The organism is Pseudomonas oplopanacis, assembly GCF_057128725.1.
On sequence record NZ_JBSKHV010000001.1, the window covers coordinates 393714 to 624399 of the forward strand.

Annotated in this window: 204 protein-coding genes, 1 tRNA gene and 5 pseudogenes (2 of these 210 only partly in view); 83 read left to right on the forward strand and 127 right to left on the reverse strand. The window is 59.5% G+C overall.

The genetic code is table 11. The annotated features are described in order from the left end of the window. The 15 genes and pseudogenes from ACWKV5_RS01920 to ACWKV5_RS01990 form a co-directional block, all read left to right on the forward strand. Positions 1 to 3931: the 3' portion of an RHS repeat-associated core domain-containing protein gene (locus tag ACWKV5_RS01920; protein WP_483839920.1), read on the forward strand. It extends 770 nt beyond the left edge of the window; 3931 of the gene's 4701 nt are visible here — the last part of the coding sequence; its start codon lies off the left edge, out of view; the stop codon is at positions 3929 to 3931. Positions 3932 to 3933: 2 nt separating this feature from the next. Beyond that, a complete protein-coding gene (locus ACWKV5_RS01925) occupies positions 3934 to 4575 on the forward strand; it encodes a hypothetical protein (RefSeq protein WP_483839921.1) in 642 nt (213 codons plus the stop codon). A gap of 75 nt (positions 4576 to 4650) precedes the next feature. Beyond that, positions 4651 to 4941, forward strand: a complete 291-nt coding sequence (locus ACWKV5_RS01930) for a hypothetical protein (RefSeq protein WP_483839922.1) — start codon at positions 4651 to 4653, stop codon at positions 4939 to 4941. 301 nt (positions 4942 to 5242) lie between these two features. Further along, positions 5243 to 6007, forward strand: coding sequence for a hypothetical protein (locus tag ACWKV5_RS01935; RefSeq protein WP_483839923.1), 765 nt, complete (start codon positions 5243 to 5245; stop codon positions 6005 to 6007). Between the two features lie 24 nt (positions 6008 to 6031). Beyond that, positions 6032 to 6775 (forward strand): DUF4123 domain-containing protein, encoded by a 744-nt coding sequence (locus ACWKV5_RS01940; protein ID WP_483839924.1) that lies wholly within the window; start codon positions 6032 to 6034, stop codon positions 6773 to 6775. Then, positions 6772 to 11631 (forward strand): RHS repeat-associated core domain-containing protein, encoded by a 4860-nt coding sequence (locus tag ACWKV5_RS01945; protein ID WP_483839925.1) that lies wholly within the window; start codon positions 6772 to 6774, stop codon positions 11629 to 11631. Before ACWKV5_RS01940 ends, ACWKV5_RS01945 begins: the two co-directional genes overlap by 4 nt. A 5-nt stretch (positions 11632 to 11636) precedes the next feature. Next, positions 11637 to 12005 carry a hypothetical protein gene (locus ACWKV5_RS01950; RefSeq protein ID WP_483839926.1) on the forward strand — a complete coding sequence of 123 codons (369 nt, stop codon included), beginning with the start codon at positions 11637 to 11639 and terminating at the stop codon, positions 12003 to 12005. 152 nt (positions 12006 to 12157) lie between these two features. Then, positions 12158 to 12460 carry a hypothetical protein gene (locus ACWKV5_RS01955; protein WP_483839927.1) on the forward strand — a complete coding sequence of 101 codons (303 nt, stop codon included), beginning with the start codon at positions 12158 to 12160 and terminating at the stop codon, positions 12458 to 12460. Between the two features lie 88 nt (positions 12461 to 12548). Continuing rightward, positions 12549 to 12683, forward strand: a pseudogene (locus ACWKV5_RS01960) (RHS repeat-associated core domain-containing protein); the annotation flags it as partial. 215 nt (positions 12684 to 12898) lie between these two features. Beyond that, complete coding sequence (locus ACWKV5_RS01965; protein WP_483840312.1) at positions 12899 to 13081, forward strand: HNH/endonuclease VII fold putative polymorphic toxin; 183 nt, start codon at positions 12899 to 12901, stop codon at positions 13079 to 13081. An 857-nt stretch (positions 13082 to 13938) separates the two neighbouring features. Then, positions 13939 to 14271, forward strand: coding sequence for a hypothetical protein (locus ACWKV5_RS01970; RefSeq protein WP_483839928.1), 333 nt, complete (start codon positions 13939 to 13941; stop codon positions 14269 to 14271). Positions 14272 to 14426: 155 nt separating this feature from the next. After that, positions 14427 to 14858, forward strand: coding sequence for a hypothetical protein (locus tag ACWKV5_RS01975; RefSeq protein ID WP_483839929.1), 432 nt, complete (start codon positions 14427 to 14429; stop codon positions 14856 to 14858). Between the two features lie 196 nt (positions 14859 to 15054). Further along, positions 15055 to 15369, forward strand: coding sequence for a hypothetical protein (locus ACWKV5_RS01980; protein ID WP_483839930.1), 315 nt, complete (start codon positions 15055 to 15057; stop codon positions 15367 to 15369). A 666-nt stretch (positions 15370 to 16035) separates the two neighbouring features. Beyond that, positions 16036 to 16284: pseudogene (locus ACWKV5_RS01985) on the forward strand (DUF6124 family protein); the annotation flags it as partial. A gap of 17 nt (positions 16285 to 16301) precedes the next feature. Next, positions 16302 to 16527 (forward strand): annotated as a pseudogene (locus ACWKV5_RS01990) (hypothetical protein). Positions 16528 to 16847: 320 nt separating this feature from the next. Here the strand turns inward: ACWKV5_RS01990 and ACWKV5_RS01995 are convergent. From ACWKV5_RS01995 to ACWKV5_RS02015, 5 genes are all read right to left on the reverse strand, one after another. Beyond that, a complete protein-coding gene (locus tag ACWKV5_RS01995) occupies positions 16848 to 17435 on the reverse strand; it encodes a hypothetical protein (protein ID WP_483839931.1) in 588 nt (195 codons plus the stop codon). Between the two features lie 210 nt (positions 17436 to 17645). Further along, positions 17646 to 17888 (reverse strand): hypothetical protein, encoded by a 243-nt coding sequence (locus ACWKV5_RS02000; protein ID WP_483839932.1) that lies wholly within the window; start codon positions 17886 to 17888, stop codon positions 17646 to 17648. A gap of 62 nt (positions 17889 to 17950) precedes the next feature. Continuing rightward, positions 17951 to 19015 carry a lipocalin-like domain-containing protein gene (locus tag ACWKV5_RS02005; RefSeq protein ID WP_483839933.1) on the reverse strand — a complete coding sequence of 355 codons (1065 nt, stop codon included), beginning with the start codon at positions 19013 to 19015 and terminating at the stop codon, positions 17951 to 17953. Next, complete coding sequence (locus ACWKV5_RS02010) at positions 19005 to 21476, reverse strand: ABC transporter permease (RefSeq protein WP_483839934.1); 2472 nt, start codon at positions 21474 to 21476, stop codon at positions 19005 to 19007. Before ACWKV5_RS02010 ends, ACWKV5_RS02005 begins: the two co-directional genes overlap by 11 nt. Before the next feature lies 1 nt (position 21477). Continuing rightward, on the reverse strand, positions 21478 to 22146 hold the full coding sequence (locus ACWKV5_RS02015; RefSeq protein ID WP_483839935.1) for an ABC transporter ATP-binding protein: 669 nt from the start codon (positions 22144 to 22146) through the stop codon (positions 21478 to 21480). A 137-nt stretch (positions 22147 to 22283) separates the two neighbouring features. Here ACWKV5_RS02015 and ACWKV5_RS02020 point away from each other — a divergent pair, with 137 nt between their 5' ends. Further along, entirely contained in the window at positions 22284 to 24257 is a 1974-nt protein-coding gene (locus tag ACWKV5_RS02020; RefSeq protein ID WP_483839936.1) for an alkyl/aryl-sulfatase, read from the forward strand. Positions 24258 to 24361: 104 nt separating this feature from the next. On the opposite strand, the gene ACWKV5_RS02025 is transcribed toward ACWKV5_RS02020, so the two are convergent. The 5 genes from ACWKV5_RS02025 to ACWKV5_RS02045 all read right to left on the reverse strand — a co-directional run bounded on the left by ACWKV5_RS02025 (position 24362) and on the right by ACWKV5_RS02045 (position 31362). Further along, a complete protein-coding gene (locus ACWKV5_RS02025; protein ID WP_483839937.1) occupies positions 24362 to 25747 on the reverse strand; it encodes a DUF1254 domain-containing protein in 1386 nt (461 codons plus the stop codon). Further along, on the reverse strand, positions 25744 to 27090 hold the full coding sequence (locus ACWKV5_RS02030) for a DUF1254 domain-containing protein (RefSeq protein WP_483839938.1): 1347 nt from the start codon (positions 27088 to 27090) through the stop codon (positions 25744 to 25746). Before ACWKV5_RS02030 ends, ACWKV5_RS02025 begins: the two co-directional genes overlap by 4 nt. Positions 27091 to 27242: 152 nt before the next feature. Further along, on the reverse strand, positions 27243 to 28580 hold the full coding sequence (locus tag ACWKV5_RS02035; protein ID WP_483839939.1) for a DUF1329 domain-containing protein: 1338 nt from the start codon (positions 28578 to 28580) through the stop codon (positions 27243 to 27245). Positions 28581 to 28591: 11 nt separating this feature from the next. Next, positions 28592 to 30418: a DUF1302 domain-containing protein gene (locus tag ACWKV5_RS02040; protein WP_483839940.1), complete on the reverse strand. Its 1827-nt coding sequence runs from the start codon at positions 30416 to 30418 to the stop codon at positions 28592 to 28594. Between the two features lie 104 nt (positions 30419 to 30522). Beyond that, positions 30523 to 31362 carry an AraC family transcriptional regulator gene (locus tag ACWKV5_RS02045; RefSeq protein WP_483839941.1) on the reverse strand — a complete coding sequence of 280 codons (840 nt, stop codon included), beginning with the start codon at positions 31360 to 31362 and terminating at the stop codon, positions 30523 to 30525. A 94-nt stretch (positions 31363 to 31456) separates the two neighbouring features. Between ACWKV5_RS02045 and ACWKV5_RS02050 the strand changes: the two genes are divergently transcribed. Further along, positions 31457 to 32383, forward strand: a complete 927-nt coding sequence (locus tag ACWKV5_RS02050; protein ID WP_483839942.1) for a LysR family transcriptional regulator — start codon at positions 31457 to 31459, stop codon at positions 32381 to 32383. A 113-nt stretch (positions 32384 to 32496) separates the two neighbouring features. Here the strand turns inward: ACWKV5_RS02050 and ACWKV5_RS02055 are convergent, their stop codons facing one another. Further along, complete coding sequence (locus ACWKV5_RS02055; RefSeq protein ID WP_483839943.1) at positions 32497 to 33411, reverse strand: LysR family transcriptional regulator; 915 nt, start codon at positions 33409 to 33411, stop codon at positions 32497 to 32499. A gap of 71 nt (positions 33412 to 33482) precedes the next feature. Here ACWKV5_RS02055 and ACWKV5_RS02060 point away from each other — a divergent pair, with 71 nt between their 5' ends. Then, entirely contained in the window at positions 33483 to 34538 is a 1056-nt protein-coding gene (locus ACWKV5_RS02060; protein ID WP_483839944.1) for an AraC family transcriptional regulator ligand-binding domain-containing protein, read from the forward strand. 114 nt (positions 34539 to 34652) lie between these two features. Here ACWKV5_RS02060 and ACWKV5_RS02065 read toward each other — a convergent pair whose 3' ends face one another. Next, positions 34653 to 36350, reverse strand: coding sequence for a sulfatase-like hydrolase/transferase (locus tag ACWKV5_RS02065; RefSeq protein WP_483839945.1), 1698 nt, complete (start codon positions 36348 to 36350; stop codon positions 34653 to 34655). A gap of 388 nt (positions 36351 to 36738) precedes the next feature. Between ACWKV5_RS02065 and ACWKV5_RS02070 the strand changes: the two genes are divergently transcribed. The 18 genes from ACWKV5_RS02070 (at position 36739) to yghU (ending at position 56611) form a co-directional block, all read left to right on the forward strand. Continuing rightward, a complete protein-coding gene (locus ACWKV5_RS02070) occupies positions 36739 to 38091 on the forward strand; it encodes a UDP-glucose dehydrogenase family protein (protein WP_483839946.1) in 1353 nt (450 codons plus the stop codon). Next, a complete protein-coding gene (locus ACWKV5_RS02075) occupies positions 38088 to 39146 on the forward strand; it encodes an NAD-dependent epimerase (protein WP_483839947.1) in 1059 nt (352 codons plus the stop codon). Before ACWKV5_RS02070 ends, ACWKV5_RS02075 begins: the two co-directional genes overlap by 4 nt. Then, positions 39143 to 39889, forward strand: coding sequence for a sugar transferase (locus tag ACWKV5_RS02080; protein WP_483839948.1), 747 nt, complete (start codon positions 39143 to 39145; stop codon positions 39887 to 39889). The genes ACWKV5_RS02075 and ACWKV5_RS02080 overlap by 4 nt, the downstream gene beginning before the upstream one ends. Continuing rightward, entirely contained in the window at positions 39890 to 40537 is a 648-nt protein-coding gene (locus tag ACWKV5_RS02085) for a CpsD/CapB family tyrosine-protein kinase (RefSeq protein WP_483839949.1), read from the forward strand. It begins immediately after the preceding gene. A gap of 22 nt (positions 40538 to 40559) precedes the next feature. Continuing rightward, positions 40560 to 41585, forward strand: a complete 1026-nt coding sequence (locus ACWKV5_RS02090) for a polysaccharide biosynthesis/export family protein (protein ID WP_483839950.1) — start codon at positions 40560 to 40562, stop codon at positions 41583 to 41585. 17 nt (positions 41586 to 41602) lie between these two features. Then, positions 41603 to 43195 carry a GumC family protein gene (locus ACWKV5_RS02095; protein WP_483839951.1) on the forward strand — a complete coding sequence of 531 codons (1593 nt, stop codon included), beginning with the start codon at positions 41603 to 41605 and terminating at the stop codon, positions 43193 to 43195. Continuing rightward, positions 43180 to 44286 carry a glycosyltransferase family 4 protein gene (locus ACWKV5_RS02100; protein WP_483839952.1) on the forward strand — a complete coding sequence of 369 codons (1107 nt, stop codon included), beginning with the start codon at positions 43180 to 43182 and terminating at the stop codon, positions 44284 to 44286. The genes ACWKV5_RS02095 and ACWKV5_RS02100 overlap by 16 nt, the downstream gene beginning before the upstream one ends. Next, the gene (locus ACWKV5_RS02105) at positions 44283 to 45650 is read left to right on the forward strand and encodes an O-antigen ligase family protein (RefSeq protein ID WP_483839953.1); all 1368 of its coding nucleotides are present in this window, start codon (positions 44283 to 44285) and stop codon (positions 45648 to 45650) included. Before ACWKV5_RS02100 ends, ACWKV5_RS02105 begins: the two co-directional genes overlap by 4 nt. Continuing rightward, complete coding sequence (locus ACWKV5_RS02110; RefSeq protein ID WP_483839954.1) at positions 45647 to 46615, forward strand: glycosyltransferase; 969 nt, start codon at positions 45647 to 45649, stop codon at positions 46613 to 46615. The genes ACWKV5_RS02105 and ACWKV5_RS02110 overlap by 4 nt, the downstream gene beginning before the upstream one ends. Continuing rightward, positions 46608 to 47744 (forward strand): glycosyltransferase family 2 protein, encoded by a 1137-nt coding sequence (locus ACWKV5_RS02115; RefSeq protein WP_483839955.1) that lies wholly within the window; start codon positions 46608 to 46610, stop codon positions 47742 to 47744. Before ACWKV5_RS02110 ends, ACWKV5_RS02115 begins: the two co-directional genes overlap by 8 nt. 12 nt (positions 47745 to 47756) lie before the next feature. Beyond that, on the forward strand, positions 47757 to 48758 hold the full coding sequence (locus ACWKV5_RS02120) for a polysaccharide deacetylase family protein (RefSeq protein ID WP_483839956.1): 1002 nt from the start codon (positions 47757 to 47759) through the stop codon (positions 48756 to 48758). Beyond that, positions 48755 to 50059: a lipopolysaccharide biosynthesis protein gene (locus ACWKV5_RS02125; RefSeq protein ID WP_483839957.1), complete on the forward strand. Its 1305-nt coding sequence runs from the start codon at positions 48755 to 48757 to the stop codon at positions 50057 to 50059. The genes ACWKV5_RS02120 and ACWKV5_RS02125 overlap by 4 nt, the downstream gene beginning before the upstream one ends. Then, entirely contained in the window at positions 50056 to 51975 is a 1920-nt protein-coding gene (locus ACWKV5_RS02130) for a hypothetical protein (protein ID WP_483839958.1), read from the forward strand. Before ACWKV5_RS02125 ends, ACWKV5_RS02130 begins: the two co-directional genes overlap by 4 nt. An 83-nt stretch (positions 51976 to 52058) precedes the next feature. Further along, positions 52059 to 52745 carry an N-acetyltransferase gene (locus tag ACWKV5_RS02135; protein WP_483839959.1) on the forward strand — a complete coding sequence of 229 codons (687 nt, stop codon included), beginning with the start codon at positions 52059 to 52061 and terminating at the stop codon, positions 52743 to 52745. Positions 52746 to 52749: 4 nt separating this feature from the next. After that, complete coding sequence (locus tag ACWKV5_RS02140; protein ID WP_483839960.1) at positions 52750 to 53964, forward strand: GNAT family N-acetyltransferase; 1215 nt, start codon at positions 52750 to 52752, stop codon at positions 53962 to 53964. After that, positions 53936 to 54730, forward strand: a complete 795-nt coding sequence (locus ACWKV5_RS02145) for a ChbG/HpnK family deacetylase (RefSeq protein ID WP_483839961.1) — start codon at positions 53936 to 53938, stop codon at positions 54728 to 54730. The genes ACWKV5_RS02140 and ACWKV5_RS02145 overlap by 29 nt, the downstream gene beginning before the upstream one ends. A 158-nt stretch (positions 54731 to 54888) precedes the next feature. Further along, the gene (locus tag ACWKV5_RS02150) at positions 54889 to 55581 is read left to right on the forward strand and encodes an N-acetyltransferase family protein (RefSeq protein WP_483839962.1); all 693 of its coding nucleotides are present in this window, start codon (positions 54889 to 54891) and stop codon (positions 55579 to 55581) included. A 187-nt stretch (positions 55582 to 55768) separates the two neighbouring features. Beyond that, positions 55769 to 56611, forward strand: a complete 843-nt coding sequence (gene yghU, locus ACWKV5_RS02155) for a glutathione-dependent disulfide-bond oxidoreductase (protein ID WP_483839963.1) — start codon at positions 55769 to 55771, stop codon at positions 56609 to 56611. A 159-nt stretch (positions 56612 to 56770) separates the two neighbouring features. Here yghU and ACWKV5_RS02160 read toward each other — a convergent pair whose 3' ends face one another. After that, positions 56771 to 57577 (reverse strand): class I SAM-dependent methyltransferase, encoded by an 807-nt coding sequence (locus ACWKV5_RS02160; protein WP_483839964.1) that lies wholly within the window; start codon positions 57575 to 57577, stop codon positions 56771 to 56773. Positions 57578 to 57745: 168 nt separating this feature from the next. Between ACWKV5_RS02160 and ACWKV5_RS02165 the strand changes: the two genes are divergently transcribed. After that, positions 57746 to 58129 carry a hypothetical protein gene (locus ACWKV5_RS02165; RefSeq protein WP_483839965.1) on the forward strand — a complete coding sequence of 128 codons (384 nt, stop codon included), beginning with the start codon at positions 57746 to 57748 and terminating at the stop codon, positions 58127 to 58129. A gap of 3 nt (positions 58130 to 58132) precedes the next feature. Here ACWKV5_RS02165 and ACWKV5_RS02170 read toward each other — a convergent pair whose 3' ends face one another. The 5 genes from ACWKV5_RS02170 to ACWKV5_RS02190 all read right to left on the reverse strand — a co-directional run bounded on the left by ACWKV5_RS02170 (position 58133) and on the right by ACWKV5_RS02190 (position 66601). Then, positions 58133 to 59563 carry a sigma-54-dependent transcriptional regulator gene (locus ACWKV5_RS02170; RefSeq protein WP_483839966.1) on the reverse strand — a complete coding sequence of 477 codons (1431 nt, stop codon included), beginning with the start codon at positions 59561 to 59563 and terminating at the stop codon, positions 58133 to 58135. Continuing rightward, on the reverse strand, positions 59532 to 61025 hold the full coding sequence (locus ACWKV5_RS02175; protein ID WP_483839967.1) for a sensor histidine kinase: 1494 nt from the start codon (positions 61023 to 61025) through the stop codon (positions 59532 to 59534). The genes ACWKV5_RS02170 and ACWKV5_RS02175 overlap by 32 nt, the downstream gene beginning before the upstream one ends. A 103-nt stretch (positions 61026 to 61128) precedes the next feature. Beyond that, positions 61129 to 62139 (reverse strand): SCO family protein, encoded by a 1011-nt coding sequence (locus ACWKV5_RS02180; RefSeq protein WP_483839968.1) that lies wholly within the window; start codon positions 62137 to 62139, stop codon positions 61129 to 61131. A 20-nt stretch (positions 62140 to 62159) separates the two neighbouring features. Then, the gene (locus tag ACWKV5_RS02185) at positions 62160 to 64967 is read right to left on the reverse strand and encodes a multicopper oxidase domain-containing protein (RefSeq protein WP_483839969.1); all 2808 of its coding nucleotides are present in this window, start codon (positions 64965 to 64967) and stop codon (positions 62160 to 62162) included. A gap of 185 nt (positions 64968 to 65152) precedes the next feature. After that, positions 65153 to 66601, reverse strand: a complete 1449-nt coding sequence (locus ACWKV5_RS02190) for a sensor histidine kinase (RefSeq protein WP_483839970.1) — start codon at positions 66599 to 66601, stop codon at positions 65153 to 65155. A 288-nt stretch (positions 66602 to 66889) separates the two neighbouring features. On the opposite strand from ACWKV5_RS02190, the gene ACWKV5_RS02195 reads away from it, so the two are divergent. The 4 genes from ACWKV5_RS02195 to ACWKV5_RS02210 are packed head-to-tail and all read left to right on the forward strand — an operon-like array spanning position 66890 to position 72509. Then, on the forward strand, positions 66890 to 68236 hold the full coding sequence (locus ACWKV5_RS02195) for a hypothetical protein (RefSeq protein WP_483839971.1): 1347 nt from the start codon (positions 66890 to 66892) through the stop codon (positions 68234 to 68236). A 35-nt stretch (positions 68237 to 68271) separates the two neighbouring features. Further along, positions 68272 to 70512, forward strand: a complete 2241-nt coding sequence (locus ACWKV5_RS02200; RefSeq protein ID WP_483839972.1) for an Ig-like domain-containing protein — start codon at positions 68272 to 68274, stop codon at positions 70510 to 70512. 59 nt (positions 70513 to 70571) lie between these two features. Next, on the forward strand, positions 70572 to 71033 hold the full coding sequence (locus ACWKV5_RS02205; RefSeq protein ID WP_483839973.1) for a curlin: 462 nt from the start codon (positions 70572 to 70574) through the stop codon (positions 71031 to 71033). Positions 71034 to 71060: 27 nt separating this feature from the next. Further along, positions 71061 to 72509: a curlin gene (locus ACWKV5_RS02210; protein ID WP_483839974.1), complete on the forward strand. Its 1449-nt coding sequence runs from the start codon at positions 71061 to 71063 to the stop codon at positions 72507 to 72509. Positions 72510 to 73377: 868 nt separating this feature from the next. On the opposite strand, the gene ACWKV5_RS02215 is transcribed toward ACWKV5_RS02210, so the two are convergent. From ACWKV5_RS02215 to ACWKV5_RS02310, 20 genes are all read right to left on the reverse strand, one after another. After that, on the reverse strand, positions 73378 to 74235 hold the full coding sequence (locus ACWKV5_RS02215) for a CsgG/HfaB family protein (protein WP_483839975.1): 858 nt from the start codon (positions 74233 to 74235) through the stop codon (positions 73378 to 73380). Between the two features lie 31 nt (positions 74236 to 74266). After that, complete coding sequence (locus ACWKV5_RS02220; protein ID WP_483839976.1) at positions 74267 to 74686, reverse strand: curli assembly protein CsgF; 420 nt, start codon at positions 74684 to 74686, stop codon at positions 74267 to 74269. Next, positions 74683 to 75075: a curli production assembly/transport protein CsgE gene (csgE, locus tag ACWKV5_RS02225; protein WP_483839977.1), complete on the reverse strand. Its 393-nt coding sequence runs from the start codon at positions 75073 to 75075 to the stop codon at positions 74683 to 74685. The genes ACWKV5_RS02220 and csgE overlap by 4 nt, the downstream gene beginning before the upstream one ends. Next, entirely contained in the window at positions 75072 to 75611 is a 540-nt protein-coding gene (locus tag ACWKV5_RS02230) for a type II secretion system protein (protein WP_483839978.1), read from the reverse strand. Before ACWKV5_RS02230 ends, csgE begins: the two co-directional genes overlap by 4 nt. After that, positions 75586 to 75960 carry a type II secretion system protein gene (locus ACWKV5_RS02235; RefSeq protein ID WP_027921386.1) on the reverse strand — a complete coding sequence of 125 codons (375 nt, stop codon included), beginning with the start codon at positions 75958 to 75960 and terminating at the stop codon, positions 75586 to 75588. Before ACWKV5_RS02235 ends, ACWKV5_RS02230 begins: the two co-directional genes overlap by 26 nt. Positions 75961 to 75964: 4 nt before the next feature. Next, a complete protein-coding gene (locus tag ACWKV5_RS02240) occupies positions 75965 to 76438 on the reverse strand; it encodes a type II secretion system protein (RefSeq protein ID WP_027921387.1) in 474 nt (157 codons plus the stop codon). Positions 76439 to 76440: 2 nt separating this feature from the next. After that, positions 76441 to 78315 (reverse strand): secretin N-terminal domain-containing protein, encoded by a 1875-nt coding sequence (locus ACWKV5_RS02245; protein ID WP_483839979.1) that lies wholly within the window; start codon positions 78313 to 78315, stop codon positions 76441 to 76443. Next, on the reverse strand, positions 78312 to 78827 hold the full coding sequence (locus ACWKV5_RS02250) for a hypothetical protein (protein ID WP_483839980.1): 516 nt from the start codon (positions 78825 to 78827) through the stop codon (positions 78312 to 78314). Before ACWKV5_RS02250 ends, ACWKV5_RS02245 begins: the two co-directional genes overlap by 4 nt. Then, complete coding sequence (locus ACWKV5_RS02255; RefSeq protein WP_483839981.1) at positions 78827 to 79375, reverse strand: GspMb/PilO family protein; 549 nt, start codon at positions 79373 to 79375, stop codon at positions 78827 to 78829. Before ACWKV5_RS02255 ends, ACWKV5_RS02250 begins: the two co-directional genes overlap by 1 nt. After that, on the reverse strand, positions 79362 to 79907 hold the full coding sequence (locus ACWKV5_RS02260) for a PilN domain-containing protein (protein WP_483839982.1): 546 nt from the start codon (positions 79905 to 79907) through the stop codon (positions 79362 to 79364). Before ACWKV5_RS02260 ends, ACWKV5_RS02255 begins: the two co-directional genes overlap by 14 nt. Position 79908: 1 nt before the next feature. After that, the gene (locus ACWKV5_RS02265; protein WP_483839983.1) at positions 79909 to 80712 is read right to left on the reverse strand and encodes a hypothetical protein; all 804 of its coding nucleotides are present in this window, start codon (positions 80710 to 80712) and stop codon (positions 79909 to 79911) included. Beyond that, on the reverse strand, positions 80693 to 82399 hold the full coding sequence (locus ACWKV5_RS02270) for a GspE/PulE family protein (protein ID WP_483839984.1): 1707 nt from the start codon (positions 82397 to 82399) through the stop codon (positions 80693 to 80695). The genes ACWKV5_RS02265 and ACWKV5_RS02270 overlap by 20 nt, the downstream gene beginning before the upstream one ends. Before the next feature lie 85 nt (positions 82400 to 82484). Then, positions 82485 to 83015: a response regulator gene (locus tag ACWKV5_RS02275; RefSeq protein ID WP_483839985.1), complete on the reverse strand. Its 531-nt coding sequence runs from the start codon at positions 83013 to 83015 to the stop codon at positions 82485 to 82487. 218 nt (positions 83016 to 83233) lie between these two features. Beyond that, positions 83234 to 84190, reverse strand: a complete 957-nt coding sequence (locus ACWKV5_RS02280) for a peptidylprolyl isomerase (protein WP_483839986.1) — start codon at positions 84188 to 84190, stop codon at positions 83234 to 83236. A gap of 13 nt (positions 84191 to 84203) precedes the next feature. Then, positions 84204 to 85754, reverse strand: a complete 1551-nt coding sequence (locus tag ACWKV5_RS02285; protein ID WP_483839987.1) for a cytochrome c/ABC transporter substrate-binding protein — start codon at positions 85752 to 85754, stop codon at positions 84204 to 84206. Between the two features lie 7 nt (positions 85755 to 85761). Next, positions 85762 to 86382, reverse strand: coding sequence for an SCO family protein (locus tag ACWKV5_RS02290; protein WP_483839988.1), 621 nt, complete (start codon positions 86380 to 86382; stop codon positions 85762 to 85764). After that, complete coding sequence (locus ACWKV5_RS02295; RefSeq protein WP_483839989.1) at positions 86379 to 87035, reverse strand: SCO family protein; 657 nt, start codon at positions 87033 to 87035, stop codon at positions 86379 to 86381. Before ACWKV5_RS02295 ends, ACWKV5_RS02290 begins: the two co-directional genes overlap by 4 nt. A gap of 13 nt (positions 87036 to 87048) precedes the next feature. Next, the gene (locus tag ACWKV5_RS02300) at positions 87049 to 89001 is read right to left on the reverse strand and encodes a cytochrome D1 domain-containing protein (protein WP_483839990.1); all 1953 of its coding nucleotides are present in this window, start codon (positions 88999 to 89001) and stop codon (positions 87049 to 87051) included. A 190-nt stretch (positions 89002 to 89191) separates the two neighbouring features. After that, a complete protein-coding gene (mnxG, locus tag ACWKV5_RS02305; RefSeq protein WP_483839991.1) occupies positions 89192 to 95014 on the reverse strand; it encodes a manganese-oxidizing multicopper oxidase MnxG in 5823 nt (1940 codons plus the stop codon). A 204-nt stretch (positions 95015 to 95218) separates the two neighbouring features. Then, positions 95219 to 95827 carry a lytic transglycosylase domain-containing protein gene (locus ACWKV5_RS02310; protein ID WP_483839992.1) on the reverse strand — a complete coding sequence of 203 codons (609 nt, stop codon included), beginning with the start codon at positions 95825 to 95827 and terminating at the stop codon, positions 95219 to 95221. Between the two features lie 195 nt (positions 95828 to 96022). On the opposite strand from ACWKV5_RS02310, the gene gspG reads away from it, so the two are divergent. The 3 genes from gspG to ACWKV5_RS02325 all read left to right on the forward strand — a co-directional run bounded on the left by gspG (position 96023) and on the right by ACWKV5_RS02325 (position 98585). After that, positions 96023 to 96457, forward strand: a complete 435-nt coding sequence (gspG, locus tag ACWKV5_RS02315) for a type II secretion system major pseudopilin GspG (RefSeq protein ID WP_059181132.1) — start codon at positions 96023 to 96025, stop codon at positions 96455 to 96457. 12 nt (positions 96458 to 96469) lie between these two features. Continuing rightward, positions 96470 to 97657, forward strand: a complete 1188-nt coding sequence (locus ACWKV5_RS02320; RefSeq protein WP_483839993.1) for a type II secretion system F family protein — start codon at positions 96470 to 96472, stop codon at positions 97655 to 97657. A 148-nt stretch (positions 97658 to 97805) separates the two neighbouring features. Beyond that, on the forward strand, positions 97806 to 98585 hold the full coding sequence (locus ACWKV5_RS02325) for a hypothetical protein (RefSeq protein WP_483839994.1): 780 nt from the start codon (positions 97806 to 97808) through the stop codon (positions 98583 to 98585). A gap of 277 nt (positions 98586 to 98862) precedes the next feature. Here the strand turns inward: ACWKV5_RS02325 and ACWKV5_RS02330 are convergent, their stop codons facing one another. The 8 genes from ACWKV5_RS02330 to ACWKV5_RS02365 form a co-directional block, all read right to left on the reverse strand. Then, a complete protein-coding gene (locus ACWKV5_RS02330; RefSeq protein WP_483839995.1) occupies positions 98863 to 99759 on the reverse strand; it encodes a LysR family transcriptional regulator in 897 nt (298 codons plus the stop codon). 218 nt (positions 99760 to 99977) lie between these two features. Beyond that, positions 99978 to 100604 (reverse strand): isochorismate family cysteine hydrolase YcaC, encoded by a 627-nt coding sequence (ycaC, locus tag ACWKV5_RS02335; RefSeq protein WP_123434523.1) that lies wholly within the window; start codon positions 100602 to 100604, stop codon positions 99978 to 99980. 69 nt (positions 100605 to 100673) lie between these two features. Then, a complete protein-coding gene (locus tag ACWKV5_RS02340; RefSeq protein ID WP_483839996.1) occupies positions 100674 to 102512 on the reverse strand; it encodes an amidohydrolase in 1839 nt (612 codons plus the stop codon). Next, the gene (locus tag ACWKV5_RS02345) at positions 102509 to 103102 is read right to left on the reverse strand and encodes an antibiotic biosynthesis monooxygenase (protein WP_483839997.1); all 594 of its coding nucleotides are present in this window, start codon (positions 103100 to 103102) and stop codon (positions 102509 to 102511) included. The genes ACWKV5_RS02340 and ACWKV5_RS02345 overlap by 4 nt, the downstream gene beginning before the upstream one ends. Continuing rightward, positions 103095 to 103511 (reverse strand): DoxX family protein, encoded by a 417-nt coding sequence (locus ACWKV5_RS02350; protein WP_483839998.1) that lies wholly within the window; start codon positions 103509 to 103511, stop codon positions 103095 to 103097. The genes ACWKV5_RS02345 and ACWKV5_RS02350 overlap by 8 nt, the downstream gene beginning before the upstream one ends. A gap of 261 nt (positions 103512 to 103772) precedes the next feature. Continuing rightward, complete coding sequence (locus ACWKV5_RS02355) at positions 103773 to 105164, reverse strand: hypothetical protein (protein ID WP_483839999.1); 1392 nt, start codon at positions 105162 to 105164, stop codon at positions 103773 to 103775. Between the two features lie 129 nt (positions 105165 to 105293). Then, positions 105294 to 106214 (reverse strand): LysR family transcriptional regulator, encoded by a 921-nt coding sequence (locus ACWKV5_RS02360; protein ID WP_483840000.1) that lies wholly within the window; start codon positions 106212 to 106214, stop codon positions 105294 to 105296. A gap of 47 nt (positions 106215 to 106261) precedes the next feature. Beyond that, the gene (locus ACWKV5_RS02365) at positions 106262 to 107248 is read right to left on the reverse strand and encodes an MBL fold metallo-hydrolase (RefSeq protein ID WP_483840001.1); all 987 of its coding nucleotides are present in this window, start codon (positions 107246 to 107248) and stop codon (positions 106262 to 106264) included. 206 nt (positions 107249 to 107454) lie between these two features. Here ACWKV5_RS02365 and ACWKV5_RS02370 point away from each other — a divergent pair, with 206 nt between their 5' ends. Then, positions 107455 to 107895: a helix-turn-helix domain-containing protein gene (locus ACWKV5_RS02370; protein WP_483840002.1), complete on the forward strand. Its 441-nt coding sequence runs from the start codon at positions 107455 to 107457 to the stop codon at positions 107893 to 107895. Between the two features lie 78 nt (positions 107896 to 107973). On the opposite strand, the gene ACWKV5_RS02375 is transcribed toward ACWKV5_RS02370, so the two are convergent. The 3 genes from ACWKV5_RS02375 to ACWKV5_RS02385 all read right to left on the reverse strand — a co-directional run bounded on the left by ACWKV5_RS02375 (position 107974) and on the right by ACWKV5_RS02385 (position 110927). Continuing rightward, on the reverse strand, positions 107974 to 109419 hold the full coding sequence (locus ACWKV5_RS02375; protein ID WP_483840003.1) for a catalase: 1446 nt from the start codon (positions 109417 to 109419) through the stop codon (positions 107974 to 107976). Between the two features lie 75 nt (positions 109420 to 109494). Beyond that, positions 109495 to 110319 carry an alpha/beta fold hydrolase gene (locus tag ACWKV5_RS02380; RefSeq protein WP_483840004.1) on the reverse strand — a complete coding sequence of 275 codons (825 nt, stop codon included), beginning with the start codon at positions 110317 to 110319 and terminating at the stop codon, positions 109495 to 109497. Positions 110320 to 110351: 32 nt separating this feature from the next. Next, entirely contained in the window at positions 110352 to 110927 is a 576-nt protein-coding gene (locus ACWKV5_RS02385) for a flavodoxin family protein (protein WP_483840005.1), read from the reverse strand. Positions 110928 to 111258: 331 nt separating this feature from the next. Here ACWKV5_RS02385 and ACWKV5_RS02390 point away from each other — a divergent pair, with 331 nt between their 5' ends. After that, positions 111259 to 114063, forward strand: coding sequence for an ATP-binding protein (locus ACWKV5_RS02390; RefSeq protein ID WP_483840006.1), 2805 nt, complete (start codon positions 111259 to 111261; stop codon positions 114061 to 114063). Here the strand turns inward: ACWKV5_RS02390 and ACWKV5_RS02395 are convergent. Together ACWKV5_RS02395 and ACWKV5_RS02400 are read right to left on the reverse strand one after the other, a co-directional pair. Beyond that, positions 114028 to 115512 (reverse strand): ATP-binding protein, encoded by a 1485-nt coding sequence (locus tag ACWKV5_RS02395; protein WP_483840007.1) that lies wholly within the window; start codon positions 115510 to 115512, stop codon positions 114028 to 114030. The two genes, ACWKV5_RS02390 and ACWKV5_RS02395, sit on opposite strands and share 36 nt — an antisense overlap. A gap of 185 nt (positions 115513 to 115697) precedes the next feature. Then, on the reverse strand, positions 115698 to 116648 hold the full coding sequence (locus ACWKV5_RS02400) for a GlxA family transcriptional regulator (RefSeq protein ID WP_483840008.1): 951 nt from the start codon (positions 116646 to 116648) through the stop codon (positions 115698 to 115700). A 260-nt stretch (positions 116649 to 116908) separates the two neighbouring features. Here ACWKV5_RS02400 and ACWKV5_RS02405 point away from each other — a divergent pair, with 260 nt between their 5' ends. Next, complete coding sequence (locus ACWKV5_RS02405) at positions 116909 to 117631, forward strand: pirin family protein (protein WP_483840009.1); 723 nt, start codon at positions 116909 to 116911, stop codon at positions 117629 to 117631. A 99-nt stretch (positions 117632 to 117730) separates the two neighbouring features. Here the strand turns inward: ACWKV5_RS02405 and ACWKV5_RS02410 are convergent, their stop codons facing one another. Continuing rightward, positions 117731 to 118606, reverse strand: coding sequence for a LysR family transcriptional regulator (locus ACWKV5_RS02410; protein WP_483840010.1), 876 nt, complete (start codon positions 118604 to 118606; stop codon positions 117731 to 117733). Between the two features lie 113 nt (positions 118607 to 118719). Here ACWKV5_RS02410 and ACWKV5_RS02415 point away from each other — a divergent pair, with 113 nt between their 5' ends. The 3 genes from ACWKV5_RS02415 (at position 118720) to ACWKV5_RS02425 (ending at position 122152) form a co-directional block, all read left to right on the forward strand. After that, positions 118720 to 119931 carry a YbfB/YjiJ family MFS transporter gene (locus ACWKV5_RS02415; RefSeq protein WP_483840011.1) on the forward strand — a complete coding sequence of 404 codons (1212 nt, stop codon included), beginning with the start codon at positions 118720 to 118722 and terminating at the stop codon, positions 119929 to 119931. A gap of 58 nt (positions 119932 to 119989) precedes the next feature. Next, on the forward strand, positions 119990 to 120988 hold the full coding sequence (locus tag ACWKV5_RS02420; RefSeq protein WP_483840012.1) for an NAD(P)H-quinone oxidoreductase: 999 nt from the start codon (positions 119990 to 119992) through the stop codon (positions 120986 to 120988). Between the two features lie 228 nt (positions 120989 to 121216). Further along, positions 121217 to 122152: an alpha/beta hydrolase gene (locus tag ACWKV5_RS02425; protein ID WP_483840013.1), complete on the forward strand. Its 936-nt coding sequence runs from the start codon at positions 121217 to 121219 to the stop codon at positions 122150 to 122152. Here ACWKV5_RS02425 and ACWKV5_RS02430 read toward each other — a convergent pair. Continuing rightward, entirely contained in the window at positions 122124 to 123938 is a 1815-nt protein-coding gene (locus tag ACWKV5_RS02430; RefSeq protein WP_483840014.1) for an ABC transporter ATP-binding protein, read from the reverse strand. The genes ACWKV5_RS02425 and ACWKV5_RS02430 overlap by 29 nt on opposite strands. Positions 123939 to 124119: 181 nt before the next feature. On the opposite strand from ACWKV5_RS02430, the pseudogene ACWKV5_RS02435 reads away from it, so the two are divergent. Both ACWKV5_RS02435 and ACWKV5_RS02440 read left to right on the forward strand, forming a co-directional pair. Continuing rightward, positions 124120 to 124671 (forward strand): annotated as a pseudogene (locus tag ACWKV5_RS02435) (DUF6932 family protein); the annotation flags it as partial. Beyond that, on the forward strand, positions 124664 to 125569 hold the full coding sequence (locus tag ACWKV5_RS02440) for a hypothetical protein (protein WP_483840015.1): 906 nt from the start codon (positions 124664 to 124666) through the stop codon (positions 125567 to 125569). The pseudogene ACWKV5_RS02435 and the gene ACWKV5_RS02440, both read left to right, overlap by 8 nt. Before the next feature lie 19 nt (positions 125570 to 125588). On the opposite strand, the gene ACWKV5_RS02445 is transcribed toward ACWKV5_RS02440, so the two are convergent. After that, positions 125589 to 126605, reverse strand: a complete 1017-nt coding sequence (locus tag ACWKV5_RS02445) for an AraC family transcriptional regulator (RefSeq protein ID WP_483840016.1) — start codon at positions 126603 to 126605, stop codon at positions 125589 to 125591. Positions 126606 to 126771: 166 nt separating this feature from the next. On the opposite strand from ACWKV5_RS02445, the gene ACWKV5_RS02450 reads away from it, so the two are divergent. The 4 genes from ACWKV5_RS02450 to ACWKV5_RS02465 all read left to right on the forward strand — a co-directional run bounded on the left by ACWKV5_RS02450 (position 126772) and on the right by ACWKV5_RS02465 (position 129361). Beyond that, positions 126772 to 127623: a 3-hydroxybutyryl-CoA dehydrogenase gene (locus tag ACWKV5_RS02450; protein ID WP_483840017.1), complete on the forward strand. Its 852-nt coding sequence runs from the start codon at positions 126772 to 126774 to the stop codon at positions 127621 to 127623. Next, complete coding sequence (locus tag ACWKV5_RS02455; RefSeq protein ID WP_483840018.1) at positions 127610 to 128212, forward strand: TetR/AcrR family transcriptional regulator; 603 nt, start codon at positions 127610 to 127612, stop codon at positions 128210 to 128212. The genes ACWKV5_RS02450 and ACWKV5_RS02455 overlap by 14 nt, the downstream gene beginning before the upstream one ends. Positions 128213 to 128395: 183 nt before the next feature. Further along, on the forward strand, positions 128396 to 128809 hold the full coding sequence (locus ACWKV5_RS02460) for a VOC family protein (RefSeq protein ID WP_483840019.1): 414 nt from the start codon (positions 128396 to 128398) through the stop codon (positions 128807 to 128809). 126 nt (positions 128810 to 128935) lie between these two features. Next, on the forward strand, positions 128936 to 129361 hold the full coding sequence (locus ACWKV5_RS02465; RefSeq protein ID WP_483840020.1) for a hypothetical protein: 426 nt from the start codon (positions 128936 to 128938) through the stop codon (positions 129359 to 129361). Positions 129362 to 129382: 21 nt separating this feature from the next. On the opposite strand, the gene ACWKV5_RS02470 is transcribed toward ACWKV5_RS02465, so the two are convergent. The 3 genes from ACWKV5_RS02470 to ACWKV5_RS02480 all read right to left on the reverse strand — a co-directional run bounded on the left by ACWKV5_RS02470 (position 129383) and on the right by ACWKV5_RS02480 (position 132093). After that, complete coding sequence (locus ACWKV5_RS02470; protein ID WP_483840021.1) at positions 129383 to 130609, reverse strand: RtcB family protein; 1227 nt, start codon at positions 130607 to 130609, stop codon at positions 129383 to 129385. 16 nt (positions 130610 to 130625) lie between these two features. Continuing rightward, positions 130626 to 131645, reverse strand: coding sequence for an ABC transporter substrate-binding protein (locus ACWKV5_RS02475; RefSeq protein WP_483840022.1), 1020 nt, complete (start codon positions 131643 to 131645; stop codon positions 130626 to 130628). A 232-nt stretch (positions 131646 to 131877) separates the two neighbouring features. Continuing rightward, on the reverse strand, positions 131878 to 132093 hold the full coding sequence (locus ACWKV5_RS02480; RefSeq protein ID WP_027921432.1) for a TOBE domain-containing protein: 216 nt from the start codon (positions 132091 to 132093) through the stop codon (positions 131878 to 131880). Positions 132094 to 132402: 309 nt separating this feature from the next. Between ACWKV5_RS02480 and ACWKV5_RS02485 the strand changes: the two genes are divergently transcribed. Together ACWKV5_RS02485 and ACWKV5_RS02490 are read left to right on the forward strand one after the other, a co-directional pair. Further along, a complete protein-coding gene (locus ACWKV5_RS02485) occupies positions 132403 to 133143 on the forward strand; it encodes a hypothetical protein (RefSeq protein WP_483840023.1) in 741 nt (246 codons plus the stop codon). A 291-nt stretch (positions 133144 to 133434) separates the two neighbouring features. Then, positions 133435 to 133641, forward strand: a complete 207-nt coding sequence (locus ACWKV5_RS02490; RefSeq protein WP_483840024.1) for a hypothetical protein — start codon at positions 133435 to 133437, stop codon at positions 133639 to 133641. 88 nt (positions 133642 to 133729) lie between these two features. On the opposite strand, the gene ACWKV5_RS02495 is transcribed toward ACWKV5_RS02490, so the two are convergent. The 5 genes from ACWKV5_RS02495 to ACWKV5_RS02515 all read right to left on the reverse strand — a co-directional run bounded on the left by ACWKV5_RS02495 (position 133730) and on the right by ACWKV5_RS02515 (position 140466). Next, on the reverse strand, positions 133730 to 134020 hold the full coding sequence (locus tag ACWKV5_RS02495; protein WP_483840025.1) for a hypothetical protein: 291 nt from the start codon (positions 134018 to 134020) through the stop codon (positions 133730 to 133732). 147 nt (positions 134021 to 134167) lie between these two features. Beyond that, positions 134168 to 135586: an efflux transporter outer membrane subunit gene (locus tag ACWKV5_RS02500; RefSeq protein WP_483840026.1), complete on the reverse strand. Its 1419-nt coding sequence runs from the start codon at positions 135584 to 135586 to the stop codon at positions 134168 to 134170. Next, positions 135583 to 138777 carry an efflux RND transporter permease subunit gene (locus tag ACWKV5_RS02505; protein WP_483840027.1) on the reverse strand — a complete coding sequence of 1065 codons (3195 nt, stop codon included), beginning with the start codon at positions 138775 to 138777 and terminating at the stop codon, positions 135583 to 135585. The genes ACWKV5_RS02500 and ACWKV5_RS02505 overlap by 4 nt, the downstream gene beginning before the upstream one ends. A gap of 12 nt (positions 138778 to 138789) precedes the next feature. Then, the gene (gene mexE, locus ACWKV5_RS02510; RefSeq protein WP_483840028.1) at positions 138790 to 140049 is read right to left on the reverse strand and encodes a multidrug efflux RND transporter periplasmic adaptor subunit MexE; all 1260 of its coding nucleotides are present in this window, start codon (positions 140047 to 140049) and stop codon (positions 138790 to 138792) included. A 138-nt stretch (positions 140050 to 140187) separates the two neighbouring features. Continuing rightward, positions 140188 to 140466 carry a LysR family transcriptional regulator gene (locus ACWKV5_RS02515; protein WP_483840029.1) on the reverse strand — a complete coding sequence of 93 codons (279 nt, stop codon included), beginning with the start codon at positions 140464 to 140466 and terminating at the stop codon, positions 140188 to 140190. A gap of 172 nt (positions 140467 to 140638) precedes the next feature. Here ACWKV5_RS02515 and ACWKV5_RS02520 point away from each other — a divergent pair, with 172 nt between their 5' ends. Then, a complete protein-coding gene (locus ACWKV5_RS02520) occupies positions 140639 to 141232 on the forward strand; it encodes a TetR/AcrR family transcriptional regulator (protein ID WP_483840030.1) in 594 nt (197 codons plus the stop codon). A gap of 276 nt (positions 141233 to 141508) precedes the next feature. Here ACWKV5_RS02520 and ACWKV5_RS02525 read toward each other — a convergent pair whose 3' ends face one another. The 8 genes from ACWKV5_RS02525 to ACWKV5_RS02560 all read right to left on the reverse strand — a co-directional run bounded on the left by ACWKV5_RS02525 (position 141509) and on the right by ACWKV5_RS02560 (position 153780). Beyond that, positions 141509 to 141832, reverse strand: a complete 324-nt coding sequence (locus ACWKV5_RS02525) for a hypothetical protein (RefSeq protein ID WP_483840031.1) — start codon at positions 141830 to 141832, stop codon at positions 141509 to 141511. Between the two features lie 528 nt (positions 141833 to 142360). Further along, the gene (locus ACWKV5_RS02530; RefSeq protein ID WP_483840032.1) at positions 142361 to 144004 is read right to left on the reverse strand and encodes a fatty acid--CoA ligase; all 1644 of its coding nucleotides are present in this window, start codon (positions 144002 to 144004) and stop codon (positions 142361 to 142363) included. A gap of 101 nt (positions 144005 to 144105) precedes the next feature. Continuing rightward, positions 144106 to 145884 (reverse strand): acyl-CoA dehydrogenase C-terminal domain-containing protein, encoded by a 1779-nt coding sequence (locus ACWKV5_RS02535; protein WP_483840033.1) that lies wholly within the window; start codon positions 145882 to 145884, stop codon positions 144106 to 144108. Positions 145885 to 145890: 6 nt separating this feature from the next. Next, positions 145891 to 148428, reverse strand: a complete 2538-nt coding sequence (locus ACWKV5_RS02540; RefSeq protein WP_483840034.1) for an efflux RND transporter permease subunit — start codon at positions 148426 to 148428, stop codon at positions 145891 to 145893. Positions 148429 to 148443: 15 nt separating this feature from the next. Then, positions 148444 to 149532, reverse strand: a complete 1089-nt coding sequence (locus ACWKV5_RS02545; protein ID WP_483840035.1) for a WD40/YVTN/BNR-like repeat-containing protein — start codon at positions 149530 to 149532, stop codon at positions 148444 to 148446. A gap of 149 nt (positions 149533 to 149681) precedes the next feature. Then, the gene (locus ACWKV5_RS02550) at positions 149682 to 151040 is read right to left on the reverse strand and encodes a DUF1329 domain-containing protein (protein ID WP_483840036.1); all 1359 of its coding nucleotides are present in this window, start codon (positions 151038 to 151040) and stop codon (positions 149682 to 149684) included. Positions 151041 to 151081: 41 nt separating this feature from the next. Next, entirely contained in the window at positions 151082 to 153085 is a 2004-nt protein-coding gene (locus tag ACWKV5_RS02555) for a DUF1302 domain-containing protein (protein WP_483840037.1), read from the reverse strand. Positions 153086 to 153213: 128 nt separating this feature from the next. Then, complete coding sequence (locus ACWKV5_RS02560; protein WP_483840038.1) at positions 153214 to 153780, reverse strand: RBBP9/YdeN family alpha/beta hydrolase; 567 nt, start codon at positions 153778 to 153780, stop codon at positions 153214 to 153216. A 353-nt stretch (positions 153781 to 154133) separates the two neighbouring features. Between ACWKV5_RS02560 and ACWKV5_RS02565 the strand changes: the two genes are divergently transcribed. Both ACWKV5_RS02565 and ACWKV5_RS02570 read left to right on the forward strand, forming a co-directional pair. After that, complete coding sequence (locus ACWKV5_RS02565) at positions 154134 to 155168, forward strand: AraC family transcriptional regulator (protein WP_483840039.1); 1035 nt, start codon at positions 154134 to 154136, stop codon at positions 155166 to 155168. Between the two features lie 412 nt (positions 155169 to 155580). Then, positions 155581 to 155940, forward strand: coding sequence for a DUF6124 family protein (locus ACWKV5_RS02570; protein ID WP_483840040.1), 360 nt, complete (start codon positions 155581 to 155583; stop codon positions 155938 to 155940). Positions 155941 to 156204: 264 nt separating this feature from the next. Here the strand turns inward: ACWKV5_RS02570 and ACWKV5_RS02575 are convergent, their stop codons facing one another. From ACWKV5_RS02575 to ACWKV5_RS02605, 7 genes are all read right to left on the reverse strand, one after another. Continuing rightward, complete coding sequence (locus tag ACWKV5_RS02575; protein WP_027921447.1) at positions 156205 to 157215, reverse strand: YeiH family protein; 1011 nt, start codon at positions 157213 to 157215, stop codon at positions 156205 to 156207. After that, positions 157212 to 157538: a Rieske (2Fe-2S) protein gene (locus ACWKV5_RS02580; protein WP_483840041.1), complete on the reverse strand. Its 327-nt coding sequence runs from the start codon at positions 157536 to 157538 to the stop codon at positions 157212 to 157214. Before ACWKV5_RS02580 ends, ACWKV5_RS02575 begins: the two co-directional genes overlap by 4 nt. Next, the gene (locus ACWKV5_RS02585; RefSeq protein ID WP_483840042.1) at positions 157535 to 158197 is read right to left on the reverse strand and encodes a DsbA family oxidoreductase; all 663 of its coding nucleotides are present in this window, start codon (positions 158195 to 158197) and stop codon (positions 157535 to 157537) included. The genes ACWKV5_RS02580 and ACWKV5_RS02585 overlap by 4 nt, the downstream gene beginning before the upstream one ends. After that, a complete protein-coding gene (locus ACWKV5_RS02590; protein ID WP_123434481.1) occupies positions 158194 to 159525 on the reverse strand; it encodes an MFS transporter in 1332 nt (443 codons plus the stop codon). The genes ACWKV5_RS02585 and ACWKV5_RS02590 overlap by 4 nt, the downstream gene beginning before the upstream one ends. Before the next feature lie 91 nt (positions 159526 to 159616). Next, positions 159617 to 160669 carry a beta-keto acid cleavage family enzyme gene (locus tag ACWKV5_RS02595; protein ID WP_483840043.1) on the reverse strand — a complete coding sequence of 351 codons (1053 nt, stop codon included), beginning with the start codon at positions 160667 to 160669 and terminating at the stop codon, positions 159617 to 159619. An 83-nt stretch (positions 160670 to 160752) separates the two neighbouring features. After that, complete coding sequence (locus tag ACWKV5_RS02600) at positions 160753 to 161601, reverse strand: TauD/TfdA dioxygenase family protein (RefSeq protein ID WP_483840044.1); 849 nt, start codon at positions 161599 to 161601, stop codon at positions 160753 to 160755. 13 nt (positions 161602 to 161614) lie between these two features. After that, on the reverse strand, positions 161615 to 162595 hold the full coding sequence (locus tag ACWKV5_RS02605; RefSeq protein WP_483840045.1) for a quinone oxidoreductase family protein: 981 nt from the start codon (positions 162593 to 162595) through the stop codon (positions 161615 to 161617). A gap of 285 nt (positions 162596 to 162880) precedes the next feature. Here ACWKV5_RS02605 and ACWKV5_RS02610 point away from each other — a divergent pair, with 285 nt between their 5' ends. The 11 genes and pseudogenes from ACWKV5_RS02610 to ACWKV5_RS02660 all read left to right on the forward strand — a co-directional run bounded on the left by ACWKV5_RS02610 (position 162881) and on the right by ACWKV5_RS02660 (position 171631). Then, a complete protein-coding gene (locus ACWKV5_RS02610; RefSeq protein WP_483840046.1) occupies positions 162881 to 163561 on the forward strand; it encodes a DUF3313 domain-containing protein in 681 nt (226 codons plus the stop codon). Positions 163562 to 163665: 104 nt separating this feature from the next. Further along, positions 163666 to 164127, forward strand: a complete 462-nt coding sequence (locus ACWKV5_RS02615) for a hypothetical protein (RefSeq protein WP_483840047.1) — start codon at positions 163666 to 163668, stop codon at positions 164125 to 164127. A 302-nt stretch (positions 164128 to 164429) separates the two neighbouring features. Continuing rightward, positions 164430 to 165254: a winged helix-turn-helix domain-containing protein gene (locus ACWKV5_RS02620; protein ID WP_483840048.1), complete on the forward strand. Its 825-nt coding sequence runs from the start codon at positions 164430 to 164432 to the stop codon at positions 165252 to 165254. Then, the gene (locus ACWKV5_RS02625) at positions 165251 to 165730 is read left to right on the forward strand and encodes a hypothetical protein (protein ID WP_483840049.1); all 480 of its coding nucleotides are present in this window, start codon (positions 165251 to 165253) and stop codon (positions 165728 to 165730) included. The genes ACWKV5_RS02620 and ACWKV5_RS02625 overlap by 4 nt, the downstream gene beginning before the upstream one ends. A 586-nt stretch (positions 165731 to 166316) precedes the next feature. Continuing rightward, the gene (locus tag ACWKV5_RS02630; protein WP_483840050.1) at positions 166317 to 166688 is read left to right on the forward strand and encodes a hypothetical protein; all 372 of its coding nucleotides are present in this window, start codon (positions 166317 to 166319) and stop codon (positions 166686 to 166688) included. Then, entirely contained in the window at positions 166685 to 167647 is a 963-nt protein-coding gene (locus ACWKV5_RS02635) for a helix-turn-helix domain-containing protein (RefSeq protein WP_483840051.1), read from the forward strand. Before ACWKV5_RS02630 ends, ACWKV5_RS02635 begins: the two co-directional genes overlap by 4 nt. A gap of 296 nt (positions 167648 to 167943) precedes the next feature. Beyond that, positions 167944 to 168444, forward strand: coding sequence for an outer membrane beta-barrel protein (locus ACWKV5_RS02640; RefSeq protein WP_483840052.1), 501 nt, complete (start codon positions 167944 to 167946; stop codon positions 168442 to 168444). Between the two features lie 75 nt (positions 168445 to 168519). Continuing rightward, positions 168520 to 168954: pseudogene (locus ACWKV5_RS02645) on the forward strand (response regulator); the annotation flags it as partial. 141 nt (positions 168955 to 169095) lie between these two features. Further along, entirely contained in the window at positions 169096 to 170880 is a 1785-nt protein-coding gene (locus tag ACWKV5_RS02650; RefSeq protein ID WP_483840053.1) for a DUF1538 domain-containing protein, read from the forward strand. Beyond that, positions 170877 to 171239, forward strand: a complete 363-nt coding sequence (locus tag ACWKV5_RS02655; protein ID WP_483840054.1) for a P-II family nitrogen regulator — start codon at positions 170877 to 170879, stop codon at positions 171237 to 171239. Before ACWKV5_RS02650 ends, ACWKV5_RS02655 begins: the two co-directional genes overlap by 4 nt. Further along, positions 171236 to 171631, forward strand: coding sequence for a hypothetical protein (locus ACWKV5_RS02660; RefSeq protein ID WP_483840055.1), 396 nt, complete (start codon positions 171236 to 171238; stop codon positions 171629 to 171631). The genes ACWKV5_RS02655 and ACWKV5_RS02660 overlap by 4 nt, the downstream gene beginning before the upstream one ends. On the opposite strand, the gene ACWKV5_RS02665 is transcribed toward ACWKV5_RS02660, so the two are convergent. The 15 genes from ACWKV5_RS02665 to ACWKV5_RS02735 all read right to left on the reverse strand — a co-directional run bounded on the left by ACWKV5_RS02665 (position 171624) and on the right by ACWKV5_RS02735 (position 186097). Continuing rightward, positions 171624 to 171962 carry a Rieske (2Fe-2S) protein gene (locus ACWKV5_RS02665; protein ID WP_483840056.1) on the reverse strand — a complete coding sequence of 113 codons (339 nt, stop codon included), beginning with the start codon at positions 171960 to 171962 and terminating at the stop codon, positions 171624 to 171626. The genes ACWKV5_RS02660 and ACWKV5_RS02665 overlap by 8 nt on opposite strands. 2 nt (positions 171963 to 171964) lie before the next feature. Next, entirely contained in the window at positions 171965 to 172276 is a 312-nt protein-coding gene (locus ACWKV5_RS02670; protein WP_483840057.1) for a YciI family protein, read from the reverse strand. A 3-nt stretch (positions 172277 to 172279) separates the two neighbouring features. Beyond that, entirely contained in the window at positions 172280 to 173152 is an 873-nt protein-coding gene (locus ACWKV5_RS02675; protein ID WP_483840058.1) for a dioxygenase family protein, read from the reverse strand. Between the two features lie 37 nt (positions 173153 to 173189). Continuing rightward, on the reverse strand, positions 173190 to 174257 hold the full coding sequence (locus tag ACWKV5_RS02680; RefSeq protein ID WP_483840059.1) for a maleylacetate reductase: 1068 nt from the start codon (positions 174255 to 174257) through the stop codon (positions 173190 to 173192). An 8-nt stretch (positions 174258 to 174265) separates the two neighbouring features. Then, positions 174266 to 175729, reverse strand: a complete 1464-nt coding sequence (locus ACWKV5_RS02685) for an aldehyde dehydrogenase family protein (RefSeq protein ID WP_483840060.1) — start codon at positions 175727 to 175729, stop codon at positions 174266 to 174268. A gap of 90 nt (positions 175730 to 175819) precedes the next feature. Further along, positions 175820 to 176839 carry a hydroxyquinol 1,2-dioxygenase gene (locus tag ACWKV5_RS02690; RefSeq protein ID WP_483840061.1) on the reverse strand — a complete coding sequence of 340 codons (1020 nt, stop codon included), beginning with the start codon at positions 176837 to 176839 and terminating at the stop codon, positions 175820 to 175822. A 48-nt stretch (positions 176840 to 176887) separates the two neighbouring features. Next, positions 176888 to 177382 carry a cupin domain-containing protein gene (locus ACWKV5_RS02695; protein WP_483840062.1) on the reverse strand — a complete coding sequence of 165 codons (495 nt, stop codon included), beginning with the start codon at positions 177380 to 177382 and terminating at the stop codon, positions 176888 to 176890. Positions 177383 to 177521: 139 nt separating this feature from the next. Continuing rightward, positions 177522 to 178451, reverse strand: coding sequence for a LysR family transcriptional regulator (locus ACWKV5_RS02700; RefSeq protein ID WP_483840063.1), 930 nt, complete (start codon positions 178449 to 178451; stop codon positions 177522 to 177524). Positions 178452 to 178537: 86 nt separating this feature from the next. Continuing rightward, positions 178538 to 179572, reverse strand: a complete 1035-nt coding sequence (locus tag ACWKV5_RS02705) for a branched-chain amino acid ABC transporter permease (RefSeq protein WP_483840064.1) — start codon at positions 179570 to 179572, stop codon at positions 178538 to 178540. After that, on the reverse strand, positions 179572 to 180435 hold the full coding sequence (locus tag ACWKV5_RS02710; RefSeq protein ID WP_483840065.1) for a branched-chain amino acid ABC transporter permease: 864 nt from the start codon (positions 180433 to 180435) through the stop codon (positions 179572 to 179574). The genes ACWKV5_RS02705 and ACWKV5_RS02710 overlap by 1 nt, the downstream gene beginning before the upstream one ends. A gap of 2 nt (positions 180436 to 180437) precedes the next feature. Next, a complete protein-coding gene (locus ACWKV5_RS02715; protein ID WP_483840066.1) occupies positions 180438 to 181130 on the reverse strand; it encodes an ABC transporter ATP-binding protein in 693 nt (230 codons plus the stop codon). 2 nt (positions 181131 to 181132) lie between these two features. After that, complete coding sequence (locus ACWKV5_RS02720) at positions 181133 to 181858, reverse strand: ABC transporter ATP-binding protein (protein ID WP_483840067.1); 726 nt, start codon at positions 181856 to 181858, stop codon at positions 181133 to 181135. Between the two features lie 25 nt (positions 181859 to 181883). Next, a complete protein-coding gene (locus ACWKV5_RS02725; RefSeq protein ID WP_483840068.1) occupies positions 181884 to 183194 on the reverse strand; it encodes an ABC transporter substrate-binding protein in 1311 nt (436 codons plus the stop codon). Between the two features lie 87 nt (positions 183195 to 183281). After that, the gene (locus ACWKV5_RS02730; protein ID WP_483840069.1) at positions 183282 to 184628 is read right to left on the reverse strand and encodes an outer membrane beta-barrel protein; all 1347 of its coding nucleotides are present in this window, start codon (positions 184626 to 184628) and stop codon (positions 183282 to 183284) included. 254 nt (positions 184629 to 184882) lie between these two features. Then, positions 184883 to 186097 (reverse strand): Atu1372/SO_1960 family protein, encoded by a 1215-nt coding sequence (locus ACWKV5_RS02735; protein ID WP_483840070.1) that lies wholly within the window; start codon positions 186095 to 186097, stop codon positions 184883 to 184885. 163 nt (positions 186098 to 186260) lie between these two features. Here ACWKV5_RS02735 and ACWKV5_RS02740 point away from each other — a divergent pair, with 163 nt between their 5' ends. Then, positions 186261 to 187181 (forward strand): LysR family transcriptional regulator, encoded by a 921-nt coding sequence (locus ACWKV5_RS02740; RefSeq protein WP_483840071.1) that lies wholly within the window; start codon positions 186261 to 186263, stop codon positions 187179 to 187181. A 55-nt stretch (positions 187182 to 187236) separates the two neighbouring features. Here ACWKV5_RS02740 and ACWKV5_RS02745 read toward each other — a convergent pair whose 3' ends face one another. The 13 genes from ACWKV5_RS02745 to ACWKV5_RS02805 all read right to left on the reverse strand — a co-directional run bounded on the left by ACWKV5_RS02745 (position 187237) and on the right by ACWKV5_RS02805 (position 202920). Then, positions 187237 to 188880, reverse strand: coding sequence for an arylsulfatase (locus ACWKV5_RS02745; RefSeq protein ID WP_483840072.1), 1644 nt, complete (start codon positions 188878 to 188880; stop codon positions 187237 to 187239). 62 nt (positions 188881 to 188942) lie between these two features. After that, entirely contained in the window at positions 188943 to 189737 is a 795-nt protein-coding gene (locus tag ACWKV5_RS02750; RefSeq protein ID WP_483840073.1) for a cyclase family protein, read from the reverse strand. After that, positions 189715 to 190719: an NAD-dependent epimerase/dehydratase family protein gene (locus ACWKV5_RS02755; protein ID WP_483840074.1), complete on the reverse strand. Its 1005-nt coding sequence runs from the start codon at positions 190717 to 190719 to the stop codon at positions 189715 to 189717. Before ACWKV5_RS02755 ends, ACWKV5_RS02750 begins: the two co-directional genes overlap by 23 nt. Positions 190720 to 190729: 10 nt before the next feature. After that, positions 190730 to 191713 (reverse strand): fumarylacetoacetate hydrolase family protein, encoded by a 984-nt coding sequence (locus tag ACWKV5_RS02760; RefSeq protein WP_483840075.1) that lies wholly within the window; start codon positions 191711 to 191713, stop codon positions 190730 to 190732. After that, complete coding sequence (locus ACWKV5_RS02765; protein ID WP_483840076.1) at positions 191710 to 192291, reverse strand: cupin domain-containing protein; 582 nt, start codon at positions 192289 to 192291, stop codon at positions 191710 to 191712. Before ACWKV5_RS02765 ends, ACWKV5_RS02760 begins: the two co-directional genes overlap by 4 nt. 13 nt (positions 192292 to 192304) lie before the next feature. Next, positions 192305 to 193555 carry an MFS transporter gene (locus tag ACWKV5_RS02770; RefSeq protein ID WP_483840077.1) on the reverse strand — a complete coding sequence of 417 codons (1251 nt, stop codon included), beginning with the start codon at positions 193553 to 193555 and terminating at the stop codon, positions 192305 to 192307. Beyond that, positions 193545 to 196019 carry an efflux RND transporter permease subunit gene (locus ACWKV5_RS02775; protein WP_483840078.1) on the reverse strand — a complete coding sequence of 825 codons (2475 nt, stop codon included), beginning with the start codon at positions 196017 to 196019 and terminating at the stop codon, positions 193545 to 193547. The genes ACWKV5_RS02770 and ACWKV5_RS02775 overlap by 11 nt, the downstream gene beginning before the upstream one ends. 4 nt (positions 196020 to 196023) lie before the next feature. Then, a complete protein-coding gene (locus tag ACWKV5_RS02780) occupies positions 196024 to 197130 on the reverse strand; it encodes a WD40/YVTN/BNR-like repeat-containing protein (RefSeq protein ID WP_483840079.1) in 1107 nt (368 codons plus the stop codon). Positions 197131 to 197192: 62 nt separating this feature from the next. Then, positions 197193 to 198581: a DUF1329 domain-containing protein gene (locus ACWKV5_RS02785; RefSeq protein ID WP_483840080.1), complete on the reverse strand. Its 1389-nt coding sequence runs from the start codon at positions 198579 to 198581 to the stop codon at positions 197193 to 197195. A gap of 12 nt (positions 198582 to 198593) precedes the next feature. After that, positions 198594 to 200291 carry a DUF1302 domain-containing protein gene (locus ACWKV5_RS02790; protein WP_483840081.1) on the reverse strand — a complete coding sequence of 566 codons (1698 nt, stop codon included), beginning with the start codon at positions 200289 to 200291 and terminating at the stop codon, positions 198594 to 198596. Between the two features lie 49 nt (positions 200292 to 200340). Continuing rightward, positions 200341 to 201465, reverse strand: coding sequence for an FAD-dependent oxidoreductase (locus ACWKV5_RS02795; protein WP_483840082.1), 1125 nt, complete (start codon positions 201463 to 201465; stop codon positions 200341 to 200343). 87 nt (positions 201466 to 201552) lie between these two features. Next, on the reverse strand, positions 201553 to 201963 hold the full coding sequence (locus ACWKV5_RS02800; RefSeq protein ID WP_483840083.1) for a Rieske (2Fe-2S) protein: 411 nt from the start codon (positions 201961 to 201963) through the stop codon (positions 201553 to 201555). 15 nt (positions 201964 to 201978) lie between these two features. After that, positions 201979 to 202920 (reverse strand): VOC family protein, encoded by a 942-nt coding sequence (locus ACWKV5_RS02805; protein ID WP_483840084.1) that lies wholly within the window; start codon positions 202918 to 202920, stop codon positions 201979 to 201981. A gap of 298 nt (positions 202921 to 203218) precedes the next feature. Here ACWKV5_RS02805 and ACWKV5_RS02810 point away from each other — a divergent pair, with 298 nt between their 5' ends. Together ACWKV5_RS02810 and ACWKV5_RS02815 are read left to right on the forward strand one after the other, a co-directional pair. After that, positions 203219 to 204181 (forward strand): LysR substrate-binding domain-containing protein, encoded by a 963-nt coding sequence (locus ACWKV5_RS02810; RefSeq protein WP_483840085.1) that lies wholly within the window; start codon positions 203219 to 203221, stop codon positions 204179 to 204181. Between the two features lie 59 nt (positions 204182 to 204240). Next, on the forward strand, positions 204241 to 205398 hold the full coding sequence (locus tag ACWKV5_RS02815) for an alpha/beta hydrolase family protein (protein ID WP_483840086.1): 1158 nt from the start codon (positions 204241 to 204243) through the stop codon (positions 205396 to 205398). A gap of 75 nt (positions 205399 to 205473) precedes the next feature. On the opposite strand, the gene ACWKV5_RS02820 is transcribed toward ACWKV5_RS02815, so the two are convergent. Then, the gene (locus tag ACWKV5_RS02820) at positions 205474 to 205860 is read right to left on the reverse strand and encodes a nuclear transport factor 2 family protein (protein WP_483840087.1); all 387 of its coding nucleotides are present in this window, start codon (positions 205858 to 205860) and stop codon (positions 205474 to 205476) included. Between the two features lie 259 nt (positions 205861 to 206119). Here ACWKV5_RS02820 and ACWKV5_RS02825 point away from each other — a divergent pair, with 259 nt between their 5' ends. Further along, entirely contained in the window at positions 206120 to 207469 is a 1350-nt protein-coding gene (locus tag ACWKV5_RS02825) for a metal-dependent hydrolase family protein (protein ID WP_483840088.1), read from the forward strand. A gap of 11 nt (positions 207470 to 207480) precedes the next feature. Continuing rightward, positions 207481 to 207927 carry a GlcG/HbpS family heme-binding protein gene (locus ACWKV5_RS02830; RefSeq protein WP_483840313.1) on the forward strand — a complete coding sequence of 149 codons (447 nt, stop codon included), beginning with the start codon at positions 207481 to 207483 and terminating at the stop codon, positions 207925 to 207927. On the opposite strand, the gene ACWKV5_RS02835 is transcribed toward ACWKV5_RS02830, so the two are convergent. Both ACWKV5_RS02835 and ACWKV5_RS02840 read right to left on the reverse strand, forming a co-directional pair. Beyond that, a complete protein-coding gene (locus ACWKV5_RS02835) occupies positions 207912 to 208847 on the reverse strand; it encodes a LysR family transcriptional regulator (RefSeq protein WP_483840089.1) in 936 nt (311 codons plus the stop codon). The genes ACWKV5_RS02830 and ACWKV5_RS02835 overlap by 16 nt on opposite strands. Before the next feature lie 139 nt (positions 208848 to 208986). Further along, positions 208987 to 209457, reverse strand: a complete 471-nt coding sequence (locus ACWKV5_RS02840) for a MarR family winged helix-turn-helix transcriptional regulator (protein ID WP_483840090.1) — start codon at positions 209455 to 209457, stop codon at positions 208987 to 208989. Positions 209458 to 209747: 290 nt separating this feature from the next. Here ACWKV5_RS02840 and ACWKV5_RS02845 point away from each other — a divergent pair, with 290 nt between their 5' ends. Next, positions 209748 to 210701, forward strand: a complete 954-nt coding sequence (locus ACWKV5_RS02845; protein ID WP_483840091.1) for a PDR/VanB family oxidoreductase — start codon at positions 209748 to 209750, stop codon at positions 210699 to 210701. Between the two features lie 59 nt (positions 210702 to 210760). After that, the gene (locus ACWKV5_RS02850) at positions 210761 to 211837 is read left to right on the forward strand and encodes a Rieske 2Fe-2S domain-containing protein (protein WP_483840314.1); all 1077 of its coding nucleotides are present in this window, start codon (positions 210761 to 210763) and stop codon (positions 211835 to 211837) included. A 190-nt stretch (positions 211838 to 212027) separates the two neighbouring features. On the opposite strand, the gene ACWKV5_RS02855 is transcribed toward ACWKV5_RS02850, so the two are convergent. The 9 genes from ACWKV5_RS02855 to thrS form a co-directional block, all read right to left on the reverse strand. After that, a tRNA-Pro gene (locus ACWKV5_RS02855) sits at positions 212028 to 212104 on the reverse strand. Positions 212105 to 212193: 89 nt separating this feature from the next. Then, positions 212194 to 212550, reverse strand: coding sequence for a MerR family transcriptional regulator (locus ACWKV5_RS02860; protein ID WP_003179985.1), 357 nt, complete (start codon positions 212548 to 212550; stop codon positions 212194 to 212196). Beyond that, positions 212531 to 212833, reverse strand: a complete 303-nt coding sequence (gene ihfA, locus ACWKV5_RS02865) for an integration host factor subunit alpha (protein WP_002553164.1) — start codon at positions 212831 to 212833, stop codon at positions 212531 to 212533. Before ihfA ends, ACWKV5_RS02860 begins: the two co-directional genes overlap by 20 nt. Positions 212834 to 212836: 3 nt before the next feature. Continuing rightward, positions 212837 to 215218, reverse strand: coding sequence for a phenylalanine--tRNA ligase subunit beta (pheT, locus tag ACWKV5_RS02870; protein WP_483840092.1), 2382 nt, complete (start codon positions 215216 to 215218; stop codon positions 212837 to 212839). A gap of 26 nt (positions 215219 to 215244) precedes the next feature. Then, positions 215245 to 216261 carry a phenylalanine--tRNA ligase subunit alpha gene (gene pheS / locus ACWKV5_RS02875; RefSeq protein ID WP_007905876.1) on the reverse strand — a complete coding sequence of 339 codons (1017 nt, stop codon included), beginning with the start codon at positions 216259 to 216261 and terminating at the stop codon, positions 215245 to 215247. A gap of 109 nt (positions 216262 to 216370) precedes the next feature. After that, a complete protein-coding gene (gene rplT, locus ACWKV5_RS02880; RefSeq protein WP_007905879.1) occupies positions 216371 to 216727 on the reverse strand; it encodes a 50S ribosomal protein L20 in 357 nt (118 codons plus the stop codon). A 27-nt stretch (positions 216728 to 216754) separates the two neighbouring features. Further along, positions 216755 to 216949 (reverse strand): 50S ribosomal protein L35, encoded by a 195-nt coding sequence (gene rpmI, locus ACWKV5_RS02885; protein WP_008145659.1) that lies wholly within the window; start codon positions 216947 to 216949, stop codon positions 216755 to 216757. A gap of 60 nt (positions 216950 to 217009) precedes the next feature. Then, positions 217010 to 217561 carry a translation initiation factor IF-3 gene (gene infC / locus ACWKV5_RS02890; RefSeq protein ID WP_172668659.1) on the reverse strand — a complete coding sequence of 184 codons (552 nt, stop codon included), beginning with the start codon at positions 217559 to 217561 and terminating at the stop codon, positions 217010 to 217012. Beyond that, positions 217561 to 219483 (reverse strand): threonine--tRNA ligase, encoded by a 1923-nt coding sequence (thrS, locus tag ACWKV5_RS02895; RefSeq protein WP_010455934.1) that lies wholly within the window; start codon positions 219481 to 219483, stop codon positions 217561 to 217563. The genes infC and thrS overlap by 1 nt, the downstream gene beginning before the upstream one ends. A gap of 384 nt (positions 219484 to 219867) precedes the next feature. Between thrS and ACWKV5_RS02900 the strand changes: the two genes are divergently transcribed. Beyond that, positions 219868 to 220167, forward strand: coding sequence for a hypothetical protein (locus ACWKV5_RS02900; protein WP_483840093.1), 300 nt, complete (start codon positions 219868 to 219870; stop codon positions 220165 to 220167). A 292-nt stretch (positions 220168 to 220459) separates the two neighbouring features. Further along, positions 220460 to 220672 carry a cold-shock protein gene (locus ACWKV5_RS02905; protein ID WP_007905882.1) on the forward strand — a complete coding sequence of 71 codons (213 nt, stop codon included), beginning with the start codon at positions 220460 to 220462 and terminating at the stop codon, positions 220670 to 220672. 72 nt (positions 220673 to 220744) lie between these two features. On the opposite strand, the gene ACWKV5_RS02910 is transcribed toward ACWKV5_RS02905, so the two are convergent. Then, positions 220745 to 221065 (reverse strand): I78 family peptidase inhibitor, encoded by a 321-nt coding sequence (locus ACWKV5_RS02910; protein WP_483840094.1) that lies wholly within the window; start codon positions 221063 to 221065, stop codon positions 220745 to 220747. 164 nt (positions 221066 to 221229) lie between these two features. Further along, positions 221230 to 221535, reverse strand: coding sequence for a hypothetical protein (locus tag ACWKV5_RS02915; protein ID WP_140666988.1), 306 nt, complete (start codon positions 221533 to 221535; stop codon positions 221230 to 221232). A gap of 132 nt (positions 221536 to 221667) precedes the next feature. Here ACWKV5_RS02915 and ACWKV5_RS02920 point away from each other — a divergent pair, with 132 nt between their 5' ends. Beyond that, positions 221668 to 221880 (forward strand): hypothetical protein, encoded by a 213-nt coding sequence (locus ACWKV5_RS02920; RefSeq protein ID WP_483840095.1) that lies wholly within the window; start codon positions 221668 to 221670, stop codon positions 221878 to 221880. A gap of 32 nt (positions 221881 to 221912) precedes the next feature. Here the strand turns inward: ACWKV5_RS02920 and ACWKV5_RS02925 are convergent, their stop codons facing one another. From ACWKV5_RS02925 to ACWKV5_RS02960, 8 genes are all read right to left on the reverse strand, one after another. After that, entirely contained in the window at positions 221913 to 222941 is a 1029-nt protein-coding gene (locus ACWKV5_RS02925) for a nucleoside hydrolase (protein WP_483840096.1), read from the reverse strand. 42 nt (positions 222942 to 222983) lie between these two features. After that, positions 222984 to 223388: a D-ribose pyranase gene (gene rbsD, locus ACWKV5_RS02930; RefSeq protein ID WP_483840097.1), complete on the reverse strand. Its 405-nt coding sequence runs from the start codon at positions 223386 to 223388 to the stop codon at positions 222984 to 222986. Then, positions 223385 to 224302, reverse strand: coding sequence for a ribokinase (gene rbsK, locus ACWKV5_RS02935; protein ID WP_483840098.1), 918 nt, complete (start codon positions 224300 to 224302; stop codon positions 223385 to 223387). Before rbsK ends, rbsD begins: the two co-directional genes overlap by 4 nt. A 57-nt stretch (positions 224303 to 224359) precedes the next feature. Then, positions 224360 to 225379: a LacI family DNA-binding transcriptional regulator gene (locus ACWKV5_RS02940; protein WP_483840099.1), complete on the reverse strand. Its 1020-nt coding sequence runs from the start codon at positions 225377 to 225379 to the stop codon at positions 224360 to 224362. Positions 225380 to 225382: 3 nt separating this feature from the next. Further along, complete coding sequence (locus ACWKV5_RS02945; RefSeq protein WP_123434419.1) at positions 225383 to 226360, reverse strand: ABC transporter permease; 978 nt, start codon at positions 226358 to 226360, stop codon at positions 225383 to 225385. Next, positions 226357 to 227910 carry a sugar ABC transporter ATP-binding protein gene (locus ACWKV5_RS02950; RefSeq protein WP_483840100.1) on the reverse strand — a complete coding sequence of 518 codons (1554 nt, stop codon included), beginning with the start codon at positions 227908 to 227910 and terminating at the stop codon, positions 226357 to 226359. The genes ACWKV5_RS02945 and ACWKV5_RS02950 overlap by 4 nt, the downstream gene beginning before the upstream one ends. 55 nt (positions 227911 to 227965) lie before the next feature. Then, a complete protein-coding gene (locus tag ACWKV5_RS02955; protein WP_483840101.1) occupies positions 227966 to 228922 on the reverse strand; it encodes a substrate-binding domain-containing protein in 957 nt (318 codons plus the stop codon). A gap of 190 nt (positions 228923 to 229112) precedes the next feature. Then, positions 229113 to 229559: a hypothetical protein gene (locus ACWKV5_RS02960; protein WP_483840102.1), complete on the reverse strand. Its 447-nt coding sequence runs from the start codon at positions 229557 to 229559 to the stop codon at positions 229113 to 229115. Positions 229560 to 229907: 348 nt separating this feature from the next. Here ACWKV5_RS02960 and ACWKV5_RS02965 point away from each other — a divergent pair, with 348 nt between their 5' ends. After that, on the forward strand, positions 229908 to 230686 hold the 5' portion of the coding sequence (locus ACWKV5_RS02965) for an asparaginase (protein WP_123434415.1). Its footprint extends 310 nt past the window's final position; only the first 779 of its 1089 coding nucleotides appear in the window; its start codon is at positions 229908 to 229910; the stop codon falls past the right edge of the window.

Genomic DNA, 230686 nt, shown 5'->3' on the forward strand with positions numbered 1-230686 from the left:
AACTGCAGCTATCTGGCTTATTGAGTTACCGCCTAGCGTAGTTGCGGGTGAGTTCTCTAAGCAGGCTTCCAGCATTCTGGTAACCATTCTCATCGACCTCGTGCTGGCCCTGGTGCTGACGTATGCGGTTGCAGGCTCAGGTATTGCCTATTTGGGCGTGCGCCTGGCGAACTACGGCGCAAGAATTCTTGAAGCTGTAACCGGCTTCATCAAGTCCGTCTTCAATATCCTGAAAGCCTTTATGGAGGCTATCGATAAATACAAGAAGGTGGCCGCCCGTTCAGCGGTTGGGGCCTTTGAAAAAGGCAAGGTCAAGATTGGTTGGGGCAGGCAGGACCACGCTAAAGTACATACCTCGGAACATTTGGACGACAACTCCAAGCAATCAACCAACCACGATGACAAAAATGTCGCGTGCACCCGTGAAACCTGCGTAAACGGCTGCCCGGTTTCGATGGTCACCGGCGAAGAGTTACTCACACTCACCGATGGTCAACTCAATGGCCTCCTTCCATTTGAATGGACTCGACTTTATCGCACCAGTGCTGCGGAAATCGATTGCGGCTTGGGCTATGGCTGGAGCCATGCACTCGCGCAGCGAGTGGAGATAAACAACGACGAGGTTGTCTGGACGGATCATGAAAACCGCGTAACGACCTTTCCCCTCCCGAGCGAACAACGCCCAGCCATCACCAATAGCTTGTCCAAAGCGGCTATTTACATTGGTGACGATCCATCTGAACTGATTCTGTCCCAGGCTGGCGATCAAACGCTGTTCTACCACTTCCGCTACAACATCAAGGGCGCCACGCTAATTGCTGTCAGCGGCAAATACGGCAACCGCCTGCACATCACTCGTGACATTCATGGGCGTATCAAGCGTGTGGATAACGGTTCCGGTCGTGCCTTGCTGTTGCGTTACGACCGCAAACATATAGTTGGCATCGATTACCAGCAGTTCAGCCCGGCAGACAATCTGGAAGATGCATGGAGCACCATCCAGACATTAGTTAGTTATCGCTATGACGAACAACATCACTTGGTTGAAGCGAAGAATGCCGCCGGTGAGAGCGAGCGATACGCCTACGATGAAAAGCACGTCATTCTTGAACGACAACTGGCCGGTGGTGCCAGCTTCTTCTGGGAGTGGGAAAACGAAGGAAAATCGTCACGCTGCATCCATCACTGGGCGAACTTTTCGCAGATGGACGCCCGTTACGTCTGGGATGACAAAGGTAGCGTCACCGTTACCAATGCCGACGGCAGTGAGGAAATCTACACCCACGACGATCAAGCCCGACTGATCAGCAAAGTCGAGCCGGACGGTGCCGAACATCTCAAAGCATACGACGACAAAGGTCGGTTGATTGCCGAGAAAGACCCACTGGGAGCGATCACAGAGTTTCAGTACGACGAAGCAGGACGCCTGGAAGCAGTCATTCCGCCAGAAGACGCGCCGACCCAATACGAATACAGCAACGGTTTTGTAACACTCGTCCGGCGTGACGAATCAATCTGGAGATACCAGCGAAATATCCAAGGTGACATCACCCAACAAACAGATCCTGACGGTAACGTCACTCAGTACAGCTACGACGGACAAGGCCGTTTGCTGCAGATCCGTCACCCCGACGGCAGTCGCCATAATTTGGGCTGGAACAATCTGGGCGAGTTGATCGAAGAGCAACTGCCGGACGGCGGTCAGCGCAAGTATCGCTACGACGCACTGGGCAGACAGATCACCCGCCAGGACGAAAGAGGCGTCACACAATACCAATGGGATGCTGCCAACCGCCTGGCACAAATCACCCTACCAGGCGGCGCCACTCGCGCGTTTACCTACAATCCGTACGGTCGTGTAACCGCTGAACGCGATGAGTTGGGTCGCATCACCCGTTATGAGTATGCCGATGGACTGCACCTGGTCAGCCGCCGTATCAACCCGGACGGTAGCCAACTGCGCTATCGCTATGACAACCCGCGTCTGTTGCTCAGCGACATCGAAAACGAACGCGGCGAGCTGTATCACCTTGACTACTACGCAAATGGTCTGATCCAGCAGGAAACCGGCTTCGACGGTCGGCGTACTGCTTACGAATATGACCTTAACGGCCAACTGCTGAAGAAAACTGAATTAGGCGACGACGACAGCGAGCTAGTCACTGAGTACCAACGCGACTCGGCTGGTCGCCTGCTGGTAAAAACCCTGCCTGACGGTGAAGAGATTCACTACAGCTACGACGCTCACGGCAACCTCGTGAACGTCGACGACGGCAACTGGCCCCTCGCCTACGAGTACGACCTGCAAAACCGCCTCGTCACCGAACACCAAGGTTGGGGCACGCTGCGCTATGAGTACGACAAACAAGGAAACCTGAGCCACTGCCGCCTTCCCGACGGCAGCAAACTCGACTACCGCCACCAACCTGGTGGCCGTCTGAGCAGCATCGACCTCAACGGTTCGCGCCTGACGACTCACCAATTCAGTGCCGGCCGCGAACAACAACGCCAACAAGGCCTGCTCCTCAGCCAATATCAATACGACGACCAAGGCCGATTGCAGGCGCATACCGTCAGCCAACAAGAGCGAAACCTGTTCCGCCGCCGCTATGCCTACAACGCGAATGGCAACCTTGCCAGCATCGACGACAGCCGCAAAGGTAAGCTCGATTACCACTATGATCCGCTCGACCGCCTGATCAACGTCCGTGGCACCACCCCGGAAAGCTTCGCCCACGACCCGGCGGGCAACCTGCTAGGCCAAGGTGATCAGCAAGCCGCAAACCTGGCCAACGTCAAAGGTAACCGCCTGTTGATGCAGGGCGACCGTCACTATGACTACGACGCTCACGGCAATCTGAGCCGCGAGCGCCGCGGCACCGGGCAGAAACTCGTTACCGAGTATCGCTACGACTGCCAGCATCGCCTTATCGGCGCCAGCCTGCCCGGCGGCAGCATCGCTAGTTACAAGTACGACGCCTTCGGCCGCCGTATCGCCAAGACCGTCGATGGTCAAACCACCGAGTTTATGTGGCAAGGCGAACGCCTGATTGCGGAAAGCGCCGACAATCGCTATCGCACTTACGTCTACGAACCAGGCAGCTTCCGCCCATTGGCCATGCTCGATGGCGAAGGCCCGCTGAAAGCGACGCCGTTCTACTATCAACTCGACCACTTGGGCACTCCTCAAGAACTCACCGACTATAGCGGTGAGATCATGTGGTCAGCGAAATACCGGGCGTATGGCAACCTTGCCAGCCTCGACATCGCCGAAATCGACAATCCGTTGCGTTTTCAAGGTCAGTACTTCGACGCCGAGACGGGTTTACACTACAACCGGCATCGCTACTACAATCCGGGGACCGGGCGGTTTCTGACGCCTGATCCGATCAAGCTTGCGGGTGGGTTGAATAACTACCAGTACGTTTCGAACCCTACAGGGTGGGTTGATCCATTAGGGTTGAACGAATGCCCGGGCGGGGATGGGTGTAAGCCTGGAAAATCTGTGGGATTTTTAGATAAACCAGCAGATTCTAATGGTTCACTAAACATAGGTGCAGGAACCAACCCGCTTGAAGGCTACTATAATATGGACATAGATCCTAAGGCTCCGGGAGTGCATGCCGGTGATGCGACCGAATTAGCGGGTGTCAAACCGGGTTCTCAAAGCCACATAAATATTGACAACCCTTATGGATACGACCCTTTGAATCCAAAAATTCTTGAAGCCCTATCTCCGGATGGGCAAATAACCATGACAGGAAGCTCAAAGTCCAATGGTTACTTGAAAAAAGCCATCAAAAAGATAGAGCTACTTGGCTTCAAAGTCGTTACAAGGGACAAAGTATCCCCAGCAGGATTCAAGACCATAGGTGGTGAAAACATTGCCTCAAGTGAACTCGACAGAATCGTAATAGAAAGAGCAAAATAAAAATGAACATAATTCTTGATGTATCTGAAGCATTTGGTGCGATCGACTATGATAATGCAGGCGGACTAACAAGTTACATAGACATAAAACCAACAACAAATTTTCATGAAAAACTATCTTTTAGACTTCTTAATTTCGTCCTAAACCTGATCGACGAACCCGTAACAGATGCTATCAGCAAACAAGCACCACCTGCATTCACGAAGAAATTTACAGAGGATGGCTTACTTATTGTAAAGTGCGCCACCATTACGTTCGAACAACTAAAAAGCTACGAATCACTACTTTCCTTGATTGATGAGAAAAACAAAAGAATACTTCATAATTCGTGGGGAGAAGATTTGTGCGACGGAGATAAAATCTACGATATTGGTGGTAGACTAACGTCCAACCCTGATTTACTTTTAAATTTATCTATCGTTTCGCCGCGAAAAATCACAGTTACATTCTCACTAGAAGATTGTATTTACACTGAAAATTATGCCAATTTCAGACATGAAGTAAAAATATTGAACACCAAGATGGAAACCATAAAAAACACATTCACCGGAAAACTGTTTGATATCAACCTCAGCAACTCTCACATGCCCAGCAATTGGGATGGCGGGTATCGAACATACATACAAAATAAAAAGAATAATTAAAGGGCAAAATAAAGGGGACGGATTTATTTTTAGCGAACGAAAATAAATCCGTCCCCTTTTCAGGAGGAGAAAATAATGCAAGACTCTAACAAAAAAATCATGATACCCGGAGAATCTGCTCTAGAAGCATTAGCAGAGATAGAATTCATCCTAATATCTCTACACAAAATGGGCAGCTATTATAGCGACAAACCTTTAGTAGACTACCAACGCGTGACAACCGAATTTATAGACAACGAAAAAATCACACAAAAGCTTGCCAAGGTGCGACGAATACTAAGCGAGGGATTCGATAATACACTTGGTCCTGATGAAATGGACGACATAGAAAGAGACATGGAAAACATTGAGTTCTGGAAACCCTAACCAGATCAACGAACCGAATTCGGAAACGCTCATCTGGCTCATGGGCGGATCGGATCAAGTGTTCAGCACTTATGCGGACAAAGAGAGGAGACATATTTATTTTTCATACGAATTCAGCAATTGATTTAGCTAAGACCAAAAAAGGGGACGGATTTATTTTCACGGATTTTTTAATCCTAAAATAGGTTTACACCTGTTCCCCCCACCCATCGCCCGACCGCAACGGCACGACCACGCAGCCACAAAATACTGAGCCTGCAGTAATCTCGCAAAACGCAATATTACCCACACTGGCCAACTGATGAACATCAAACACGTCCTGCTCATAATTTCAACGACACTTCCCACGTCGGTACTTGCTGAGAACGCAGAGTTTGGATTCGTTAAAAGCAGTCCGGACGGAAAGTCTTATTTATATACAACTCAGGAAATTTCTAGCAACAAATCCATTTCAGTACAGTTCCCTAAACCCAACGGAGCCGTCGCTTGCTGCAAATCAACAAAATCAAATGGGGAAAAACAGCAACCAGGTGATGTAAGCGATTTGCTCAACGAAGCCGACATGCACATCTACGGGCTCGACATTCAATACAAGGAGCCTTTTATCGGTATAGCCGTGGTGGGTAAAAATGTAAGCGAACACGGTGTGTCAGCGGTGGAAGCCAAGGGACAAGCAACAATAATCAGCACATGCTTAAGCCAAGAAGGCGTTCATCTTTACTCAAGAAAAAATGGACGCTTGAATGGTCATTTGTATTTAAGTCTCGGGTACGACGTAGAGCCAACCTATCAATCTTGCGAAACGGAACGTCAAAGCTCCGTACCGACAGACGTCTCCCGCTACATCAAAAGTAGAGACAACTGTGACTCTCTGCGTGGCGATATTCCTGAGCCGGACCCTGCCGACCCGAGGAATCTCGATCGTGTCATCAGCGATATAAACAAATATTGCAAAGGTACCGATCAGCAGCTGAAGCAGTTGAAGGAGAAATACTCCGGAAACAAAAGCGTTGAAACGCTGCTCTCGACTTACGAAGAAAATATTGAAGCGGATATGAGTTTTTAGATTCGCTCATCAAGGACGACAGTTGTGACATCTGAAAGCATTTCCCCTCAGGCCTGGTTATCCGAGTGCCCGCTGCAAACGGGCGAACACCTGTATCTGATCGTCAGCGCCGCCAGCGATGCCGATGCGCTCAAGACGCTTTATCAGAATGAGCCAACAACTCAGGCCACCCCAATCTGGGGCGGAACCCCCTACGCGGGCTGGCAACAGGTCATGCCCTACCTTGTCGAGCTGAAACCCAACTCCGGTTTTCTACCGTGGATTGCCGAAACAGACGCGCAGGACTGGGGTTGGCTGGCGGTTTCAACCAGCGCACCGGAGATGGTGTTCGAACACCTTCGCAGCCTGACCCAAGTGCGCATGCCTGATGGGACTGAGGTGTTTTTTCGGTTCTGGGATGGGCGGCATATTTTTCCGATTCTGGAAGGGCTCGGCGATGCGGCGGGGGAAGTGCTGCCGGTGTTTGATCGGTATCTGATTAATGGGAAGCGGTTGGAGGTTGGGCCGAGGGTGGTGCCGAAGGCGAAGAATTGGCCTTGGTGGGAGGTGCCGAAGGGGTTGCTCGATGGCCTCACAACGAAAAACCCATCCACCGTGATCGGCAACATGATGCAGTGGCTGAAGGAGGATCACGCCGAGCTGTATTTCTCGGTCCCAGAATCCAACCTGCAGCAAAAAGTGGCGCGCTTTGTAAAACGCACCCCACTCACGGAAGAAAACTACACAGGGCTGCTGAAGTCCTACTTGGAAAATGAGGTGACCGTATGAGCATTTTAATGGGTTCCATTGTCGGGAACCTCACAGCAAAACAACCAGACGCTCAGGTCATCATCAGTGATTTCAAGAAGTGTATTGCTGACTACCGCAGCCATGCCGAAGCCTGGTATGGCGGTGCCTTGGATGCGGAACAACAATTTCAGGTCGGGGACGAAGTCGGTACTCAGGACAAAGACAGCAAAGAGCAAGTCGACCTTTACGCAAACTGCCCAGCCAATGGCAAGCTCAAACTGGTACACAGTTTCGAGTCTGCGCGCTTTGTCCCTATCGGTAATACACCGGTTCGATTGGCACCTGTGGCCGATGGCAAGCTGTTCGGTAAAAATGAAATAGGTCAGGCGATCACCGCAACGATTGGTCCTAGTGGGATTCTTGAAGTTGCGAATCTCACACCGAACCAACAATACAAAATCACGTTTTTCCCCAACCCTACCCCAGCGCAGATCGACACGCTGTTCAATTCCTATCAGGGCGTTATCGGCGATCTGAGCGGCTGGCTACAAACCCAGTGGACCACCGACTTTTTGCCGTTGTGGCAGGAACATAACAACGCGTCCATGGCTGGCCGTGTCATGCAAGACCTGGAAGCCGAGTGGAAAGGCTTTATGAAAGCGATCATGGGTTTGTGGGGCGATATCAAAAGCCTCTACGACCTGGTTGCGCATCCTCGGGAGAATTATGAAAAGCTCAAGAAGTTCTTCACCGAGGAAGAAATCAAGCGCATCTACAACGCCTCGGCGGAAGCGATTCATACCGCCCTGTTGATCGCCAGTGACGAGCCATTGATGTGGATCTACATGGCCGCAATCGTGGCGTGGGTCAAAATGCTGCCTCCGCAGACCTGCACGGAAGTGCTGTCTCAACTGACCACCGAAGTCCTGCTGAACATTCTGGTCGGCGTTGTAATGACCGGTGGTCTCGGCTTGGCAGTACGTGTCGGCACCAAGGCGCTGAAAGCCACGCAAAACAGTGGCAAGGTGCTGAAACTGATCGAAGACTTCACCGGCATGCTGATGAAAACCAGCGGCAAGAACGCTGCGGTCCACACTGAAGCTGCCAGGCCGTTACTGCTCAACGGCAATTCAGCGGTCAATCAGGCACGCAAAGCAAGCGTCGAAATTGCTGCCCCCAAACCCGCAACCACGGCCACAGCGCCGAACAAAAAGCCAAAGGTTACAGGCGGCAAGGTGGAGACCGACGCGCAGATCCATGCACGCGGAAAGAAAGACAACACCACTCGTATCGAACAAAAAGAGCCTGTCGACAACGCTCCCGACCAATCGAAAACCCCCGCTGACAAACCCGCACAATGCACAAAAAAAACATGTACCGACCGCGACCCTGTGTCGATGGTAACCGGTGAGGAATTGCTGACGCTCACCGATGGTGAACTCGGTGGTCTCTTGCCGCTGGAATGGACGCGTCTTTATCGCAGCAGTGCGGTCGAAATCGACAGTCGTCTCGGCTATGGCTGGAGCCATTCACTGTCCCATCGCCTGAAACTGGACGATGAAGGCGTGCTGTGGACTGACAATGAAAACCGTCAGACCCGCTTCCCGATGCCGACCGAACAACGTCCGGCGATCACCAACAGCCTGGCCGAAGCGGCGATTTATCTTGGTGACGCCCCAGGTGAACTGATCCTGACTCAAGCCGGCCCAAAAACACGGTTTTACCACTTCCGTGCCGGGCGTCTGAATACCATCAGTGATGCCTACGAAAACCAGTTGCACATCAGCTATGACTTGGTTGGGCGCATTCAGCGCATCGACAACGGTGCTGGCCGTGCCTTGTTACTGCGCTATGACGATCGCCATATCTCGGCAGTCGACTACCAGCAGCAACGTGCCGAGTACGATGATCGCGGTGGGCGCCAGGATCCATGGCAAACCGTGCAAACCCTGGTCACCTATCACTACAACGAACGCAATCAACTCGTCAGTGCCACCAACGCTGCCGGTGAGCGCGAGCACTATCGCTACAACGATCAGCACGTCATTCTCGAACGTCAACTGGCGGGTGGCGCCAGCTTCTACTGGGATTGGGAACGCGAAGGCAAATTGGCGCGCTGTGTCCGCCACTGGGCCAGTTATTCGCAACTGGAAGCGCGTTATGTGTGGGACGACAAGGGCACGGTGAGCGTGCTTAACGCCGATGGCAGCGAGCAGGTTTACGTGCATGACGAAAATGCGCGACTTATCAACGAGACCGCCCCCGACGGAGCGCAAACGCAAAGAGCGTATGACGACGAAGGTCGCCTGATCGCTGAAAAGGACGCGCTGGGCGCCGTCACCGAATACCAATACAACGACGCCGGACGTTTGATTGCGGTTGTCCCACCAGAAGATGAACCGACTCGCTACAACTACTTCGATGGCCAACTCATCGATGTGCAACGCGGCAGAGCTCGCTGGAAGTACGAGCGCAACCGTCAAGGCGATATCACCCAGCAAACAGACCCCCACGGTAACGAAACTCACTACAGCTACGACCGTCAGGGTCGCCTGCTGGAAATCCGTCATCCTGACGGCAGCCGTCACCAACTGGGCTGGAACAACCTCGGTCAATTGCTGGAAGAACGCCTGCCCGACGGCGGCCAGCGCAAGTATCGCTACGACGCACTGGGTCGGCAGATTACTCGCCAGGAAGAAACCGGCGCGATCACCCACTATCAATGGGATGCCGTCAGCCGCCTGACGCAAGTCACCCTGCCCGGCGGCGCCAGCCGTGCGTTCACTTACAACCCATACGGTCGCGTCACCGCAGAGCGCGATGAGCTGGGCCGCGTGACGCGTTACGAATACGCCGATGGTCTGCACCTGGTCAGCCGCCGGATCAATCCGGACGGCAGCCAGTTGCGTTATCGCTACGACAACTCGAGATTGCTGCTGACAGAGATCGAGAACGAACGCGGCGAGCACTACCACCTCGACTACCACGCCAACGGCCTGATCCAGCAGGAAACCGGTTTCGACGGGCGCCGCACCGCCTATGAATACGACCTCAACGGCCAACTGCTGAAGAAAACCGAGTTCGGCGACGATGGCAGTGAACTTGTCACTGAATATCAGCGCGACGCTGCTGGCCGCTTACTGGTCAAAACCCTGGCCAATGGCGAGGAAATCCATTACAGCTATGACGCCCTTGGCCGTCTGGTCAACGTCGACGACGGCAACTGGCCGCTGGCGTATGAATACGATCTGCAAGACCGCTTGATCACCGAACACCAAGGCTGGGGCACCCTGCGCTACGAGTACGACAGCGTTGGACAGCTCAGCCACTGCCGCCTCCCGGACGGCAGCAAGCTCGATTATCGCCATCAGCGCGGCGGCCAACTGAGCAGCATCGACCTCAACGGCTCACGCCTGACCACGCATCAGTTCAGCGCCGGTCAGGAACTTCAGCGCCAGCAAGGCCTGCTGCTCAGCCAATACCAGTACGACGAACAAGGCCGTCTGCAAGCACACAGCGTCAGTCAAAAAGATCGAAACCTGTTCCGCCGCCGCTACGCTTACGACGCCAACGGCAACCTCGCCGGCATCGACGACAGCCGCAAAGGCCATCGCAGCTACCACTACGACCCACTCGACCGGCTGATCAATGTCCGTGGCAGCACCCCGGAAAGCTTCGCCCACGACCCTGCGGGCAACTTGCTGGGCCAAGGCGACCAAGCCAGCGCAAACCTGGCCAACGTCAAAGGCAACCGCCTGCTGATGCAGGGCGACCGCCACTACGACTACGACGCCTACGGCAACCTGACCCGCGAACGTCGCGGCACCGGGCAGAAACTCGTCACTGAATACCGCTATGACTGCCAGCACCGTTTGATTGGTGTCAGCCTCCCGGGGGGTAGCGTCGCGTCCTATAAATACGACGCGTTCGGCCGACGCATCAAAAAAATCGTCGACGGCAGCACCACCGAATTTTTGTGGCAAGGTGAACGCCTGATCGCCGAAAGCGCTGACAACCGTTATCGCACTTACGTTTATGAACCGGGTAGTTTCCGTCCGCTGGTGATGCTGGATGGCGAAGGTCCACTGAAGGCGACGCCGTTTTACTATCAGCTCGATCATCTGGGTACGCCGCAGGAGCTCACGGACTACAGCGGCGAGATCATGTGGTCGGCGAAATATCGCGCTTATGGCAATCTCGTTGCACTCGATGTCGCCGAAATTGACAACCCGTTGCGGTTTCAGGGGCAGTACTTCGATGCGGAGACGGGCTTACACTACAACCGCCATCGCTACTACAATCCGGGGACCGGGCGGTTTCTGACGCCGGATCCGATCAAGCTTGCGGGTGGGTTGAATAACTACCAGTACGTGACTAACCCTACTGGGTGGGTGGATCCACTAGGTCATAGTGAGTGTCCAGGTGGAAAAGATGGTAATTCTGGATCATCGAAGAAGCCTGAGGACGCAGCTAAGGTAGAAGATGGAACACCGCCTCCGCCGATTGCGGACAGAAAATTTAAGCCAGGAGAAGACACACGTCACTTTGAGAAGCATGGCGAGGAAATTGGGCAAAGTCTAGGCGACGACAAATACACTCTTGAGCAATATGTAGCTGATGCCAACTCGGTCATTCGCAATGGAACATTTGCTCCAGAACTGAACGCTTTTGTCGCAATCCCGGGAGGAGTAGGCAGTGCAAAAGGATTACTTGTTGGCGTCGACAGGGTAACGGGGGAAATTACTACAATGCACCTAAAACCCATCTCATTTTTTGAAACCAAAGCACCAAGCTTAGGATGGAAGGCGCAGCCTAAATCAGTCAAGACCGATACGATGGGACCAGATCCACATATCGGATGGAAATCTCCTTATGGTTTAACACCAACAAAGTGACGAATATGATTGTAAAAAATATCAAGTGGATATCCAAAACTGCGGAAGAGGCAGAGGTTGAAATAAGCGATGGGGAATTTACTTGCATCGCTTTTTCCCAACCATGCAATGCAAATATTGGAGACACAATTAAAGAACCGCTGCATGTTTTTTCAATTAAAAATGCGATGCTCTGCGAGGGCGATACGGCCTTAGGAATTTTCGGTAACGAAGGAACAGGACTATCAAGAAAAGTCATCGCTAGAGTGGTAGATGTTTCGGAACAATTAATTGCAGTCGGAAGAATAAATTTAACCATCGAGGACTATTTACCTGGAGGGATAAGAGCTGGAGATTTAATCGAATTCGATTGCGCACGAATTGATCTTTGGTAAAAAGCGCAACTCAAAAAAACCCTACCGCCCCTAATTCCAGCCCTATCAGAAAGAAAACAAAGAAAACAAAGGGAACAAAGGCGAACAAAGGCGAACAAAGGGGACGGATTTCCCAAAGGCTCATTTAAAAAGCTCACAACCAAGAAAACCAAATGGACAAAAAAATAATTGCACTCGGTGGAATAATCACACTTGATGATCTATCACACCTCAATCAGTCTCTTGACACATCAGTGATTATCGATAACCTAAAAGAGGACCTATTTCAAGCCATCTTCCGTCAGAATCAAATTCTCGATATAGGCTGGCATCCCGAATTCTGTCAAAACGGCACCTTTATAGTTTCTCTAATTAAAGCATACGACTGGGAGCACCCTATTTTCAGCGATAAAGCAAAGAACTGGGGAGAGCTCCACGAAGTAATCTCCATTGCTTTGGAGAAGCTGGAAACGTGATATCAACAAAACAACATGAAAAATCTGAAAAATCTGAGAAGCAAAGAGAAGCAAAGAGAAGCAAAGGGGACAGATTTATTTTCGACGTTACAACCGGCATCGCTACTACAATCCGGGGACTGGGCGGTACCTGACGCCGGACCCGATAAAGCTTGCGGGTGGGTTGAATAACTACCAGTACGTGCCTAACCCTACGGGGTGGGTGGATCCGATAGGTTTAAGCTGCCTTGAAGATAAAAAAATGGTATTAGTAAAAAGGCAGATGACACAAGTAGTTCCAAGGTAGCGAACGGTGACGTTGAACCACCTAAGGGTTATCAAAGTACTCTTACGAAAAAAGCAGCATTTAGACAGGCAAAAGAAATTCGAGGCATACCTCGCTCCCAGCAGCAATCAAGAACATTCAAGGAAAAACTAACCGACTAAGAAGGCTATGTACTGGGTCGTGTTTATGAGTTTCAGCTAGCGAATGGCAAGACTGCAACAATACGAGACCACTCGCTTGGCCATGTAAAAGGAAATGAAGGTCCTCATTTCAATACTGAGGTTACCGGAACAAAAGGAACAAAGGCGCCGCTTGCGGCTGGAGAAGATTCACACACATACTTTAAAAAAGACTAACTATGAATTCGTTATATATTTGTGAATCAGGAATAAAATTATGGGAGCAACCTGCGCGCACTACCGCTCCCGACTTCACGACCTTTTCAATACTTGATAAATCTATTTCCGACATTTGGACGAATTGGCAGAAGCTGGCAGAAGCTTTACTCCTTAATTGGCCAATAACAATGAAATGGCGAACGACAGGCCACTCTCTTGAGCAATACAAGGTTCAAGAGTTACTCCTACGAAAAGAAATATCCAAAGACCTAAACTCGGCGGACATAATCAAAAAAAATGAAAAGACCAAAATTTATTCATACATACAACACATAAATATAGGAGACACCCGATTCAACCCCAACGAGCTAACACAGTACCGAAACACAATTTTACTGTTGAATAAATCAGAACCCAACATAGAGAAAACCTGGGAAAAACTCAGCGTTACTGACAAGGGGGTATCATCCGACCACCTAGCCAACTTCCTATGTAATGAACGCGAGTCGATTATTGGTCGATTCATAGAAAATGACACATATTCAGTTACACAAATAATTTGCTCTGTAGAACACAGATCCAGCATCGAAATCTTGTTAAAAAATATAAACCTCCGACAAATATCTGCCGCTGAAATACCTAAAGCCATTGAGAACTTATAAAAAAATACACTTATTAGCCGGTTACTTTTTTACTAGTTCAGCGTCATAACCACAGACTGCTGCTCAGCAAAACAAACGAAAAAAGGGGACGGATTTATCTTCACAAGAGAAAATAAATCCGTCCCCTTTTTCCCAAACGGGAACTACTTTAGAGTATATGACCCCTCGCTTCCAGGCAAAAGGAAGTAACGCATTTTAATAAAGGGCCATAAAATGAAAACTATCTCCGTCCCGTTGAGCTCCGAAGCAATGGAACGCTTAGATCTAGATGAGTGCTTGCTTGGTGACCTTGAGGAACTTCAATTACCAGAAGAGCACTACGCAAAATTATTGCAATCTGGAGTAATTGAAAAAATAAACTCATCACTAGGAAAACTTATAGATGAAAACGAAGACGAAAGCATTCAAGGCAACATCGAACTAACCACATCTCTAAATATTTTAACAAACGCTTACGAACACACTGAATTTGAGATATTAGAAAAAATTATAACCCTGAACAAACTAGCATTAAAAAGCAAGACCGGGCTGTTTTTTTACTTCTAAGTCAAACAAAATAAAGGGGACGGATTTATTTTTAGCGAACGAAAATAAATCCGTCCCCTTTTCAATTTCACGCAAAAAAATAAATCCGTCCCCTTTTCATTTATTACGCTAGATAAAGATGGAACCATTACTCTCCTACTACCGGGAACGGCACCATGAATTTCAGATCTGCAAGCTTGGCCATCAACCCGAGCGAAATTGGCTATAGAAGTCTTGGCTTTGGAGAGAACCCTGGGCTTGAAACAACGGAATATGAATTAACCATAAGCCTTAAAGAGCTAACAGAAGATTTTTTAAAAAGTGCGAACTCCTTCATTCACCAATGCAAAATCGATGATACCCAACAAGGATACGCGGACAATGAAAACCTAAAAGAAGCCAACTACGCAAGCTTCAAGCAGCTTATTGAACACGAACCGAACCTCGCCGCCAACCTTATTAACGATTATCTATATTTCGACTTACTGGACTCATTATTTCCAAATTCTAAAAACCTAAAATTAGTAGTCAACAGCATAAAAAATGTTGTTATACAGGAAGAGCAAATTATTATTGAAGGCGAGACATTTCCTTTCAAAAAACCGTGAACAAACTCATCAAACCCAAAGAATTGCAAAGAAGATAGGGGGAGATTTATTTTCAACGAAAGAAAAATAAACCCGTCCCCTTTTTTCGGGAGAGTCCGGGGGCACGGACTTGAAGATGCTCATGGAGAGCACCCACATATCAATATAAAAAGAGACGACGGCACAAAAGTTGTTATCAACATCACCGGAGAGTGACATGAATACGGATGAAAAAATAATCAGCTGGATAGAGGCCGGAAAACAGGTGGGATGCAGAGGAAAGCGAGATGCTCAAAATGACGTTCTTTGGCTTTCGACTGCAATACAAAAATACGAAGAAAAATACAAAACATACGTAAGCGAAATTTTTGATTCAAAAATTGCAATGGAAGAGTATTTAAACGAGGAAACCAGAGTTTTTTCGACTTGCAAAGAAGCTCTAGATTACCTGCGACTGGAGTCTAAACTTGAGGTTAGCGAGCTAGCTCCATGCAAAGGCCAGACGATCTTCAATCCAAAATTTTCGTACTGAAGAAAACAATTAACAATAACGACGGCCCGTTCTGTACCGAGTCGCTTTGCTATTAACTTGACCACTTGAACACGCCACAAAAACTCGCCAAGTGAAAAAGGGGACTGAACAAGGGGACGCCCATCAACTGGTATCAACCCCCTTTTTTTCAGCGTATCGACAACGGCCCGGTCGCTCCTTGTTTCTGCGTTATGACGACTGCCGCATCTAAGACAAACAAAGGGGACAGATTTATTTTTACGAAGGAAAATAAATCTGTCTCCTTTTCGCTTTTCGATCAATGTACGACAGTATGAAAGCACTAAAACGGGCAAACCCCAGTATAAAAGACTTCTTCTACTCCAAAGAGTAATTATGAAATTCTGGAACGATATTGACGGCATCACTTTTTTAACCAGGTTTTCACGACACCCATAGCGATCGGCACCATTGACCTTTTCGCTTTAAATATTGATAACAGCAGACCAACGATAATAATGGTGTTTGATATATAGGAACTCCCTGACGCACCTCCAGCAAAATGGAAAAAGACCAACTTCAATACGTGTCGAATTGGATTAAATTGTGGCGACATCAAAAACGTTTTCAACACAAAGGCACAAAGGGGACCACAAAGGGGACGGATTTATTTTCAACGAAAGAAAATAAATCCGTCCCCTTTCCATCATCAGCCACGTCTTCACCATCCTCCCCAACATCGATACCGAAACCCTGCTAAGCCACGCCTGCGAAACCCTCGCCTCCCTCAACGTCCTCACCACCGACCTGGCCTGCAAACTCGAAGGCTCACACCGCAGCCTCGCGCTATCAATCCAGCAGCTGGCGGTAGTGGGTGAATTGTTGGTAAACCGTGCGCTGGACAATCTCGACCCTCCTGGCGATGCCTCCGAAACCCCACACAGCACCCAATCTTGAGAGTAGGAGGCCCAACCATGGCTCGATACATGCCCATCACCGGCATCGATTGCCTGATCCCACACGGCGGCCTACCGAATCCGCAGCGTCACCCAACTGGTGGAAACTCTATCCTTGGGTGATTCGCTCAACGGCGACAACGCGCTACTTCAGGACTTCGCCCGCGTAATTGCAATTCCACTGCGCGACGGCTGCGACTTGCTGGACGTTATTGGCAGACCCTTACAAAAACAAACCCCATAAAAAAAACGGGCGATCATACGATCGCCCGTTTTTATATATTCATTGTCATCAATTGAAAAAGAAGGTGTCCGCCCAGTGCTATGGCCTCGGCATTCCATGCACTGGTAAAGAGCCGTGACACTGGGCGAACGGGGGCATTTTAATAGAAGTTTTCGGATATGTCCGCTAAGCGAACATGAAATTTGTAAACACAATGTTTAACAAAATGTCGGTTGCAATACTATGTAAACCGCCACCAAAACTCACCACCTAGAACATTAAAACTGATTGTTCTTGTACAAAAAACTTATACAAGAACAATCATTTTATAGAATCAATACTCAGCTTTTAGGGGCGTGAGTATGCACTTGCAGGATGTCTGTGTAGGTGACGACAACGGTTTGACCGACTTTCAGGTCTTTGAGTTTGGCTTGAACTTCCGGTCTTACGATGTCAACCGTTTTGGATTTACCCTTCGGACCTTCGAAGGTCACCTGGTTTTTCTTCAGGTCGATGTGGGTGATTTTCAGCTGAACTTCAACCTGGCGGTAAGCTTCACCAGCCGGTTTGGCGGCACCTGGCGCTGCGCGAACGTCGCCCGTGCGTTCGGCGGAACCTGGCAGGGCCTTCGAGACGTCGGTATCGAGGTAGGCCGCTTCGGCGTGAACGACTTTGATATCGACTTGATCGCCGGCTTTCAGGTTGCCAAGGTTTTTCGCCTTGTCGGTCAGTTGGACAGAAACTTCTTTACCGTCAGGCCCTTTGAGCACGACTTGATGGTTTGCGGCGTCGACCGAGACGACGGTGGCGGTGGTCTGATCCTCTAACACGACGCCAGCCAGCGGGATATCGGCAGCCATGGCGCCGAGGCTGACAGCGGACAGCAGGGTAGCGAGGGAGATGGCTTTGGTCAGTGCGTGGAGTTTCATAGGCGATACATTCCTTGGTAATAAAGGGCAGCAGACCGCTCTGGCTCAGGCGTCAGCGCGATGTGTGCAAATGAGCATAGACGGTCTTCAGAGAGTTTTTGCAGTTTCTTGCCCAGTGGGCTCGTTGTTGTCAGTGCTTTTTCCACTTTCCTTGCGCCAAGTCAGCAAGGTGTCGCGCAAGGCATCACTTTCTCGTACGTCAGGGCCGCCTCAGGCTTCAGGATCATCGACTTCCTGGGCGACGTTCACGGCCGGTGAATCTTTGTGCGACTGCTCGGCCCTGGCCTTCAAGTCTTGCCACTGCTGGAGGTCGATGGCGCCCTGCCCCAGCAAGTCGTCAGCCACGCGCAGCAGTTCGGTGTAATGGGCGTCGGGGGATTGCTGCCAGTAAGCCTTGTCGTCGAACAGTCGTTGCCATGACGCAAGGTCTGGCGGTTTGAGGTCGTCGCTCATGGCGGGCTCCAGTGAACGGGTTTGTTAACGTAGGAGGACGTCGATCTGCCGAGAGTTCCGACTCAATAACCGGTCATTTCCAGATAGCCCTGCCCCGCATGGCTGCCGCTCAGTTGCACTGGCCCTTCCCAATACGGAATGCGCAAATCCATCCACGCGTTGGGGTTGAGGGCGTTGAGAGTGATGTCGAGGTGCTTGCCGGGGATTTTGATCGACCAGCGCACCGGCATCTTTCGGCCAGCAACCTTGGCGGTGTCTTGCGGTGTAAGGCGGATGTCGTCGGCGTGCAGTGGTTGAGTCTGCCCCTCGGCGTCGATCCATGTACCCGTGAGGTAAGGCTCGCCGTCCTTGTTGCGCATGCGGTAGAGCATCACCTGTTCGCCACTGTCCAGGTGCAGGGAAAACCAGTCCCAACCGGTCTGGTTGGCAGTCAGTGGCTGGCTGCTCCATTCACGGTCGAGCCAGGCCGGGCCGCTGACTTGATAGGTTTTGCCGTCGATGTCCAGCGAGCCGCTGGCCTGGAAAAACGGCTGGCTGTAGTAGTACGACGCCTGGCCCTGTTCGGATTTCTGGCTGAAACCTTTATCGCCCTGAAGCACCAGCGGCCGAGTGGACGTCAGTCGAAGCTGGTAACCGAACGCCTTGTCCCGCGCACTGAGTTGAACATCCGCTAACGGATCAGCACCCTGACTGCTGAATCGCCAGTCATCGATCCACGCATTGAACGGTGCGACGTTCACGCCGGCCTGACCGACGCCGCCACGGGCGTAGCGTTCGGCCGCGTGATGCTCCGTCGCCGAGGTCACGGCCGCATGCCCCAGCCAGATCGTCTGATTAGCCCAGCCAGCCGCCTCGGGCGCGGCTTTCAAGGCGCTACGAAACAGCGTCCATTGCACGCCGAATTCGCGGCCCTGCGCGTCCTTGAGGTTGGCGGTGACGTACCACCACTCGATGCGAAAACCGTCATGCGGCCCGTGATCCGCCGGGAAGCTGAAGTCTCGTCCCGGCACCACCGGAGTAAACGTTGCCGCCTCGCCGCCGAGACCGGCGAAGCCTTTGTCGACAGGTGCGGAGTTGTCGCAGCCGCTCAATAAAACCAATAAAAATAGCCCGACCTTAATCCTCATGAGCAAACGTCCTCAGCAGGTCCGCCGGTTGCGTGCGATACAGCGAATACAACGGCCACGCCGACGCCAATAACGTCGCGAACAACGCCAGCCCCATCAACTGCAACAGTTGCACCGGAAACACCCGCAGCGGCAGACGCCAGCCGAATGCCTGGACGTTGATCACCGCATCCAGGCACCACGCCAGCGCGATCCCCAGCGGCAGCGCCAGCACTAGCGTCAACACCGCCAGCAGCCAGGTTTGCCCGAGGTTGAGCAGCATCAATTGCCGGCGCGTCACGCCCAGCGCCCACAGCGGCGCCAACTGCCCGAGGCGGCTTTGGCTTTGGGTCAGCAGGCTGATGAACAACGCCACGCCCGCCACACACAGGGTCAGGCTGTTGAGCGCGGCCGTGGCGGCGAAGGTGCGTTCAAACACTTGCGTCGACCAGCCCTTGAGGCGCGCCTGATCGACAATGCGGTTGTCATCCAATGCGAAACGCGCCTGCAACTCGCTGACAAACGCCGGGATCGATGCGGGCTCAATGCGCAGATTAAAACGGTTGGGCGCCTGCTGTGGCCAGCCGTGCAGCAGATGGTTGACGTTGACCAACAAGTGGCCCTTGGGGTTGCCGTAATCGGCGTAGATCCCGACGATACGCGGCGACCACGGGCCGCTCGGCGTGGGAATCGTCAGGTGATCACCGAGGCGCACCTTCAGGCGTCTGGCCAGTTGCTCGCTGAGCATCAACGCGTCGTCCTTGGCCAGTCGGTCCCACGGGTTGTCGCCCAACGCCTCCAGCAGCGGCCAGTGCTGACGATAGGTCGGGTGATCGATCACGCCAAAAATGTCCGCCGGCCAGCCCTGCAACTGAATCGACACCTGCCAGCTGGGCAGTACCGCCGAGAGTTGCGGTTGCTGTTTGAGCCAGATATTCAGCTCACGAGACTGAGCCGGGGTTTGCGGATTGACGTAGAGCTCGGCGGTCAGCCGTTGTTCGAGCCAGTTGCTGAACGTCTCGCGGAAACCGGCGGTCATGCTGCCGGCGCCGATGTTTGCCGCCAATGCCAATAGCAGCGCCATCAACGCCAGGCTCAGGGCCGGCAGTTGCTGACGGCAATCGGCGATAAACCATTGGCCGAGCACCGAATGACTGCGCTGCAAGACCAGATTGAGCACGGCATTCAGCAACACCGGCAGCGCCAGTGCGGCGCCAAGCAACAGCGCCGCCATCAGCACAAATCCACTGGCCAGGCTGTCGCCCCAGATCAAGGCGCCGAGCGCAATCAGCGCTGCCGTCGCCGCCACCCAACCCTGGCGCCGCAACCAGCGCGCGTGGGCCTGATGCCAGGCTTGTGGATCGGCCAGCGCCAGCAACGGCAAACGCGCCGCCCGCAGCAAACTGTTGGCACCGGCCAGCAATGCCCCGAGCACACTCAGGCCGACACCGCTGAGCCACCACCACGGGCTGAGGCTCAACTGCCCCGCCACTTCCGCGCCATACAAGCCGCGCAGGCTGGCGGCGACGTCCGGCAGCAGCACGCTGGCCAACAGGTAGCCGCTGACCACGCCGGCGAGGCCGCCTATCAGCGCCAGACCACCGAGTTCAAACGTCAGGCAGGTGATGAGCATGCGCGCGCTGACGCCACAGGCGCGCAGGGTTCTGAGCAGTCCTCGGCGTTGTTCCAGTGCCAGGCCGATGGCCGCGTGGACGATGAACAGGCCGACCACGAAGGACAGAAACCCCAAGGCGTCGAGGTTCAGGTGAAAGCTCTCGGTCAGGCGCGCGAGGTTGTTCTCCTCACCGCTGGTCTTGAGCTGGAGTTGATCCTTGAGCGTGTCGGGTAACGGAGCGCTGAAATCCTTCGGCAACAGCAAGCGTGACAGTTGATCCGGCAGACCGAGAATCTGCTGGGCGAAGCCGATGTCCACCAGCAACAAACCGGGGGCCATGTCCGTTTGAGCGTGCAGCGGTGGCAGCGGCTCACCGTTCGAACTCAACGGTCGTTCACCTTCCTGCAACCCCAGCGCTTGCATCGTTTGCGGCGAGATCCAGGTGCTGCCCGGCGCACTGAAAAACTCGACAATCTGCTCAATCGGCAACGACTGCCCCGCCACCGATGAGCCAGCCGGCAGCGACACCGGCTCGATGCCCATCAGTTGCAAGCGCTGCTCTTCATGGCCTTTGAGCGTCACCCGGCCTTGCAGCACCGGCGACACCGGCCAACCGGCACGCCGCAAGTCGACAAACAACGCCTGAGAAAACGTCCCGCCACCGGGCGCGCTGAGGCTGGCTTGCGGTTCGCCGCCGATCAACTGACTGGCCCGCGCGTAACTTTCCCGCGCCTGGCTGTTCAGCGCCTGCACGCCCGTGAGCAAACTGGTGGCGAGCCACAACCCGGTCAGCACGCTGAAAAACTGCACCGGATGCTGCCGCCAATGGCTCTGCAGCGCCCGCAACGTCTCGCGAAAAACCCGCACCTCAGCGCTCGTCCGCGCCAGCCAGGCGACCACCGTGCAACACCACTTTTTCCGCCAGCCGCGCCGCCACCCGTGGGCTGTGCGTGACCATCAATAACGTGGTGGACGTGTCGTCGAGCAATTCCAGGAGCAACTTCAACACCTCGTCGCTGGTGGCTTCATCGAGGCTGCCGGTGGGTTCGTCGGCCAGCAGCAATTTCGGTTGGGACGCCAATGCGCGGCCCAGTGCGACTCGTTGCTGTTGGCCGCCGGACAGTTGCTCCGGATAGCGGCGCAGCACATCGCCCAGCCCCAAACGTTGCACCAGATGCGCCTGCCAGCGCGGGTCATGGCGCCCCGCCAGCCGCGCCTGAAACGCCAGGTTATCCTCGACCCGCAAACTGCCGATCAGGTTGAACTGCTGGAACACCAGGCCGATTTCGGTGCGCCGCCAATGGGCCAGTTGCCCTTCGTTCATCTGCTCCAGCCGATGCTCGCCGCTGCGGATACTGCCCCGGTCGACCTTGTCCAGCCCGGCAATCAGGTGCAGCAAGGTGCTTTTGCCGCTGCCCGACTCGCCCATCAGCGCCAGGCTGCTGCCGGGTTTCAGGGTCAGGTCGACGCCTTGCAGCACCGGCAGCGGGCCTTGCGGGGTGGCGTAGCTTTTGAAGACGCCTTGGACCTGAAGCATGGGCAATTCCGTGAAGAAACGTGAGGCAAGGATAGCGGCCCTGCATGGTTTTTGTCCGTTGACGATTGTCGCCCGCCCCGGCCGCGGCCCTACCCTCGGAGGCTGGTCTAACCATAACGATAAAAAACGGAGACGCCATGCCTCGTTTCACCTTGAGCCCTCGTGGCCTGCTTGCTTGCCTGATCACCGCATGCCTGACGCAACCGGTTTACGCCGTCGATGAGTCGGCGGATGCCAGTGCGATCACCACCACCCTCAATGCCGCCGTGCTGCAACACCTGCCCTTCAGTGACCGCACCGATTTCGAATCGGTCAGCAAAGGCTTGATCGCGCCGTTCAAAGGTCAGGTCAAAGACGCTTCCGGCAAGGTCATCTGGGACATAGCGGCGTACGACTTCCTCGCCAAGGATCAGTCGCCCGCCTCGGTCAACCCGAGCCTGTGGCGCCTGGCGCAGCTCAATGCCCATGCCGGACTGTTCGAAGTCAGCCCGAAGATTTATCAGGTGCGCGGGCTGGATCTGGCCAACATGACCATCATTGAAGGTGACGACGGGCTGATCATCATCGACCCGCTGACCACCGCTGAAACCGCTAAAGCGGCGCTGGACCTGTACTACCAGAACCGTGCGCACAAACCGGTCGTGGCGGTGATTTACAGCCACACCCACGTCGATCATTTCGGCGGCGTGCGCGGGGTGATCGACGAGACCGACGTCAAGGCCGGCAAGGTCAAGGTGTACGCGCCCGCCGGGTTCATGGAACACGTCATGAGCGAGAACGTGTTCGCGGGCACCGCCATGAGCCGCCGCGCGCAATTCCAGTTCGGCAGCCTGCTGCCACGCGGTGAAAAAGGTCAACTGGACGCAGGCCTGGGCAAGAGTTCACCGAGTGGCGGCACTGTCACCTTGATTGCGCCGACCGACCTGATCGACAAGGAACTCGAGACCCGCACCATCGCCGGCATCGAGGTCGAGTTCCAGCTCACGCCGGGCACCGAAGCGCCAGCGGAAATGAACCTCTACCTGCCGCAACTGCGCGCGTTGTGCATGGCCGAAAACGCCACGCAAATGATGCACAACCTCCTCACCCCGCGTGGCGCGCAAGTCCGTGATGCCAAGGCCTGGTCGGAGTATCTGGACAACAGCCTGGCGCGTTACGGCGACAAGAGCGATGTGCTGTTCGCGCAACACAACTGGCCGACCTGGGGTGGCGAGCGGATTCGCACGTTCCTGGCGGATCAGCGTGACATGTACGCCTTCCTCAACGACCGCACCTTGCACTTGATGAACCAGGGCCTGACGTCAGTGGAAATCGCCGACGCCATCAAGACGTTGCCGGGGGCGCTGGATCAGAAGTGGTACACCCGTGGCTACTACGGTTCCTTGAGTTTCAACGTGCGGGCGGTGTATCAGCGTTACCTGGGTTTCTATGACGGTAACCCGGCCAACCTCAATCCGCTGCCACCGGTGGAAACCGCCAAACGCACGGTCGAAGCGATGGGTGGCGCCGCCGCAGTGCTGGAAAAAATGCGCACGGCGATGGCCAAGGGTGACTATCGCTGGGCGGCGCAACTGGGCAATCAGTTGGTGTTTGCCGAACCTGACAACGTACCGGGTCGCAACGCCCAGGCCGAGGTTCTAGAGCAGTTGGGCTACCAGAGCGAGAACGCGACCTGGCGCAACATGTACCTGACGGGGGCAATGGAGCTGCGCAACGGCGTGCCGCAACATGCCGGCAGTTCAGCGTCGGTAGACATGATGCGGGCGATGACGCCGGACATGTTCTTCGACTACCTGGCGATTCGTCTCGACAGCGAAAAAGCCGTGGGCCATGACCTGACGTTGAACTGGACCTTTGAAGACCAGAACAAGGACTTCAACCTGACCCTGCGCAATGGCGTGCTGACTCATCGTACCGGGCTGAACCCGGCGGCGGATGCCAGTGTGAGTTTGAGCAAGGCGACGCTGGAGCAGATCAGCCTCAAGCAACTGGATTTCCCGACCGCGATTCAGAAAGGGTTGATCAAGTTGCAGGGCAACGGGAAGAAGCTTGGGGAGCTGTTGGGCAGCGTGGACAGCTTCAGTCCGCAGTTCAATATCGTGACGCCTTAAGACCGCGGCGCGCCCTTCGCGAGCAAGCCCGCTCCCACACTGGATCTGTGTCGTTCACAAATCCCCTGTGGGAGCGAGCCTGCTCGCGAAGGCGTCAGTCCGGACTACACGGAAACCACTTCGACCGCAGGCATCCGCCACCGCTGCTCAATCACCTCCCGTCCCGGCCCATACAACCGCAGCACCAGCGTAAACGCCCCGCTCGCCGGCGTCGGCAGCCAATTGCTCTGCTCTTGCGGCGCCGAAGACTGCATCACCAGGGTCACCCCGCCGTCCGCATCCACCTGCAACTGATCGCGGCTGCTCAAGCAATATCGATCAATGGGGTTCGCGACCAACTGTCGGTCCGGAAGGTCATACAGCGTCAACGACCAAAACTCACTGGCGGGCGGCAATTGCCCCGGCGCGAAACGCAGGCGATAACGCCGCCCGCCTTGCAATGGCTGCCCCTGATTGTCCTGGCGACCGCCGGTGTAGAACGCCTCTTCGACGCTGTTGCCGTAGATGCCGACGTTCGCGGCGACCGCCCGATTCAGGTAATTGCCATGCAGCGCTTCGCGGGTGCCAAACAGGCCCAGCGTGGTGCGCACCTGGCTCACCGCCGTTTGCAGCTGCGCCTGAGCATCGGCAATGCCGGCGATCAAGGCCTGACGGGTTTCCACCGGCAACGCAGCGACATCGAACGCCTGGCCCGGCACGATGCCGATACGGGCGAAACGTGCGCGCAAGGCCTGCTCGGCGGGCTGGGTCGGGCACAGCGTGAGGATTTGATTCAGCACGGCAATGAACGACGGCCCCAATCCGCTCTTGCTGTCCCACGCAGGCCAATCAATCGCGGGCGGCGCGACCGGGGCCGGACTGGCGGTGTATTCATGCAATGGGCGCAAACGGTATTGCTGCTGCAACTCACGAACCGCCGGCAGGTCATCGGCGTTTTTTAATCCGGTGCGCCCGAGCACCATGACGATTTCGGTCTCGCTGCGCAGCACGGCTTTGATGCCCGTGGGCGTCGGCCCCTGCCAATCCGGCCTGGCGATCAGGTAATCCCCCGCCTCACGCCCGGTGCTGAGCACGCCGACGTAAGCGAAATTGTGCGTGTACTGGTCCACCAACTGGTGCACGTAATAACGGTCGTCATCGACCGCCGGCACACTCAACACTTGCGGTTCGCTGCGCAGGTCGAGCCAGGCCCAGGAGTACGGCGTGTCGTTGTTAGGCGTGACGATTTCGCGGTTCTTCGGGGTATACAGCTCGCTGTAGTGACGGAAGCGATTGAAGCCGCCGACGTATTCCGGTGCAGCAGGATTGAGCAGCTGTTTTTCCAGAGTCTGGTAATGCATGAGCATCGGGTAAGCGTAGATCCACGCTTCCTGTGCGATGGCTCGAAGGTCATCGGATTCTGCGGCCAACAACCAGCGTGGAAACATCAGACTGCCTCCCAGAACACTCATGCTGCCGAGCACTCGACGACGGCTGACGATCAGGTTCATGGTTCAACCCTCGCAATGGTCGGCAACTGATAACTGCCGTCCAGCGCGCCTGACTTGGGCAAATACAGGCGCAACAACAGATTGAACGGGCCTTGTGGTGTCGGCAGCCAGTTGCCTTGTTGTTGCGTAGGCGCGGTGGATTGCAAGGTCAGGGTCAAGCCGCCATCAACGTCGTAATGCAGATCGGGGCTACGGTCGCCGAGGGCGTAACGCTGGATCGGGTTGGCCGCGAGCAATTGGGTTTTGCCGTCGTACAGGGTCAATGACCAGAAGGCATTCACCGGCGGTAACTGTCCGGCGGGAAAATGCAGGCGATAGGCTTTGGTGCCGTCCAGCGTCTGGCCCTGGGCATCGTGCAACGCCATCGGGTACACCGCTTCCACCGGGTCGTTGGCGTAAATGTAGCGCCAGGCGACCGCCGCACGGGTCAGGTCATCGTCGCCGAATTTGCCGACATTGGTCGGGGAGCGAAACCAGCCTCGCTGTTCCACCGAGACATGGTTCGACGCTGTACGGACCTGTTCGCGGCCAGCCTCGGCGCCTTGGGCAATCGCTTCGCTCAAATCCGCTGGCGGCTCGAACGTGGCACCGGGTTTCACCCCGATGGCGGCGAATCGTTGCAGTTTTGCGCGTTCAGTCGGCGTCCACTCGTGCAGCGACGCCAGGCTGTTGAACGTGCTGAACAGGGATTGGGCCGGGCCTTGTTTGGTGTCTTGATAAGTGGGCAACTGCAGTGGAGGCAACGCGTCAGGTGCTGCGCGTGCGATCACTTTGGACAAGGGTTGCAGCGCATAGCCCATCAACACTTTCGCGGCGTCTTGCTGATCGGCTTCACCTTTGACTTCGGTGCGGCCGAGCAGGAATACCAGGCGACTCGGCGAGCGGATCACGCCACTGAAATCCTTTGGCACTTCACCTTGCCAATCCGGCCCGGCGATCAAGTAGCGCCCCGCTTTGCTACCAGTGGCACGAGTGCCGATGTAGTCGAGGTTGTCGGTGCGCATGTCGACCAGTTGGAAGCTGTAGTAGCGCCCTTCTACCTCCGGCACGTCCAGCACCATGGGTTCGCCGCGCAGGTCGAGCAAGGCGCGGGAATAGAAGGTGTCGTTGTTCGGCGACACCACTTTGTTGTCCTGCGGGCCGAGCAATCGCGGCTCGCTGTAGAGCCGGTTGAAGGGCAGTTTGGCAGCAATGGCAGTGAGCACTTTGTCGTGCTCGACGGTGGCGTAGGCGAAGACGTAAGCCTCTTGCGCCAGCGCCTTGGCCTGAGGGGAATCGAGAGTGGCAGCATGAACGGTGCCCAGGCTGACGCCCAGGGCCAGAGCGGATATCCAGTAGCGCACGGCAGATCTCCTGGTAGGTACTAAAAACAACACCGCCCCTTGTAGGAGTGAGCTTGCTCGCGATGAGGGAGTGTCAGTCGGTAAATGTGTTGACTGATACACCGCCTTCGCGAGCAGGCTCGCTCCCACATTGGATGTGCGGGGGCGCCTGGTTACTTGGCCCAGCGCCGCAGGTCCGACGGGGTGTAGTCGTCGGTCTTGGCTGCGAACCCGACCCGCATCGGTTCGGTCTCTTCGTTGGCCAGGCCACCGGCGTAGTAGCGGCCGGAAATCAGGTCGTACGAGGTTTCCAGCACGTTGTAGGTGAAGCCATGGTCGTACTGCTGAATCGCGTGCAGTTCGCCGCTGCGCCACAGTTCGCCACGGCTGTCGTACTGGTCAGACTGCGCGATCTGCCAGCTGTCCTCGTCCACATAGAACCGGCGTTTGGCGTAGATGTGCCGTGCGCTTGGCTTGAGCGTGGCCTCCACCACCCACACCCGGTGTTTCTCGTAGCGCGCCAGATCCTGGTTGACGTGGTTGGGCTTGATCACTTCGTCGTACTTGAGGCTGTGGCTGCCGATTTTGTAGCTGTTGTACGGGATGAACAGTTCCTGTTTGCCGATCAGCTTCCAGTCAAAACGATCCGGCGCACCGTTGTAGCCGTCGATGTTGTCGGCGGTGATCAGGCCGTTGCTGTAACGGGCGCTGTTGTCGTAGGCGATCATCGGCGCGCGACGCACCCGGCGTTGGCCCGGCAGGTATTGCCACGCTGAACGCGGCTCGGCCACCTGGTCGATCGGCTCGTGCACCAGCACCGCTTCGCCGGACAAACGCGCCGGTTCCAGCACGCGGCTCTTGAACATGAACAGAATGTTGGCGCCCGCCTCCAACCCACCCACGGTATCGGCGAAGTTGATCAGCGACTGGTTGCGCACATAACTGGTAGCGCCGTTTTCACGCACCAGCGCTGAACTGCTGATACGTTCGTAACTGCCGCCGCGATAGCGGGTCATGTGGTTCCACATCACCTCCAGGCCTTCGGTGGGCAGCGGAAACGGAATGCCGCGCGCGTAGTCGTGCAAGCCGTTGCCGCCATCGGCCATGCTGGTTTTAGCGACGTTGTCGCGGCTCTGCGCGAGGATGTCCTTGGGCAGGTTGGCGCTGCGGTGCGTCGGGTAGATGTTCATCTTGTAGCTGTCGGGAAAGCGCTTGAACAACGCAATCTGACCGGGACTGAGAAACTTCTGATACTGCGCGACGTTCTTCGAATCGATGGTGAACAACGGTTTTTCGGCCGCATACGGATCGCTGTAGCCGCCCTTGCTGTCGACGCTGCCGGCATTACTCGCCAGGCCACCGGACCAGGCCGGAATGCTGCCGTCGGCGTTGGCCGCCATTTCCGAACCCATGGGGGTCAGGTTTTTGCCCAGAGCGGCGGAATCAGTGCCTTTGGCCTGGGCCAGGCCGACGGTGCAGGCCAGCGCCAGCACGCACAATTGCATACGCATAACGGTTCTCCTTAGAAGTCTGCCTTGAAGCTGACGGACGCGAAATCGCGGTCGTCGAGGGTGCTGTAGTCGTTGGAACCGAAGAAGGCGTTGTAGGCCAGTTCCACGCTGTAGTCGTTCATGTAGACGCCCGTCAGGCTCACGCCCAACGCCTGCTGGCCTTCCTGGAACGGCCCTTGCGGATCGTAGGAATAACCGGAGACGTCATGCCGCCAGTTGACCGCCGGAATCAGGTTGATGCCAGGCAGCACGTCGCTGTATTCGAGGCTGGCGCGCAGGCGATAACCCCACGACCACTCGGTGGCGAACCCTTTGTCGGTGCAGTATTGGTTCGTCACGCCCGAGGCCACGGTGTTGCACAGCGTGCCGTTGCGCGGCGCACTGCGGCCGAACGCGGCGTTGCGGCCCAGACGCTCATCGCCGAGGTCGTCGATGTGCACCACGCCGGCCTCGCCGAACAGGCTCAGGCGCGTGGCGCCCAGCACATTGTCGAAGGCCTGGGTGGCCGAGCCGGTTGCCTGCCAGACGCCTTTGCGCACCCAGCCGTCGTAGGTGCTGCCGTTATTGGTGTTGAATCCCGACGGTAACTGGACCCACGAACTGCCGCCCGCCCCAGAGATCACCGCCACGTTGATGTCCGGCGCGTTGATCGCCAGTGGCATGTTCGGCCGATAGCTCAGCTCACCGGCCAGCGAGATGCCGCTGTTGGGTTCGACGCCGTTCAGGCTGATGCCGTACAGGTGAATGTTTTCCGGAAACGCCGCCGCATAACTCGGCGCCTGGACGCCGCCGGGGAAGGTTCCGGGCAGGCTGGTGTTCTTCGCGTTGAGGGTGAAATACGGCAGGCGCGAGTGATAGTTGATGTAGTAGATCGCCGCTTCGGCATCGTTCAGCGAGTGGATGATGTTGCGCAAGGCGAAGCCAAACTGGCCGTTGTCCGACGGCGACTCATTGCCCCGGGACGTGGCGTACAACCCTGCTGCCTGCATCTGTTGATCGGTTTGCACCTGGCTCAAATACAGCGGCCCGCAGCCCTTCTGGATGACATCGCTGCTGGCGAAGAACGTGCCGCAACCATCAAGTACGCTTTCGCGCCAGTTGTACTGGTAGAAACCTTCGAGGTTGAGGCTGTCGGTCAGGCCGAAGCTGAAGGAGACCATCTCCACCGGCAACTGGCCTTCCTTGATTTCCACGCCGGGACGGTTGAACGCCGAAATGTCCAGCGGGTTGATCACGTTGATGCCGTTCTGGATCAACAACGATTCGCCCCACGACAACACCTGGTTGCCGACCTTCACGTTCAGCGGTCGATCGGCCACCTGGAAATCCTTCCAGACGTAGGCATCGAGCGCCTTGAAGCCCTGGAACTTCGACAGGTCGTCCCAGCCCGAATCGTCGAAATCCTTGAAGCGGCCGTTACGGGTTTCGTAGGCGTGGTCGTACCAGTATTTGAAGCGAATGAACGCGCCCTGCCCCTGGCCATCGAGACTGAAATCGGTGAGGCCCTTGAAGTTCTGCGAGATGGGATCGCCCTTCTCGAAGTTCAACCGGTTGTCGTCGGCGCTGACGCTGGTGCCGTTGGCGTGCACGCCTTGGGCTTGCAACGCGTTGGCGCGGGTCATCAGGCTATGGTCGGGGTTCTGCGTCGACCAACTGCTGCCCAGGGTCAGCGTGGTTTTGGTCGACAGGCTCCAGTCTTCATTGATGTCAAAAGCAGTGGCCTGGGCGGGCCCGGTCAAGACAGCAAGCATCGCCAGCGCAAGCGGTTGCGGGCGGGTGTGGCCAAGCCGGTGAAGTCGCGGACGGACTCCGGCTGTGGCCGAGCTTTTTCTTATCATTATTAGGCTCCGGTCAGGATTACTCAGCCCGGACACGGTGCCCAACAATCAACCGCGACACGCAAGCGATGGCCGACAAAAAGTAATCATCACGAGCACAGCGATTACAACGACAGCCGAAACTGTTTGGGGGTGATGCCGAACTGTTTGCGAAAGGCCCGGATGAAGTTGCTCGGCTGGCGGTAACCGAGGCGCTCGGCGATGCGTTCGATGGGTTGATCACCGGATGTCAGCCAGTGCCGCGCCATGTCCAGGCTGTCGCTGCGGGTGGTGTGCGCCGCAGTGGTTTGCCAGGTACGCAGCATGCTTTGATGCAGGAACGGATTGGCCCCCAGCAACGGCTCGTCGAGGCAGGCCGACGGTAATATCAGGCACAGATGCGGCCCTTCTTGCACGTTGATGCCGGCGTTTCGCAACCATTCGCCCGCGGCTTGCCGGGGTGTCAGGTAAACGTCGATAAACACCTCCCCCGGCGCTCGTCCGAGCCGTCGGGCGATGTTGCGCACCAGGGTCAACGTCGCGGCATCCAGGCCAAAGAAGTGCGGCGGCTGGTTCGCCCAGCGCAAGTGCAAACAGGCCTGTCCGTCAGCCTCCTCCAGCTCGGCCAGCACATAGTTGGTGACGCGTGGCAGGAACCCGGTGAAACAGGCAAGGCTGTCGCGCAGGGTCGCAGCCGAGTCCAACAAGATGTTCAAACCCTGCAAGCAAGTGGTCGCCATCCCATTGACCAGGTCACAGCCAAACGTGGCGCCCACGCCCAGGCGTTCGCACTCGTCCCAGAGCTTTTCGACCAGGTGCGCCGGAATGTGCAGGCCCTGCTCATCGAGCCACGACAGGCTGATACCGGCCCGTTCCAGCAATTGGTCCTGGCACAGGCCGGACTGCCGGGCGTGGCTGAGAATGGTGCGGGTGAAGGCGCTGGAAGCGAACGATTGATCAGGCATGGCAGGCTACGGCGAGTGAACAGGGTTGTAGTTATGCCAGTGGTCGTGGTATCGATCAAATGCATTAAAAGTATTCACCGAATGCAGGAGACGCATGATGGACCTACGCCAGCTTCGCCACCTCGTGGCCCTCGCCGACTACCGCAGTTTTGGTCGCGCCGCCGAAGCGATCAATCTCAGTCAACCGGCGTTCAGTCGCAGCATCCAGACCCTGGAACGGGACCTCGATTGCGCGTTGGTGGAGCGCAGCAGCCGCGAGTTCCGACTGACCGGCCAGGGTGAACTGGTGCTGCAACATGCCCGGCGTTTGCTCGCCGGCAGCCAGGCGTTGCACAACGAGCTGACCCAATACAACGGCCTGACGGGTGGCGAACTGCACTTCGGCAGCGGCCCTTACCCGGCGCAACTGTTGGTGCCGGAAGCGCTGGCAGAGTTCATCCAGGCGCACCCGGCAATTCGTACTAGTTTCCACCTCGGCGACTGGGAGCAACTGGCGCTGTGGCTGCGCGAACAGCAGATCGAATTCCTGGTGGCCGATGCCCGATACTTCACCGGCGATCCGCAGTATCAGGTGCAACTGCTGCGCCCCCGGCGCGGGCGCTTCTTCTGTCGCGCCGGTCACCCGTTGGCATCACGTGAAAACCTGTCCCTGCGCGCCCTGCTCGACTACGCCGTGGTCGGCACACGGATGCCGCCGATGATCCGCAAGATCCTCGCCGACGTGCAGGGCGAGCCGGACTTCAACCCCAGCGTCGAATGCGCGCAGTTCGATGCGATTCGCCGGGTGGTCATGCACTCCGACGCCGTCGGCATCGCGACCATGGAAGCCCTCGCCGAACTGGCCGTTCAGGGGCACATCCACTTGCTCGATTTCGCCGACATCCCCCGCGACGACCCGGGCCTGCAATTGCACTACGGCATTGTCAGCCGACCGGGTCATTCCCTGACGCCGGCGGCGCTGGCGATGGTGGAAGCGATTCGGGTGGTGGACCAGCGTTTGCTTGCTACGGACACCGTATAACCTGTGGGAGCAAGCTTGCTCGCGATGGCGGCGTGCCAGTCAACAGAGATGCTGAAGTAATGCCCTCATCGCGAGCAAGCTCGCTCCCACAGGGGTTCTGTGTTGGTTTTTGGTCAGGCACGGCGCGCAAACGCCAGCATCGCCCGCGGTTCACCCAGCGCACGCAGCAAGCAATGCATCGCCTCCTCCCGGCTGCGTTCAAAGCGATAACGGCCCTCGATGTACAGCGCCAGTTTCAGCTCCACCGGTTCATCCAGCGGCAGCGGCACTTGCTGCAGCCCCAGCGCCGTGGCAACCCGACTCGGCAGGCTCATGCCGAACGGTTGCCGATCAGCGATCAGCTTCGCGGCCAGGGTGCTTTGCGTGTGCACCGCGATCGTGCGGCGCAGGCTTTTCAAACCGAGGCGCAGGTCCACCGGGCTGAGGCCATCGCGGCGACTGGAAATCTGAATCTGCGGTTGCTCCAGATAGGCTTGCAGGGTCCGCGGCGGTTCCTTGAGCGCGGCGCCGTAGGCAAACACGTAATGGTCGGATGGCAGCACTTGTTTGTGCAGACCGGCGAGCCCGGCCAGCGGTTGGTCGAGGTCGATGAGAATGTCGAGCTTGCCGCTGGCCAGTTCCTGCAAGGCGTCGCGGCGGCGCGGTTGGAAGTAGCGCACCTGCCAGTCGGACTGCGGGGATTCGAGCAAGGCGTCGAGCAGCACTGGTTGCAGGCAATCCAGGCAACTGATGCGCAACAACGGATTGTTCTGCCGCGCCGCCGGAATCATCCGCAACCCATCGCGTAACGACTCGAGGGCGGCGCGCACAAAGTCCGCCAGTCGGTGCGCGACCAATGTCGGGGTCACACCGAGACGGCTCTTGATGAACAGCGGATCACCGCACAATTCACGCAGGCGTCGCAGCGCGTTGCTCATGGCCGGTTGCGACAGGCACATCACTTCGGCGGCGCGGGTCACGCTGCGTTGCTGGTAAATGGCATCGAAGGCGAGCAGCAGGTTCAGGTCGAGCTGGCGTAAATCAAGCATGGTCTTGCTCCGGCAAATCGCTTAACGTCGAGCAGCCTAACCAGAGTCCCGGAACACGCTGTGAGCCCTACATGACAAAAAGCGATCAGCCACTGCGCCATCAACCAACACCCAATGCGTTTTATGCGCCGACCTTGTTGCCGGCCATCGAAGAACTATTGGCCCGAGGCATCGCCCGGGAAACCATCGAAGCGCTGTTTCGCCGCAGTCTGTTCGAATTGCGCACGCCGTTCATGCGTATACCGCTGCTGCTCTCACGGCGCTTCTGGGCCTTTGCCCTGGAGCAGAGCGGCGATCCGCTGGTGGGTCTGGCGGCGGGTCGGCGCTTCGTTTCCACCGCCACCAATGGCCTGACGTACCTGTTCGACGTAGCGGCTTCACTGGAAAGTGCCTGCGTGTATTTCGAGCGGTTTTTCCCGTTCTTCAACGGGCATTTCCAGGCACGGATCGTGCGCGATGAAACAGGCGTCGAGTTGCGCCTACTTGACTGCGGCAGCCTTAAAGCCGGGGCGCCGACCACCGATTACATCCTCGTCAGTCTGTGCAGCATGTTGCGCCGAAAGTTTCTCGCCAGCGGTCTGGAACGTGACCCGGTGCTGGGCGTTGGCCTGGCTTGGCCGAAGACCGCCAACCCGCACGCTCACGAACAGGCGTTCCGCGCACCCGTGCAATGGGCGCAGGCGCATCATTCGATTCGCCTTGATTCGCAGCTGTTCGTGACCGCGCTGACACCGGGCAACCATGAGCTGGAACAAACGCTGGTGGACTTGCTCGAGCAGACCCGGCGCAACAGCGAGCCGACCTTGCTGGAGCAAGTCAGCGACCATTTGATCGCCGACCTCTCCAGCGCCAACTGGCAACGGTTTTGTGCCGACCATCACTTGCTGGAACGCACGGCGGCACGGCGACTGAAGGCGCTGGGCTGGAGTTTTTCGGAACTGCTTGATGAGTACCGGCGCTGCCGGGCGGAGGATTTGTTGCAGGCGGCGGAGCTGGAATTGGTGGAGATTTCGGATCGGTTAGGGTACGGCGATGTGCAGAGTTTCAACCGCGCGTGTTTGCGGTGGTTGGGGTGTGCGCCGGGGGTGTACCGGACGCGGTGGGCGCAGCCTTCGGATCTCGAGTGAATGGGCTGACGCCTTCGCGAGCAGGCTCGCTCCCACAAGGGTTTTGTACACGCCGCAAAACCAATGTGGGAGCGAGCCTGCTCGCGAAGGGGCCGGCCCTGCCAACCAAAAATTTTACTGCCCCACCGCCACACTCGTCGGCGCCTGCGCCGGCGTCACAATGCTCTTCAGGTCAATATGCTTCCACTCCGGCTTCGCCCCCAGCCGCGCATTGAACCGGTAGTTAAAGGTGAATTCATCGGCCGTCGGCACGCTCAGCGGTTTGCCATACATTGCCTCAACCCCCGCCAGGTCATACCCCATCAACTGCAACAGCGTCGGGAAGATGTTGTAGTGGCTGGAGCGATCCTTGTTCGCGGCCAATTGCGCCGACCAGTCCAGGGTTTTCAAGTTACTGCCCTGGATCACCACCAGCGGCACCAATCCCTCTTCTTCCACCGGGTCACCGCCGCAATGGGTATTGAGCCCCGGATTGCCCCGTTCGTGCAGGTCCTGCCCGTGGTCCGAGGTGTAGATCAACAGCGTGTTGCTCAAATCTGCCTGGGCGAACACCCTTGAGAAAAACTCCCCGACGTTCCACAGCAAGGTGTTCTTGTAGGCATTGCGGTACAGCACCCAGTCATCCGGTTGACCGTTAAACCCGTCACGCTTGCCGGTATCGGCCACTTCGACAAACTGCCCGCGCGGCAAGGTCGGCCGATAGGCCATGAAGGCATCCGGGTATTTATCGTGGACCGGGAAATGCGCGCCGACCTTGTTGATCACCACCAACTCCGGCTTGCCATCATTGAGCAGGTCAACCAGTTTGGCCGCCGCCGCCATGTCGCGATCACGCACGCTGGTCTGGTCGAATTGCACAAACTCGTCGATGTCCTTTTTCTCGGCGTCGTTCATCAGGTTCTGCAAGTTGCCGCCGGTACGCTGAGCGTCGATGTAAACGGTGCGCAGGCCAGCCTTCCTGGCGTACTGCCAGATCGACGGCATCGTCGTGTTGATGCGCATGTAGTCGGCCCGGGTGCCGCCGTAGCGCAACGTGACGTTGGTGTCGGCGCTGCAATTGGCAATCGAGGCGGCATAGCCGTAGTTGAAAATGTCGACACCCGCGCGCGGCTCCTTGAGGTTGCTGTGCACACCAAACGGCGCGTTGATGTCCAGGTAATTGCCGGAAATGCTCTCGTCGATGATCAACACGATGTCGTGGCCCACCGGTTGGTCGTTGCGCGCCAGGCTCACCGGTTCACGCGGGCCGACGGTGTTGTGCAAGGCTTCATAGGTAAACAGGTTCAGGTAGGCCAGCGGCGTGTACATGATCGGCAAACCCCGGGCGCCCTCGCCGGCCCGCACGAACAACACAGCACTGAGCAGCAGCACCCCAAGCACCGGCGCCGCCACCAGCAACGCACCGGGTAGCGGCATGCGCCGACGCGGCTTGAGGCCGATGCCGAACAACAGCAACAAGCCGCCGACCAGGCCACTGATGATTGCATCGCGGTACTGGTAGATCGCTTCCTGGATGAACCCGCCCGAGTACACCAGCGACACGAAGCTGCTGTAGGTCAAGTAATCAGCCGTGACCCGCGTATAGACGTCGAAAAACACCGCCGACACGAACATCACCAAGGCGAACAGATGGCGTACCAGCGTCTGCCGGATGTACGCCGTCATAAACAGCGCCACGGTCAGCGCGATAAACATGCCACCGAAAAGAAGCACCGGAAAACCGATGCCCATCGCACTTAAACGTTCGAGGTAATAGTCGTAGTTCTTAAGTAAATAGAGAACTAACAGTACTTCTTTGAGATATCGAATCATTCTCTTTAGGTACTCATGAAGGGCGATTGGCCAATAGATTGTCGGCCATTTTTTGACACTAGCACCGGGCCATCAAAGCGCAAGAATTGTCGGACTTTTACACAAAGCGTCAAAAAAACGTTGACTCAAATCTGACACACATGTGGGGAATTTTCCCCAGCGTTTCAAGGCACTAGACCGTCCATCGTTTTCTTCAATCCCTTAAAAACCCTTTAAAACCGAGACAAATCCAGCACCGACAAGCACTTGATGGCATTTAGCCCCCAAAAATGGGATTTCTCTACCACAGAAGAATGTCATTTTGCTGACACGCTTTCCCACCGCTGGGCTATACCCCTTTTGACAGTCTTATTTTTGTTATCTCAACCGTCTTACGAGGCACGCCAATATGGACGTGAGCGTATTTGGTACGGGCTATGTTGGCCTGATACAAGCAGCGGCACTGGCCGATGTCGGACATCGCGTCCTGTGTGTCGACATTGATCCAAATAAAATAAAACAACTGCAACAAGCGGTGCCACCGATCAGCGAACCGGGGCTTTCCAGCACGCTGGAAGAAAACATCAAGGCCGGTCGGCTGCTGTTCACCACCCAGGCCAGCGATGCGGTCGAACACGCCGAGCTGATTTTCATCGCCGTGGGTACGCCCGCCGATGAAGACGGTTCCGCCGACCTCAGTCATGTGTTGAGCGTCGCTCGCCAGATCGCCAACCATATGGAGGCCGATCGCACCTTCATCATCAAGTCCACCGTGCCGGTCGGTACCGCGGACCAGGTGGCCGCCGCCGCCAACGAAGAACTCAAGCGCCGCGGCAAGAGCGCGCTGAATGTGCGGGTGGTGTCCAACCCGGAGTTTCTCAAGGAAGGCAGCGCCCTCGCCGATTGCATGCGCCCGGACCGGATCATTGTCGGCACGCTCGATGATGAAGCCCGCAGTCAGATGAGTGAGCTCTACGCGCCGTTCTGCCGCAACCATGAAAAGCTCATGTTCATGGACAACCGCAGCGCCGAGCTGACCAAGTACGCCGCCAACGCCATGCTCGCCACACGCATCAGTTTCATGAATGAACTGGCCAACCTCACCGAGCTGCTGGGTGCCGACATCGAAGCGGTACGTCGGGGCATCGGTTCCGACCCGCGCATCGGTTACCACTTTATCTACCCAGGCTGCGGCTTCGGTGGCTCGTGCTTCCCCAAGGACCTGCGCGCCCTGCTGCACACCGCCGAACACAACGGCATGCCGCTGCGACTGTTGCGCAGTGTCACCGACGTCAACGACACCCAACGCCACATTCTCTTCGGCAAACTCAAAGCGCAGTTCCCGAATGGATTGGCCGGTAAATCGATCGCGATCTGGGGCCTGGCGTTCAAGCCCAACACCGATGACATGCGTGAAGCGCCCAGCCGTTATCTGATGGAAGCCCTGTGGGCCGAAGGCGCGACGGTGCAGGCCTATGACCCGGAAGCCATGTCCGAATGCCGGCGTATCTACGGTTATCGCAAAGACCTGCATTTGTGCGCCACCCGCGACGACACGCTGGAAGATGCCGATGCGCTGGTGATCTGCACCGAGTGGAAGAACTTCCGCGTGGTCGACTTCGACCTGCTGGCGAACAAGTTGCGTTCACGGGTAATCGTCGACGGTCGCAACCTGTACAACCCGGAGCAGGTTGCTGCGGCGGGCTTGCACTACAGCGGTATCGGCCTGCGACACATTGCACCCGAGGCGCCGCGCCCATGAAGATCCTCGTCACCGGAGCGGCCGGTTTTATTGGTGCCCATTGTGTGTTGCGGCTGTTGCGCGACGGGCACCAGGTGTTCGGCCTCGATAACTTCAACGATTACTACGACCCGCAACTCAAGCGCGATCGCGTGGATTGGGTGCAGGAGCAGGTCGGCCACTTCCAGCTCGCAACGGTTGACCTGGCCGATGCGTCGGCCATCGAAGCCCTGTTCGTCCGTGAAAAACCCGATGTAGTGATCCACCTCGCCGCCCAGGCCGGGGTGCGTTACTCACTGGAGAACCCTCGGGCCTACCTCGACAGCAACTTGAGCGGTTTCCTCAATATTCTCGAAAGCTGCCGCCGGCACCCGGTTCAACACCTGATCTACGCCTCGTCCAGTTCGGTGTACGGCGCCAACCAGCACACGCCGTACTCGGTGCAGGACGGCGTCAATCATCCGCTGTCACTGTATGCCGCGACCAAAAAAGCCAATGAACTGATGGCCCACAGCTACAGCCACCTGTTTGGCATTGCCTGCACCGGCCTGCGGTTTTTCACGGTGTACGGTCCCTGGGGCCGGCCCGACATGTCGCCGATCCAGTTCGCCCGCGCCATCGCCGAAGGCCAGCCGCTGAAGCTGTTCAACTACGGCCAGCACCAGCGCGACTTCACCTACATCGACGACATCATCGAAAGCATCGCACGCTTGATCGAGCGACCACCGCAGGCCAACGCCGAGTGGGACCGCGAGCAACCGGACCCGGCCAGCAGCATGGCACCGTGGCGCATCTACAACATTGGCGGCCAGCACCCGGTGGAACTCAAGGACTACCTGGCGCTGCTGGAAAAACACCTTGGACAACAGGCCATCGTCGAGTTGCTGCCCCTGCAGCCGGGCGACGTCCTCAATACCTGCGCCGACGCCAGTGACCTGGCGCGGGCTACCGGATTTCAGCCTTGTATCGAGCTGGATGAAGGACTCGGGCGTTTCATCGCCTGGTTCCGTGACTACTACGAACTGCCCATCGCCCACGCGCCGCTTGCGGCTGAACTTCAGCGGAGGACTCTATGACTGGACATGAAAAAGGTGTGCCCCTCAATCAAATGCGCCGGGACAAACGCCTCGATCCCGAGCACCGGATTCGCATGGATGCAGCTATTCACATGCAGGGGCGTGGCTGGATGACCGGCCGTGACGGCGGTCGACCCTGGACGCTGTCACGCACCAACCGGGTGGTCGCCTGCCTCGGTGCGTTGATGATCCTGGTGTTGATTTCGCCAGTACTGCTGGGCCTGGCGTTGGCGATCAAGTTCAGCAGCCCGGGGCCGGTGATGTTCGTGCAGAAACGCACCGGCTACCGCGGTCGCGCATTCGGCATGTACAAATTTCGCACCATGGTGGCCAACGCCGAGGACCTCAAGGAGTCCCTGCGGCACCTGAACAAACACGGCGCCGATGCCATCGACTTCAAGATCGACAAGGACCCGCGCATCACCGGCATCGGCGGTTTCCTGCGGCGCAGCAGCCTGGATGAGCTGCCGAACCTGATCAATGTAGTGACCGGCGACATGCGCCTGGTAGGCCCAAGGCCTACTTCGTTCAACGCCTACCGCTACAAAGATAACCACCTTGCACGCCTGAGCATCTACCCCGGCATGACCGGCCTGTGGCAGATCTCCGGGCGCAGCAATATCGACTTCGACCAGCGCGTTGAGTTGGATCTCAGCTATATCGCCGAGCAGAGCCTCTTGCTTGATCTGAAGATCCTGTTGAAAACCCCCTTCAAAGTATTCAGCGGCCACGGAGCGAGTTAAATGGACGGTTCATCAACCAAAAGCCTGAGCATCGCCAACCCGAGCGAGTCCAACCTGACTTCGACCGTGCTGGATCAAGATCTGCGGATCCTGTTGCTGACCGCCGCCAACCCCGGCGCGGGCACCACCACCAGTGCGCTGGCACTGGCCAGTCAACTGGCCCAGATGAGCAGCGGCCAGGTGCTGCTGGTCGACGCCAGCCAGTCCTCGACCAACCTCACGCAACAACTGGGGTTGACCAAGGAGCGCGGCTTTCGCGACTTGATGTTCAACAACCAGAGCCCGCCGATGCTGCAGGACTGTGTGGTGAACGTCGCCAGCCTGCCCTTCGACATTTTGCCCAACGGCCGCTATGCCCGAGGGAATGAACACCTGACCGCCGAAAGCATGAGCCCGTTGCTCGATCAGCTCGGCAGCCAGTATCGCTTTGTGGTGATCGACGGCGACGCGGTGTATTCCGCCGCCGACACCCTGGTCATCAGCACGCAGGTGGATGGCGTAATCATGGTCGTGCGCGCGGAAGACACCCGCTGGGAAGTGGCACAAGCCGCGGTCCAGCGCCTGACCCAGGCCGGCGCGAAAATGGTCGGCAGCGTGTTCAACCGTCGCAAGTACTACATGCCGAAATGGCTGTACAAAAACCTGTAAGCAACCAGAAAAGGATGACGCCATGAACGCCAGAATGCTTGTCCTGCTGTTGCTGCCGCTTGCAGGGTGCACCAGCAATTCGACCGAAACCCAAATGCCAGTGCAGATCCTCACGGCCTCACCGGCCAACGCCCAGGCCACCGACATGCCCAAGGTCGAACAGACCTTGCGGCCACAGGACGTGCTGGACGTGATCTTTCATATCAGCACCAGCGGCTCGGACGCCTACCGCATCCAGTCCGGTGACCAGATCGGCCTGAACTTCACCGCCGCCAGCCAGCTCAACGGCAATCAACTGGTGCTGCCCGACGGCACCATCGAACTGCCGGGCGCCAACACCTCGGTGAAGATCGCCGGGATGTCCAGCGAGCAGGCGCGTGAGGAAATCCAGCGGGCGTATCAGCGCAAACAGCTGTTCCAGCCCAACCGCAACCAGCTGACCGTGCAAGTCATCAGCCCGCTGAGCAACGAATCCAACCTCAAAAGTGCCCTGAACCACCCCGCTACCGGCATGAGCCGGGAGATCACCGTGGGCACCGACGGTTATGCCAGCTTCCCGGAAATCGGCGCCGTGCCACTGCAAGGCATGACCGTCAATCAACTGGAAACCTTCCTCAACAAACGCTACGCCGATCTGCCAGGACGGATGACCGTCGACGTGCTGCTCAAGTCCACCGCCGGCAACGAAATCTATGTGCTGGGTGAAGTCGGTCAGCCGGGTTCCTACCCGATCCGCCGGCCGGTCTCGGTGCTTGAAGCGTTGACGCTGGCACGCGGCAGTAATGCCAAGGCGCGGCTCGATTCGGTGGTGATCATGCGCCGCAACGGCAATCAGGTTAAGGCCGTGCGTTATGACGTGGAAAAAGCCCTGGCCGGCGATGCCTCGCAAATCGCCTACCTGCAACCGGACGACATGCTGTACGTGCCCAAGACCAAACTGGCGAGTGCCGGTGAACTCGCACGGCAACTGGCCGACGTGGTGTTGTTCCAGGGCGTGGGCCTGAGCTTTGGCTACCGCCTCGATAACAAAGACGACAACAGTAACTAACTCTCAGGTGACCTGACATGAATCCAAAGGAAAACTACCTGCACGAGTTCTTCAGGATCTTCTTCGCCAACAAGCAGTTGGTGAAGCGGGTATTCCTGGTCTTTGCAGTGATCGCCCTGGTCTTGCCGCTGATGCTCAAACAGAGCTTCGATATCACCGCGCAAGTCATCGTGCAGTCGAAAAAACTCTCCCAGGGTGACGCCACCACGTCACTGACCGTGGACAACGCCACCTTCATTCCGCCATCGCTGGCCGACATGGAAACCGAGAGCAATATCCTGCGCTCCCCGGCCCTGATCCGGCAGACCATCAGTGAGTTGCGCGACAAGGGCGAGTACACCCCTGCCCCCGGCGTGTTCAACACACTGGTGCTGCAACCGATCAAACGCTTCATCACCTCGCCGCTGCGTGAGTACGTGATCAACCCGGTGAAAAGCGCGCTGGGCATGGAAACCGATCCGGTGCGCGACACCACGCTGGATGCGTTGACCCAGGAAGCCATCGACAAACTGAAGATTGAAACCCTGCCAGGCTCCAACGTGATCTCGATCATCTACAGCTTCGGTGATCCGCATCAGGGCACGCAGTTTGTCGCGGCCTTGCTGCAAAACTACCTGGCCAGCCGTCAGGAACTGCAATCGATCGACCTGCCACAAACCTTCTACGAAACCAAGAAGCACCAATATCAGGTGCGCCTTGATGGCCTTGAAGGCACCCGGCTGGCCTTGCTCGAAGGCGTCGGCTCGTCCGATCCGAAGGAGGAAATCACCTTCCGCCTCAACGCGATCAACACCGAGGAGCAAGCGCTCAACCTGTATCAGGACCGCCGCCTGCAAAGCCAACGCTGGCTCGACTACCTGAAAACCAGCCTGGCCGCCGCCAGCAATAACAAGCTCAACGACTACACCTTCCCCTACACCTTCACCACCACCGTGGACAACGTGGCGTTTGAAGACCGCGAGATCAAACAGATGGGTGAAGCACTGACCAATCAGGTCAGCCGCTACATGAACGACCTGGCGATCTTCCAGCCGAGCAGTGAACCGATGTTGCTGACCCGTGAGCAAATCACTCGCACCCGTCAGCAGTTTTTGAAAGTGGTGAGCAACCGGATTCAGGAACGCACCAACGACCTGGCGATTGTCAGCTCGGTGATCGACCAGAAGACCGCGCGCATTGCCGAGTTCAAGAACCGCATCCACCAGTTGCAGGAAACCCAGAGCAAACTGCGGCAGATGGACACCGAGATCGACGCCTTGCACGCAGCGTTCTCGACCTACGCCCAGCGCTTTGCCGAAAGCAGCACTGCCCGCTCGCTCGACAACGACCTGTCCAACGCCCGTGTCCTGAGCCCACCGTACGAACCGACCGAAGCGGCGTTTCCCAAGCCGTTCCTGATCATCCCGTTCGGCTTGTTCACCGGTCTGCTGCTGGCGATTGCCCTGGTCTACGTGCGTGAGTTCTTCGATCACCGCTTCAAGGCTCCGGCGCAAATCACCCACGAACTGGGCTTGCCGGTGCTGTTGGTGATCAACGATCAAAACGTCGAGCCGATCAATCCGCACAAGAACTGGTCCGTGCCAAGCCTCGTGCATTGGGTGCGCAATTGAACGCGCCGCTCAACCCTGCCACCGCCCTGCCGATCATTCATTTGCTCAGCAGCGGTGGGTTCTATGGGGCTGAGCGGATGCTGCTCGACCACTGCCTGGCGACGCCGGGGCAGCACCAGGTGCTGTTTCTCGATGCGCCGCCAGAATTGATCGCACGGTTTCGTGAGGCCGGGGTGGATTGCCGTGGTTGCGCGGGGCTGGGGGAGTTGCTCACGCATTTGCGTCAGCGCCGTGGGGAAGAACCACTGATCAACACGCACAATTTCAAGGGCCTGTTGTTTGGTTGGGTCGGCGCGACGTTGTTGCGTTTGCCGCTGGTGATCACCCAGCACGGTTTCACCCCGCGCAGCCGCAAGCAGAAGTTCTACACCTGGCTGAGCCTGCAACTGTGCCGCACCGCCTCGGTGAATCGTGTGGTTTGCGTCGCTGAAAGCATCGCCACGCTATGCCGCCAGGCCAGTGTGCGGGCGGAAAAACTGCAGGTGATTCCCAATGGTTTGCCCGCCGCCGCCACGCAGTGCTCGCCCAACGTTGACCGTCAGCGTTGGCTGGCCGGTTACGTCGGGCGCCTGAGCAGTGAAAAAGGCCCGGACCTGTTTCTCGATGCGCTGATCCCGTTGTGTCAGCAACACCCGCAACTGGACGCCGTGATGCTCGGCGACGGCCCTGAACGGGAAACGCTGCTGGCACGGATCAACGCCGCCGGTTTGCAATCGCGCATCACCTTGCCGGGTTATCAGACCGACATGGGGTTGTGGTGGCGCCAACTCGATGCGCTGGTGATCAGCTCGCGCACCGAAGGCACGCCAATGATTCTGCTCGAAGCGATGCAGGCAGGGGTGCCGGTGGTGGCGTTCGGTGTCGGCGGCATTCCCGATGTGCTGCAAGACCGGCACAACGGCTTGCTGGCAACACCCGCTGACAGCGCCGCCCTCGCCCGCCAGATCGACACCTTGCTGACGGAACCGGCACTCGCTGTGCAATTGATCGACAACGCAAAACGTACCCAACTGGACCGTTACGACCTCAAGGCCCTGGCCGAACGCTGGTCGCAGCTTTATATCCGTACTGCACGGGAGGCACGCGCGTGATCTTTCCGCTCTCGATCGTCAGTCTGCTCGGCCTGGTCTGCCTCGGTTTGCTGGCCAGCCCTTATCCCTTTCTGGCGCCGGGAGCGGTGCTGGGCCTGGTCGGTGTCGCGCTGCTGTACCGCAAACCCACCTGGGGCCTGCTCGGCATAGCGGCGCTGGTGCCGTTCGAAGGGTTCTTCAAGGACAGTTCGCTGTCGGGCACCAAGTTCCTCGGCGCGTCGCTGGCAGTGATCCTGATGCTGCAACTGGCCCTGCGGCAGATTCCGTCCGAGCGCCTGCGCAGCAATACCTGGCGCTACCTGATCTGGTTTCTGGTGCTGTACCTGCTCAGCCTGCTCAATACCGATGACATGGGCATGTCATTGGGGCATCTGCGCGAGTTGAGCGTTGGCCTGATCCTGTTTGTGATTACCCTGCTGATTGGCCGTGACTTGAATCTGGACCTGTTCGCCAAACTGGTCACCGCCAGCGTCACGATGACCTGCGTACTGGCGATGTTCTCCAGCAAATATCAGGATCAGGGGCGTGCCGCCGGGTTGCTTGAAGACCCGAATGCCTTCGCCATGCTGATCGCCTTCGCCGTACCGCTCGGCCTGTGGCTGGTGATCCGCAGCCCAAACCTGTTGCACCGTCTGGTCTGGGGTGGTTGCTGCGTGCTGTTGCTCGGTGGCATGACCAAGACCGAATCACGCTCCGGGCTGGTGGTGTTGTTTCTCAGCCTGATGATCGGCGCCTGGCACTACCGCACCGAGTTGACACGTATCCGCCCGCGGCACCTGGGGTTTGCCATGCTCGGCGCAGTGATCGTGATTCCACTGGCGATTTATGCGATGCCCGCCGGCTATGTCGCCCGCATCCAGTCCCTGAGTATCTTGAGCGCGGGGGCCAAGAGTCAGGACGAATCCCTCGGCCGCCGCGCCTCTTACATCGTGGTCGGCAGCGCGATGATCCGCGAGAACCCGCTGCTCGGCTCCGGCCCCGGCACCTTTCCGCTGCACTACGCCACCACCGGTTATGCCAAGGCATTTTCGGCCAACCGCAAAATCGGCGACCTGTACCGCCGCGCCCACAACACCTACCTGGAAATCTTCAGTGAACTGGGGATTCCCGCCGGCCTGCTGTTCGTCGGCATGCTCGCCCTCGGCCTGTACAACCTGATCCGCGCCCGGCGCCTCTGGATGCAGCGAGACAACCGCGAGCAAGCGGACTTGATGACGCACCTGGCAATGAGTTTTCTGTCGTTGACCCTGTTCCTGATGTTCCTCAGTGCACCGAACCAGAAGTACGTGTGGATCATGCTCGCCCTGACCAGCGTGCTGCGTGTGAAAGCCGAAGAAAGCCCGCCACGGGAGGCCAAGGCATGAGCCGAATCAGCATTGTGATTCCGATGTACAACGAAGCGCGCCACATCGCCCGCACCTTGCTCGCCGCGCAGAAAGCCGCCCACGCCGCCGGCCTCGATTGCGAGCTGATCGTGGTCGACAACGGCTCGCAGGATGAAGGCCCGCAGATTGCCCGCCAGTTCGGTGCGCAGGTGCTGGTGCACCCGGGGATCCTGATCGGCGCCCTGCGCAATCGCGGAGTCACCATCGCCACCGGTGAATGGCTCGCGTTCATCGACGCCGACGTCGAAATGCCCGAAGACTGGCTGACAAAACTGATCGCTCTCGAAAGAAAGGGGCAGGCCGATGTGTTCGGCCTGGATTTGCACACCCCGGCCGCAGCGCCGTGGTACGCCACGGCCTGGCAACGCCGCACGCTGCGCCCCTCGTCCCAGGGCTCTCGCCCGGTGGATTGGCTGCCCAGCTCCAATCTGCTGATGCGACGCAGCTGGTTCGACAAGGTCGATGGCTTCAACGAAAGCCTGCGCACCGGCGAGGACAAGGATTTCACCCTGCGCCAACACCAGGCCGGCGCGCGGATCCTCACGGTCAATGAATGCGTGGCTCTGCATTGGGGTTACGAAATGAACTGGCGCGAGTGGATGGGCAAGGAAATGTGGCGCCAGAGCAGCCACGTGCAATTGCTCCGCACCCATGGCGCGAGCCTGCGCCTGCTGCGCTTTCCACTGTTGTCGCTGGCAGCGTGGTTTCTCGATCTGATGGCGGTCTCGGCCCTGTGCGACGGCTTTCCGCATCACGCCGCGGTCATGTTGGGCATCACCACGGTGCCGGCACTGATCATGAGCCTGCGCCAGAGCCGCAAACACCGCGACGTCGGCCTGACCCTGCAACTCTGGGGCCTGCACTGGGTGCGCCTGCACCTGGCCGGGGCCGCGCTCGTTCTCAGCCTGTGTCATTGGAATGCCAGGAGGCCCGCCCGTGGCTGAATTCATTTTCTGGTTGTGCCTGCTGCTCCCGGTTTACGCCTACTTCGGTTATCCCTTGTTGCTGACGCTGCTGTCGCCGATGTTCGCGGCGCGGCGTCATGGCGCGCCGGAGCCACTGAACGTGAGCGTAGTGATTGCAGCGCACAACGAAGCGCGGCACATCGAACACAAGTTGCGCACCCTGCTCGCCCAGGATTACACGCCCGCCTCGCTGCAGATCATTCTGGCCAGCGACGGTTCGACCGATGACACCGTGGCCTGTGCGCGCAAAGTGATTGACCCGCGCATCACCGTGCTCGACCTGCCGCGCCAAGGCAAAGCCGCGACCCTGAACGCCGGCGTGGCGCTGAGCACCGGCGACATTCTGGTGTTCACCGATGCCGATAACCAATGGTCCCGCGACACCCTCGGCCATTTGCTTTCACCCCTGAGCGACCCGCAGGTCGGCGCCTGTGCCGGGCACATGGTGATCCCCGTGACGGGCGGTGGCCTGAGCGTCGGCGACAGCCTGTATCGGCATTACGAAGGCTGGCTGCGCCGGGTCGAAAATCGCACCGGCTGCATGGTCTCCGCCGACGGCGCATTGCTGGCCTTGCGTCGCGAGTTGTTCCAGAACGTGCCGGCGGAGGTCAACGACGACTTCTTCATCAGCACCTGCGCACCCGTCGCGTTCAAACGCATCGTCTATGTGCCCGAGGCGCAGGTGATCGACCAGGGCGTCGATGAAGCCGACAAGCAGTTCCGTCGCCGCCAGCGTGTCACCGTCGGCGGGCTGCAAAGCCTGGCGCAGCGCAGCGAGCTGCTCAATCCGCTCAAGCATGGCCTGTATTCGATTGCCTTGATCAGCCACAAACTGATCCGGCGTCTGGCGCCGATCCTGTTGTTGCCGTTGCTGCTGAGCAATTTCTGGTTGTGGGACGACCATGGTTTTTATCGCCTGAGCCTGATCGCGCAACTGTTCGGTTATGCCATCGCCATCGCCGGCCTGCTGGATTCGCAACACCGCTTGCCCAAGCCCTTTCGCCTCGCCGCGTTCCTGCTGGTGACGCTGGCCGGAATGAGCATTGGCCTGTGGCAGTTCCTGCGTGGCCAGCGCTATGCGCAGTGGAACCCTGAACAGAATCGTTGAAAGGATTGAGCCATGGCGATCAAACAACTCTTAAAGCGCACCAGTGGTTGGCTCTACCTCAATTCGCCGGTCGGACGCAGTCAGCTGCAAGGCGCCGGCGTGATCCTGATGCTGCACCGGGTGCTGGCCGACGATCAGGCCGCGGCCCTGCCCCACCGCAATGAATTGTGCGTCGGGCCCAAGGCGTTCGAGCACTTGCTGGCGTGGCTGAAAAAACACTTCGACTGTGTGCCGTTGATGGAGATTCTGCACCCAGGGAAAATCCGCTCGGACCGGCCGAAAATCACCCTGACTTTCGACGACGGCTGGCGCGACAACGCGGTGAATGCCTACCCGCTGCTGCAAAAATACCAGGTGCCGGCGAGCATTTTTCTCTCCACCGATTTCATCGGCAGCCGTCAACGGTTCTGGTGGGAAAGCATCGGTGAAACCTTGTGGGGCAGCCACGGTGAATCCGCCCGAGTCCGCTTGATCGAGTCCCTGCAACAGGCCGGTTGTCCGTTGCCGGTGCCGTTCGCGGAGCTGGATGAAGAACGCCGCAGTCTGGCGCTGCTGCATTTCCTGCAAAGCCTGAAAAGCCTGAGCCCGATGACGCTGAACCAACTGACCGATGCCTGCCCGGACGAGTCGTTGCCCCAGGCGCTGGACTGGCATCAGGTGCGCTCGCTGGAAGCTTCCGGGCTGGTGCGTTTCGGCCCGCACGGCGCCAGTCACGCGATCCTGACCGGCCTCGACGATCAACGTTTGCATGAAGAGCTGAGCCGCAGCCGCGATGCGCTGCAACACGGTTGCAACCGGCCGTTGCCGGTTTATTGCTACCCCAACGGCGACAACGACGCGCGGGTGCGCGATCAGGTCGCCTTGCATGACTTCCCGTTTGCATTGGGCACCGGCACCGGGATTTATCGCGGCAGCGATGACCCTTTGAACCTGCCGCGTTTCGGCGTCAGCCAACGTGTGGCGCGCAATCCACAATTGCTGTCATGGCGTTTGTATCGCGGGGCCCGCGCATGAGCCGTAGCCATTACCTCAAGCACCTGGCCCTGAGCATGGGCACCAAACTGGCGATGATTGCGCTGCGGCTGCTGCGCAACGTGTTGCTGGCGCGGATTCTCGGCCCGAGTGAGCGCGGCTTGTTTGCCCTGCTCAGCACCCTGCCCGACCTGATCAGCGCCGCCACCAGCGGTGGGCTGAACTCGGCGGTCGGTTATCAAGCGGCCAAACAGCGGCCGATGGGTTTGTTGCTAAGCCAAGTGTTGGTGTTCGGCTGCCTGCTGGCGGCAATGTTGACCTTGCTGGTGGTGGCGCTGGTGCGCGAATTCGGCAGCGAACTCGACATCACCACGCAACTGGGCCTGCTCGCCTGGCTGTTGTTGCTGGCGGTGCCGCTGACCGTGCTCAAGAGCGGGTTGCTGACCCTGCACAACGCCTCGGGCGGCGTGGTCGCCTTCAACGCCTTGCGCCTGGTGGAATCCCTCGCGCCGCTGTTGCTGTTCCTCGCGCTGTTCTGGATGTGGAAAGAGTCGGCCCTCGAAGCTGCGTTGATCAGTTGGCTGGCGGGGATCAGCCTGGTGGTGCTGGCGGGCTGGGTCTGGCTCAAACGTGATCAGCCGCTGAAGTTGCAATGGGACCGCGCCAGCCAGAACGAACTGCTGCGCTACAGCGCTCGCAGCCATCCGGACCTGTTGTTCCAGCAAGTGATCCTGCGTTCCGATTACTTGTTCATCGGCGCTCTGCTCGGCAGTACCGCGCTCGGTCATTACGCCATGGCCAGCGCCGCCGCCGAGTTGCTGCTGATCGTGCCGGAAGCGGTCACCACGCCGCTGATGAAACGCCTGTTGCAACAGGAAGAAGGCATCGACAAGGTCACGCCACTGGCGCTGCGCCTGACTGCGACGGTGATGCTCGGTGCCTGCCTGACCATGGCGGTGATCGGTGAATGGCTGATCGTCACGCTGTTCGGCGCGGCGTATCAACCGGCGTATCCAGCGTTGCTGGCATTGCTGCCGGGCCTGCTCGGCCTGTGCTACGCAAGCATCCTGCGCCTCGATTTGTTGGGCAAGAATCGTCCCGGCACCATCTCACTGTTGATGGGCCTCGGTGCCCTGCTCAACCTCGCACTGAACCTGGTCATGATCCCGGCGTACGGCATCGTCGGCGCGGCGGCCGCGTCGTCCATCGCTTATCTGGCGGTGACCATTGCACTGCTGGTGATGTACTGCCGCTTGAGCGGCGTGCCGGTCTGGCAAACCCTGATCATCCTGCCCAGCGACGTGGCACCGATGCTGCTGATGCTGCAAAGGAAGTCGGCATGAGGTATTTCGCCCTGCTGGTGAGCCTGGGGCTTTCGGTCGACGTCTACGCCGGGCCGATGCGCTGGGCGGACATTCGCGACGGCAGCTTGTACCTGCAAGCGGATCGCCCCGACACGCTGACGGTGCGCTGGACCCCGGCGTGGCAGGCGGATGCCAACGAAGAACAGCTGTACCTGCTCGACGGCAAAGGCAAGCTTCAGGCTGAGCACAAGATCGCCGCCAGTGAATTGAGCGGCACCCAGAGCTGGCCGCTGGCGCCGAATGCCGCCAGCTATCAACTGGAGATTCCGGGTTACAGCTTTCGCCGCTACAAGGTTGAACACGACGACAGCACGGTGGCGTTGTTCGCCCCGGCCAAGGTGCATTTCAGCGCCGAAACCCATGACGGCGACGAGTTGTTTTTCAAGGTCGCACCGGGTGAACACGCGGTGCTGGCCGGCAAGTTCCATGGCGGTGTCAATGCGCTGCAAGCGCAGCGGGTGGGCGACGGCAAACAGTTGTCGGTCGCGCTGAAACCTTATCGGGCTTATTGGCAGTTCGATCAGGTCGAGTTACCGGTCACCTCAAGCGAACAAGTGTGGCGCCTGCGCCTGCAAGGCAGCGGCAAAGTCGCGTTCTGGCTCGACGGCACCGCCAACCTGTTCGCGCAGGACCCGCAGCAGCTAAAACCGCTTCGCGAAGACGCGGGTGATGTGCGCCTGACGCTCAGCAAAGACGTGCTCGGCCCCACGCCGAACCTGGGCATCGCCCTGCCCTACGTGATGCCGCCGCCCTCCAGTTATGCGGTGCTCGATGCGCTCAAGCCGCAAGCGGGTGCTTATTACACCTTCGTTGACGTCACCGCGAAAAAGCCACAGTACGAAGATGCGTTCCGCCAGGTGTATCAGGACCGCTTCGGCATTTATCAGGACATCACGCTGTTGGCCGGCAGCCAGCGCCAGGCCGATTTGCGCGCCGACACCATGAGCAACGCCGGCCTCGACGCCTGGCTCGCCTCGACCCGCGCGCTCGGTGGCAAGGGCACGCACTACATCGGTTTCGCTGACGAGCCGAACCTCAACTATTCGAGCTACGCCCAGTACCAAAGCATCTTCAATAGCATGGCCCGGCAAGTGCGCAGCGATCCGGCCAATGCCAAGGCCGGTGTGCGCATCGCCATGCCGGCCAGTTCACGGCTGGTCAACGGCCCGTTCGCCGACAACGCCGCCGACAAACGCGGCATCGATTGGGCCAGGCGTTTGCTGGCGGAATCGGGTGACAACGTCGATGCGTTGGCCTGGCACGAATGGATGATTCGCGACCTGCTGGCGACCCGGGTCTACCGTGACAGCGTGCGTCGCGCCGCTGATCTGGTCGGCCTCGACGGCAAGGGCCGGCCACGCAAAGCCCTGTTGCTGGACCAGACCAACATGTCCAGCGGTTCCAGCCTGAGCCCCTACGATCAGGACACCCATTTCGCCTCGCTGTGGTGGGCATCTGTGGTCATCAACTCGTCCCAGGACGGTTTGCTGGAGATGCTCAACTGGTTCCAGGCCGCCGATGAACCGAACTACCCCAAGGGCATGTTGAAGGTCCTGGGTGACGATCACTTCGAATTGAAACCGGTGGGCTTTGCCCAGCAGTTCATTCAGCAGCACTGGCTCGCCAACGTGGTGCGCGTGGAAAACGACGCCTTCGAAGTCGACGTGTTGGCGATGGCCGACGACGCGCAACGCAGCCTGTTGGGGGTCAACAAAGGCAAGCGTTTGCAGCATGTGAACCTGGCCGGCACCACGTGCCCGCTGCTCAAGGGTTCATTGCGTTACTTCGGCGCGGACAACCGCAGCCGCGACGCGCCTTTCAACTGCCAGAACGGGCGCGTCAGTTTCGACCTGCCAGGGGAAACCCTGTTCGCTCTGGGCTGGAGCGCCTCATGAACACCTTGAATTGCTTTGCCGCGCCGGCCCTTGCCGCGCGATGCATCACTCCCACCACGGCCACCGCCGTCAGGAGACATAACATGAGTGTTTTGCACAAACTCAGCGAACAGATCAAACAAAAAGGCCTGAGCGCCACGTTGAAAAAAGTCTGGAAGCATTACGTGTTCTTCCACGAGGAACTGTTGTGGATGGAACGCGACCTGGTCAGCCCGGTGCCGCCACACAAGCTACGGCCGTACCCGCCACTGCGGGTTGAAACCATTACCGCGCAGAAGGCCGTGGCGTTCACCCGCTACTTTGGTGACCGTGTAGAGACCATGGCCGAGCTGGCCCGCGAGGGCTACACCGGGCACATGCACCTGGACGATAAGGGCGACGCGGTAGCGTTTATTTGGGGCGCGGCGCGCAACTATAACGACAAGCATTACTACGGCTGCTGGTTCCCGGTGAAGGAAGGCGAGTTCTTCGAATTCGGCGGCGAACTGACCCGCGCGTATTGGGGCACCACGCTCTCGGTGGACCTGCAACTGGAGCTGTGGAAAGCGATGCAGGCCCAGGGTTGCAACAAGGTGGTGGATGTCTGCGAGTTCCACAACATTCCGGCCCTCAAGCTGCACATGCGCATGGGGTATCAGGAGCAAGGGCGGATCATGAACGTGTACAGCCTGTTCGGCTGGCGCTTCTTCCGCGAAACCCGTTACACAGGCTCGCGTCTGGATGCCTTGCGCAAACCGGCCCGTGAACCTGTCCCAGCCTCGGCGACCTGACCTTATGGCGGCACGATTGGAATGGCGCACGTCACTGTGCGCCGCTGACTTCCCGGCAGCGGCTTACGAAGCGCTGCGTCTGCGGGTGACGGACCACACGCCGTTCAACACGCTGGCCTGGATGGCCGCGTCTGAACAAGCATTGACCGCCGGGCAGCGCCTGCACGTGCTGCTGGGCTGGGAAGGCAATGAGTTGCAGTTGTGCCTGCCGCTGGTGGCGTCCGTCGAGCGGTTCGCCGGGCTGCCGTTTCGGACGCTGCATCACTTGGGTTATCCCCTCGCCGACCGTCTCGCCTTACTCACCTGCATGGACGCCGAGGACACGCGCAAGGCTTTGGTCGAGATCCGTAGACACTTGCCCCATGCCTTGCTGCAACTCAATGAGCTGTCGGAACCGGTCGGCGAAGAAAGCGTGCTGACGCAATGGATGGCCCACAGCTCGACCGGTGAACGCCGGCTCAGCTGCCGGGTGCCGGTACACCTGATCAGCGAGGCCGACCATCAGGAAGTCTCCGGCGACCCGCGCTACAAACTGCGGCGTGCGCGTAAACGCATCGCCGCGTGTGGCGCCCAGGTTCGACGGATCACCCCGGATGCCTCGACCATGGGCCCGTTGCTGCAGGCCATCAGCGAAGTTGAAGCGGTGAGTTGGAAAGGTGACGAAGGCGTCGGGATTTTCTCTGACGAGCGTCATCGGCAATGGATGGACCGCGCCTTCACCGCCCTCGCCGAACAAGGACTGGTGCGGGTGGTGGTGCTGGAACTGGACGGCCGTTGCATCAGCTACCGCCTCGGCTTGCTGGAGCAAGGTCGGCTGTACGATTACAACTTGGCCTTTCTGCCGCAATACGCCGATCTGGGCAGCGGCCGGGTACTGCTGGAAGAATGGATTCGCTGGGGGCTGGACGAGAACTGGCGCTGGATCGATGCCTCACGGGTCAGCCTGGAAAACTCCAGCCATCAACTGCACGAACGCATGACCGGACAGCTGGAACACTGGCGTTGGAGTTTCTATTCCTGGCGCCCGAGCGGTCTCGCATTGGGCCTGGCGTTGCGCTTCTGGCAGCGGCTCAAGCCTTTGTGGCAACAGTGGAAAGCCCGGCGTGCGGCAGCAGCGGTAAAACCCGCACCGGTTGCCGCGCCTGTCGCCAAAGCCGTCGAGCCGGCAAAAACCATCATGGAGAGCGAACATGCCTCGCCAAGTCATAGTCAACGCTGACGATTTCGGCCTCAGTGCCTGCGAAAATGCGGTGATCCTCGGGGCCTTCCAGGCCGGTGTCATCAGCTCCGCCACGGCCATGGCCAACATGCCGGCCTTCGAAGCGGCGTGTGTGATGGCGCGGCACCCGATGCTCGAAGGGCGGATCGGGCTGCACTTCAACCTCACCTACGGCCGGCCCCTTAGCCAGTCGATTCTGAATCGCAGGACGTTCTGCGACAGCGCCGGCGTGTTCGACCTCAACCTGCCCCGCCACCGTCTCTGGCTCAGTCGCCGGGATCGTGCGGCGGTGCTCGAAGAACTCGAAGCGCAATGGCAGCGTTGCCTGGACAACGGCGTACGCCCGAGCCATCTGGACTCCCATCAGCACGTACACAACATTTGGCCCATCGGTGAAATCGTCGCCCGCTTCGCTGCCCGTCAAGGCGTGCCGGTACGGCTGGCGCGCAACCTGGGGCAAAACCTGAGCCTGCCCAAACGCGTATTCAAGGAGCTGCTCAATCGGCGTCTAAACCACTTGGCCGGCGCCACCGCTGACTATGTGTGCACCCCGGTTGATCTGCGCAATGCGGCGCCGCCGCTGGATGGGTTGCTGGAGATTGTCGCGCACCCCAATCAGCTCGGTGCCGATTTTGGCGATGCTTATCTGGATCAGGGCGAGTCGTTGAGCGCCCTGCTGGAGCAGCGTTTGCCGGGGGTGGAACGCGTCGCCTACACCGTGGTGGGCAAGTCGTTCAGCGAGCGTGCGGAGGCGGTGCTGGAATAAAAAACAACACGGTTTTTTGACGCCTGAAATTGTGTCTGAACTGTTACACACGTTGAAACAAAAGGCCGGAGATGGCAGCGCCATGAAATGGCCACTGTGATCTATACCCACACTACATTCATCCACGCACGACCATTTCCTTCGTCAAGGAGGGCTTCATGAACGCACTCGACAAGCTTCGCGAACGCATCAAACAAAAAGGTCTGAGCCGCACATTCAACACCCTGTGGAAGCGCTATGTGTTTTTCCATTGGGAACTGCTGTGGATGGAGCGCGACCTGGTCAGTCCGGTGCCGCCGCACAAACTGCGTCCCTATTCGGGTTTACGCAAGGTGGACATCACCCCGGAAAACGCCACGGCATTTGCCAAGCATTTTGGTGACCGCGTCGGCACCATGGCCGAACTTGCCGCCGAAGGTCACACCGGGCACATGTACCTGGACGACGAAGGCCACGCCTGCGCGTTCATCTGGGGCAGCACCCGCGACTATCACGACCGTCACTATTACGGCTGCTGGTTCCCGGTCAAACCCGGTGAGTTCTTTGAATTCGGCGGCGAAATGACCCGCGCCTACTTCGGCACCAGCCTGTCGGTGGATGTCCAGGTCGCCCTGTGGGAAGCGATGCAGGCACAAGGCTGCAACAAGGTGGTGGACACCTGCGAAACCCACAACATCCCGGCCCTCAAGCTGCACATCCGCATGGGGTATCACGAACAGGGGCGCGTGACTCACGTCTATGGCCTGTTCGGCCGCTGGCGCTTCTACCGCCAATCCACCTATACCGGTTCACGCCTGGACCCACTGCGCAAACCGGGCCGGCCAGTGGTGACGAGTGCGGCGCAGGCTTGATGTCCGCTTGAGAAATGCGGTGTCAGTGACACCGCTTTCGTCGGAACGCCGCCCGGAGCCGGCTCGCTCCCACAGGGGATCTTCCAGGCCAGACATCAGTGACATCTGAACGACCTTCTGCCATGGTTCACAGCATTGTCCATTTGCAATCTGTGATCACAGCACGCCAACAATGGGGGTCCGTCTCATGAGCAAAGCGTCCTACATTCCGCCCAAGGTCTGGAAACACAACGCCCCGTCTGGCGGCGAATTCGCCAGCATCAACCGGCCAACCGCCGGGCCGACCCATGACAAGACCTTACCGGTCGGCAAGCATCCATTGCAGCTCTACTCCCTCGCCACGCCCAACGGCGTGAAAGTGACCATCCTGCTGGAAGAGCTATTGGCGCTTGGGCATACCGGCGCGGAATATGACGCCTGGCTGATCCGCATCAACGACGGTGATCAGTTCTCCAGCGGCTTTGTCGACATCAACCCGAATTCGAAAATCCCGGCATTGCTGGACCACAGCGCGAAGCCGCCGATCCGCGTTTTCGAATCCGGTTCGATCCTGCTGTATCTGGCGGAAAAATTCGGCGCTTTCCTGCCCACCGATGCGGCAGGACGCACCGAAACCTTGAATTGGCTGTTCTGGCAAATGGGCGCGGCCCCCTATCTGGGCGGCGGCTTCGGGCATTTCTATGCCTACGCGCCGGAGAAACTCGAGTACCCGATCAACCGCTTCACGATGGAGACCAAGCGGCAGCTGGATGTCCTTGATCGCCGACTGGCCGAAAGCGCCTACCTGGCGGGCGATCACTACACCATCGCCGACATTGCGGTCTGGCCCTGGTATGGCCAACTGGTGCGAGACAAGGTGTACTCGGCGGCCGAATTTCTGTCTGCACACGAATACACCCACGTGCAGCGCTGGGCGGAGGAAATCGCCAAGCGCCCTGCGGTCCTGCGCGGGCAGCGCGTCAACCGTACGTGGGGCGATGAGGAAAGCCAGGTGCCTGAACGGCATGAGGCTGATGATTTGAACACCTGAAAAAGGTTTGATGGCTGACAGATAAACCGTGGTGCGGCCATCGCGAGCAAGCTCGGCTCCTACAGGGATCTACGCCGGACACAAAATCTGTGCCTAGTGAAGATCAAAACTGTGGGAGCGAGCCTGCTCGCGAAGGGGCCGGAAGCGGCACTACTTTTCTCAGCGCTTCACCACCACCAACGAAAAACACATCGGCAACTGCGCCACCTGCCGCTCATACCGGTCATACAATTCCTCCCGATTCGAGTGCGGGTATTCCTTGAAGTGGCTGATCTGCAACCCTGCATCGAGGGCACCGGTGAAGATGTCTCCCAGGGTGTGAACAAACCAGTAGGACGCCGCAGCCTGCTGCTCGACCTTGCCTTCGTAAACAATCGGCTGATTCTGCACAAACGGCTCGCGGCGAAAATACGAGCTGTCGGGGCGATACGGATCAGCCGATTCGGGGTCGAACATTTCCAGGAACGGATGGGTTTCGTACACCACCAGCGCCCCGCCCGGCTTGAGGGTTTGCGCGACATGCCGCATGAACTCGCCAATGTCCGGCATCCAGTTCAACACGCCGATGGTGATCAGGGCCACGTCGAAACGCTGATGCAACGAGGTCGGTAAATGATGGATATCGGCTTCGATAAATTCAGGCTGATGGGGTGAGCGCGACGCCAACTCCCGCGCCTGATCGAGAAACGCTGCCGACTGATCGACCCCCACCACGCTGCGGGTACCCAGCGCATACAGCGAGAGACTTTCTCGGCCGTTGTTGCAGCCCAGTTGCACCACGTCCTTGCCATCGACGCCTACCTGTTCCAGCACCCCGGTCAACGTCGCATCCAGGCAGGTAAAATCCCTCTGCCCCACAGCACTCACCATCTCGTGCCATTCGCGGGTGTCTTTGTGATGTCGGGCGGAATCGTTCCACGCCTCGCGGTTGCTGGCGATGGCTTGTTCTTGCGTCGGCATTTCCATTGCACGCTCCAGATTCGGGTCTTGATTGACCGGCCCAAGTCTAGATCGAAGCGCTGAAAAAACCTGTTGGAATCTTGTAAACCGGCCATGGCGAACGCGCTACCCGTACGGCAGCTATAGTTAATGACCTTGGGGAATTGCGCGAAAACCGAATGCACAGGTGTTGCCATGAAAAAAACCGATCTGATGCTGTTCACTGTCTGCCTGACGCTGGCGAGCGTCGCCCACGCGGACGACAGCCTGACGCCGACCACCGACTACAGCAGTGAATTCAATTATTACGGAGCCGACCAGCCCTTTGCTCACCCGGTTCCGCCCTCCATGAACATCATTCCGCCGGGGTCGTACATCCCGACTTCGCCCCAGGATTTCGTGCCGATTTCCAGCGAGCACGTGTTCTACGATTCACGCTTGCCGACCATCGCCGATGCCTCCACCCGGGTGTTCATTCGCACGTACGACGCCGAGCACGGCGTGTATGTGAACGAAGAAGTCATCGACCCGGGCTGCCTGCTCGAATGCCTCAGTCGTCAGGGGCCTGTGCTGCAATAAGGTTCACCACTGGCGCTTATCCGGGCGTGCCAGGCCGAGTTTTTCGATCCGGTAACGCAACATGTCGCGGCTAAGGCCCAACAGCCGAGCGGACTTGGTGACGTTCCAGTCGGTCTTGTCGAGCATCTTGCGCACCATGTCGCGCTCGACTTCCGGCAGGTTCATCGACTCGGTGCCGCTGTAGACCGGGCGCGGCTCGTGGTGTTGCGGCTCATGCTGATACATCGGCGGGTCGTCCACCAGGCTCAGGCAGACGTTCAACTGATGCGCGGCGATGGTATCGCTCTGGGCCAGCAGCACGGTTTGCTCGAGCATGTTGCGCAGCTCGCGCACGTTGCCCGGCCAGCTGTAGCTCAGAAGCAGCTCTTCAGCCTGATCGCTGAAATGCAGGTTCGGCTTGCCATAGCGTTTGCCGTGAATCGACAGGAAATGCCGGGCCAGCAGCAGGATGTCTTCGCCACGGGCATACAGGCGCGGCACCTTGATGGAAATGATCCGCAGACGGAAGAACAGGTCACGGCGAAACTTGCCCTGCTGGACCATTTGTTCGAGGTTGCAGTTGGTGGCGCTGATGACCCGCAGATCGACCTTGCGCTCCTTCACCGCACCGACCCGGCGAATGGTTCGGTCTTCCAGCAGCTTGAGCAGTTTGGCTTGCAGTATCAGGTCCATTTCACCGACTTCATCGAGAAACAACGTACCGCCATCGGCCGCTTCCACCAGGCCAGTCCGGCGGTCCTTGGCGTCGGTAAAGGCGCCCTTCTCGTGGCCGAACAGTTCCGATTCCACAAGGTTGGACGGGATCGATGCGCAGTTGAATTCAATGAACGGGCCTTTGCTGCGCGGGCCGTCAAAGTGCAACGCCCGCGCCACCAGTTCCTTACCGGTGCCGGTCTCGCCTTCGACCAGCACCGGCGGCAGGTCGGTGTTGGCCATGCGGCGCTCGGCATCGAGCAATTGGGCGATGGTGTTCTTCAGGTAGTTCATCGGCGCCGATTCGCCGATCAAGGCCTGCACGCCGGACTTCTGCGCTTCGCGTTCCTGATAGAACGACAACGTGCGCTCCATGCGGTCCGTGGCCAGCGCCTTGTCGAGCAGCAGCTTGAGCTCGGGCAGGGCCACCGGTTTGGTGACGTAATGAAAAGCGCCCTCTTTCATCGCCACCACGGCATCTTCGACGTTGCCGTAACCGGTCATCATGATCACTTTCAGATCCGGCGCGCTGATGCGCAGCTTCTGGATCAGGTCGTGACCACTCATACCCGGCAACGAGTTGTCGGTCAGCACCACATCCGGGGCGAACGTACTCAATTGCTCCAATGCATCTTCAGCAGAGTGGCAGACCGTCACCTCGAAGTCTTTGCGCTCCAGGTAGGTCTGAATATTCTCGGCGAGGAGTTCATCATCCTCGACCAGCAATATGCTGTGCTCCATATTCCCCTCCCGTTGCCACTTTAAAATTGAGACAGACGCGGGTTCCCTCCTGCTCCTGGCTGGTCAGCTCGACCGAGCCTTCGAAACGCTCCATTATTCGTTTGACCAGGGCCAGGCCGACGCCCAACCCGCCTTGTTTGGTGGTGAAGAACGGCTTGAAGACCATCTGTTGCTGCTGCTTGGTCATGCCTTTGCCGGTGTCACTGAGGGTCATGCGCACTTGGCCGGGTTGTGGCTGTTCAATGTCGACGGTCAAGTGGCCGCCCTTGGGCATGGCTTCGAGGGCGTTGGCAAACAGGCTATTGAGAATTTGCGTGAGCAGCACCTGTTGGCTGACGACCGGTGGGCAGGTTTGAGGTGTGAAATGCACCTCCACGTTCGAACGTCTGATCAGCGCATCGAAAGCACTCAGGGTGTCATCGATGGCCAGCACCAGGTCGACCGTCTCGTAGTCATCATTCATGGGCCGCAACGACACCAGCAACTCCCGGACCCAACGCGACATGCGATCGACCTGGTTGATGATGTCGCCGATGTTCTTCTGCGCACTCTGGCTGGCGATTTCCTGGGCCAGTTCGGCGCTGGAGCGAATGTTTGCCAGCGGGTTGCGCAAACTGTGCGCCACCGCCGATGACATTTCCCCCAGTGCAACAAAAGTCTCATTGGTAATCAGTTGCTGTTGCTGGCTCTGCAGCAACATCGCGGCCCGGCGCACAATCCAGAACAACCCGAGGTAAATGACCAGGCCGCCGAGCACTGTCGCCATCCAGATTGCCTTGAAACCACGCTGGATGCGTTCCACCAGGTCCACCGGCTCCTTGTAGATCTCGACCATCGCGATCACTTTGCTTTTGTCGGCGTTGAACATCGGGATGTAGTTCTCGACGAACAGATATTTGGGCTCGCGCAACAGCATCTGTTCGGGACGTTCCTCGTCGATCTGGTGATAGCTGGTTGAGACGGTTTCCTTCATTTCAAAGGACTCGTCCAGTTCTTCGTCGCCTTCGACGCGCATACCGATCATTTGTGGATTGGTCGACCACACCACCGTGCGATCCAGGGCGTACACCACCGCCAGCAGCGTGTCCGGCAAGTGTTCGACATGATCCAGAAACTCTATGCGGGCCGAGGCACGGGAGCCTGGATCGACGTCGGGATAGGCATTGTCATCGCGCGGATCGAGCATTTCGCCCATGGTTCTTGTCGGGGTGATGCCAGCGTGGCGAATTTCCGCTTCACCGATTGCCTGGATGAATTGCGCGGTCAGCATGGAGTCACGTTCGATGCTCTCATCGACGACAAAACGCGTGGACACATAACCCAAACCCAGCGCCACGGCGGCAATGATCAAAAAGCTGCCCAGGGAAAACCAGCGCAGCAGATTGAACTGTCCCAACCGGTTCTGGCCCTCAGCTGCCGGGGTGGCCGGCGCAGGTGCTTTTTGTTGTTCTACTGTCGGCATAAGGGTGTCCTGAAATGCTCATATCAAGCCTGTTCAGCCGTGTCACGGATCAGTGTAGGTCGCATTGAACGTGCCTGACTGACCCAATGATAGTATTTCGCCGCTATTGCGCCTGCGCCGCTTGCAAAGGCTGCTGGCGCTCGGTTTCTTCCTGCAAAAAATCCACAATCGATTGCGCGGATTTCTCATCCAGGCGCAGGTTGGGCATCGGAATTTTGTCGAAGCGTTCAAACAGCTCCACGGCAATCGGGTCTTTCTCCTTGAGCATGCTGTCCGGCTCGCGAATCCAGCGGTTGAGCCATGCCGGGTCGCGCTGGCGGGTCACGCCGATCAGGTCCGGGCCGATGCTGCGCATGCCGAGGCCCTGCCCGTCCATCGGGCCCAGGCTGTGGCATGAAGCGCAGCGGGTGCGGAACAGTTCTTCGCCATTGCTTGGCGGGCGAATCTCCGGGGCGTTGGCATAGCTTTCTGCGACGCTTTCTTTTTTCCAGTTCTGCAAGGTGTTGGCCAACTGGTCGGCCAGAATCCACGGGTTCTCGAACGGTGAGGCTTTCATCCAGCGACCGGTGCTCTGGTTGCCAACGATCAGGCTCAGGTTGTGGTCCTTGCTGCGTCCGTTGTCGACGCCTTCAATGAACAGCCCGAGTTTCTTGCGCAGCTCAGTGACGTCGGCAAATTCCCCGGTGAGGAATTTCCAGCCGGGCCCGACCTTGAACCGTTGCGCATAGGACTTGAGCACTTCAGGTGTGTCGCTCAAGGGGTCGATGCTGATGGAGTAGAAAAAGATGTCCTTTCCGACCCGGTCGCCAAGCAGCTTTTGCACCTGGCGCAGGCGCGCGGTTTCCAGTGGGCAGGAGTCGCTGCACGAGGTGAAGATGAAGTTGATCACCACCACCTTGTCCTTGATCAGATCATCGAAAAAATGCACCTGCTGACCGTCCTGGTCGGTCAGCAGGGTGTTGGGGAAATAGTCGCCACCCCAGGGTGTCGCCGATTCCGTTGGCGCCAGCACACCCTCATGGGCCAGCAGCACCTGACTGGCCAGCAGACAGGCGACCAATACCAATATCAGGTGCATGCCCAGGGCGCGGGAGCGCGGCGTGTGCACGTTCATGTCGGCTCCCTCGCGGCGTTTCATTGTTTGACCGTCACTTTAGGGCCGAAGCCGTCGCCAGTGCGAAAGGTTGGCAGCGCGGCAGAGTTGACGTAGCGCACACCATCCCAGCTAGGCAGCGGTGTTGGCATCAACTGGAATTGCCCGGGTTTCTCAATGTCCCAACGCAGCAGCATCGAGTTGTCTTCGTGCTGGGTGTTGTGACAGTGCTCCATGTAGGTCCCGGCGAATTCGCGAAAGTTGATCGCCATCTCGACACTGTCCAGGCCGTCTTTTTCCGTGCCGATGCGGTACACGTCCTTACGTGCCCATTTTTCCCATTCCGGTGGTGCCTTGCCGCCGCGACTGAGGATGATCCCCTCCTCGAAGTGCACATGCACCGGGTGGCTCCAGCCACTGCCGCCGAGCTTGATGTTCCACACCTCCAGGGTGCCGAAACCGGCGGCCCCGGCATCGGTAGGACCGTTGGCCAAGTGAGTCGCAGTGTTCAAGCGGCGTGGGTCCATGTGGAAGCCGAAGCCGCCATCGGTCTTGACCGTCCACGGTGCTTCATCGGTGCCGTCGGAACGGCCGAAGGTGAAGGTGCGGTGACGAGCCTGGGCCAGCAGTGCCTTGTCGGCCGCATTGTCGCGATGGATCTTCAGCGGGATCATCACCAGGCCTTCAGGCTTGCCCGGTTTGGCCGGTTCGTAGGCTGCAGGGTCCATGGCCAGGTCTTGACCGGTGTAGGCCTTGACGTTGAGTTGCAACACCTTGCCCACCGCCGGGTCACCCTTGTCCCACTGCGGGCCTTTGCTGCCTTGTTTGATCACCGCCAGGTATTTCTCGGACAGTATGTCGCCCAACGGAATCGGCTCTTTCGGGCCTTTGCCATCGTCGTGGGCCAGCAGGTTGACGAAGAACAGCTTGTCCCCTGGCTTGATGCCGTTTTTCGCGAAGTTGACGATGATGTCGAAGCGCTCGGCGATGCCCTGGGTTGGCAGGATCGCGTTGTGGTTCTGTTTATCACCATCGGCATCGAGGTCCATGGAGCCGTCGAACGGCACGCTGTGTTCCATGATGTTGCCGTCGTTGGCAATCATGTGGAACGGCACGCGGGCATAGGACACGCCCGAGCCTTTAGGCCCCTGGAACTCGCCACTGGTGCCTTTGATTTCGCGTACCAGCGCCAGTTTGTAGTAACGCGATACCGAACCGTTGAGCATGCGGAACCGATAGCTGCGGGCGCGCACGTCCAGGGTCGGTTTCCACTGCCAGTTGACCAGCACCTGGTCACCGAGGAAGCCGTCGGTGTTGAAGGGGTTGAACCACAGCTGACCGCTCTGATCCCAGGCCTTGTCGGCGAACACCAGGTTGACGTCATAGTCGCGGTTACCCCACGGCAAGGCACTGCCACTCGGGAAGCGCAGGTTGACGCCGTCGTTCACCGATTCGTTACCGCGGTCCAGGGCGCTGTAGTAGTTCATCATCGCCGCGTTGCCCTTGTAGACATTCTGCGCGGTGAAATCGAGCATGTGGTCGTGGAACCAGTGGGTACTCATGGTTTCGCGCCAGTCGCCACGGATCTTGATCGTGCCGTTCTCGCAGGTTTTGCGGCTGGGGTTGACGTCATTGGTCCACAGGGTTTCGCCTGGCGAGCAAGGGAATGCCGCGCGTGGATCATGAGCGTCGGTGTTGATGGTGTCGTAGCCGGCCAACTGGATCGGCCAGCGATAGTCGTAATACTGGCCGGGGAAGAAAAACGCGTTGGCATAACCATCGCTTTCAGCCGGGGCGTGACCGTTGTGTTCGTGGGTACTGATGGTGTGCAAGCCAAAGCCCATGTTGGCGGCGGGGTCGATCGGCAAGCCGTTGTAGTGACGCATCAACACCGGTTGGCCGTAACGCACCATCAGCAATTTAGGCGGCAAGGTGCCGTCGAAGGTCCAGACCGAGTTGTGGTTCTGCACCGGCATGTTCGGGTGGAAACGCGCGTCGACACCTTTGGCGGTGCCATCGGTGGCCGCTACACCGGCGACGTTGTGATACAGGCCACCGGGGCCGAATTCGCCCACGGCGTAACCGTGCATCTGATGGCTGTCACGCCAGCCGCTGTTGAGCCTCGCCCCGGTTTGCACGGTTTTGTAGGCCACTTGCGGGTAGAACTCGTTCCAGCGCTGATGCGACCAACCCTTTCCTGGCGGACGACCTTCAGCCGACGAGCCGATGTGGCGGTTGAGGAACACTTCGATCTGCGCCTGCCATGGGTTGCGGTCCACCACGTTGGAGTACTGGCTGGGAAACGGAGTCAGCCCCGGTTGACGCATGAAGGCATCGAGTGCCGCGCTCGGTGGTGCACTGCGGGCGGCATTGGTCGGGTCCTGTTGTGGCAGCGGGCCGACCGCTGCCGGCGGGAAACCCAATGGCGCGGCCGGTGTGGTGGGGTCGAGTTTTTCCGGGCCGAACTCTTCGAACAGCACCAGTTGCTGAGTGAAGGGCTGGGCGCCAAACAACGGGCTCGGCTTGCCATTGGTGGGGTAGTTGAAACTGGTCTGCACCGCCGGCGGCAAGACGTTCTCTTTACGCGTATCGTCGCGGGTGCCTTTGACGCCATCGGGCAAATCGAAGGAATCCTGGTTGGCCTCCGGCATGGTCAAAATGGCGTTCAACGCCGTGGCTTCGTCAGCCGGTTCGTCGTAGTAGGCCGAGGGATCGGACGGTTCAGGCTGTCGCTCGTCATCGATCGGGCTGGCACGCAGATTCGCTGTGCCCAGCGTCATCGTCAGAAGGACGCCCAGAGGCGTCAACAGGCCAAGCCACTTGAAGGGATAACGCGCTTTTGTGTCCATCACCAGCCGCCTCGAAGTCATGAAGGGGGTGATGGGGGTTTTGCAAGGAGCTCGCCATATTTGTAACTGATTTATACGAAAGTATTAACACCCGCAAAAACAATGGCTTATCAACATCAATGTGCCATACCCGGAAAAACGACTGGGGCTTGACACCCGCTAACGGGGAAAGTTCATACCCAGTTTCAGGGAAAACGTTTAAACGACAAACGGACAGTCGTGCCCTCGCCTTCACGGCTGTCCAGGGTCACCCCGCCACCGAAACGGTCCATGATGCGCTTCACCAGCACCAGCCCGACGCCCAAGCCACCTTGCTTGGTGGTAAAGAACGGCCGGAACGCCATGCTGCGCTGCTCCTCGTTCATGCCTTTGCCAGTGTCGCTGACGCTCACACAAATACCTTTGTTGTCGATCGGCTCCAGCAGGATGGTCAGCGTGCCACCCTTGTCCATGGCTTCCAGCGCATTGGCCAGCAAGCTGTTGAGGATCTGCGTCAGCGCCACTTGCTGGCTCAACACCATCGGCGTCTCTTTTGGCTCGAACACCACGTGAACATCAGCCTTGGCGATCTGATGCTCGAAGGCCAGCATACTGTCATGCAAGCAGGCAACCAGGTTCACCGGTTCCGCTTCGTCATTGAGCGGTCGCAAGGATTGCAGCAGTTCCCGTACCCATTTCGACATGCGGTCGACCTGACCGATGATGTCGTTGATGTTCTTGCGGGCCGGGCCACTGTCGAACTCAAGGGCCAGCTCGGCGCTGGAACGAATGGTCGCCAACGGGTTGCGCAAACTATGGGCAACCGCTGAAGACATCTCCCCGAGGGCGACAAAGGTTTCGTTGGTGATCAGTTGTTTTTGTTGCGTGGCCAACAGAATCGCTGCTCGCCGCACGATCCAGTACAAGCCCAGATAGATCAGCCCGCCACCCAGGGCCGTGGCCAGCCAGATCAGGGCCAGACCACGCTCCATGCGGTCGATCAGGTCCTTGGGCTCCTTGTAGATCTCGACCATCGCGGTGACGGTGTCGCGGTCGGCGTCGAACAGCGGGATGTAATTCTCGATGAAGATGTAGTCCGGCGGCGTGACGAACTTTTGCTCCATGCGCGCCTTGTCGACGTTGTGATAGCTGGCGGACACCGGAGTCTTGGAGGCGAACGCCTGATCGAGGTCCTCGTCGGCATGGATCGTGGTACCCATCAATTCCGGGTTGGTGGACCAGATCACCATGCGGTCCGGGGAGTAGATATTGGCCAGGATCACATCGGGCAAATGCTGGATGTGGTCGAGGAACTCACCCCGGGCACTGGCACGGGCCTGCGGGTCCACATCGGGAAAATCCTTGTCTTTGCGCGGGTCGAGCAACTCGCCCATGGTCCGCACATTGGGAATCGACACATGGCGCACCTCGGCCGAGGCAATCGCTTCAATGAATTGCGAGGTCAGCAACGCATCGCGCTGCACGCTCTCGGTGATCACAAAACGCGTGGACACCGCGCCCAGCGCCAGCGCCACCGTGCCGATCACCGCCATGCTGATCAGCGAAAACCAGCGCAGCAGATTGAACGGCTGTTTGCGCGAACTCAGGCGAATGTCGCCCTCTTCTTTGAGCAGGGCTGTGGCTTGAATAGTCATGGACGAGGTTCCCGGGTGCTCCCTATAGGGTTATAGCCCACTGCCCGATGTTTGCCCGGCTTCGGGTTTTGTCCCCCCCACTTTCCCCGCTTGCCCCACTGCCCCGATCGACCCCCAAAACTGGGGACAGTCGCCCGCTTCAACGCCCGGAGTGATTTTGCCGCAGCAGTGCCACACGCAGCCCCTGCGGGCCTGTCGTGACCGTTTTCAAAGATTGGTATGGAAGTTGCCGAAGCCCTCTCAACTGACCCACCCCCGCGGGCAGGTCTTCTGATAGAGGGAATACTCATGCACCCTTTACTGTCCAAAACCACGATCGCCCTGATCGTGTCCGCTCTGGCCCAAGGCGCTGCGCAGGCGGCGCTGTTTGCCGTCGACACCGGACCTTACCTTCCCGCCAACGGCAATTTCGCCGCCTGGTATCAGGATACGCACGGCCGCACCCTTGATCTGTGCCTGTCCAAGGCCGTCAGCTCCAGGGTGGCCAGTGCCCCGGGCGCCCCGACTTACATGTGCTCGTTGATCCCCACACCGGGTGTTTTCGACGACACCCAACCGATGGTCTTCCCGACCAACTTTCCCGACGAAGCGTTCTGGGCGACCGGCGAAACCACCATCGTCGATGCCGCCCGAGGCATCGACCTGACCTATGTTTCTGCGGTGGAAGCAGCCTTCAGCGGCGGCGACCCCGTGGAAGGCGACCAGATCAGCTTCGCACGCATCCGCATCCGCATCGACGTGCCCACCGCCGGGACCTATGTCATAACCCACCCCTATGGCGTCGATGTGTTCACCGTCGATACCCCCGGGCGGCGGGCGATCAACATGACCCGGGACATCGGCATCGGCGCAGCGAAAACCTATGACGGCGCGCTCAAGGGCGATGTCGGACCGTTCCTGCGCAGCGTCAACGGCCCCTACACCGAGACCAACCCGATTAGCGGTGCCGCCGAACAATTCGTCGGCGACCCGAACCTCACGGAAGCCGTCACCGGCAGTCCGTTCAACACCAACTACGTGCGTATCGAAGGCCCGAATGGCATTGACCTGCGCACAGACCTCTTTGCCGTCTCCGGCAAGCTGTCGACGGTGGTTCGGCCAACCCCGGTCATTGCCCAGCGCAGCACCTACTCACGGCATGCCGGTACCAGCGCACCGGTGGCTCAGCAGGACGTCTTCGTCATGGCCCCGCCCGCACCGGCGACTGTGACCCTGGACAGCAACAACCCGGTGTTGAACTTCACCGAAGCCGACAGCACCGGTCATTGGTACACGCAGTCGTCGACCAATCCGTCGTTGCCAAACACTCTGCAAGTGACCGCCGACAACCACCTGGCCATCGCCAGCAGCACGCCGACGATCCTGCCCATGCCCCTGTCGGACCTGGTGGTGATTTCCCGTGCCGAGTACAGCCTGGGCACCGGCCAGATCACCATCGTCGCCTCGACCAGTGATGAAACCTCGCCACCGGTGCTCAACGCCACCTCGGGTACCGGGGTCGCTATCGGCGCCCTCAGCGGCGATGGCGCCGTGAAAAGCCTGGCCACCGGCATTTCGCCGATTCCGCCGGCCAAGGTTCGGGTGACGTCATCCAATGGCGGCAGCGACACCGAAGAAGTGGTCATCGTGCAATGAACGCTCACATGCCCAGATCCTCATCAGGAGGCATCATGAACAATTGGCCACGCCTGGCGCTCAACGCCCTGGGACTGACTCTATCGCTGTCCGGCAGTGCTTTCGCGCAACTCGCTGCCGTCGACCCCGGCCCCTATACCTTTGCCTCCGGGAAATTCCCGATCTGGTATCAGGACAACAATCTGCTGTCGATGGAGCTGTGCCAGTCCAAAGCCGTCAGTTCGCGGGTAGGCGCCTCTGTACCACCCGCCTACATGTGCACCCTGCTGCCGGCACCGGGCATTTTCGACGATGCCCAGCCGATGGTGTTCCCGGATAACTGGCCAGACGAATCCTTCTGGTTCCTCGCCGAGACCACCATCCCCAACAACGCCGCAGGCTACGGGATGGACGCCTACGTCGCCGGGATCGAGGCTGCATTTGCCGGCGGGGACCCGCTCGACGGTGATCAGATCAGCTTCGCGCGGATCCGCATGCGGATCAACATTCCCGTCGCCGGTACCTACACCATCACCCACCCTTACGGCGTGGAAACGGTCAACGTCACCACCCCCGGCCGTCGTGCGATCAACATCACCCGAGACGTCGGCGTCGGAGCGCCTGGGGTCTTCAGCGGCGCGGTGAACGGTGATATCGGGCCATTCCTGCGCAGCGTCAACGGCCCGTATACGGAAGTGAACCCGGAAACCGGCGCCGTCGAAACCTTCGTCGGCGATCCGAACCTCACCGAAGCTGTGACCGGCAGCCCCAACAACACCAACTTCGTGCGCATCCAGGGGCCGGCCGGGACTATCCAGGCCAACCTCTTCACCCTGTCCGGCAAAGTGCTCGACAGCCGTGCGCAAACACCGGTGGAAATCAGCCGCGCCACGTACCGGCGTACCGGCGGAACGGGTGGGAGCAGTACCCGCGTCGAAGTCTTTGGTAAAGCCAACAACGGCTCGACCCTGTGCTTCCGCGAAAGCATCGCCCTGGTCCCCGGCCCGCCTGTTTCGCCTTGCCAGACCACCATGGTCGGCGATAACAACGGCCTGTTCTTCGGCCAGCACCTGCTGGCCAATGGCGCCGTGCCGCCTGTCGTGGTGATCACTGCCACCAACCCGACCGGTTCAACCCGTCCGACCTCCGTGTCGAGCAAACTCACCGACGTGGTGAAAATCCAGACCGCTCGCTACAGCTGGAGCAATCACAGCCTGCTGATCGAAGCCACCTCCACCGACGAAGTGGGCATACCGGACATGGTCGCCCAGGGTTACGGACGGCTATCGAAGAGCGGCACGCTGCAGCGCTTGACCATCCCGGATCTGCTGCAGCCACCGGCCACCGTGACGATCAAGTCGGCCGCGGGCGGCAGTGACACCGAGCCGGTCGTGGTGGTCGGCACCGCTCCGGACTCTGGCCAGAACAAGGCGCCGATCGGCGTTGCCGATGTGGGCAGCACCACCTTCGGCGTGCCAGTCACCCTCAACCTGCTGGCCAACGACAGCGACCCGGATGGCAACACACCGCTGAGCGTCACCGCGCTGACACAACCGGCCGCTGGCCAGGGCACCGTGGCATTGGCCGTCAACAACGTGGTCTATACCCCGCCCGCCGTCGTCAATGCACCGTTGACCACGACCTTCACCTACAAGGTTCAAGACGCCAAAGGCCTGGCCTCGACCGACCCTGTGACCGTGACCGTCAGCGTGGCGCCTAACCAGTCTCCGGTGGCTGTCAACGACAGCGTCTCGACCCAGGCTGCGCCGGTCACGATCAACGTGTTGGCCAACGATACCGACCCTGAAGGCAACTTGCCGCTGGCCGTCGCCAGCCTCACCCAACCGGCAGCAGGTCGCGGCAGTGTCGCCATCAACGGCACAGCGATCACCTATACGCCTCCGGCTGCTGTGCTGCTGCCTTTCACCACGACCTTCACCTACATCGCCCGGGACAGCTTCGGCGCCCTGTCGGCTCCGGCCACGGTCACCGTGCAGGTGTCGCCACCGCTGGTCCTTGAAGTCTTCAACGTGACGGCTGCCACGGTCACCGCCCGTGCCGGCAACCGCTTCACCTGGAACTTCACCGGCACCTCGTCGACGGTCGCTGGCAACACGGTCACCGTCCAGGTCACCACACCGGCCGGGCTGGTCACCCTGGGCACCGCCAACGTGGCGATCACCGGACGCTGGACCCTGACGGTCACCAACACCACGGTCGCCCCATCGCTCAACCCGACGGCCACCATCCGATCAACCCCGGGCTCGGTGCGCAACGTCTCCGTCACCGTGCAGTAAACGCTCGCCCCACCGTCCGCAATGGCCGGTGGGGCAAGCCCTCAACCAAGGACTCACCCATGAAAACGTCGACCGCCGCCCTGCTCTGCCTGCTTCTGCTTTGCGGTAGCGCGGGTGTGCGCGCCGATGACTTGATGGACAACGACGACCTCGGCCCCGGCGGCGACCTGGGCGAGTTACCCCCACCGGTTGGCCAGCACGCGCTGATCGACCAGAACGGCCAGGCCAACATTGCGCTGGTGCAACAGAACGGCCAGTCGTTGCTCGGCAATATCGTCCAGTCGGGCAGCAATCAGGAGGCTTACATCCTGCAACAAGGCAACGACCTGATGGCAATGATCAACCAGCAAGGTTCCGGCAACGATGCCTCGATTACGCAAACCGGCAGCCACAACCGTGCGCAGATTTCCCAGAACGGCAATAACAACGACGCCAGCATCGTACAGGCCGGCACGGGGCTCTCCAGCGCCGTGACCCAGTCCGGGAACGGCATGAGCGTCTCCGTCAAACAATATCGCTAAAGCACTGCACCACTTGGAGGTTCCATCATGTTCAAATTAATGCCCCTCACCGCCGCCATACTGGTCATCCTCAGTGCCCAGGCGATGGCCGACGACAGCACGTCCATCCAGAACCAGAACGGCGATGCCAACATCGCCAACGTGAAACAGACCACGGCCAGTTTCAGCACGTCCACCCAGCAGCAGGCGGGTACGGGCAACGATGCCGCGACCTTGCAGGACAACGCCACCGGCACTATCGAGCAGACCCAGGTCGGTGACTACAACGCCGGCTACGGTGAGCAGCTGTATGACAGCGGCAGCACCATCACCCAGCAGCAGGTCGGCACGTTCAACACCAGCCACGCCAGCCAGTCGATTGGCGTCGGCGCCAGCCAGGCGTTGCAACAACAACTGGGTAACGGCAACTTCTCGTTTATCTACCAGGACAGTCAGGACGGCAGCACCGCCACGACCTTCCAGCAAGGCGACAACAACGAAGCCAACATCGAACAGATGGAACTGGGCGTGGAGAACACCGCGTCCATCATCCAACTCGGTAACACCAACTACGGCACCGCCGAGCAGGTGTTCCACGAAGGTGGCCAGATCAACATCAATCAGTCGGGCAACGATAACTATGCCTATGGCGATCAACGCAACGGACTGGGCGGCACAATAAGCATCAATCAACTCGGCGATGGCAACGGCAGCGAAGTCTGGCAAGACAGCCAGACTGCCAGCCAGACCACCATCCAACAGATCGGGCAAACCAACGAAACCGTGGTCGACCAGAGCTTCGGCCAAAACAACGTGGCGACGGTGCTGCAAGTCGGCGACCTCAACGCGATCTATGCCGACCAGTTCGAATCCCTCGGCTCGACCGTCGCGCTGTATCAATCGGGCACCGGCAACGTGCACTTCACCTATCAAAGTGGCGACAGCCATGTGCTCAACGCGAACTCGGTGGGTACCGGCAACAAAGTCTACGCCAGCAACTGGAAAGGCCCGCAAACGGGTGGTCAGTTCGGCAGCAACCAGCGTGCGACCGTCAACCAGGTGGGCACCAACAACGTCGCCAACTTCACCCAGAACGGCGCCGGCCACATCATGACCACCAACCAGTCCGGCACCGGCAACACCACCAAGGTCAACCAGGCCGACTCCTACAACGAGCTGTACTTCGACCAGAACGGCAGCGACAACATCCTCATCGCCGACCAGCGCGGCACCACCAACCTGGCCCAGGGCAGCAGTAATGGTGTTGGCAACAGCACCGAGTTCGACCAGTCCGGCAGCGGCAACCAGGCCTACACCACACAGTTGTATGGCAGCGACAACATGATCACGGTCAAACAAGCCGACACCATGAACGTGGCCTATGTGACCCAGGGCGGCACCGGCAACATTGCCAGTGTTGATCAAAGCGGCGTAAGCCAGACCGCCACCGTGCAGCAGTTTGGTAACGCCAACTCGGCAACGGTGTTGCAGCAATAATCGCAAGGCGTAAAAAACCGCGGCCTTTGGTGAAGGGTCGCGGTTTTTTTGTGCGTGCCTGGTGGGGGTGTGGTGGTAGTTAGGCCGCTTTCGCGAGCAAGCTCGCTCCCACATTTCGATCGGGGCTGGCCTGAAAATTTGGTGTCGGTTGTTGTGTCGGAAGGCTGGGAGATAGGCTTTGCCCGTCGCTGCAAATTCAGCGACACCGTGATCAAAGAAATCCCGAATCCCCTGTGGTAGCGAGCTTGCTCGCGATGACGGTGTGTCAATCGCCATCAACGTTGAATGTGAGTCCGCTATCGCGAGCAGGCTCGCTCCCACAGTTGGATTGGGTGTATCTGGTGGAGATTGGTTGGCTGTGAGTCCGTCTTCGCGAGCAGGCTCGCTCCCACAGTTGGATTGGGTGTATCTGGTGGAGATTGGTTGGCTGTGGGTCCGTCTTCGCGAGCAGGCTCGCTCCCACAGTTTTAAATCGGCCTACACCCGCCGCTTCTCACCACTCAACAGGCCGAGCGTTAGCTCGCCTGAAAGCTTTTGATCTTTGGCTTTTGATCTACCGCCCCCTCGGGAGGCTGAGTGGAGGTGTGCATCCGGGGAGTGGCGCGCAGCGCCGTTCGACGCAGTCGAACACGCTGCATGTAGGTCGTAGCGAAGCAGACCGGAGGGCAGTGTCCCCGGATGGATACCGGAACGAAGGAACGCCGAGCCTAAGCGAGGGGCCGGACGCTCGGGGCGAGCCTTTTTGGGTACTTTTTTGGCGTTTGAAAAAAGTGCCTCGCCGTAAGGGCGAAACCGCCAGCGGCCGTTACCGCAGAAATGGATATGTACACCAAGGGAAAAACCAGGTCGGCCCGAAGGCCGCCTAGGTTCACTCACTCTCCGGATCAACCTTGGTCTGGGTCAGGTACCGGTCAAGCGTCGCATCGGCCTCCGGCGTGTTATCCCCTGCCACCTGCCACAAATGCCGCTCAATCCCCTGCGCCAGCAAATGCCCAACGGCCGCCTCGATCGCCGACAACACACACAACTGCGCCGGCTCGTTCGTGGTGTAACCGACTTCAGCTTCGAGCAACTTCTTGAACTCGATAAACTTGAACACCCCGGCACTACGGCTCACCGAATAGATCGTCTTGCTGGTCATCACGTTAGCCAACACCTGCCCACTGCGCACATCCACCGCCCGCAAGTTCACCGTGACCTGATCCACCCGGTACTCCCGGGAAATATCGATCCCCAGATAACGCGCCCCTTCCCCGCCACTGCGCACATTGGTGTCATAAGCAATGATCCCACCCTCAAGCATCATGTTCGCCGCTTGCAATGGAGGCAGTTCACCCTGGATATTCACCGGCGTATTAGCCTTTTTCTGCGAAGCGCGAATGATCTTGCGCTCGGTCAGCAGGTTCTGCAGCCCTTCCCGCTCCAGCACCACAAACCAGCCGCTGGACTGCAACGCATCCATCAACATGCTCGCCGCGCCCTGGGTCACGCTGGTTGAAAACGAACTGGCCGGGGTCGGTTTGTATTGCCCGGTCTGGTCGCGGAAACCGTACACCACCGCCATCAACCGGCCCTTGGGTCGAGGCATGGCCAGCAAATCGTAATAGGTCGACGCCCGTGGTGTCAGGGTCGGAGTCTTGGTGTCCTGCTCGGCCGACATCGGCTCGCGCAAACCACACCCTTGTAAGGTTGCCAACATCAGCCCTAGCGCAATTATTTTTTTCATGTCCCTAACTCCCCATCGACCCAAAGCCCTTTTAAGGGGCCAGGCCATTCACCTGGATTTCCGACACTTCACCGGTCGATCGGTCCGTCACTTCAATGGTCAGTGCACCGGAATCATCGACAACGTTGACAATAAAAGCGTCGGTAGAAAGGCTCCCCGAGTTACCGGAGGAAATGTTGTCCAGCACTTGCCCCAGCAACCGCGATTGCAGCTGACTGGTGAATCGCTCCAGGGCCGAAGTGCCGGCGATAGCGGTGCGATTTTTCAGGTCCGGATCGTCGTAGTCGTTCTGCGCCTGAGCGTTGTTGAGCAGCCAGGTGCCGTTCAACGGGTTGCCGCCGAACGAAGGGTTGATGGGTGTGTACACCAGCTCCGTGGCCTGGACCAGGCTGGCGCTGCCCAGCCCGAGCAGTAAAATGCCGGTGCACTGCAAGAACGTTTTCTTTTTCATAATTCGTCCCTCTCCAGGTCCGTAGTGTCTTGCAACAAGGCCTCCAGCTTCTGCTGGGCTATCTGTGCGCGAACCACGTCGGCGGCCTGATAGGCGTCGTCCTGGAGGTCCACGGTATTCGGCGGCAAGAAACGCCGATAAACCAGTCGCTGCCGATATTCCACGGTCACCAGGCTGCCCCAGCGAGCCGAAGGTCGTTCACGCACCACCAGGTTGAAATCCATCGGGCTGGTCGCGCGCAGACGTTCACTGAACGAGTAGTAAAAGTCGTGGCCGATGTGCGAGATCGTGTCATCGACAATGAAACCGAGCATTTCCTCGTCTTCGCCGGCACTGGCGAAGGACGCCACGCAGGTGAGGATCAGGGCCGCGAGCCAGTGTCTGTTCATGGCGATAGCGCCTGAGGCGTTGAGGACTGGGCTTTCGGCGGGCCAGAGGTGCCGTCGAGGAAGGCCTTCTCGGCCACGAACTGCCAGTCTTTGTAGCTGGCCATCCCGACGAAATCCGACCACTGGCTGGGAAAATCAGTCTGCTTGAGCGGCGTGTCCGTCGAAGGGCTGTTGAGGCCGGTGATGCGCCCGTCGAAACCGCGCATCAGCGTCCACTCACCCCCGCCAATCGGGTCCGGGTACAGCTGGCGCAGATGATGTTTGGGCGATGGAAAACGCTCGTCCTGCAGCAGGTCCGCCAATTCTTTCGGGTACTGCGCCAGGCCTGGCGAACTGCGGTAGTAGCTGCGCAGGGCCTGGGCGTACTGCGTGCCGACCCACAGCAACTGACGCTCCCGATCGCGGCGCGAGGCGGTTGCCCACAACTCGCCGGCGCTGGCCAGCCCCATGCCCATCACCATGATCAGGAACAGCACGCCCAGGTAGGTGAACCCCGCCTCGTCGGTCGGCTTACCACTCAGAATAAAGGCTGCCATCACGCGCCCTCCCTGTGGCTCCACTTTTGATATCAGCCACCCCGCCCGCCACGCCATCCGGCGGCGCGACCAGCACCCAGGTGTCCTTACGCTCGGCAATCGGGTCCATCGGCGCGTTGCGCAGGTAACGCTGTTCGATCAGTTGATCGAGGGAATCGGGGTAACGCCCGGTGTCGCCGTAGTAGTGATCCAGTGCTTCGCGCATGGCCGACAGGCTCTGGCGCAAAGTGGTTTCCTTCGACGTTTCGAGGCTGTTGAAATAGCGCGGCAAGGCGATGGTCATCAGCGTCGCGATGATTGCCATGACCACCATCAGTTCCAATAAGGTAAAGCCCTTTTGCCGACGCATATGCTCACCACTCCCGGTAGGCGATGCCGTTGAGACCCTTGCCCCGGGCCTTGGAGTAAACGTCAAAGACGTCTTCACCTTCACGCGGGTTTTGAGCCGTACTGTCATAAGAGCGCAAGCCCCAGCCACCTTCGTCGTCACGCTTGACCGCCGTCAGCGGGTCATGAGGCACGCGGCGCAAAAAGTAGAACTTGGCGCCCTTGGCACTGCGCACATCACGCACGCCTTCCACTAGCACTTGAAGATTGGGTGGATAGCCGCTGCTGTTCAGCGACTTCTCGATATAGCCGGCGTCAAAGGCGCGCTTGTAGGCGTCGATGGCATCGCGAATCTGGTACAGCGCGGTGCGCAGGTCCTGCTCTTTGCCCCGGCGCACCACGGTCTCGGTCAGCGGCGCGGCCATACCGGCCAGCAGGCCGATCAGGGCCAGCGTCACGACGACTTCGATCAAGGTAAAACCGCGTTGCGAGGCGTTCATGATCAAGGCTTCTCAATTGTGACTTGAGGGGTGGCGGAAGCCACCGGCCGGCCGACCGTCACTTCGGTGGTCACGCCAGGCACCGAGCGGTCGATGTGTTCATTCTGGATCTGTGGCTCCATCCGGCGATCCGGCGCCTGGATGTGCATGCTGGTTTCGGTGCCGGTAGGGAACTCCATGTCCGACGGGCTCTGGTACGGCAGGTTGCGCACGATCCGTGGGGTGATCGACAGCACCAGCTCGGATTTGCCGACGGTGTCCTTGTTGCTGCCGAACAAGCGGCCAAGGCCCGGGATGTCGCCAAGACCGGGGATCTTGTTGCCCGTGGCGCCATGGTCGTTACGCACCAGGCCGGCGAGGATCTGTGTTTCGCCGTCATGCAGACGCAGCGTGGTCTGGGCGTTGCGGGTGTCGACCTGAACCGGAATGGTGCCTTGGCGGGTCGGTTCCAGCGGCGTGGCGTTACTCACTTCCAGGGCGATTTTGATCGCCACTTCATTGTTCAAGTGCACGATCGGCTGCACTTCCAGCTTCAGACCGACGTCGAGGTAGGTGACGCTTTCGGTGATCACCGGCCCTTGGGTCGACGGCACCGAAGTCGCACTGATGATCGGCACACGTTGACCAATGTGGATGCGTGCCTGCTCACGGTTGCTGACGCGAATCACCGGGCTGGCCAGGGTGTTGATGTCGTTGTCCTGCGCGTTGATCTTGGCTTGCGGCGATGGCGAGATGGAGATCCGGCTGGAGTCGATGCCTTTGAGTTGATCGAGGATCGTCACCGGCGAGCCGTCGGTGTTGATCACGCCGAAGGTGTTCGGCCATTGCAGGCCAAGGTCGAGAATCCGTTGACGGGCGACTTCCATCACTTCCACTTCCAGCACCACTTCCGGGTTGGACTGGTCTTGCGATTGCAGGAGCTTTTCGGCCATGCGCACGGCGTCTTCGCTGTCGCGCATGGTCAGGGTATTGAGGCGCTCATCGACGAACACGTCGCGAGTCTTGAGCATGGTCTTGATCATGTTCAGCGCGGTGTTCGCATCGATGCTGGTCAGGTAGAACGTGCGCATCACCAGCTCTTGATAGTCCTTGAGCTTTTGCGGCGAGTCCGGGTAGATCAGCAAGGTGTTTTCGTTGACGATTTTCTGGTGCAACTGGTTCTGTTGCAGCAGCAGTTCCACGGCGTCTTCGATGCGCACGTCACGCACGAAGATCGTGGCTTTCATGTCCGGGCGCAGGTCCTTGTCGAAGATGAAATTAAGACCGGCCACCTGGGACAGCACTTCGAAAATGGTTTTCAGGTTGGCGTCGCGAAATTCCAGGGTTACCGGACGATCCAGGCGGGTGCGCAGTTGTGGGTACGGGATCACGTTGCGGCTCTGCACCAGGCGGATGTTGCCTTGCAGTTCCAGGGCACCGTCGTTTTTCGGGTCGAGTTCGAGGATCTGTTTGACCTGGCGATCGGCGCCGTAGATGTCGCCGCGACGCAGGTCGCCACGAGCCAGTTCGAGTTTTTCATCCATGCTGCGCAGGTAATCGAGTTGGCGCAGCGCGTCCTGGGCGCGACGGTTGTTTGGTTCGATGTTCAACACCCGGCCGTAGGCCATGCGTGCCGAAGGAAAATCACGGCGGGCGCGGTCCATGTCACCTTGGGACAGTAAGTTGGTCACCGCCAGCCTTCGCCCGCTGTTGAGGGCCAGGTGCAGCTCGGTATCGCGGGGGTCTTCACGCAACCCTTCTTCGATACGGGCCAGGCCGGCTTCGTACTGCCCCGACTCGATCAGTTGGGAAGCTTCCTGGTTCGCGAGCTGCGCCGAACTGCACGCGGCCAGCGCTGCAGCGATGCAGACACTCAACAGCAAACGGGATGTGTTCATTGCGCGCTCCCCACAGACAAGGTCTGGGACAAATGCAGAGGCAAGTAGACAAAACTGAGTTCCACGTCGGAAATCCGCTCGATCCGCCAGGTTTCGTCGATCACATCCCCTTTGCGTACGACGTATATTTTTTCGCCGTTCTGCAAAAACACTTGCAGGTCGGAGCGGTCATTCAGCTTGCCAATGAACTGGAAAGGCATCGGCGGTACGCTGGGGGCTTGTACCACCGGGGTCTGGTTGACGGGCTGTTCGGTGACGCTGGCCAGGATCGGTGCGACCTTCCAGCTGCGGGCGGTGAACAGGTCGCCGGACGGGCTGAGGTCCTTGATCACCGCCGGTTTGCCATTGGCTGCTGCCGCCGGCAGCGTGCCGGTTTTGCTTTTGACCGGGGTGGTCGAGGCGGCGACAGACTCATCGCCCTCATCGGTTTTCTGCAAATATTGAGGACCCCAGGCCAGTCCCGCGGCCACGCCGAAGAACGCCATCCAACCCAGTACGCGCTTGGTATTCATCATGACCTCGACAGGTAAAGGGTCATGCGGATCCGCCCGGTCAGGTCGGTGTCGGCGATCTTCTTGCGCTGGAACTCCACGTCTTCCACCACCACTGCCGGCAACTGGCCGAGCAAGGCGTGCAGGAAGCGCCGCAGTTGCGGATAGCTGCCGCGCACCGGCAGCAGAATCTGGTAGCGGGCCAGGTGCGTCTTGGGGTCGATGCCCAGTGAATATTCACCGCGCGACAGGGTGATGTGTTCCTGGCTGGCCAGCGCGTAGATCTTGTCGATGGCCACGGTGGCCTGCGGCTGCGACGGCAGTTTGCTGCGGAAATCGTCGAGTTGACGCTGCGGCACCACCGGGGCGGCGACGCTGCCGTCTTCAACCTTGGCCAGGTACTCGCCGGCTTCCCGGGTCTGCTGGCTCAGCTGTTGCAGCGCTTGCCAGTCCGGCATCAACCCGCCGAGGCCATACACCAGGGCGACCAGCAGCAGCGCCATGCCAGCCAGGCCAGGAATGCCCAGGCCTTGCAGGTATTCGTGGACGATCAATCTAGGGATTCGCATCGCCGATCTCCCAGCTGGCCGACAGGTTGAATTGCACCGGGTGTTCCGGCACGTTGGCGACGATTTCGTGGCTGAGCAGCGACACGTCGGACAGCTCGTCGCTGGCTTCCAGGCGTTGGTGGAATTCGAGCATCGATTCCAGGTCCCGCGCCTCGGCGCTGATGCGCACCTGACCTTTGCGCGCATCCGGGGTCAGGGTCAGCAAGGCGACGTTATCGCGCGGCATCGCTTCGAGCATGGCGAACAGGCGTTCCCAAGGCCGACGCAGTTGCTGGGAGACTTTGCGCATTTCGGCCAGGTTCTGTGCCTGCTCGCGGGTTTCGGCCGGGGTCAGGGAGACCTTGCTGCCGTTGTCGCCGGTGAGCGCACGCTGGGCATGTTGCAGATGGCCTTGTTGTTGCGAGGCCTCGTCATCGAGGTGCTGCTGGAAGAAGAAACACACCAACGCCAGCGTCACGCCACCGGCCAGCAAGCTCCAGCCCAATGGGCCGGAACGGCGACGCTGCTGGAAGTCGAGCATCAGCGGGCGCATGTCAGGCCACCGCCCGAGACATGACGTACAAACTGTCGCGTACGGCCGTCTGGTCTTCTTCAAGGGTGCGCAAGTGCACGCCCGGCACATCGGGATGCGAGTCGATGCGCGCCGGGGCGTGCAGGTAGACGTTGAGCGGCCGTTCGCTGGTGGAGGCCTGCAATTGGCTTTCACGACCGATCAGCGCGGTCAGCGCCGCGTCGCTGTCACTGCTGCCCGCCGAACGCACCGCCACCCAGCGCCCTTCCCGCGCCAGCAGCAACACGCTGCGCACCGGCTCGGCAACGACGAACAGAAAGTCGCCACCCTCAAAGCTCTTGTCGAAGTGATTGAACGCGGCCATCAGGTACGGCTGCACCGAACGCAGGCGCATGCCGCGACCGCTGACCAGGCTGCGCAGACGCGTCAACAAGTCTTGCGGCAGTGCACTGGCGATCCGGTCGTAACCTGCGGGCTCGGCCGACAGCACCATGCTCCAGGGTTGCGTTGGTACGCCGTAAAGGTCTTCGAAGCACAGTTGGGCGAACCCGAGCAGTTCGTCGGGGCTGCTGATTTCTTCGCTCCAGGGCACCAGGCAGAAACGGCTGAAGTGCCCGGAGATCACCACACACAGCTCCGCACCGGCCGGCGCGTGTTCGCCGAGCAAACGGTCGAGGGTTTCGAGGGCGACGGCCCAGGCATGGAAGCCTTCGTCGATGAAGCCGACGCTGCCCAGCCACAGGGTGTCGCTGCCGCGGCGCTGGCCGAGGCCGACACCGCTGGCGCCGAGCACGGCGATATACCGATCACGAGACAAAAGTGACACGATTGATCTCCTCGAGCGTGGTACGCCCCTGTTGCACCAGTTCCAGGGCCGACTCGCGCAGCAGGCGCAAGCCACGTTTGCAGGCGTGGGCCTTGATCTTCGAAATGGGTTGGCGCTCGACAATCATTTGCCGCAGCTCGTCGTCCAGGTGCAGCAACTCGGCGATCGCACTGCGCCCGCGATACCCGGTGCCCCGGCAGTGGCCGCAGCCCTTGCCATGCACAAACTGGTAGTGACCGACCTCTTTCGGGTCGAGGCCCGAGGCGAGCAATTCGTCGTCGGTGGGGGTGACCGGCGCGCTGCAACTGGCGCAGACCAGGCGGATCAGCCGCTGCGCCAGCACCGCGTTGAGCGCCGACACCAGGCTGTAGGGGTCGATTTCCATTTGGGTGAAACGGCCGATCACGTCGAACACGTTGTTGGCGTGGATCGTGGTGAACACCAGGTGACCGGTGAGTGCCGATTGCACGGCGATTTGCGCGGTGTCCGGGTCGCGGATTTCACCGACCATGATCTTGTCCGGGTCATGGCGCAGGATCGAGCGCAAGCCACGGGCGAAGGTCAGGCCTTTCTTTTCGTTGACCGGGATTTGCAGTACGCCCGGCAGTTGATATTCCACCGGGTCTTCGATGGTGATGATCTTGTCCACGCCGTGGTTGATCTCGGTGATCATCGCGTACAGCGTGGTGGTTTTGCCGCTGCCGGTCGGGCCGGTCACCAGCACCATGCCGTAGGGTTCGGCGGCCAGACGCCGCAGTTGGCGCAGGGTTTCTTCTTCAAAGCCCAGGGCCTGCAATTGCACACCGCTGACTTTGTCGGCCAGGTCCTGTTTGTCGAGGACCCGCAGCACCGCGTCTTCGCCGAAAATGCTCGGCATGATCGACACCCGGAAGTCGATCTGCCGGCCGCTGATGCCGATCTTGAAGCGACCGTCCTGGGGCACGCGTTTTTCGCCGATGTCCAGCTCGGCCATGACTTTGACCCGGGAGATCACCTGCTCGGCAAACTCGCTGCCCTGGATTTTGCTGATGTTGTTGAGCACGCCATCGATCCGGTACTTGATCACCAGGCCGCTGCCGGTGGTGCCCAGGTGAATGTCACTGGCGTGCATTTTCAAGGCGTCGTAGAGGGTCGAGTTGACCAGTTTGACGACGACGCTGGCGTCTTCGCTGATGCTGGTCAGGGACAGGCTTTGTAGGGTGTCGATTTCAACGCCGGTGTCGGATTGCGCATTGAGCGATTCCACCGCGTGGAAGCTTTCTTCGTGGCGCGCCAGGTAGGCTTTCAGGTCGTCGGCATGCACCAGGTACAGCGGCGCACCGTGCAGGCAATCGTCGATCCAGGCCAGGCGTGAGGTATCGAAGGGGTCGGCAAACACGCCGATGACCGCGTCTTCGTGACGCAGCAGGATGAATTCGCGCTTGAGGCACTGGGCCAGGGTGACCCGGTCGAATACCGGGATGGCCTTGAACAGGCTGTCGGTGTCGAGCACCGGATAATGCAGGGTGGTGCCGAGGCACTGGATGAAGGGCATCGGGGCGAGTTCGCACAACACCCCGAGGGCTTCCAGTACCCGTTCGCCGGAACTGGTGGCCCGAGCCCGAGCCTGGGCTAACTGCTCACTGGAAAAACGAGACGGTACACAGTCCAACAACGCCGGTTCGACGGCAAGGGATAGACGGTCCATGGCATGCTCTCCAACGCCCGGGGCTTTGAGCCCTGTCAGCGCGGCGAGTCATCGCGGCGAATGCCGGAACGCCTTGTCGCGCCAATTACTCCCCGGTGAGCAGTTGTTCGTCGTCTGGCGCCATGGAGGCCGATGTTCGTCGGCGATCTGCAAGCACCCAACTACCGTCGTACAACTGCAGCGGGAAACTCTCGGTCCTGCTCTGGCGTCGTTCGACGAATCCTTCGGAGGTGCTCACGCCCGTTTTGGGTTCGCGCTTCATCCCTAAAAGGTCACAGACTGCTCGGGCCAGTTCCGCCAACGGAAACGGTTTGAACAGGATATGGCTGACTCCCAGTTGCCGGGCCCGCTCACAGACTTCAGCGGTGGGGTGCCCGGTAATCAGCACAAAATGGCAATTCCTGTTCTGGCGGACCGCGTCGAGCACCTCAAAGCCTTCCATATCGGGCAAGCGGTAATCGAACACCATCACATCGGGTGCAAATTTCTCGGCTTCGCCGATGGCCTTCGCACCGTCGTTCGCTACCAGGACATCCAGCCCTTGCGCCGCCAGATAATCCCGGAGGTTTTGTGCAAGCAGCTGTTCGTCTTCAACAACCAGTATTTTGTTCAACAAGGTGGACTCCTTGTAACCGCAGGTCCGATATCCGTGCCTGGGAGTGCGCGCCTTAATTAGGCTAACGCACACTTCATGCCAGACTGAGTGCCGCTTTTTGGTCGACACATCGCTTTGATTTTCATGAAAAAACCTTTTCGCTCGCAAACCCCGTCCCCCAAAGACGGGGAAGCGCCCGGATTTGCATTGAAGCTTTCCCCACATTTGGGGGTGAAGCATCAATCATCGTCAATCCGTTCGATTCGATTGTTTGATCGAAGCTGCGCCAGAACTTGCAGACGTGCTTGAGCCTGTTGCTGTCGGGCAAGGTAAGCCCTGACCATTTCAAGCCCCTGCATTTCTGAGACATCGGCTGCCTCCAAGTGGTTCTGTAGATAAATCAAATGCCAGCCCAACGGCGTACGCACCGGTTCGCTGACGGCCCCCGGCGTCAGGGCGAAGGCCGCCGCTTCGAACTCGGGCAGCATGCGCCCCCGAGGAAAATAGCCCAGATCGCCGCCCTCTTTGGCCGAAGCATCTTCGGAGCCGGCCTTGGCGACACTGGCAAAGTCCTCGCCCTGGCTGATTTTCGCGCGCATCTCTATTAAGCGTAGCCGCGCCGCTTCAACCGTGGCGGCATCGGCGTCTTGCGGCACTTTGATCAGGATGTGCCGGGCCTGGATTTCTTCTGGCCTGCTCATGTCGGCGCGATGTTCCTCGTAAAACGTCCGGACCTGTTTTTCATCCGGTGTTCCCCCCGCCTGCACCAGCTCGGCAAAGACTTGCTGGGCCGCCAGTTCCCGACGGGTGTATTCGGTGAAGCTGGCTTCATCAAAACCGGCGTCCTGGAGCCGGCGGGCAAACACCTCCGGGCCGCCGATGGCTTGGCGGGTCTGGTCAACCTGGCGTTGCACGTCGGCATCGCTGATCACCACGCCGCGCTTGAGCGCTTCTTGCCACAGCAGCTCCTTGTCGATCAAGGCGTCCAGCGCCTTCTGCCGCAGCTGCTTATAAGCCTTGGGGTTGCGAATGTTGCCCACCGCCCGGCCCTGATCCTCGAGGAATTCGGCGAAATAGCGCTCCAGGCGAAACTCGGAAATTTCCTCGCCATTGACCCGCGCGGCGGCCGGGCCGTTGTTGCACAACGCGACCGGGACCCACAGTGTCAGCAGCATCAGCGCAATGTTGAGTTTCATGATCGGCCTCCGGTCAGGGCATGGCAGCAATGGGTTTGTAGGGTGCAACCACAAAGAAGCGCTGGTCGGGCAAGTCCACCGTCACGACGTGGGCACCGCTCAAGCCCAAGCGACGGCCCGGGCCAAAGTTGATCAACGGGGTCAACCCGGTCTCGAAATCATGCAAGCCTTCCAGGGCGCTGATGAGCTTCTCGCGGCTGGCGTCGCGCCCGGCCTGCTTCATGCCTTCGCTCAACAGCAGCATCGAGCTGTAGGCGCCGACTTGCAGCACCGCGTGCTGACCGCCCAACCCCTGGTTTTCGCGCAATTGCGTCAGCGCCAGGCGCCCGGCCAGCGTCCAGTCGCTGGGCACGAACGGGTAGGCCAAGAACAACCGACGGGAAAACCCGCTGGGCATTTGCAACACGTCACCGGCCACCTGATTCGAGGCCGCGAACAGGTAAGGCACCTGCCCCGCTTTTTGCAAACGCTCGGCCAGGCGACTGAAACCTCTGCCACTGCCCAGGTAAAACACCGAGCGCGAGCCCAGCGGCAGTTCGTCTTGTGCCTCGTCGTAGGCTTGCAACCGCACCTCTTGCCAGCCGTGATCCTGCAAGTATTGGCCGAGGTCCTGCGCCGCCTGCCGTTGGCTCGGCTCGTCTGGGTAGATAATCAGCGTCGGCCCCTTGAGCACACGCAAATTGGCGGTGCCATAGTCGGCCAGGGCGATCAGCTGTTCGCGCAGCCCCGGCAACGGTTCAAAGATTTGCCGACTGGCCTGCGCCATGCCTTGTAACGAGAGCGGCCCGATCAGCGGAATCCCGGCCTGTTCCAGACGCGCCGCCAGGTCCACGTCCAGCGCCGGTGCCAGCGGTGAGATCAGGGCGAACACTTGTTCCTGGTCGATCAACTGCTCCAGCGCCCGCTCGGCACTGGCGCGGTCCGGGCCAGGGTCGAGGATGGTCAGATTCACCTGCCGACCATGAATGCCGCCCGCCAGATTAATGCGCTCCACGCTGCCCTTGAGTACCGCCGCCACCGTAGCGCCCTCATCGGCCAGCGGTCCCTGACTGGGCAACAAGGTGCCCAGGTGCAGACTGTCGGCGGTCAATCCGGGGTCGCGGTCATCGGCCACACGCTTGAGGTAGGCCGTGAGGTTGCGTTGATCCTTCATCGACAGCACGAACCGCGGCATCGCCGGATCCAGTCGGTTGTTGGCCGAATCGCGACCTTCGGCAATGGCTCGGGCCAACGCGCCCTCGGTGTAGGCCGGATAGTCGCGACCGTTGACTTGCTCCTGGCCATAGCGGCTGGAGAGCCGCGACCAGCTGATGTCCGGCGGCCGCACCCCGCCTTCCGGCCGCCCCTGACCGTCGGCGCCATGGCAGTTGGCGCACGGCAAGCTGCTGGCCGGCAAGATCATGTCGGCGGCGCCGACCCGGGCCATGACCGGTTCACCGCTCTCGGACAAACCCTCGCGGTACAGGCGTTTGCCCGCACTTTCGCTAGGGGTGAGCGCTAACGCATGGGCGGTGCAATGCATGCCGCCAAGCAGTAGCAGGCCGAGGACCAGGGACGTTTTCATGGCGCGCTCAACGACCGGCCACGGGCATGGTCAGCAACTGCAAGCGCTGAGCAATGGCGGCGGCCGGGGCATCGGGACGGATTTTGCTCCAGCGCTTGTTCGCCACGTCACCGACGATCAACTGCGTGGAATGCTGTTCGGGGGTCGGCACGATCTGGCCGATACGACTCAGGACAAGGTCCATTTGCGCCTTGTCGCCAGTGAGAAAAAACCAGTGGGGCCCATCGACGCCCTGTTTCAAGGTGTAAGCCTTGAGTACCGCCGGCGTATCGCGCAGCGGATCACTGGTAAGGGAGATAAAGGTGATGCCATCAGCCTTGTCGCCCAGCAACTCACGCACTTCCTTGAGCTTGCGGGTGATCAGCGGACAGGCGTCGTTGCAGCTGGTGAAAATCACGTTCAGCAGCACCACGCGGTTTTGCAGCGCGTCGCTGTAGAAGCGCAGGGTCTCGCCGTTCTGATCCTGCAACGGCGTGTCGGTGAACCAGGTTTTCGCATCGTGCGTGCCGGTCGCCGGTTGCGCGGCAGCCACTGCCGACGCGGTTTCTTCGTGCCCTTCGTGGGCAAACGCCATCAAGCTGACAATGCAAAAGCACATTGTGAAGAGGATCAGGGCGAGCGCTCTCATGGCTGTTGCTCCATGGCAATGGCGGTGTGTTTGGCGTGGGCATTGCGCTGGCCGCTGATCTTCTCGACTTCACGGGTCAGCACGGCCGGGTCGGTGAAGCCGTAGTAGCGAGTCCAGTGGCGGCTGTTGCCATCGCCGACGAGGATCAATGGCTGATGGTTCTTGAAGTCGCCACTGAACGAGCCCAGGCCCTTGAGGGTTTCATTGATCGACTGCGAACTGCCGGTCAGCCAGCTCCAGCCCGGACCGTTCTGGAAGTTGCGGGCGTAGTCGTTCAGGCGTTTGGCGTCGTCGCGCTGCGGGTCGACGCTGATCGACACCAGCTGCACCTCGCCACCGACCCGGGCACCGAGTTGTTTTTGCACCTTGCCCATGATCGAGGACACCACCGGGCAGACCGTGGTGCAACTGGTGTAGATGAAGCTCATGACCACGATTTTGTTGCTGATCAGGTCCTTTTCCAGGCGCACCGATTTGCCGTTCTGGTCCACCAGTGCCACGTCGGCGAACTTGACCTGGGCGCTTTCGGAAGTGGCGCTTTTGGGCGGCATGTCGTGCCCGGCGTGTTCGTCCGCCGAGTGCGCCAGGGCCTGACCGATACCGGCCGCCAACAGGCAGAACGTCAGCCATCCACGGTTTGCGAAACGGTTCATGTCGGTGTCCTCTTCAGTTCGCAGTGCCGGGCAGAACCCGGACGCTGGCAAAGGTCTTGTCGTCGAAATTCGCACCCAGCGACGCCGCACGGACGTGCAAGTACCAAGCGCCGTTCTGGTCCAGGGTCACCGGGGCTTCATAGATGCCATTGCCCATGTCGAGGGCCGCGACTTCCTGCGCCCGGGACGTCGGCGCGCGGAAGTAGCGCACCTGAACATCCTTGACCCCGCTGCGCCGGGTCTTCTGCTGGCCCTGGACGATGCGAAAGCGCACCACGTAGGGGCTGCCGAGGGCGGCCGTGGACTTGTCGAGCATGAACTCCACTTTGGGCGCGCCGGGGTGTTGGGCGATTGATGGGTCTGGCTCGACCAACGCGGTGAAGCAGTGAATGATGTTCGGTTGATTGAGCAGGAACGCCACGTCGAAACGCCCGGCCGATGGCAACTTGATCCGCGCGCTGTACAGCCCCGGTTCAACCTCGCGCAAGCTGCGGTCGATGACCATCGCCGCCCGCGCCACTTGCCCGCGATTGGGGTATCCGGACATCGGCGCGTTCATCCCTTCGGCGTAGAAATAGGTGGTGTTGTCCACCGGGTTGACCACGAACACCGCGTTGTCGTCCCGCGACACTGCCAGGCTTGACGCCAGCGGCAGATCACCGGCCAGCCGTGGCGCTTGCGGCCCGGCCTCAAATCCCTGGCTGATCGGCGTGCGCCCCTGGCCCAGCGACGACAGGTTGATCATGGTGACTTTGGCCGACGCCAGTCCGCGCACATAGGCATAGGCCTTGGTGAACACCACCTGATAGGGCTCGGCCGACACGTCCAGTTCATGGATCAGCGAGTCGGTCGCGGCGTCGATCACCGAGGCCTGATTCTCCAGGGTGTTGAGCACAATGCCGAAGCGACCGTCAGCGCTGAAGCCCATCGGTCCCAGGCCCTGCTTTGCCTTGATCACCCGGCGCACCGCCAGGCTGGCGCTGTCGACCACAGTCACGGTGCCGTCCTCGCCATCGGCGACGTACACCGCCTGGGACAGCGGCGAGTACGCCACCGACAGCGGGTGCGAGCCGGTCTTGAGTTGCTTGCTGACGGTCAGGCTGGCGATGTCGATGATGCTCAAGGTGCCGTCGTCGCGGTTGGTGACGAAGGCAAAGCGGCTGTCCTTGCTGAAGGCGATTTCGTGATGCCCGGCCCCGGTGGCCAGGTGTTTGAGGGTCTTGAGGCTGCGGGTGTCGATGACCGTGACGCCGGACTCGTCGGCGGTCGACGCATTGTTGCCGACCCACAACAGACGTTCATCCGGTTGCAGGGCCACGCGCACCGGGTTGCTGCCAGCACTCACCGACTCCAGCAATTTGAATTGCTCACTGTCGATCACCGCCACTTCCCCGGCGGTCGGCATCGACAAAAACACGCGTTTGTTGTCCCTCGGGGTCACCCAATCCATCGGCGGTTGTTTGAGGTCGATCCGGGCCATGGTGCTGGTGATGCCGCCCACCGACACCGACGGGTCGACCACTGACACGCTGGCATCGCGGTTCATCACCAGCAGGAAGTAGCTGTTCAGGTCCAGCAACGGCCGCGCGCCAATGCTCGATTTGAGGAACACCCCGACCCGGGATTTGCAGCTTCGCTCGCGGCCTTGGGCCTGGTCGGCGGCAACGGTTTCGGGGTCGAGCCAGGCGCCGGGGTTGACGCCAGACAATGGCTGGCCCGAAGTGCTGTCCTTGACCCGGAACTGTACGTCGGCAAACTCGCCTTCGCGCAGTACACCGTCCTTGGCCAAAGGCTTGACCTCAAGCGCCACCGAGACCCCGTCACGGGAGAGGTTCTGGCCGCTCCAGGTGTCCGGCAGGGCGACTTCGCTGAGCATGCTCGGCGGCGCGGTGCGCCACACACCCAGGCTGATCAGCGCAACGCCTAAAACCAGCGCGCCACTGGCGATTCTGATGGTCCTGTTCATCCCTTTCTCCCCTTCAGATCTGTGTCTGCCTACGTACGGTGAACCTGTGGCGAGGGAGCTTGCTCCCGCTGGACTGCGCAGCAGTCCCCTTCCTTTTGGGTGAAGAGGGGGGCCGCTTCGCGACCCAGCGGGAGCAAGCTCCCTCGCCACAGATGACTCATCGCTCGTTCCTTCTCTGTACTGGCATGCCTTACGGCGCCGGTGCCGGTTCCGGTTCGTTGGTCACCCGCAGCAACCCCCACAGCCCGGCGGTATTGCCGTAGGCGGCGTAGTCACGGAACAGGTAATCGCCCGGTATCGCATTGCTGCCCCCGGCGCTCGGGTGCATGAAGCTGAAGTGCGCCGCCGGCAGGATGCTTTCGTGGGCGCCGATGTACATCGACATCGGGTTGTAGCCGAACCGCACCGAACCCACGCCCGGCGTCCCCATCGGATAACCGCCGGTGTCGCTCTTCTCCGACTGGAACGGGTTGACCGACCAGACGTGACCGTCCAGCTGGAACGTCGAACCACGGCTGCCACCGGTGGGCATCAGGATGTGGGTGCGGAACGGTTGCCCCGGTTTGGCATACAGCACCGGCGTCTGCGGATCGCCCCCCACCAGCGCGTTGCTGTAGGCCATGTGCGCGTTGGGCACGTCGCCGTAACCATTACCGTCGGCGTGACCGAACGGCGCGTCCGGCGGCAGGCCGAAGCGGTACCACATCGGCTCGGTTTTATAGTTGATCGCCATGCTCGAGTTGTCCTGCGGATCGGTCGGCACACCCGCTTCCGAGGCAATGCCTTCCACCGGCCGGCCATTGGCCCAACGCATGTTGAGTGCCTTCTGCCAGACCATCGCAAAGTCGCGGTAGGTGGTCTGCCCAGGCGCGGTGACCGTCGCGTTGACCTTGCGCGCATCCTCAACCCAGGTCGCGCCGATCGGCAGGATGCTCATCGCACCACCGAGACCTTTTTGTGGCTGCTTGATCACGTCGGCCGGAGTGAAATTCAACCCGCCGAACTCCACCGCCGTGGCGTTGATGTTGTCGACACTGCGGCCCAGTTGCGTAATCGGCTTGCCTTCACGTTCCAGGTGCCCGGCGTAGTACTGATAAGTACGCGTCGGGTACGCACCGCTGTTGCCAACGCGTGGCGGTACGGTCTGGATCGGGTTGGTACCGACGTTGGTGCCGTCGGATTTGGTGATGTCGTACGCCAGCAGTTGAGCGTGCAAGCCCACCGTGCTGGACGGCCGCATCAGGTTGTTGCTGAAGGTGGTCGAACCTTCGCCACCGTTGCGGTCACGCTTGACCATGCCCATCACCGAAGCGGTCTGGACCAGGTCCGGCATCACGGTCGGCAAACGGTTTTCCAGGGTGATGTTGATACAATCACCAGCCGCCGCGCGCAGCACCAGCGGTTCCACAGGTACACCGGGTTTGAGCTTGCCGGTGACCGGGTCGAGGTCGGACTTGCGCACGTACAGAATCGCGGTCGGGTCATGCAACGGGCCGCTTTGCCCGCCGATGGTGAAGGTCGTGCCGTCCTCGGGATCGTTCACCGTGACCTGTGGAATGCTCACTGCACGGGAGTTGTACACCAGCGTACCGCCCGCCGGATTCAACGGCCCGCCCACATGCTGGCCGATGCCCGCCGGGTCCGCCATGGACAGGTTCAGCGGGTTGCCGAGGATGTCGTTGGCCAGCGCCGCGACCACTTCATAGTTGCGTTGCACGGTCGGCCGGGTTCCGATGCCATTGGGGTTGGCGCCAATCCGTGGGCAAGCGCCATCGAAGGCCACGGTGTTGCGCATGCCCGCCGGTTTCGGGTTGTTCGGCAGCGCGAACAGGTCATTGCGTTGCGCGGTGTAGTTGCGCATCACGCCCCAGATTCCGCTCCAGTAACCTTCCAGGGAAGCGTCCATCGAGTACAGGTAATCCCCGGTGGTCGCCGCTGAGCTGGACAGCATCGAGACCGGCGCGATGAAGCCCATCTGCTCGGAGATCCCGATCATTTGCGACGAACGCCAGCCGGAGTTGGAGCTGTTACCGAAACCGGAACCGCTTTGCAGCCACTTCACGCCGTGCAGGGTCACGTTGTGTTCTTCTTCATGACCGCCCGCATGCACCCGCAGCCGCACGTTGTCACCGGTGTAGGTGCGCAGCATCGGGGTGAACGGATCACCCGGTTCCGCACCGCCCTTGTTGATGTGCGGCGGGAACAGCGTGGTGCCGCCGGTAGGGCCGGTGGCAGCGGTGACCAGGTTAGGCGCCAGGTTCATCGCCGGGATCGCCCGGTCGGTGCGGCTTTGCATGGCGTACGCAAGGTCGCCACCGAGGCCGTCGGCCTGCATGCCGCGCTTGCCGTCCGGGCCGACCTTGTTCGGGTCATACACCCGCAGGGCCAGCGGTTCGTTGCGGTAATTGACCACGAACATGCCGGGGTCATCCACCGAGATGGCTTGCGGGCAAGGCCGGCTTGGGCAACCAGGCGACAGCCCACCGCGGGCTTCTACCACTTGCTCAAGCAGGGTCGCGGCTTCCTTGCGCACCGGCGGGTTGATCGCGTAGCGGAAGCTGTCGGCGGTGGCCGGGAAGGATTGCGCATCCGGCACGCCGTTCGGACCAGCGCCCACATACACACCGGCTTCATAGGCGTGCTGGAAGTCGCTGTATTCGAGGAAGAACTCGCGGAAGCTGTCGTTCTTGCCGTCGCCGTCCAGGTCACCGGTCGAAATCACTGCTTGCCACGAGGTCGGCCCGCCGTCCTGCCGCGCACCGCTGTACAACGGCTCGCCGGTTTCGGCGTGGAACCAGGTGGAACCGGCCGGCTCTGCCAGCACGGTGGCGTACAGACCGATTTGTTGGTGCGTCGATGGGCCCAAGTGGTCGTGGGTGAAAATGGTTCCCAGCCCACGGTCGACGCCTTTGCTGTTGACCACCGGATCGACGAACCAGCGCTGCATCGCCGTGCGCGCGCCCACCCAGTCGGCCCGGCCATATTGACCAAAGAACGGATGCGCCTTGGCCACCGGGCAAGCCGGTGTGCCGTCACGCGGGTCGGTGCCTTCGCACTGGTTGAACAGGCGAATCGCGTGGATGCGCTCTTGCACGGCACCGGGGGAAAGCACGCCGTCTTCATAGTTCCAGCCGTTGGCCGAGCCATCGGCGGCAGTCAGGTCCCATTTCGGCAGGTGGATGTGCTGACCGATCACGTCGGTTGGCGTGCGCACCTGATAGTCATCCATCTCGTAGATGGCCGGCACCAGGTTGGTTTGCTGGTACTGCACGCAATCGAACGTGTTCATGCGCATCACCAGCGGTTCTGGCGGACGCTGTTTGGTGATCACCGGCCAGGCGTCTTCCCACAGCGCCAGGATGCGCGCTTGCGGGAAGTGGTAGCCGACCTTGTTGTACACCGCGTCGAACTGAATGTTCGCGGCCTTATAGATGCGCGGACGGTCGGCGGTGAAGGTCGAGGAACCGGTAAACGACAGGCCGTCGATCCGTTCGCCGCTGTTGAACTCGCCGGTGCCGGCGCTGGCGGTCAGGCGTTTTTGCCGATCGTCCATGCACGGTTCGTAGTACGGCGCACCCGCCATCGGCAAGGCGCCGTTGGTGCGGAAATTGCGCGCCACCACTTGATTGCCCGGCAGTACGGCGAAACTCGGATGTTCTTTTTTGGCGTGGAAGGCCATGGCGGCCTGTTCCACTTCGGTGCCTTCCTCAGGCATGTAAATCGGTTTGGCGCGGGTCACTTCCTTGGAGAAATCCAGCGACGTGGTGACGGTGTGCGCCTGACCACCCGAAGAGAAACCGTCCAGTGAATGACGCCCCAGACCGCCGTCCCAACCACCGGACTGCGCCGGATCGAGGTTGGCCCACAAGGCATTGCCGCTGGTTTTCAGGGATTGCGCCTTGGCGGCGTCGAGCATGTCCAGCGGCGGGGTTGGCGGACGTTGGCCCACCGAACTTTCCATGCCGCCGATCCAGAACGGATAACCCGGGTTTTTCAGGCTGCCGTCGGCATTGCGGTTGGCTTCGCTGCGGTCGACCAGAGCCAGGGAACCGATGGCTTGAGCACCACCGCTGCCACCGTGATGTTCGCCGTCGTCATCGCCCTCCTCGTCGTCATCACCCTGACTGGCCACCAGGGTTTCGCTGATCTTCGGTACGACCGCGACTTTGCCCGGCATTGGCGCCATGGCTTTGCCCGGCAGCGGAACGACTGCGGGAATCGGTGTGCCGGCAATGATCTCGCCATCCGGCAAGGCCCGTGCGCCCGCCGCCGGTTTACCGCTGCGCAACGCGTAAGGTTCGCTGTGATAACCGTCGGTGCCCTGTTGGGACACTTCGAGTTTGGTGCCTTCCTCGAACACATCGTGCACCCGCCACATGCTCCACATGCCTTGGGCAAAGTGCGGATAGAAGTGGCAGTGATAGATCGCATCGCCGGCAACGCGGTTGCGATTGCCCGACCCACCATTGGCGATTTCATAGGTGTAACCGGCGCCCGGACCAATGCCCTGGGCATCGACATAGTCGGAGTTATCGTCATTGGGGTTGAACAGCCATTGATGGCCGTGCAAGTGGAAGATGTGCTGCTCGTGACCGTTGTGGGTGTTGCGGAATTTGACGAAGTCTCCGATGTAGCTGTGGTTGACGTTGGCCGGCTCGGACGGATACAGCGCCATGGTCGCCTTGACCCCGACCTGATCGGCGCGCGGCGTTTCACCCGGAAGAATGTTTTCCAGGCCGACGTTGGCCGGTACGTCCACCAGCATCGCCACGTCCCCCACGGTGTGGGAACTGAGGAAGAATTCTTCATAGGCGCAGGACAGGCAATCATGCATCGGCCCAACGCCCAGACGGTTGGCCACCACTTCGGCGCCCATGCCGCCGGAACCGTAGTTGATCATGAACGAGTCGCGGGTCGGCTCCAGCACGTGAGCCATCACCGGGTCCGCCCAGTACGCGGGGAATGCCTGGGTCGCCGCCACCTCATCCTGGAACTGCGAGGCGAAATCGCGGAACGGTTCCAGCCGGTTAGGCAGCGCAGGGTTGCGTTTGCCGATGGCTTCCAGCGGGTAGGTCGCGGGCGGGAAGCTGCCATCGGCGTTGCTGCCCATCACGATCGCATCGCTCTCGCTGGAGATGATTTCATTGCCATCGACCATGCCGATGATCGGCGTGCCGGCCTTGCCTTCACGGATCCACGGCTCGCGCTGCGGGTAGCGCGCCTGGTAATCGACAATCGGCTGGCCCGCCGGCGTGCGGCCGCTGCTGGCCAGGCGCATTTCTTCTTCGGTCACGGTGTTGCGATAGGTCCGGCCGCCCTTGGGCACCACCACAACCTCACCGAACAGACCGTTGGCGACGTTGCCTGCATCGCCTTCACCACCGAATGTGGCGCCACGGCTGCTGGCCGCAAACGCACCTTCACGCTCGGCGTACAGGGTGTAGGAACGCGTGGCACCGGGCGGAATCAGCGTGTTGGCATTGCGCCCGGTGAAGGACGCAATGTCGTCAATGCTGTTGACCGCTTGCAGGCCGTTGACCTGGAAGCCGACATGGCGGTCGGTGACTTGCTCATCAACCTTGAACTGGTCGGCATTGCCGGTTGCCCCCCCTTCTGCGCCCTCGACTTCGGTCTCTTCGTGCTTGCCGGGGTTGGCCTGATACGCCAGCAGGTTTTGCAGGTTGATCGTCAGGCAATCACCCGCCGCTACCCGCAGCACCAGGGGACGCGGACGCTTGTCCGGCCGCAACGAGACTTTGCCCGGCACCGCCGCGCCACCCTGGGCGAGGGACATGTTGTGATCGTCGACCACGTCACGGCGCAGGGCGAACATCATGCCGTTGGCGTTCTGTGCACCGAGGCGGTTGAACATCAGCGGCTGATCCAGCGCCACGACGTTCGCCACCAGATTGCGTTCGCAACGGGCGGCCGCTTCGGCCAGCTCGATGCCAAACAAGGGCGCTAAAAACAACAGCAGATTAACCAGATGATGTGCGTGGGGTATGCCGGACATAATCTCGGGCCTCGCGTTGGGTGTTCACAGGAACAATTCTCGACAAGTGCGCTGGAGCAATCCCCATGCCAAAAATAATTGTGTTGTTTTTCAGCCAGTTACTGTGACGACTTGATAACTCGGGGGATATTCCCCACTAATTCCCCACTTTTCTGCCGGGGCCATCATTCCCCACTGTTGGGGCAAACCGGCACTGGGGCTCGACTACAACGGCGCGTCCACGGCCAGGCCCTGCAAACGCCGGTATTGGCGCAGGACATCCGGCACATAGCGCTGGGTTTCGGCGAACGGCGGGATCACCCCGCCACGGCTGAGCACCGCTTGCGGCCCGGCGTTGTAGGCCGCTACCGCGAGAGCAATGTCGTTGTCGAACAGGGTCAACAGACGCTTGAGGTATTTGGCGCCGCCCTGGATGTTGGACTTGGGATCGTAGACATCCTTGACCCCCATCTCCCGCGCGGTCTCGGGCATCAATTGCATCAACCCGCCAGCGCCTTTGGCGGACGTTGCATCGGCGTTGTAGCGGGACTCGGCGCGGATGACGGCGTGCAACAGCGCCGCCGGTACTTCGTTGGCCTTGGCGGCCGCCGAGACCAGCTCGGCATAAGGTTGCGCGGCAATCATCTGCGGTTGCTGGTCGAGGCTGACGACCGCCGCGGTGGGCTCGTGAATCACCCGTTCATAGGTGCGGCCGGGACGGTGAACGTTGGACAAAACGTAGCTGCCCTTGGCGTCCACGGAAACGAAGACATCGGCCTGTGCAACGCTGCTCAACAGCAGACATCCGAGCAATCCAGTGGTGAGTGTTTTCATTGTTCTACCTCCCCTGGCCGGCCCCGAAAATTGGGGGTAATGCCCCACTGGCCGATCGTTAATCAGCCATACGCAAGCACTGTGCCGTAAGCGTGAAAGGCCGTAGTACGGGAGGTTCAGAAGGTTGCCCAAGGCTTTGCATGGCAATTGCATAAGCCTTTATTGCGACCCTTCTGCCGATTGTGTGAGGTCATCATGAATCAACGTCTGTGCTGTGCCCCGCGTACGCAACGCGGGTTCACCCTGCTCGAACTGCTGGTGGTGCTGGTGGTGCTGGGGCTGTTGGCCGGCATCGTCGCGCCGAAGTATTTCGCCCAGCTGGGCCGTTCCGAAGTCAAGGTCGCCAAGGCGCAAATCGAGGGCCTGGGCAAGGCGCTGGATTTGTATCGCCTGGAGGTCGGGCACTACCCGTCGACCGAACAGGGCTTGCAGGCGCTGGTCACCGCGCCGAGCGATGAAACCCACTGGACCGGCCCTTACTTGCAGAAAAAATTGCCGCAGGACCCTTGGGGCCGTAACTACACCTACCGCTATCCCGGCGAAAACGGTGAGTACGATCTGCTGTCCATGGGCAAGGACGGGCAGCCCGGTGGCGAAGGCGAAAACGCCGAAGTCACCAGTTGGCAATGACGGGGGAAGACCATGCGCTTTCATCTCAAAGCCGTGGGCAAGGCCGGCGTGGTCTCGATGACGGTCGAGGCCCCCGGTCACAGCGAGGCTCGGCGCATCGTCGAAGACCAGGGCTTGCGGGTGGTCAGCCTGCAGGCCGAGCGGCACTGGCGCGCCTTGCGTCTGCAACAGCGCGAGACTTTCAACCTGGTGTTGTTCAGCCAGGAACTGACCACCCTGCTCAATGCAGGCCTGCCGCTGATCGATGCGCTGGAAAGCCTGGCCGAAAAAGAAAGCGCGCCCCAGGCCCGCAAAACTTTGAGTGAACTCGTGCGCTTGCTGTACGAGGGCAAATCCTTCTCCCAGGCACTGGGTCAGTTGTCGGCCGTATTCCCGCCTTTGTATGTGGCGCTGGTGCAGTCCAGCGAGAAGACCGGCGCCGTGGGCGAAGCCCTGGGCCGCTATGTCAGCTATCGCCAGCGCATGGACGAGGTTCGACAAAAAATCGTCAGCGCGTCGATCTACCCCATGCTGTTGCTGGTGGTGGGCGGTGGCGTAGTGTTGTTTTTGATGGGCTATGTGGTGCCGCGCTTCAGCCTGGTATTTGAAGGCCTGGGGTCGAACCTGCCGTGGCTGTCGCAGGTGTTGATGACCAGTGGCATGTTCCTCCACGCGCATCAGGGCGAATTCTTTGGCGGGTTGCTGGCGATCATCGTCGCCCTCGCCTTCCTCCAGCGCCAACCGGCCTTTCGTCGGGGCGTAGACCGGCTGATCGAAAAACTCCCGGCGATCCACAAACGCATCTTCATGTATGAACTGGCGCGCTTCTACCGCTCGTTGGGGATTCTGCTGCAGGGCGGCATTCCCCTCGTCACCGCCATGGGCATGGTGCGTGGCCTGCTTACCGTGGCCTCGCGCACACGCCTGGACGAAGCCTGCGAACGGGTGCGCGAGGGCCAGTCGCTGTCGGCTGCGCTTGAGCTCAATCACCTCGTGACCCCGGTGTCCCTGCGCTTGCTGCGCGCCGGCGAGCAGTCCGGCAACCTCGGGCAAATGATGGAGCGCAGCGCCGACTTCTACGACGAAGAAATCAGTCGCTGGCTCGAATGGTTTGTCCGGTTGTTCGAGCCGCTGCTCATGACGTTTATCGGGTTGTTGATCGGGGTCATCGTGATCCTGATGTACATGCCGATTTTCGAGCTCGCCTCAAGCATTCACTAAGGCTCTGGAATGGGGTCGAGCGCCACGTTGCTTTTTTTGTTGACGATAAAACCGAATAAATCCGGACGCTGGGGTGTTCATCAACTGAATCGAGCAGCAAGTTGCATTGTTCATCAACGTTCCAACCCTGAAGAAGACGGAGAACGACATGCACATCAACAAGCTTTTACTTGCAGTAGCTATTGGCGCGGTCTTGTCGGCGTCCACCGTATTGATACCGGATAGTCTGTCCAGTATGTCGACCGCTCAGGCCAAGGATGGTGGGGGTGGCGGCGGAGGGGGTGGTGGCGGTGGCGGTAGTGGCGGCGGCGGTGGCGGTAATGGCGGCGGTGGCGGAGGTCATGGCGGCGGTGGCAATGGTGGCGGTGGCGGCGGTAATGGTGGCGGCGGCGGTGGCAATGGCGGTGGTGGCGGCGGCAATGGCGGTGGTGGAAACGGTGGCGGCGGCAACAGCGGCGGTCACGGTGGAAGCGGCAGTGGCGGTAATAGCGGCAGCGGCGGCAATAGCGGCAATAGCGGCAATAGCGGCAGCAGCCACAGCGGCAGCGACCATGGCCCGGGCAATGCCGGCAACACAGCCTCCTCCAACTCCGGGCGCAATGGCACGCACGCCGAACCTGGCGACGATCATGGCGTTCATCGTGCCGGTGAAATCGGCGATGACCATGGGGTTCATCGTGCCGGCGAAGTGTCCCACAACCAAAATGGCGCTCAGCGCTCCGGCGAAGTGTCCCACAACCAAAACGGCGCTCATCGCTCCGGCGAAGTGTCCCACAACCAAAATGGTGTTCATCGCGCCGGTGAAATCGGCGATGACCGTGGCGTACACGCCAATGGTGAAGTCGGCGATGACCGCGGCGTCCATGCCAACGGCGAAGTCGGCGATGACCGTGGTGTTCATGTCAACGGCGATGACAAAAGGACCTGATCACCCCTAAGCCCAGGTCATCCACACATCAACTGTAGGAGCGAGCCTGCTCGCGATAGCCATCTGTCATTCAACATTGATGTCGCCTGACACTCCGCCATCGCAGGCAAGCCAGCTCCCACAGGGGATCGCTGTCTTACCCCAATACCCGAGGCGACCCACGAACCAATGTGGGAGCGAGCCTGCTCGCGATAGCCATTTGTCATTCAACATTGTTGTCGTCTGACACGCCGCCATCGCGAGCAGGCTCACTCCTACAGGGGGAACTGTGTGAGGCTTAGAGTCCATCTTCAGTCTGATCCAGCTGTTCACGCAAAAACTCGATCAACGCCTGCACCGGTCGCGAACTCTGGCGATGCTGCGGATAGACCGCCGACAACCTCAGCGGCTCAGGTCGAAACGCGTCCAGCACCGGCACCAGCCTGCCGTCCTTCAAGGCTGCACCGACGATAAAGGTCGGCAAGTAGGTAATCCCCATCCCGGCAATCGCCGCGTCCTTGAGCAACTCCCCGTTGTTGACCCGCATCCGGCCCGTGACATTGACGGTCAGCGGTTTGCCCTGCCCTTCGAAACGCCATTGCACCTGACGACCGTGACCATACGGCAGGCAGTCATGGCCGTGCAGGTCTTCGGGGTTAAGCGGCGTGCCACGTTCGGCCAGGTACGTCGGGCTGGCGCAATACACACGCTGGATCGAGGCGATGCGCCGGGCGATCAACGTCGAGTCTTCGAGAATGCCGATACGCAACGCCAGGTCGTAGCCTTCACTGAGCAAGTCCACCGGGCGATCACTCAGGTCCACTTCCACGGTGACGTCGCGATATCGCTGCAGGAACACCGGCAGCAGGCTGCCCAAATGCGCCAGTGCAAACGACAAGGGTGCGCTGATGCGAATCGTGCCCCGTGGCTCGGTGGTTTGCCCGGCGATGCCCTGCTCCACTTGCTCGACTTCACCGAGCAGGCGCAACGCCGACTCGTAATAACTCTGCCCCAGCGGCGTGACGTCCAGCCGCCGGGTCGAGCGATTGAGCAAGCGCACGCCCAGGCGCTCTTCGAGTTGCATCAGGCGCCGGCTGACGAACTGCTTGGACAGCCCCAATTGATCTGCTGCGGCCGTGAAGCTGCCGGAGTCCATGACCTGGCAAAAAATACGCATGTCTTCGAACGGGTTCATTGTCATACCGTGGTTGACAGTCGACAACTTTATAGCCGTTTCCTGGCTTTTTGGCATCCGATTAATCTGGGGCCACGATGATATTGAGCGCAGCACAAACCCTGTGGGAGCGAGCCTGCTCGCGAATGCGGTAGCCCATCCAACAAAGATGTTGGCTGATCCACCGCTTTCGCGAGCAGGCTCGCTCCCACAGGTACATGCGTTGTAGCTGAAGTGACTTACTTCGACGTCAACACCGAATAGCTGTTCATCAAATTGCGATAGTTGGGAATGCGTGGCGACAACAGATTCGCCAGGCCTTCCATGTCGTTGCGCCAGTCACCTTGCAGCTCGCAGGCCACCGAGAACCAGTTCACCAGTTGCGCACCCGCCGCCGCCATACGCGCCCATGCCGCTTGTTGCACGGTTTCGTTGAAGGTGCCCGAGGCGTCGGTGACGACGAACACTTCAAACCCTTCTGCCAGCGCCGACAGCGTCGGGAAGGTCACGCAAACGTCCGTCACCACGCCGGCAATGATCAACTGTTTGCGGCCGGTGGCTTTGACGGCTTTGACGAAGTCTTCGTTGTCCCACGCGTTGATCTGGCCTGGACGCGGGATGTACGGTGCGTCCGGGAACAGTTCCTTGAGCTCCGGCACCATCGGGCCGTTCGGGCCGTTTTCGAAACTGGTGGTGAGAATGGTCGGCAGTTTGAAGAACTTGGCCAGGTCCGCGAGGGCCAGCACGTTGTTCTTGAATTCGTTGGGCGAGAAATCCTGAACCAGCGAGATCAGACCGGTCTGGTGATCGACCAGCAAGACAACGGCATCATCCTTGTTCAGACGTTTGTACGGAACGTTGCTCATGTGAAACTCCTCGGTGGATGGGTATTACGTCGGGCGCCGACACAGTCCGTCGGCGCTTTGTTGTGATCGTCAGAACGCGAAGCACGAGCAGCCAAAGGCGCCCCAGAAACCCGCAAAATCGCTGACCGGCGCATTCGACAAGCGCGCCTTTTCATGGCTGTGAGCATGCACGCCGCACGGCCCGCTGCAATGGTGAACCTGCGCCTGCATCGGCGAGGTCGGACGCCAGTGGCCCGGCACCTTGACCACCGGCGACCAGTCCGGCAGCACCGGCACGCTGGCCGGCCCGAGTTTTTCGAAGTCACCGGCGGCGTACACCACCTTGCCGCCGACCACGGTCAACACCGACTCGATCCACTTGATCGCGTCTTCGTCGACGCTGAAAAAGTCCGCACTCAACGCCGCCACGTCCGCCAATTGCCCGACCTTGATCATGCCTTTCTTGCCCTGTTCGGAAGAGAACCAGGCGCTGCCATGAGTGAACAGTTCCAGCGCGGTCTGCCGGGACAGACCTTCGGCATGCAGTTCCAGGCCACCGACGGTGCGGCCGCTGACCATCCAGTAGAGGGAAGTCCAAGGATTGTAGCTGGACACTCGCGTGGCATCGGTGCCAGCACCGACCGGTACGCCTTCGGCCAGCATGCGCTTGATCGGCGGTGTCGCTTCGGCGGCTTTGGAGCCGTAACGCTCGACAAAATATTCGCCCTGAAACGCCATGCGGTCCTGAATCGCGATACCACCGCCCAGCGCCCTCACCCGCTCGATGTTCTGCGGAGTGATGGTTTCAGCGTGGTCGAAAAACCATGGCAAGCCGTTGAACGGAATGTCGCGGTTGACCTTCTCGAACACGTCGAGCATGCGACTGATCGATTCGTTGTAGGTGGCGTGCAAACGGAACGGCCAGCGCTGCTCGACGAGGTGGCGCACCACCGGTTCCAGCTCGTCTTCCATGGTTTGCGGCAGGTCCGGACGCGGTTCGAGGAAGTCTTCGAAATCCGCCGCTGAGAACACCAGCATTTCCCCGGCGCCGTTGTGCCGCAGGTAATCGTCACCCTGATGCAGGGTCACGCTGCTGGTCCAGTTCTTGAAGTCGGTGAGCTCTTCTTTCGGCTTCTGGGTGAACAGGTTGTAGGCGATGCGAATGGTCAGTTGCTGGTCCTTGGCCAACTGCTCGATCACCTGATAATCGTCCGGGTAATTCTGGAAACCACCGCCGGCATCGATAGCGCTGGTGAGGCCCAGGCGATTGAGCTCGCGCATGAACTGGCGGGTCGAGTTGACCTGATACTCCAGCGGCAATTTCGGCCCCTTGGCCAGCGTCGAGTACAAAATCATCGCGTTGGGCCGCGCGACCAGCATGCCGGTCGGTTCGCCGTTGCTATCGCGGACAATTTCGCCACCCGGCGGGTTCGGCGTATTGCGGGTGTAGCCGGCCACGCGCAACGCGGCACGGTTGAGCAACGCGCGGTCGTACAAATGCAGCACGAACACCGGCGTGTCCGGTGCAGCTTGATTGAGTTCTTCGAGAGTCGGCATGCGCTTTTCGGCGAACTGGAATTCGTTCCAGCCACCGACCACGCGCACCCATTGCGGCGTGGGCGTGCGGTCGGCCTGATCCTTGAGCATGCGCAAGGCATCGGCCAGCGACGGCACCCCTTCCCATCGCAGTTCGAGGTTGTAATTCAGACCGCCACGGATCAGGTGCAAGTGCGAGTCGTTGAGGCCGGGGATGACGCAGCGGCCCTTGAGGTCGATGACTTGTGTACCCGAGCCGCGCAGGGCCATGGCCTCGGCATCGGTGCCGACCGCGACAAAGCGGCCGTCGCTGATCGCCACGGCACTGGCGAGCGGGTTTTCACGGTCAACGGTATGAAACTGGCCATTGAATAAAATCAGATCGGCGTTCATCGCGTTTCCTTGGGCTGAGGGGAAGGAGATAACCAGGGCGCGAACAATCGGGTCGCCATGGGCATGAACAGGTACACCACCGACAGCACGATGGTGAGCGTGATCAGGAATGTCGCCACCACGTAATTGGAAAGAACCGCGTTGAGTTGCAGCAGCGGCCCCCAGATCAGCGGCACCAGCAAGGTGTGCGGCAGAATCACCAGCAAGGTCACCACGGCCTGCTTCCAGCGTGGCGGTGGTGGCGACGCGGCGTCGGCCTGGGGCGCGAACCAGAATTCATTGACCGGGTTGACCTCGGTCTGGTCGCCGTCGGCGAGCATCGGCGTGGCTTCGCGAACCAGTTCCAGGCGTTGCGGCGAGTCGAGCCAGTGCTGCATCGCCTCGGTGGTGCAAAAGCGCAACACGCAGGTGTACATGTCGAGCCCGGCATTTTTGCCGCGCATCACGTCCACGCCCAGGTGCCCTTCCTGCTGCCCGGCGATGCTGACAATGTTGCGCAACCACGCTTCGTAAGGCGCTTCAAATCCGGCTTTCACCCGGTGCTTGATGACCAGGGTCACGACTTCTTCAAAAGGTTTGGCTTCAGGCATGACGCAACGCTCCGGCGAATCGGACATTGAGTGCCAGCCGACCGGGCCCGGCAATGAAAATGCTGGTGAACAAGATCAACAACAACCAGCCGAACTGCCCTTCTTCGATACTCCATTGCGGATGTACCACCACCATCGCCACCAGCAACACAGACAAAATCGGCAGGCACGCCATACGCACCAACAACCCGACAATGATCAGCAACGGGCACAGCACCTCGGCGAAAATCGCCAGCATCAGCGTCAGGTTGGCGCCGAGGTGAAAAGGGTCTTCGATGACTTGCAGTTGCGCGCTGTAGTTAAGCAGCTTCGGCAAGCCGTGCACCCACAACAGGAACAGACTGGCGCTGACCCGCAGAAACAGCAGGCCCAAGTCCTGCGCCCGTTCATCCCATTGCGATGTGTTCATGGGCTACCTGCACAAATGAAAAACCACCGGCAACGATGCGCCGGGACGTTTTTCAATAGTGCCGGTATGGGGAGGGGGAAAATTGGATGGGTGTGCTCTTTTTGTCGACGAGCACAGCTCTAAAGACCTGCAAAGATCCCCTGTGGGAGCGAGCTTGCTCCCACAGGCGATTGGTCTTGCCTGAAGTTTCCTGTCTGGCATAAAAAACGGCCTCTTCCGAGACCGTTTTGCGTAGCGGGTAAAGCGTCGTGGACAATCCGCTCACACCCCTTGTTCGCCTGCCGGATTGGCGAGCACATTCAGCCTCAAAGGCTCTGATACCACAGGGAGCGCCAGCCCACGGGTATAGCTGAACGTCACCGTGACCGTTGTACCGACGTTGGCGGTTACAAGCGTTGTGGGTAACAGTATTTCTCTGGGCCGTACGTCGCCAACCCGGACTGGAGCGGTGGTTCGCGTCCCGGCGCCCGGCGTTCCCACCCACATCACTCTCACCAAGTCTGAGGGTTCCATGGCGTAGTCCAGAACGGCAGTCAGGCGGTCCCTGGCCGCCGCCGGGTCGAGGTTGGTGTTATCGGGAGCCTCTTTGATGGTCAGCGGCAATGGTAATGGCAACGCTACGTTGATTGTCCAGGTGTTGGACTCCTCATTCCCGCCATACAAGGCCACGGCCTTGAACACGTGACGCCCATTGCCCAGCTCCACCAGCGAACGTTCCCAACGACCGGAAACCGCCCTGACGGTACCTCTGGAAATGAGCCCGTCAAAGATCTCCACTTCTCCATCCGCCATGGCGGTCCCTTCTACCGTCACGCTGCCATCCGCGGTCTCCCCGCCATCGATGATGTCCTGATTGAGTGAGTCTTTCACCGACACGATCACAGGTCTCACCGGCGTTACCGGCGCGCCTGTTCTGACAATATAGTTTCGATGCGCAAACGGCTGGGCAAGGGCCTCATCCTGGCTTCCTTCCAGGCCCGCCTTGAATTCCAGGGTCAACAGGCTGCGATCCAGGAGCCCTTTCAGCGGGTTGGCGGAGTAGTTTCGCGCATAGAATCCTCTGCTGAACTCCTTATCGACAACGTTACCCGGCGCACTCCAGTAAACCTCATTGAAAGGGCTTCCATTGGCGTTGGTCCCTCGCAGTCGCGACCAAAAGAACTGGTCGCGCATCAGCAGGGGCCAGGCATTGATCCGCAGGGTAAATTCGCTCAGGTTATTGACATCAAGGACCAAGCCTTCGCCAGAGTCCGACGCTTGGGGGATAAACGGTCTGGGCAAATCGGTTTGCGAGACAGGCAGTACGTACACAATCAACGGCTGCGAAGTCACGGGCTCCGCGGTGCCTCGAATGACGGTATAGGTCAGTATCACCGTTGTTCCCAAGTTAAAGATTGCCAGCAGCGCACCGCCGATCCCGACCTCCAATGGGCGCAGCTCACCGACCGGGAAGAACACCGACGTGTAGGAACCGGCTCCTGGAGCACCTGCCCAGGTAATGCTAACCCTGTCGGAGGGATCAGTCAGGTAGGGTATACCGATCGTGCAGCTGTTCCTGAGCACCACTGGATTCAGGAGCCCGGAGACCCGGCTTTCCCGAATGTATGGAGGCGGCAAGTCGTCGGTGATCAGTTCAGCAGGCTGCCCATTCATCGTTCGTTCCCTGTGTGTGATTGAACCTGCCCCCTGGGGCGCTGAGCTATCACACACTGGATCGAGCACATCGGCTACTGTCAGAACTAACAGGTCAACGGTCTTTTCGGACAGACGGGGCCATCGCGTTCAATCCGGGATCGGTAAAGCCGCGGACATGAACTCGCTGATGCGCGAACGCAACCAGCGCTCCGCCGGGTCGTTGTCATGCACCCCGCTCCAGGCCATCGACAACTGTGCTGCATCGATGGCAAACGGTGGGTCTTCGGCGCGCAACCCGCAGCCTTCCACCAGCGCGCACGCGGCATAGTCCGGCACGGTGGCGATCATCTCGGTGCCGGCGAGCAAGGCGCGCAAGCCGCTGAACTGCGGCACGCCCAACACCACGCGGCGGCTGCGTCCGAGCTTGGCCAGGTCAAGGTCGATGTTGCCGCTCAGGTCGCCGGAGAACGACACCATGGCGTGGGGCCGCTCGCAGTACTCATCCAGCGTCAGCGTGCCCGGACGCTTGTCCCCGCGCAGCACTTTACAGGGGATGTCGCGCAGCTTTTTGCGCTTGGCGTTCGCCGGCAGGTCGGTGGTGTAGCTGACGCCCACGGAGATTTCCCCGGAGGCCAGCAACGCCGGCATCAGCAGGTAGTTGGCGCGACGCACCACGACCACAATCCCCGGCGCCTCTTCTTGCAGTTGCCGCAGCAATGGCGGAAACAAACCGAACTCGGCATCGTCCGACAGCCCGATGCGAAACACATCACAACTGGTCGCCGGATCAAACTCCTTGGCCCGGCTGACTGCGCCCGAGATCGTGTCCATCGCCGGCTGCAACTCCTTGAGAATCGCCAGCGCGCGCCCGGTCGGTTCCATGCCGCGGCCGTTGCGCAGCAACAACGGATCGTCAAACAGATCGCGCAACCGCCCCAGCGCCGCACTCACCGCCGGCTGGCCCATGAACAGTTTTTCCGCGACGCGGGTCAGGTTCTTTTCGAACATCAGCGCCTCGAAAATCACCAACAGGTTCATGTCGACGCGGCGCAGATCATTACGGTTCATAAGCACGGTTCCCTTGTGTGTTGAGCCAGGCACGAAACGCTGGGACTTTACTCGATCAGCGGTACTTTGGCCGCACGTTTGTAAGGCCCGTATTCGACTGGCACCCATTGGAAGTGCTTGCCCTCGGCCGCGATGTGGCCGATGCCCGGAAACGGCAAGTGCGCCGCCGATACCCAGGTCTTGCTGGCGGCTGCGTCACTGAACACCTTGGCCCGGCTCTTGATCGCTTGCTGGCTGTTGACGTCAAAAGCGATCGACACTTCAGGGTGCTCGAATTGCACAGCGAGGTTATGCACCAGATCGCCCATGAACAGGATGCTCTGCCCCTCAGAGGTGAAGCGATACGTGGTGCTGCCGGGTGTGTGCCCGGTCTCCAGCGTGGCATCGACCACACCCGGCACGGGCGATTGACCGGCCTCGAACGTCTTGAAGCGACCCTGCGCAACGTAAGGCGCGGTGGAATCCTGGGCAATTTTGAAATACGGCCTGGCACCCTCAGGAGCCTTGGCGATGGCTTGAGGGTCGAGCCAGTAATCAGCCTCGGCTTTTGCCGCGTAGACCGTGGCATTGGCGAACACTGGTTTTTGCTCGGCGTCGACCAGCCCGCAGACGTGATCCAGGTGCAGGTGGGTCAACAAAATCGCATCGACCTGGGACGGCTCATACCCGGCGGCTTTCATGTTGTCCGAAAGCATGCCGGCCGTTGCGCCGATGCACTGGCCCGCGCCGGTGTCCACCAGAATCAGCTGTTTTCCGGTGTTGACCAAAAACGCGTTGAACGCGGTTTGCACCCCCGGCGTTTCAATTGAGCGACGGGCCAGCAATGCCCGAATCTGACTTTGCGTCAGGCCCTGGAGCAACTTCGGCGACAGGTCGTTGTAACCATCGAATAACGCCGTCACTTCGTAATCGCCCACTGCCAGGCGGAAGTAGCCCGGCGCCTGTGTGCCGACTTGCGCCGGTGCCTGCGCCCAGGAAGTACCGGACGCCAGCGCGACCGCGAGCCCCAGCGCGCAAACCAGAGAAAGTTTCATGCCTTCACCCTTGAACGAAAAAAAAGCGGCCGCGTGTAACGCCACCGGATGACGTCGATAGTGCATGTACGGCGACTGAAGAAATTGCAGCAATGTGCTGAGTTAGCGCCTTTACCGGATTTTCGCGAGGTCGGAATTAACAACGTTTAACTCGCCTGCCAACACCCCGCGACGAAGAATGAAGCTCACCGACACGGACATTTGTCATGGCCCATTCTCAGCAAAACGTCGCCTGCGCGGCCGTCACTGAATCGCCCAAGAAGACCACCGGCGGCCTGACCCCATGGCGCGAAAGCCTGGCGAAACAACTGATCCTCGAACGTCTCGACGAAACTGTCGAGGTTACTGAACTGGCACGTGCGTGCGCCCTCTCGCGCAGTCATTTCTCCCGCGCGTTCAAATGCAGCACCGGTTATTCGCCTCAGGACTGGATACGTCTGCAACGCATTGCACGGGCCAAGCAGTTGATCCGCGACACCGACTTGAGCCTCACGCAAATCAGCCTCGAATGCGGTTTCTGCGATCAGGCGCACTTCTGTCACATATTCACCCGCAGCGAAGGCATCAATCCCTTTGCGTGGCGCTGCCGCACGGTGCGTCCACACCCTCACCCACCCGCCTACACCGCTCAACTTCACGCGCAATAATGTTCAACGCCCGGTAGCAACTGCCGAAGCTGCTACAACGCCGAACGCACGTTCGGCAGCAGCTCCATCAGCGGTTAGTTAACCCAACGGCGACAATCGCTCCAACGCCTCTGCTACCCCGAACCCATACGCCGGATCAGCCTTGGTGCAATTTTCGATGTGACGATTGCGAATCGCCTGCGGCACGCCATTCATGGCCCGTGCGGTGTTGTCGAACAGCAACTGCTTGCGCACCGGATCGAGCAACCGGAACAGATTGCCGGGCTGCTCGTAATGATCATTTTCCAACCGATGATCATAGTGCTGCGCAAAGCCTTCCACCGGCAGCGGTGGATCGGCCAGTTCCGGCGAATCCGGCCATTCGCCCACGCTGTTGGGGAAGTAACTGGCGGTGCCGCCGAGGTTACCGTCGGTGCGCATGGCGCCGTCGCGGTGGTAGCTGTTTGTTGCCGGGGCGAGTGGCGCATTGACCGGGATGTGATTGAAGTTCACCCCGAGCCGATAACGTTGCGCATCGCCGTAAGAAAACAGCCGCGCCTGAAGCATGCGGTCCGGCGAGAAGCTGACGCCCGGCACCACGTTGGCCGGTGAAAACGCCGCTTGCTCGATTTCAGCGAAATGGTTCTCGGCGTTGCGGTTGAGCTCCATAACGCCGACTTCGATCAGCGGAAACTCGCCGTGCGGCCAGACTTTGGTCAGGTCGAACGGGTTATGTCGGTGCGTTTTGGCCTGATCTTCGTCCATCACCTGGATGTGCAGTTTCCAGCGCGGGAAATTGCCCGCCTCGATGACTTCGTACAGGTCGCGCAAATTACTCTCGCGGTCCCTGCCGACTACCGCTTGCGCCTCGGCATCCGAAAGGGTTTCGATGCCTTGCTGGCAGACAAAATGAAACTTCACCCACACCCGTTGGTTGTCGCGGTCGATCAGGCTGAAGGTGTGGCTGCCAAAACCGTGCATGTGGCGAAAGCTGGTGGGAATCCCGCGATCGCTCATGACGATGGTCACCTGGTGCAGCGCCTCGGGCAGCAGGGTCCAGAAGTCCCAGTTGCTGGTGGCATTGCGCAGGCCGGTGCGCGGGTCGCGCTTGACCACGTGGTTAAGGTCGGCGAAACGCAGCGGGTCACGGAAGAAAAACACCGGCGTGTTATTGCCGACGATGTCCCAGTTGCCTTCGTCGGTGTAGAACTTCACCGCGAAACCACGGATATCACGCTCCGCATCCGCCGCGCCGCGCTCGCCGGCCACCGAGGAAAAACGCACGAACAACGGCGTTTGCTTGCCCACGGTGTTGAAAATGCTGGCCTTGGTGTAGCGACTGATGTCGTGGGTGACGGTGAACGTGCCGTAGGCGCCCGCACCTTTGGCGTGCATGCGCCGCTCGGGGATGACCTCGCGGTCGAAGTGGGCGAGCTTTTCCAGCAACCAGATGTCTTGCAAAAGTGCCGGCCCACGAGAACCGGCCGTCTGGATGTTGAGGTTGTTGACCACCGGTGCACCGGTGGCATTCGTGAGCTTTTTCATGGACTTGATCTCGACAGTTAGCTGCTCTCACCAGCAGCGATAAGCGGCGCAGATGCATATCCGCGCCGGGGTTCATCATCCCTTCAAGAACGCCAACAGCTCAGCGTTGAGCTGATCCTTGTGAGTGTCAGTCAAGCCATGGGGTGCACCGGGGTAGATCTTCAGCGTAGATCCTTTCACGAGTTTTGCCGAAGCAACGCCCGCGGCTTCGAACGGCACTACCTGATCGGCGTCGCCGTGCACCACCAAAGTCGGGATGTCGAATTTCTTCAGGTCTTCGGTGAAGTCGGTTTCGGAGAAGGCCTTGATGCAGTCATAGGCGTTCTTGTGGCCGGCCATCATGCCTTGCATCCAGAACCAGTCGATCATGCCCTGGGACGGTTTCGCGCCCGGCTTGTTGAAGCCGAAGAACGGGCCGCTGGCGAGGTCGATGTACAGCTGCGAACGGTCGACCAGCGACGCCTGGCGAATGCCATCGAAAACTTCAATTGGCAGGCCGCCGGGGTTGGCTTCGGTCTTGAGCATCAGCGGCGGCACCGAGGAGATCAGCCCGGCCTTGGCCAAACGGCCCGTGCCATGACGACCGATGTAGCGCGCCACTTCGCCGCCGCCGGTGGAGAAGCCGAACAGCACCGCGTCCTTGAGGTCGAGCAACTCGATCAGTTGCGCCAGATCGTCGGCGTAGTGGTCCATGTCGTTACCGGACCACGGCTGGCTGGAGCGCCCGTGACCACGGCGGTCATGGGCGATGACCCGATAGCCTTTGGACGCCAGGAAGATCATCTGCGATTCCCAGCTGTCAGCATTCAACGGCCAGCCGTGGCTGAAGACGATGGGCTGACCGGTGCCCCAGTCCTTGTAATAAATCTCGGTGCCGTCGCGGGTGGTGAACGTTGTCATCTGCTATTTCCTTTGCGAGTGTCGGGGGTGTATCAAAGCGGTGAGTGGTGCATGCGCTCGGCCAGCCGCGCCACACGCTCGCCCAGATGCGCGGCGGTGCAGCGGTCTTCGGGTGGCGGGGCCAGTTCAGGGGGTTGTTCGACATTGGATTGGGACATGGCACCGAGCGAGCTGCCCAGGCGATTCATCTGCCCATCGAACACGCCAGTACCGGAGCGCGCGGGCAGCAGGTCGAGGCCGACCCAGATCATGGAATGCTGGGCCGCGAACACGGCCATTTGCAGCAAGGTGTTGAGCTTGTCGCCGCACAGGCTGCCGGAGTTGGTGAACCCCGCCGCCAGTTTGTCGCGCCACGGTTGGGCCAGGTAAAACGCCGAGGTGGCTTCCATGAAGCTTTTGAAGGGCGCCGAGGCGCTGCCCATGTAGGTCGGGGCGCCGAAGATGATGGCGTCGGCGCTGTGCAAGCGGTCCCAGTGGTCGTCCACTTCCTCCACCGGAATCAACAGGCAGGTGCTGCCCAAGTGCCGTTCCACCCCCTGAGCCACGGCCTGCGCCATGACACGGGTGTGCCCGTAGCCACTGTGATAGACCACCACCACGTTGCTCATCCCGGTGTCCTCATGACAAAAAATCCCTGCTTGACTTCAATGCCGCCCCTTGTAGGTGTCGCGTCTGCGACTGACCGATGGACGTTGAAGAACCAGAGTTTTGGGCGTAGACCAGACGCAGCACGAGTTAAACGTTGTTAATTTTCCCTGGCGCACCAAAAGCCGTAACCCCGGCTTTGTTACCGTAAACACGGCCCCGGCCAAGGGTGCGGCTACCGACAGTCACAGCCAACACCCGACAGTCACCCGCCACCCGGATTGCACTGTTCTGAAAACCTGCGGAACATGCTCGAAAACCGCGTACTAGACGGATGCAAGCAGGAGCGACACGTTGACCCTCTCCCCCGAACAGGCTGTGCATTTCGGCCCCTACCGGATCTACCCCGGACAACGCCTGGTGATGGAGGCCGACCAGCCCCTGCGCCTGGGCCGGCGTGCCATGGACATTCTGTTGATCCTGCTGGAGCACGCCGGGCATGTGGTCAGCAAACAGCGACTGATCGCGGCGGTCTGGCCCAAAAGCGTGGTGGAGGACATCAACCTGCGGGTGCACATGGCGGCGTTGCGCAAAGCCCTCGGCGACGGCCAGGCCGGCCAGCGCTACATCGTCACCGTGGCGCAGCGCGGCTATAGCTTTGTCGCGCCCTATTCGCTGGAACGGATCGAGCAACACCCCGAACTCGAAGGACCGGTGCCCAACGGTCATAACCTGCCGGTGCGGCGCACCCGCCTGATCGGGCGCCAGTCCCTGGTCGATGCACTGGTGACGCAACTGGCTCGCCAGCGCTTCATCACCCTCGTCGGCCCCGGCGGCATCGGCAAGACCACCGTGGCCCTGCGCGTCGCCGAACAGTTGATCGGGCGCTACCGGGACGGCATTCGCCTGCTGGACCTGGCACCGATCAACGACCCGCTGATGATCACCGCCCATTTGGCGACGCTGCTCGATGTGTCCTTGCACGATGGCGAACCGGTGAGTGCACTGGCAACCTTCCTGCGCGACCGGCAGATGCTGCTGGTCATCGACAATTGCGAACACCTGGTCGATGCCATCGCCTTGCTCTGCGAAAGCACCCTGCGCGCCGCGCCCGAGGTGCACATCCTGGCCACCAGCCGCGAAAGCCTGCGAGCCGAAGGCGAGTTCGTCCAGCGCCTTGAGTCGCTGGACTGTCCGCCGCCCATCGCCGTGCTGGACCGTGCTCAGGCCATGACGTTTTCGGCGCTGCAATTGTTCGTCGAGCGGGCGATGGCCAGCCACGACAGCTTTGAACTGAATGATGACGAGCTGCCGCTGTTGATCGACATCTGCCATCGCCTGGACGGCATTCCGCTGGCCATCGAACTCGCCGCCGCGCAAGTCGGCCACTTCGGTTTGAGTGGCGTGCTGGAGCAGTTGCAAGGCAGTTTTCGTCTGCTGACCCAAGGGTGTCAGTCGGCATTGGGTCGGCACCAGACGCTGCGCGCCACGCTCGACTGGAGCTACGAACTGCTGACGCCCTGCGAGCAAACCTGCCTGCGCCGGTTGGGCGTGTTCAGGGGCGGTTTCACCCTGGAATCCGCAGCGGCGGTGATCGTCGGTGAACACATCGACCCCGGCAAGGTGTTTGGTGCGATCACGCAACTGGTGGCCAAGTCACTGCTGAACGTGGAAGTGGGCGACGAAGAAGTGTTCTATCGCCTGCTCGACACCACACGCAGCTATGCCTTGGAAAAACTCGACCAGGCCACCGACCTGCCTGACACGCGAATTCGCCATGCCGAACGCTGCCTGGCCTTGATGCGTCAGGCGCGCGATGACTGGGAACTCATCCCGACCGGACTGTGGATCGAGCGTTATGCCCGTGGCCTGGAGGACATTCGCGCGGCGCTCGATTGGGGCTTGAACGGGCAAGGACCGCAAGCACTGGCCATCCAGTTGGCCGCAACGTCGATGCCGCTGTGGCAGGAACTGTCGCTGCTCAAGGAGCATGGCGTTTATGTGCGCAAGGCGCTGGCACTGCTCGATGCCACACCGCAGCCCTGCCCCCAGCTGAAGATGAGCCTCAACCTGGCGCTCGGCAGTTCCTGCTACCACACCCAGGGTGGTACTGCGGAAACCATCGACGCTTTCGTCAGCGCCCGGACCCTGGCCAGACAGTGCCGTGACATGGCTGGTCAGTTGCGGGCGGTGTCCGGGCACATGGCGGTCAATCTCAGCTGCGGTCATTATCAACTGGCGCTGGAACAGAGCCTGCAGTTCGATCGACTGGGCGGGCATGACGACGCCGTGCTGGCGCTGAGCACCCATCGACTGCGCGTGCTCGCGCTGCACTTTGCCGGGGATCAGGGACGGGCCCGGGTCAACGCCGAAGAAGTGATCCAGCGCATGGCCCACAGCGGTCACCTCAACCGCTTCACCCACGGTTTTGGCGTGCAATACGACCAGAGCGTTGCTTCCCTGACGATTCTGGCACGCATCCTCTGGTTGCAGGGCCAACCGGAGCAGGCCTGGCGCACGGCCCGACAGGCACTGAACATCGCGATCCAGATCAACCATGGCACCTCGATTTGCTACACCCTGGCCCTGGCCGGCTGCCTGATCGCCCACTACAACGGCGACACCCGCAGCGCCCGCGAACTCCTGCGCCTGCTGCTGGAGCAAGCGCAAAAACACTCGGTGCTGCTGTTCTACACGTGGGCGCGTCACTACGCGCAGGTGATCGACCAGGCAGAGGCGCACTCGCCGCCCCCACCGGGCAATGGGTTGATCAAGGACATCATGGTCACGCTGGACGGCGGTTTCGTCGATGATGCCTTGCTGCATCGCGCGGATACCGGCATCGCCGGCTGGAGCACGGCAGAAATTCTGCGGGCCAGGGCGAATACGCTGCTGGAAGAGGATTGCCCGTTGAAAAACCAGGCGGCCGAGGCCGTGCTGATGCGCGCACTGAACGTGGCGAGAACCCAGGGCGCCCTCGCCTGGGAGCTGCGCAGCGCCACGTCGCTGGCCCGGCTCTGGCAGCGTCAGGGTCGCTATCGGCAGGCCCATGAATTGCTGGCACCGATCTACCAGCAATTCACCGAAGGCTTTGCCACACCGGACCTGATGAACGTCCGCCGGTTACTCAACGAGTTGCAATGCCACCTGCCCACCTGACGCAGCGCGCCCCCGGCTGATAAAACGGGCATAACGCCTTTCGAAATCGCGTAACGCTCCACTGTGTTCGAGTTTTTCCAAGGCATACAGGCGAGTGGTGTTGAGGAAACGGTAGCGGGTCACACCGCTGCCCTCCTCCACCGACAACAACGATTTGAGAGCCAGATGCTGCACCGAGTCCATCACACATTCGGGCGGCAGTACCGCGCAATTGATCACTCCAATGGCGGCGTCCAGGGTGAAGGCCATTTTGAACACGGCCAGGCGCTGCAACACCGTTTGCTCCAACGGGCTCAACTGGTCATAGCTCCAGTCCAGCGTGGCTTTCAGGGTTTGATGCCGGGGGACGGCGGTGCGCCGGCCTTGGGTCAGCAGCTGAAAACAGTTGTCGAGTTGGGATTGCAGCCCCACCAACGCCAGTGCGTCGATTTGCGCGGCCGCCAGTTCGATGGCCAGCGGCAAACCATCGAGCCTGCGGCAGATGTCACCGACGATGTTGAGGTCTTGTTCGCGCAGGGCAAAGCCTTGTTGACGGGCGCGGGCGCGACTGACGAACAGCTGCACGGCCGAATAGCCCATGACCTGCGCGACACTCTGCCACTCGGCCGCGGGCGGGACCGCCAGTGGCGGTAGATGCACCAGCGTTTCCCCGGCGGCCGATAACGGTTCGCGGCTGGTGGCCAGGATCGACAGCCGGGGCGCAGCGACCAGCAGGCTTTCAACCAGTGTTCGACAGTGCTCCAGCAGGTGCTCGCAGTTGTCGAGCACCAGCAACACATGGCGCTGCGCCACCCCCTCAAGGGCAGTCTCGACATCGAGTTCAAGGGCGTGCATCAGATGTTCAATGACGTGCGCGGGATCATCAATCGCCCCCAGATCAACCAGCCAGACACCGTCCTGATAGTGCTGCAACAACAGTTCGGCCACGCGCAACGCCACCGTGGTCTTGCCGATCCCGCCTGGGCCAACCAGCGTCATCAAACGCCGCACCGGCAACTGCCGCACCAGACTGCCGACAATCGAGTCGCGCCCCGTCACCGGCGTGAGCCGTGCCGGCAGGTTGTGTTGAGCTTTTTGAATGGATTGGATCGACAGGGGCGCACCCGCCGGCAGGTGCTGCACCGGGGCGACAAAGCTGTATCCGCGCTGGGGAATGTTGACGATGTAGCGTTGACCGTTCTGCCCGTCGCCCAAGGCGCGACGTAGCGCAGCAATGTGCACGCGCAAATTGATTTCTTCGACCACCGACGTCGGCCAGACCCGGGCAATCAGTTCGTCCTTGCTGACCACCGTCCCGGCGCGCTCGACCAGCACCTGCAAGATGTCGAGGGCCCGCCCGCCCATGCGCAGCGGCCGATCGCCGTCCAGGATCAGCCGTTGCCGCTGGTGAAACGCGTAGGGGCCGAAATGCAGCACCGCTTCGCTGTTCAAATCTGTGAGGCTGTTCATGCACGTTCGCGTGCTGAAAACCTGCTCCGGCTCTAAGTGCCACACACTTCCTTCGCACTCGCCTTCCAGGCTCCCGCACCTCCCTTGCAAAGAGTTCACGGGTATCTTGGCAGTCCTGCGTGACGGATCAACGGCCACGGAGGGAGCGTCCCGGCCATCAAGGTGCGCATGACGGACACAACACGCTAGCTGAACTGTTCGCGGTACTGACTGGGTGTCAGGCCAAGCTTTTCGCCGAACAGAAAACGCATGTGCCGCACGCTGCCAAAGCCGCTTTTGAACGCCACCGTCTTGAGCGGCAGGTCACTGGTTTCCAGCAGGCTCCTGGCGCGGTCGATGCGAGCGTTTTGCAAAAACTCCATCGGTGTCATGTTCACTTCCCGGGCAAAAACCCGGGTGAAGTGCCGCGCACTCATGGTCGCAAGACCGGCCATGCGTTCGATGCAGAACGCTTCATCCAGGTGTTCCAGGACAAAGTTTTGCACTCGGGTGATCGGCGTTTCGTGCGGGGCAACCGTGGCCATCAACGGGCTGAATTGCGCCTGTCCGCCCTGACGTTTCATCACCACCAACAGCACTTTTGCCACGTCCTGCGCGACTTTTTTGCCATGGTCTTCGGCGACCACCGCCAGCGCCAGGTCGATGCCGGCGGTCACACCGCCGGAGGTGATGAGGTTACGGTCGAGCACGTAAATCTGATCGGTCTCCACGGTGGCCTTGGGGAAGCCTTTGATCAGCCGTTCGGTGTAGTGCCAGTGAGTGGTCACACGGTATCCGTCGAGCAAACCGGCGAACCCCAACACGAAGGCGCCCGTACAAATCGAACCGTATCGCCCGGCGCGATTCGCCGCGCCCTTGAGCCAGTTGAGCAACGGCAGGTGTTTCTCGTTATAGGCACCGGGGCCGCCCGGTATCAGCAGCAGGTCGTAACCTTGAGTCGCTTGATCCATGTGCAGATCGGCCTGGACGTTGACGCCGTTGGATGCACGCAATGCGCCGGGTTCGGTGCCGATGGTCGTGAGGTCGTAGTGGTCCGCCGGGGCCAGGTAGCGATTGGCGATGGAAAACACCTCCATGGGACCGGCCATGTCGAGCAGGAGGAAGCCCGGGAATAACACAACAGCTACGGTTTTCATGGGCTGAGAGTCACTGAAGTCAAAGGAAGATCCATCGGCTAAACACCAGTCCCACAGGGTTATGTGTTCGGCATTAAAAGGGTGCTGTGCATTATGGCCAATCGTGGCGTCAGCGTCGGGAAAGAATGCGTGATCGACCGCACACGACTGTCAACCTCATCAGGACAGTGTTTCAATTTCCATCTACTTATTGCATCCACCAGTAACCATTAACCTTCTCCTCACTCGGACGAATCAACGTCCCAACAGGAGATTTCATCATGCTGACCCTTCGCAAAGCTTCTGATCGCGGCGCGGCCAATCACGGTTGGTTGAAGTCGTTCCATACCTTTTCCTTCGCCAACTACCGCAACCCGAAAGAACAGGGTTTCTCCGACCTGTTGGTGATCAACGATGACCGCGTGGCGGCCGGCAAAGGCTTCGGCCAGCACCCTCACCGCGACATGGAGATTTTCTCCTACGTGCTCGAAGGCGCACTGGAACACAAGGACACGCTGGGCACCGGTTCGGTGATCCGCCCGGGTGACGTGCAGTTGATGAGCGCCGGCAGTGGCGTGGCCCACAGCGAGTACAACCACTCGGCGACACGGCCCGTGCACTTCCTGCAAATCTGGATCGTGCCGGAAGTGAGCGGCGCCAAACCGCGTTATCAGCAAGAGCATTTCAGCACGCAAAAGAAACGCGGGCGTCTGCAACTGATCATCTCCCCCGACGGCGACAAGGGCTCGCTGAAGGTGCGGCAGGATGCACGGGTGTACGCCGCGCTGATCGACGGCAAGGAAAGCGCTGCGCTGGAACTGGCCGCGAATCGTTATGCCTATGTGCACGTGGCCCGTGGCAGCGTTGAACTCAACGGCGTGCAGTTGCAGGAAGGTGATGGCGTGCGGGTGCGTGATGAGCAGGTGCTGACGTTGAGCAACGGTGCAGATGCCGAAGTGCTGGTGTTCGACCTGCGCCCGCAAGAGCTGCCTGAAATGCCATAAGAAAGAAATCACTGCCTCGTTTCACTCCTCAGCTCCCACAGGGTTTGGCTTACACCTGTGGGAGCTGACGAGTGAAGCGAGGCTGCGATCTTTTGGGCTTCACTCGCCCGTCCCTGAAAACACCGCGACAATTTCTTCGATCACCACCCGCACCCGCGCGGTGTGCCGCAAGTCGGCGTGGGTCACCAGCCAGACGTCATATGGCAGCGGTCGTGTGCGCTCCGGCCACAGCCTGACCAGCCCGTCCCTCTCCCCCATGTACACCGGAATTTCCCCCAGCCCGATACCCGCCGCAATGGATCGACGCACCAGCAGGCTGGAGCTCAGGCTCGACACGATCCGCCCGCGATGCAACGGCTCCGACACCAGCGTCATGTCCTTCTGGTTTTGCAGGTACGGCTGATACACCACCAGATCATGCCCCTCGAACGCCGAGCCCGGCGCCGGCACGCCGTTGGCGTCCACATACGCCTGGGACGCGAAAAGGCCCACCGGCCAGCGGGCGATGCGTCGCGCGATCAGGTCCGGATTATCCGGCCGGGTATTGCGCACGGCGATGTCGGCTTCGCGTTTGGCCAGGCTGAGAATCTGCGTCGAGGCGTCCAGTTGCACGCGCACGTCGGGGTGCTGCTGATGCAGGCGCGCAATGGCCGGGATCAGGAAATCGATGGCCATGGAATCCGTGGTGCTGACCCGAACGAGCCCGGTCAAGCGGTCATCCAGCCCCTGGATCTGCCGCTGCAGCTCCAGCGCCGAGCGCTCCATCTTTTCCACCGCCGCCAACGCCGCCTCGCCGACGGCGGTCAGTGCGTAACCTTCGGAGGTGCGCAGGAACAGCGTGGCACTCAATGACTTTTCCAGCGCCGTAATCCGCCGGCCCACCGTGGCTTGATCAACCCCCAGCACCCGCGCAGCGCCGCGCAGTGTCGACTCTCGGCACACCGCGAGAAATACCCGTGCATCATCCCAATTCATACGGCTCTCCTGTTGATGCATATACGCATCACCATAGCGCAAAATCGCTGCGTTATTGCATCAGATAATCGCGATAGGCTGAAGGCCAGCAAACACCTCTCAGGATCCTGCTCATGCACAGCTCATCGCCCCCCTCGCGCAGCGCCCTGTGGCTGCCGATCTTCGCCGGCCTCAGCGCCAGCCTGGTCAGCATTGGCCTGGCGCGGTTTGCGTACACACCGTTGATTCCATCGTTGATCCAGGCCCACTGGTTTTCCGCCAGCGACGTGGTTTACCTCGGCGCCGCGAACCTCGTCGGCTATCTGATTGGCGCCCTGATCGGCCGCCCTGTCGCGCAACGTACCTCCAACAAAACCGCGCTGCGGCTGATGATGTTTGCGGTGACGTTATCGTTCTTCGCCTGTGGCTTTCCCTTGTCGGTGAGCTGGTTCTTTGGCTGGCGCCTGCTGTCGGGCGTTGCCGGTGGCGCGATCATGGTGCTGGTGGCCGCGACCGTGTTGCCCCACGTGCCGGCATCACGCCGAGGGTTGGCCAGCGGTGCGATTTTTCTAGGGATTGGCCTGGGCATTGCCGGTTCGGGGACGATTGTTCCGCCGTTGCTGAGCCTTGGCTTGCAGAAGACCTGGTTTGGCCTTGGCGTGTTGTCCCTGGTGCTCACCGCTGCCAGTTGGTTCGGCTGGCCGTCGGAGGCGCATCACGCAGCCGTCACGCCATCAATCAACGAACCCAAGACTGCCACTGATCCACGGGTTTACTTGCTGTTTGCTCAATACGCATTCATGGCCGCCGGGCTGGTGCCTGCCATGGTGTTCCTGGTGGACTACGTCGCCCGTGGCCTCGGTGCAGGGCCGCACGTCGGCGCGCTGATTTGGGTGATGTATGGCCTTGGCGCAATTATCGGGCCGGTGAGTTACGGCTTTCTGGCGGATCAGTTCGGCGCGAAGGTCAGTATTCGCGTGGTGTTGGTGCTGCAAGCGATTGCCGTTGGCCTGCTGGCGATATCGAGTTCTTTTACGGCGCTGGCCTTGCTGGCGGTGATTCTCGGCTCGTTCCCACCGGGCATCGTCCCGTTGGCGCTGGCACGGGTTCACGAACTGATCCCGCAGCATCACCAGCAGCAAGTGGCCTGGAGCCGCGCGACGGTTTCGTTCGCCACCTTTCAGGCCATCGCAGGCTTTGCCTATTCGGCGCTGTTCAATGCCAGCGGCGGTCATCACGCCTTGTTGTTTGTCATCGCGGCCGGTGCGATTGTGGTTGCACTGCTGCTGGAACAGGGCATGCGTTTGCTCAACCGTCGTGATGATTTGTTGCCTGTTTTGAACTGAATCACCGCTCCGTGAATGCGGTCCCACTGTTATGACTTCTCTATCCCAGGACTTCGACATGACCTTGCCTCAAACCATGACCTTGATTGAAATCACCGAGCCCGGCGGCCCCGAGGTGTTGAAGCCGCGCCAGGAGCCGGTGCCGACCCCGGCGGCGGGCGAAGTGCTGATTCGCGTGCACGCTGCCGGAATCAACCGCCCTGATGCGCTTCAACGTGCAGGCAAGTACCCGCTGAAACCCGGCATGAGTCCGTTCCCGGGGCTGGAAGTGGCCGGTGAAGTGGTGGCCATCGGCGCAGGCGTCAGCGAATTCATTGTCGGCGACAAGGTCTGCGCGCTGACCAACGGCGGCGGCTACGCGCAGTATTGCGTGGCACCGGCCGGCCAGACACTGCCGATCCCTGATGGTATGGATTGGGTACACGCGGCGGCGATCCCGGAAACCTTCTTCACGGTGTGGGCCAATCTGTTCGACATGGGCGGCGCCAGCAAAGGCCAGCGCGCCCTGATCCACGGCGGCACCAGCGGCATCGGCACCACCGCGTTGATGCTGTGCCGCGAGTTCGGGATCAAGGCATTCGCTACGGCGGGCAGTGAGGACAAGTGTGCGGTGATCCGCCAGTTGGGCGCCGAGCCGATCAACTACCGCGACCAGGATTTCGCCGAGGTCATCGCGCAAAAAACCGCTGGCAAAGGCGTGAACGTGATCCTCGACATCATGGGCGGTTCGTACCTGAATCCCAATATTGCGGCGCTGGGCATGGAGGGTCGACTGGTGATGCTGGGCTTTCTCGGCGGCGCTCACGCCAAGGATGTCGACCTGCTGGCGATCATGGCCAAGCGCGCAATCATCACCGGTTCCCTGTTGCGCTCACGCACCCGCGAAGAAAAGGCCTCGATTGCCGAACAGTTGCGAGAGTACGTCTGGCCCGTGCTCGCCGCCGGGCGCTGCCTGCCGATGATCGACAAGGTGTATGCGCTCAACGATGCGTCACAGGCCCATGCGCGGATGGAGGCAGGGGATCATGTTGGGAAGATTGTGTTGAAGGTGGATTGATCGGGCTCCAGCTGGATTGGCTTTGACAGTACTGGCCCCTTCGCGAGCAGGCTCGCTCCCACAGTGGATCGCATTTCTTTTGGAAGAACTCGGTCAAATGTGGGAGCGAGCCTGCTCGCGAAGGGGCCCGATAAGTACCGCCTATTCATACGGCTGTCGAAATTGTTCCCGCCCCCACCACGCATCTGTTAAAAACCGTCCTTTCCCGCTGATCTTCCGGACCGCCACATGTCGTCGAATTTGTTGAGCCGCTTGGGCCGTCGCTGGCTACCGCTGCTGTGCATGGCCGTGCTGATCGTCGGCCTGCCGGTCAGTTGTGGAGTGCTCAAATACAAAGAGCGCGAGCTGCTGTTTCGCATCGAACCGGGCACCGCCGGTTGGTACCGCGGCTTGCCGAGCGATGTGCAGGAATTCGACATCAAACCCGCCAGTTTCAAGGCCGGGCAAAACCTGCATGCCTGGTGGTGGCCGGCGGCGCGCCGGGATGCGCCGTCGATCCTCTACCTGCACGGTGTGCGCTGGAATCTCACGGGCCAGGCGTTTCGCATCGAGCAATTGCGCGCCATGGGTTACTCGGTGCTGGCCATCGACTACCGTGGCTTCGGCCAAAGCAAAGGTGACCTGCCCTCGGAAGCCAGTGTTTACGAAGACGCCCGAGCGGCCTGGGAGCGTTTCACCCAGATGCAACCGGACGCCAACAAGCGCCTGATCTACGGCCATTCCCTGGGCGGCGCGGTGGCCATCGACCTCGCGGCGGACCTCGCCGCACAAGCGAAAAAGCAACATGACCCGGTGCCGGTGCGCGGCCTGGTGATCGAGTCCACGTTCACTTCGCTGGGCGATGCCGTGGCGCAAGTGGCCGACAGCAACCTGCCGGTGAAATGGCTGCCGGTGCGTTGGTTGGTGTCACAGAAATTCGATTCCATCGACAAGATCGTCGACATCGACATGCCGTTGCTGGTGGTCCACGGTCTGGCCGACCCGTTCATGCCTTCACGCTTCAGCCAACAGTTGTTCAATGCCGCCAATGAACCCAAGCGCCTGCTGCTGGTGCCCGGTGGGACGCATAACAACAGCATGATGCTGGGTGGCAGTCAGTATCGCCAGGCAATCGATGGCTTGATGAAAGCCAAACCTAGCGGTAACCCCGGGCTTGCAGGTTGAACAGCTGCGCGTAACGCCCGCCCGCCTCCACCAGGCTGTCGTGATCGCCACGCTCGAGGATCGTGCCCTGGTCCAGCACGATGATGTGATCGGCATTGCGCACGCTGGAAAATCGATGGGAAATCAGCAACGTCATGCGGCCTTCGGTGTGCTCGCTGAAATGCTCGAACACCGCTGCTTCCGCCGCCGGATCGAGGGCGGACGTTGGCTCATCGAGAATCAGGATATCGGCGTCGCGGCGCATGTAGGCACGCGATAGCGCGATCTTCTGCCACTGCCCGCCGGACAACTCTTGCCCACCGGCAAACCATCGCCCCAGTTGCGTGGCATACCCGCGATCCAGACGCTCGATAAACGGCGCAGCCATGCCTTGGGCCGCCGCGTCCTGCCAGCGCTGTTCATCGTTGAACGCCAACGTGTCGCCGACGCCGATGTTTTCGCCCACCGAGAATTGGTAGCGGATGTAATCCTGAAAAATCACGCCGATGCGCTGCCGCAGCGCGACTTCCTGCCAAACCTGCAAATCGCTGCCATCGAGCAAAATGCGACCTTGATCGGGGCGGTACAGGCGAGTCAGCAACTTGATCAGTGTGGTCTTGCCCGAGCCGTTCTCCCCCACCAGCGCCAGGCTGCACCCCGGCACCAGGTGCAGGTCGATACGCTCCAGCGCCGCACGACTCGCCCCCGGATACGTGAAGCCGACGTTCTCGAAGCGCAGGCCATCGCCGGGCACCGCGCCCTCCGTGAGCGTCCCGGTATCGGCCACCACCGGTTCGGCCAGGTACTCATAGAGGTTCGACAGATAAAGACCATCTTCATAGAGCCCGCTGATAGCGCTCAAGCTGCTGCTGACTGCAGTTTGCCCCTGCTTGAACAACACCAGGTACATGGTCATTTGCCCCAGGGTGATATGGCCGTGAACGGCATCGACCACCACCCACGCATACGCCAGGTAAAACGCCGCCGTGCCGAGCAGGCCGAGGACAAAACCCCAGCCATCGCGACGCAATGTCAACCGACGGTCTTCGGCGTAGAGACGCGCAAACGTCTCGCGATAGCGCTTCAACAACAGCGGCGCGAAACCGAACAACTTGACCTCTTTGATGTACCCCTCGTGGGACAGCAGCGTCTCGATGTAAGTCTGCTGCCGGCTCTCCGGCGCCCGGCGGGTGAACAACCGAAACGCATCCCCGGAAAAATGCGCCTCGGCGAAAAACACCGGCAACGCACCGACCACCAGCAGCACCAGCGCCCACGGCGAAAAGTGCACCAGCAACACGCCGAAGCTGATCAGCACAATCAGGTTCTGAATCAGCCCCAACGACTTCATCACCAGCGCCAGCGGCCGGGTCGACGCCTCGCGCCGTACCCGCACCAGCTTGTCGTAAAACTCGGAATTCTCGAACTGCACCAACGACAACGTCTGGGCCTTCTCCAGAATCATCGTGTTGACCTTCTGCCCCAACTGCACGCGCAACAGCGACTGCTGAACCGACAGTGCCCGCTGCGTACCGGACAACAACGCCAGCACCCCCGCCTCCATCAACACATAACGCACCACCGGCCACAGTGGCGCACTGCCCTGTTGCGCGTGCAACTGCATGGCGCTGACCACCGCGTCGACGATGCGTTGACCGATCCAGGCGGCCAGCGCCGGAAGGACACCGGCAATCAGGGTGGCCAGGACCAGGCCGAGGAACAATCCACGGGACGTGCCCCAGACCAAGAGCAAGGCGCGTCGGGCCTGGTCGAACAGGGCGGTGAGGCGGTTAAGGGCCGCTGGCATGGGTCAAGCTCGCAGAGGGCAAACAAGGTGACAGGGTACTTCAGCCCGGCAATGAGCGTGCTGCGAATCAACTGTAACGTTTGTTCGCTTGACGCGAGAGGACGTCAGGATGAGGATCGTCCGACTTTCAGATCACTGAGCAAGGAAGCCGGGATTGATACCTGAATGAAACCAAGAGGGACTTCTCCCTCCCATCAATGAACAAAACCCTGCCGGGATGGACCGATCTCCCTATGAGGTTGATCTCTTGGCCTTCATAGAACGCTTCGCGATCAGCCAGGATCGATGTCAAATTCTGGATGGCTATCTCTCCCATCGCTCTGAATTACACAGGATGGGCATGGCTGAAGGATTCCAATGGCTGAACGGTAGTTTTGCAGAGAACATTGAACTGATTGATCAGCGCGCTCCCAGAGATATCGATGTCGTCACCTTCACTTTTGCAGGTGATGAGTTCTATGACGCACTGCAACCCGGTCAACTACGATTGTTAGGTGCAACACGGGAGGCTAAATCCTTCTTGAAACATCAGTACAAAGTTGATTTTTATCTCCAGTCACTCCGTGATCCCCCTGAGCGCTTGGTAGAAATGACCTCGTACTGGTACAGCATGTGGGCCCATCGCAGGTCAAAACAGTGGAAAGGATTTCTACGGGTTGACCTTGATCCTCGGGAGGATCGAGCGGCTCTGGCCATGCTGACAGCTCGCAAACAGGAACTTGCACATGAATAGAAACGAATACCTGCACACGACGGCAGAGCTCCGCTTTCTGGAGAAACAGCTAGCCAAACCTGGACTCAGTAAGCTATCTGCAATGTCCATTCGCTCTCGAATTGAACAAGCAAAATCAGCGCTTGAAGAAAATAGTCAGAACACGTACCAACCTGCGAATGTCGTCATTACCTATCGCGGGGCCCCCGTTTTAGGTACGCAGGGGGTATTGGCCGAATTTGGCACTGCAGCAACGCAGGCGTTCAGCGAAGCTATCGCCACCATTGCTGCGTCAATCTCCGGAACCCTTGCCGATAAAGGCCCTATTCCAAATCGGTCAAACAATCAGTTACTCATAACGGGGACGGCCCTAGGCTCATTTGGCTTCGAACTGGAGGAAGTCCCTTCTACGGCGCAAGTGGGAATGGAAGGAACCTCTTCGGTTTCACAAGCCATCGACTTGATGACCGAGTTGCTCGAAGCAACGACGAAGAGTGATGAAGAGCTATCGGAACCGGTGTCGAGACTGGCCGATAGAGCCCTGTCGAGCGTCGCAGATTTCCTGGGAAAGCTGTCCAGCTACGACGCCTCTTGTTCATTGACCACTCGCTCCCGTCAATTTCAGTTCACAGACAGTGAGCAGGTCCGCAGAAGCAAAGCCCGGCTAAGCCTGGATAACATCCAAGAAACGATCGAGACGTTCACAGGTAAGTTTATTGGAGCGCTCCCGGATAAGCGGGCATTCGAATTTCGGACCATCGACGGTTTGGTTATTTACGGAAGTATCCCGAGAGCGATCCCCGATCCGAATGAGGTGAACGCGAATCTCTATAAAACCTACGACATAACATTAAACGCCAAGCGAATCGGCTCCAGCAAACCTCGCTATATTCTTCAGCGCTTTCCTTGGAATGACTGATACGCCGGAACAGTCGGCTTCACCCCACACCCACCTGAAACCGCGCCCGATAGCGCCCCGGGCTCTCCCCCGTCCATTTCTTGAACGCCCGATGGAACGCGCTTGGTTCCTGAAAGCCCAGCCGTTCAGCAATGTCGCTGATGCTCGCCTTGCTCTGGCGTAATTGTTCAAAGGCCACGCCGCGCCGTACTTCGTCCTTGATCTCCTGATACGAGCAGCCTTCGCGCTCCAGCTTGCGGCGGAAGGTGCTGGGGCTCAGGTGTTGTTCCAGGGCGAAATCCTGCAGGGTCGGCCATTCGCTGTAGTCGCTGTTGCGCAGGCGCTGGTGGACTTGCGAGGCCAGGCCGTGCTGGTTGCGGAAGCGGATCACCAGCCATTGCGGGGCCGTGCGCAGGAATACCTTGAGTGTGGCCAGGTCTTGCACCACCGGCAGGCGCAGGTAGTGGCTGGCGAATTCGATTTCGGTGCGCTCGGCGCCGAAGGTCAGGTTGGGGCCCCACAGCAGGCGGTCGTCGCTGAGGGACACGCGCTGATGGCGGAAGTCCGCGCGGTCGATGGGAATGCGTCGTCCGCCGAGCCAGCACAGCAGGCTGATCATCAGCACGAGGAACGTCTCTTCGCCAAAACGGCTGACGTCGTCATTTTGCGCGTGGGTGTCGAGGCTGATGATTGCGCGCTTGCCGCGCACGGTCAGCGTGCCGCGAAAGTCGCGCAAGAACAGGCCGAAATTGACCAGGCACTGGCGCATGGCTTTGTGCAGGTCAGGTTCCTGAATCAACGCGCGGCAGATCAAGGCGAAGCTGCCCGGCGGCATGCCGTGGGAGTCGAGCCGGAAAAACTCGTCGTTCAACTCGCGGATCTGAATCAGCCACAGCTCGGCAAACGCGCTGGCCGGCACCCGCGCCGTGGGCTGATCCATCAACGCAGGGTCGATACCGGCCTGTTCCAGCACCGCCGTCAGGCGCGGCGAATCTCCTCCCAGTGCGTGGATCATGGCCTGCACGAAATAAACGGCAACCGAGTCGTTTTCCCGCATGTGAACGTTTCGCTCCCTGACACTTGAATGGCAAAAAACACCAGCACCGATGAACAGTTGCGGCATAGGACAACTGAGCGGCCGGTTCTAGACTCGCGGCCAATAGTACGCCTTCGACCGTTATGACGGCCAAGGTATCGCAAGGTATGAGCGGAAGGACGGCAACATGAATCTGCAAAACATCGGCGTGATCGGCGCAGGCACCATGGGCAACGGGATTGCGCAGGTCTGTGCGCTGGCCGGCTTCACCGTGACCCTGATCGACATCTCCGAGAGTGCCCTGCAAAAGGCGCTGGCCACCGTCAGCAAAAACCTCGATCGCCAGGTCACCAAGGAAACGCTGACCGAGGAGCAGAAGCACGTCGCCCTCGACAGGATTCGCACCAGCACCCAATACGACAGCCTGAAAAACGCGCAATTGGTGATCGAAGCGGCCACCGAAAACCTCGACCTGAAACTGCGCGTGCTGCAACAAATCGCCGCGCAGGTCAGTGCCGAGTGTGTGATTGCCTCCAACACCTCGTCGCTGTCGATTACCCAACTCGCCGCCAGTGTCAGCCAGCCTGAGCGTTTCATCGGCCTGCACTTCTTCAACCCGGTGCCGGTGATGGGCCTGATTGAAGTGATTCGCGGCCTGCAAACCAGCGACGCCACGCACGCTCTCGCGCTGGACATGGCGACCACCCTGGGCAAAACCGCGATCACCGCCGGCAACCGTCCGGGTTTCGTGGTCAACCGGATTCTGGTGCCGATGATCAACGAAGCCATTCTGGTGTTCCAGGAAGGCCTGGCCAGTGCCGAAGACATCGACGCCGGCATGCGTCTGGGCTGCAACCAGCCGATCGGCCCGCTGGCGCTGGCCGACCTGATCGGTCTGGATACCTTGCTGGCCATCATGGAAGCCTTCTACGACGGCTTCAACGACAGCAAATACCGCCCGGCTCCGCTGCTCAAGGAAATGGTCGCCGCCGGTTATCTGGGTCGTAAAACAGGACGTGGCTTCCATGCCTATGCCTGAGCGTTGCTCGCGCTTCACCGAGTACCGGGACAAAGTGCTGGAGTTGTTTGCCAGCAAGGGTTTCGGTCAGGTCGGCATGCGTGAGCTGGCGACGTGCCTGGGGCTTTCCTCGGGCTCGTTGTATCACCATTACCCGAGCAAGCAGCACTTGCTGCTCGACCTGATCGAGGAGTTCTACGAAGAGCTGCTGGCGACCCTCGGCCGCCTCGATCAAAAGGGTCCGGCGAAACGCGACAAGCTGCAAAACCTGATCCGTGCGCATTTGAATCTGCACCGGGAAATGCCCTGGCATTTTCGTCTGGCGGAACGCGACAGCGGTTGCCTCAATGACGAGCAACAGGCACGAGTCCGGCAATTGCGCGAGCAATACGAACAGCGCCTGCTGCTGATGCTCGGCACCAAACCCCGGGTCGGTGAACACGCGCAACGCGCCACGGCACACGCCATCGCCAACTTGCTCAACAGCGCCCCGAGTTGGTTGATGCAACATGAGCTGAATGACCATGAGCGCGATGAACTGCTGGAAAATATGGTGAGCGGGGCCATTGAGCGTCTGCTGCGGCCTTCGGCGCCACGCGCGGTGGCGTGAGCACCTGATGTAAGGTCAGGTGCACGCGTGCTCAGGCGATAAAACACCCCGCTTCAATAGAAAAATCATCTAAACGAATTTTGCCAAAACCTCCCTCTAACGCTTTGCTAATGGCGTCCAATCACAGCGGAGCCGGGGGTTGACGCAACCTCGCCCGGCCTCCTGCGTTACCGGGAGCACAACATGAAAATCAATCCCTACCTGATCTTCAACGGCGACTGCAAAGCCGCGTTCACCTTCTATGAGAGAAGCCTGCCCGGCAAGATCGAAGCCATGATGACCTTCGGCGAAACCCCGGCCGGCGAGCATGTGCCGACAGATCTTCATAACCTGATCATTCACACCCGCCTGGTGGTGGGCGATCAGGCCATCATGGGGTCCGACACCACACCGGACCGTCCCGTCGATGACATGGCCGGTTTTTCGGTTTCGCTGAATGTCGACAGCATCGCTGAAGCGGAACGGGTCTTTAACGCCTTGTCGGAAGACGGCACCGTGCAAATGCCGCTGGAACAGACGTTTTGGGCGGCGCGTTTCGGCATGCTGGTGGACCGCTTTGGTGTGTCGTGGATGGTCAACTGCGAGAAGGATCAGTAACACGCGTTTGCGTCAGGCATGAAAAAGCCCAACCTGTGAACGTTGGGCTTTCTGGCAACTCCCGGACCGTCTGCTACCGTCAACAAGCCACCCGCGTGGCAACGGATTGTTCGGAGGACACCCGCTATGCCTGCTCATGCCCCTTGGTCCACCCGCTGCAAAATGTCGCTGCTGGCCGGAGGGCTCGTCGCCGCCCTGCTCGCGCTCAATGGTTGCGCCACCGTCGATGCCCAGACCACTGCGTACGTGGGCGTGGAACATCCGGCGCCAACGCTGGCCAGTGAGGTGGTGGTGCTGCGAACCGAACCCACTCGCCCGCATGTTCGGTTGGGTGAAGTGCTGATCGATGCCAGCGTCGACCCTGCCCCGCCGATTACCCAGGTTGAAGAAAAACTGCGGGAGGAATCCGCCAAACTCGGTGGTGATGCCGTGGTGGTGGTTTACGACCACATCGGCACTGTCGGCGCGTATGTCAGCGGGCCGCTGTGGAGCCGCGACATCGAAACGATTCAGGGCCGCAAGCTCAAAGGCATCGTGATCAAGTACAAATGATCGCTCGGCGAGTGGAAGTGCTCAGCCCTTGACGCACACCACCTGGCGCAAGGTGTGCAGCACTTCCACCAGTTCGTGCTGGGCGTGCATGACGTCGTCGATGTTTTTGTAGGCCATCGGGATTTCGTCGATCACCGCTGCGTCCTTGCGACATTCCACGTGGGCGGTGGCGCGGACCTGGTCCTGGACCGTGAACAGGCTTTTCGCCTGGGTACGGCTCATGATGCGGCCGGCGCCGTGGCTGCAGGAACAGAACGACTGTTCATTGCCGAGCCCACGGACGATGAAACTTTTCGCGCCCATTGATCCAGGAATGATCCCCAACTCGCCCTTCTTCGCCGACACCGCGCCTTTACGGGTGACCAGGATGTCCTCGCCGAAGTGCCGCTCTTTTTGCACATAGTTGTGGTGACAGTTCACCGCTTCCAGCGCCGCCTCGAAGGGTTTCCTGATCACTTGCCGGGTCGCTTGAATCACCGATTGCATCATCAGCGCACGGTTCTGTCTGGCAAAATCCTGCGCCCAGTCGACGGCTTCGACGTAATCGTCAAAGTGCCGGCTGCCTTCCTTGAAATAGGCCAGGTCACGGTCCGGCAAGTTGGCAAGGTGCTGGCGCATGTCGGCCTGGGCCAATTGGATGAACAGATTGCCAATGGCGTTGCCGACCCCACGAGAACCACTGTGCAGCATGAACCAGACCCGGTCGGTCTCATCCAGGCACACTTCGATGAAATGGTTGCCACTGCCCAACGTGCCCAAGTGCGCGCGATTGTTGGTGTGGGCGAGTTTCGGGTACTTGTCGGTGATTGCCTTGAACCGTGAGGCCAACGCCGACCAGGCATGATCGGCCTGTTTCGGAACACTGTCCCAGGCGCCTTTGTCCCGGACGCCGCGCCCTAGGGTGCGGCCATGGGGCACCGCTTTCTCGATGGCGCTGCGCAAACCGTGCAGGTTGTCGGGTAAATCCGCAGCGGTCAGCGTGGTGCAAGCGGCGATCATGCCGCAGCCGATGTCGACGCCGACAGCCGCCGGGATGATCGCGCCCACGGTCGGAATCACGCTGCCGATGGTCGAGCCCTTGCCCAGGTGCACGTCAGGCATCACCGCCAGATGCTTGAAAATGAACGGCATCCTGGCGGTGTTGATCAGTTGCTGCCGGGCTTCGTTTTCGACCGGGACGCCTTCGGTCCAGAGCTTGATCGGTTTGCCGTTGGCGACGTCCAGCCGTTGGTAGGTCGGGGTTTGCATGATGTTCGATCGTGTCTCAACTGCCTGCACCGCCATGTGCTTCCTCAAAGAAATAGTCTTTCCAGCTGTCTGCCTTGTTTTTCAGCACACCTAACGTCTGCAGTTGCTCGGCATAGATATAGGTTCGCTGTGGCACCACGGTGAAGTCGATTTCCGGGTCGGCGACGATTTTCTCAACCAATGGCAAGGATAGTTTCGATTGCTCCACGCGGATATAGGTCTGAGCCGCTGCGGGCTTGTCGGCCTTGATAATCTGCTCGGCTTCAGCCAGCGCTGCGTAAAACGCCTTATAGGTTTTCGGGTTTTCGTCGTGGAATTTTTCAGTGGTGTACAGCACGTTGAACGTGGCCTGGCCACCCAGTACGTCGTAGGAACTCAGCACCTTATGGACGTTGGGGCTTTGCAGTTCCTGATACTGGAACGGCGGGCTGGAGAAGTGTGAGTTGATCTCTGAACCGCCGGCAATCAGCGCCGATGTCGCGTCGGGGTGGGCCAGGCTGATCGAGATGTCGTCAAACTTTTTGAAATTTTCAGCGCCAAACTGCTTGGCCGTTTCAATCTGCAACGTGCGCGACTGGAAACCCACCCCCGCCGCCGGCACCGCGATTCGGTCCTTTTCGGTGAAGTCCTTGAGGCTTTTCACATTCGGATTGTTGGTCAGCAGGTAATTGGGCATCGACCCCAGCGAGGCGATGGCCTTGACGTTTTGCTTGCCCTTGGTCCGGTCCCAGATCGTCAGCATCGGCGGCACGCCGGCCGACACCACATCCAGTGCACCGGCCAATAGTGCCTCGTTCATGGCGGTGGCCCCTGAAATGCTGTTCCAGTCGACCTTGATGTCGAGGCCCTGCTCCTTGCCGTGTTTTTCGATGAGCTGCTGGTCGCGCACCACATCCAGAATCAGGTAGCCGATGCCAAATTGCTGGGCAATGCTGATGTTGCCTTCGGCCTGAACCACCGGGCTGAGTAATGCGCTCAGCGCCACCACGGAGGTGGCCAACAGGGTTAATGCGGAGCGCTTGAAAGGTGTCGTCATGAAAACCTCAAGGTAACGGAGGATGCCGAAAAAAAGCGGCCGAAGCCGCCAATGTCGATCAGCCAAGAAGTAACACCTGTGGGAGCGAGCCTGCTCGCGAAGGCAGCCTTTCAGCCAACGCAAGTGTTGACTGACAAGCCCCCTTCGCGAGCAGGCTCGCTCCCACAAGGATTGCGGCGTTCAGCGCCTCAACTGACCTGAACTCCTGATCGTTGATTTCAAACCGGCAGATTCAGAGCTTTGCGATCGAAACCTCTGTGGATTTAACGAAGGCAATCACTTCGCTACCCACTTTCAGTTCAAGATCGCGCACCGAGCGTGTGGTAATCACGGAGGTGACGATGCCGGAGGCGGTTTGCACGTCGATTTCGGACACCACTTCGCCTTGGACGATTTCCTTGATGACGCCCTTGAACTGGTTCCGGACGTTGATCGCTTTGATGGTCATGATGAGGCTTCCTGTCTGATGTCGGGCCAATGCGCACAAGTGTGCAGGCCTTCAAAGTGCACCCATCAGGCCGACAACAAAAGGAATATATAATTATCTATTTATTCTTTTTTGATATATCAACCCTGACTCACTTTCCCTGCTTTCAAGCAAAACAGGCAACCATGGCCACTAGATTGCCATCCAGTTTTATTTCCCTCAAAATTGACAGTTAACGCTTCGATAATGGACTCCACGAAGCGCCCATCCCTATTTCAATCTCTCTCGATGGGCAACAACGCCTGTCGACGAAATCATTCAAGGATTTACATGGAAACCGCACTGCCACCGAAGAAAATCTCCGGTCTTATCACGCGCATCATGGGCGGCATCAGTGCACTGCTGGCTGCTATGTGGGGGTTGATCACCTATGTGTTTCCAGACCCTACCGTGTTCGGGCTGAGCTTTCTGAACTGGAAAAACGTGATCCTGTTCATGAGCGCCTTTGTCTTTCTGTCGGTCATCTTCCTGGGTTGGTATGCCAACCGCCTCCCACAGATGCTCAAAGGCGCGATGCTGGTGATCCTCTCGGCAGGCCTGGCGGTGATTTTTTTCGCATTGGGTGGTGAATACGCAAAACCGAGTTTCGACTTCGCCCGCAACCAGCAGAAATTCATCGAGAACGGCGGTGCCAATATGTTGGGCAAACGCATCGAGGTGATTGACGGTGTACGCATCGAACTGTTGGGCTGCGAGAAAATCGGGCGTTCGCCCAACTGTGATTTCGAGCTGACGAATACCCGTCTGGACGGTGAATTTCACTTCAACTCCGACACCAGTCTGTTTGAAGAAACCGGTGGGGCGCTGAACATCGACAAGATGCAGGTTGGCTCGTCAAAGTTCATGAATCGCGAAACTTTCCCGGTGGTGCGCGGCGTCCCGACGCGGGTGAGATTGGCGTTTGAGCAAGGACGCGGTGATTTGCAGAACTCCCCTGCGCTCAAACTGAGCGTACGGACCAATCACGGCGATGACAGCGTCGTGAAATTCAACGACGTAGAGATCAAATAAGCGACGTTACAGAGCATTCGCAACACCGTATGCGCAGTCGACAGGCGCATACGGCCCTTTATACCGCTGCAACTCTCATAAACTCTCCGACGACACGCCCAGAAGTTTTCTTGTCCTTTCAACCATTCGTCGCCTGGCAAATCCTGTCGCGCAATGCACGAGACGCTCTGGCGCAGGGATTGCAAAGGCCGGTCGTAGCCGCCCGGAAACGACATAATTCTGACGCGACGACAATCCACTCAACACTTAAGGACCCCAGCGAAACGCTTGGTGAGTCACCGGAGATTTAACGTGTCAACCCTCAGTGAAATCGCAGCGAACCACGCGAGAATGGCTAAATTACAGGCACAAGAGTCGACCGTATTGAGTGAGCGGACCGTTCAGATTGTGGGGTGCTTCGAAGTGCCCGTCATGGAAGAACAACAGCACGTTCCATTGCACTTGATTGCTGGCGTGCAGGACAACCACTTGGGACAGGCACCGGGTTATTTGCTCTGACACTGCTGGCTTGGCGAGAAGTGGCACTAACCGGTTGGTGCCACTTCCTGCGCACTGATCCATTGCGCCAGAACAACCTTCACCAGGTTCAGAACCTGGGCATATCGCCAATTTGCTCAAGTTCCGATACATCGGCTTCAAGCTCTATCGTCGTCTCCCCCGAAGCATTGTTGCCAAGGAATGCACGCGTTCCGTTGCCCCCCACCGTATCGTGGACAAACACTTCGTCGCCTTGAGCGAGGGCTTTGCAGACTTCGTCAAAGCTGACGACCTCGCTGGGTCCGACCGCGTGCATGTGCCCATCGACCTTTTTCCAAGTGAACTCGACAAATTTGCCGGCAGGGTCCTTTTTCGCGTGGGAAACGATGTAAGTATCCATAACACCTACCTCATTGAAAACCTCACTCTAAGCCTAGTCCTCATTTCACGATCACCAAAGTGGCTGACGCAAGAACGCCCCCCGGAGGGCGGATGGCCGGCGGCATTTGCCCAAAGCAATCACCGTCGGCCATAGTCACCGGGGTACTCAGTCCCGTTTCGCGAGCCTGGTTTCACCACTGTCCCAGCCACCTCCCAGCGACTTGTAGATGGCGACGATCCCTCGGTACTGATCAATCTCACCGAGCGCCTGCTCATCCTCGGCGTTCAGTCGCTCGCGCTGTGCGTCGAGCAACACCAGGTAGTCCGCCGTCCCTTCCTGATACTGGATTGCCGCCAGGTCCGCCGCGGCACGGCTCGACTCGCTTTGCTTGATCAGCGACAGCAAGCGTTGTTGGCGTTTGCCATAGTCACTGAACGCATTTTCCGACTCTTCCAGCGCCAGCAAGACTTGCTGTTCATAGGTGGCCAAGGCCCCTTCGGCGTTGGCGTTGGCACCGCGAATACGCGCCCGCACGCTGCCCAGATCAAAGGCCGCCCAGGTAATGCTCGGGCCCAATCCCCACGCTCTGGCGGCGCTGGAACCGATTTGCGAACCGCGCCCCGCGGTGAAACCGAGGAACCCGCTCAAGCTGACCCGAGGAAACAAATCGGCCGTGGCGACGCCGATATCCGCCGTGGCGGACGCCAGCCTGCGCTCGGCAGCGAGGACATCGGGACGCCGGCGCAACAGCTCACCGGGATCACCGATCGGCAGGGCCTTGGCGATGGCGGGCAAGTCGGCGGGATTGAGCGACACGCTCAATTTATCCGGGCGCTCACCCAACAGCGTGGCGATGCGGTTTTTCTCCCGCACCTGCTCCGCCTGAAGTTGCGGCACCGTTGCTTCGACCGCGGCCAGTCGGGCATCGGCACGCACCACGTCCAGTTCATTGCCCACACCCGCATCGCGCAGGCTGACTGTGACGGTGCGCGAGGCCTGCTGGTTTTTCAGGTTGGCCAAGGCAATTTTTTCCCGCAGTTGCGCGCCCCGTAGTTGGCCATAGGCATCGACCAGCTCGGCGATCATGGTCACGCGAAGCTGATACAGGTCCGCCGCTGCCGCGTCTTCCTGAGCATTGCTGGATTCCAGTTCACGCTGGATCCGGCCAAACAAGTCGATTTCCCAGGCCATGTCCAGACCGAGGTCGTAGCGCTCTGTGTTGACGCGTTTTTCGCTCAAGCCCGGCACTTGTGACTTGCCTTGGTGACTGCTGACGCTGCTGGTGACGACCGGCAGGTTGTCATTGCTGATGTCATCGCGAATCGCCCGCGCCGCTTTCCAGCGTGCAAACGCGACGCGCAGGTCGCGGTTGCCCTCCAGGGACTTGCTCACTAACTGGTTGAGCGTGGGGTCGTCAAACTGTTGCCACCAAATGGTTTCGAAACGGGTTTGATCGTAATGGCCAGTCTGGGCCGACACGACATGCGCAGGCGCCGTGTCAGGTGTTTTGTAATCGGGGCCCACCGTGCAGGCAGCGAGTGCGGCGACCAGAAGGCTGGGTAAAAAGAGTTTTATCGCTGTCATGAGTGAGCCTCCGAATTCAAAGCGTTTGCCGGATGGGCCGGGGTGGATTGGCGCGCGTTTTTGCGCTCGATGTAGCGACGGATGAGGACGAAGAACACCGGGGTCAGCAGCAAGCCGAAGAACGTCACCCCGAGCATCCCGGAGAACACCGCGACACCCATGGCACGGCGCATTTCCGAGCCGGCACCGGTGGACGTCACCAGCGGAATCACCCCCATGATGAAAGCGAAGGACGTCATCAGGATCGGCCGCAGTCGCATGCGGCAAGCGTCCAGCACCGCGTCCAGTGGCGACAGGCCTTGCGCCTGTTTGTCCTTGGCAAACTCGACGATCAGAATCGCGTTCTTGCACGCCAGGCCCACCAGCACGATCAGGCCGATCTGGGTAAAGATGTTGTTGTCGCCCTTGGAAAGGATGACGCCGGCAATGGCCGACAGCAGGGTCATCGGCACAATCAGGATCACCGCCAGCGGCAGGCTCCAGCTCTCGTACAGCGCCGCCAGGACCAGGAACGCCAACAGCACGCAGAGCGGGAAGACCAGCAGCGCGGTGTTGCCCGAAAGGATCTGTTGATAGGTCAGGTCGGTCCATTCATAGGTCATGCCGTTGGGCAGCTCTTCTCTGAGCAGTTTTTCAATCGCTGCCTGCGCCTGGCCGGAACTGTAGCCGGGCGCCGCGCTGCCGTTGATTTCCGCGGTAACGAAACCGTTGTAGTGCGAGACGCGATCAGGCCCCGACGTCGGGCTGACCTTGACGAAGGTGGCCAGCGGGATCATTTCGCCTTTGTTGTTGCGCACTTTCAGCTGACCGATCTGCTCCGGTTCCTGGCGGAACTGTTGTTCGGCCTGCACATTGACCTGATAGGTCCGCCCGAAACGGTTGAAGTCGTTGGCATACAGTGAGCCCAGGTACACCTGCAACGTGTCGAAGATGTCGTTGATGGCCACGCCATGAATCTTGGCTTTTTCGCGGTCAATGGCGGCGTCCACCTGCGGCACGTTGACGGTATAGCTGGTGAACAAATTGGCCAGCTCCGGAACACTGCGGCTCTTGCCGATGATGTTCATGGTCTCTTTGTACAGTTCTTCGTAACCCAGGTTGCCCCGGTCTTCGATCTGCAGACGGAAACCGCCAATGGTGCCCAACCCTTGAACCGGCGGCGGCGGGAACACCGCGATGTAAGCGTCCTGGATGCCACCGAACTTGGCATTCAGTGAGGCGGAAATCGCGCCGGCTGACAGGCTCGGGTCTTTACGCTCATCGAAGGGCCGCAAGCCGATGAAGGCGATACCGGCGTTCGGGCTGTTAGTGAAGCCATTGATCGACAGGCCCGGGAACGCCACGGCGCTGTCGAAACCCGGCTCGTTCATGGCGATGGTGCTCATGCGCCGGATCACCGACTCGGTGCGATCGAGGCTGGCGGCATCCGGCAACTGCGCAAAGGTCACCAGGTACTTTTTGTCCTGGGTCGGCACGAAGCCGGTTGGCGTGGTGCTGAAACCCAGGTACGTCATCGCGATCAGGCCGGCATAGACCAGCAAGGCCACGCTGCTACCCCGAATGACCTTGGCCACGGCAATGACGTAGCCATGGCTGGCCTTGTCGAAGAAGCGGTTGAAGGGCTTGAACAGCCAGCCACCCAGCAGGCGATCCAGCACTTTGGAGAAACGGTCTTTCGGTGCGCCGTGTGCCTTGAGCAACACCGCCGCCAATGCCGGCGACAAGGTCAGGGAGTTGAACGCTGAGATCACGGTGGAGATGGCAATGGTCAGGGCGAACTGTTTGTAGAACTGCCCGGTCAAGCCCGAGATAAAGGCAGCGGGCACGAACACCGCACACAGCACCAGCGCCGTGGCGATGATCGGACCAGTCACCTCGCCCATGGCTTTTTTGGTCGCCTCGGCCGGTTCAAGCCCCGACTCGATGTTGCGTTCGACGTTCTCCACCACCACGATCGCATCATCGACCACAATCCCGATCGCCAACACCAGGCCGAACAGCGACAGCGCATTCAGCGAAAACCCGAACAGGTGCATCACGGCAAACGTACCGATCAGCGACACCGGCACCGCGACCAGCGGAATGATCGAGGCGCGCCAGGTTTGCAGGAACAGAATCACCACCAGAACCACCAGGATCAACGCTTCGAACAGCGTATGGACCACCGCTTCAATCGAGCTGCGGACGAAGATCGTCGGGTCGTAGACGATCTCGTAATCCATGCCTTCCGGGAAGTTCTTCTTCAGCTCGGCCATCTTCGCCCGCACCTGGTTGGAGATGTCGATGGCGTTGGACCCGGGACGCTGGAAGATCGGCATCGCCACCGCTTCCTCGTTATTGAGCAAGGCGCGCAAGGCGTACTGATTGGAACCCAACTCGACCCGGGCGATGTCCTTGAGACGGGTGATTTCGCCGTCGGGGCCGGCTCGAACGATGACATTCTCGAACTCTTCTTCGCTGACCAGACGCCCCTGGGAGTTGATCGACATCTGGAAGCTCGTGGCATTCGGTGCCGGCGGCGAGCCCAGCTGCCCGGCAGCGACCTGACGATTCTGCTCGCGCACCGCGTTGACCACATCGGTCGCCGTCAGATTGCGCGAAGCGGTTTTGTTCGGGTCGAGCCAGATACGCAGCGAGTAATCGCCGATGCCGAACATCTTCACATCGCCAATACCGTCCAGGCGCGACAGCTCATCCTTGACGTTGAGGATCGCGTAGTTCGACAGGTAGAGCATGTCGTAGCGTTTGTCCGGCGACACCAAGTGCACCAACAAGGTCAGCTCGGGAGAAGCCTTGTCGACGGTGATGCCGATGCGCGTCACTTCCTCGGGCAGCTTGGGTTCGGTGCGGGTCACGCGGTTCTGCACCTGCACCTGAGCGTTGTCCAGATCGGTGCCCAGGGCGAATGTCACGGTGAGGGTGAGTCGGCCATCCGCGGTGGATTGCGAGGACATGTACAGCATGTTCTCGACGCCGGTGATGGCTTGCTCCAGAGGCGCCGCTACCGTTTCACCAATGACCTTCGGGTTGGCACCGGGGTAGTTGGCGTGGACCACGACGGTGGGTGGAACCACCTCGGGGTATTCGCTGATCGGCAACTGGAACAGCGAGATGGCGCCGGCGATCAGGATCAGCAGCGACAGCACGGCTGCGAAGATCGGCCGCGTGATAAAGAACTGAGAGAATTTCATGGCGATGTTCTCTTATCCGCGAGGGGAAACGGACGCATCCGCTTTCACCAGCACCGGTGATGTATCTGAGGGCGATGTCGGCGCGGCCGGTTGATTACCCGCCTCGATGGCTTGGCGTTGACGGGTCAGGGTCGCGACGGTTTCCGCGTCGGCCATCGGCGCATCTTGCGGGGCGACTACCGCTCCGGGGCGAACCCGTTGCAGGCCGTTGATGACGATCCGGTCTTCCTTCTGCAAACCGCTGCGCACGATGCGCATGCCTTCAAGCTTGGGGCCCAGTTCGACGCTGCGGTACACGGCTTTGTTGTCCTGATCGATCACCAGCACGAATTTCTTGCCCAGATCGGTGCCCACCGCTTCGTCCTTGATCAGCAGGCCGGCATAGGCGGCGCTGCCCACCAGTTTCAGTCGGGCATACAAGCCAGGTGTGTACTTCCCGTCGCTGTTGTCGAACTCAGCGCGGCCACGGATGGTGCCGGTTTTCGGATTGACCTGGTTGTCGACAAAGTTCATCCGCCCCAGGTGACTGTTGCCCTCCTCGTTCGACAAGCCCATGTACACCGGCGTGGTCTGGCTGCGCTGGCCTTGGCGAGAGAGTTGGCCGTACTTGAGGAACAGGCGCTCGTCAGCGTCGAAATAGGCGTAGACCTTGTCGGTGGACACCACGCTGGTCAGCGGCGTGGTGTCGGCAGTGACGATGTTGCCGGCGGTGATTTCAGCACGGCTGACCCGTCCGGAAATCGGCGCGGTGACGCGCGTGAAGCTCAGGTTCAAACGCGCCAGATCCAGTTGCGCCTGCACGGAATCAACACCGGCCTTGGCTTCCTGAGCGGTGGTGGTGCGGGTGTCTGCCAGCTCAGCAGAAATCGCGTTGCTGCTCAGCAAGCGTTGGCCACGCTGTGCTTCATTGCCGGTGCGAACCAGCGTGGCGCGGGCTTGTTGCAACTGCGCTTCGAGGCGATGCACTTCGTGTTCGAACGGACGTGGGTCAATCTGGAACAGCAAATCCCCCTTCTTCACCAGCACGCCGTCGGTGAACGCAACGCGTTCGATCTGACCTGAAACCCGTGGGCGGACTACGACGGTTTCCGGCGCTTCCAACCGGGCAGTGACTTCATCCCATTCGGTGATGGGCTGCTCGAGCACTTTGGCGACGGTGACGTGCGGCGCCCCTGGCGCCTGAGCGGCATTGGGCGTTTGATTGCACGCGGCGAGGACCGCCAGAGCCACTGCAGCGAGGGGATAACGCAAAGGTTTCAGTGATTGTTCCATGGGGGTGTCCGCCAGACGGTTCAGGAATTTCCGGATTCTCGACGTCGCGCGAGGCATCGACGAATTGAACGGAGTGAAGTTGGGTATCAACATTAATGATGACTGTCATGTATAAGAGCAAAAAAAACACAGGCACGGTCAAGCCTTGGTATTCGCCAGGGCACTGCACACACAATCGAGTGCCGGTCCCAGCGTCTGCGCCGCACTTAACGCCCGCGCGGTGGGCACCATGGTGCGGCCATTGCGCTCGAATAATGGGTCGTTGAACAGCCTTCGCAACCGCACCAAGGCCCCGCTGACCGCCGGCTGACCCAGCGACAGTTTCTCGGCGGCGCGGCTGACGCTGCGTTCCTGCATGAGCGCTTCGAAAACCACCAGTAGATTCAAATCGATACAGCGCAGATCATTACGCTTCATAGGTCAGGCCCACGTAGAGTGTTCAGGCTTGAGCCGCAGGCTCGGGAGTCGCCAGTCATCTGCCGACACCGACAAAGCCATTGCGACAACTTTATATGACGCACATAATAAATAACAGCATCTCAACGAAATCCGGCCTTGGCAAGGCCCGTCTGGCGAAAAGGAGAAGTTCATGAGAGTCACAAAAGACCAGGCCGCCGCCAACAAAGAGGCGGTCCTCACGGCCGCGTCGCGGTTGTACCGGCAAAAAGGCATCGACGGGATTGGCATCGGCGAACTGTCGCGCTCGGTCGGCCTGACGCATGGCGGCTTCTACGGACAGTTTCCGGGAGGCAAGGAGCAACTGGCTTCAGAAGCGGTCAGCCGGACGTTCGAGTCCAACATCCAGGATTGGCAAAACGCCAAATCCATCCCGGAGCTGATCAAGGGCTACCTGACGCTACGCCACATGGACAACTGGACCGAAGGCTGCCCGATCCCGGCACTGGGCGCCGACGTTGCCCGAAACGGCGGCGCCGTCAGCAGTTCGTTTACCAAAGGCGTTGAGCGTCTGATTGATACGTTGATGGCGCTGGTCGAAGGCGAAAACCATGACCAGAAGTACCAGGAATCGCTGCGAATCCTGTCGTCGATCGCTGGTGCGATGCTCATTGCCCGGGCACTGGATAAACCTGAGTTGTCCGAGCAGTTTTTGCAGTCGGTTGTGAGTGCCTGGGCTGCGCCGGCGCCCGAAAAAGAGGATTCATTGCTTGAAGGGCATCGCTGAATTTTCCAGCGCCATCGCGAGCAAGCTCGCTCCCACAGAGGATCGCATTCCAATGTGGGAGCGAGCCTGCTCGCGAAGAGGCCCACTCAGATAACACCATTCTTGAGCACTACACAAAATATCCCAGCCCAACAGAAACCCTGTGGCGAGGGAGCTTGCTCCCGCTGGGCTGCGAAGCGGCCCCAAAAACCGGCAACTCGGATTTGTCAGGCACACCTGGCGACTGCTGCGCAGCCGAGCGGGAGCAAGCTCCCTCGCCACAAAGGTAACTGGTCGCTACTGCGAAGGCATCGCCCGCAATCGCCGGCCCACTACATCCAGCACATCACAGCCATCGCGCAATGGAATGGCGCACAGCAACGCGAAGTCGCTGAGGATGAAGGATTCGCACTCGACCGAACCGCGCATCGACATGTTTTCCAATACCTGCGTGACGGCACGAATTCGGTAGTTGGCGGCTTCGTATAAAACATCGAGCGGTGCGTGGGTATCGACGAACAGCGTGGGCATGTCGGTGCAGTTGCTGGTGAGGGCCATGAAGCGGTTTTTGGGGTGGGGGATTGGTTTTTCGTAGGGTGGATCAGGGTGAAGTGTTTTCATCGAATTGAGTCCTAACGTATGGATTGAAGCCGCCAGACATCACTTCCACGCAAATAGGTGGCGGCTGTACGCAGGTGTGGAAGACCGGGACGTTAGGCACCCGGCGCACTCGAAAGCGCCCCGCGCACAGCCACCAAAAAACACAGACGATAAAAAACGCCGAACTGGTGGCGCTTGATGCGCCTAACGATAGAAGGGCTTCCACGCCCTGTCACTGAATTTGCAGCGACAGCCAAAGACTATCCATGGATCTCACTTCGCACCAGTTCATCAAAGCCGCTACAACTTGAAGGAAACTTCCGACGACCTTGCCCAGAAATTTCGCTCTCGCGCAGCGTTTTGAGCGCGCGAGACTTTGCGCGGGATCAGTCAGGAAAGAAGTCAGGAAAGTAGGAAAACGGCGTAGGCCAAATCCTTAAATAACTCCCAAAAAACAACAAGCAACCCCAAACGAAAACGTGGCGTGAGGTCTCCCCCCACGCCACGCTCTCTTATCTACCCAACGACTCTGACAACTTCTTCAAGAAGTCAGCCCGCCTCACTCTCCCGAATCAGCTTCTTGTTGATCTTCCCGACACTGGTCTTGGGAATCTCAGCCACGAACTTGAACTGCTTCGGAATCGCCCATTTGTTAATGCGCCCACACTCGACAAACGTCTGCAGGTGCGTCTCAAGAATCTGCTTGTCCAGATACTGCCCTGGCTCGCACACCACCATCGCCATGGGCCGTTCGCCCCACTGTTCATCGACAATGCCGACGACCGCGACAGACATCACCCCCGCGTGTTCGCTGATCAGGCTTTCCAGTTCCAGCGAGCTGATCCACTCGCCCCCGGTCTTGATCACGTCCTTGATGCGGTCCTTGATTTCCACGCCGCCCATCGAGTCGATGGAAGCCATGTCGCCGGTGTGCATCCAGCCGTCGAGCCAGAGCTCGGCGCCCTTTTCGGGTTCTTTCAAATAACCCTGGGTCAGCCAAGGCGCGCGGACCACGATTTCGCCGAGAGACTCACCGTCATGCACCACATCGTTGCCGCTGGCATCGACGATTTTCAGGTCAACCATGGGCACCGGTGTGCCGGTCTTGATGCGGGTCGCCAATTGTTCTTGCATGGGTTGCTTGAGCACGTCATCACGCAGGTAACTCAGGCACAGCAACGGGCAGGTTTCCGACATGCCGTAACCGCTGTGTACCACCATGCCTTTGGCGCTGGCTTCGCTAGCGATACCGAGGGTCAGCGCGCTGCCGCCGAGGAGCATTTTCCAGCCCTCGAAACGGGTCTGTTTGCCGGCTTCGCAGTTCAGGATCATTTGCAGAATGGTCGGTACGCAGTGGGAAAAGGTGACCTTCTCCTCACGGTACAACCGGACCAGGCTGTTGGGTTCGTAGCGGCCCGGATAAACCTGTTTCAGGCCCATCAGCGTGGCGACATACGGCACACCCCACGCATGCACGTGAAACATCGGCGTGATCGGCATGTACACGTCATCGGAACGCAGCAGCGGCTGGCCTTGATACACGCCCAGAGTGCCAACGGCATTCAGGGTGTGCAGGACCAATTGGCGGTGGGTGAAATACACGCCTTTCGGGTCGCCAGTGGTGCCGGTGGTGTAGAACAGGGTCGCCACCGAGTTCTCGTCGAAATCGGGGAAGTCGTACTGGTCTGACGCCAGGGACAGCAAATGTTCATATTCACCCAACACCGGCAACGAGGTGCTGGCGGCGTTGTCATCGGTGAGTTGGAGATAGCCTTTGACGGTGGTCAACCGATCCTGGACCTGCTCGAGCAACGGCAGGAAATCATCATGCACCAGCACCAGATCGTCTTCGGCGTGGTTCATGGTGAACAGCACCTGATCCGGCGACAGACGAATGTTCACCGTGTGCAGCACCGCGCCAATCATCGGCACGGCGAAGAAGCATTCCAGGTAGCGATGGCTGTCCCAGTCCAGCAGTGCCACGGTGTCCCCGGCTTTCACGCCGGCGGCCGTCAAGGCGTTGGCCAGTTTGCGGATGCGTTTGTTGAGCGTCTGGTAGTCGTAGCGCAGTTTGTCGGCGTAGACGATTTCGCGACCCGGCTCGTAGCGCACACCGGACAGCAACAATTGCTTGATCAGCAATGGATAGGCATAGGCGCCATCGGCGGGCGGGATTATTTTTGTCGCCATCATGTTTGGGTTCCTGGTCCTTATGTTATTGGCTCAGAGCCCCTCGATGCAGTCGGTTGCAATCGACTCCCGACGCGGTGTCGGGAGTCGCGGGGGCCTGGCAATCAGAACTGCGCTGCGTCCAGTTCGTAGAGGCACTCGCTGCCGGCCTTGACCGAAGCGCTCAATGAATGGATACGCGGTAGCAGGCGGGCAAAGTAGAAACGTGCGGTGGCCAGTTTGCTGACGTAGAAGTCGTCCTCGGCCTGCTTGCCGATGGCGGTCTTGGCCATCAATGCCCACATGTAGGCGTACGCGACGTAGCCGAAGGCTTGCAGGTACTCGACCGAGGCGGCGCCGATTTCATTCGGGTTGTTTTGCGCCCGGTCGAGGACCCACGCGGTCAAATCGTCGAGGACGTCCACGGCGGCGTTCAACGGCTTGCTAAACTCGCCGAGCTCGGCGCTGGCGTTGGCCGCGAAGTGGCGAACCTCGGAGGCGAACAAGCGGTAAAGCGCCCCGCCGCTGCCGACGATCTTGCGCCCGACCAGGTCCAGCGACTGGATGCCGTTGGTGCCTTCGTAGATCTGGGTGATGCGCACGTCACGCACCAATTGTTCCTGGCCCCACTCGCGGATGTAGCCGTGGCCGCCGAAAATCATCTGACCGTGCAAGGTGGTTTCGAGGCCCATGTCGGTGAGAAACGCCTTGGCCACCGGGGTCAACAGCGACACCAATTCCTGTGCGCGATTGCGCGTGGTCGGGTCTTCGCTGTACTTGGCGGTGTCCAGTTGCAGGGCCACGTAGCTGGAGAACGCACGGCCGCCTTCGTTCAAGGCTTTCATGGTCAACAACATGCGTCGCACGTCCGGGTGGACGATGATCGGGTCGGCGGCCTTGTCTTTGTTCTGCGCGCCGGTTGGCGAACGGCTTTGCAAACGGTCACGGGCGTACTCGACCGCGTTCTGGTACGAGCGCTCGCCCAGCGACAGGCCCTGAATGCCGACGCCCAGACGCTCGTAATTCATCATGGTGAACATCGCCGCCAGGCCCTTGTTCGGCGCATCGACGATCCAGCCGGTGGCGCCGTCAAAGTTCATCACGCAGGTGGCGGAGGCCTTGATACCCATCTTGTGTTCGATGGAGCCGCAGGACAGCGCGTTGCGCTCGCCCAGGGAACCGTCGTCGTTGACCAGCACCTTGGGCACCAGGAACAGGGAAATGCCTTTAGGACCGGCCGGTGCATCCGGCAGACGGGCCAGTACCAGGTGAATGATGTTTTCGGTCAGGTCGTGCTCACCGCCGGTGATGAAGATCTTGCTGCCGCTGACCTTGTAGCTGCCGTCGGCCTGCGGCTCGGCGCGGGTGCGGATCATGCCCAGGTCGGTCCCGGCGTGGGCTTCGGTCAGGCACATCGAACCGGTCCAGGTGCCGGCGTACATGTTCGGCAGGTAACGCTGCTTGAGTTCTTCGCTGGCGTGAGCCTTGATCGACAGGCACGCGCCGGCGGTCAGCATCGGGTACAGGCCGAACGACAGGCCGGCCGAGTTGACCATCTCTTCGACCTGCGCCGAAATCGCCTTGGGCATGCCCATGCCACCGTACTGCGGATCACCGCCGACACCGACCCAACCGCCCTCGGCGAATGCCTGGTACGCGGCAACAAAACCATCCGGCGCGATGACTTCGCCGTTGTTCCAGGTGCAGCCCTGTTCGTCGGTGGCGCGGTTCAACGGTGCGATCACTTCACCGGCGATCTTGCCGGCCTCTTCCAGGATCGCGGCAGCCGTCTCTTCATCAATCACCTCGGCCAGGCCAGGCAATGTCGCCCACAGGCTGGACACCTCAAAGACTTCATTGAGGACGAAGCGCATGTCGCGCAAGGGAGCTTTGTATTCGGACATAGTGACTTACTCAGGTGTGCTCAAAGCATGAGGAACAGGTGAAGTGTGCGAGGTGCCGGCTTCTTCGGTCGGCGCCAGCGGAGCGTCCTCGACAGGACGAGTCTCCAGCGTTTTTTCGCGCAGCAGGAAATACGACAGCGCCGGAATCAGGATCAGCGCGCCGAGCATGTTCCACAGGAACATGAAGGTCAGCAGGATGCCCATGTCAGCCTGGAACTTGATCGGTGACCAGACCCAGCACACCACGCCCGCCGCGAGTGTGATGCCGACCAGACCGACCACGCGGCCGGTGAACGACACCGCGTTGCGGTACGACTGGGACAACGACAGGCCCTGACGCTGGAAGTGCAGCTGCACACTCAGCAGGTACAACGCGTAGTCGACGCCGATGCCGACGCCCAACGCGATCACCGGCAGGGTCGCGACTTTCACGCCGATGCCCATCGCCACCATCAAGGCTTCGCAAAGGATCGAGGTCAGCACCAGCGGCAGCAGCGCCACCAGCGTCGCGCGCCAGCTGCGGAAGGTGATCAGGCAGAACAAGGTCACCGCCGCGTACACGTACAGCAGCATGGTGTGATTGGCCTCACGCACGACGATGTTGGTCGCCGCTTCAATCCCGGCACTGCCGGCAGCGAGCAGGAACTGGCGATCCTCGGTGCTATTTTCCTTGGCGAACTTGTCGGCGATGGCGACCACCTCATCGAGGGTTTCGGCCTTGTGGTCCTTGAGGAAAGCGATCACTGGCATCAGCGAGCAGTTGTTGTTGAACAGTTCCGGCGAGTTCACCGAGGCCTGTTGCGCGGCGTAGTTGAGCACGTCCTGGTTGCGCTGGATGCTGTTGAGTTTGGGGTTGCCTTCGTAGGTGCCGGCGGTGATCTGGCGCACGGCGTTGACCAGCGAGGTGGTCGCGCGTACGCCTGGATTCTGTTGCAGCTCCCAGGCCAGACGGTCGGCCAATACCAACGTCTTGTAGTTCAGGCAGCCTTCCGGCGCGGTCTTGATCATCACCGCGAACAGGTCGCTGGACAGCGCGTAATGCTGGGTGATGTAGGCGTTGTCACGGTTGTAGCGCGAGTCGGCGCGTAGCTCCGGGGCTCCGCTTTCCAGGTCGCCGATTTTCAGGTGCAGGCTGACCATGAAGCCGCCGACACCCATCAACACCGCGACCACAACCGCGCCGGTCGCCCACTTGCGGGTGGTGAAACGGTCGAGCAAATCCCAGAGTCGGCCGAAGCCTTTGTTCTTTTCCGCGCGGGTGTCGATTTTCAGCGCGCGCTCGGCGGCCTTGGCCCCGACGCCGACGTACGACAGCGCCACCGGCATCAGCAGCAGCGAGGTGAAGATCAACACCGCGACACCGATGCTGGCGGTGATCGCCAGGTCCTGGATCACTGGAATGTCGATCAGCATCAGCACCGCGAAACCCACGGCGTCGGCCAGCAATGCGGTGACACCGGCAATGAACAGGCGGCGGAAGGTGTAGCGTGCGGCGATCAGTTTATGGGTGCCGCGGGCGATGTCCTGCATGATGCCGTTCATCTTCTGCGCGGCGTGGGACACGCCGATGGCGAAGATCAGGAACGGCACCAGCACCGAGTATGGATCGATGGCATAACCCAGCCAGGCGACGATGCCCAGTTGCCAGACCACCGCGATCAGCGAGCAGCCGACCACCAGCAAGGTGCTGCGCACGCAACGGGTGTAGGCGTAAATAATGATCAGCGATGTCACGACCGCCAGGCCGAAAAACATCATCACCTGGATCAGGCCGTCGATCAGGTCGCCCATCAGTTTGGCGAAGCCGATCACCCGGACCTTGTAGTGACCCTTGCCTTCGACACCGGACTTGCGCGCGGCGCTGTCACCGGCGTATTCGATCTTGTCGCGCAACTGCTCTTCGAGCATCTGCGAGAAGTCGTGATAGTTGATGCGCTGGCCACCGGCGGCGGCCTTGTCCATCAGCGGTACGATCAGCATGCTCGATTTGAAATCGCTGGCGACCAGGCTGCCGACGATACCGGCGCGGGAAATGTTCTGGCGCAGCTGTTCGATTTGCTCAGGTTTGCCCTGGTAGGTGTCGGGCATCACCGGGCCACCCTGGAAGCCTTCTTCGGTGACTTCGGTCCAGCGTACAGCCGGGCTCCACAACGACTTCATCCAGGCGCGGTCGACGCCCTCGGTGAGGAACAACTGATCGTTGACCTGCTTGAGCACGTCCAGGTATTCAGGGTCGAAAATGTCGCCCTGGGTGTTTTCCACCACCACGCGCACCGAGTTACCCAAGCCGCGCAGGGACGCGCGGTTTTCCAGGAAATTCTGGATGTACGGCTGGCTCTGCGGAATCATTTTTTCGAAGCTGGGACGCAGCTCCAGGCGGGTCGCCGCCATGTAGCCCAGCACCACGGTGGCGAGCGCCATCAGCAGCATGAACAGCGGGCGGTAGTTGAAGACCAGGCGTTCCAGCAGGTTGCCGGAGCGACGGTCGAAATCGCGCACGTCGCGGATCACCGGCATGGCTTCTTGTTGTTTTATGTTGCCCATGTCTGGGTTCTCGCTTTAAGGGTTCGAGGTCTTAACGACGGACAGCGCCAGTGCGCCACGGCTGCCAGCCACGACCAACGAGCCGTCGGAGGCCTCGGTGGCGCCAGCAATCGGCGTCGGTACAGGCTGCTGAACCAGGTGCAGTTGTGCGCCAGAACCCTGGCTGACCAGCATCTGCCCACCCTGGGTGAACAAGCGGTAGTCGCCACGGTCATCGATCAGGCCGGCGGTGACGCTGATGTGCAGGCCGGTGTCCAGCGCGGTCCAGTTCTGGCCGCCATCGGTGCTGCGCAATACGTTGCCGCGCAAGCCGTAGACCAGCACTTCACCGGGCTTGCCGAGCACGCCGAAAAAGCTGCCCTGATAAGGCGTCGGCACTTCGGTGAAACGCTGGCTGGCTTCATCCCATTTGAGCAACAGGCCCTGCTCGCCGGCGATGTACAACGCATCCCCCGTGGAGGCGATGGCGTTCAGGTGAAAGCTTTGCGGGTTATCGGTGCGGTCCTGAAACGGGGTCCAGGTCTGGCCGCCGTCTTCAGTGCGCAGAATCAGGTTGAACACGCCGACCACATAGCCGACCTGCTCGTTGGCGAACCAGACGTCGAGCAAGGGTTTATCGGCGCCCTGCTCTGCCAGTCGCTGGCCTTCGGCGGCCCAGTGTGACCATTGTTCGTTGTCCGGTTGGGCACTGGCCAATGCACCGTAATGCTTGACCAACAACTCACCAATTTGGCGGCCATCGAGCTGCTTGGTCCAGGTCGCGCCAGCATCGTTGCTGTGCAACACCACACCATCGTTCCCGACCGCCCAGCCTTCCCTGGCCGATGGAAAATTCACCGCACTGAGATCGGCACTCACTGGCACGACAGCCTGCTGCCAGTGTTTACCGATGTCATCGGAATAGAGAATGTGCCCACGCTGCCCGACGGCAACCAATCGGTCGCCCGCGCGGGTCATGCCGGTCAACGGGCTGTTGACCGCGAGCGGACTGACTTTGGCGGGCAGGTCCAGCACATCGATGTAGTCGGCCGCCTGGGTGACGCCCTGCGACATGACAAGCAGGGCGCCGAGCGTTAACTGCAGGTACTTTTTGTACGAACACATACCGCGTCCTCTTGGGAAAACCGCGTCAGGGACTGCAAGCGTGCAGCCCGACGTTGAAAACCGGCGCCGCGACGATCGGCGTGCACCGACCGTCGCGCGGTCACACGGCTTGCGGGCCGTGGACCGATGAACGCCTTGTTGCGGTTTGCTTAGCGAATGCCGGCGCCCGCCAGGGACTCCGACGACCACTGTGCCTTGGAGAGCGGATCGACGTACTTGATGCCGCCGTAAGGGCCGACTACACCGTTGATGTTGTAGGAACCGCCCACCAGGTCATAAATCATGAACGGCGTGGAGTCAGGCACCTGCTTGTCATAGCTCTGGCTGAGGAAGGCAAAGGAACCACGGTACAGCTGACCACGGGCGTCATATTGGTCCGAGGCCAAAGCTGTCCAGCTGTCTTCGTCGAGGTAGAAGCGACGTTTGGCGTAGATGTGACGAGCACCGGCCTTGAGGGTGCCTTCGACGACCCACACGCGGTGTTTTTCCCAGCGCACAAAGTCCGGTGCCAGGTGGTTAGGCGTGGTGATCGACTTCGGATCCTGCACGTAGGTCAGCTTGTAGGTGTTGTACGGCACGATCATTTCCTGCTTGCCGACCAGCTTCCAGTCGTAGCGATCCAGCGCACCGTTGAACACGAACACGTCATCGTAAGTACCGGCGCCGGCGGTGCCTGGGTTAGGCGTGTCGTAGGCCAGGTTTGGAGCCAGCTTCACACGACGCTGACCAGGCAAGTACTGCCAGGCACGACGCGGTTGCTGCAATGGGTTGGCGGCGTCCTTGAGCATGATCGCTTCGCCAGCCCGGCGCGCAGGACCGGTGTAGGCCAGCTTCATCTGGTAATACACGTCGGAGCTGGTGATCGGCTGCGACAGGTTTTCGTAGATCGGGTAGGAGATGGACGCCTGCCCGGTGGTCGCCAGGCTCGCCACGCCAGCCGAGTCGACGTTCCAGGAGTCGTACTTGGAGCTGATGCTCACGCCCTGATAGCGCAACAGGAAGTTCCACATCGCCTCGTTACCCGATTGCGGAATCGGGAACGGTATGCCCGGCAGCACGTTGTCGATGGCCAGGCCACCTTCAAGGGACTTGGCGCCGGTGGCGTTTTTCACGCCGTTGTCGAGGATCGCTTTAGGCAGCGAAACGGTACGGTGAGTCGGGTACACCTCGACTTTGAACGTCGGAAAGCGCTTGGCCAGTTCTGCGGTGGTTGCAGTGAGCTGACCCTTGTACTGATCGACGTTTTTACCGTCGATCACCAGCAGCGGTTTTTCATTGGCAAACGGGTCCGGGCGCATGCTGTCACCGGCCTTGAAGCTGGCGGGTGGCGTGGTCAGGCCGCCGTCATAGGCCGGAATGGAGCCATCGGCATTCCCGGCTTTTTCAGCGCCGACCAGGGTCAGGCTGCTGCCCAGTTTGGCGGCATCCTGAGCAGTTACAGCGGCGTGTGCCTGGGCGGCAACAACCATCGCCAGCGAGGCAGCCAACACGGTTTGTACAAATTTCATGTTGAGGTTCTCCTGCTTACTTCGAGTAAGCGAGTGATGAATCAAAAGGTGGTTTTCATTGTCAGGTAAACAGCACCACGATCCTCAGTCGTGGCTCCGCCACCGGAAAAGGACGAGTAGCCACCGGCGTAGCACGCATAGTTTTCGTTACCGCTAAAGGCGTTTGGAGTAGAGCCGTCGCCCCCCGTCGGGCCGGTACTCACGCCGCTTTTGTTGCACTTGTCGGTCTGGCCGAAAGAGTCCACATACTTCAGGTCGACAAAGTATTTGTTGTACACAACGGCACCCACGCCGAAGGCATAGTTGCCGGTGTCCTTGGCACCGCCACCGGACACCGGTGACACGCCGTCGAGGCCGACGTTGACGGACATTGGCGCGTTAAGGTCAACGCCCGGGAATACCTGGTACCAGGTCGGTGTGAAGTTGACCGCAAGACCCCAGTTGTCACGGGTCGGTTTGTCGATACCGCGATAGCTGTCCTCCCCCTTGTAGAGCGCCTTGTTTTTGTCATCGATGCTCAACAGGTTGCTGTAATACAGTTCGGCAAGCACAGTCGCCTGATCGAACACCGGCGTTTTCGGCAGGGTCATCAGACCGTTCAACGTCCAGTGCAACGTCTCACCAGTGGCGCTCATGCTGTCGCCGCGGCTCGGGGTGTCGTAGATCACACCCGTGGCATCGGTGCGCGCCGGCAACAGGCCGAGGCCTTTGCCCAGGCCCAGCGGGCTGGTGGAGCTGACGATGGCCGGGATACTGGCCAGCGGCATGTTGTGACGGATGTTCAGGTCGGAACCCACACTCACGCCGCCGACGTCCTTGGACAGGCTCAGGCCGAAAATCTTGATGTCGTCGGCATAGGCCAGTTGATAGGTGGCGGTGTTCAACGAGTTGAGCGTGTTGACCACGGCTGGCACTTGCCCGGCTGGTCGGGTGCCATTCGGGTTGGCCGAAGACAGGCCGCGGGCATCCAGCCAGGCTTGCGGCAGGATTTCCGACGTCTCGCGGTAGTAGACGCCGAGCGTCCCGTCCAGCCAGGCCGGCGACCACTTGGCCATGACGCCCCAGTCACCGCTGCTGTGCGGCGTCAGGTCATGCCCACGCACCACGTTGGTCAAACCGTTGCACGGCGCCAGGCCGCAACCCAGCGGGCTGCCCGGAACCACGCCGTTGGTGTTGCCCAGCAAGAACGATTGCGCGCCGAAGCCCACCAGATCGGAACCACCGTAGTAGGTGCCGGCTTCAGGCAAGCGAGCCGCGTCCCAATCCAGGAAGTACTGGGCGCCGATGGTCAACTCAGGGTTAACGGTGAAGGTCGTCGACAGTTGGTTACGCGGTACGAACAGTTCCTTGGCTTCAGTGCCAGGCGACGCCGCCAGCTTGGCGAGGTCGAGGCCGGACTGGCCGTAGCTGATCGAATGCACCGGGTTGAGAATGGTCTCGCCCCAGAACACGTTGTGCTGACCGGCCTTCATACTCAGCAAGGATTCCTCACCCACTTCGGTGCTGTAGAACACGAACGCATCGAGGATTTCGCCGGACGGGCCGGTGTAGTAACGCTGGGCATAATTGCTCAGGTGCGGGCTGCCAAAACCGACGTTGTCGTTGGTGACGGCGGCCAGGCGTGGATCGTTGGCGACCAGGCCGGAGCGTGCATCGTTGCCGTTGACGAACGGGTTGGAATTGGAGCCGGTGTTCTCATACGCCTTGTCGTACCAACTGGCGGCACTGACACGAAAACCCATGGCGTTCTTGTAGACCACGTCCATCTCGGTCAACAGGTCGATACGGTTGGTGATGTTGGTGCCAGCCTTGCGGAAGTTGTAGTCGCCATCGTTGTTGTTTGGCGTCCCCAACATGCGCTTGTCGGCGCTTTCGGTACGCACACCGTAGTTGTACTTGATGGTGTTATCGATGCGCGCGGTCCAGTCCGGATTACCGGTATCCAGTTCAACCGCCTGGGCGGTCGGCATGGACGCGGCCAGAATGGCTGAGGCCAGCAATGTGTAGCGTGAAACCGTGAACCCGTGACTCTTATTGTTGTGCATTGCGTTGTCTCCGCCTTTTGTATTTGTTTTAAGCGCAGCCGCCCTCACGCATTCCCTTGTTCCAGGGTTTTGCGTTGATCAGGAGTGAGGGCAAATGCCGGTTGGCTTGCGGCCAGTCGGCGCCTGAATTAGCGATCCAGCTCGAGGATGAAAGCTTCGGCTTCTGGCCAGTGGCCAAATCCTGCAGCCGGATTCAGATGACCTACTGCACCCAGATTGCGCAGTTCTGCACCCCAGCCTCGAGCCATGCGATTGACGGCTTCGAGACTGGCCAGGTGATCGTTGGTGCTGCCAATCACCAGGCTTGGGAACGGCAGCGGACTTTCGGGTAGCGGATTCCAGCCATGGGACCGCAGCGAATCGGAAGAAGGGTAGCCTTGCGGCCAGGTGGCATCGAGGTCCGGTGGCGCGGCCAGCAGAGCGCCCTTGATCGGACGGCTGTGCAACGCGGCCCAGTGCGCGACCATCAACACGCCGGCGCTATGGGCGACCAGAATCACCGGCCCGTCGATCTGCTCCAGCTCGTGCTGGATCGCACGGACCCGTGCAGCGCAGTCGAGTTTGTCGGTTTCAAGCGGTGGGACGCTGCGTACCTTGGCGAGCCTGGCTTCAAGCAATGTCTGCCAATGCTCGGCCACGTGCTCACGCAAGCCCGGTACGATTAAAACGGTTGCAGCAGTTTGCAGTTTGTCCACGTCAGCACCTACGCTTTCTCGATGACTCGACTGACTCATTGGTCAGACGTTTTTGTAGTGCTGACATTAAAGAGCGCCCACCCCGGACGCTTTACATTAGACGTCAGTCGCTTTTCTTTTCATGACAAATTCGGGGGTGGCGACGTGAGGTGCCCGCTGGTCGAAAATCACGGCAGGTTTGCCCAAGGCCACTGTAATCAATACGCGGACGGATTTATCGCGATCAGCCGGCTACGTTTAGAGGGAGAACCGGGCGCCTGACTACACTCATGCAACAACTTTCCATTTCATGACGTGCTGGATATAGTCGCCACGCTCATTTCCACCCTTACCGGCCCAGGGAAGACCCACGCATGACCAAGCTTGTTCGCGCCGCCGTCTTGACCAACTACCTGGAGGTCACTAATTACCTGGGTTTCAACCCGCGTGATGTATTGGCTGCCAATGGCTTGAGCAGGGCTCAGTTGCTGGCGCCGGAACACCGGATCCCTATCGATTGCGCCGTGCGCGTGTTGGAAGATTCCGCTGTCGCCAGTGGCTGCCAGAGCTTCGGCCTGAGCATGGCCGAGTCTCGCCAGCTCTCGGATTTCGGCGTGGTCAGCCTGCTGCTCACGCACCAGCGCACCCTGCGCGAAGCCTTGCAGGTGGTGGTGCATTACCGTCACTTGATGAATGATTCGCTGGCCATCTTCATTGAAGAGGCCGGCAAGATGGTGATCATTCGCGAAGAGGTCGTGACCGACACACCGATGCCCTCCCGGCAAGCCAACGAACTGGCCATCGGTGTCATGTTCCGTTTGTGCGCAGCGCTGCTCGGCGCGCACTGGCACCCCTACAGCGTCAACTTCACGCACCAGCCTCCGGACAACCTGCAACTGCATCGCCGCCTGTTTGGCTGCACGGTGGAGTTCGGCAGCGAGTTCAACGGCATTGTCTGCCCCAATGCCAGCCTGGACGTGACCAACCCCCACGCCGACCCGGCCATGGCTCGTTACGCCCAGGGTTACCTCGACTCGTTGCTGAGCCATGAAGGCGAGTCGTTGCTGTTCGAGGTGCGCAAGGCCATTTACCTGCTGCTACCGATGGGACGCGCCACCATCGAGCAAATCGCCCAGACCCAGGGCATGAACGTACGGACACTGCAACGACGCCTCAAAGACGACGGCTGCGCCTTCAACGACCTGATCAACGACGTGCGCCGCGACCTGGTGCTGCGTTACCTGGAGAACCCGAATTATTCGCTGGGGCGCATCGCCGACATGCTCGGGTACTCGATGGCGAGCTCTTTCACGCGCTGGTTCATCACCCAGTTCGGCATGCCGCCGGCCGCGTGGCGCGCACATAAGCAAGGGACCGCAAAAGCGGCCCCGGGTCAGCACGAATCCTGAGCTCGCCCCACCCTTCGAGTTCCCGCTGTGGGAGCTCGGGATTTTAAACACCTACCGAAAGGGCTTGTTTAAAACCCGTCCGGGTAACGTCCTGAAAGCCACAAAACCTTGCGCCGTTGCCTACGGCTACGCCAGAATCCGCCGGCTTGTGCGCCTATTGGCCGGGCTCTATTGTTTCCCGGTCGCTGACACATCAGCGATCGGGTTTAGCAGCTCGGAAACATCAAGGTGCATCAGTATCGCCACTGATCAATCGACAGTTTCGTCTGTTGGTCTGCGTTATGGCGGCTATGCGTGGGGCACTTCGGTGCGCCGGGTTCCTTGATGCCCTGGTCTGCTAACCCGCGTAAAGCCGTCACCCTTCTCGTTTAGCAGCGATGGGTGAAGGCTCCAATCATCAAGAAGTTTCACCATGTTCAAGGTAACGCCCAATCCGCCAGACACCGATCCGGCTTCCCCATACGAACCCGATTCAAAAAAACTCAACGAAGCCGCCGAGCGCGCGCTCAACTTCCACTTCCCGTCAAATGCCGACATCAAAGCCACCGCGCGCAAACCCAGCAAGCTGTTTGCCGTGAACCCGGAGGCGACGGCAGAAACCCTGGGCGTGTTTTTGGTCGAGACACTGGCGGCGATCGATGTGATGGTCCATCACTTGGTCGATCATCTGGAGGGCGAGTCGCGCCACGCCCTGCTGGGAATTTCCAACAGCATCATGGTGGCGGAGATCACGGCGATCCGGGTGCTGGATAAAATCGAGCCCGCTGTTTAACCACTGTCCTGTGGCGAGGGAGCTTGCTCCCGCTCGGTTGCGCAGCAGCCGTTTTTTTTGGGGGCTGCGCGCAGCCCAGCGGGAGCAAGCTCCCTCGCCACAATAGCGCCCTCATCACAAAGTGTTTTCGAACCAACGAAAAAAGCGGCGACTGCTTATACAGTCGCCGCGAAAAGCCGATGTTTGTGACACCGACCGAGAGCCGCACCGTGCTGAGGAGTCAAACCCGGTGCGGCCCTGCCATAAAACGGAAGTCGATCAGGTTCAGAATCCCCAGCGCAGCAACAGCAGCACCAGGACGACGAGGAACACCGTCTCCCCCACCATCAGGAGGATGGGCTTGATGCCGACGGAGGCCAGCTCCTTGAGCTGAGTCTTCATGCCCAGGGCACTGATGGACACCACCAGGCACCAACGCGACAGGTCATTGACCGTGCCTTGCACGACGGGCGCTATCCATCCCGTGCTGTTGATGCACGCCAGCAGCAGAAAACCGACGGCGAACCACGGCAGCAGCGGCGGTCGCTTGCCGCCGGTTTCGGCGCCTTGCATGCGCGTGACCATGGCCGCACAGACGATCACCGGCAGGAGCATGGCGACTCGCATCAGCTTGACCACCGTGGCCGTGTCGCCCGTTTCGGTCGACATGCTGTAACCGGCACCGACCACTTGGGCCACATCGTGGATGGTGGCGCCGAGGAAAATACCCGCCATTTGCGGTGACAATGACAACCAGTTGGCAATCATTGGATAAACAATCATGGCCATCGTCGACAGGGCTGACACGCCAATGACGGTAAACAGTGTGGCGCGTTCTTTCTGCGGATGATTGGGCAAGGCTGCCGCCAGTGCCAACGCCGCCGAAGCGCCACAGATCGCCGTCGCGCCACCGGTGAGCATGCCGAACAAACGCTGGAACCCCAGCATCTTGGCCGCAATCACCGAAACGCCAATGGTCACCACCACCAGCGTCACCACCAGCGCTACTGGCTTCCAGCCCAGGCCGGCAATCTGCTCAAGGGTAATGCGCATGCCCAGCAGGGCCACGCCAAGGCGCAACACGGTGCGCGCGGTAAATTCGATGCCGGCCTTGCACACGCCCTCCCCGGCCAGGAAGTTCAACGCCATGCCCAGCAGCAAGGCAAACAGCATTACCGGTGCGCCGTAGTGTTCGGACAAAAACGAAGCGGCTGCCGCCACGATCAGACTGACGATAAAACCCGGGGCCAGTTCGCGTGTTCGGCTATGGATACGGGTGAGAGCAATGGCGCTCATGGCGCGGACTCCTCAGAAGCAATAACGATAAAAGCCTGGCCGTCGATGACTTCGACCGGGTAGTTGTTGACCTTGAGCGCGGTGGAATCGAGCAGGTAACCACTGCGCAGATCGAAGCGCAGACCATGGGCGCAGCATTGAATCACCTTGCCGTCCAGGCGCCCGCCGCACAGCGAAGCGCCTTGGTGCGGGCAACTGTCATCGATGGCAAACACGTCGCCTTCGACGTTGAACAACGCCAGGCTTTTGTTCTCGAATTCGAACAGCGCACGCCCACCCGCCTGCGGGAGTTTGCCCGCAGGCACGGGGACACGACGGGTCATGACGGGATCCGCACGCGCTGGCGTTCCATGGCTTCGTACATGACACCCAGCATCACCTCGGCAGGCTGCGCGCCGACCAGCGTTAACTGGCTGTCGAACAGGAAGCTCGGCACACCGCTGGAGGCACCGACCTCGTTACCGATAAAGGGACCGGATTCGTCTTTGAGGTAGTCCCTCACCGCGTCAGCGTCGTAACCGCACGATTGGGCGATGGTGATCAACGTCTCGCGGCGACCGATGTCCTCGCCGTTCTGGAAGTACGCGGCGAACAGACGCTCAAGCAACTGGTCGCGCTGAGCCGTGCTCCCCCGCGAGTTGGCGTGCGCCAACAGACGATGGGCGTCCGCGGTGTTGGGCATGGTGGTGATGCGACTCAAGTCGACGTCTACCCCGACCGCTTTTGCCGCCTGCTGCACCTGGGCCTGACGCATGGCGACCGCTTCGGCACTGCCCAGACGATTGAGGTAGAACTCGGCGAACGGTTCACCCTGTACCGGCAGGTGGGGCAACAACTGCACCCCGTGCCACACCGTGGTAACCAGCACATCCGGTTGCTGCGAGTGCAGCAACGCTTGTGCGCGTTCCAGTTGGCGTTTACCGATCAAGCACCATGGGCAGATGAAATCGAAAAACACATCGATACGTAAACGAACACTCACACCTTCACCTCTACCGCAGCTTCACTTACAGAATCGTTGACACGTTCACCCGCCAACCGGGCGATATCCTTGTGGTAATGGCACTTGGCAAAAAAGAACACCGCCGCTGCCGCGATGCTCACCAGCGGTACCAGCTGGAAGGCCGCCTGCAAACCGATCATGTCCGACACCTTGCCGGTGATGAACGGCCCCGGCGCCAGGCCGAGCAAGTTGTTGGCCAGCGTCAGCGTGGCAAACGCCGTACCGTGCACCGAATAGTGGGTCAGGTTGGCAACCATCGCACCGGCCGGGCCGGTTGTGCCGGCGGCAATCAACATGCCCAGGCAAATCAACAGCAATTGCGCAGGTCCCGGCGGCAAGGCGAACGCCGCCGACAGCAGCAGGCAACTGCCCAGGCAATAAGCGATGGCCAAAGCGACCTTGCGTTCGGCCGACTGACGACACATGCGATCACTGAGCATGCCGCACAGGATCATCCCGGCACCGCTGCACAGGACGATGATCGCCGCGACACCACCCGCCTTGTCCGGCGCCATGTCGTAATAGCGGTTGAGGTAGCTGGGCATCCACACAATCACGGTGCCGCCCACGAACAGTTGCAAGCCACTGCCGATGTAAGCCGCGATCACCGAAGGGCTGGAGCACAACGTGCGCAGCGGACGCTTGACCACCGCAGCGACTTTTTTGCCCGCCTCGGCGGCGCGTTGCGGGGCAATGCGCGCTTCCTTGACGATGATCGGGTACAGCACCGCCAGCAGCAGACCAAACAGGGCCATGCCGGCAAACGACCAGCGCCAGCCGAGCTTGGCCGCGATCGCGCCGCCCAGGGCCATGCCCAACACCGAACCGAACATCCCGCCTGCCATAAAGGCACTGGCCAGGGTGGCCCGCATGTGTTTCGGGAACACCGAAATCACCACGGCAATACCGACGCTGCCATAGGCAGCCTCACCAACACCCACCATGAAGCGGGCGATAAACATTTGTTGGTAGTCCTGCGCCAGCGCACAACCCAGCGTGGCGAGACTCCACAGCAGCGCCATCAGCGCCAGGCTTTTAACCCGACCGAAGCGGTCAGCCATCAACGACAGCGGAAACGTCAGCAGGCCGACCATCAAGGCCACCACGCCGCTGAGCAAACCCAGCTGGCCGTCCGTCAGCGCCCACTCGCCCTTGAGCATCGGGAATACTGCGTTCAGCACCTGGCGGGACATGTAATCGGAAATCAACAGGCCGAACGTCAGTGCGAAGACGATCCAGGCATATTTGCGCGCAACGCCGACACCACTGGTGTCGTCATCGTCGGCGGCGATAGGGTGAAAGGCCATGCAGCCTCCTCGAAACATTATTTTATTGTTGTTATCGAGCGTGTTTCACTGCAGCGAGCGAGGGGTCTACCCCCCTCGCTCCCGCTGTCGGTCAGCCGCGTTGCGGCACACCTTTTTGCCCAGCCTTGCGGTTGGGGGCCATTCCGTTAGCCAACAGTGTTTCTTCGATGGTGTCGTACTTCACACCGATGCGATAAATCTCGCGGGCTTCTTTGCCGGTAGCGATTTCGCGACCCAGTTCATGAGCGATGCGCACGGTTTGCCTGATCTGAGCAACCGAACCAAAACGCTCGCCCTTGTGATCAATAATAGTGTCTTCGTTGCCCACGCGCGGGTGCAGACCCATGGCCATCGCCATGGTGTTGAACGGCAGCACGTTCTTGAGCAGCGACTCGGACGTCAGGGTGCAGCCGTCCGGTACGCGGTGGATGAAGTTGAAGAAGTTGAACGGATTAGGACCGTCGAAACCGCCACCGATGCCGATCCAGGTCAGGTTCAATGGACCTTTGTAGAGACCCTTGCGCACCATGCGCTGCAGCGTTTCCAAGGCGTGCATGCCGGTCAGCTGGAAGTGCGGCTGGATGTCATTGTCCATCAGGCGCTTGAGGTGCTCGATCACCCAGGACGGGCCGGCCGGTACGGTCATTTCGCTGTAGGCAGCCTGAAAGGCAGGGTTGGCCAGGGAAGTGCCTTCCAGGTATTCCGGATACAGCAATTCCATGATGTTCATCTGGGTGGTGTTGATCGCCACCGTGACCTGATCCGGTTTTGGCGTCAGCTCGGCCAGCATGTGGCGGGTATCGTCGGACAACCACAGCGCGGCTTCGCCATCGCTTTCCGGTGCGAAGGAAATCGAACCGCCGACCTGGATAATCATGTCCGGCACCGCTTCACGCACGCCGGCAATCAATTCGTTGAATTTGGACAGGCGCTTGGAACCCTTGCCGTCCAGCTCACGTACGTGCAAGTGCAGCACGGTCGCGCCGGCTTCATAGCACTCGACAGCCTTCTGGACTTGCTCGTCCATGGTCAGCGGGATGTCTTCCGGGAAATCTTCCGGCATCCACTCAGGGCCGTACGGGGCCACGGTGATGACCACTTTTTCCATGGTTTCCGGGTGCAGGGAATCGTCGAAGAATTGCATGAGTTACTCCAGTTTTTATGATTGTCCGCCTGCCGGTCATGCCTGGCAGGCGCGTCTACGAGTTCGAATTCAGAGGGGGTCGATCAGAACGTCTTGTCACCAATGATCCCGGCGCGTTCCATCTTGCGATGGCACGGCGGGTAATCCATGACCGCGTAATGCTGGGTGCTGCGGTTGTCCCAGATGGCGATGCTGTTTGGCTTCCAGCGCCAGCGAACCTGGTACTCAGGGATGTACGCCTGGCTGATCAGGTAGCGCAGCAACTCGCCGGCACCGGGGTTGGCGTCCTGGCCGAAGCGCACCCGCTCAGGGGTGTGGTAGTTGCTGAGGTGGGTGGCGAAGGCGTTGACGAACAGTACTTTCTCGCCGGTTTCCGGGTGGGTGCGCACCACCGGGTGTTCGGCATCCGGGTACATCGCTCTCAATGCCAGTCGCTTCTCGATCGGCATGGCCGCACCGAAGCTCGCTTCGATGCTGTGGCGGGCGCGCAGGTCGGCGATCTTCACCTTCACGTCTTCCGGCAGGTTCGCATAGGCCAGGGCCATGTTGGCCCACATGGTGTCGCCGCCCACGGGCGGGCACTCTACGCAACGCAGCACGGCACCCATCGGCGGGATTTCGCGCCAGGTGGCGTCGGTGTGCCAGGCGTTCTCGTAGCGGTCCATTGGCTGGTCCGGATTCTTGTAGATGCGCACCAGCCCCGGATGATCAGGGTCGCTGCCGGCCACCGGATGGTCTTCCAGCTCGCCGAAACGACGGGCGAAGGCCACGTGGTCGGCGCGGCTGATGTCCTGATCGCGCAGGAACACCACCCGATGCTTGAGCAACTGGGCACGGATCTCGGCAAACAGATCGTCATCGTGCACCGCGTCGGCGAGGTTGACGCCGATCAGCTCGGCGCCAATGCTGCAGGTCAATTGTTCGACTTTCATGGCTGGTAGCTCCTTAAATGACGAAAATCGACGAGCCGGTAGTCTTGCGTGACTCCAGGTCGCGATGGGCCTGGACAGCGTCTTGCAAGGCATAGTGCTGGTTGATTTCAATTTTGATCCGACCGCTGCCGACGTGGTCGAACAACTCGCCGGCCAGCTCGGCTTTTTCCGCCGGATCGGCGATATAGTCGGCCAGGGCCGGGCGCGTCATGTACAGCGAGCCTTTCATCGCCAGCAGCGCTGGATTGAACGGCGGAATCGGACCGGATGCAGTCCCGACACACACCATCAGGCCACGACGCTTGAGCGAATCCAGCGAGCCCTCGAAGGTGTTTTTGCCCACGCTGTCGAACACCACGTTGACACCCACGCCGTCGGTCATTTCACGAACGCGCTTGGCCACGTCTTCATGGCTGTAGTTGATGACCTGGCTGCAACCGTGGGCCAGGGCGATTTCACCCTTCGCGTCGGTGGACACGGTGCCGATGACGTTCACGCCGAGCAACTTGGCCCACTGCGAAACGATCAGGCCGACACCACCGGCAGCGGCGTGCAGCAAAATACTGTCGCCGGCCTTGAAGTCGTAGATGCGGCGCATCAGGTACGACGAGGTCAGGCCGCGCATGGTCATGGCGGCAGCAGTTTCGAAGCTGATGGTTTCCGGCAACTTGATCAGCGGTGCGGCCGCGATCAGACGCTCGGTGCTGTAGGCACCCAGGGTATTGAGAAAACCGGTGTAGGTGACGCGATCCCCCACTTGTACATTGGTCACGCCTTCCCCGACGGCCTGAACCACACCGGAAGCCTCAACCCCCATTCCGTTGGGCATAGGGATCGGGTAGGTGCCATTGCGAAAGTACGTGTCGGCATAGTTCAAGCCGACCGCCACATGACGAAGACGAACCTGGCCTGGACCGGGATCGCCGACTTCCACGTCTTCATAGCGAAGGACTTCGGGACCACCGGTTTCATAGAAGCGGACGGCTTTGGCCATGATTTCTTATTCTCCAATCTGCATTGTTGGCTTGCTGCGTCGAATTGCGCTGATTGGACTGTAGGACGCCGCCTGGGGAGCCGCTTCTCATCAGACGACAATGGCTTTTCATTTCATGACACAGCCCTTGGGGGAACGATTCGGGTTTAGGCCGCAGATGCGCCAGCAACCACATTTAATAGTTTTTGAGGGTTATTGATTCGGATTATCCAGCCACTGCGGGCAGCATCCGCCCCGCTTTGCCGGAACCTGAATGACAACTTTCATCACTTGAGAACAGAACACATGAGCATGTCGAATAAATGGATTGCGGGTATCGCCTTGAGCTGCGTGTTTCAGGTCGGCTGCGTCTCGAAAGTGGCGCAGCAAGAGCAGTATTCGGGCTTCCTCGCCAATTACCAGGGCCTGGAAGAGCAAACGACGCCGAGTGAACAGAAGGTGCTGCGATGGGTGGCGCCCGGGTTTGATCCTCGCGCCTATTCCACGGTCGTGTTCAAGGAAGTAGAGCTGTACCCCGCGCCGAAACCGACCGAACGCGCCAACCTGAAAACCCTGCAAGACGTACAGACGATGGCCAGCAACAGCATCAAGACTGCCCTTGCACCCTCCTACACCATTGTCTCGAATGCAAAACAGGCACCGGCCGCTTCGCGGACCTTGATCTTGCAGGCAGCGATTACCCATGTCAGCGCCAACAACGAGGGCATGCATTGGTATGAAGCCGTTCCGATCGGCGGGATTATCGGCGCCACTCAAGCCGCTACCGGTCATCGCGATCAGACGGCGGAGATGTTTATTGAAGCCGACCTGGTCGATGCCAACACCGGTTTGGCCGTCGCCAAAGTGGTACGCAAGGTGTTCGGCGCGACGTTGAAAAACGCCAGCCAGCCTATCGCTGCCAATGACTTCAAGGTCGCACTTAAAGACGTGACGAATGACATGCATACGCTGCTTTCCAAGCAGTAACCCCTGCGGAGTACCCCATTGCGAGTAGACGTGCGTGGGGTTTCAGCCTCCGGCCTGAACACACCGTCAGGCCACGAAACGACGTTTTACAAGAGTGCGGCGTGATGAAAATACTGATGTTTACCTTATCGATCCTGGTATTGCTCGCCAGTGCGCAGGCATTGGCGGTGACGGTGGTGCCACTGAAAAGCCAAACTTCCCAGACGATCCAGCAGGACACCAGCGCCTGCCAATCACAGGCCAATGCACAATTCCCGATACAAAACACAACGCCATCTGGTGGTCGGGTGAAAGGCGCGACCAAAGCGGCGGTCGTCGGAGCCACTGCCGCGGAGGTTCGAGGCCGCCAACATGACAACCTCTACGACCAGGTCGACGACGATATCAAGCAAGACTATCGCCAGAACAATGCGCGTAGCGCCGCCGCGGCCGGCGTGGTGATCGGGGGCTCAAGACAACGCCAGGAGCGCCGTCAGGACGCTGCCGCCACCGACCAAAGCATCACCGCCAACAACTCCGTGTACAGCAGCTGCCTGCAACAGCGCGGCTACAACGTTTTGCCTTGATCCAGGCGCTCCTTGAGGGAGCGCTGGCCTGCCTGAAAAACCTGCCTCGCAGTTTTCGGATAGCGCCGATGGCCCTTATCGAGCATCATCACTGCCCTCGATAGAAACTCCGTGGGTTACCCTTGCTTGATTCCAGTGATACTTTTTTTGCGCTATCCCAGCCTTCTCTGATGGCTCCCTCCGCACCTTCCGCGCTTGTCCGCCTGTAGCCGTTCAGCTCCCTGACCCGTATGGATCGCGTCAAATCCAGCCCATCCAAACCGTCTGTATACTCAGCCAGAACCGCCGAACGGAGGACTCCCATGCGCTACGCCTTCAAGTTGAAAAATGGTGCCATGGCCCTTTTCGACCCAGATACCGCCTTGCTTTCCATCACGACGCCCCATGGTGATGTCCAAAGTTCCACGATAGGCCGAGCTGAATCCCGACTACTCGACCTGCTACTGATGGAACCCGGCCAGACCAAAAGCCGTGATGAGATCATCGACTACACCTGGAATGACCGCGTTGTTGCCTCCGGCAGTTTGAATCAGGCCGTTTTTTCCCTTAGAAACCTGCTTAATGACAGTCGGGATCATGAGATTCTGATGACGGTTCCTCGACGAGGTTATTGTTTCAACCGTCAGTATGTCGTCGAAGCACAGACAGACTTGCCGGTGCCTACAGAGGAAGCCGCGCAACCTTCTGCGCCCGTTATTGAAGAGCTTGTTGCGCCAGCCGAAGTTGAGCCTGTCCCGCTACCTTCTGGCAACATCACGCAATCGACTTACATGACCAAGGCTCTGTCAGTCGCTTATGTCCTGACCTTGGGCGTCTGCGTATTTGCTGGTTTCCACTCTGATTTCGACTCACGGAAAGTAGAAGTTTCCAGCCTCAAACAGAACGACCTGACTATCCATGCTGTAGGCGATAGCGTCGCTGAAGCTGAATCACTGAGGGATCTTTCGGCTAAACAGGTGCAACAGGCTTCGCTCAACTTGAAAGGTCAGGTCTGGCTGAACCTGTTTAAATCAAATTATTCCGTTTCGTGCGTTCGCCCGGATGAAAGCACTGTAAATCTGCAGTTGAATAGCGATCAAAAAGACCTCGCATTGATGATTCGACAATGCCTGGAGACAACCCTATGAAGTCAATACCGCCCATTGCTCACTGGACAGTGCTGGCTATCATCAACGCCATCTGCATTTTCTCGCTGGTGTATTCGCCATCCTATTACATGGAAAATATCAGTTATCAAACCATTACCCGTCAATGGCTGGAAGATCTGAACCAGCTTAATACCGAAGAGTACCTGACCATCGGGCACGGTCGACTGACGCAAACCACGCTGGAAAGCCTGAACGGAAAAATTCGTAACGCTACGATTACGGCGGACGTCATTCGCGAAAGCAAACATCACGTTCAGATAAAAATAAGCAACGTCAAACTTAGCCAGGACACCGAGTTGTTTGCCATTGAAAAGACGCCTGATCTTTTTTTCAGACGCCAGTATGTTCTGCAAGAAGGCGCCGTTCTGAACTACGAATTGATCCCTACCAATGACAAAAGCACCGTGTGTTTTTATGTGCACGATCTCGGCCGTCTGCGCTGCATGAATCACTGAGCTTGCTGAAACCGGGTCGAATAACAAAAATAATAATTGCTGATTTGTATCAAGCGCTCTCCCCCTTCAAAGTCCCGCCTCTACCATTCTCGGAGCCGTAGCTGCTGTCATTCAGCACAAGAACGGCTCCAGGCTAATCCCGAAACATACATTTTTGCGAGCCGTCATACCGATGATGACCAAGATGCTGGCAGTCCTGTCTCTAGCGGCATTGCCCTTTTATTCAGTAGCACACGATGAGTACTCCAACGGCAGCACCGAGATCGATTTCTACTCAATAGAATTGAGTCCGAATGAAAAATTGAAATTGTCGCACCTGCAGATTTACTCCGAGAGTGAATCTCATGACGACAAAGGGGCAAACGACAACTCCCTACCGCCCCCGCCACAATACGTTATCAATGACGACCCTTCCCTGATCCCGCTCTAGTCATTGTTTTTCGCTTGACTGCCTGACCCTGGGCAATATGAGTTTTTGACTTCAATCAGCATCGCCGGCGCGTGATTATCCACAGACCAAGCCGTGAGTTTAGTACGGCTGACACCAGGCTCTGACTGAAAAATCACTAACAAGGAAAGCACGTCAATGCAGCTAAAAAACATCGCAACCGTTTCGTTTGGTGTAATGCTTTCTCTCAAGGCCATGGCCTATGACAAGGAAGTTTATCGTACCGACATGACGCGTGTTGAAAGCAACAAGAAGACGCTGGACGATGAACAGTCTCGTTACAAGATTTGCACAGACTATCGAGTCGAAGATTTTTTTGCCTTTGATGCCGCCGCAATCGGCCCGGCCAGTGAAACATCGACCATTTTTGGGTCGAAGATAGCGCCGTGTAAACTTCAGAGCCTGGTGGATTCACCCCTGAGCGACGCATACGCCTTTTCAGCGTCGCTGGAGCTTATGCCGGCATTGCCTGGCACCGTCCATTCAGCTAAAGAGCCTTCAATTCCATGAGCATCCCTGATGAAGTCTTTCATGTAACCGCTGCGCCTGCGGACAACGCCAATAGAACCATTGGCCGATGGGAGATGAACCTCATCACATCGGAACATCAGGCGAACATTCGCCAGCACAAGCTCATGCATAGCCCTAGAGTGCAATGCAGTCGACTGGAGTTTGATTCGGCTGTCACGATGATCAGCTCTGTGCCTCATGGCTGTGTCAGCTTTGCCATTTCACAGACTTCCGTTGGCCGCCCCATCGTCAATGATCATGAATTGCGCCCCAACGAAATCATCGCGTTGCACAGCGATGAACCCGTGCATTACACCTGCGAGCCGAACGAAACGCTGTTCACCCTGACCACGACGCTGGAACACTATGCCCAGTGCCTGGAAAATCACCCCGCGATCGACGTTCTGGCCAATCGAAAGGAACAGCGCTTTCAAGTGGCCAACTTCAAGTTAATACAATCTGCCATTCAAGCCATCAGCGCTTATGCGATCGACGTCAAGACCCCCTCTTTAAAACAGCGTGACAGCTCGAAAGCGTCAGGCGTTGAAAGTGCACTGCTGACTTCACTGCTGCGGGCACTGACGCCGGTTGGGCGCTCCGCACTTAAAACCCCGACCAGAAGAAGGGTCGCGATAGAAGCCATCGAATACATCCACGCCAATGCAAAAAAAGCGCTGTGCATGAAAGCGTTGGTCAAACAACTCAGAACGACGACTCGCACTTTGCATCATGGTTTCGTCGAAACGTTCGGCGTGACGCCGATTGCCTACATTAGAAATGTAAGGCTCGCCAATGTTCGTCGAGACTTGATCCGCAACACCTGGCCAACCGTCACCGAAACGGCGATGTATTGGAACTTCCATCACCTGAGCAGGTTTTCCAAGGCGTATCACGATGCTTATGGGGAAGTGCCCTCGGAAACTGCCCGGCGCCACTCATCAAAACTGCAACTTCGATAAGCATCCATTCCATAAATAACAATCATTAATTTTCCTCCGTCGCCCCGAATGGCCAATAGTGCTTATTTCTCAGCCGAAGGGACCAGCATGCGCTATCGATTGAATTCATTGCCGCTCAAACAAAAGATCTTCTTTTGCCTGGCCGCCTATTTATGTGGCGTCGCATTAGCCTGGCTGATTGACGGCTTATAACGCACACAAAATATCAATCATTGATTTCTCTCAACCTTCGCGATCACTCAAATTTCTAAGCGTTCACCTCACCACCGACAACCTGTAGAAGGACTTCACCTCACATGTTATTTCGAAACCTTGGCTTCGTTTCGCTGCTTTCGTTACTGTCTTTTCAGGCACTCGCGGATGACAAAGGTTTGTATCTTGGCGCTGGCGTCAGCAGCATTGAAACCGACAAATCCCAGCTGAGCGATGACGACACCAGCTATAAGGTTTTTGCAGGTTATCGTCTCAACAGTTATCTCGCGTTCGAAGGCGCTTTTGTTGATCTTGGCCAATTCGAGGACAAGGATCTTGATTTCGATGGTAAATCAGTTCAAGCCGCGGCCCATATCGGCTTTCCGATAGGCGACCGCATACGAGTATTCGGTAGTGTCGGTGCTCATGCTTGGGATGCGGACGGTAATGCCAGCGATGACGACACTGGCGTGGACCTGACTTACGGTGCCGGCGTTGAGTTTGATGTATTTCGCAACATCGGCATCCGTGCCGAATATGAAGTACTGGAAGTTGGCGAAATCGATCTGAATCAAACAACGGCGTCTGCTTACATTCTCTGGTAATGCGCAGTTGAATTGAGCGGCCCTGTGGGTCGCTCGATTTAACCCCTCGAAACCTTCTTCCCGACCAAGAAGCCGATGATCGACTACGACCTTTTAAGTGACGCCGAGCGAGAGGCAATCAACGCCGTCCTCCAGGGCCCGGGATTGCCACTTCAAACAGCCTTGATCGTTGATGACGACGACGCTACACGCGAGTTGCTGGCCGAAATCCTTCAAGTTAATGGCGTCGCCTGTGTGACGGCTGGCAGTGTCGCCGAGGCTTTGTGTTTGTTGGAAATCGACAGTTCAATCGGGTTGGTCATAACGGACTTGCACATGCATCCGCTGAATGGCCTGGCGTTGATCCGCAAGATCCGAAACTCCGAGTGGGCGGATCTGCCCATTGTGATCGTGTCTGGAGATGCAGAAGTTCGGGATGCCATCGAGGCCATGCATTTGAATGTGGTCGACTTTCTGTTGAAGCCGATTGATGCCTATGAGCTGATCAACCTGGTTCAGTTCGAACTGGGCTTCAAGGGAACGGGTTCACATCGAGTCACTCCTCATCTCCCCTGCTACGCTGATGACTCAACGGAGGTCAGGGAACGCCGCAACAAAGACGAGACCGCCTGATGGTCGAACACCCGTAGATCAACCTCAACAGATGACTCTATGAAAGACACCATTCGCTACGCCGAATACTTGCACAGGATCGGAGCGGGTCGCCGCGAAATTCCCATGCGTGAGCTGGTCCGCGCACCGGTCCGCGATGCCGATGGCCACTGGCAGGCCGCCCCTCACAAAGCGGTGAAATTACGTGGCGGCGAGATCGCCGCCATCCTCAAGCCCTATCTCAATGTCCGGTTTATGGAGCAGCTTCGCGCCGTGGTGCCGCTGGCCCTGTACCTGGTGCTGTTTCAGATCATCATCCTGCGCCAATTGGTTGAGGACTCGATGCTGGTCACGGCAGGCCTGTTCGCCGTCATCGTCGGACTGATGCTGTTCATGGAAGGCCTGAAACTTGGCCTGATGCCATTCGGTGAAATCATCGGCAGCAACCTTCCCCGCAAGTTATCCCTGCCCGTAGTGTTGCTGGTGACCCTGCTGCTGGGCATCGGAGTGACGTTCGCCGAACCCGCCATTGGCGCACTGCGCGCCGCCGGGCAAAACGTTTCTGCAGAGCGCGCGCCCTACCTCTGGGCGATCCTCAATCAGTGGACCAGCGCACTGGTGCTGGTGGTGGGGGCCAGCGTCGGCCTGGCCGCTGTCATCGGCACGCTGCGCTTCCTCTACGGCTGGAGCCTGAAGCCGCTGATCTATTTATCACTGGCGCCCGTTCTGCTGCTGACCGTGTACATGAGCAGTGATCCCGAGCTGGCAAAGATTATCGGCCTGGCCTGGGATGCCGGCGCGGTCACCACCGGGCCGGTCACTGTCCCGCTGGTACTGGCGTTGGGCATCGGCATCGCGGCGGCTGCCGGCAAGGGCGGTTCCGGGCTGTCCGGGTTCGGCATTGTCACCCTCGCCTCACTGTTTCCCGTCATCGGCGTCATGCTGCTGGGCCTGTACGTGGCGGCCATCTCCTCGCCGGCAGACATCATTGCCGCGGCGCAGGTCGCGGCCAGCGCCGGACAACAGGCGGCTGACTGGCACACGGTCAGCCCCGGACTGGAGATTGTTTCCGGGCTGCGGGCCATCGTGCCGCTGGTGATATTCCTGCTGATCGTACTGAGACTGCTGCTGCGCCAAAGCCTGCCACGGCGCGGCGAGATCTTCCTCGGCATCGCCCTGACCGTGGTGGGCATGTGCCTGTTCAATCTCGGCCTGACCTATGGTCTGTCCAAGCTGGGAGGCAGTGCCGGTTCGCTGATTCCGGCAGCCTTCATGCAGACGCCGGGTGCGGATGACTCCCCACTCTACCGGTATGAGGTGGGGTTGGTCCTGGCCCTGGTGTTCGCCTGGGTACTCGGCTACGGGGCAACCGTCGCCGAGCCCGCGCTGAATGCGCTCGGCGTCACCGCCGAGACGCTGACCAACGGGTTTATCCGCAAGCGCGGCCTTATCCGTGCGGTATCGATAGGTGTCGCCTGCGGCATTGCCGTGGGTGTGGCCAAGTTGGTGTTCGGCCTGCCTCTGGTCTGGCTGGTGGTGCCGCCCTACCTGTTCGCGGTGGTACTGACGATTTTTTCGACCGAAGAATTCGTCAATGTGGCCTGGGATAGCGCGGGCGTCACCACCGGGCCAATCACCGTTCCGCTGGTTCTGGCCATGGGCCTGGGACTGGGCAATGCGACCAACGCCGTCGAAGGTTTCGGCATTCTTTGCATGGCCTCCGTCGGCCCGGTCATCAGCGTCATGCTCCTCGGACACTGGGCGCGTTTCCAGTTGTGGAGACAGACAAAGGCCGCCGCGGAACAACCTGCGAAGCAATTATTGGACACGGGAGAAGCAGGATGAAAGCAGAAGGCATTACCTACCTCACTGACGTTGCACTGATCACCTGCATTGTCCCCGTCGGGCGCGCCGATCTGGTGATCCGCGCGGCCCAGGGCATGGGCGCGCCAGGTGCCATTGTCTACCACGCCAACGGAATTGGTCCCCGTGAGCGACTCGGTCTGCTGAGCATCGCCATCGATGCGGAGAAGGAAGTGGTGAGCCTGCTGGTCGCTGCCGACTATCAGGATGCGGTACTCGAGGCGATCTATCACGCGGCCAATCTGCATGTTCCCGGTGCTGGAATGATCTATGCGACCCCCGTGGAAAAAGTGGCGACCTACATCCCCCGCGAGATGCTGAAGCAGGAGAATGCCTCGTGAGCCTGGCGGTCACGGGAGTACCGGGTGGGGCTGCCAAACTCATTACCTGCGTGTTGCCCGACGATGGCACCGAGCGCAGGTTGTTGCAGCTATTGCGAGAGACACATGGCATTACCCGCGCGGACAGCGTCAGTTGCCGTGGCGTGGCCATCCTGCAGGCCACCAAAGCCCCCCGCAACGAAGTGCCAGAGGCGGTGCTCACCCGGGTGGTCAACGTGGTGGTAGAGGTAGCTCAGGCAGAAGAGGTGTTCGACTTCATCTGTGTAAACGCCAGGCTGACCGAGCCTGGCAGAGGGTTGATGTACATGTCGGCGTTAAATTTCGCGACGGCATTGGCGATGCCTGAGGGAGTAACGCAAGAGCACGAAGGGAAACCGGCAGCGCTCAGTTGAGGTCCATGACCAATCGGCTGTCGACCCATCGCACAGGCACCGGCTCCAACTGCGCGCCCTTGCAGGGCCCGTCGATACAGTGCCCGTTTTCAAAAAGAAACATTGCGCTGTGGTGCGCGCACATCAAGACCTTGCCGCGATAGGTGCAAAACTCCTGCGGACGATAATCCAGTGGCACCGAAAAATGCGGACAGCGGTTGATGTAGACCCACACTTGCCCGCCTTGGCGCACCGCCACCAGCCCGGCGGGATGCAGTTGCTGGTGCTGCGGCAGGCCGAGGGCGCCGCCGTCGGCGATGTCGTCCAATTGGCACAACGTGATCGTGGTCATGTTCAGCCACGCAATTCCGGATTGCCGAGGCTCCAGTACCACGGACGGATCTGGATACTCGCAAACAACCCGGCCTGTACGTACGGATCGTCCTGAACGAACGCCTCCACTTCCGGCAAACTGTGCGCCTCGATCACCAGCAACGTGCCGTTCATCGCCGCACCGGCCTCATCGAGGGTCGGGCCGCCGAACCGCACGACCACGCGATGGCGCTCGGTCGCACGTAAATGCGCTTGATGGCTGGGTCGCAAACGCTGACGCAAGGCCAACGAATCCGGGTGGTCTGTGGCGAACACTGCAAAAAACTGGCCCATGCTTCACTCGGCTTCCATCACAAATTCGTAGCACGCGCGCTTGAACGGCACGTCCATACCCAGTATGGCCGACACATCGTCGTGGCTGATCCGGTCTTCGTAGATCACCTGCAATGACTGTTTGACGCCGAACACCGCATCGGACGCCAGATACGGGTCATCGTGATTGAACAGGTGCGTGACCAGTTTGCGATAGCCTTGCACCTCAATCATGAAATGCAGGTGCGCGGGCCGCCACGCATGACGGTTGGCCGCGTCGAGCATGCGCCCCACCGGACCATCGGTCGGTATCGGGTAGGCCACCGGGACAATCGTGCGAATCGCAAAACAGCCATCCGAGTCGGTACGGTAGCGACCGCGCAAATTACCGAACGGCTGCTCGGTGTCCTGGCCGGAATACATGCCGTTCTCGGCAGTCTGCCAGACATCGAGCACCGCACCGGCCAGGGCATTGCCGTGAACATCGACCACGCGGCCACGCACCAGCGCCGTCTCGCCCTGGGTGAAGGCCATGTTTTCGCCGAACGCTCGATCAGGCATGCCGTCGATGTAGAACGGCCCGAATACCGTGGTCTCGGTCGCCGTGGCGCTGTGCCTGTGGTTGATCGCATCCACCAGCATCGACACACCGAGGGTGTCCGACAGCAGAATGAATTCCTGGCGCACCAGACCGTCGCATTTGTGCCCGGTCTCGGTCAGGAAACGGATGCCTTCGAACCATTCCTGCTCGGTCAATTCGACCTCGCTGACAAAGGCGTGCAGATGCCGCGTCAGGCTTTGCATGATCTGTTTGTAACGCGGGTTCGGCGCGTCGTTGAAACTGCTCACGGCTTGCGCGGAAATCAGCGATTCCGTGATTTTCTCTTGATCGGTCATTGTTGTTATTCCGATGAAAATTGAAATGGCTGGGCTGTCAGGCGGGTGCCAGCCCTTGCATGGCGCGGGTCAACAGCGCTTCGATCGGGGCTTGTTCAAACGGCCGTGGATTGTAATAAGGGCTGGCACAGGCGATGTGCGCTGCTTCATGCGGGCCGTTCGCGGGCAAGCCGATGTCCGCCAATGCCAGTGGAATGCCCAGCTTCTGGTTCAGCGCATACAGCAAGGCGCCGACTTCGCTGGCATCGCTGCCGCCCAGTGCGCGAGCGGCACGTTGCAACGGCCCCGCCGCCGCTTCGCGGTTGTAATGCGCGGCGTGCGGCAGAACGATGGCGTGGGCCTGGGCATGGGGCAGATTGAAGGTCCCACCCAAGGTGTGGCAAAGCTTGTGGTGCAAGGCCATGCCGACCGAGCCCAGGCAAATGCCCGCCAGCCACGCGCCGTACAACGCCTGGCTGCGGGCCTCGGCGTCATTGGGATCCTTGACCACGCCGGGCAACGCCTGCGCCAGCGAGCGAATGGATTCTTCGGCCATGAAACCGATAATCGGATTGGCGTCCTCGGCATACAACGCCTCAACCGCGTGGGCCATGGCGTTCATGCCCGAACAGGCCGAAATGTGCGCCGGCAGGGTCAGGGTCAATTGCGGATCGTAGATCACCGTCTTCGGCAAAACCCTCGGATCACGCCCGGTTTTCTTCAGGCGATTCTCGGTCAGCCCGTAGATCGGCGTCATCTCCGAACCGGCGTAAGTGGTCGGCACCGCGACGATAGGCAGGCCGGAATCCATGGCGATCGCCTTGCCCAGGCCGATGGTCGAACCCCCGCCGATGGCCACGCAGCAATCGGCATCCAGACGCGCCGCTTCCACCCGCGCCGCCTGCGCCACTTCCAATGGAACGTGCATCACCGCTTTGGCATAAACGCCCGCCGCGCGGTCACCGAGCAACGCAGCGACACGTTCGCCCAGACCTTGCTGTTCAGGGGTGGTGAGGATCAGTGCTCGCCGCGCACCCAGCCGTTCGATTTCTTCAGCCAGCGCCGAGAGTTTGCCCCAGCCGAACACCACGCGGGTCGGCAGGCTTTGGTAGATAAAAGGGTTCATGACAAGCCTCAGCGTTTGAAGTGTGGCGGGATTTTCGCGTCGACGTTGACCCACACCGAACGGGCTTCGGTGTAGTCGTGGATCGCTTCAAACCCCATCTCACGGCCGTAACCGGACTGACCGACGCCGCCAAACGGGCTGCCAGGGCTGACGCGCTTGTAGCAGTTGATCCAGCACATGCCGGCATGAATGGCGTCAGCCATTTTGTGTGCGCGGCTCAGGTTCTGCGTCCACAGGCCGCTGCCCAGTCCGTACTCGCTGCTGTTGGCGATGGCGAGGGCTTCTTCGTCGGTGCTGAAACGCACCACGGTGACAAACGGGCCGAACACTTCTTCCTGACACACCCGATCACCCGGCTTGGCCTCGACGATCGTCGGTTCGACATAAAAACCCTTGGCCAGGGCCTTGTCGTCCGGCGCCTTGCCACCGGCGAGAATCTTGCCGCCCTGCTCGATGGCAATATCGATATAGGCCATCACGCGGTCGCGGTGCAGCGCCGAGGTCAGCGGGCCCATTTCGGTTTCCGGGTCCATCGGGTCGCCAAGGCGAATGGATTTGGCCAAGGCGATGAAGCGTTCCAGAAACTGGTCAGCGATGTCCTTGTGCAGAATCAAACGCGAACCGGCGATGCACGCCTGGCCCTGGTTGTGAAAGATCGCCCAGGCCGCGCCGTTGACCGCTGCGTCGAGGTTGGCGTCTTCGAAAACGATGTTGGCCCCCTTCCCGCCCAATTCCAGCTGGATGCGCTTGAGGTTGCTCTTCGATGCCTCAACGATCCGCCGCCCGGTGGCGGTAGAACCGGTGAAGGCAATCTTGCCCACGTCGAGGTGTTCGGCCAGCGCTTGCCCGGCGGTGTGGCCGTACCCCGGCACCACGTTGACCACGCCTTTGGGGAAACCGACTTCGGTCATCAACTCGACGATGCGCAATGTCGACAACGGGGTGATTTCCGAAGGCTTGATCACGATGGTGTTGCCCGCCGCGAGTGCCGGGCCCATTTTCCAACTGGTGAACATCAGCGGAAAGTTCCACGGCACGATCTGCCCGACCACACCGATCGGCTTGCGCTGCACGTAATTGAGGAACCCGGCTTCGACCGGAATCACCGCGCCTTCGATCTTGTCGGCCATGCCGCCAAAGTAGCGAAAGCACGCGGCGGTACGTGGCACGTCGAGGCCACGGGAATCGCGAATCGGGTGCCCGGTGTTCAGGGATTCGAGCTGCGCCAGCTCTTCGCTGCACGCTTCGATCTTGTCCGCGAGCTTGAGCAACAGGCGTCCACGTTCGGCCGCGCCCAGCGCCGACCAGGCCGGGAACGCGCGTTTGGCCGCGGCGACAGCGAGGTCGATATCAGCGGCTTCGGCAGCGGCAATGCGGGTGATCAACGAACCGTCGTGGGGCGAGACCACGTCGATGGTGCCGCCGGCGACCGCATCGACGAAGCGGCCATCGATATAGAGCTGATTTTGCATAATGGTTTCCTCGCACCGCGACTGTCGCGCAGTGTCTGACTGAAGGGCTGGAAGCATGGCCCGACGTGATGCCGGGCAAGACACGGGGTCTTAGAACTCGATCGGGTACGGCTTGAGCTCGCCACTTTCGTAGCGTTGCGGCAGGTTCGGCGTGGCGTTTTCCCAGACCAGCAGCATCGAGCGTTTGGTCGAGTAGCCCTGATGGCGAATGTCGGCGGGCATGGCGCAGATGTCTCCCGCACGCATGGTGATCCGGGCGCGGGGATTGCCGTCGTCCTTGTCGCCGACGTCCCAGATGATTTCGTCGGACATTTGCAGGAACCACTCGACCCGATCATTGCCATGGAACACCGGCAGGATGAATTCTTCGGTGGTCGGGCAGAACAGGCTGGCCTTGCACACCGAAGTCACCGACGGGTTCCAGGTCACGTCGGAACGCGACAGGTACTTGTGCAGGTTGAAGGCATGCAGTTCGCCTTCGAAACCTTCGGCGGCGTGAATTTCCGGCTCGTCCTGCGGCACGTCGATGAACTGGCGATTGACCGGCAGATCGTTGCGCAGCGGCGAATCGTCCGGCAGGCCCGGCATGCGTTTAGTGGCGATGCGGAAGCGTTCGATGGCTTCGATGTTGTCGCCGTTCTTGCGGCCGAACGCGCTGCCGGTTTCTTCCGGTGCAGCGAACGGGTCGAACGTGACGTTGGTCCAGTCGCGCAGGATGGCCTTGAAGGTGGCCATGATCAGCGGCGTTTCGAAGTTTTCGGTGTAGTTGACGCCTGCCGCCTTCAGCGTGCCGTTGAACGTACCGGCGTAGAGGTCGACTTTGCCGTAGTAATTGCGGGTGCCGATAACCTGGTCGAAGTTGACCCAGCCGTAGAAAAAGCCCCAGGCCACGTCGCGCATCATGGCGCGCAGGAACGCGTCGACCGGAATCAGGTGCGAGCGGGTCTGGCCTTTGGCGGGCCAGGTGATGCGGGCGAAATACTCGTCGCGGGACAGCTCGAAGGCGCCGAGTTTGAATGAGCGGTAGCCGGTAACGGCATGGGGCGCGCTGGCCTGGACGTCATCGTCGGCAAACAGGGCGGTATCGGCAGCGGTTTCAAGCATGGCCATGGCGGGTTTCCTCTTGTTGTTGTGGGATGGGCGGTCGGGTTCGGCAGATCACTTGAAGCAGATGTCTGCCCACTTCTCGACCGACAACGGGCCTTTGATGGTCTGCTGCAGAATCACACCGGGGCGGCTGGCCTCGAAGCGATACGCGGTGCCCACCGGCAACAGGCATTGATGACCGCGCTTGAGCAACACGTAACCCATTGGCTTGCCCGCCGGCAGCTCACCGGCCAGTTGCGTGCCCTCGCCGGTCTTGAGCGGCGCATCGAGCTTGAGGAAATCCACCCGTACTTCGCCGTCCATGACGATGGCGAACTCGTCGTGCGCTGCGGTGAACCAAGGCGACTGGCCTTCGGCGCGCAGGGTTTCAATCACGTAGCCGAGGTTCAGGCCGACGACGACTTTTTCATAAGGAAGGGATTTTTCCGCCACTTCGAAAATGTTCGAAAAGGCGTAGTGGCTGGCCTGGCCGCTGATGATTTCAACCGAGCCTTTGCTGTAGTTGTCCAGCGAGCCAAAGACTGTTTCGATTGCCGCGCTACTCATGGTTTTCACCGTTTTGTTGTTGTAGTAACAGTGAGCCAACAGTACGTCGCAGCTGGTCTTGGGACAATTAGAGGACCGGCGACAACAGTGTTCGCGAAACGCAAACATTGGGGTCACTGCCACAGGTTGGGGTATTGGCTCAGCGCACCCAGCCACGCTCCAGCAAGGGCTTGTCCCAGCATGGCTCATCGCCGAAGTTCTCCACCAGAAAGTCGATCAACGTGCGTACTTTCAAGGCCCGGCGCTGGGTCGCGGGATACACCGCCGAGAAATTGAAGGAGGACAAGGCGTACTCCGGCAGTACCGGAATCAACCGGCCACTGAGCAAATCATCGCTGGCCACCAGCGTCGGCAGGCAGACAATGCACACCCCGGTTTGCGCGTAATCGCGCAACAAATGCACCGAGTTCGAACGTACTTGCCCCGGCAAGCTCAGCTCTACTTGCTCGTCTTCGCGGCTGAAAATCCAGCGGTTGCGCGACGGATAACCCTCGTACAACGCAATTTTGTGTTGCAGCAATTCCTGGGGATGGGTCGGCACGCCGAACTCGCTGGCGTAGTCGGGTGACATACAGAACAAGCGACGCACGCTGAACAGCTTGCGCTCGATCAGCGTCTCGGCCATCGGCGGGAACATCTGGAACGCCACGTCGAAGCCTTCTTCGATGGGGTCCACCACGCGGTCATTGACGATCACATCGACTTCGATGTCCGGGTACAGCCGGGTGAACTCGGCCAACATCCGGCCGAAGTGACCAATGGCAAACCCCGGCAGCATCTGCACCCGAAGTTTGCCCGTGGGTTTGGCCCGCAATTCACGCATGTGCTCGGTCAGCGAGTTGAAACCCGCGACCATGTCGGCGCATTCCTTGTAGTACGTCTCGCCCACGTCGGAGAGCCGCACATGCCGGGTGCTGCGATGGAACAGCGGCGCGTTGATGAACTGTTCCAGTTGCTGGATACGGTGGGTGATCACCGAGCGGGTCACGCCCAGTTGCTGGGCAGCCTTGGCGAAGTTGCCGGTTTCGGCCACCCGCACAAAGGCTTCGACACTGAGTAAACGATCCATGGGGCAGGCTCTCTGGATGTTTTTGTTCTTATAGGAACAGCGAGGTTAGCCTGTCGGCACCTCGCACTCCAGATCCATGCTGTGGATCATGGCCGGGGCTGAATCGACAAGCGTCGCTGCATCGGGAAAACCTGCCAGCCCAGGCGCTCGCTGATCAGTCCCCACACCCCTTGCGGCGCCTTGAGCATCATCACCACCGCGACCACGCCGAGGATGATCATGTACACGGCGCCGTACTGCGCCAGGCAGCCGCGTAACACGAAGTAGATCAGCGTGCCGATCAACGGGCCTTCCAGGGTGCCGATGCCGCCGATGATCACAATGAAGATCACCACGGCGGTCCAGTCCTGCAGGTTGAACGCCGCGTCCGGGGAAATCCGCAGCTTCTGCAGGAAGATCAACGCCCCGACCACACCCGTCCACCCGGCGGCCAGTACATAGACCATCAGTTTGGTGCGGAACGTATCGACACCGAGGCTGCCAGAGGCCGGTTCCGAATCACGAATCGACGCCAGGGCCAGCCCCTGCCGCGAGCGCAGCAAAAAGAACACCACCGCCACGGCGGCAATGGCAATCGCCAGGGCAGTGAAGTAAATCAACGTTTCGCGCCCGTCACGGTCATTGCCGATTTGCCGTACGATCGCCGCCGGCAAACTCTGTCCCGATCCGCCGCCCAGGCTGCTCATCTGCGCCAGGCCCAGACGGAAAACCTCCGCGACCACCCACGTGCCGATGGCGAAATAGGCGCCACGCAGGCGAAAGACGATCAGCGCCGTGGGAATCGCCAACAGTGCAACCAGCACGCCCGAGAGCAGGACTGCGAACAACGGCGGAATGCCAAACCGGGTGGCCAGCATAAACAACAGATACCCGCCGAGACCGACAAACGCCTGCTGCCCCACCGACACCATGCCGGCGTACCCCGCCAGCAAATTCCACATTTGCGCCAGGGCCAGGTAGTAGGCGAATTCCACCACCAGCCGCAGGCTGGCGCGATCCGCCCACCATGGCGCGCTGAACAACACCAGCACACAGAGCCCGAGCAAGGCCAGGCCAACGGTGCTGCTGGTGGTGGTGCGTTGTACGCGGTAAACCGGCGCGGGATTGTTCAAGGCATTCATCAGTCGACACTCCGGGGAAACAGGCCACGCGGACGCACGACCAGGATCAGCAGAAACACAAGATGCCCGGCGAGGATTTGCCAACCGGGATCGATTTTGGCGCCCAGTGTTTGCGCAACGCCCAGGATCACCCCGCCCGCCAGCGTGCCCCACAGGCTGCCCAAGCCACCGATGATCACCGCTTCGAAACCGTACAACAGCCGCGCAGGCCCCACGGTGGGGTCGAAACTGGTGCGGATCGCCAGGAACACGCCGGCAATCGACACCACCGCCATCGCCAGCGCCATGGCCAGGCCGAAGATGTGTGCGTTGTTGACGCCCATCAGCCGTGCGGTGTGCTGGTCATCGGAAGTGGCGCGAAACGCCCGGCCCAGCGATGTTTTGTAGAACAGCAGTTGCAGGCCGCCGATGATCAGCAACGCGCCGCCAAACACGATCAGCGGCATCACGCCGACGCTCAGGCTGCCGATGCCGACACTGGCGACCTCAAGATCGCCCTGGGACAGCTTCTGGCTATCGGCGCTGAAAAATTCCAGCAGCACGTTTTGCACGATGATCGACAGGCCGAACGTCACCAGCAGCGGCGGCAAGATGTCCGTGCCGAGCGTGCGGTTGAGCAACAGCCGTTGCAGCAGGTAGCCGAAACAGAACATCAGCGGCACCACGATCAGCAAACTGGCCAGCGGACTGAATCCCAGATGATTGACCACCATCAGCGCCAGGTACGACGCCAGCACGATGAAGTCGCCGTGGGCGATGTTGACCAGGCGCATGATGCCGAACATCAGCGACAGCCCCACCGCGAACATCGCGTACAGGCCACCGAGTAACACGCCTTGAAGCAAAGTATTGAGCCATTCCATCACTAGATCCCGAAATACGCGGCTTTGATTTGTGCTTTGTCCGCGTCCCCAGGGCACCCGGTCAGGGACACGCGCCCTTCCTGGAAGCAATAGAAGCGGTCGCACACACTCAGTGCCTGATTGATGTCCTGCTCGACGAGAATCACCGTGGTGCCGTCGGCCTTGATCGAGGGCAATGCGGCGTAGATGTCCTTGATCGTCGTCGGCGCCAGGCCCAGGCTGATTTCATCGCACAACAGCAGGTGCGGGTTGGCCATCAGGCCACGGCCAATCGCAACCATCTGCTGCTGGCCGCCGGACAGTGCCGTGCCGGGTCGCTTGCGCAGTTTTTCCAGCACCGGGAACAGCTGATAGATGCGCTTCAGCGTCCACGGTCCCGGGCGTTTGCTGTAGGCGCCGATCAGCAGGTTTTCTTCGACGCTCAGTGACGGAAACAGCTTGCGGCCCTCTGGCACCAACGCGATGCCGCGCTCCAGTACCTGATTGGCGGCCATGTCGCCAATGGCCTGGCCCTTGAACGTAATGGCGCCGGGCTGGTTCTTGATCAGCCCGGCCAGCGAACGCAGGAACGTCGATTTGCCCGCGCCGTTGGAGCCGATGATCGCCACGGTTTCACCGGCCTCAAGGGTCAGGCTGATGTCGAACAGCGCTTGAAAATCGCCGTAGCCGGCGCAGAGTTTTTCGATGGTCAGCATGATCAGCTCCCGATGCCCATGTAGATGTCCTGGACCCGAGGGTCAGCCATGACACTGCGCGGCTCGCCTTCGGCGAGTTTGGCGCCGAAGTTGATCACCGTCAGGCGACTGACCACCGCGAGCAACGCGTGCACGATGTGTTCGATCCAGATAATCGCGACACCGGACTTGTGGATGCCCTGAATGGTGTCCACCAGTGCCAGGCACTCCGGCTCCGTCAGGCCACCGGCGATTTCGTCGAGCAACAACAAGCGCGGTCGAGTCGACAAGGCCCGGGCCATTTCCAGGCGTTTACGGTCGAGCAAGGTCAGCGAACCGGCCAGCACGTTGGCCTTGTGCATCAGGCCGGTGAGTTCCAGCGTCTGCGCACACCATTGGCTGGCCTCCTTGTCCCGCAGCCGCGCACCAAAGGTCGCGCCCACCAGCAGGTTTTCGAACACGGTCATTTTCACGAACGGGTGCGGTATCTGGTGGGAGCGGCCGATGCCTTGCTGGCAGCGCTTGAACACCGGCTCACGGGTGACATTGCGGCCCTCGAAATGAATCGTGCCTTTGTCCGCCGCCACGCCACCGGCGATCAGGTTGAACAGCGTGCTTTTACCCGCGCCGTTGGGGCCGATGATGCCCAGTGCTTCACCCGGTTGCAGGGTCAGGTCGATGGCGTCCGTGACCTTCACCGAGCCGTAGCTTTTGTGCACATTAGTCATTTGCAGAAGTGGTTGTTGCATGGTGCACCCGTGTCCTGTTGCGCGATCAATACGTAATGGCCTGCATCTCACCGCCCAACGGAATCGCTGGCGCGGTGGCATTGCTGGTCACGATCAGGTCGTATTTGTTGTCCTTGCCCAGGCGCCACTGACCGCTGACCAGCGGGGTCTTGGCGACGTTCTTCACCGGCCCGCCGTTCCAGTTGATCGGCCCGACCACCGTGTTGAGGTTGGTCTTGAGCAAGGCATCGCGAACCGCGTGTGCATCACCGACTTCTTCGGTGCGCTTGAGGATGTCCACCGCCAGTTCGAACAAGGCATGCACGAAGCCCAGCGGTTGCGTCCATTGTTTGCCGGTGGCCTGGGTGAAACCCTGGGCCAGTTGCCCGGCACTGGCGCCGGTCAATGAAGAGCTGAACGGGTGTGTCGGGCTCCACCAGATTTCGGTCGACAGGTTATTGCCGGCCTTGCCCAGCGCCTCGACGGCGGTGGGAAACAGCAGCGCCTTGCCCACCGACACCGCTTTGGGCTTGAAGCCCTGTTGGCGAGCCTGGGTCCAGAACGTGCTCAGGTCCGGTGGGATCACCACGCCGGTGACGATCTCGACATCGGCCTTTTTGAACGCAGCGATCTGCGCGGAGAAATCGTCGGTCAGGCTTTGAAAGCGACCGGGGTCGACCAACTGGAATCCCTTCTGCGCCAGGACCGGTGGGAAACCGAGCTTCTGGTCGCCCCAGGCATTGCCGTCGCCATCATTGGGAAAGAGCCCACCGACCACTTTGTTCGACGGCATCGCGCCCCACATCGAGCTGTAGGCGCCGATCACATCTTCCAGGCCCCAGAAGAAGTGGTAAGTCCACTCAAAGCCTTGATCCGGCTTGCCGCCGCGGGTGAAGAACCACGGCTGCCACGGGGCGACGGTAGAAATGCACGGAATCTCGTTGATTTCGCACTGGTCGGACACCGGGTTGGTGGTTTCCGGGGTCGACGACACCAGCATCAGGTCGACTTGATCCGACAGAATCAGCTCGCTCGCCACTTCCGCCGCGCGGTTGGGATTGGATTGGCTGTCCTTGACGATGACTTCCAGGCGATAGGCCTTGCCGCCGACATTGATCGTGTTTTTCAGCACTTGCTTGAGCGATTCGATGATGTAGTTGTCGGCCGCCGCAAACGGCGCCAACGGCCCGGTCTGCGGGCTGACATAGCCGAGCTTGATCACCCGCTCACTGCCGATGGCAAAGGTGAACGGCATGCTCGCCAGTGCCACGCCACCGGCAGCAAGGCCGGTGCTGCGCAGGAAATCACGGCGGGAGAAGTTGCGGCCAAACAGGTTGTTATCGTTGTTGTCTGTCATGTCAGTACTCCAAAAGCCTGGACGAACGGGGTCGCCACGTGTGGCCGGGCCATCACGCAGGATCAGGGGTAAACGGAAGAAGCCGGTTTAAAAGAAGAAGCTGACGTCGAAGGACGCCACGACCTGCGAGTCTTTTTGCCCATCGGCGTAGGCATCGCGACCGGGACCGGAATGAATGTCGTAGCGCAGTTCCGGACGCAGGCGCACGTTGGGTGTCGGCGTCCAGGCCACGTTGGTGGTCACGCCGTAGAAACTGCCCCAGGTCGGGTCCGGGATACCGGTGTTCGGGTCGATGTTGGCCATCATCACGTGGACCGGCGCGTCGGTGTAGAACCACTCGGCGCGGCTGTTCCACATCAGGTTTTCACTGAGTTTGTGATACCAGTTGATGTCCGTGCCGTACCAGGTGGCATCGTTCTTGTTGGCAAACCCGGCGAAAGCGCCCTGCTCCTGCTTGCCGTAGTTCAACTCCAACGCTACGCGATTGTTCGGATCGAGCACCTGCGACAGGGTCAGGTAAGACGCCAGGCGTTTGTAGTCGTCATCCTTGGTCCCGGCGGGCAATGGCGAACCGCAACTGCACTCGGCAAAACTGTCGCCAGCGCCGTTGCCATAGATGTTTTCCCAATCGATCCAGGTGCTGAAGTCCGCCGAGCGCCAGCGCACGTTGGCAATCACATCCGGGTCGTGGTTGGGGTCCTGCAGGTTGTTCCAGCCCTGCACCACGCCCAGTTCGAAGCCGAGCATGCTTTCGCCGGGCGCGGACGGCAGTTTGAACGAGTACAGCGCCCCGGCATGTTTGGCCGGGCCGTGCATGAAGGAATAGGTGTGCGAGTAGAAGTCAGTCGGTGCGGGTGACGGCAAAGCGAAGCCGATTTCATTTTCCAGCGGCGTGTGGAAAATCCCGACCATCAGCTCCGAACCGCCGAGTACAGGGAAGTAAAAATTGACGTAGGCCTGGGCGAAGGTAAGCGCCGGATCTTCCGGCTTGTTGCTGCGGTTGGCGCTCAGGTCTTCGTCCCAGCCGTAGGTCTTGAAGTAGCGTGCATCTTTGCCGTACACCGTGGTGACGTTGAAACCCCAGTCAGCCTCTTGCGGCATCGGACCCGGAAACGGACCCACGCGGCCGATCACATTGCTCTTGGGTTTCTTCTCCACGGCGAGGGCGAACTGGTTGAGATTCACGCCTTCATCGGTGTTGAAGAAGCTCTGCTTGCTGACGTCATCCGTGCCGTTATTGTTGTAGATCACACCGGCCTGAGCCCAGCCGTAGACCTTGATCCCGTGTTCACGCTCAAGGCTGTCGCCGAAGACATTACGCACCAGCGAACCCATGGGATCGTCTGCCGCCAGGACCACAGAGGGAAACAAAACGTCGGCCCCCAGAACGGGAGCGAACAGGGTTGCTGCGCAAACCCATGCACGAATACTCATACCTGCCTTCCTTATTTTTATTAGGCGCCAATCCCCCGAAGGGGCATGTGGCCGAAAGCAAGGTATGACGTCTTGATGAGCCCTGGCTTGAGCTCCACCCGACCGTTGGCGGATCGTGGTGTTCGGCGTAATGGAGGCTACAAGCCAGCCACTACGCCAACAATTCCATTCTCGGCGACTTCAGTGTTTGCGAATTGAGAACAATGTGGGTTGGTGTCGGGTTGAGGGTTTGGCTTTGCGGTAGCTCATCGGGTTCACCCGAATTCTTCGGGATGCATTTCGAACACTGCCTGAATCTCTACCGCCGAATCCAGCGGCAAAGAGATCGCCCCCACGGTTCCACGGGTATGACGCCCAACTTCATCGCCGAATACATCGATTGCCAGCGCGGAAGCTTCGTTCATCAGGTCCGCATGCCTGGTGAAATGGGCGTCTGTCTGGAAGAAACCGGTCAGTTGCACCACCTGTTTGATCCGACTGAGATCACCCTCCGCCGCTTGCTGCAACGCCGCTAATACGTTGATCATCGCTAAACGGGTTGCCTCACGAGCCTGCGGTTCGGACACCCTCGCGCCAACGGTACCGGGATGCAGGACCTTGCCATCACGCAAGGCTACCTGATTGATAAACACCAGATTGCCAACACGCTTGAAAGGAAGATAACTGCCCGCCGGAGCCGGCAGCTTCAGATCCAGCCCCAGCGCGGCAATGCGCTGATCAATCGGGCTGACTTTAGCCCCCGGGGCATTACCGGAACTGCTTGCTTGATCGACAGGCGATCTATTTCCAAACTGCTGCATTGCTCGAGCGGCACGCGCCAAAGCCTGCCCTTGAAGCTCAGCCACATGCAATTCACCTGGCGAAGGACGTGATGCGCCTGGCATTCCAGTCAGCGCTACGGCACCGAAAGGATTGACGCCTTGAGGGATGCGTTTGTCGACTTCGGCATTCCCCATAATGCCCGTTGTCACAATAATCATCCCATGGGAGGCCAGAGCCCCCCACAGCGACTGAACTGCCGCCTCCCGCCCTGCACCGCTGCCAGCGGACATAAATACCGTTGCCGGCAGGCCTTCCAACGCCCGACGCGACCAAAGATCGAGCGTGGAGTCGATGAAACTGCGCATCTGCGGTGTACTGCCAGCAAAATGCACAGGCGAACCCAGTGCAATTCCGTCGTACTGGCTGATCTCTTCAACCTTGACGACCGGAATGGATGTCGCGACCTCGCTGGAGCCGGGCACTCGGCGTAACACCGCTTGAGCACGAGGAACGCTTTCGATGCCTTTGGCAATCGCCTGCGCCATCTTCAGGGTGCCGCCTTTATCAGTATGAAACACCACCAAAACCCTGGTCAGCGGCTCCGCGTCTTTCAACGCAGTCCTGGCCTGCGTTACGTCGGGCGCACTGAGCATCAGCACAAATGCACACAGCGCGCACGGGAGTATGGAGAGAGCTGGAAAACTCATTAAAGATGCCTCGAAGGAATCAACATTTATGTCAGAAGTGATGGACTTACCAGCAGCCTAACCCCTTGTGACAAAACACAAACGGGGCATAGGGAAAGCGACTGTTAGAGTAAGCCGGCTAATTCAGACGATAAATGGAGCTACATGGAATGACTGTCTCACCGTGAAGACAATCCTGCTACGCCCCAACCAGGCACTCATTTTCGCAACGGTCGCGAGCTGCGGAAGTTTCACTCTGGCCGCCGATAGCCTGGGGTGCTCGAAGGCCCACGCCAGCGCGCAAGTCATGGCACTGGAGAAAGCGCTCGGCGTTCAGCTCATGCTCCGAACGACTCGACGCCTGACGCTGACCGAAGCGGGCAACCACTATCTGGAATATGCACAGCAGTTACGCGAAGTCCTGACCAATGCCGAACGAATCGTCGGCGCTACCCGCGTTGAAGTCAGTGGACGCTTGCGTGTCACTGCGCCCAACTCATTCGCTGATCGAGTCATGCCTGCACTGGTTCAAGCCTTTCAAAAAGTTCACCCGGCAATTGAGTTCGACGTGGATTTCACCCTGCAACCCAGGGACCTTCTGGCTGATGGTTTCGACGTCGGTTTCCGCTCTGTTCAACAGCATGATGGTTACCTGGTGGCTCGCCGGGCAGGCCTGTTGCAGCAAGTTGTTGTCGCCAGTACGGACTTCATTGCACGCCATGGTCGGATCGGCCACCCCTCAGAACTCGCCAGCGTGCCTTGCGTAACGAATAACCATTTAGTCGACGCTCACCAATGGTCATTCGCCAACAGCGCACACTCGTGCGAGGTCAGCATCACGGCACGCTCCCGATTTGGCGGTTACTCGGCGGTACGCAGCGCGGCGCTGCTGGGCATCGGGGCGGCGCGACTGCCCTTGTACCTGGTGGATGAAGATCTGAACGCCAACACATTACAGCCACTCTGCCCGGACTGGATCATGCCCGGTTTCGTACTGGACATCGTCTATCCAGGCCACCGCCATGTCCCTCTGCGCACCCGTGCATTTGTCGATTTTTCCTTGGAATGGCTCTCACTTCAGAAGCAAACCAGATGGTTTACTTGAACCCTCTATCAGCTGCTGTAATTCCAGCGGAACGCCTATTTAAAGCGGAGGCTGATTATTTCGTTGGAAACACCACACCGACCTCCCTCGCATATTTCAACCATGCGTCCTTGAGCCGCTGCACCGTCTCTGGTCGGGCGGCGGCCAGGTCTGTGGTTTCGCCGCGGTCCTGCGCTACATCGAACAACTGCCATTGCGGCGGCTGCGCGTCGCCGCCAAACCCTGTTTGCGGGCGGATGCCCAACAGTTTCAGGTTTCCCTCCCGGTAATAAGCATTGCCGAACAGTTCGCCGGCCAGGCTGTCATGACGGTGTGGGCTGCCCTCTCCAGCGAGCATTGGCCGCAGTGATTGACCTGTGATCGGGTGTTTGCTCACTTCGGTTGGCGCCTCGACACCCGCCACATCGAGGAAGGTGGGCGCCAGGTCATCAACCCGCGCTATACCGCGCTCCACACCCTGACGACGCAGTGTCTTGGGCAGTTGGATGATTGCCGGTACGCTAATGCCGCCTTCGGCCGTGGTGCCTTTGAACAAATGAAACGGTGCGGCGCTGACCTCTGCCCAACGCAGGCCGTAGTCGATTTGCGACCCTGCCTGACCGAGGTTGGCGTAACTGTTATCGGTGCCCGGGCCTGGCGGATAGAACTGGGCGTGGTTCTCTGCTGCCGCGCCGTTGTCCGACATAAATACAATCAACGTGTTGTCGTACTGGCCGCTCTGGCGCAGGTAATCCACCACTCGGCCAATGTTATGGTCGAGGTTATCGACCATGGCCGCGTAGATTTCCATCTTCCGCGCTTCAGTACGTTGCTGTTGCGGGCTCAGTTGCTGCCAGCCTGGCAGTTTCGGATTCACCGGGAGCGGGTTCGCAGGCTGGGCGTCGTTCGCCATAAGGCCAAGACTTTTCATCCGTTCGATACGCGCCAGACGTACGCTGTCATACCCCTGATCAAACCGCCCTTTGTACTTATCGAGGTATTCCTTGGGTGCCTGCAAGGGCCAGTGCGGCGAGGTGAAAGCGGCGTAGGCAAAAAACGGCTTGCCATCCTTTTGGCTGTTTTGCAGGTAGCTGATCAACTTGTCGGTGTAGAAGTCGGTGGAGTAGAAGTTTTCCGGCACCTCTACCGCTTTGCCGTTTTCACGATAGTGCACCTGCTCGATTTTTGTCGGGTCGATGCTCGCGGGTTTGAAGTGGGCAGCCCCGCCCTCCAGCAGGGTAAAAGACTGCTCAAACCCGCGTTGATCCGGCCCCTGATCCGCTTCCAGCCCCAGGTGCCATTTACCGACCATGAGGGTGTTGTAACCGCCCTCCTTCAGCAACTCGGCAATCGAGTAGGAACGTTGATTCAGGTAACCCTCATACCCCGGCTTACCCCGTTGAAACGGCTGCAAGGCTTCCGCCATGGTGCCAAGCCCGGCGAGGTGGTTGTCGGTGCCGGACATCAGCATGGAGCGCGTGATCGAACAGGTCGGTGCCGCGTACATGCTGGTGAGCTGCAAGCCTTGATGGGCGAGTTCATCCAGCGTGGGGGTATTGATTTCTCCACCAAAACTACCCAGGTCGGAGTACCCCAGGTCGTCGGCCAGAATCAGCAAAATATTGGGTTGCTTCACATCAGCACTGGCCGCCATGGCCAGGCTGCTACTGAGTGTCAGTGCACCCAACAGTAACGTCAGGGGCATGCGCAAAAGAGGCATGTTTTCTCTCTTATTCTGTTCAATCGAAGACCATGGATTCTGCTACGAGCCCGGTGCGGTGCTTATTCTTCGAATATCGCCACCGCGCGAACAAACCCCGCCGACGCATGCTTGATCTTGTAGGGGAAACACGACACCACGAACCCGCTGGCCGGCAGGGCTTCAAGGTTGGCGAGCTTTTCCATTTGCCCATAACCGATATCGCGCCCGGCTTTGTGGCCCTCCCAAATAATCGAGGCATCACCGTCAGCGGCAAAACGCTCGCGGGTGTACTTGAACGGAGCGTCCCAACTCCAGGCATCGGTGCCGACGACACGCACACCGCGCTCCAGCAGATACAGGGTGGCCTCACGGCCAATTCCGACGCCGGCATCGAGGTAACCCGGTTGACCAAATATCGCACCGGCCCGGGTGTTGATCAGTACGATGTCCAGCGGCTGCAACGCATGGCCAATTCGCGTCAGTTCGGCTTCAATCTCATCGGCGGTCACCACGTGCCCGTCCGCCATGTGCCGGAAATCCAGTTTCACGCCCGGTTGCAGGCACCATTCCAGCGGCAATTCGTCGATGCCAAACGCAGGCTCACCGCCATTGGTGGTCGAGGCGTAATGCCACGGCGCATCCATGTGCGTTCCACTGTGAGTGGTGATGTGCAGCCGCTCGGCCGCCCAGGATTCGTTGCCGGGCATCTGATCGAGTTGCAACCCCGGGAACATCGCCGCCATCTCGGGCCAGCCTTGCTGGTGATCCATGTAATCAATCTTCGGCAACAACGGAGGTGGGTCCGTGTAAGGGTTGTTGTCGAGGGTGACCGAGAGATCGACAAGACGACGTTTAGGCTTGATTGGCTGCGACATGAATCGTGTCTCCAGTGAGCGACAAGTGGCGTGGGGTGGCGGGATTCAGGGCGTTGCGAATCAGCGTGGCAGCATTGCCGTCATGGCTGAAACCGGCGGCACGCGCCTGCGGGGTTTTCAGGGGTGGCATGCGCCCGAACAACGCTTCCAGGTGGGTATCGGGGTCATGGCTGATCAGGCTGCGACGTTCCTGCCCATAACTCGCCGCCAACGCGTCCACCACCTGGGCAATGGACAGATGCAGCACCGGCAACTGCCATACCCGTTGCGACGCACATTCGTTGCTATCGAGTTCGGCAGCATGAATCAGGTTGTTCACACAGCAACGCGCCGACATCCACCATGCCGTTGCTTGCGCAGAGACAGGACAACGATAGGCATCGCCCTCGGCAAATGCGCGCAACAAATCGCTCATGAATGCCGAGCGCAAGCCATTCGGTTCACGCGGACGGGCAACGATGCCCGGCAGGCGCAGTACGCGGCCGTCCACTTCCGCACGCCGGCCGAGGTCGATAATGGCGCTCTCGACCATGGCTTTGTGCGTGCCATAGGACAATTGCGGACGCAGCTCCGCCTGCTCGTTCATTTTTGCCGGCAAATGGGCGCCGTACACCGCCACGCTGCTGGCATACACCAGCACCGGTGGCAGCGCTTTATTGCGCAGTTGGTTAAGCAACTCGAGGCTGGCCAACAGGTTGACCTGATAACCCAGTTCATACTGCTCTTCTGCGGCGCCACCCGGGATGCTGACCAGGTGGAACACCACATCGATGCCGTCGGCCAACACCCGGCGCATCAAGGCCACATCGGTAATGCTGCCGTAATGACGGCGCAACCGCGAGTCTTCCGGCACGCCTTGCAGGTCGGTATCCAGCACCAACAATGAGTCGATGACGCGACCGCGCAAGCTGCCCCGCGCCAGCAGGCAACGCACCAATTCACGCCCCACAAAACCGTTGGCACCGGTAATCAATACTCGCATGTGCCGCTCCTCAGCCCTGAGCCTGAACCACACGTTGATCGATTGCACCGAACAACGACTGACCGTCGCTCCCCTGAACATCCATGTGCACGCGATCACCAAAGCGCATGAAGCCGGTTTGCGCGGCACCCTGTTCGATCATTTCAATCGCTCGACGCTCGGCGATGCAGGCGGAGCCCACACTACGTTCGGCATTGGAAACCGTGCCGGAGCCAATCAGCGTGCCGGCGCCCAACCGGCGAGTCAGGGCGGCATGGGCGATCAACTGGCCAAAACTGAAATTCATCTGCCCGCCGTGCGGATGACCAAACCATTGGCCATTCCAATGCACCTGCAAGGGCAGATGCACGCGCCCGTCACGCCAGGCATCACCGAGTTCGTCCGGCGTGATGGCCACGGGGGCGAAGCTGGATGAAGGTTTGGCCTGCAAAAATCCAAAGCCTGTGTGCATTTCCCGAGGGGCCAGGGCGCGCAAACTGACGTCGTTGATTTGCAGAATCAGCTTGATGTGTTGCAGCGCCTGTTCGGCGGCGCACCCCATGGGCACGTCATCCACCAACACCACAAACTCGCCTTCGAAGTCGATGCCCTGGCTTTCGCTTGGCAGCGCGATATCGTCGCGCCCCCCCATGAAATCGTCGCCGGCCCCCTGGTACATCAGCGGCGTGTGTTCGACGCCGTCGATAGGGTCGAGGTTGAACGCTTTCTGCATCAGCGCACCATGGCTGAGGAATGCCGAGCCGTCGCACCACTGGTAAGCCCGCGGCAATGGCGCCATGGCCTGAGCGGAATCGAAGGCAAAGGCATCCGCCGCTTCGCCAGCGTTCAGTTTTCCGGCAAGTGCCTGCAAACGCGGCTCCACGCTACTCCAGTTCTCTATCGCCTGTTGCAAAGTGGACGCGACGGAACCGGCATCCACTGCCCACGCGAGATTCCGCGAAACCACCACGAGCCTGCCATCGCGACTGCCGTTTTTCAGGGTGGCGAGTTTCATGCACAGGCTCCTTGTTCACGGTTCAACTCGTCAGCGAAGCGCCCGTCGAGGAGGATGAAGACCATGCGTGCCATCGCTTCGGTGCGGTTGCTCCAGGCGTGGTTGGTGCCGCGTTGCACCACCACGTCACCACGTTTGAGGTGCACTTCTTCCTCATCCAGCACCAGCCACACTTCACCCTCGGTGACGATGCCGTAGTCGAGGGTTTCGGTGCGGTGCATCAATTTATGCCGGGTGCTGCCCTGCCCGGTGCCCGCGTGGACCTGGCCAATTTCAGCAAATACCGCTGCGGCGTTTTCATCGCTGACCTGGTTCTGAACGCTGTCCGGAGGAATGTCCACCACCCGAATGACGCTGCCTTGGGGCCCGGGGCTGAGTTGCAGGGGTTTGCTGCTCGGATCACTGGCGTTGTCGAGCAACGCCGGGCTGGTGCTGCTGGTCCACAGTTCATGAAACACCGTGCCCGGCACGGCCAGCAGCGGGAACACGTTCGGCGTCGGTCCGTTGCTGGCGACGATGGCCTGACCCTGTTGATCGTGACCGGTGACCACTCGTTTGAATTCAGGAAGCGCTTGCATGGAAAATCCTCGTTCAGTTGCCGTCGCCGATGGTGGTGTCACCGACGACAATGTTCGCGTCGTCCAGCAGTCCCGCGATCCGGGGCACGGCCAGACACAACACCGCCACTAACAGTTGCAGCCCACCGACAATGGCCAACGCCTGCGGTAGCGCCCTGGTGGCGCCATGGGTCATGCCCAGCACGACCAGGGGGCTGATAAATTCGCCGGCAAAGATGGCGGCGGTAAAGCACCCCGCCGCCCGCCCGCGCTGATGGAAATTGACTTGCGCCATGATCCAGGTGATCAGCGTCGGCAGCATCAAGCCAATGCCCAGGCCGTTGATCAGTACGGCGACCACGACCTGCACATGGCTCAAGGCATCAGCCATCAACAACCCGCCGATGCCCGCCAGCACATAGGCGATCAGCAGCATGTGCTGCCCGCGCATCCCGCTGAACAAACGAAAACTCAGCGCGCCGACCAGAACCCCCAGTTGATTGGCGCCCATGGTCAGGCCGATTTTTTCCGGGGCGTCCACTTGCAGCAGATTGAGCAGGTAACCGGCCTGCACCGGCACGATAAACAGGCTCAAACCTGCCAACAGCGCCAGCACATACATGGGTGTGAGCGCGCGCCATGGAAACTTGCCTGTGGGCACCGCTTGCGTGGCTTGCTCTGGCTGTGGGCGAGCCTGCGGTTCCCACAACTGCCAGGCCATCAGCGGCAAGAAAATCAAACCCACGGCGTACAGCGCGAACGGCGTGCGCCAGTCGTTTTGCCCGAGGAAGCCACCCAGCGCGATAAACACCGCCGCGGACAACGAGGTTGCGACCATCTGCAAGGCGAACAAACGTTCACGTTTGGCGCCGCTGTAATAGTCGCCCATCAGCGTGGTGCAGCAGGTCATGATGCCCGCCTCGGCCAATCCGATGCCCGCGCGGCTGAGCACGATCATCTGCAGCGAGTCGAGCCAAAGTGGCAGCACGCCACAGAGGACGTACAGCAACATACTGGCGAGCAGCAATGGCTTGCGCCCCAGGCGATCGGCGATCAGCCCGGCGAACGGCGCCAGCATCGCAATCACCAATGCCGGTAGGGTCAACACGATGGGGACCAGCACGGCGCTGCCGGCGACATCGGCAAAATGCGCCTGCATCCGTGGCAATACCGGGGCCAGCAATACGGCGCCCAGCACCGGCAAACAGCTTCCCAGCAGCAGCAACAACGATTGCGGCAACCCGGCTTGTCTGGTGGAGTTGTCTATGAAGGAATTAGCGACCATGGCAGTGATCCTTGATGCGCAGTGAGTGAACGTTCGCAACAACCGCCGGATCAGAACCCGCCACATTGATCCCATTCACCGCTACAACCGCACCAGCCGCAGCGCTGCGTGCGGGTAACAGGAAGTACGCCAATGCCGGCAGCAACACCAAGGCACCGACCATGTTCCAGATGAACATGAAGGCCAGCAGCACACCCATGTCGGCCTGGAACTTGATGGGTGAGAACGTCCAGGTCGCCACGCCGATGGCCAGGGTAATACCGGTCAGCATCACCACCTTGCCGGTGGACACCAGCGCGCGGTAATACGCTTCGGACAGGCTCGCCCCCTGGCGCAAATGCCCCAGCAGAATGCTCATCACGTACAACGCATAGTCGACACCGATGCCGACACCCAAGGCGATGACGGGCAGCGTGGCGACCTTCACCCCCATGTTCAGCCAGACCATCAACGCTTCGCAGAGAATGGACGTCAGCATCAGCGGAATGACCGCGCACAGCGTTGCGCGCCAGGAACGGAAGGTGATCAGGCACAGCACAATCACCGCGCCGTAGACCCAGACGAGCATCTCGCGGTTGGCTTGTTTGACCACGATATTGGTCGCCGCTTCGATCCCGGCGTTACCGGCGGCCAGAAGGAACTGCACCTCGTCGGTGTTGTTCTCGGCGGCAAATTTTTCCACGTGGTCGACCAAGCGCGTCAGCGTCTCGGCCTTGTGGTCGGTGAGGTAGGCATACAAGGTCAACAGGCTGCAGTCTTCGTTATACAACCCACGCGGCGCACTGGCGGTGATCATGTTGAGCATCGCCTGGTTGTTCTGTAGCTCGTACCACTTCGGGTTGCCTTCACTGAGCCCGACCAGCATGCGACGGTTCAGCAACGCCAGTGAGTTGGTCGAATCCACACCCGGCAAAGCGCGCAACTGCCAGTCCAGGGCGTCGACCTTGGCGAGGATGTCGTAGCGCGCACAACTGCTGGCCGGCGTTTTCACCATCACCGCAAACAGGTCACTACTGGCACCGTAGTGACGGGTCAGAAAGGCATCATCCTGGTTGTAGCGCGAGTCCGCACGCAGCTCCGGCGCACCGACGTCGAGGTCGCCGATTTTCAATTGCAGCCCCACCAGAAAACCGACAACCGCCAACGCAAGGCTGATGGCGATGCACAGGCTGGCCCAACGACGATGGGTGAACAGGTCCAGAAAGCGCCAGAACCCATGGCGCGCCTGACCGGATTGCTCGGCCTGTTCGCTCTTCAGGCTCAGTTGTGCCGCACGGGGTGAAACGCCGACATACGAGAGCAACACCGGCAGCAGGATCAGGTTGGTGAAGATCAGCACCGCGACGCCAATGCTGGCGATTACCGCGAGGTCTTGAATGACCTGGATTTTGATCAACATCAGCACTGCAAAACCCACGGCATCACACAGCAGCGCCGTCAGCCCGGCGAGGAACAAACGCCGAAAAGTGAAGCGCGCAGCCACGACCCGATGCATGCCGCGACCGATGTCTTGCATGATGCCGTTCATCTTCTGCGCGCCGTGGCTCATGCCAATCGAAAACACCAGAAACGGCACCAGCACGGAGTACGGGTCCAGTTGGTAGTCCAGCAACGGCAGCAAACCGAGTTGCCAGACCACCGCGACCAGCGAGCACAACACCACCAGCACGGTGCTGCGCAGGCAACGGGTGTACCAAAACAGCACGGCGGTGGTGATCAGGATCGCGACGGCAAAGAACAACAGAATCTGTTTCAGACCGGCAATCAGGTCGCCGACTTTTTTCGCGAAACCGGTGATGTGAATGTCGATTTTTGCGCTTTGATGGGTGCTGCGCAGCGTCTCCAGCTGTTCGGACAGGACCGCGTAATCAAGCGCCTTGCCGTCGGAGGTGCTTGCCAATAACGGCACGTAAATGATGCTGGAAGTCTGATCGAACGCCACCAACTGACCGAGTTCATTTGAGCGTTGCACATTGCGGCGCAGCGCATCGAGGTTGGCGGCGGTGCCGCTGTAGTCATCGGGTATCACCGGACCGCCATCAAGGCCGTCTTCGGTCACCGCGACCCAACGGGTGGCGGGTGTCCATAACGACTTCATGTACGCCCGGTCGACACCCGGCAGCAGGTAGAGTTGGTCGCTCATGGCCTGCAGGGTTTTCAGGTACTCGGCGTCGTAGATGCTGCCCTGCCGGTTGGCCACCACAATGCGCAGGGCATTGCCCAGACCGGTGAGCTGTTTCTGGTGCTCAAGGTAGTTGGCAATGTATGGCTGTTGGGTGGGGATCATTTTTTCGAAGCTGGCATTGAGTTCAATGCGGGTGGCTTGATAACCCAATACCAGGGTTGTCAGCACACACACCAGCAGCACCCACAGACGGTGATTGAACAGCGTGCGTTCCACCACCGAACCGGAGCGTGGATCGAAATTCGCCAGGCTTTGCTTGGCGTTGTCGAAAGACTTCATAACCTCACTCCGAAGCGGTAACGATTGACGGCGAAAGGCGCGTCAACCCAGTGAAACCCGCCAGTATCAGGCTGCCATCGGCGGCTTGAATAACACTGGAAACGGGCTTGCCGAGCGGTTTGCCATAAGGTTGGAGCAGTGCGCCGGGTTGGCTGTTGGTGCGAAACAAGGCGCCGGTTTGATTGACCAGCAGCAACTGACCGTCATCGGTGCGGATCGCATCGCTGAACGACACCGGCATCGACACGGGCGCAGGCTGGAAGCTCTCACCCAGGTCGCGGGAGGAAAACGCATTGCCCTTCAGGCCGGCCACCAACAAGGTGCCGTCGTTGCGCAATTGCAGGGTGAAAAAGCTGCCCGCGTAGGGGCTTTCCAGTTGAGTGAATGACTGGCCGGCATCGTCCGAGCGCGCTAGGTAACCCTGCTCGCCGGCCAAAAACCAGTGCTCTCCCTGTTGAGCGATGGCCGACAAGTGCGCGCCCATCGGGTTGTCGATTTGCCCCATGATCGATTGCCAGGTGGAACCGCCATCATCGGTGCGAAAGGCCAAGCCGTACGCCCCGACAATCACGCCGTGTTGGTCATCCACGAACTGCAGGGCAAGAAACGGCTTGTCAGCGCCCTCCCCGACATAGCGTTCAGCTGTTTGCACACGGGCGGCGGCTGCATCCTGGTCGTTGGCGGCAGGCAATTGCTCTCTGGCGGCCGCCAGCTCAAGTTGCGCTGCTCGCAGGCCATCCAGTTGCACGATCCAGTGTTCGCCCCCGTCGTGAGTGGCCAATACTGCACCGCCATGCCCCACGGCCCAGCCCGTGCTGGCGTTGACGAACTGCACCGCCGTAAGGCTGACCGAAACCGGCACGGCGACCTGGCGCCAGCTTGCGCCGTTGTCATCGGAAAGCAGCACGATGCCCCGCTCCCCTACTGCCACCAGGCGTGAACCCGCCCGGGCCAGATCCAGCAGCACCGCGGAGGTTGCTTGCGGCACCAACATCGCCGGGGTGCTCAGTACTTCGCCCACCGCTGCGGCTTGAGCCAGGCTCAACGGCATCGCAAGAGGCATCGCCATAAGCCACATCAGCCGACCAACCACCTGACAGATTCTGTTCATTACCGACCTCGAAAAACCGTAAAAAACCGGATCGCGCTCCGCAAGCCGCAATCCGGCCTGACTCAACGAACCCCGGCACCCGCCATCGCTGCAGGCGAAAACTCCGAAGCCTTGTAGCGATCGACCAAGCCGTACTGCTCTGGCAGGCAGGTGTAGACGTTCTGGATAAACCAGGCGCCGGAGGTCAGGTCATAAAAGCCCGAGGACAATTGCGCTTGAGCCGGCAGGTCCGGCATGACTGCCGGCAACGACCACAGGGTCTTGGCCAGTTGGCCGTTGGCGTCCCAGCGATCGCCCAGCATCGCTTGCCAGGTGTCTTCATCGAGGTAGTAGCGGCCCTTCGGCAACTGGTGGCGTTTGCCCGGCGCCAAGTCCGCCTCCACGACCCAGACCCGGTGCAATTCCCAACGCACGTAATCCGGATTCATGTGGTGCGCGAGGAACAGGTCCTCAGGTTTGGCGGCGGTTTGCACCTTGTTGGTGTTGTAGGGGATGTACATCTCCTGCTTGCCCACCAGTTTCCAGTCGAAGCGGTCCATGCGGCCCTGGAAAACGCTCAACTCGTCGAACGACATCACGCCGGCAGTGGCGGGTGTCGGGGTATCGCAGCAGGCATTCGGCAGCTTGCGCACCCGGCGTTGACCGGTCAGGTAAACATGCGCCTGGGACAGGTCGCCATTGATGTTGGTGCGGCCCATGATCTGCTCGCCGGCACGCAACGGTGGCCCGACGTTGAGCAGACGGAATAGCCAGTAATCACCGGCAAACGTCTCCGGCGACCCATCCTGGTAGTAATACGGCATTTCCTGAATGGCCTTGCCGTCGGTGGTCATCACCTGTTTGCCATCGGCGGTCATCAGGTAGTGGCGAAAATGCATCGCCACCGAGGTGCCGCGCCAGTTCAGCACGTGGTTCCACATGGCTTCGGCGCCATTGCTTGGCACCGGGAACGGGATGCCGCCAAACGCACCTTGCGGCACGGGACCGGCGCTGCTGTCGACCAGTTTGGCGCGAGTAGCGTTTTTCAGGGTGTTGTCATACACCCACTGCGGCGCGGCGGCCGTGCGCCGGGTCGGGTAAACATCGATGCGGTAGGTGTCCGGGAAACGCTTGAACATTTCCTTGGTGCCATCGCTGAGCTTGCCGGCGTATTGCGCGAGATTTTTCGAGGTGATGCTGAACAGCGGTTTGTCCGCGGCAAACGGATCGTAGCGTTTTCCGCCTTCCTTATAGGAGGGATCGACCTTGGTGTAACCACCGTCCCAGGCGGGAATCGAACCGTCAGCGTTGCCGGCACGTTCGGCACCGAAAGGCGTCAGGTTTTTCGAGAGTTTCGCCGCGTCTTCAGCCGTCGCTGCCACGGTCATCTGACTGCAAATAGCCAGGCTACCGAGCAGCGCGAAGCAAAGGGCTTTGAGCTTGAAAGATCCGGTCTTTTTGTTGTGGGTCATGCGCAAGTCCTCTTAAAACGTGGTCTTGACGGAGAAAGACAGGTAGTCCCGGTCCTTCAGCGATTGCTTGAAATTGAACTCGTTGGCGCCATTGAGGTTGGTGTCCTCGGGGCCGTAGTAGTGCGTGTAGGTCAGGCCCGCGGTCACGCGGTCCAGGTAGGTGGCGGTAATGCCGATGTTCATGTCGCCACCGTTGTCCGGGCCGAACGAGCTGACCACCGCGGATTTGCCCAGGGGGAAGTAGCTGAGGCCGACCGGGATGCCGATATCGACGCCCGAGAAAAACTGGCGGTAGGTCGGGGTGTACACCACCTTGAAACCGAGACCGTCATCGGTGGCATTGGGGTCAAGCGCTGCACGGTTTTTTGTGACACTCAGCAGTCGATTCCAGGCCATCTCAGCAACGAGTCCCGACTCATTGGCAATGAAGTTCGGCCCGAACGAAGCCAGGACGTTGAGGTTGATGTGGGCGGTACGGCCAACGGCATAAAGCGGGTTGTTATCGTTATCAGCGTCTACGCCGGGCAACACGGTTTGACCGTTGGAAACCAGCGGCATGTTCCAGCGCATAGACGCTTCACCGGCGAAACTGTATTCATCCACGGTGGTGGAAAAACTCGCGCCCAGGGCGCGGATGTCTTCCGGGTACACCCAGTAGTACTCACCAACTTGTCCGGTACTGAAGTTCGGCGCCCCCGCGGAAGGTTTGAGATACAGCTTGGGGGTTTTGTCGTTGTACTGGATCGCGTAAAGGCCGTATTCGACGGTCTCCGCGTTGTATTTCAACTGCAGGCCGCCCTGCCCTGAGCTTTTCGCGTCCTTGTCTTTGCCATGGAAGAACGCCGCCGGGCTGTTGGCATTACCGCCGAGAAATGCCGGAAACGGTGCCCCGACGATCAAGCGTTCGTTGCCTTCACCGATGGTGTCGCTGGTGGAGAAATAACTGCCGGCACCCGGCAGGCGCGTCTCTTCCCATTCCAGTTGGTAGAAGGCGCCGAGCGACACGGCGTCGGTCAGTTGAAAAGTCCCCGACAGTTGATTGACCGGACGGGTGATTTCCTTGAACTGGGTGTTGGGAACGGACTGCGCTTTGACCACGTCGACCGGCCCCATGCCACCGGCAATGCCGTTGGCACCGAAGAACAGACTCTCGCCCCAGACCAACCCGTGGCGGCCGGCGCGCACTGACGTGGCGTGATCGGCCAGCTCGCCGTTCCAGTACACGAATGCATCAAGCAATTCGCCGTCACCGCCGTGCAAGTGGCGGGTGTCATCGGTAAATTCGTCATAGGCCACGGAACGGGCGTTGGCGCGTGTCGGATCAGTGTTGTCGTTGTCTTCCTGATACTCGGTGTCGTACCAGGCGGCGCCACTGAGGCGCGCGCCGACGTTTTTGAAGGACATATCCAGTTCGGAAAGGATGTCCGTGCGGTTGGAGATCAGGCCCTTTTTGAAGGCCCGATCACCGTCGTCCTGATTGAGCGCCACCTGCCCTTCAGTCAATTTGCTGCTGGGGTTCTGGGTGCGCCACGCGGCGCTGTACTTGACCGTGTTATCCCAACGCAGGTTGAAATCCGGATTGCCGGTATCCACTTGAAAGGCATGGGCCGCCTGGCTGCACAGCACCAACGCCGCGGCCAAACTGAAACCAAAGGGTGCAGACGTGCAGACCGAGCGACGCGCAAGCGTCGCAGTCGTGGAATTGACCATCGCGTTAACCTCTTGTTTTTATAGTGGTAACTGCTGTGGATGCGTTGAATCAGATAGGCTCGGCTGTGCGTGCGAGCATCTGCTTGACCAGCCCGATGCGGTCGAAGTCGCGGTCGTGCTGCATCTCTTTGTCGCCGGCCAACACCGAGCTTTCGCTGATGTATTTGCAGCGCTCGAAACGACGCTCCATGAAGCGCTTGAGCTGTTGCTCAACATCGCCTTCACCGGTCAGTTCCTCACTGAGCACGATGGCATCTTCGATCGCCATGCCGGCGCCCTGGCCGAGGTGCGGCGTGGTGGCATGGGCCGCATCACCGATCAACAGAACGCGGCCGCGATACCAAGGCTCGTCGACGAAAACCACCTCCATCGGCTTGTAAACCACCTGGCTGCTGTCGGTGATTTGTTGACGCAGTTCGCCGATCAGGCCGGTAAACCCTTGCAAGCGCTGACGCATTTGCTCGGCCAGGGTGGCCGGGTCCATCCACGGATTGGTCGGTTCATGGGAGGTGAGGAACAGGTACATCAGGTCACCGGCCAACGGCACCAGCCCGGCGTTGCCGTCGGCGCTCTGGTAGTTGGCGAGGTGATCGATGTGCGGGTCGCGTGGAAAGTTGTAGCGCCACACCGATTGGCCGGTGAACCGGGGTGTGTACGTATCGCCCAGCAGCAGGTCGCGAACTTTCGAGAACAAACCGTCGGCACCCACCACCAGGTCGTAAGCGCCGCGGCTGCCATCGGTGAACAGCACTTCAACGCTGTCGCCAAGGTCTTTCAGGGATTCGACACTAAGTCCCAGGCGTACGTTGGCGCCCAGTTCGAGGGCGGTTTCGCTGAGCACTTTATGCAGCGCCAAACGGGAGATGCCAACGTTCGCCGGATAGGCAGGCCCTGCCAGACGCTGACCCGGGATGCGCGCCAGTTGCTGGCCGGCCGGGCCATAGATGGCGACGTCTTCAAAGGCATACGCGGCATCGAGATAACCATCGAGCACGCCCAGCTTGGCCATCTCGCGAACCACATTGCTCTGCTGGATGATGCCGACACCGTAAACCGTCCACTCTGACTTGAGCTCGATCAGGTCGACCTCAATGCCCTTGCGCCGCAGTGCGATGGCCGCACACAAGCCACCAATCCCACCACCCACGATCAGAACTTTGTTCACTGCACTCATGGTTTACTCACTTTTTATTCTTGTGATTCGATGCAGCGCCGGGCGCTACGTCGTTAGGTCCAGCTTCCGGTCAAAGCAGGGATTTGACTAATCGCGAGTAGGGATGCGATGTATCGCCAAACGCGATACCTCAACCGGCCCCGACAGCGCGGTAGATCCAGGCATTTCCAGCACCAGCCAGCCCTCCTCCACACGCCATGGCAGCGCGTCCAGACGCTGGCCCAGGCACGGGCCGTAGACGCATTCGCCGGTGCTCGGGAGAAACTGCGCACCGTGGGCGTAACAGACGATCAACTGGCCGTCGGCCGACAAAAACCGGTCTTTTCGGTACTCCAGACGCACGTCCAGATGCGGGCAGCTGTTGCGATAAATCCGCACTCGCCCCTCGTGCACCAAGGCAAAAACACTGTCCTTGCCCCGCTGCAACGGGTCGAAACCGCGCGCCTGGCCTTCTGCCAACTCGTCCATCCGGCACAGAAAAAAATCGCTCTGGCTCATGGTCAACACCCGCACTCAGCCGTGCTTGGGCGGCGGGCCGCCCGGTGCCCATTTTTCTTTCGAGTTGAACAGGAACAGCTGCGAGTTATCCGCCGACAGTGGCGCACGGCGCGCCTCCCAGGCGTCATCGTGCTTGTCCATGTCGGCGTCGTATTCGATGTGGCAGCCCAGCGGACTGTTGAAGTACCAGAACCAGTTGGAGCCAAAGAGGTGGCGGCCTGGGCCCCAGAAACTGGTCCAGCCTTTTTGCTCGAAACGCGTACCGGCCAACAACACTTCGGTGCCGCTGCCCATGTGGAAGGTGAAGTGTTCGCAGCCCTTCATGTGCGGTGGGGTCTGGATCATGAACAGGCAATGGTGATCATCGGAACCCGCCGGGCGCATGAACGGCCCGGCGCCGATAAAGGTGTCTGTGGTTCGAAAGCCCAGGCGTTCGGCATAGAACGCTTCGGCCTTGGCCGCATCGGGGACGAAATACACCACGTGCGACAAGGTGCGCGGCGTGGCATTCATTTCGAGGGTGATGCCGGGCTGATTAAGCGGACGCTGTGGCGCATGGCCGGCGGCGTTGGTCAGGTCGTCCGGTGCGCTGTACGCCTTGCGGACAGTGACCTGGAAGGCAATCGCAAACCCCATGTCGTCGACACTGTGCAACACGCCGTTGCCGTCACGGCTGACCTGACGATCTCGCGCCAGCTCATCTGCGATGGCATCGAGATCAGCAGCGCTGGCGACGCCATAAACGGTTTCGCGAATCGAGGGTGCCGGGCCAATGGCGACAGGCAAGTCGGGATCGTCCGACCGTCGAATGATCACGGCGGTACCGTCCAGTGCTTCGAAACGCCCGCCGTTACTGTCGACAGCGACAGGGGCAAGGCCGTAGTCACGCAGGCAATCGGTACAGGCTTGGATGTCATCGACGCCAAAGATCAGGGCATCAAGGCCAAGGATGTTCATGGCTACCACTCCATTGAAATTAGTATCCGGACGAAGCGGCCGCAGGCTCGATAGGCCCATCAGTGATGCAAGGCGTCCGGTGGTGGTGTCGGCAAGGGCGCCGACTGCCGCGAAGATTGCCGGGCGGTTTGGCAACTGACTAATCGTGTGTCGGGATGCGACCTATCAGAAAACGCGATACCAGAAAAACCCCGGGCACGCGTTTTTGGGGAGAGGAAAAGAAACAGCGGGAGGTTGACGCGCTGATGTATTCATCCGAATGTATCGCCAAAATAAATACAAAAAACGGACGTGCCTGATGCGTTTTAATCACCTGGATCTGAACCTGTTGGTCGCACTCGATGTGCTGCTCGAAGAACAGAACATCACCCGCGCCGCCGAACGCCTGCACATGACGCAGTCTGCCACCAGTGGTGTATTGGGACGCCTGCGTACCTATTTCGAAGACGAACTGCTGGTGCAGGTCGGCCGAAAAATGCAACTCACGCCCTATGCCAGGGAGCTCGCCACGCCCATCCGCGAGGTGCTGTTGACGATCAAGTCATCGATCACTGCCAAGCCCGTGTTTGACCCCACCACCAGCAAACGTCACTTCCGCCTGGTGACCTCGGATTACCTGATCAGCGTGCTGTTTGCCCAGGTCATTCAAAAGATCCATCAGGAAGCGCCCAACATCACCTTCGAGATGCTTGGCCCCGGCGACAATTCCGGTGAGTTGTTGATTCGCGGTGAGGTTGACCTGATGATCGTGCCCGAGCGCTACATCATCGACGGCCATCCTCACAAGCTGCTGTTCGAAGAGGAACACGTCTGCGTGGTGTGGGACGGCAATACCCAGGTCGGCGACAGCCTGACCCTTGAGCAGTACATGGACATGGGCCATGTGTCCGTCGGTTTTGGTCGCAGCCGGCACTTGAGCATCGAAGAATGGTTCATGAACCAGTACGGTTTCAACCGCCGTATCGAAGTCATTACCAACGACTTCAACACCCTGCCGCAACTAGTTGTAGGCACCCAGCGCATCGCCACGATGCACCAGCGTCTGGCGCGGTTGTACGCCGAGCACCTGCCGCTGCGCATCCTCAATCCACCGGTGAAGATCCCTGTCATGCGCGAGGTCATGCTCTGGCATCGCAGCGTCGAGGGCGACCTCATGCACCGCTGGCTGCGCGAACGCATCAGCGAATTTATCCAGTATCTGGAGAATCCTCCTATCGCCGGTCGCGATACCTCCCATCCCGAGGCACGATTGGCCAAATAGTCGGCGCGTCCTTAACGTGCCTTGTGAACGTCAAGACAATCACAAGGACAACAACCATCATGTTCCGTTACTTTCCAACCAATTATGTGTGGAATCTTTCTGTCGACCTGGCCATCGAGATGGGCGCCCGCATGGGCGAAATCGAAGAGATGTGCGCGCCATTGCAGGAAGCCGCCCAGCAGCCCGACGCAGCGGGAACCAAAGCGTTCCGCGAAACCTGGGCGAAGATGGCTGACAAGCTGTGTGGCTTGGCTGAGGAAGATGAAGGTAATGGCCGGCTGCTGTCCGCAGGCGAAAAGTACAACCGCGCCGCCACTTATTACCTCACTTGCGAACGTTTACAGGCCCATGGCGCGCCGGGCCGGACTGAGTTGTACCAACGCTTTTTGCAGACTTTCAAACGCGGCATCGAGTTGTCACGCGAGAACTGTGAGCGCGTAGAAATCCCCTACGAGGGTAAACATATTTCCGGCTTGCTGGTGCGTGCCGAAGGCGTGACCGGTCCGGCACCGATCCTGGTGCAGGTCAACGGACTGGATTCAACCAAGGAAATGAAATACCGCGTCGGCCTGCCTGCGTGGCTGGCAAAACGCGGCATCTCATCGTTGATCATCGATCAGCCCGGCACAGGTGAAGCGCTGCGCCTGCATAACCTGATTGCCCGTTTCGACAGCGAACATTGGGCCAGCCGCGTAGTCGACTGGCTGGAAACCCGAAGCGACGTGGATGCCAAGCGTATTGGTCTGGAGGGCGTCTCTCTCGGCGGTTATTACTGCCCGCGTGCGGTGGCGTTTGAACCACGGTTTGCCTGCGGCGTGGTGTGGGGCGCGAACCATGACTGGCGTGATGTGCAAAAACGTCGACTGGAAAAAGAAGGCAGCTTCCCCGTACCGCACTATTGGGCGCACGTGTGCTGGGTGTGGGGGGCAAAAGACATGGATGAATTCATGTCCATCGCCGAAAACGTGCACCTGGATGGCGTACTCGATCGCATCAAGGTGCCGTTCCTGGTGACCCACGGCGAAAAGGACTCGCAAATCCCGCTCAAGTGGGCACAGCGCACTTACGAGCAACTGGTCAACAGCCCTAAACGCGAGATGAAGATCTTCACCGAACGCGAAGGTGGCGTGCAGCATTCAAGCTTCGATAACAGCATCAACGCCGGTCACTACATCGCTGACTGGATTGCCGAAACACTGGGTGGCCACACCGCTTAACTGGTTTCGCGAAGCATAAAAAAACGCCGGACACCCCTAGGGTTTCCGGCGTTTTTTATTGTTTAACAAACGAACTCAGTTTGGCGCACGCGTGCCATGGAACGAGCTGATCTGCCAGCCTTCGGCACCGAGTGCCCAGACCTGCGTGGCAAAACCTTCACCGCGAATCGACTGGTCACCACCGCGTTTACGCAAGGTGTTGCACTGCGTACCGGTCATGACCGCCAGGCGCTCGCCGTAGAAGCGAATCAACAGTTCGCCACGCTCGATGTCCAGATACTGCACGGCGCTTTTGGCGTACTCCAGATAGTCCGCCTTGCCTTGCACCAATCCCGTGGTGTGCACGTACACAAGGTCATCGGCGAACAGTTCGGCGACGCGCGAATAATCTTCCTCAACCAGGGCCCGGCGGCGATCTTGCTCAAGTGCCAGGAGTTGGGCTTTTACAGTGGCGATGGTCATATCAAGGGATCTCTGTGGATGACGAGCGCGCACCATAGACGCCCGACCCGGCTGATAAAAAATCGCCGATCACGATGCCAGCCATCGTGACTCTCGATACTCGCCCCTTGAGCTCACTCATCGCCGCAAAGCCCCGGCACTGTTGATGTGCAGCCGGTATTGACGCCATCAATACGCGCGCATTGATGCAAGTGGCTGGTGGTGTCCATGGCCGCGCCCTAGCCTCGCTTTGCATAACAATCAGCAAAGTGAAAACGCCATGAACGCCCTGCACCTGAAATGCCAGACCTTGTTTGACGGTACTGGCCTGGAAACCCGTCAACAGCAAACCCTGGTCGTGGAAAACGGCCTGCTGTCGTATGTCGGCCCAACCGCCCAGGCGCCGCAATCGCAACCAGGAGATACCGTTCTGGACGCCGGGGATAACTTTGTCATGCCGGGCCTGGTGGATGTGCATACCCATCTGGCCTTCGGTAACGCGCAGAGCGAAGAAGACATCGATATCTGGACCAGCGACGAGTTCCGCGCGTTGCGTGGCATGTTCTTCGCCCAACATGTGCTGGCCGCGGGTGTGACCAGCATGGTCTGCCCGGGCGATAGCGGCCAGCTCAGCATCGCCGTGCGCAATGCAATCGCCGCCGGTTTGTTCGAGGGCCCGCGCATTGCCGCCAGTAGCCGGGTCATTACCAATCGGCAGAGCCTCAATGACTGGTTCCCGAGCCGCGTCGGCGCACCGGAGTATTTCACCGCGCGCCTGGTCACCAGCCGCAGCGAAGCATTGGCGGAAATCCGCAAACAGGCCAAGGATGGCGTCGACCTGATCAAGATCGCCATGGACGGCACCCACCGGCGCCCGAATGGAGAAATCATCGCCGCCTTCACCGCTGAAGAAACCTACGAAATGGTCGAAGAAGCGCATCGCCTGGGCTGCAAAGTGGCGACTCACGCCTATGGCCGCGAAGCCGTGATGTACGCCGCGCGCGCCGGTGTTGATCTGGTGTTTCATGCCTTTTATATGGACGACGCGTGCATCGAAGCCTTGCTCGAAGCCGGCAGCATCCTCGCGCCGACCATGACGTTCCCTCAAAACACTGTGGACTTCTGCCAACCCCACGATCCGGCCATCAGTACCGGTTACGCCGGCTACTGCGCCCGCACCCTGGACGTGGGCTCGGCGGTGCTCAAACGGGCCAAGGCCGCCGGCGTGCCTTTCGCTTGTGGCAGCGACAGCGGTTTTGCGGTGACGCCTTACGGCGAGTGGCACGCTCGGGAGTTGGAACTGTTGGTCACCCGTCTGGGCTTCACACCGGCAGAAGCGTTGTATGCCGCCACGGCAGTCGGCGCACGCTGCATGCCGCGTGGCGAGACCCTTGGTTCCCTGGAAGTGGGCAAGCAAGCGGACTTCCTGTTACTCGACGGTTCACCGTTGCACGACATCCGGATTCTGCAAGACCGCTCGCGCCTTAAAGCCGTGTACAAGGCCGGCCGACCCGTGCCCATGGAGCGCAGCCCCTACAACCCAAAACAAGTGTCTGACTTCAACTCGCTGAAATGGACGGACCTTTACACCCGCGACCGCGTTGCCCAATTGGGCAAGTGGGTTCAATGAGGACCAACGCCATGCAGCAACTCGACCTGTTGACCGCCACCCACATCGCCAGCAGCGCTATCCGCATTGCCCGAGAAACGGCGGTTAAACCCTTGGCCGTCGCCGTGCTGGATGCCGCCGGTCATCCGCTGGCCGTCTTGCGCGATGAACTCGCCAGTTTTCTTCGGCCACAAATCGCCACTGGCAAGGCCCGAGGCTGTCTCGGCATGGGTTTTGGTGGACGTGAACTGGCCCGGCGCGCTCAAGCGATGCCGGCATTTTTCGACGCCATCAACAGCTTGACCGGCGGCGAGGTTATTCCCGTCGCCGGCGGAGTGTTGATTCGCAACGCCGAGGGGCTGCTTCTCGGGGCCATCGGCATCAGCGGCGACACCTCGGACAATGACGAACGCTGTGCTTTACAGGCTATCGAGCAGGTTGGGTTGGTGGCGGATAACGGTGATCAGTTGCCCGGCTGATCAAGCAACGCGGCCTGTTCCAGCAAGAGGCCGCGAAACCACAACATGGCCGGGTCATGGTCCTGATAGGGATGCCATTGCAGTACTTGGACAGCCTCGGGAAAAGCCAACGGTGTCGGGTGAATACGCAGAGGGTAATGCTGGGCGAAACGCTGCGCCTGACGACGAAATATGGTGGCGATCCGCGCAGTACCCACGATAAATTCCGGCATCAGCACGAAGCTTTCAAGGGCCACCGCCACTCGCCGCTGAACACCCAGTTCATGCAGGTGCACGGCATCCATCGCCAGGTTTCGGCCATCGGCAAACTCGCGGACTACGTGCTCCGCCTCGCAATAATCGGCAAGGCTCAGACCGCCGGCGAACTGCGGTTGCCGAGCGCAGACGATGCAACAGAGCTGGTCACTCATTAACGGAAGATGAGGGTAAGCCGGATTCAACCGTCGTTGAGGCACTATCACGCAATCACTGCGACGATAATCGAGCGCTTCGCTGACCACATCACCATCACGCGGTACAGGCATGTCCCGCAGGCTCAAACGCACGCCAGGCGCGATGCGGGCCAATTCAAGACTGACCGCCGGCAGCAGCACGCCAGCTACGTAGTCGGAGGCCACCAACGTGAAATGCCGAGTGCAATTGGCAGGTTCAAAATTGACCGGCGCATCGACAATCTCCCGTGTCAGTGCCAGCGCTACACGCACTTTGGGCAGCAACTCCAGACCCAATGCCGTGGGTTCCAGGCGTCGTCCTACCTGAACCAGCAACGGGTCATTGAAATGCTCACGCAAACGCCCGAGCGCCGAACTGGCTGCCGACTGGCCCAGGCACAAACGTTCGGCGGCCCTGCTGACGCTGCATTCGCTCAACAAGGCATCCAGGGCTACCAGCAGGTTCAGGTCAAGACGTCGATAACGCATGCAGTGTCCATTGCAGATTGAAAGAGCAACGGGCACAGGATGCCGTGAGACAGGGGGCGATGACTAATCGCTTGTCGGGATGCGACCTATCGGCAATCGCGATATCTGAAACGTAGGCGAGAATTTGCCAAGCGCAGGGTCAAGCGTCTACCGGATCGTAATCGTTCACGTTGGAGACCTGGGCATGCATGCGCCCCAATAACTCGATAAGGGTGTCCACTTCCTTGGCAGAGAGCCCGCTGAGCAGCCGCCGCTCTCGTTCCAGCGCAACCTTCAACACTCGGTCATGCAAGGCTTTGCCGCTGTCAGTCAGGCTGACGGTGTAACGCCGCGCATCCTTTGAATCAACCTGGCTGCAAATGTGCCCTGCCACTTCCAGGGACTGCAGTGAACGGCTGACCGCGCTCTTGTCGAGGCCGATCGTCTGGCAAATTCGATTGGCGGTGATGTCGTTTTCCACGGCGAGCATCGAGAGCATTCGCCACTCCACGACACCTATGCCGAAATGCTTGCGATAGCACTGTGAGGCCCCGGCAGAGAGTTTATTGGACAAAAAATTCAGGAGTGCCGGGACGTAACGAGTCAGATTCAGATGGGATTCTGCGGGCATTGAGCAAACACCTTGGATCGGTGGGTCGTTGAATATTGGTTGACACCGCAACTAAATGACCGGAGGATTTCTCTACCGAACGTCACGGGTGATGGCCTGCATGATAGGCCGTCGCCCTACCGCATAAAAATAATTATCAGGTCGTGGTCATGAACACTTTCAATTTCATTCCCTTCGCCTTGCTCAAGCACAGGGTTGTCCCCCACGTGCCAGCGACCGGCTGACCCGTCCTCAGCTAACGCGCCAACTCATTTTTTTTCAGCAGCCACTTCAATGTGGAGGGACAGGTCATGCTTCAAGTCAACGTCACCCGCAAAGCAGATGAAGCCGAAGGCATCTGCAGTTTCGAACTATGTGCAGCGGACGGCAGTGCGCTACCGGCGTTCGAGGCAGGCGCCCACATCGACATCCACATTGCCGAGGGCCTCACCCGGCAATACTCCTTGTGCAACGATCCCAAGGAGCGCCATCGCTACTTGATCAGCGTGCTCAAGGACCCGAGCTCCCGTGGCGGCTCTAAAGCCATGCACGAGCAGGTACGGTCAGGACAAACGCTCATCATCAGCACACCGCGCAACCTTTTCCCGCTCGATCGCTCAGCCAACCGCCACCTGCTGTTCGGCGGCGGTATCGGCATCACGCCCATGCTGGCCATGGCTTATGAGCTTTCACATCAAGGGGCCGACTTCGAGTTGCACTACTGCTTCCGTTCCAGTGAACGTGCAGCGTTCGTGGCGATGCTTGCGCAAACACCGTTCGCCGGACGCATCAAGTTTCATGACGACAGCGGCGCACAACGCCAGAAGCTGGATGCGTCGGCCCTGCTGGCAACTCCAGACGCTGGAACCCATCTCTATGTCTGCGGGCCGGCCGGTTTCATGAATTACATCCTCGATTCGGCGCAGAACGCTGGCTGGTCGCAGCACCAGGTACACAAAGAGTTCTTCGCCGCAGCCCCTATCGATCAAAGCACCAATGCGCCCTTCGAAGTTGAGCTGGCAAGCACTGGACAGGTGTTTCAGATTCCGGCCGAACGCACCGTATTCGAAGTGCTCGACGAGGCCGGCATCGCAATCGAGTCATCCTGCGAGCAAGGCGTCTGCGGCACCTGCGTAACCCGTGTACTAGAAGGCATCCCGGAACATCGGGACCAGTTCCTGACCGTGGCCGAACACGCCAAAAACGACCGCTTTACCCCCTGCTGTTCGCGCGCCAAATCATCACGCCTCGTTCTTGATCTGTGAACTCAAACAACACCATCAACACCATCAACACCATCAACACCATCAACACGGAGAACACCATGAACACATCCACTCTCCAAACGCTTGCCGAAGAAATTCCGGCGCCGGCCTTACCCCGCTTTCCCCTCAACCAGTGGTACGTCGCAGCCCTGGGATGGGAGTTGAAGGACAAACCCGTCGGCCGCACACTGCTCAACAAGCCTGTCGTACTGTTTCGCAGAGCCAACGGCGAGGTCGCCGCGCTGGAAGACCGCTGCTGCCATAGAGCGCTGCCACTGTCGAACGGCACGCTCGAAGCCACTGGCATACGTTGCGGCTACCACGGCCTGCTGTTCGATGAACGCGGAAAATGTGTCGAAATCCCGGGCCAGGACAAGATACCGAGCAAAGCCAAAGTGCCCGCGTATCACGTACGTGAGCAGGACCAGATTGTCTGGATCTGGTTTGGCAGCGAGGCTCAACCGGAGCCGAACTGCGAGCCACCGACCTACCCAGTTCACAGCAATGGCAAGTACTTGTTCGACGGCGACGTGTACCACTACGACGCGCCTTATCAGCTAATCCACGACAACCTCATGGACCTGAGTCATCTGGGTTATGTCCACCTGCGCACCATCGGTGGTAACGCCAGCATCCATATGAATGCGCGGATGAGTGTGGAGAGTGAAGGCAACGTAGTGCGGGTCGTGCGCCACATGCCGGGTTCGGTTCCACCTCCCACCTACACGGCCGCCTACCCTTTCAAAGGCACCGTGGACCGTTGGCAGGAAATCGAATTTCACGTCAGTCATCTGCGTATCTGGACCGGTGCAGTAGATGCCGGAACCGATGCCCTGGACGACCCCGATCGCGGTGGCTTCCATATGCGCGGATTCCATGGGGTAACGCCGGAAACCGAAACCAGCAGTCACTACTTCTGGACCATTGCCACCAACCCTGAGAGCGATCCTGAAGCCATCAAGGCCAAGGTTGTTGAGCAAACGGTTATGACGTTTGATGAAGACAAGGTGATTATTGAAGCTCAATACAAGAATATGTGCCGGTTCGGCATGCGGCCGATGATTGATATACATGTTGATGTTGGTGCGAATCGGGCGCGCCGGATTATTGAGGAGCTTCGCCAGGCTAGCTCTTGAGTGCGCGGCGTACGTAAGTTCACTGAACACTGCGCATGCCACTTAATAGCCGAACTACTTCCTCAGCAGACAAAGCGAACATCTGCGCGCTTCGCCCAGCAAGGGGGCGCATGTTTATCCTGTTGTTTTTCCCTAAGCCATAAATGAAAAAGCCCAATCTTTTCAGATTGGGCTAAGTCATTGAAAAATATGGTCGGGACGGAGTGATTCGAACACTCGACCCCTAGCACCCCATGCTAGTGCGCTACCGGACTGCGCTACGCCCCGACTAGGCGTGAAACTCGCCCCTCTTCTCGAAGGACGCTTAAGAATATATCGCAAGCTTTTGAAAACTGGAAGTATTCAAACGCAGGAAATTATTTCTTGAGAACCACCAACACATCTTCCAACTCGGCAATCATCTGCCGAATCATTTGTTTGTATTGGGTGGTGTCGTCTTTGGCTTCATCGCCGGACAAGCGCAAGCGCGCGCCGCCGATGGTGAACCCTTGATCGTAAAGAAGCGCACGGATCTGCCGGATCATCAGCACGTCTTGTCGCTGATAATACCGGCGGTTCCCGCGGCGTTTGACGGGGTTGAGTTGAGGAAACTCCTGCTCCCAATAGCGCAGCACGTGCGGTTTTACCGCACACAGCTCGCTGACTTCACCAATGGTGAAGTAGCGTTTGCCTGGGATGACGGGGAGCTCGTCGTTATGACTTGGTTCCAGCATAAGCCTCAACTCGGGCCTTCAACTTCTGCCCTGGACGAAAGGTGACCACACGGCGAGCCGTGATCGGGATTTCTTCCCCCGTTTTCGGATTGCGGCCAGGCCGCTGGCGTTTGTCCCGAAGGTCGAAATTGCCGAAACCGGACAATTTGACTTGTTCGTTGTCTTCAAGAGCGTGCCTGATTTCTTCAAAAAACAGTTCGACCAATTCCTTGGCCTCCCGTTTATTCAGGCCCAGCTCTTCATACAGACGTTCCGCCATCTCAGCTTTCGTCAGAGCCCCCATACGTCACTTCCTTAACGTGGCGTTCAACCTTTGTTCGAGCGAGGTGAGGATATTTTGCGTCGTGGTATTCACCTCATCGTCATTAAGAGTGCGCGATGGATGCTGCCAGGTCAAGCCGACTGCGAGGCTTTTTCTATCAGGATCAATGCCTTTACCCTGATACACGTCAAATAGCCTGAGGTCCGTCAGCCATTCCCCTGCATTTTCACGGATTACGTCCAGTACAGCGCTGGCTGCGACGTCTTTTTCGGCGATCAGTGCAAGGTCACGACGCACTTCAGGAAAGCGCGATAACTCCTGGAATTTAGGCATTTTGCCCAACGCCACTTCCGCCAGAACCAGCTCGAAAACGAAGACCGGACGGTCGAGACCGAGGGTTTTCGACAATTCAGGGTGGATGGCGCCGACAAAACCTACCAGACGGCCTTCACGTTCGATGCGCGCGGTTTGACCCGGGTGCAGCGCTGGGTGTTTGCCCGGCACGAAAGTGAACGAGTTCAACGCACCGGCAAAGCCCAGCACCGCTTCCACGTCAGCCTTGACGTCGAAGAAGTCCACGACATCGCGACCCTGTGCCCAGCCTTCCGGCAGACGGCTACCGCAGACCACACCGGCCAGCATTGGCTCTTGCTTCAGGCCTTCGAGTTGACCGACGAAACGCAGGCCGCTTTCGAACAGACGGACGCGATCCTGTTGACGGTTCAGGTTGTGCTGAAGCGCCTTCACCAGACCTGGCCACAAGGACGAGCGCATGGCCGCCATGTCGTTCGAAATCGGGTTGGCCAGCAGCAGCGGCTCCACACCCGGATTAAACAGTTCGAATTGTTTCGGATCGATGAAGCTGTAGGTGATCGCTTCCTGATAACCACGAGCGACCAGCAGGCGACGCAGCTCAGGCAGCTCGCTACGCGCTTCGGCCTTGGCTTGTGGCGCCAGGCGAGCTTGCGGGTAGCGAACCGGCAGACGGTTGTAACCGTACAGACGGGCCAGCTCTTCGATCAGATCGACTTCCAGGCTGATGTCGAAGCGATGGCTTGGCACTTCGACGCGCCACTGCCCTGCCCCATCGGCGGAAACGGTCAGGCCCAAAGCGTTGAGCAGACGCTCGACTTCGACCGAATCCATTTCCATGCCCAGCATTTGGGTGATGCGCTGTGCGCGCAACGTCACCGGAGCAATCTTCGGCAGATGCTGTTCGCTGACGGTTTCGATGATCGGGCCGGCTTCACCGCCAGTGATCTCCAGCAGCAGGCCAGTGGCGCGCTCCATGGCTTCACGAGCCAGTTGCCAGTCCACGCCACGCTCGTAGCGGTGCGAGGCGTCGGTGTGCAGGCCGTAGGAACGGGCCTTGCCAGCGACGGCGATCTGATCGAAGAACGCGCTTTCAAGGAAAATATCGCGAGTGGTCGCGGTGTTCACACCACTGTGCTCGCCACCCATGACGCCGGCGATTGCCAAGGCGCGGGTGTGGTCGGCAATCACCAGGGTATCGCTACGCAGGGTGACTTCCTGGCCGTCGAGCAGCACCAGCTTCTCGCCTTCTTCGGCCATGCGCACGCGGATGCCGCCATTGATTTCAGCGAGATCGAAGGCGTGCAGCGGTTGACCCAGCTCCAGCATCACGTAGTTGGTGATGTCGACAGCCGCGTCGATGCTGCGCACTTCGGAACGACGCAGGCGCTCAACCATCCACAGCGGCGTAGGCTTGGACAGGTCGACGTTACGGATCACACGCCCCAGGTAACGCGGGCAAGCGGCTGGCGCCAGCACTTCAACCGAACGCACTTCGTCGTGCACGGCTGGAACGGTGGCAACGACCGGGCGGGTGACGGTGGCGGCGTACAGCGCACCGACTTCACGAGCCAGACCAGCGAGGGACAGGCAATCGCCGCGGTTCGGGGTCAGGTCGACCTCGATGCTGGCGTCGTCCAGGCTCAGGTATTCACGAATGTCCTGACCGACCGGCGCATCGACCGGCAATTCCATCAGGCCATCGTTGCCTTCGCCCACTTGCAGCTCGGCTTGCGAGCACAGCATGCCGTTGGACTCAACGCCCCGCAGCTTGGCTTTCTTGATTTTGAAGTCGCCCGGCAGCTCGGCACCGATCATGGCGAACGGGATCTTCAGGCCCGGGCGCACGTTTGGCGCGCCGCAGACGACCTGGAAAGTCTCCGAACCATTGCTGACCTGGCACACACGCAGCTTGTCAGCGTCCGGGTGCTGCTCGGTGCTCAGCACCTCGCCCACCACTACACCGGTGAATTCGCCGGCGGCCAGCGTAACGCTATCGACCTCAAGACCGGCCATCGACAGACGAGCAACCAGCTCGTCGCGACTTACTTGCGGGCTTACCCAGCCACGCAGCCATTGTTCACTGAATTTCATCCTGCTCTCCTAAGAATTCGTTACGACTAGCGAAATTGCGCGAGGAACCGCAAGTCGTTGTCGAAGAACAGACGCAAGTCGTTCACGCCGTAACGCAGCATGGCCAGACGCTCAACGCCCATGCCGAAGGCAAAGCCCGAAAACTCTTCCGGGTCGATCCCGGACATGCGCAACACGTTCGGGTGAACCATGCCGCAGCCCATCACTTCCAGCCAACCCGTCTGCTTGCAGACGCGGCAGCCTTTACCGCTGCACATGACGCATTCCATGTCGACTTCGGCGGATGGCTCGGTGAACGGGAAGTACGAAGGACGGAAACGCACGGCCAGTTCTTTTTCGAAGAACACACGCAGGAATTCTTCGATGGTCCCTTTCAGGTCGGCGAAGTTGATATCGCGATCAACCAGCAGGCCTTCAACCTGGTGGAACATCGGCGAGTGGGTAATATCCGAGTCGCTACGGTACACACGGCCTGGGCAGACAATGCGGATCGGCGGCTGTTTCGATTCCATGGTGCGGACCTGTACCGGCGAGGTATGGGTGCGCAGCAACATGTTGGCATTGAAATAGAAGGTGTCGTGCATCGACCGGGCCGGGTGGTGGCCTGGGATGTTGAGCGCTTCAAAGTTGTGATAGTCGTCTTCGACCTCAGGGCCTTCGGCAATGCCGTAGCCGATGTGAGTGAAGAACTGTTCGATACGTTCCAGAGTCCGGGTAACCGGATGCAAACCACCGGAGGTCTGGCCGCGGCCAGGCAGGGTCACATCAATGGACTCGGCAGACAGTTTGGCGGCCAGGTCGGCCTCTTCAAACAGTGCCTTGCGGGCATTGAGAACCTCTGTGACACGCTCCTTGGCAACGTTGATCAGGGCGCCGACTTGCGGACGCTCTTCTGCCGGCAAATTCCCCAGGGTCTTCATCACCTGAGTCAATTCACCCTTTTTGCCAAGGTAGTGAACCCGGATTTGCTCCAGGGCATTGATATCTTCAGCGCTTTGCACAGCCTCTAGTGCTTGAGAGACGAGCGCGTCCAGGTTTTCCATGTACAGACTCCAGATACAAAATAGGGGAAGAGCTTGAAGGCTCTTCCCCTATTTATGACGTTTAACACCTGCCCCCACAGAGGTGAGGCCGGGTGACTGTCGGGGGTACTTAAGCCAAGGTGGCTTTAGCTTTCTCGACAATCGCAGCAAACGCCGCTTTTTCGTTCACTGCCAGATCAGCCAGAACCTTACGGTCGATCTCGATGGACGCTTTTTTCAGGCCGGCGATGAAACGGCTGTAGGACAGACCGTTGATACGTGCACCAGCGTTGATACGAGCGATCCACAGAGCGCGGAACTGACGTTTTTTCTGACGACGGTCACGGTAGGCGTATTGGCCTGCCTTGATTACCGCTTGCTTGGCAACACGGAATACGCGCGAGCGAGCGCCGTAGTAGCCTTTAGCAAGTTTCAGAATTTTTTTGTGACGTTTACGGGCAATGACGCCACGCTTTACACGAGCCATGAGTTACTTCCTCTATTCTTGACTAAATTAACGAAGGCGCAGCATGCGCTCGACTTTTGCCACGTCACACGGTGCCAGCAAGCTGCTACCGCGCAGTTGACGCTTACGCTTGGTCGACATTTTAGTCAGGATGTGGCTCTTGAAAGCGTGCTTGTGCTTGATACCGTTAGCAGTTTTCAGAAACCGCTTAGCAGCACCACTTTTAGTTTTCATTTTTGGCATGTTCGGATACTCCGCATTCAGTTGATAAACATAATCAGAAGGCCTGCCGTGCCCTGTTGATTACTTCTTCTTTTTCGGGGCGATGACCATGATCAGCTGGCGTCCTTCCATCTTAGGATGCTGTTCGACCGAACCGTACTCGAGCAAGTCACCTTCAACTCGCTTGAGGAGTTCCATCCCCAGCTCCTGGTGGGCCATCTCACGGCCGCGGAATCGCAAGGATACCTTGGCCCTGTCCCCATCACTCAGGAAACGTACCAGGTTGCGCAGTTTTACCTGGTAATCCCCTTCCTCCGTCCCTGGACGAAACTTGATTTCTTTAACCTGGATCTGCTTCTGGTTTTTCTTGGCCGCAGCAACCTGCTTCTTCTTCTCGAAGATCGACTTGCCGTAGTCCATCAGCTTGCAAACAGGGGGTACTGCATCGGCGGAAATTTCCACCAAATCGAGCTTGGCTTCTTCAGCCTTAAGAAGCGCGTCTTCAATTGACACAATCCCAAGCTGCTCGCCTTCAGCCCCAATTAACCGAACCTCGCGTGCCGAGATATTCTCGTTGATCGGGGCCTTCGGTGCAGCTCGTTTATCTTGTCTCATTTCACGCTTAATAATAATTACTCCGAATCTGGGCGACCACGCCGGGAAACCGCTTGCGCGAGAAACTCAGCGAACTGGGCGACGGGCATCGAGCCCAGGTCAGCACCTTCACGAGTACGCACAGCGACAGTCTGCATCTCGACTTCCCGATCTCCGATAACCAAGAGATAGGGAACCTTGAGCAAAGTATGCTCGCGGATTTTAAAGCCGATCTTTTCATTTCTCAAGTCAGACTTGGCACGAAATCCGCTTTCGTTGAGGGTTTTTTCAACTTCAGCAGCAAAATCGGCTTGTTTATCAGTGATATTCATAATCACTGCCTGGGTCGGAGCCAGCCACGCAGGGAATGCACCCTCGTAGTGCTCGATCAGGATTCCGACGAAACGTTCGAAGGAGCCCAGGATCGCCCGGTGCAACATTACCGGGTGCTTGCGACTGTTGTCTTCGGAGACGTATTCGGCTCCCAGACGGACAGGCAGGTTAAAATCGAGCTGAAGGGTACCACACTGCCAGACACGACCGAGGCAATCTTTCAGCGAGAACTCGATCTTCGGACCGTAGAACGCACCTTCGCCCGGCTGCAGATCGTACGGCAGGCCCGCGCTATCAAGGGCTGCAGCCAATGCCGCTTCGGCGCGATCCCACAATTCGTCGGAACCCACGCGTTTTTCCGGACGAGTGGACAGCTTCATCTCGACGTCCTTGAAGCCGAAATCGGCATAAACGTCCATGGTCAGCTTGATGAACGCTGCGGATTCAGCCTGCATCTGCTCTTCAGTGCAGAAGATGTGGGCGTCATCCTGAGTGAACGCACGCACACGCATGATGCCGTGCAGCGCACCCGATGGCTCGTTACGGTGGCAAGCACCGAATTCGGCCAGACGCATCGGCAACTCGCGATAGCTTTTCAGGCCCTGATTGAACACTTGCACGTGGCAAGGGCAGTTCATTGGCTTGATGGCGTAGTCGCGGTTTTCCGACTGAGTGGTGAACATGTTGTCGGCGTAGTTGGCCCAGTGCCCGGATTTCTCCCACAGGCTGCGGTCAACGACCTGAGGAGTCTTGATCTCCAGGTAGCCGTTGTCGCGCTGAACCTTGCGCATGTACTGCTCGAGAACCTGGTACAGAGTCCAGCCGTTCGGGTGCCAGAACACCATGCCCGGCGACTCTTCCTGGGTGTGGAACAAGCCCAGGCGCTTGCCGATCTTGCGGTGATCGCGTTTTTCAGCTTCTTCGATGCGCTGGATGTAAGCCGCCAGCTGCTTCTTGTCTGCCCATGCAGTGCCGTAAACGCGCTGCAATTGCTCGTTCTTGGCATCGCCACGCCAGTAGGCGCCGGACAACTTGGTCAGCTTGAAGGATTTCAGGAAACGCGTGTTCGGCACGTGCGGGCCGCGGCACATGTCGACGTATTCTTCGTGATAGTACAGGCCCATGGCCTGTTCGTTCGGCATGTCCTCGACCAGGCGCAGCTTGTAGTCTTCTCCGCGGGCCTTGAACACTTCGATCACTTCGGCGCGCGGAGTGACTTTCTTGATCACGTCGTAATCTTTTTCGATCAGCTGTTGCATGCGCTGTTCGATGGCGGCCAGGTCGTCCGGAGTAAAAGGACGCTCGAAGGCGATGTCGTAATAGAAGCCTTCGTCAATGACCGGCCCGATCACCATTTTGGCGGTCGGGTACAACTGCTTGACCGCGTGGCCAACCAGGTGGGCGCAAGAGTGGCGAATGATCTCCAGCCCCTCTTCATCCTTTGGCGTAATGATTTGCAGCGTGGAATCGCTGTCGATGATGTCGCTGGCGTCGACCAGCTTGCCATTGACCTTGCCGGCCACGGTAGCTTTGGCCAAGCCAGCACCAATGGATGCGGCGACCTCGGCTACGGAAACCGGGTGATCGAATGAACGTTGACTGCCGTCGGGAAGAGTAATAGTTGGCATGGCGCCTCCTCTCCTAGTGGTGACCCCTACCAAAGGTCACGTGGGTTGGGATGAGCCAGTACAAGATCCGATCCAGGCCATTCAATGACGAACGCCTGCCTTACAGCGGCAGGAGCCTTGCGGCCAACCGGAAAACCGAACCAGAGTGACTGGGATTCAAATCAGGGTTATTCGCGCAATTGCCGCCACCGGGACTGAAGGTCATCCGGAGCTTGCAAATGCCCGAGCGGGCCATGCTAGCACAGATGAACGGTCGTCGACGCCTGCGTACCCAGACAATGAAGATTTCCACACTTTTACCGCGCAGAGTGAACTTGAGATGTACGGGCCACCTCAAATAGGCTGAGAATCGCTACAGATTATCGACCCCAAGGAGTTCCTGACATGCGTCTTACCCGTCTTTTTGCCTTCGCCGCCCCGTTAGTCCTGCTGCTGCCACTGAGCGCACACGCTGCCTGGCCAACCGGTGTGAAAGCCCAGTACATGAGCGATTGCACCAAAGCTGCCAGCCAAAGCGTCAATCCGGCCGAAGCGCAGAAGCACTGTGCATGTGGTGCCGACGTACTCGAGAAGAAATTCACCACCCAAGAGATCGCGCTTTTGATGGATAAACAGAATCCACCTGGTGCCGATTTGAGCCAGCGCGCACTGAAAGAAATCGCGGTGTGCCGAGTTCAAAAATAAGGGTGCATAGCTCGGATTTTGAAGCATTGGCAGGTCAAAATCAGCCAAAAAAGGGCTGATTTACATAATTTACGCAGGTTTTATGGCTTTTTTTACTGCCCTGTTCTTTAGCGCAAAGCCGCTTAAACCGGGGCTTCCAGCCATTCGACGCGACGAAAAGCATGCTATATGAGGGCAAACAGCACGTCCGGGGGGCTCCCAAAGCGAACATTTCGACTATGATACTCCGGTGTGCCCAGTTGGCCTGAGCAGCACAGCACTACTGAAAATATATGTTTCTTGGAGATACACCATGTCTAATCGCCAAACCGGCACCGTTAAATGGTTCAACGATGAAAAAGGCTTCGGCTTCATCACTCCTCAAGGTGGCGGTGACGACCTGTTCGTACACTTCAAAGCTATCGAAAGCGACGGTTTCAAAAGCCTGAAAGAAGGCCAAACCGTTTCCTTCGTGGCTGAGAAAGGCCAAAAGGGTATGCAAGCTGCACAAGTCCGCGCTGAGTAATTTTCAGCCGCACTAAAAAAACCCCGTCCATGTGACGGGGTTTTTTATGGGCGAAACAAAAGTCTGGTGCGATCAGCCGCAGTTGACGCGAGTGACTACCCGATTGGCATCGGTGTTCAGGTTCAGGCGATCAGAGCGGTACTCCAGGGTCACCATGTCGTTGGGCGACAGGAACCGTGCGTTCTGTGCGCCTGCGCGAGTGCGCGCCTGTTCCAGCAGTTCGGGCGAAGCCGCTTTGCCAACGGTGAATTGCGCAGCCTTTGATTCGCAGCGGCTATGACCCGTGTCAGTCGTCGTTACAGGGTCAGTTGCTGGCTCGGATGACGTGCTGCTGCAACCTGCGAGCAGAGTGACGACCAGCACAGCACCCAATGACGCGAGCTTCCAAGGCATGAAGCCTCCTTTTCAATAATTAAGCAGAGATCGTGCGACCGCCATTTCGGCGTTAGGTTTCAAGGTGAATGCCCTCACCCTGCCCTCGATCCGCACAAGCGCAGAGTTTGCCTGAGCATCGCCCTGCCCTTCAGCACTCAATCGTGACTGAATATGAACAGCGCTCAATAAACGTCGATGTAGTCGTACGGCGGGTTCGGCCAGTTCTCTTTCAGCGCGTTGAAAATCTGCATGACCCAGACTTCGTCGCTGGCAGCGACCAATCCTACATAGCCCGAGCCCTTGGCCCACGTTTCTAGCCGAAAACGCAGCCCGCCGATGTCAGTGCCGCCTACGACCCCTGAGGAGATATAGGCAATGCCGCTTTGGGTGACCCGCAGCTGAGTGTGTTCATCGTCACTGGCGGAGGCCAACAGCTGGCGCACTGCCTCAAGGGTCAAACCGTCGGGAGTGTTCAAATCGATCTGCACAGCGCGGTCCTTGAAAATTCGTCAAAGACCAAGTGTCGCATAGCCCTCCTCCCATGCCTAAGTCGGAGTGCCAAACGCCGCGCAAAATGGTTAACTCGATACTCAGACTTCCCCGACTTCACGAGCGCCATCATGACCACCGTAAGCATCGACGCCGACATCAAAGCCAAATGGCAGGACGGACACAGCTCTTACAGCCCAAGCAGTACGGAAGAGCTTGCCATTATCGGTATCGATCTATTGGTCCGGGACCTTGGGACCGAGGCCGCCCAGTCGTTCATCGGGCAGATCTTCGAAAAACACCTTGCAGACCAAAAAGCAGCACTGGAGGCAGGACGGGTGTAAAACCCGCAGGCTGGCACCTGCGGGCATGCGGCTTACTTCAAACGGGCCAGACGCTGCGTCAGCAAGTCGAAGAAGCCCTGGGCATCGCCACTCTCAACCCAGAAAGCGTTCTTCGGCGCTTTCAGGCCGTCATACCAGTCAACGATGGTTTGACCAAAGGTCGGGCCTTCGCGGCTGTCTACGACCACGTTGACCGAGCGACCGCTAAACAGCTCAGGCTTGAGCAGGTAGGCGATGACGGTGGCGTCATGCACCGGGCCACCCGGAATGCCGTAGTGCTCCATGTCATCCTTGATGTATGCATTAAGAATATCGCCCACCAGCTTGCTGGCGTTGTTGTTGATCGCCGCGATCTGTTTCAGGCGCGATTCGCTGGTGAGGATCTTGTGGGTCACGTCCAGCGGTAGATAAGTCAGCTTAACGCCACTTTTCAACACAATTTCGGCGGCCTGCGGATCGGCGAACAAGTTGAACTCGGCGACCGGGGTAATGTTGCCGCCGTTGAAGTGCGCACCGCCCATGATCACCACTTCCTTGATGCCCTGAACGATTTCAGGTTCCTGGATCAATGCCAGGGCCAGGTTGGTTTGCGGGCCGAGCATGGCGATGGTGATGCTGTGGGGTTTGGCCGTTTTCAAGGTGTCGATCAGGTAATTGACCGCGCTGCCTTCAGCCAGCGCCTTCTTGGGCTCGTGCACGGTGACGCCTGACAGCCCTTCCTTGCCATGAATGTTCTCGGCATAGATCGGCGTGCGCATCAGCGGCTTCGGCGCACCGGCATAAACCGGTACATCTTCACGCCCCGCCCATTCACGGGCCAGACGCGCGTTACGCGATGTCTTGTCCAGACGCACGTTGCCGGCCACGGTGGTCAGCGCACGAATGTTCAGCTCTTCGGGCGATGCCAGGGCAAACAGCAAGGCGACCACGTCGTCGGTACCCGGATCCGTGTCGATGATCAAGTCGATCTTTTCCGCCGCGTGGGCGCTCGTTGCAGTAATCAGGGACAAAAGCAGCAGACTCCGAAGCAGATGATGCAACTTCATAGCATAGCGGGGCATATCGCACTCCTTGTGCGTGGGGAAAAACGAATGGATACAGCGCTAGAACGTCACCCCCGACACCAGCACGATGTTGCAGTACGGCGCACATTCGCCGGTACGAACAATCGCCCGCGCCTGCCGGCTCAGGACCTTGAACTGGTCGTGACTGAGCAACTCGCGCGTACCCAGAGCGCCGTCAACATTCAACTCGTCCAGAACACTCAATGCCGGCGGCTGCTTGTCGAGAATCTCGCGGGCCAGCACATGGCTTTCGACCTGCATTTCGCTCAGTACAACCTTCAAGGTACTGATGAAGTCCGGAATCCCCTGGGTCAGCGCCAGATCAATCAGTTCGACACCTGGCGGTACCGGCAGACCGGCATCACCGATCACGACCAGGTCGCCATGCCCCAGCGAGGCAATCAGCCGCGACAACGCGACATTAAGCAGCGGTGTTTTTTTCATGGTGCTTTAAACGCCTGTACGTCGGACAAGGTGGGAATCGAGGGTTGCGCGCCAGCCCGGGTGACCGACAAGGCTGCGGCAACCTGACCGAAGCGGATCGCATCCGCTTCGCTGCTGCCAGACGCTAATGCGGCGGCAAAGCCACCGACAAAGGTGTCCCCTGCGGCGGTGGTATCGACGGCTTTGACCTTCGGTGCCGGGAAATGCTCCAGACGCGAGCCGTCGGCGAACAGCGAGCCTTGGGCGCCCAAGGTGATAATCACTTTACCCACGCCCAGGGCGATCAATCGGGTCGCGGCGGTTTCTGCCGACACCAGGGAATCCACCGTCAACCCCGTCAGGGCTGAGGCTTCGCTTTCGTTGGGGATCAGGTAATCGATGGCGGCAAACCAGTCCGCCGGCAATGGGCGGCTGGCGGGCGCAGGGTTGAGAATGACGGTCTTGCCCAGCTCACGCCCCCGCTTGAGGGTATGGCCCACCGTTGCATCCGGTACTTCCAGCTGACAAATAATCACATCCGCCGCCTGCACCACGGCGTCAAAACGGTCGATGACTTGCGGCGTCAGCGATCCGTTGGCACCCGCGACAATGACAATGGCGTTCTGACTGTTGTCATCGACCACGATCAATGCGACACCGCTGGAATCTTCAACCGTACTGACGGCCTGACAATCGATGCCCTCGACCAACAAGGCCCCGCGCAGCTCGGCGCCATACGCATCGTTGCCCACGCAACCGACCATCGACACCTCGGCACCCAAACGGGCTGCCGCGACGGCCTGATTGGCGCCCTTGCCACCGGATACCGTGGCAAACGACTGTCCGATCAGCGTTTCACCGCCACGCGGCAGCCTTGGGGCCCGGGTTACCAGGTCCATGTTCAGACTGCCTATCACCACTACTTTTGCTGGCATACATTGCTACTCATTAATTCTGTGTCTGCAGTGCTTCTTGTTTAGCGGCGCAGTGTTTCAACGAAACTGGGCGAACACGCCGGCGAGCGGCGCGGTCGACTCTCGCAGCACAATGCTGGGCGTCACGATGCGCTGATCGGTGGCCATGTCCGGCTTGGCGATCCTGCGCAAAAGCACTTCAGCCGCCATCTCACCGAGCTGCAGGATCGACTGCCCCACCGTGGTCAGCGCCGGGTAGACATAACGGCTCATCTGGATATCGTCGAAACCAATCACCGACAGCTCGCTCGGTACGCGAACATTGCGTTCAGCGGCTGCGCGCAACACGCCGATGCCGATCATGTCGTTACCGGCAAAGATCGCACTGGGTGGATTGCGCTCCAGCAAAATCGCTGCCGCGCTATAACCGCCGGTGCTGGTGAAGTCGCTTTCCAGCATGCGCTCGCGATTAACCTCGACGCCCGCCTCTTGCAAGGCACGGCAATAACCGGCCAAACGCATCTGTGCCACGCTGGTACCCGCCGGACCGCCGATCATGGCGATGTCCCGATGCCCCAGTTCCAGCAGATGCCGAGTGGCCAGATAGGCGCCGTACTCGTGATCGATGCGTACCAGATCGGCATTCACGCCGTCCAGCCCGCGGTCGACGATGACCATCGGTGTGCGTACACCGGCCAGACCTTCCGCCAGCCCCGCATCGCCGCCGGCCGATGCCACAATCAAACCGTCGATGCGCTTTTCGAGCAATACGCGAAGATAGCTGCGCTGCTTGTCCGGGTTGTCGTCGGAGTTGCAGAGAATGACGCAATACCCCTTGCGCTCGCAGTAATCCTCAATGCCTCGGGCCAATTCGGCGAAGTACGGGTTGAGGCTGTTAGGCACCAGCAATCCGATGGTCGCGGTGGTTTTGGCTTTCAATGAACGGGCTACGGCGCTCGGCACGTAGTCCAGGGTCTTGATCGCCTCTTCGACCTTGATCCGCACCTCCTGACTGACCGGCCGGGTCTTGTTCACCACATGGGACACCGTGGTGTAGGAAATGCCCGCGAGTGCGGCTACATCCTTGATCGTTGCCATGATTCAGGTCCGCCGGCTTGCGCGCTGACTGCGATAAGTATCAAGCACCACCGCCACCACGATCACCGCGCCGGTGATGATGCGTTTGGTGGGCTCGGTCGCGCCTATCTGCGCGAGGCCCGCGGCCAACACGGAAATGATCAGGACGCCGAAGAAGGTGCTGATCACCGAACCACGACCACCCATCAAGCTTGTACCACCGATGACGACAGCGGCGATGACCTGCAACTCCAGCCCGGAGCCGGCATTCGGATCCGCAGCCTCGAGCCTGGAAATCTGAAACAACGCGGCAATACCGGCCAGCAGCCCCATCAGGCTGAACACCAGAATCTTGTAGGGCTTTGGATTGATCCCTGCCAGACGCACCGCTTCTTCATTGGTGCCGATGCCGATCAGGTAGCGACCGAACACCGTACGGGTCAGCACGGCCTGGGCAATGATGATAATCAGCAAGGCAATGATGAACGAAGGCGAGATGCCGAAGGCAATCGGGTTGGACAACCAGGCGAAGGCATCACCGATATAAGCGGTGCGCGATCCGGTCATCTGATACGCCACGCCACGGGCCATTTCCAGCACGCCCAGAGACACGATGAACGACGGAATCCGCCAGGCCACGGTGATCGAACCGGTGATGGTCCCGGCCAATGCCGCCGCCGCCATGCCGAGCAACGCGGCGGGCAGAACGCTCCAGCCCCAGCCGAGAATCGCCACGCTGACCGTTGATGCCGCCAGCGCCAACACCGAACCGACCGAGAGGTCGATACCGCCGATAATCAACACGAACGTCATGCCGACCGCCAGCACCATCAGATCGGGAATCTGGTTGGCCAGGGTGCTGAACGTGTCATAAGAAAGAAAGTGGCTGCTCAATACCGAGAACAGCGCAATCATCGCCAGCAAGGCACCGGCCAGGCCCAGATAGGTGCCCAGGCCGTAGAAGTTGCCACTACGTTTGCCGGCAGAAGATGCAGTTTTCATGGAAGGTCCCTAGGCGCTGCTTCATTGAGCAACGCATCACGTTTTTGGTAGCCGGCAAAAGCGGCGGCAAGCAAGTCATCCTGGGTCCAGCTGTCGCGCTCGAACGTGTCGATCAGGCGTCCCGCCGACAGCACGCCGATCCGGTCGCAGATCAGCATCAGCTCGCGCAGATCACTGGACACCACCACCAGCGCCTTGCCCTGTCGGGTCAGCTCGCCGAGTAACGCATAAATGTCGAATTTGGCACCGACATCGATGCCGCGGGTGGGCTCGTCAAACAACATCACCGAGCAATCACGCTCGAGCCAGCGGCCGATCACGACCTTTTGCTGGTTGCCGCCGGACAGTTCGGAGACCAATTGTGTCGGGCTCGAACTGCGGATACGCATGGCGTCGATCTGACGCTGGGCCAGGGACATCTCGTCGCCGTTGTTGACGAATCCGCCACTGGAAATCACCGGCATGTTGCCCAACGCAATGTTGGCGCTGATCGACTGGGTCAGCAGCAAGCCTTCGCCCTTGCGGTCTTCCGTGATCAGGGCGATGCCGTGACCCACTGCATCGGCCGGCGAGCGGATACTCACCACCTGAGCCGGAGACCCGAGCGCGACCGTGCCACTGTCCGGAATGTCGGCACCGAAGATCAGGCGCAGCAACTCGGTGCGCCCTGCCCCGATCAATCCGGAGATCCCGTAGATTTCGCCGGCACGCACTTCGAAGGACACATCGCGAACCTTGTCCGAACGGGTCAGGCCTTTGACCGTCAACGCCGGAGCGCCAATCTTGCGCGGCCCCATGTCCATGTGTTCACCGAGCTCACGACCGACCATCAACGTGACCAGTTGCTCGCTGTTGTAATTGGCCATCGGTTCGACGCAGACCAGGTTGCCGTCGCGCAACACCGCAATGCGCTGGGCAACCCGCGCCAGTTCTTCGAGACGGTGAGAGATATAGATGATCGACACGCCTCGGGATTGCAGGCGGGTGATCTGCTCGAACAGCATCTCGACTTCACGAGCCGTCAGCATGGCCGTCGGTTCGTCGAGGATCAGTACATGGCAATCGCCAATAAGGTTGCGGGCGATCTCGACCATTTGCTGATGGCCAATACCGAGGTCACCGACCAGAGTGTCCGGGTCAATCGCGTCGAGACCGACCTGGGCCATGGCCTCGATCGCCGCTTTGCGCAACTGCTTGCGACTGATCCAGCCGCCGTTGCTGGGCAAGTTGTCGAGAAACAGATTTTCCGCCACCGACAGGGTCGGCAACAGATTGAGTTCTTGCATGACCATGCGGATGCCCAGGTCTTCTGCCTGGGTCCGGCTGCCGGGACGGTAATCCTGCCCCTGGAATTGCATGTGGCCGGTGGTCGGCGTGACCAGACCGCCGATGATCTTCGACAGCGTGCTTTTGCCGGCGCCATTCTCACCGGTCAGCGCCAACACTTCACCGCGGATCAGCGTCAGGTCGATGCCGGTCAGCACCGGCTGGGCGTAAGTCTTACCGATACCGCTGACCGTGAGGACAGCGTTCGGAGCGCAAACGGACATAAAACTCTCCCTGTGCTCGCCCGGACGGGCGAGCACCAGTGTGTCGCCAGAAGGCTTACTTGGTGACCAGTTCTACCGGGGTTTCGATCACGCCGTTGGTGCCGCTGTCGACCTTCTCGCCCTTGATGATTTTCAGCGCAGTCTCGATACCGAACACGGCTTGTCGGGCTGCAAACTGGTCGGCGGTGGCCAGCACGCGACCATCCTTGAGCATCGGCTTGATCGCATTGATGTTGTCGTAACCGACCACTTGCACCTTGCCGGCCTTGCCCGCTGCACGCACTGCGGAAACGGCACCGACGGCCATGCTGTCGTTGCCGGCCAGCAGGGCTTTGACATCCGGGTATTCGCTGAGGATCGAGGCAGCAACCTTGTTGCCCTTGTCGATCTCCCAATCACCGGACTGCAACGAAACGACTTTGATCTGCGCCGCTTCCATTGCGTCTTTGAAACCCGCAGTGCGGGCCTGGGCATTGGTGGTGGTGGACACACCTTCGATGATGCCGACTTCGTCACCGGCCTTCAGTTGCTTGGCCAGGTACTCGCCGACCAGACGCGCGCCCTTGCGGTTATCCGGGCCTACGAATGGCACCGACATATTCTTGCTTTTGAGGACGGTCGGGTCCAGTTGGTTGTCGATGTTGATTACGGTGATGCCGGCATCGATGGCTTTCTTGATCACCGGAACCATGGCCTTGGAATCCGCCGGGGCGATGACCAGGGCATTGACCTTGGCGAGGATCATTTGCTCGACGATGCGCGTCTGGCCAGCCGTGTCCGTTTCGTCCTTGATGCCATTGGAGATCAGGTCGAATTCGCCGGAGTGGTCTTTTTGATAAGCCTTGGCGCCGACTTCCATGGTGAGGAAGAATTCATTGGCCAGGGATTTCATGACCAGCGCGACTTTGGGTTTTTCAGGCGATTCGGCGAATGCCGATGAGACGGGCAGCGCGGCGGATGCGACAGCCAGCATAGCGACAGCAAGAAGACGTCCAGCGAATGGCAGCTTCATGGGTTCACTCCGATCTTATGATTATTGTGAGCAATGCTTGCGCTGGAGTAATGCCTGCACTCCGATCGTCGACGGAACGAGCCACCCACAGGATCGCGCAAACGTTTGCGTAGACCGAACTATGCGAACCCTGCTGCTATTTGTCAACGGCCTGTTTTGTGTCTCCGTTGGCAAACTCCGACCCGCCACGTTATGCAACGGTGCTGATCAAGCCACCGGTGCTGGAGTCCTTGGCCAGTTCTTTCACCAGACTGCCCGCCACTTGTGACAGCGCGCCGTTGGTGTCGGCGATTTGCCCCTGGATCGACATCACCGCCGTGGCTTTAGCTTCTGGAGTCGGATACGGAGCTGCCTGAGCGGCCGCCAATTGTTGCTGTTGTTCGCGCAACTGCTGTTGCAATTCCTGCATGCGCTTGAGCAGTACCTGCACCGCAATACTTTGGGTGCTGCCGCCCTTGGACTTGGATTCATCCGGAGCACCGCCACCGGTTCGAACCTGGTTGTCGCTACCCTCTTCCTTCCCAAAAACTTGAGTCGCGGTGTCGGCCGTCGCTTCGCTCAAGGCATTGATCGTCGACGGGGACTTGCCGCCAATGGTGACCGCGCCCGCATTTGGAAAACCAACAGAAAACGACATGGGAACTCCTGTAAGAAAAATAACCTTAACGAGGCATCGACCTGTGCGAGGGTTTCTTTAGCATTGATTCTTGATTTGGCAAGACGACCTTCTCTACAAACGTCGTAGGCATTTTCGGAGAGCCGAACGCAAACGCTCAACCTATTCGGAAACCCGGACACCCTCATGTTTAATCACGACCAACGCCTAATAAATTATTGATACAAATCAAATAGTTAAAAGTTTTTCTCATTCAACGTTTGGCTGGTACAGATCCTGCTCTTCACCTACACCCCCGGCGTTCAGATCTGCCGGGGGCGTATCTAGATGAACTTGCATCAGCACCGTCTGACTACTAGAGAGAAAATAATGAAATCTGCCTTCAACACTTTTATTCCGGGCGCTTTGGCCCTCCTGCTGCTACTCCCTACCGCCCTTCAGGCAAAAGAAGTCGAAACGCAACAGAAACTGGCGAACGTGGTCATTCTGGCCACCGGCGGCACCATCGCCGGCGCGGGTGCGAGCGCTGCCAACAGCGCGACGTATCAAGCGGCAAAAGTCGGCATCGAACAATTGATTGCCGGCGTTCCGGAACTCAGCCAATTGGCTAACGTTCGTGGCGAACAGGTCATGCAGATCGCCTCGGAAAGCATCACCAACGACAACCTGCTTCAGCTGGGCCGTCGCGTAGCCGAGCTGGCAGACAGCAAAGACGTCGATGGCATCGTAATCACTCACGGCACCGACACCCTGGAAGAAACCGCCTACTTCCTGAACCTGGTGGAAAAGACTGACAAGCCGATCATCGTTGTCGGTTCCATGCGCCCAGGCACCGCGATGTCAGCCGACGGCATGCTCAACCTGTACAACGCCGTCGCCGTCGCCAGCAGCAAAGAAGCCCGTGGCAAGGGCGTCCTCGTGACCATGAACGATGAGATCCAGTCGGGTCGCGACGTCAGCAAGATGATCAACATCAAGACCGAGGCGTTTAAAAGTGCCTGGGGCCCGCTGGGCATGGTGGTCGAAGGTAAATCCTACTGGTTCCGTCTGCCGGCCAAGCGCCACACCATGGACTCGGAATTCGACATCAAAACCATCAAGAGCCTGCCTGACGTAGAAATCGCCTATTCCTACGGCAACGTTAGCGA

What these genes read in the sequence shown, in the direction of transcription:
- ACWKV5_RS02085 (WP_483839949.1), top strand. Translation starts at nt 39,890, where the DNA reads ATGGACGGTTCATCAACCAAAAGCCTGAGCATCGCCAACCCGAGCGAG.
- ACWKV5_RS02210 (WP_483839974.1), top strand. Translation starts at nt 71,061, where the DNA reads ATGTTCAAATTAATGCCCCTCACCGCCGCCATACTGGTCATCCTCAGT.
- ACWKV5_RS02065 (WP_483839945.1), bottom strand. Translation starts at nt 36,350, where the DNA reads ATGATTCGATATCTCAAAGAAGTACTGTTAGTTCTCTATTTACTTAAG.
- ACWKV5_RS02945 (WP_123434419.1), bottom strand. Translation starts at nt 226,360, where the DNA reads ATGAAAACTGCATCTTCTGCCGGCAAACGTAGTGGCAACTTCTACGGC.
- pheS (WP_007905876.1), bottom strand. Translation starts at nt 216,261, where the DNA reads ATGGAAAACCTGGACGCGCTCGTCTCTCAAGCACTAGAGGCTGTGCAA.
- ACWKV5_RS02120 (WP_483839956.1), top strand. Translation starts at nt 47,757, where the DNA reads ATGGCGATCAAACAACTCTTAAAGCGCACCAGTGGTTGGCTCTACCTC.
- ACWKV5_RS02780 (WP_483840079.1), bottom strand. Translation starts at nt 197,130, where the DNA reads ATGAACAGAATCTGTCAGGTGGTTGGTCGGCTGATGTGGCTTATGGCG.
- ACWKV5_RS02040 (WP_483839940.1), bottom strand. Translation starts at nt 30,418, where the DNA reads ATGATAAGAAAAAGCTCGGCCACAGCCGGAGTCCGTCCGCGACTTCAC.
- ACWKV5_RS02665 (WP_483840056.1), bottom strand. Translation starts at nt 171,962, where the DNA reads ATGACCACGATCACGTTGTGCCAATTGGACGACATCGCCGACGGCGGC.
- csgE (WP_483839977.1), bottom strand. Translation starts at nt 75,075, where the DNA reads ATGAACAGACACTGGCTCGCGGCCCTGATCCTCACCTGCGTGGCGTCC.
- ACWKV5_RS02910 (WP_483840094.1), bottom strand. Translation starts at nt 221,065, where the DNA reads ATGCCTTGGAAGCTCGCGTCATTGGGTGCTGTGCTGGTCGTCACTCTG.
- ACWKV5_RS02035 (WP_483839939.1), bottom strand. Translation starts at nt 28,580, where the DNA reads ATGCGTATGCAATTGTGCGTGCTGGCGCTGGCCTGCACCGTCGGCCTG.
- ACWKV5_RS02680 (WP_483840059.1), bottom strand. Translation starts at nt 174,257, where the DNA reads ATGAACCCTTTTATCTACCAAAGCCTGCCGACCCGCGTGGTGTTCGGC.
- ACWKV5_RS02215 (WP_483839975.1), bottom strand. Translation starts at nt 74,235, where the DNA reads ATGAAAAAAATAATTGCGCTAGGGCTGATGTTGGCAACCTTACAAGGG.
- ACWKV5_RS02480 (WP_027921432.1), bottom strand. Translation starts at nt 132,093, where the DNA reads ATGACCATCAAAGCGATCAACGTCCGGAACCAGTTCAAGGGCGTCATC.
- ACWKV5_RS02000 (WP_483839932.1), bottom strand. Translation starts at nt 17,888, where the DNA reads ATGAGCGACGACCTCAAACCGCCAGACCTTGCGTCATGGCAACGACTG.
- ACWKV5_RS02690 (WP_483840061.1), bottom strand. Translation starts at nt 176,839, where the DNA reads ATGGCCATGCTTGAAACCGCTGCCGATACCGCCCTGTTTGCCGACGAT.
- ACWKV5_RS02460 (WP_483840019.1), top strand. Translation starts at nt 128,396, where the DNA reads ATGAAAATCAATCCCTACCTGATCTTCAACGGCGACTGCAAAGCCGCG.
- ACWKV5_RS02445 (WP_483840016.1), bottom strand. Translation starts at nt 126,605, where the DNA reads ATGCGGGAAAACGACTCGGTTGCCGTTTATTTCGTGCAGGCCATGATC.
- ACWKV5_RS02125 (WP_483839957.1), top strand. Translation starts at nt 48,755, where the DNA reads ATGAGCCGTAGCCATTACCTCAAGCACCTGGCCCTGAGCATGGGCACC.
- ACWKV5_RS01995 (WP_483839931.1), bottom strand. Translation starts at nt 17,435, where the DNA reads ATGAAACTCCACGCACTGACCAAAGCCATCTCCCTCGCTACCCTGCTG.
- ACWKV5_RS02515 (WP_483840029.1), bottom strand. Translation starts at nt 140,466, where the DNA reads ATGAAGCGTAATGATCTGCGCTGTATCGATTTGAATCTACTGGTGGTT.
- ACWKV5_RS02300 (WP_483839990.1), bottom strand. Translation starts at nt 89,001, where the DNA reads ATGAACAGGACCATCAGAATCGCCAGTGGCGCGCTGGTTTTAGGCGTT.
- ACWKV5_RS02455 (WP_483840018.1), top strand. Translation starts at nt 127,610, where the DNA reads ATGCCTATGCCTGAGCGTTGCTCGCGCTTCACCGAGTACCGGGACAAA.
- ACWKV5_RS02340 (WP_483839996.1), bottom strand. Translation starts at nt 102,512, where the DNA reads ATGAACGCCGATCTGATTTTATTCAATGGCCAGTTTCATACCGTTGAC.
- ACWKV5_RS02580 (WP_483840041.1), bottom strand. Translation starts at nt 157,538, where the DNA reads ATGACCCGTCGTGTCCCCGTGCCTGCGGGCAAACTCCCGCAGGCGGGT.
- rplT (WP_007905879.1), bottom strand. Translation starts at nt 216,727, where the DNA reads ATGGCTCGTGTAAAGCGTGGCGTCATTGCCCGTAAACGTCACAAAAAA.
- ACWKV5_RS02755 (WP_483840074.1), bottom strand. Translation starts at nt 190,719, where the DNA reads ATGCGAGTATTGATTACCGGTGCCAACGGTTTTGTGGGGCGTGAATTG.
- ACWKV5_RS02160 (WP_483839964.1), bottom strand. Translation starts at nt 57,577, where the DNA reads ATGGAAATGCCGACGCAAGAACAAGCCATCGCCAGCAACCGCGAGGCG.
- ACWKV5_RS02075 (WP_483839947.1), top strand. Translation starts at nt 38,088, where the DNA reads ATGAAGATCCTCGTCACCGGAGCGGCCGGTTTTATTGGTGCCCATTGT.
- mnxG (WP_483839991.1), bottom strand. Translation starts at nt 95,014, where the DNA reads ATGTCCGGCATACCCCACGCACATCATCTGGTTAATCTGCTGTTGTTT.
- ACWKV5_RS02615 (WP_483840047.1), top strand. Translation starts at nt 163,666, where the DNA reads ATGAAAATACTGATGTTTACCTTATCGATCCTGGTATTGCTCGCCAGT.
- ACWKV5_RS02220 (WP_483839976.1), bottom strand. Translation starts at nt 74,686, where the DNA reads ATGAAAAAGAAAACGTTCTTGCAGTGCACCGGCATTTTACTGCTCGGG.
- ACWKV5_RS02020 (WP_483839936.1), top strand. Translation starts at nt 22,284, where the DNA reads ATGCCTCGTTTCACCTTGAGCCCTCGTGGCCTGCTTGCTTGCCTGATC.
- ACWKV5_RS02195 (WP_483839971.1), top strand. Translation starts at nt 66,890, where the DNA reads ATGCACCCTTTACTGTCCAAAACCACGATCGCCCTGATCGTGTCCGCT.
- ACWKV5_RS02710 (WP_483840065.1), bottom strand. Translation starts at nt 180,435, where the DNA reads ATGGAATGGCTCAATACTTTGCTTCAAGGCGTGTTACTCGGTGGCCTG.
- ACWKV5_RS02290 (WP_483839988.1), bottom strand. Translation starts at nt 86,382, where the DNA reads ATGAGAGCGCTCGCCCTGATCCTCTTCACAATGTGCTTTTGCATTGTC.
- ACWKV5_RS02675 (WP_483840058.1), bottom strand. Translation starts at nt 173,152, where the DNA reads ATGACCGATCAAGAGAAAATCACGGAATCGCTGATTTCCGCGCAAGCC.
- ACWKV5_RS02785 (WP_483840080.1), bottom strand. Translation starts at nt 198,581, where the DNA reads ATGACCCACAACAAAAAGACCGGATCTTTCAAGCTCAAAGCCCTTTGC.
- gspG (WP_059181132.1), top strand. Translation starts at nt 96,023, where the DNA reads ATGAATCAACGTCTGTGCTGTGCCCCGCGTACGCAACGCGGGTTCACC.
- ACWKV5_RS02255 (WP_483839981.1), bottom strand. Translation starts at nt 79,375, where the DNA reads ATGCGAATCCCTAGATTGATCGTCCACGAATACCTGCAAGGCCTGGGC.
- ACWKV5_RS02400 (WP_483840008.1), bottom strand. Translation starts at nt 116,648, where the DNA reads ATGAAAACCGTAGCTGTTGTGTTATTCCCGGGCTTCCTCCTGCTCGAC.
- ACWKV5_RS02425 (WP_483840013.1), top strand. Translation starts at nt 121,217, where the DNA reads ATGTCGTCGAATTTGTTGAGCCGCTTGGGCCGTCGCTGGCTACCGCTG.
- ACWKV5_RS02360 (WP_483840000.1), bottom strand. Translation starts at nt 106,214, where the DNA reads ATGAACCGTAATGATCTGCGCCGCGTCGACATGAACCTGTTGGTGATT.
- ACWKV5_RS02095 (WP_483839951.1), top strand. Translation starts at nt 41,603, where the DNA reads ATGAATCCAAAGGAAAACTACCTGCACGAGTTCTTCAGGATCTTCTTC.
- ACWKV5_RS02575 (WP_027921447.1), bottom strand. Translation starts at nt 157,215, where the DNA reads ATGAGCGCCATTGCTCTCACCCGTATCCATAGCCGAACACGCGAACTG.
- ACWKV5_RS02825 (WP_483840088.1), top strand. Translation starts at nt 206,120, where the DNA reads ATGAACGCCCTGCACCTGAAATGCCAGACCTTGTTTGACGGTACTGGC.
- ACWKV5_RS02735 (WP_483840070.1), bottom strand. Translation starts at nt 186,097, where the DNA reads ATGAGTTTTCCAGCTCTCTCCATACTCCCGTGCGCGCTGTGTGCATTT.
- ACWKV5_RS02610 (WP_483840046.1), top strand. Translation starts at nt 162,881, where the DNA reads ATGAGCATGTCGAATAAATGGATTGCGGGTATCGCCTTGAGCTGCGTG.
- ACWKV5_RS02950 (WP_483840100.1), bottom strand. Translation starts at nt 227,910, where the DNA reads ATGTCCGTTTGCGCTCCGAACGCTGTCCTCACGGTCAGCGGTATCGGT.
- ACWKV5_RS02605 (WP_483840045.1), bottom strand. Translation starts at nt 162,595, where the DNA reads ATGGCCAAAGCCGTCCGCTTCTATGAAACCGGTGGTCCCGAAGTCCTT.
- ACWKV5_RS02920 (WP_483840095.1), top strand. Translation starts at nt 221,668, where the DNA reads ATGACCACCGTAAGCATCGACGCCGACATCAAAGCCAAATGGCAGGAC.
- ACWKV5_RS02080 (WP_483839948.1), top strand. Translation starts at nt 39,143, where the DNA reads ATGACTGGACATGAAAAAGGTGTGCCCCTCAATCAAATGCGCCGGGAC.
- ACWKV5_RS02205 (WP_483839973.1), top strand. Translation starts at nt 70,572, where the DNA reads ATGAAAACGTCGACCGCCGCCCTGCTCTGCCTGCTTCTGCTTTGCGGT.
- ACWKV5_RS02235 (WP_027921386.1), bottom strand. Translation starts at nt 75,960, where the DNA reads ATGCGTCGGCAAAAGGGCTTTACCTTATTGGAACTGATGGTGGTCATG.
- ACWKV5_RS02450 (WP_483840017.1), top strand. Translation starts at nt 126,772, where the DNA reads ATGAATCTGCAAAACATCGGCGTGATCGGCGCAGGCACCATGGGCAAC.
- ACWKV5_RS02820 (WP_483840087.1), bottom strand. Translation starts at nt 205,860, where the DNA reads ATGACCATCGCCACTGTAAAAGCCCAACTCCTGGCACTTGAGCAAGAT.
- ACWKV5_RS02960 (WP_483840102.1), bottom strand. Translation starts at nt 229,559, where the DNA reads ATGTCGTTTTCTGTTGGTTTTCCAAATGCGGGCGCGGTCACCATTGGC.
- ACWKV5_RS02185 (WP_483839969.1), bottom strand. Translation starts at nt 64,967, where the DNA reads ATGGACACAAAAGCGCGTTATCCCTTCAAGTGGCTTGGCCTGTTGACG.
- ACWKV5_RS02025 (WP_483839937.1), bottom strand. Translation starts at nt 25,747, where the DNA reads ATGAACCTGATCGTCAGCCGTCGTCGAGTGCTCGGCAGCATGAGTGTT.
- ACWKV5_RS02900 (WP_483840093.1), top strand. Translation starts at nt 219,868, where the DNA reads ATGCGTCTTACCCGTCTTTTTGCCTTCGCCGCCCCGTTAGTCCTGCTG.
- ACWKV5_RS02165 (WP_483839965.1), top strand. Translation starts at nt 57,746, where the DNA reads ATGAAAAAAACCGATCTGATGCTGTTCACTGTCTGCCTGACGCTGGCG.
- ACWKV5_RS02050 (WP_483839942.1), top strand. Translation starts at nt 31,457, where the DNA reads ATGATGGACCTACGCCAGCTTCGCCACCTCGTGGCCCTCGCCGACTAC.
- ACWKV5_RS02795 (WP_483840082.1), bottom strand. Translation starts at nt 201,465, where the DNA reads ATGAGTGCAGTGAACAAAGTTCTGATCGTGGGTGGTGGGATTGGTGGC.
- ACWKV5_RS02475 (WP_483840022.1), bottom strand. Translation starts at nt 131,645, where the DNA reads ATGACGACACCTTTCAAGCGCTCCGCATTAACCCTGTTGGCCACCTCC.
- ACWKV5_RS02270 (WP_483839984.1), bottom strand. Translation starts at nt 82,399, where the DNA reads ATGGACCGTCTATCCCTTGCCGTCGAACCGGCGTTGTTGGACTGTGTA.
- thrS (WP_010455934.1), bottom strand. Translation starts at nt 219,483, where the DNA reads ATGCCAACTATTACTCTTCCCGACGGCAGTCAACGTTCATTCGATCAC.
- ACWKV5_RS02700 (WP_483840063.1), bottom strand. Translation starts at nt 178,451, where the DNA reads ATGGATCGTTTACTCAGTGTCGAAGCCTTTGTGCGGGTGGCCGAAACC.
- ACWKV5_RS02720 (WP_483840067.1), bottom strand. Translation starts at nt 181,858, where the DNA reads ATGCAACAACCACTTCTGCAAATGACTAATGTGCACAAAAGCTACGGC.
- ACWKV5_RS02850 (WP_483840314.1), top strand. Translation starts at nt 210,761, where the DNA reads ATGAACACATCCACTCTCCAAACGCTTGCCGAAGAAATTCCGGCGCCG.
- ACWKV5_RS02730 (WP_483840069.1), bottom strand. Translation starts at nt 184,628, where the DNA reads ATGAGTATTCGTGCATGGGTTTGCGCAGCAACCCTGTTCGCTCCCGTT.
- ACWKV5_RS02415 (WP_483840011.1), top strand. Translation starts at nt 118,720, where the DNA reads ATGCACAGCTCATCGCCCCCCTCGCGCAGCGCCCTGTGGCTGCCGATC.
- ACWKV5_RS02465 (WP_483840020.1), top strand. Translation starts at nt 128,936, where the DNA reads ATGCCTGCTCATGCCCCTTGGTCCACCCGCTGCAAAATGTCGCTGCTG.
- ACWKV5_RS02635 (WP_483840051.1), top strand. Translation starts at nt 166,685, where the DNA reads ATGAGCATCCCTGATGAAGTCTTTCATGTAACCGCTGCGCCTGCGGAC.
- ACWKV5_RS02840 (WP_483840090.1), bottom strand. Translation starts at nt 209,457, where the DNA reads ATGCCCGCAGAATCCCATCTGAATCTGACTCGTTACGTCCCGGCACTC.
- ihfA (WP_002553164.1), bottom strand. Translation starts at nt 212,833, where the DNA reads ATGGGGGCTCTGACGAAAGCTGAGATGGCGGAACGTCTGTATGAAGAG.
- ACWKV5_RS02250 (WP_483839980.1), bottom strand. Translation starts at nt 78,827, where the DNA reads ATGAATACCAAGCGCGTACTGGGTTGGATGGCGTTCTTCGGCGTGGCC.
- ACWKV5_RS01950 (WP_483839926.1), top strand. Translation starts at nt 11,637, where the DNA reads ATGATTGTAAAAAATATCAAGTGGATATCCAAAACTGCGGAAGAGGCA.
- ACWKV5_RS02650 (WP_483840053.1), top strand. Translation starts at nt 169,096, where the DNA reads ATGAAAGACACCATTCGCTACGCCGAATACTTGCACAGGATCGGAGCG.
- ACWKV5_RS02395 (WP_483840007.1), bottom strand. Translation starts at nt 115,512, where the DNA reads ATGAACAGCCTCACAGATTTGAACAGCGAAGCGGTGCTGCATTTCGGC.
- ACWKV5_RS02045 (WP_483839941.1), bottom strand. Translation starts at nt 31,362, where the DNA reads ATGCCTGATCAATCGTTCGCTTCCAGCGCCTTCACCCGCACCATTCTC.
- ACWKV5_RS02130 (WP_483839958.1), top strand. Translation starts at nt 50,056, where the DNA reads ATGAGGTATTTCGCCCTGCTGGTGAGCCTGGGGCTTTCGGTCGACGTC.
- ACWKV5_RS01955 (WP_483839927.1), top strand. Translation starts at nt 12,158, where the DNA reads ATGGACAAAAAAATAATTGCACTCGGTGGAATAATCACACTTGATGAT.
- ACWKV5_RS02810 (WP_483840085.1), top strand. Translation starts at nt 203,219, where the DNA reads ATGCGTTTTAATCACCTGGATCTGAACCTGTTGGTCGCACTCGATGTG.
- ACWKV5_RS01970 (WP_483839928.1), top strand. Translation starts at nt 13,939, where the DNA reads ATGAAAACTATCTCCGTCCCGTTGAGCTCCGAAGCAATGGAACGCTTA.
- ACWKV5_RS02620 (WP_483840048.1), top strand. Translation starts at nt 164,430, where the DNA reads ATGCGCTACGCCTTCAAGTTGAAAAATGGTGCCATGGCCCTTTTCGAC.
- ACWKV5_RS02940 (WP_483840099.1), bottom strand. Translation starts at nt 225,379, where the DNA reads ATGGCAACGATCAAGGATGTAGCCGCACTCGCGGGCATTTCCTACACC.
- ACWKV5_RS02655 (WP_483840054.1), top strand. Translation starts at nt 170,877, where the DNA reads ATGAAAGCAGAAGGCATTACCTACCTCACTGACGTTGCACTGATCACC.
- ACWKV5_RS02695 (WP_483840062.1), bottom strand. Translation starts at nt 177,382, where the DNA reads ATGAGTAGCGCGGCAATCGAAACAGTCTTTGGCTCGCTGGACAACTAC.
- rbsD (WP_483840097.1), bottom strand. Translation starts at nt 223,388, where the DNA reads ATGAAAAAAACACCGCTGCTTAATGTCGCGTTGTCGCGGCTGATTGCC.
- ACWKV5_RS02285 (WP_483839987.1), bottom strand. Translation starts at nt 85,754, where the DNA reads ATGAAAACGTCCCTGGTCCTCGGCCTGCTACTGCTTGGCGGCATGCAT.
- ACWKV5_RS02135 (WP_483839959.1), top strand. Translation starts at nt 52,059, where the DNA reads ATGAGTGTTTTGCACAAACTCAGCGAACAGATCAAACAAAAAGGCCTG.
- ACWKV5_RS02385 (WP_483840005.1), bottom strand. Translation starts at nt 110,927, where the DNA reads ATGAGCAACGTGGTGGTGGTCTATCACAGTGGCTACGGGCACACCCGT.
- ACWKV5_RS02505 (WP_483840027.1), bottom strand. Translation starts at nt 138,777, where the DNA reads ATGAAATTCTCTCAGTTCTTTATCACGCGGCCGATCTTCGCAGCCGTG.
- ACWKV5_RS02745 (WP_483840072.1), bottom strand. Translation starts at nt 188,880, where the DNA reads ATGCCTCTTTTGCGCATGCCCCTGACGTTACTGTTGGGTGCACTGACA.
- ACWKV5_RS02530 (WP_483840032.1), bottom strand. Translation starts at nt 144,004, where the DNA reads ATGATGGCGACAAAAATAATCCCGCCCGCCGATGGCGCCTATGCCTAT.
- ACWKV5_RS02260 (WP_483839982.1), bottom strand. Translation starts at nt 79,907, where the DNA reads ATGCGCCCGCTGATGCTCGACTTCCAGCAGCGTCGCCGTTCCGGCCCA.
- ACWKV5_RS01945 (WP_483839925.1), top strand. Translation starts at nt 6,772, where the DNA reads ATGAGCATTTTAATGGGTTCCATTGTCGGGAACCTCACAGCAAAACAA.
- ACWKV5_RS02670 (WP_483840057.1), bottom strand. Translation starts at nt 172,276, where the DNA reads ATGGGCCAGTTTTTTGCAGTGTTCGCCACAGACCACCCGGATTCGTTG.
- ACWKV5_RS02845 (WP_483840091.1), top strand. Translation starts at nt 209,748, where the DNA reads ATGCTTCAAGTCAACGTCACCCGCAAAGCAGATGAAGCCGAAGGCATC.
- ACWKV5_RS02330 (WP_483839995.1), bottom strand. Translation starts at nt 99,759, where the DNA reads ATGAACCCGTTCGAAGACATGCGTATTTTTTGCCAGGTCATGGACTCC.
- ACWKV5_RS02805 (WP_483840084.1), bottom strand. Translation starts at nt 202,920, where the DNA reads ATGAACATCCTTGGCCTTGATGCCCTGATCTTTGGCGTCGATGACATC.
- ACWKV5_RS02405 (WP_483840009.1), top strand. Translation starts at nt 116,909, where the DNA reads ATGCTGACCCTTCGCAAAGCTTCTGATCGCGGCGCGGCCAATCACGGT.
- ACWKV5_RS02540 (WP_483840034.1), bottom strand. Translation starts at nt 148,428, where the DNA reads ATGGGCAACATAAAACAACAAGAAGCCATGCCGGTGATCCGCGACGTG.
- ACWKV5_RS02150 (WP_483839962.1), top strand. Translation starts at nt 54,889, where the DNA reads ATGAACGCACTCGACAAGCTTCGCGAACGCATCAAACAAAAAGGTCTG.
- ACWKV5_RS02145 (WP_483839961.1), top strand. Translation starts at nt 53,936, where the DNA reads ATGCCTCGCCAAGTCATAGTCAACGCTGACGATTTCGGCCTCAGTGCC.
- ACWKV5_RS02595 (WP_483840043.1), bottom strand. Translation starts at nt 160,669, where the DNA reads ATGCAATTCTTCGACGATTCCCTGCACCCGGAAACCATGGAAAAAGTG.
- ACWKV5_RS02570 (WP_483840040.1), top strand. Translation starts at nt 155,581, where the DNA reads ATGTTCAAGGTAACGCCCAATCCGCCAGACACCGATCCGGCTTCCCCA.
- ACWKV5_RS02790 (WP_483840081.1), bottom strand. Translation starts at nt 200,291, where the DNA reads ATGGTCAATTCCACGACTGCGACGCTTGCGCGTCGCTCGGTCTGCACG.
- ACWKV5_RS02355 (WP_483839999.1), bottom strand. Translation starts at nt 105,164, where the DNA reads ATGAATGGGCAGCCTGCTGAACTGATCACCGACGACTTGCCGCCTCCA.
- ACWKV5_RS02320 (WP_483839993.1), top strand. Translation starts at nt 96,470, where the DNA reads ATGCGCTTTCATCTCAAAGCCGTGGGCAAGGCCGGCGTGGTCTCGATG.
- ACWKV5_RS02430 (WP_483840014.1), bottom strand. Translation starts at nt 123,938, where the DNA reads ATGCCAGCGGCCCTTAACCGCCTCACCGCCCTGTTCGACCAGGCCCGA.
- ACWKV5_RS02090 (WP_483839950.1), top strand. Translation starts at nt 40,560, where the DNA reads ATGAACGCCAGAATGCTTGTCCTGCTGTTGCTGCCGCTTGCAGGGTGC.
- ACWKV5_RS01930 (WP_483839922.1), top strand. Translation starts at nt 4,651, where the DNA reads ATGCAAGACTCTAACAAAAAAATCATGATACCCGGAGAATCTGCTCTA.
- ACWKV5_RS02860 (WP_003179985.1), bottom strand. Translation starts at nt 212,550, where the DNA reads ATGCTGGAACCAAGTCATAACGACGAGCTCCCCGTCATCCCAGGCAAA.
- ACWKV5_RS02555 (WP_483840037.1), bottom strand. Translation starts at nt 153,085, where the DNA reads ATGCACAACAATAAGAGTCACGGGTTCACGGTTTCACGCTACACATTG.
- ACWKV5_RS02005 (WP_483839933.1), bottom strand. Translation starts at nt 19,015, where the DNA reads ATGAGGATTAAGGTCGGGCTATTTTTATTGGTTTTATTGAGCGGCTGC.
- ACWKV5_RS02070 (WP_483839946.1), top strand. Translation starts at nt 36,739, where the DNA reads ATGGACGTGAGCGTATTTGGTACGGGCTATGTTGGCCTGATACAAGCA.
- ACWKV5_RS02685 (WP_483840060.1), bottom strand. Translation starts at nt 175,729, where the DNA reads ATGCAAAATCAGCTCTATATCGATGGCCGCTTCGTCGATGCGGTCGCC.
- ACWKV5_RS02180 (WP_483839968.1), bottom strand. Translation starts at nt 62,139, where the DNA reads ATGAACGTGCACACGCCGCGCTCCCGCGCCCTGGGCATGCACCTGATA.
- ACWKV5_RS02440 (WP_483840015.1), top strand. Translation starts at nt 124,664, where the DNA reads ATGAATAGAAACGAATACCTGCACACGACGGCAGAGCTCCGCTTTCTG.
- ACWKV5_RS02110 (WP_483839954.1), top strand. Translation starts at nt 45,647, where the DNA reads ATGAGCCGAATCAGCATTGTGATTCCGATGTACAACGAAGCGCGCCAC.
- ACWKV5_RS02550 (WP_483840036.1), bottom strand. Translation starts at nt 151,040, where the DNA reads ATGAAATTTGTACAAACCGTGTTGGCTGCCTCGCTGGCGATGGTTGTT.
- ycaC (WP_123434523.1), bottom strand. Translation starts at nt 100,604, where the DNA reads ATGAGCAACGTTCCGTACAAACGTCTGAACAAGGATGATGCCGTTGTC.
- ACWKV5_RS02280 (WP_483839986.1), bottom strand. Translation starts at nt 84,190, where the DNA reads ATGAAACTCAACATTGCGCTGATGCTGCTGACACTGTGGGTCCCGGTC.
- ACWKV5_RS01980 (WP_483839930.1), top strand. Translation starts at nt 15,055, where the DNA reads ATGAATACGGATGAAAAAATAATCAGCTGGATAGAGGCCGGAAAACAG.
- ACWKV5_RS02380 (WP_483840004.1), bottom strand. Translation starts at nt 110,319, where the DNA reads ATGACAACGTTCACCACCCGCGACGGCACCGAGATTTATTACAAGGAC.
- ACWKV5_RS02835 (WP_483840089.1), bottom strand. Translation starts at nt 208,847, where the DNA reads ATGCGTTATCGACGTCTTGACCTGAACCTGCTGGTAGCCCTGGATGCC.
- ACWKV5_RS02705 (WP_483840064.1), bottom strand. Translation starts at nt 179,572, where the DNA reads ATGAATGCCTTGAACAATCCCGCGCCGGTTTACCGCGTACAACGCACC.
- ACWKV5_RS02060 (WP_483839944.1), top strand. Translation starts at nt 33,483, where the DNA reads ATGACAAAAAGCGATCAGCCACTGCGCCATCAACCAACACCCAATGCG.
- ACWKV5_RS02055 (WP_483839943.1), bottom strand. Translation starts at nt 33,411, where the DNA reads ATGCTTGATTTACGCCAGCTCGACCTGAACCTGCTGCTCGCCTTCGAT.
- ACWKV5_RS02525 (WP_483840031.1), bottom strand. Translation starts at nt 141,832, where the DNA reads ATGAAAACACTTCACCCTGATCCACCCTACGAAAAACCAATCCCCCAC.
- ACWKV5_RS02190 (WP_483839970.1), bottom strand. Translation starts at nt 66,601, where the DNA reads ATGACTATTCAAGCCACAGCCCTGCTCAAAGAAGAGGGCGACATTCGC.
- ACWKV5_RS02770 (WP_483840077.1), bottom strand. Translation starts at nt 193,555, where the DNA reads ATGGTCGCTAATTCCTTCATAGACAACTCCACCAGACAAGCCGGGTTG.
- ACWKV5_RS02325 (WP_483839994.1), top strand. Translation starts at nt 97,806, where the DNA reads ATGCACATCAACAAGCTTTTACTTGCAGTAGCTATTGGCGCGGTCTTG.
- ACWKV5_RS02345 (WP_483839997.1), bottom strand. Translation starts at nt 103,102, where the DNA reads ATGCCTGAAGCCAAACCTTTTGAAGAAGTCGTGACCCTGGTCATCAAG.
- ACWKV5_RS02410 (WP_483840010.1), bottom strand. Translation starts at nt 118,606, where the DNA reads ATGAATTGGGATGATGCACGGGTATTTCTCGCGGTGTGCCGAGAGTCG.
- ACWKV5_RS01925 (WP_483839921.1), top strand. Translation starts at nt 3,934, where the DNA reads ATGAACATAATTCTTGATGTATCTGAAGCATTTGGTGCGATCGACTAT.
- ACWKV5_RS02750 (WP_483840073.1), bottom strand. Translation starts at nt 189,737, where the DNA reads ATGTCGCAGCCAATCAAGCCTAAACGTCGTCTTGTCGATCTCTCGGTC.
- ACWKV5_RS02470 (WP_483840021.1), bottom strand. Translation starts at nt 130,609, where the DNA reads ATGCAAACCCCGACCTACCAACGGCTGGACGTCGCCAACGGCAAACCG.
- ACWKV5_RS02590 (WP_123434481.1), bottom strand. Translation starts at nt 159,525, where the DNA reads ATGGCCTTTCACCCTATCGCCGCCGACGATGACGACACCAGTGGTGTC.
- ACWKV5_RS02140 (WP_483839960.1), top strand. Translation starts at nt 52,750, where the DNA reads ATGGCGGCACGATTGGAATGGCGCACGTCACTGTGCGCCGCTGACTTC.
- ACWKV5_RS02420 (WP_483840012.1), top strand. Translation starts at nt 119,990, where the DNA reads ATGACCTTGCCTCAAACCATGACCTTGATTGAAATCACCGAGCCCGGC.
- ACWKV5_RS02535 (WP_483840033.1), bottom strand. Translation starts at nt 145,884, where the DNA reads ATGTCCGAATACAAAGCTCCCTTGCGCGACATGCGCTTCGTCCTCAAT.
- ACWKV5_RS02955 (WP_483840101.1), bottom strand. Translation starts at nt 228,922, where the DNA reads ATGAAGCTGCCATTCGCTGGACGTCTTCTTGCTGTCGCTATGCTGGCT.
- ACWKV5_RS02565 (WP_483840039.1), top strand. Translation starts at nt 154,134, where the DNA reads ATGACCAAGCTTGTTCGCGCCGCCGTCTTGACCAACTACCTGGAGGTC.
- ACWKV5_RS02545 (WP_483840035.1), bottom strand. Translation starts at nt 149,532, where the DNA reads ATGTGTTCGTACAAAAAGTACCTGCAGTTAACGCTCGGCGCCCTGCTT.
- ACWKV5_RS02800 (WP_483840083.1), bottom strand. Translation starts at nt 201,963, where the DNA reads ATGAGCCAGAGCGATTTTTTTCTGTGCCGGATGGACGAGTTGGCAGAA.
- ACWKV5_RS02760 (WP_483840075.1), bottom strand. Translation starts at nt 191,713, where the DNA reads ATGAAACTCGCCACCCTGAAAAACGGCAGTCGCGATGGCAGGCTCGTG.
- ACWKV5_RS02905 (WP_007905882.1), top strand. Translation starts at nt 220,460, where the DNA reads ATGTCTAATCGCCAAACCGGCACCGTTAAATGGTTCAACGATGAAAAA.
- ACWKV5_RS02765 (WP_483840076.1), bottom strand. Translation starts at nt 192,291, where the DNA reads ATGCAAGCGCTTCCTGAATTCAAACGAGTGGTCACCGGTCACGATCAA.
- ACWKV5_RS02170 (WP_483839966.1), bottom strand. Translation starts at nt 59,563, where the DNA reads ATGGAGCACAGCATATTGCTGGTCGAGGATGATGAACTCCTCGCCGAG.
- ACWKV5_RS02295 (WP_483839989.1), bottom strand. Translation starts at nt 87,035, where the DNA reads ATGAACCGTTTCGCAAACCGTGGATGGCTGACGTTCTGCCTGTTGGCG.
- pheT (WP_483840092.1), bottom strand. Translation starts at nt 215,218, where the DNA reads ATGAAATTCAGTGAACAATGGCTGCGTGGCTGGGTAAGCCCGCAAGTA.
- ACWKV5_RS01935 (WP_483839923.1), top strand. Translation starts at nt 5,243, where the DNA reads ATGAACATCAAACACGTCCTGCTCATAATTTCAACGACACTTCCCACG.
- ACWKV5_RS02200 (WP_483839972.1), top strand. Translation starts at nt 68,272, where the DNA reads ATGAACAATTGGCCACGCCTGGCGCTCAACGCCCTGGGACTGACTCTA.
- ACWKV5_RS02625 (WP_483840049.1), top strand. Translation starts at nt 165,251, where the DNA reads ATGAAGTCAATACCGCCCATTGCTCACTGGACAGTGCTGGCTATCATC.
- ACWKV5_RS02925 (WP_483840096.1), bottom strand. Translation starts at nt 222,941, where the DNA reads ATGCCCCGCTATGCTATGAAGTTGCATCATCTGCTTCGGAGTCTGCTG.
- ACWKV5_RS02520 (WP_483840030.1), top strand. Translation starts at nt 140,639, where the DNA reads ATGAGAGTCACAAAAGACCAGGCCGCCGCCAACAAAGAGGCGGTCCTC.
- ACWKV5_RS02310 (WP_483839992.1), bottom strand. Translation starts at nt 95,827, where the DNA reads ATGAAAACACTCACCACTGGATTGCTCGGATGTCTGCTGTTGAGCAGC.
- ACWKV5_RS02240 (WP_027921387.1), bottom strand. Translation starts at nt 76,438, where the DNA reads ATGAACGCCTCGCAACGCGGTTTTACCTTGATCGAAGTCGTCGTGACG.
- ACWKV5_RS02775 (WP_483840078.1), bottom strand. Translation starts at nt 196,019, where the DNA reads ATGAAGTCTTTCGACAACGCCAAGCAAAGCCTGGCGAATTTCGATCCA.
- ACWKV5_RS02370 (WP_483840002.1), top strand. Translation starts at nt 107,455, where the DNA reads ATGGCCCATTCTCAGCAAAACGTCGCCTGCGCGGCCGTCACTGAATCG.
- ACWKV5_RS02245 (WP_483839979.1), bottom strand. Translation starts at nt 78,315, where the DNA reads ATGAACACATCCCGTTTGCTGTTGAGTGTCTGCATCGCTGCAGCGCTG.
- ACWKV5_RS02500 (WP_483840026.1), bottom strand. Translation starts at nt 135,586, where the DNA reads ATGACAGCGATAAAACTCTTTTTACCCAGCCTTCTGGTCGCCGCACTC.
- ACWKV5_RS02230 (WP_483839978.1), bottom strand. Translation starts at nt 75,611, where the DNA reads ATGGCAGCCTTTATTCTGAGTGGTAAGCCGACCGACGAGGCGGGGTTC.
- yghU (WP_483839963.1), top strand. Translation starts at nt 55,769, where the DNA reads ATGAGCAAAGCGTCCTACATTCCGCCCAAGGTCTGGAAACACAACGCC.
- ACWKV5_RS02815 (WP_483840086.1), top strand. Translation starts at nt 204,241, where the DNA reads ATGTTCCGTTACTTTCCAACCAATTATGTGTGGAATCTTTCTGTCGAC.
- ACWKV5_RS02640 (WP_483840052.1), top strand. Translation starts at nt 167,944, where the DNA reads ATGTTATTTCGAAACCTTGGCTTCGTTTCGCTGCTTTCGTTACTGTCT.
- ACWKV5_RS02485 (WP_483840023.1), top strand. Translation starts at nt 132,403, where the DNA reads ATGGAAACCGCACTGCCACCGAAGAAAATCTCCGGTCTTATCACGCGC.
- rbsK (WP_483840098.1), bottom strand. Translation starts at nt 224,302, where the DNA reads ATGCCAGCAAAAGTAGTGGTGATAGGCAGTCTGAACATGGACCTGGTA.
- mexE (WP_483840028.1), bottom strand. Translation starts at nt 140,049, where the DNA reads ATGGAACAATCACTGAAACCTTTGCGTTATCCCCTCGCTGCAGTGGCT.
- ACWKV5_RS02715 (WP_483840066.1), bottom strand. Translation starts at nt 181,130, where the DNA reads ATGCTGACCATCGAAAAACTCTGCGCCGGCTACGGCGATTTTCAAGCG.
- ACWKV5_RS02175 (WP_483839967.1), bottom strand. Translation starts at nt 61,025, where the DNA reads ATGCCGACAGTAGAACAACAAAAAGCACCTGCGCCGGCCACCCCGGCA.
- ACWKV5_RS02495 (WP_483840025.1), bottom strand. Translation starts at nt 134,020, where the DNA reads ATGGATACTTACATCGTTTCCCACGCGAAAAAGGACCCTGCCGGCAAA.
- ACWKV5_RS02375 (WP_483840003.1), bottom strand. Translation starts at nt 109,419, where the DNA reads ATGAAAAAGCTCACGAATGCCACCGGTGCACCGGTGGTCAACAACCTC.
- ACWKV5_RS02365 (WP_483840001.1), bottom strand. Translation starts at nt 107,248, where the DNA reads ATGAAACTTTCTCTGGTTTGCGCGCTGGGGCTCGCGGTCGCGCTGGCG.
- rpmI (WP_008145659.1), bottom strand. Translation starts at nt 216,949, where the DNA reads ATGCCAAAAATGAAAACTAAAAGTGGTGCTGCTAAGCGGTTTCTGAAA.
- ACWKV5_RS02725 (WP_483840068.1), bottom strand. Translation starts at nt 183,194, where the DNA reads ATGACAGACAACAACGATAACAACCTGTTTGGCCGCAACTTCTCCCGC.
- ACWKV5_RS02600 (WP_483840044.1), bottom strand. Translation starts at nt 161,601, where the DNA reads ATGAAAGTCGAACAATTGACCTGCAGCATTGGCGCCGAGCTGATCGGC.
- ACWKV5_RS01975 (WP_483839929.1), top strand. Translation starts at nt 14,427, where the DNA reads ATGAATTTCAGATCTGCAAGCTTGGCCATCAACCCGAGCGAAATTGGC.
- ACWKV5_RS02015 (WP_483839935.1), bottom strand. Translation starts at nt 22,146, where the DNA reads ATGCTTCAGGTCCAAGGCGTCTTCAAAAGCTACGCCACCCCGCAAGGC.
- ACWKV5_RS02830 (WP_483840313.1), top strand. Translation starts at nt 207,481, where the DNA reads ATGCAGCAACTCGACCTGTTGACCGCCACCCACATCGCCAGCAGCGCT.
- ACWKV5_RS02350 (WP_483839998.1), bottom strand. Translation starts at nt 103,511, where the DNA reads ATGAACACATCGCAATGGGATGAACGGGCGCAGGACTTGGGCCTGCTG.
- ACWKV5_RS02630 (WP_483840050.1), top strand. Translation starts at nt 166,317, where the DNA reads ATGCAGCTAAAAAACATCGCAACCGTTTCGTTTGGTGTAATGCTTTCT.